Origin of the sequence: Streptomyces sp. NPDC003247 (assembly GCF_042888135.1) — a bacterium.
In the GTDB taxonomy this organism is placed as follows: domain Bacteria; phylum Actinomycetota; class Actinomycetes; order Streptomycetales; family Streptomycetaceae; genus Streptomyces.
Genome location: NZ_JBIAPF010000004.1, coordinates 545,681 through 772,594, shown reverse-complemented (window position 1 = coordinate 772,594; position 226,914 = coordinate 545,681). Strand labels below are relative to the sequence as shown.

The following is a 226,914-nucleotide window of genomic DNA, read 5'->3' as shown; positions in this document are numbered from 1 at the left end:
TGGTCATCGGGAATCAGTCAGCACCACCGCGAAAGGCCCTGCGATGACCGCCCTCAGCGCCACCACCGCCGTCACCCCCGCCCACCCCGTCCTGCGCGTGGCTCCCGCGGCCCCGGCCGAGGCCGCCTCCTACTTCCGGGCGAGCCTGGTCTTCCACGCGGACGTCTCCGACGTGGCCGCCGCGCTCGCGGCCGGCGGCGACCCCGGCTTCGTGGTCCTGGACTCCCGCTCCACCGCGTCCTGGGACCAGGGGCACGTTCCCGGCGCGGTCCACCTGCCCACCGCGCTCATCCCCGAGCAGGCGGCACAGCTCCTCGACAAGGACGTCCCGGTCGTGACGTACTGCTGGGGACCCGGCTGCAACGGCGCGACCCGTGCCGCCCTCGCGCTCGCCGAACTCGGCTACCGCGTCAAGGAGATGCTCGGCGGTTTCGAGTACTGGGTGCGCGAGGGCTTCGAGTTCGAGACCTGGCAGGGCCGGGAGCGGCGCGACGCCGATCCGCTGACCGCGCCGGTGGACGCCGGGGACTGCGGCTGCTGAGGCCGTGCGGAGGGAGAGGGTCCTACGGCTGCTGAGGCGTGCGGAGAGCGGGCCCCGCGGGAGCCGCTCCTCTCCGCACGCCGTGGGTCACAGCCGCGCCAGCTCGTCCACCAGGTCGTCCAGCCCCAGCGACCCCTGCGAGAGGGCCGCCATGTGCCAGGACTTCAGGTCGAAGGCGTCGCCGTGCCGCTCGCGGGCCTTCTCCCGGCCCAGCAGCCAGGCCCGTTCGCCGAGCTTGTAGCCGATGGCCTGGCCGGGGATGCTCAGGTAGCGGGTCAGTTCGCTCGCCACGAAGTCCTTCGGACGGCTGCTGTGCGCGCCGAAGAACTCCTCGGCGAGCTCCGGGGTCCAGCGCTCACCGGGGTGGAAGGGGGAGTCCGCCGGGATCTCCAGCTCCAGGTGCATGCCGATGTCGACGATGACCCGCACCGCGCGCATCATCTGCGCGTCCAGGTAGCCCAGCCGCTGTTCGGCGTCGGTGAGGAAGCCGAGCTCGTCCATCAGCCGCTCCGCGTACAGCGCCCAGCCCTCGGCGTTGGCGCTCACCATGCCGACCGTGGCCTGGTAGCGGGAGAGGTCCCCGGCCACGTGCACCCACTGCGCGAGCTGGAGGTGATGGCCGGGGACGCCCTCGTGGTACCACGTGGAGACGAGGTCGTAGACGGGGAAGCGGGTCAGGCCCATCGTCGGCAGCCAGGTGCGGCCCGGCCGGGAGAAGTCCTCCGACGGGGACGTGTAGTACGGGGCCGCCGCGCTGCCGGGCGGGGCGATGCGCGACTCCACCTTCCGCACCCGCTCGGCGAGTTCGAAGTGGGTGCCGTCCAGCGCGTCGATCGCCTGGTCCATCAGGCCCTGGAGCCAGTCGCGGACCTCGTCGACGCCCTCGATGTGCTTGCCGTGCTCGTCGAGGTGCGCGAGCGCCGTCCACGGCGTCTCGGCGCCCGGCAGGACCTTCTCCGCCTCCCGCCTCATCTCGGCGTGGATGCGGTGGTACTCGGACCAGCCGTACGCGTACGCCTCGTCGAGGTCGAGGTCGGTGCCGTTGAAGTAGCGGGACCAGCGCGCGTAGCGTTCTCGGCCCACGGTGTCCGGCGCGGCCGCCACGGTCGGCGCGTACACATCACGCACCCAGTCCCGCAGGGCGACGATCGCCGCGGTGGCCGCGCGGGCCGCCTCGTCCAGCTCCGTGCGCAGCGCGTCGGGCCCGTCGGCGGCGAAGGTCTCGAACCAGCCGCGGCCCGAGCCGTCCGGGTCCGCCCACTCGGTGAGCTGGCCGATGAACGTGGCGGTCGGCCGCGGCGCCGCGTACAGCTTGCGCTCCAGGCCGAGCGCCAGGGACTCGCGGTAGCCGGCCAGCGCCGCCGGCACCGCGCGCAGCCGCTCGGCGACCGCCGCCCAGTCATCGTCGGTCTGCGTCGGCGTCACGGTGAACACCTCGCGCACGTGGTGCGCCGGGGTGGACATGTTGCCGACCGAGCGCAGGCCCTCGTCGGCGTCGTGCACGGCGAGTTCGGCGGTGAGCCGCTCGCGCAGCAGCCGTCCGCAGCGGCGCTCGACGTCCCTGTCCGCGCCGGGCCGCCGTTCCGCCTCGTCGAGCCGGGCCAGCGTGTCCCGGGCGAGCCGGGCGAGGGCCTCCTGGCCCGCGGGTGAGAAGTCGGGCAGACGGCTCGAGCTCTCCTTCACGCCGAGGTAGGTACCGGTGACCGGGTCGAGGGCGATGAGCTCGTCGACGTAGGCGTCGGCGACCTCGCGGGGCAGCGGGGTGTTGGTCTGCGACATGCGCCCCATCCTCGTACGCGGGGAGGCGCGCGTCACGGCGTTTGCTCCGACGTGGCGGGCGGCGGCATGCGCCGAGGCCCCTGACGCGGGACGGCCCGGCACCCAAGGGCGCCGGGCCGTACGCGGGTCACGGGGGTCACCGGGGCCGTACGCGGGTCGCCGGGGTCACCGGGGCCGTACGCGGGTCGCCGGGGTCACCGGGGCCGTACGCGGGTCGCCGGGGTCACCGGGGCCGTACGCGGGTCACCGGGCCCGCCGGGGACATCGCGGTCAGTCGCGGGCGGCCCGCTCCCCGGACCCCTCCAGCGACAGCTCCGCACCGCTCCCGGCCGGCAGGTCCAGCCGGGCGGTGATGACGAGGGTGCCCTCCTCGATCTGGTAGTCGAGGGGCAGGCCCAGGCCGCGCATGGCGGCGACCATGCCGGTGTTGGAGGACTGCGTCACGGCGTAGACGCTCTCGCAGCCCGCCTCGGCGGCCATCGCCACCAGCCGGCCGAGCAGTTCGCCGCCGATGCCGCGCCGCTGCCACTGATCCTCGACGAGCAGCGCCACCTCCGTCTCGTCGCCGTCCCACAGGAGGTGCCCGAGGCCGACGACGCGCCCGGACGGCGTCTGCACCGCGAGGGTGCGGCCGAAGCGCGGGCTGAGCAGGTGGTTGAGGTAGCGGTCGGCGTCGCCGACCGGCCCGTGGTAGCGCATGCCGAGGGTGCGCGCCGAGCAGCGCTCGTGCATCGCCTTCGCCGCCTCCAGGTCACCGAGGTCCGCCCGGCGCACGGTGATGTCGTCGCCCTCGGGCAGCGTCAGCACGTCGTGTCCGCGCGGGACGCGCGGGCCCAGGCGGGCGTCCAGTTCCACCAGTGCCCGCGCCCGCGCGAACTCGGTAGGGGTGAACGGCAGGTACGGCCGCTCCACGGTGATCACTCCGCCTTCCGGCGCCCGCAGGCGCATCACGGTGTCCTCCAGGACCCCTTCCACGGGCACGCCGTCCGGCCGCCGCTCGGCGCCGCGCGCCGTGGCGGGCAGCGAACGGATCGTGCACCGGCCCAGCAACTGCCGCAGCGCGAGCGGGAGTTCCGCCGCGTCCAGGGCCGTACGGGTGGCGAGGCCCAGCACCCTGGTCGGGGCGTCCACCAGGTCGTGGGCGTCGGCCCGCTCGATCCAGGTGTCCGCGCCGCCCGCCCGTGCCACGGCCCGGGTGATGTCGGCGCCCGCCAGCGTGGCCGGGGCGCGCAGCAGGAACTCGTCGACGGTGTCCTCGCCCAGCGGGTGCGTCTGCAGGCTGAGGATGTCCACCCGGTGCTCGGCCAGCGCCGCGCACAGCGCGGCCAGCGACCCCGGCTCGTCCTTCACCGTCGTCCGCATCCGCCACAGGGCGCTCTCCCCGGCGGTCCGGCCGGGGAGCCCGGACGGCCCGGCCTGACCCTCGGGGGAGGGCGGCCGGGCACCGGTATCACTCGTGGGAGGCGCGTGACCGTGGCGGCGTGACCACCAGATGTGGAACCCCGCCGTGGCGATCAGCGCGGCGGCGGAGAGGACCAGCAGTCCGGGGCCGTCGGGGCCGTGCCCCACGAGGTTCGCGACGACGTCGGCCACCGCGACCGCCGTGAAGAGCGCGGCGAGCTCGACCGCGTCCCGCCGCCAGTGGTGCACCGGGCGCCCGTGTTTGTGGCGCGTCACATCAGACATGTCTCGACTCATGCAGCCACTGTGAAGGAGTGGTGTTGCGTGATCGCGAACGCTGTGTGACTGATGGGTAAAGGGAGCATATGTCCGGTTTGTTGATTCTTCTACGGCTGTGAAGCCGCAGGTCGTACGGGGGCCGCGCCGCGCACCGGGGGATGACGCCGATGCGCGGAGCGCCCTTACAGAGTACGGGAGTTACTGACCGACCCGGCCCGGCTGGAGCACCTTGGTGAACAGCACGGTGCCGTCCTGCTCGCGCAGCCGGACCGTCAGCTCCCCGCTGTCGCCGTCGATGTCGACCTCGCCGAAGAACTGGTAGCCCTCCGCCGGGGAGACGTTGGACGCGGTGGGAGCCTTGACGAAGACGCGGTCCGGGCCGAACGTGCCGTCCAGCGCGCTCGCCGGGAAGGCGCCCGCGTTGAGCGGCCCGGAGACGAACTCCCAGAACGGCGCGAAGTCCGTGAACGCGGCCCGGGACGGGTCGTAGTGCTGGGCCGAGGTGTGGTGGACGTCGGCGGTCAGCCACACCGTGCCGGTGATCCGCCGGTGCTTGACGAACCGCAGCAGTTCGGCGATCTGGAGCTCACGGCCGAGGGGCGCGCCCGGGTCGCCCTGCGCCACCGCCTCGAAGTTGGCGGCCCCGTCGGTGCCGTCCGCCACCACCAGGCCGATCGGCATGTCCGAGGCGATCACCTTCCACACGGCCCGGGAGCGGGACAACTCGCGCTGGAGCCACTCCAGCTGCTCACGGCCGAGGATGCCCTGCGCGTCGGTGGTCTGGTCGTCCGCCGAGTTCGCGTTCCGGTAGGTGCGCATGTCCAGGACGAAGACGTCCAGCAGCGGTCCGTGGTGCTGCACCCGGTAGACCCGGCCGTCGGGGCGGCGCAGGGTCGAGATCGGGAAGTACTCCGAGAACGCCTGCCGGGCGCGCGCGGCGAGCACGTCGACGTTCTTCTCGGTGTACCGGGTGTCGGCGAAGATCTCGCCCGGGAACCAGTTGTTGGTGACCTCGTGGTCGTCCCACTGGATGATCGAGGGGATCCGGGCGTTGAAGTCCCGCAGGTTCTCGTCCAGCAGGTTGTAGCGGAAGTTGCCGCGGAACTCCGCCAGGGTCTCGGCGACCTTCGCCTTCTCCTCGGTGGTGACGTTCCGCCAGGTCCGCCCGTCGGGCAGGGTGACCGTCCCGGTGAGCGGGCCGTCGGCGTAGATGTTGTCGCCGCTGCACAGGAAGAAGTCCGGGTCGAGCGCGGCCATCGCGTCGTAGATCCGGTAGCCGCCGATCTCCGGGTTGATGCCCCAGCCCTGTCCGGCCAGGTCGCCGGACCAGACGAACCGCACGCCGTCGCGCCGCGTGTCGGACGCGGTCCGGAACGTGCCGGTCACCGGCTCGCCGGTGCGGCGCGGGTCGTCCGGGTCGGCGAGCAGCACGCGGTAGTGGACCTGCTCGCCGGCCGGCAGCCCGCGCAACTGCGTCGTGCCGGTGAAGTCGGTGCCCGCGCCGAGCAGCGGGCCGTGGAAGCGGCGCGCGTCGCGGAACGACTCCGTGGCGGCCGTCTCCACGATCATCCGCGCGGGACGGTCGGACCGCACCCACACCAGTCCGGCGTGCGCGGACACGTCCCCGGTCTGCACGCCCCACTTCGCCGCGGGCCGCCCCGACAGGGCGAGGGCGGGTGCCGCACCGGCGGCGACGGGAAGGGTCAGCGCCGCGGACGCGGCCAACGAGCCCCGCAGAACACTGCGGCGCCCGGGGAGCGGACTGAAGGACATGGAGGGGCCTCCTGGGACGGTACCGGCCGGTGTGCACAGTCACACCTACTGGTACGCCGCAGCGCACACGGAAACCGCAGGTGAACAACTGGGCGTCGCGACGTCGAGGGACCGTCCGGGTGGCGGACGACGGCCGTCCGGCAGCAGGGATCGCCCGTCGTCCGCGGCGGGGAACGGCGGCCCGGTCCGTCTCAGCGGCTGCCGTCGAGGAGCACGCGGGCGACGAGGGCCGGGTCGTCGTTCATCGGGACGTGGCCGCAGCCGGGCAGGCGGACCAGGCGGGCCTTGGGGATGATCTGCTTGGCGCGGACGCCCTGGCGGCGTACGAGCAACACGTCCCGGGTGCCCCAGGCGACGGTGACGGGCGTTCCGGGGAGGTCGTCGGTGAACCTCACGGTCGTACCGGCCCGCAGGGTCCGGTCGAAGCCGGTGGCCCGCGCCAGCGCGAGCGTCTCGGCGACCACCGCCTCGGGCGAACGGCGGGCCGGGCGGGCGTAGATGGTGCTGGTGAGGGCCGTGCGGCCGGCCGCGGTGCGGGAGAGGCGCTCGACGAGGGGCAGCGGCAGCCGCTGGGCGATCCCCCGCATGGCGAGCAGCACGCCGAAGGCGTAGCGGCGCTCGGCCTCCGACCAGAACCCGGCCGGGGACAGCGCGGTGACGGACCGTACGCGCTTCTCGCGGGCCAGCTCCAGGGCCAGCAGACCGCCCAGCGAGTTGCCCGCCACGTCGGGGCGTTCGAGCCCCAGCGCCGCGCAGAAGGCCGCGAGCACCGCGGTGGTCGTGGGCAGGTCGTGGGCGAGCCCGTCGGGCAGGGCCGGGGACGCGCCGAAGCCGGGCAGGTCGACGGCGATCACGTCCCGCTCGGTGGCCAGGATGTCCACCACCGGGTCCCACGCCTGCCGGTGGTGCCCGATGCCGTGCAGCAGGAGCAGCGGCTCGCCCCGCCCCACGCGCGCGTACGAGAGGGTGACGGGCCGCGGACCGTGGGGGGAGGGGACCGTGAAGGAGGCGGTGGCGGACATGGAGGGCTCCTCGTGTCAACGGGCGGACGCCGGCCGGACGCGTGCGTAGACAGCTTGTCAGCAACTGCTACCCGTGGGTAGCCCTGCGCTGCCGCCGCCCGTGCGCGAACCGGCTGGACACCCGCGCGCCCGTCGGATGGGATGGCAGCGTGACCGCAGAGACCGCCACCGACGTCTTCGAAGAGCACCGTCCGTTCCTCCTCGGCGTCGCCTACCGCATGCTCGGGCGGGTCGCCGACGCGGAGGACGTCGTCCAGGACGCCTGGCTGCGCTGGTCCGCCGCCGACCGCGGCGACGTGCGGGAACCCCGCGCCTACCTGGTGCGTGTCACCACCCGCCTCGCCCTCGACCGCCTCGCCCGCATCAAGACCCGCAACGAGGCCTACGTCGGCCCCTGGCTGCCCGAGCCGTACGTCACCGACTTCGGCGACACCGTCGCGGACACGGCCGAACGGGCCGTGCTCGCGGACTCCGTCTCCCTCGCCGTCCTCGTCGTCCTGGAGTCCCTGTCCCCGCTGGAACGGGCGGTGTTCGTCCTGCGGGAGGCGTTCGGCTACCCGTACGCCGACATCGGCGCCGTCCTCGACCGGACCGAGTCCGCGGTGCGCCAGCTGGCCGGCCGGGCCCGCCGGCACGTCGAGGAGCGGCGGCCCCGCTACGAGGTCGACCCCGTCCAGCGCCGCGAGCTCACCGAACGGTTCCTCGCCGCGGCCGTGGAGGGGGACCTGGAGGGCCTGATGGCGCTGCTCGCGCCGGACGTCCGGCTCGTCGGCGACAGCGGCGGCAAGGCGAAGGCGCCGCTGCGCGTCCTGGAGGGCGCCGACCACGTCGGCCGGTTCCTCGTCGGCGTGGCGGACAAGGGCCTTCCTGATGTGTCCCGCCGCTATCTGGAGGTCAACGGCGGCTCCGCCGTCCTGGTGCTGTCCGGCGGCAAGCCGGACACCCTCTTCCAGATCGACGTGGCCGAGGGCGGCATCCGGACCGTCTACCTCATCCGCAACCCCGACAAGCTGCGCGCCCTGGCGGGCTGACCGACGGCGCGACCGCGTCCGGGCCTGCCCGCCTGCCCGCCTGCTTGCCTGTCCCGGCCCCGACCACGGACCCCGTTCCCCGGACGGGGGCCTCGCCACGAACGCCGGGTGAACGCCGTGCTGCGGGGGCCTGTCGGTGTCCCGTGGCGTCGAGCATTGGTCTTGACCAAGGGTGGGGGCCGTCCTATGGTCGCAGAGAAGTACAACAACCTTTAATAAACAAGGGCGCGAAAACGCCGCCGGACCACGGTGATTGCGGAGGACAGGGTGGGGACCACGCAACTGGAATCGGTAGCGGAACCGAAGTACTGGCATCTGAGGACCGTGCTCACCGAGGCACTGGACTCCGAGTTCACCGTGGGCGAGATCCTCCCCAACGAGCGTGAGCTCGCCGCCCGCTTCGGCGTCGCCCGCGCCACGCTCCGGCAGGCGCTGGAGCAACTGGAGCTGGAGGGCCGGCTCCAGCGTCGCCGCGGCGTCGGCACCACCGTCGCGCCGCCCCGCGTGGGCGTCGACGTCGGCGCGGAGCGGCAGGACTGGCCGGGCGCCGGCGACGACGCCTGGCGGCCCGTCGACTGCGCGCTCGCGGCCCCGCCGGCCGCCGTCGCCGACGCCCTGGACACCGGCCGCGACACCCCCGTGCACATCGTGCGCCGCTCGCGCGTCTCGCACGGCCAGCCCGTCGCCGCCGAACTCCTCTACGTGCCGCACGCGTCGGTGCCCGACCTCACCGGCATCGACGCCCCGTCCGGGGCGGCACGCGCGCGTGCGGTGCTGCGCGCGTTGCAGCGCCTGGCGCTGGAGGGGCAGGACCGCGCCGTGGAACTGGGCTCGGCCCGCGCCGACGACGCCAAGGAACTCGACCGGCTGCCCGGCGCCCCGGTCCTCGTCGTCACCACCCGCTTCTTCACCGGGGGCCGCACCGCGGCGCTCTCCGTCGCCACCTACCGCGCCGACACCTGCCGGCTGACGTTCGGCGCGTCGGGCGGCGTGGAGATCCACCCCGGCCCGCAGCACCAGGCGTCCTGACGACCGCGGTCCGCATCGCCCGGCCGCCGGGCTCGCCGTGCGCCCCGCACGCCGGGCTCGCCGTGCGCCCCGCACGCCGGGCTCGCCGTACGGCCCGTGCGCAGGCCGACCGCAGTCCGCATCGCCCGGCCGCCGGGCTCGCCGTACGGCCGGCCCGCCGGGCGCGCCGTACGGCCCGTGCGCAGGGTCCGTCGTACGGGTCGGCCGTACGACGGGCTCCGGCCGGTCCGCCTCGGGCACCGACGGATCACCGCGCGGGCCTCCCGAGACCGAGCCGATCACCGCGCGGGCCTCGCGAGACCCCCTGAGCCGATCACCGCGCGGGCCGCCCGAGACCCCACAGGGCCGATCACCCCGTCGGCTTCCGAGACCCCACCGGGCGGATCACCTCCACCGCCCGCCCGGAACGCCACCGGACGGCACGACCTCCGCCACTCCCGGTCACTCCGGACCGCCCCGAACTGCTCCCGACCGCCCCTGCCCGCCCGCGAGGTGCCCCGGAGCACCCCCGGAGCACCCCCGGAGCGCCGCCCGGGACCGCCCGCGAGGTGCTCCGGACCACCCCCGGGCGCCGCCCGCCTCACGGGTGTCCCGCCGGGGAGCGCCCCGTCGCCGTCCCCTCCACCGTGAAGAGCTGTTCCTCCACGTGGTCGAGGGCCAGCCGCAGCGCCCCCGTCGCCACGGCCGCCTCCCCGAGCAGCGACAGGGCCACCCTCGGCGGCCGCAGGCAGTACCGTGCCAACTCCCGCCGCAGCGGCTCCAGTACGCCGTCCAGTCCGGCCGCCCAGCCGCCGACGACGACCAGCTCGGGGTCGAGGGCCAGGACCAGCGCGGCCACGTCGTGGACGAGCCGCTGGAGGAAGCGGTCCACGGCCGCGCGGGCCCGCTGGTCGCCCCGGCGGGCCTGGGCGAACACCTCGGCGACCGCCTGCTCGTCCAACGGGTGCAGCGGCTCGTCCGTCGTCGACAGCAGCGTCTCCGGCGTCACCTCCCGGCCCAGCAGGTGCAGCGCGCCGATCTCCCCGGCCGCCCCGCCGTACCCCCGGTGCAGCCGCCCGCCGATCAGCGAGCCGGCGCCCGGGCTCAGCCCCGCCAGCACGAACACCACGTCGTCGGACTCGGTGGCGCAGCCCTTCCAGTGCTCGGCGACGGCCGCCGCGTTGGCGTCGTTCTCGACCAGCACCGGACACTTGAAGGAGCGGCTCAGCCGTTCGCCCAGCCGCAGCCCCGTCCACTGGGGCAGCGCGGTCCCCAGCCGTACCGTCCCGTCGGCCTCGACGATCCCGGGCGTGCCGACCCCGACGGCCCGCAGGGAGCTGCGCGGGACGCCCGCCCGGCGCAGCAGCTCGGCGACCGCGGTCCGCAGCCGCTCCAGCCGCTCGTCCGCCGGGGCCGACTCGTCGACGTCCTTGGCCTGGGCGCCCAGCACCCGCCCGTCCAGGTCGGCCAGGAGCGCGGCCACCCGGTGCGCGCCGATCTCCAGACCCAGCAGATGACCGGCCTCCGCACGGAACCGGAACCGCCGCGCCGGACGCCCCTGGCGTCGGGCGGCACCCTCCTCGGCCGCCTTCTCGACGACGAGACCGGCGCCGATGAGATCCTCGACGACCCCCTCGACGGTCGGCCGGGACAGACCGGTCACCCGGGTGATCTCCGTCAGCGTCGCGCAGTCGGCGGCACGCAACGCGTGCAGCACCACCGCGGAGTTGATCCTTCGCAGCAGCGAGGGATCCCCGCCGGTCAGCCGCCCCAACGTCCGTCCTCCCAGCTCGTGCGCGTGTGGGGCGGATCGTACTCGGCGCGGCGGACCCCGGCGAGTGCCGAACCCGCACACGGGCCGAGGCGCCCCGGCTCAGCCCGCCGCCACGAACCCCGACTCGTACGCCGTGATCACCGCCTGGGTGCGGTCCCGCGCCCCGAGCTTGGCCAGCACCGCGCTCACATGGGACTTGACCGTCTCCGCCCCGACGACCAGCCGCGCGGCGATCTCCGCGTTGGACAGCCCGCGCGCCATCAGCCGCAGCACCTCAGCCTCCCGCTCGGTCAGCCGGGCCCGCGCCAGCACGTCCCGGGCCGCCCGGCTGCCGTGCCCGTCGCCGTACTCGGCGGCGAGCCGTCGTACCGACGCCGGGAACAGCAGCGAGTCACCCGCCGCGACCAGTCGCACCGCGTGCACGATCTCGGCCGGCCGGGCCCGCTTCAGCAGGAACCCGTCGGCGCCCGCGCGCAGCGCCTCGTACACGTACTCGTCGTTCTCGAACGTCGTCACCACGACGATCTTCGGAGGCTCCGCCACCGTCCGCAGCACCGCACGCGTCGCCTCGATGCCGTCCATCAGCGGCATGCGGACGTCCATGGCGACCACGTCGGGCCGCAGGCTCCGCACCAGCGGGATCACCGCCGCCCCGTCGGCGGCCTCCCCCACGACCTCGATGTCGGGCTGCGCCTCCAGCACGGCGCGCAGACCCGCGCGGACCAGGGGTTCGTCGTCGACGAGCAGGACGGTCACCGGCATCCGGCCAGCGTAGATCAGGACGTGGTGTGCGCCGGCACCGCTGCGCGGGGCGGCAGGCCGGCGGCGGGGGCGGGGAACCAGTCCTCGGCCTCGTGCCGGAGGCCGCGTCGCGTGGCCTCCAGCGCCACCTCCCGGAACGGCAGCCCGAAGCGAAGAGCGAGCGCGGTGAGGTCGGCCAGGGACAGCTCGGTGCTCCGGCAGTCCTCCGCCGTCGGCCCCGCGGCGCCGGAGGGGGCGGCCAGGCAGGCCGCCAGGACATCGGCGGGTGTGGGATCGGCGAAGGACTCCGGCGGTGTCTCGACACGGCAGCCGAGGGCCGTCAGCCTCTCGGCCAGTTCCGCCGGGGGACGGCCGAGGCGGAGGGCCGCCGCACGGACGTGGGCCGCCGGTACGACCGTGGAGGTCCGGCCTTCCGCGTCCCAGTCGGTGACGTACCTCGTGACGAGGCTCAGATCGTCCGTGGTCAGCCCGTCGAGCACCGGATCCTCGCGCGGCACCGTGTAACCGAGGTCGGCCAGACGCCGGCGGACATCGGCGAGCGGGACGTTCCGGGCGAGGGCGATCTGGCGTACGTGGTCGCGGCTCATCGGTGTGTCCGCGTCGGGATAGTGCCCCAGCCCCGATGCCCTGGCGCTGAGCATGAGCAGGTCCTCGTCGGTGATCCCGGCCCACCGGGGTGCCACCTCCGGTGGGGTGAACCCGTGCAGCCGCAGCCGCTCGGCCACGGCGTCGGGGTCGAGGCCGGTGGCTCTGGACGCTCCGATGAGGTGGGGCACGGGAATGTCGCGGTTCGGGTCCAGCCAGGGGCCCTGCCCGTCCAGGTCGCGGCTCAGGATGCGGCGGTCGGTGTCGTCGAGGGGCATGGCGCCGAACCGGTGCCCCGGCACCTCGATGCGCAGCTCGCCCGCGCGCGCGGCGACGGCCGCGGGCGAGGCGAGCGTCGCCAGGGAGGCGACGGCGACCTGCGCGACGGACAGCGCGTCGGTCCCGGCCCGGCCGGATCCGTCCTCGGTCCGGTACAGGGCCTCCAGGAGGGAGACGTCCCCCTCGCCGGGCCGTACGTCACCCCGGAGCGGGGCGGCCACGGTGTATCCCAGCCGCGTCAGACGCTCGGCCGCCTCCGGCACCGTGGTGCGGGCGCGGGCCGCGGAGTACACCAACTGCGGCCAGGACAGGGGGGTCTCCGGAAGGAGTCGGGCGCCGTACGAGTCCACCTGCCGCAGATACGCCAGGTCGTCCGGTCCCAGCTCCGGGGAGACGCGCAGGTCGGCCACCCGGAAGCCCAGGGCGGTGAGGCGCTGCTCCACCTCGCGCACGGTCCGCCCGGTCGACTCCACCCACCGGAGCACGTCGTCCAGCTCCAGCTCCTCCGTGTCGTCCGCCCACGCGGGAAGGGAGTCGATGAGGGGAAGGCCGGTGTCGTGCACCGTCGACGACAAACCGGTCTCCACGGGAAAGCCCCTGCGGCGCGTGTCGTACGGGTTGTCCGTGCGCCAGGCCGTGAGGCGTTGCCTCCAGACGCCTGCCCCGTCACGGGACGTGCGGCTGAGCAGGGTGAGGTCGGTGGGCAGCGCCGTCAGAGGCTCGGTGCCGGCGACGACGTCGGTCGTCGGCCCGCCCAGACCCGCGCGCAGGTAGGACAGCAGACGCCAGCGGACGACGTACTCCGGCAGGCAGGAGACGAACAGGTGGTCGTGGAGCGGCCGAGCCCGGCCGTCCTGCGGCGGCCGTCCGGTGACGGCCCGCAGGATCAGCTCGTCCGGCGGGAACAGGCCGCTCGTGGCGACGGGCACCTCGTGCCCGAAGACGTCCCAGGTGTTCCCGGCCGCCGCGGCGTGTTCCAGGCACTCCACGGTGAGCTTCTCGTCGCTGCCCGCCAGCCTCAGCGCCCACGCGTAGGAGAACACGGGGCTGCTGATCAGCGTGGGGATGCCGTCCACGAGGAGCTGTCGTACGGCGGCCTCGTCGTACCGCTGGAGTTCCACGCGGTCCACGGAGAGCAGTTCCGGCCGCAGATCGTCCCGGAGGTCGACGACCATGCCGAAGGCGTCGTCGCCCGTCTTGACGCCGTCCGCCAGATACACGCCCTTTCCGTCGACCCAGTACAGCCTCCCACCGGGCGCCCGGGCGGCCGCCACCCGCTTGCCGCGCCCGTGCCGCCACAGCGGGCTCACATGACCCGACTGGTGCTGCTCGAGGGCCTCCCCGCGCAATCGGTCCGCCTCCCACCGCACGGGCGTCCCGCCCATCGAGGCGGTGGTGCGGTACGGGGCGATCCACAGATGCTCGCTCAGCACCTGCACGCAGGACAGCGGGCCTTCGCCCTCCTCCGGCGGGTTGAGATAGAGGGTGACCGTGGTGCCCGCGTCCCGCTCCGGATCGTCCGGCAGCGGATCGATCCGGAAGAGGGTGCCGGGACCGGCGATGGACACCCGCAGACCCTGCCCCGGACGCCCCTCCATGCTGAGCCGGCAGGTCTCGACGGTGATCTCGTCGGCGAGCATGAAATAGCTGAGCACTCCGATGCCGAAGCGGCTGTTGGGATACAGCTTGAGATCCTCGGCGTGCTGCTGCCACAACGCCATCTCCCGCACGTACTCGGGCAGATGGACGAAGCGTGCGCCGGCTTCGGCGAAGGCGTGCCGGATCTCGTTCACGCCCATGCCGATGCCGGTGTCCGTGCAGCGCAGGTAGTGCCGGCCCTGGGAGTCGACGCCCTGCTTGAAGGTGATGAGGCCCTCCCACTCCGGGAGCGGGCGTCCCATGCGGCGCAGGTACCGCGTGCGCAGCTCCCGGTGGCGGCAGGCGTCCAGGGCGTTCTGGTACAGCTCGCGGACGGCGAGCTCCGGATTCTTGTACAGGTTGCGCCCCATGAGCAGGTCGAGGACCCGCTCCTCGTCGGCGCGGAACCGGATCGCCTCCCGCAGGTGCTGCGGGGCGTCGAGCTCGGGCTCGGCGCGGGCGGGCAGGTTCTCCAGCGGCCGCAGGTCCATCGGCAGATCGGACTGCTTGCCGATGTCCCGCAGCAGTCCGTCGACCTGGTCGCAGTACATCTCGACCGCGAGCGTCCCCACGTGATGCCGGGTGGTGGCGCGCAGGGTGATGCTCTTCGCCACCCGGTCCCAGTACGACTTCTGCAGACACGTCCGCAGTTCGTGGAGGTCGACCTGATGGCGGACGCCGAGGTTCTGGACGAGGACCTGCGGCAGGGCCTGTGGGGTGACGGCCCGGGCGCGGGCGAGCTTGAGCAGGGTGGCGAGGAGGCGTTCGCGCACGTCGTGCTGGTCGGCGTCGCCCTGCGCCACCACGGACCGGACGCGGGGCGCGGCGCCCTCGACGCCGGTCTGGGCCTCCGGCTGGTCGCCCGACCCGAGCAGCGAGAAGGGCGACAGCCGGAGTTCGTTCACCAGCCGGAGCAGGACACCGGAGCCCAGGGCCCGGGGCACCCAGTCGGCCAGGTCGTCGGCGGGTGGTGGCAGCAGGGGGTCGACGACGGACTGGTGGTAGCTCTCACCGCGGTGCAGCAGCCAGCGGTGGAACAGCCACCAGCGGATCTGTGCGACCGCCGGGGCGTTGCCCGCCCGCCGCGCCTGCTCGAGCCGCCGCCGTTCCCGCGGGTAGCGCTCGATGAACGTGGTGAACTGCGGCGGATCGTCCTGGAGCACCTGTGCCTCGGTCGCCGCCAGACGGACCTCGACCGTGTGCGCCAGGAACGGGGTGAGCGCCAGCAGGGCGGCTTCCGTGGGCATCAGGTCGGTCAGCGCTCGGGGACGCTCGGAGGACGGCGCGCCGATGAGCAGTTGGGCCAGCTGGCCGCTCGTCCGCTCGACGTGCGTGGGGTCGTGCCAGGGATCGTCCGTGAGCCGCGGGGCGTGCAGGTCGTTCTCGGCCGCCAGCCGCGCGGTGATCTCCGCGCACCGCTGCTTGAGCGCGGCCACGGGCCCCGTCCAGGACGCGGGCACGAGGCTCCAGGCGCGGTGCTCGGTGACGATGTGCACCCAGGCGTGGTCCGCGTACGAGCGGGTGGGGGGATCTTCCTCGGCGCCCGGCAGGGAGGGCAGGACGACGATCTCGTCGCGTACGGGCCCACTGGTGATCTGGTGGTCGACCTGCTGCGGCCGGCCGTTCTTCCCGCACACGGTGTGCAGTTCGTCGATGCGGGTCTGGAGAGAGGCCAGCAGCTGGGTGAGCGTCATCCGGGGGCGGTGTTCGCGGACGAGGTCCGTCAGCGCCCGGGTGAACAGGCTGAAGGGGGCCGCCCCGGCTGCGTCGCCCCCGGCGCCGCCCTTCGCCCACAGGGCCTTCTCCAGCGGCGAGCAGGCGAAGATCCGGGCGACCTTCCGCCGCCGCTCGAGCTTCCAGTCCAGGTCCGGTGCGCGCCGCACGAGGCGCCCGCGCCCCTTCGCCTCCTCGCGGACGCCTTCCCGGCAGGTGTCCAGGAGGAAGACGACCGTGTCCGCCTGGCTCCGGGAGACCGCACCCGCCGCCCAGTCGACCGGGACGGACTCCTCGACGTGGTCGTCGAAGGGGTGCAGGCCCTCCGGAACGATGTAGTCGCGGCCCTCGTGCTGGATCCCGTGACCGCTGACGACGATCAGCAGGGTGTCGTTCATCCGGGCGTTCGCGAGCGCTTTGTTGATGCTGCTGCGGATGTGGGAGGCGTTGATGCCGGTTCCGTGATCGTCCACGTAACCGCGTGCCACCAGTTCGACCTCGAAGTCCCTGGCGGTCAGGGCGACGCGCAGTTGTTCGAGCTCGGCGGGGATGAAACCGAGTGAGGAGAAGTCCCCCTGCGTCGACTGGTAGTCGCTCGCTCCCACGAGCAAGGCGAGATGGCGCCCCATGGGATCACTGCTTGAAGATCAGGGTGATCGCACGCGTCCCCTGCACCTGTCCGGTGCCGATCAACTGCACACCGCCTCCGGCCGTGATCTGGAAGGAGAGGTGCGCCTCCTGGAGGGGCAGCGACCCTCCGCGGGCGGCGACGTCCGCGAACAACTGCTGGAGGGCGTCCACCGTCGCCGTGAGGTTCTTCCGCAGGGGGCCGAGGGGGACCTGCTGGAGCACGGCGTCGCCGTTGCGGCTGAGCAGTCCCTTGGACTCGTCCAGAAGCTCGTCGATGTCGTCGGCGGCCACCCAGACGGGCAGGGTGGACTCGGTCAGGGGCTGTTCTTCGGACGACATGGGCACACGGCTCCCGAATTCGAGGTCCTTCGCAGATGAGGAGATGGTAAAGCAACGTGTGCGCAAGTGAGGGGAGTTGACGTCGATCAGCGCGAACGCGGGCGTACCGCACCCGAAGCGATCGGGATCTCGGCCCGCACCCGCCACTCGCCCCCGTGCGGTCCGATCGACGCCCGTCCGCCCAGCAGCGCGGTCCGCTCACGCATGCCGCGCAGCCCGTCGCCCCGGCCCGGGCCGGGTATACGGGCGGCCAGCGGATTGCGCACCTCCAGGCTGAGGACGTCGCCGGCGACCCCGACGCGGACCCGGACGGGGACGGCGCCCGCGTGCCGCAGGACGTTCGTCAGTGACTCCTGGAGGATGCGGTAGCCCTCGCGGGAGACCGGGCCCGGGACGGTGTCCAGCGGGCCGGTCAGGTCCGCGTCGACCTCCGCACCCGAGGCCCGGGCGGAGTCGAGGAGGCGGTCGGCGTCGGTGAGCGTCGGGCGGCTGCCGACCGGGCGCTCCGACTCGCGCAGGACGCCCAGGACGCGTTCCAGGTCCTCCAGGGCGGCGCGGCCGGTCTCCTCGATGGCGTCCAGGGCGCGGGCCGTGAAGGCGGGATCGCCCGCCGCCCGCGCCGCGCCCGCCTGGACGACGGCGACGGTCAGGGCGTGGCCGATCGAGTCGTGCAACTCGCGTGCGATGCGCGTCCGCTCCAGGAGCTGTTCGGTGCGCTCCTCCAGGGCGGCGAGCCGCTCCGCGGGCGAGGGGCCGAGGAGGCGCCGGGCGAGGACGGTGATCAGCCGGCCGGAGGCGACGACGACGGCGGCCAGCGCCATCAGCGGGAGCGGCGTGATCCAGGCGTACCACCCGTGGTGGCCCGGGACCTGGACGAACGTGGCGGGGTCGGGGCTGCCTCCCCGGGCGGTGCGCGCCAGGTCGTCGGTGAGCAGGGGGAGGTGGATGGTGAGGAAGGCCACCGCACACCCCAGGAACAGCCGGATCTCCAGCCACAGGACGGTGCGCGCACGGTCGCCCCGGGTGGCGGACGGCGCGACGACGATCTCCGGGTGCCCGCCGTCGTGACGCCCGCCGACGAGCAGCAGCCTGGCCTGAAGCCCCTCGACGGTCCGCAGCGCGGGCAGCAGCCCGGCGCAGCCGAGCAGGACGAACGCCGTGAGCGCCGCCCACAGCGGATCGAAGACGTACCACCACATGGCCGGCCACACGACGGCCATGAACAGATGCAGCCACCGTGTGTACGTCACCGCCCGGACGAACGGGCGCAGCGAGCGGACCATGCCGTCATCGTCCCAGCCGCCACCGACAACGGACCTCCCCCGCACGGGGGAGACGGACTCCACCGCCGGGGGAGGCCCTGCGCCCCGCCCAACGGCCATGCTCCGGCCATGACCGGCATCGAAGTCCGGAACCTCACCAAGGAGTACGGCACCCGGCGAGCCGTCGACGACCTCACCTTCGACGTCCTCCCCGGCCGCGTCACCGGCTTCCTCGGCCCCAACGGCGCCGGGAAGTCCACCACCATGCGGCTCGTGCTCGGCCTCGACCGGCCGGCCTCCGGCTCCGCCACCCTCGGCGGCCGCCGCTACAGCACCTTCCGCGAACCCCTGCGCCACGTGGGCGCGCTCCTCGACGCGCAGGCCGCGCACGGCTCCCGTACCGGACGCGACCACCTGCTGACGCTGGCGGTGAGCAACCGCATCCCGCGCGGCCGGGTCGACGAGGTGCTGGCGGAGACGGGTCTGGCGTCGGTGGCGCGGCGCCGGGTGAGGACGTACTCCCTGGGCATGCGCCAGCGCCTCGGCATCGCGGCGGCCCTGCTCGGCGACCCCGAGGTGGTCCTGCTCGACGAACCCTCCAACGGCCTCGACCCCGAAGGCATCGTGTGGATCCGGGCGTTGCTGCGCCGGCTCGCGGGGGAGGGCCGTACGGTCCTGGTCTCCAGCCACCTCATGAACGAGACGGCGTCCTTCGCCGACCACCTCGTCGTCCTGGGCCGGGGACGCCTCCTGGCCGACACCCCGATGCGGGAGTTCATCGACGCGCGCGTGCGCCCGCGCGTACGGGTCAGCACCACGGACCCCGTCGCGCTCGGACGCGCCCTGGCCCCGCACGGCCACCACGCCGTGGAGCACGACGACGGGCACTGGACCGTCGACCACGCGCGCGTGGACGACATCGGACGCCTCACGTCCGCCGCGGGAGTGCCGGTCCTCGAACTCGCCACGGAGGAGGGAACGCTGGAGCAGGCCTACTTCGACCTGACCACGACCGAGACCGAGTTCACCGCGCGGCCGCAGGAGGCCTGACATGTCGTTCGCACCCGTCCTCCACTCGGAGTGGCTGAAGATCCGCACGCTCCGCTCGCTGCTCGGGGCGCTGCTCGCGCTCTTGGCGGTGACCACGGCGTTCTCCGCGATCGCGGGCGTCTCCGAGACGTCCGAACCGGAGTTCGACCCACTGTTCGCGGCCCTGTCCGGTGTCACACCCGGTCAGATCGCCGCGATCTCCTTCGGGGCCATGGCCGTGTCCTCGGAGTTCCACGGGGGCGCGCTGCGGCTCTCGCTCACCGCGGTGCCGTGGCGCGGACGGTGGTTCGCGGCGAAGGCGACGGCGATCGCCGTACCCGTGCTGGCCGTCGGGCTGGTCACGGCCTTCACCGCCCTCGTCGCCGCCAGGGCGGGGCTCGGTGACGCGGCGAGCGGTCTCACCGTGGGCGAGCAGGCGCGCGGTGTCGTGGGCTGCGGGATCTACCTGACCCTGATGGCGCTCCTCGCGGCCGGTCTCACGGCCGTGCTGCGCAGCGGGGTGGGCGCGCTGTCCCTGCTGATCCCGTTCCTCGTCGTGGTCTCGTTCGTGATCGGGGACGTGGCCGGAGGAGCCACCGACTTCCTGCCCGACAAGGCGGGCCAGGTGGTCCTGTACGAGACGCACGACGGCTCGCTCGGAGCGTGGTCCGGGCTCGGGGTGACGGCGCTGTGGACCGCCGCCGCGCTCCTCGCGGGCGCATGGAGCGTGCGGCGCCGGGACGCCTGACGCGGGAGGCCTGAACCGCGAAACCTGACGCGGGAGGCCCGGTCGGCGACGCCGCATCCGCGACGCCCGATCCACGACGCCTGATCCGCACGGTGTCTGACGCCACGCCACTTGTCAGTGGCGGCCTGTTTACTGGCTCGCATGGACATCGCACGCTGCCTCGCCACCGTCGACCTGCTGTGCGCCCGGGACTTCCCCGCGGAGCACGGCAGGACGGACGTGGGCACGGGCGGACCCGGTTATCTCGTCGCCGAGTTACAGACCAGCGGCGACTTCTGGGAGGACGACGGGACGGAGTGGGAGGAGACGGAGGCGCAGTACGAGGCCGACCGGGACGGGCTGACGGAGCGGCTCGCCGACCGCTGGGGCCCACCGGACCGCATCAGCCTGGCGAGCACGCTGGAGCGCTCCCTGGACGGCGAGGACATACCCGAGCCCTGGGCCTCCCTCAGCGCGCACGTGCCGGACCTCCACCTGTGGCGGTCGCCGGACACCGCGCGCTGGATAGCCCTCGGGGTCTCCCAGTGGGACAAGGAGCTGCCGTTCCAGCTGCTCGCCGTCGTCACCGAGACGGATCCGCCGTAGTGGGCGGATCCGTCCGGGCCGCGACCCGCAGCCGCGCGAACTCCTCCGCCATCGTCGCCGCCGTCCAATGGGCGTTGAGCCCGCTGGGATTGGGCAGCACCCACACCCGCGTGTCCCCGATGACCCGCTCCTGCGGGCCCACCGTGGCCTTGCGGTCGTCGAACGCCGCCCGGTAGGCCGTGACGCCCACCACGGCCAGCCAGAGCGGTTTCAGCCGGGCCACCTTCTCCGCCAGCAGCCGCCCGCCCTCGCGGTACTCCTCCGCCGTGATCTCGTCGGCGCGGGCGCTGGCCCGCGCGACCACGTTGGTGATGCCGAGCCCGTACTCCAGCAGCTCCCGCTGTTCCTCCGGCTTCAGCAGGCGCGGTGTGAAACCCGACAGGTGCAGCACCGGCCAGAAGCGGTTGCCGGGGCGGGCGAAGTGGTGGCCGGTCGCCGCCGTCATCAGCCCCGGGTTGATCCCGCAGAACAGCACACGCAGACCGCCCGCGACCACGTCCGGGACGAGACGGTCGCGGGCGGCCTCCAGGTCCGCCTGGGTGAAGCGGGTCAGAGGATCGCTCCGGGGGTGTACCCCGCGGCCTCGGGGCGCTGCTTCACGATCTCCTCGATCCGGCCGACGACGACGGCCACCTGGGCGCCGGCGGCACCCGTGAAGGACAGCTTGTCGGCCATCAGCGCGTCGAGCCCGGCGCGGTCCAGCGGGATGCGCTCGTCGGCGGCGAGCCGGTCCAGCAGCTCGTTGCGCTCGGCGCCCTGCTCACGCATCGCCAGCGCGCAGGACACGGCGTTCTCCTTGATCGCCTCGTGCGCGATCTCCCGGCCGACGCCCGCGCGCACCGCGCCCATCAGCACCTTGGTGGTGGCGAGGAACGGCAGGTAGCGGTCCAGCTCACGCGCCACGACCGCCGGGAAGGCGCCGAACTCGTCGAGCACCGTCAGGAACGTCTCCAGCAGGCCGTCCAGGGCGAAGAACGCGTCGGGGAGCGCCACCCGGCGGACCACCGAGCAGGACACGTCGCCCTCGTTCCACTGGTCGCCGGCCAGCTCGCCCGTCATCGACGCGTAGCCGCGCAGGATCACCATCAGGCCGTTGACGCGCTCGCAGGAGCGGGTGTTCATCTTGTGCGGCATCGCGGAGGAGCCGACCTGGCCCGGCTTGAAGCCCTCGGTCACCAGCTCGTGCCCGGCCATCAGCCGGACCGTCTTCGCCAGCGACGACGGCGCCGCCGCCAGCTGCACCAGCGCGGTGACGACCTCGTAGTCCAGCGAGCGCGGGTACACCTGGCCGACCGAGGTGAAGGCCTGGGCGAAGCCCAGGTGGTCGGCGATGCGCTGCTCCAGGCCGGCCAGCTTGGAGGCGTCCCCGCCGAGCAGGTCCAGCATGTCCTGCGCGGTGCCGACCGGGCCCTTGATGCCGCGCAGCGGGTAGCGGCCCAGCAGCTCCTCGACCCGCCCGTACGCCACGAGCAGTTCGTCGGCGGCGGTCGCGAACCGCTTGCCGAGGGTGGTGGCCTGCGCGGCCACGTTGTGGGAGCGGCCGGCCATGACCAGCTCGCCGTACTCGCCGGCCAGCTTGCCCAGACGGGCGAGGACGGCCACCGTACGGTCGCGCATCAGCTCCAGCGAGAGGCGGATCTGGAGCTGTTCGACGTTCTCCGTGAGGTCGCGGGAGGTCATGCCCTTGTGGACGTGCTCGTGCCCGGCGAGGTCGTTGAACTCCTCGATCCGCGCCTTCACGTCGTGGCGCGTGACCTTCTCGCGCTCGGCGATCGAGGCCAGGTCGACCTGGTCGAGGACGCGCTCGTAGTCGGCGATCGCCGCGTCGGGCACCTCGATCCCGAGGTCCTTCTGCGCCTTCAGCACGGCGAGCCAGAGCTGACGCTCCAGCCTCACCTTGTGCTCGGGCGACCAGAGCGTGGCGAGCTCGGCGGAGGCGTAGCGTCCGGCGAGGACGTTCGGGATGCGGGGCTTGGCGGGAGCGGAAGTCACGTGTACGGAGTTTACCTACCGTCCACAGTGGTCCGTCACCGTCTACGCAGTGTGAGAACGCCCAGGTCAGGGGCGGTCGGTGCGGTCGCCTCGCGAACAGTGCGTGACAGGTGTGTGCCCGGTGTGTGACAGGGGCGGCCCCGCCCCGGTGGCCTTCCACCGGGGCGGGGCCGTGTTCCGGACGCTCCGCCGGGCGCGTACGGCTCAGCAGTAGCGCCGCTCGGCCCGTGCGTACCCGGAGCTGTAGCCGTCGGCGTAGCCGCGGGTGTAGTCGTCGTTGCTGAAGCCGTACTTCTTCGCCTTCTCGCGCCGGCAGTCGTCCCTGGCGTCCGCGTACCCGTCACGGAAACCGTCCCTGAAGCCCCGTCGGTAGTCCCGTGGGCTGTCCACCACCGTGGACACGCCGGCGTGAGGTGTGTTCGGCGTGGCCGCCGACGCCTGCTGGAGGGTGACAGGGGTGAGGACCACGCCGACGGCGAGGAGGAGGGCACCGAGGGCGGTGGCCCGCTTTCCGCTGTGTGCACGCATGACTGTCCCCTTTCGGGGCGTGGGTCAATTGGTCACATTCCACTTTATTCACCCGAACGGGTGCCGCAACTCGCCATGTCCAATGGCGAATTACCGAGGTGCCGTTCTCCGTCGCACGCCTACGCCGGCGGGACCTCGTACGGCAGCAGCTCGGGGCGCTTGGGGGGCAGGCCGTCGCCGGAGGAGCGGCCGGTGAGCCGGCGGCCTATCCACGGCAGCAGGTGCCGCCGGGCGAACCGGGCGTCCGCCACGCGCCGCGTGAGCCAGCCCGGCGGCGGCGTCGCGGGCATCGGCGTGTGCCAGTCGGTGTCCTCGGGATCGTGGCCGAGGGCCTGCCAGACCGCCTCGGCGACCCGGCGGTGGCCCTCGGCCGTCAGGTGCAGCCGGTCCACGTCCCACATCCGCGGGTCGCCCAGGGAGGGGGCGCCGTACAGGTCGACGACCAGGGCGTCGTGGCGGGCGGCGAGGCCGTCGACGCAGGCGAACAGCTCCTCCATGCGCGGCCTGAACCGCTCCAGGACCGGGCCCTGCCGGCCGGGGCTGCGCATCAGCACCAGCCGTTTGCAGGACGGGGCCAGCCGCTCCACGGCCTCCGTCAGCAGGCCCGTGACCCGGCCCATGTCGCACTTCGGGCGCAGGGTGTCGTTCAGGCCGCCGACCAGGGTGATCACATCGGCGCCCATCGCGGCGGCCACGTCCACCTGCTCCTCGACGATCTGGCCGATCAGCTTGCCGCGCACCGCGAGGTTGGCGTACCGGAAGCCGGGCGCGCGGGCCGCCATCCGGCCCGCCAGGAGGTCCGCCCAGCCGCGGTAGGTGCCGTCGGGCAGCAGGTCCGACATGCCCTCGGTGAACGAGTCGCCGACCGCGACCAGGCTGGAGTACGGGGGTGTGGTGTTCGTCTGCATGGCGTCAGCGATGGTATCCCGCCGGGCATACCCAGCGGTCGGTCACCCCCGCCGCCCGCGCTCGCCCACCTCCGCCGCCCGCGCCCGCTCAGGCCCGCTGTCCGAACAGCTCGCGCAGCACGTCCTCCATGGTCACCAGCCCGGCGAGCCGCCCGTCGGCGCCGATCACGGCCGCCAGGTGCGTCCGGCTGCCCCGCATGGCCGTGAGGACGTCGTCCAGGGGCGTCGTCTCCCGTACGCGCGCGATGGGCCGCAGGTCCCGCAGCCGGAACGCCTCGTCCCGGGGCGAGGCGTCGAGCGCGTCCTTCACGTGCAGGTACCCGACGATCCGGCGGCCCTCGTCGACGACGGGGAAGCGGGAGAACCCCGACTCGCCCGCGAGCCGCTCCAGCCCCTCCGGGGTGACGCCCACGTGCGCGTAGACGACCCGTTCCAGGGGGACGACGACGTCCCGCACCGGGCGCCGGCCCAGTTCCAGGGCGTCGTGCAGCCGCTCCTGGGCGCGGTCGTCGAGGAGCCCGGCCTCACCCGCGTCCTTGACGATCTGGGCCAGCTCCGCGTCCGAGAACGTGGCCGTGACCTCGTTCTTGGCCTCGATCCGCAGCAGCTTCAGCAGCCCGTTCGCGAAGGCGTTGATCGCGAAGATCACCGGACGCAGCGCCCGGGAGAGCGCGACCAGCGGCGGGCCGAGCAGCAGTGCGCTGCGCACCGGCTCGGCGAGCGCGATGTTCTTCGGCACCATCTCGCCCAGCAGCATGTGCAGGTACGTGGCCAGGGTCAGCGCGATCACGAAGGACACCACGTGACCGGCCCCCTCGGGCACGCCGACCGCGTGGAACACCGGTTCCAGCAGGTGCTCGATCGCCGGTTCGGCGACCACACCGAGGACCAGGGTGCACAGCGTGATGCCGAGCTGGGCGGCCGCCATCAGCGCGGACACGTGCTCCAGGCCCCACAGCACGCTCCGGGCGCGCCGGTCGCCCTGTTCGGCGTACGGCTCGATCTGCGAGCGGCGTACGGAGATCAGCGCGAACTCCGCGCCGACGAAGAAGGCGTTGACGACCAGGGTCGCCAGGCCGATCAGCAACTGGACGGCGGTCACCGGCCGACCTCCTGTTCCGACGGGTCGTCGAGCGGCGCGTGCAGCAGCACCCGCGCGGCCCGGTGGCCGGACGCGTCGACCACGTCCATGCGCCAGCCGGCGGCCTCGACGCGGTCACCGACGGCCGGTATGCGGCCCAGCTCGGTGGCGACCAGGCCGGCGAGCGTCTCGTAGGGGCCCTCCGGGACGTGCAGGCCCACGCGCGCGAGCTGGTCGGTGCGGGCGGCGCCGTCGGCCGTGTACAGGGCGCGGCCGGTGTCGTCCGTGCCCGCGGGGGCGAGGTCGGGCGTCTCGTGCGGGTCGTGCTCGTCACGGACCTCGCCGACGACCTCCTCGACGATGTCCTCCAGGGTCGCCACCCCGGCCGTCCCACCGTACTCGTCGATGACCACGGCCATCGTCCGCTTCCCGGACAGCCGGTCCAGGAGACGGTCCACGGTCAGGCTCTCGGGCACCAGCAGCGGTTCGCGCATGATCTCGGCGACGGACACCCGGGTACGGCGCTCCGCGGGCATCGCCAGGACGTCCTTGATGTGGGCGGTGCCGACCACCTGGTCCAGGGTGTCCCGGTAGACGGGGAAGCGGGACAGGCCGGTCGCCCGGGTCGCGTTGGCGACGTCCTCGCAGGTCGCCCGGGCCTCCAGGGCGACGACCTGGACGCGCGGTGTCATCACGTTCTCCGCGGTCAGGTCGGCCAGGTTCAGCGTGCGCACGAACAGCTCGGCGGTGTCCGCCTCCAGCGCGCCCTGCTTGGCGGAGTGCCGGGCCAGCGCGACCAGCTCCTGTGGGCCGCGGGCGGAGGCCAGCTCCTCGGCGGGCTCCAGCCCGAACCGGCGCACCACGCGGTTCGCGGTGTTGTTCAGGTGCGTGATGAAGGGGCGGAAGGCGGCGCTGAACCAGCGCTGGGCGTTGCCCACCCGCTTGGCCACGGCCAGCGGGGAGGAGATCGCCCAGTTCTTCGGGACGAGCTCGCCGACGACCATCAGGAACACCGTCGACAGGGCTGTGCCCAGCACCAGCGCGACCGAGCTGGCCGCGGTGGCGGACAGACCGGCCGACTCCAGCGGCCCGGAGATCAGCGCGGCGATCGACGGCTCGGCGAGCATGCCGACGACCAGGTTGGTGACGGTGATGCCGAGCTGGGCGCCGGACAGCTGGAACGTGAGGTTGCGGACGGCCTTCAGGGCACCGGCCGCGCCGGTCTCGCCCCGCTCGACGGCCCGCTCCAGCTCGCTGCGCTCCACGGTCGTCAGCGAGAACTCGGCCGCTACGAAGGCGCCGCACGCCAGTGACAGCAGGATCGCCACCAGCAGCAGGAGGACTTCCGTCATCGTGTCACCTCCGTCCCATGGTCGGACAGGGCAGGGAGGATCGCGCGATGTCGCGTACTGGGAGGCTCGCCCATGGGCGGACGCTCACACCTTTCACGTTTCGAGACCGGTAGGAGGACCGTACGATCCGCACGGTCCCCCAAGTGTAAAGGATCGGCAAAGCGGCTGGTGGGTGAGGTCAGTCGGTGAGCGGCTTCACCCAGCGCCGCCAGCGCTCCTCGGGCGTGTACCCCGCAGCCCGCCAGGCATGGTGCGCGGTCTCGTTCCGCGTCAGCACCATGGCGTCGCCGCGCCGCCCGCCCAGCCGGACGAACCGCTCCTCCGCGGCGGCCAGCAGCGCCGAGCCGATCCCCTGGCGGCGGTGGTGCGGATGCACCGCCAGCCGGTACAGGTGGCAGCGCCACCCGTCGAACCCGGCGATCACCGTGCCGGCCAGCTCCCCGTCCCGCTCGGCCAGGATCAGCGCGTCCGGGTCACGGGCGACCAGCCGCTCCACGCCCTCCCGGTCGTCACTGATGCTCGTGCCCTCGGCGGCGGTCTTCCAGAAGTCCAGCACGGCGTCGAGGTCGTCGGGCGTCGCGGCCCGTATCCGCAGTTCAGACATGCCGGTGATCACACCACGGAGCGCGGGCCGAACGGCGGAATTCCAGCATCCGGACGCTCGTCACCGGCCCCGCAGTTCCGCGATCACGGGCGCGAAGGCCTCCACGTACGGCTCCAGCACCGTCAGGTACGAGAACCCGTAGCGCTCGCGCTGGGCGAGCACCTGCGCGACGATCTCCCGCAGCGTGCCGACCAGCAGGATGGGCAGCTCCAGCGCCTCTTCCGGCGTCAGGTGCGGCGCCCGCTCCAGGAGGGGACGGACGGCCGCCTCGCGGTCCTCGGTGACGACCACCATCTGGACCAGCAGGTTGAGCTCCGCCGGTTCCTCGCGCCCGCGCGCCAGCTCCCGGTACCGCGCCACGCGCTCGTCGAGAGCGCCGGCCGTGATCGGCGTCAGCCCGGTCGGGCTCCGCGCCCAGGCGCGTGCGCCGGTGAAGGCCGCGATGTCGGCGTGCTCGGCGGTGAGCTCCAGCATCCGGTCGCCGTTCGCGCCGATCAGCAGGGGCACCCTCGGCCCCGGCGACCGGTCCAGCTCCTCGACCGTGCGTCGCAGCCGGTCCACCCGTTCACCGGGCGACCCCCACGGCAGCCCCGCCGCCTCGTGCTCCGCCCGGACGTATCCGGTGCCCAGCCCCAGTTCCAGACGTCCGTCCGTCAGCGCGGCCGTCGTCGCCACCTCGCGCGCGAGCAGCGCCGGGTTCCAGAAACCGGCGTTGAGCACGAACGTGCCCAGACGCGGCCGCTCGGTCGCCGCGGCCGCCGCGACCAGGGAGGGGAACGGCGCCGGCATCCCCAGATGGTCGGGGACCAGCAGCACGTCGTAGCCGAGTTCCTCGACCCGGCGGCACTTGGCGCGCCACTCCCCGGCGGACGCGGGCTCGATCAGACTCGCTCCGAAGCGGAACGGGCGCGCCATGAACTCTCCTCCGATCGGTGCGGTGCGGTGCGGTGCGGTGTGGTGCAGTGGGGTGCCGTGTGGTGCGGACTTCCACCGTGGTGTCGTCGTACGGGGGATTCCGTCCCGCCGCGGTCACTCGTGCGCTATGGCCGCCAGCACGTTCATCCGTGAGGCGCGCAGGGCCGGCAGCAGTGCCGCCACGATGCCGACCACCGCCGAGCCGACGACGACCACGACGACCGTGCCCCACGGGACCGCCAGCTCCTTCATGCCCTCCAGGGCCAGCACCCGCTGTATGCACACGCCCCACACCAGCCCCAGCCCGAGCCCCAGGACGGCGCCGAACACGGCGATCACCACCGCCTCCAGCCGGATCATCCGGCGCACCTGCCGCCGCGCCAGCCCGATGGCCCGCAGCAGCCCGATCTCCCGGGTCCGCTCCACCACCGACAGCGCCAGGGTGTTGACCACCCCGAGCACCGCGATGACGATCGCGAGCCCGAGCAGCGCGTACACCAGGTACAGCAGCACGGCGATCTGGCCGTGGACCAGCTCCTTGTAGTCGGCCTGGTCGCGCACCTGCACCTGCGGATACGGCTCCAGCGCCCGCTCCAGCCGGGGCCGCAGCTCGTCGGCGTCGGTGCCGGGGGCGGCGTTCAGGTACAGCACCGAGTCCTGGCCCCCGGGCACGTACTCCTCGACGGCGGAGGCGCTGAGGAACAGCCCGCCGCGCATGCCGAAGCCCTCGGTGTCCTGGTCGGTGAGCGCGCCCACCCTCAGCCGGACGGTCCGGTCGCCGGGGAACCGCACCGGCAGCACGCTGCCGATCCGCACGCCGTGCTCCTCGGCGAAGTCCGCGTCCATGCCGAGCGCGCCGTCGGCCAGCGCGGCCGCCGAGTCGCCCCGCGCGTACCGCACCCGGGCGACCTCGTCGATCCGGTCGTCGTACCCGGCGGCCGTCGTCTCGAGCCGCTCGCCGTCGGGCAGCCGCACGGCGACCGGCGCGAACCGCTGCCGTACGATGACCCCGACGCCGTCCGTGGCGCGGACCCGGTCGGTCACCTCCCGCGGGAACGGTGTGAAGCCGGCGTCCTGGACGACGAAGTCGGCGCCGAGCGTCTCGTCGATCTGCCGGTCGAACGACTCCGACATCGAGGCGCTCGCCACCGACATGCCGCCCACCAGGGCGAGGCCCACCATCAGGGCGGCGGCGGTCGCGCCCGTGCGGCGCGGGTTGCGCAGCGCGTTGCGCCGGCTCATCCGGCCGACCGCGCCGAACAGGACCGGGAAGCCCGCGCCGAGCACCCGGATCACCGGACGTACCAGCAGCGGGCCCGCCACGACGGTGGCGACGAGCGTGAGGACGACCCCCAGCCCCAGCAGCGAGGCCGCCGTCGCCGTACGGGACGCGGTCACGCAGCCCACCAGGGCGGCGGCACCGAGCCCGCCGACGACCGCCCCGGCCACCGCACGCACCCGCAGCGGCCGTCCCACACCGGCGACCTCCGCGTCCGCGAGGGCCGCCATGGGCGACACGGCCGCCGCGCGCCGGGCCGGGAGGTAGGCGGCCACGAAGGTGACGCCGACGCCGACGGCGTACGCCGACACCGGGGTCGCCCAGCCGACGACCATCTCCGTGGTCTTCAGGTTCATGCCGAGCGCGCTCATCAGCCGGATCAGACCGGCCGCCAGGCCGATGCCGGCCGCGAGGCCCAGCGTCGAGCCGGCCAGGCCCAGCAGCACCGCCTCGGTGAGCACCGAGCGCCGTACCTGACGGCGGTCCGCGCCGAGGGCGCGGAGCAGACCCAGCTCACGGGTCCGCTGGGCGACCAGCATCGCGAACGTGTTGACGATCAGGAACACGCCGACCAGCACGGCGATCCCGGCGAAACCGAGCATCACGTACTTGATGACGTCGAGGAACCCGCCCAGCTCCTCCGCCGCCGACTTCGCCTGCTCGTCGGCCGTCTGCACGTCGTAGGGGCCGGAGCCGACCGCGGCGGCGACGCGGCGCTTCAGCTCGGCGTCGGTCACGCCCTCCGCCGCGTCGACGGAGATGCCGGTGGCCAGGTCGGGCGAGCCCAGGAGCCGGGTGGCGGCCACCGCGGGGTCGAGGAAGACCAGGGCGGCGCCCGGGTTGGTGGTCCGGAAGGTGGCGATGCCGACGACGCGGACCGGGAACGAACCCGGCTGGGCCATCACTGTCAGCGTGTCGCCGATCTCCACGTCCTTGCGGCCGGCGGTGTCGGCGTCGATCAGGGCCTCCGCGGCGCCGCGCGGGGCCCGGCCGGAGGTCAGCTCCACGGCGCTGCGCTCGGTGACGTACCAGTCGGAGGCGATGGTCGGCGCCCCGCCGGACTGGCCCACGGACGTGTGGGCGGCGTCGACGACCGTGACGTTCTCCACGCTGACGTCGGCGTGGGCCGAGGCCACTCCGGCGGTGCGGGCCACCCGGTCGGCCAGGGCGGCGGGCAGGGTCCGGACCGCGCCGGTGGGCACGGAGGCGGTCAGGTCCTCCTCCGGCTCGACCGTCACATCGGCCGACGTGGACGCGAAGAGGCGGTCGAAGGTGCGCGCCACCGTGTCGGAGAAGATCAGGCTGCCCGCGACGAACGCCACCGACAGCACGACGGCGAGGGCGGACAGCAGCAGGCGACCCTTGTGCGCGAGGAAGCTCCGGAGCGTGGCCCGCAGCACCGGCTCAGCCCTTCCCGGCGGGCTCGCCCGCGGCCGGGCCGGACTCGCCCGGAGCTGGGCCGGACTCGCCCGGGGCCGGGCCGGACTCGCCTGGGCCCGCGCCGGAGCCGTCCGGTGCGGTGCCGGAGCCGCTCGGGGCCGTGTAGGGCTCGCCTGCGGCCGCGCCGGAGCCGCCCAGGGCCGCGCCGGGCTCGCCCGCGGCCGCACCGGAGCCGCCCGAGACCGTGCCGGAGTTGCCCGCTGCGGTGCCGGAGTCGCCCGCGACCGCGCCGGACCCGCCCGCAGTCGTGCCCGCCCGGGCGCGGATCCCGTCGAAGCGTTTCATGCGCTCCAGCACCGTCTCCGCCGTCGGGCGCCCCATCTCGTCCACGATCCGGCCGTCGGCGAGGAAGAGCACCAGATCGGAGTGGGCGGCGGCGCCCGGGTCGTGGGTGACCATGACGACGGTCTGGCCCAGGCCGTCCACGGCTTCCCGGAGGAAGGCGAGGACCTCCAGGCCGGCGCGCGAGTCCAGGTTGCCGGTCGGCTCGTCCGCGAAGATCAGCTCCGGGCGGGAGGCGAGCGCCCGCGCGCAGGCCACGCGCTGCTGCTGACCGCCGGACAGCTGGGCGGGCCGGTGTGTGAGACGGTCCCGCAGCCCCAGCGTGTCGATCACCCGGTCCAGCCACTCCCGGTCCGGCTTCCGTCCCGCGATGTCCATCGGCAGCGTGATGTTCTCGGCCGCGTCGAGGGTCGGGATCAGGTTGAACGACTGGAACATGAACCCGATCCGGTCGCGGCGCAGCCGGGTCAGCTCCCGTTCCTTCAGTCCCGTGATCTCGGTGTCGCCGAGCCACACCTGACCGCCCGAGACGGTGTCGAGCCCGGCCAGACAGTGCATCAGCGTGGACTTCCCCGAGCCCGACGGCCCCATCACGGCGGTGAAGCGTCCCCGCACGATGTCCACGTCCACCGAGTCCAGCGCCAGCACGGCCGTCTCGCCCGAGCCGTACGCCTTGGTCAGTGCCCGGGCCCGGGCCGCCACGCCGTCGGCCGACGCCAGGCCGGGGGCGTGCCGCACAGCAGGTGTGGACAAGGCTGCCTCCTCGATCGGGGGGACGTGCCGACGTGCCGGTCCGACGAGCGTAGTGTGACCGGGCGCACACCCGGTATCCCTTTTGGTCACCGGAGCGCCCTTGCCGGTGCTAGCGTCCCGGCGCTAGCGTCGACGGTATGGCGAAGACCCAGCTGAACGTCCGCGTCGACGAGGGTACGGCCCGCGCCGCCCGCGAGCAGGCCACCGCGCGCGGCATGAGTGTCAACCGCTACATCGAAGAGCTGGTCCGGCAGGACACCGGCGAGGCGGGCCACACCTTCGTGGAGGCCGCGGCCGACTTCATGAAGCAGTACGAGACCGTCTTCGCCGAGGAATTCGGCGCCGCCCGCGAGGGCCGCGCAGCCGAGGGCCGCACAGTCGAAGGCCGCGCAGTCGAAGGCCGCACGGCCGGGAGCGGCACGCACGAAGGCGGCCGCTGAACCCTTGGACGACCTGACCATCGACCTCGCCTGGCTGCTCATGCTCGCCGAGCAGAAGACACCGGGAGACCCCCAGGTCACCGACTGGGGAGCCCTGGTCGCGGCGGTGGCGCGCCATCGCGCCGAGATCTTCGACGTCCCCGTCTACGACACCCCGCACGCCCGCGCGGCGTCGCTGCTCCAGCTCCTCCTCCACGTCCCCGCGCTGGAGCGCTCCAACGCCCTCTTCGCCTGCTCCGTCGCCTACGCCTACCTGGTGGCCAGCGGGGTGAAGGTCGTCACCTCGCCCGAGCAGGTCCGCGACCTGGCCCGCCTGGTCAAGAGCGGTGAGGCGTCGGTGCACGACATCGCCCGGGAGCTGCGCCAGTGGAGCCGGTGAGGCTCCGTCCGTACCGGAGGCCGGCGCCCTCAGACCTGAGCCGCCGCACCTGACGCACCGTAAGCACCCGCCGCGCTCGCCGCCTCTGTCGCATCCGCCACGTTCCGGCGGAACGCCTCCGCCTCCCACGTCCCCTCCAGGCGCGGCGCCAGCCAGCCCCGCGCCCGCTCGCGGAAGTCGGCGGGCGTCAGTGACCCGGCGCCGGCGGGCAGCGCCCCCAGCAGCGGGGCCCCCGCGACCTCCGGGAGGTCGGTGACGTTGCACCGCATCGCCAGATCGGGGGAGCCGGGCCAGCTGCCGATCACCACACCCAGCAGCTCCACGCCACGGCGCCGGAGTTCACGGGCCGTCAGGTCGGTGGTGTTCAGCGTGCCGAGGCCCGCCGAAGCCACCACCAGCACCGGCGCCCGCAGCATCTCCGCGGCGTCGGCCAGGGTCCCGCCGGTCTCGTCGAAGCGCACGAGCAGCCCGCCCGCGCCCTCGACGAGGACCAGGTCGTGCTCGGTGGCCAGCTTGTCCGCGGCCTCGGCGACCTGACGCGGACGCACCGGCTCCCGGCCGGCCCGCCGGGCGGCCGTCGCCGGCGCCAACGGGTCGGGGTAGCGGGCGAGCTCGGCGGTCGTGACGGCGCCCGCGAGCCGCGCGACCTCGTCGGCGTCCCCGCGCTCGTCCGGCCGTACGCCGGTCTGGGCGGCCTTCAGCACGGCCACCGACCGGCCCGCCGCCAGCGCCGACGCGGCGAGGGCCGCGGTCGTGACCGTCTTGCCGATCTCCGTACCCGTCCCCGTGATCACCAGGATCGGCATGTTCATCCCTCCCGCGCCGCGGCGCACACCGCGCGCGCGATCCGTGCCACGTCCGCGTCGTCCGTGACGTACGGCGGCATCGTGTAGACGAGGTCGCGGAACGGCCGCAGCCACACGCCCTCCCGTACGGCGGCCGCCGTGGCGGCCTTCATGTCGACGGCGTGGTCCAGCTGGACGACACCGATGGCCCCGAGGACCCGCACGTCCTTCACACCCGGCACCTCCCGGGCGGGGGCCAGCCCTTCCCGCAGGCCGGTCCCGATCCGTTCGACCTCCGTGCGCCAGTCCTGGCCGAGCAGCAGCTCGATCGAGGCGCAGGCGACGGCCGCCGCCAGCGGGTTCCCCATGAAGGTGGGGCCGTGGGCGAGCACCGGGACCTCGCCCCGCGAGATCCCGTCGGCCACCCGTGCCGTGCACAGGGTGGCCGCCATGGTCAGGTAACCACCGGTCAGCGCCTTGCCGACGCACATCACGTCCGGTGTCACCGCGGCGTGCTCCGCCGCGAACAGGGCGCCCGTGCGCCCGAACCCGGTCGCGATCTCGTCGAACACCAGCAGGACGTCGTGCGCGTCGCACGCCTCGCGCAGCACCCGCAGATACGCGGGGGAGTGGAACCGCATCCCGCCGGCCCCCTGCACCACCGGCTCGACGATCACCGCGGCCAGGTCGTCGGCGTGCCGTTCGACCGCCGAGCGCAGCCGCTCCGCGTACGCCTCGTCGTGGTCGGCGGGCGGCGCGTCCACGAACACCTGACGGGGCAGCACCCCGGCCCACAGGTCGTGCATGCCGCCCTCGGGGTCGCACACCGACATCGGCTGCCAGGTGTCGCCGTGGTAGCCGCCGCGCCAGGTCAGCAGCCGCCGCTTGCCGGGCCGGCCCAGCGAACGCCAGTACTGGAGGCACATCTTGACCGCGACCTCGACGGACACCGACCCCGAGTCGGCGAGGAAGACGTGCTCCAGCCCCTCCGGCGACATGTCGACGAGGAGCTTCGCCAGCCGTACGGCGGGCTCGTGGGTGAGCCCGCCGAACATCACGTGGCTCATCCGGCCGAGCTGCGCGCGCACGGCCTCGTTCAGCACCGGGTGGTTGTAGCCGTGGATCGCCGACCACCAGGACGCCATACCGTCGACCAGCTCGCCCGAGCCGTCGGCGAGCCGCAGCCGGACCCCGCTCGCCGACTCCACGACGAGCGGCTCGGCCCGGCCGGGCATCGGACCGTACGGATGCCACACGTGCCGCCGGTCGAGGTCCAGCAGCTCCGGCACGTTCGGGTCAGGCATTGGGCGCGAGGTCCGTCCCGGCACCCCGGCGGCGTACGGCGACCAGGTCCGTGCGCGGCTCGCCGGCCGCCGCCACCGGAGCGGAGCCGCAGACGTCGCCCGCCTCGTGCGACCCGCAGCCCGCGCCCTCGTGCGCTCCGCACCCGGCGCTGCCGTGCGACCCGCACCCGGCGTTCCCGTGCGATCCGCCGCCCCCGCAGCCCCCGCCGTCGCCGCCGGCGGCGACGCGGTGCTCCGGCAGCGTCACCTGTCCCGCGCCCTCCACCTCGAAGCCGGCATCCGCGATCATCTCCAGGTCGGCCCGGCCCGCCTGGCCCTCGCTGGTGAGGTAGTCGCCCAGGAAGAGGGAGTTGGCCAGGTGCAGCGCGAGCGGCTGCATCGTGCGCAGATGGACCTCGCGTCCGCCCGCGATGCGCACCTCGGCGTCCGGGCACACGAACCGCACCATCGCCAGGATGCGCAGGCACCGCTGCGGGGTGAGGTTCCACTCCTTGGCGAGCGGGGTGCCCTCGAACGGGATCAGGAAGTTGACCGGGACCGAGTCCGGGTCCAGCTCGCGCAGCGAGAAGACCACGTCGACCAGGTCCTCGTCGCTCTCGCCCATGCCGGCGATCAGCCCGGAGCAGGCGGACAGGCCCGCCGCGTGCGCCTTGTGCACCGTGTCCACCCGGTCGGCGTACGTGTGCGTGGTCGTGATGTCCGCGTACGTCCCCTCGGACGTGTTCAGGTTGTGGTTGTAGGCGTCGGCGCCCGCCGCGCGCAGCCGCTCCGCCTGTCCCTCGGAGAGCAGACCGAGACAGGCGCACACCTCGACCTCCTCGTTCCGCTCCTTGATGGCCTTGATGGTCTCGGAGACCCGGTCCACGTCCCGGTCCGTCGGACCGCGCCCGCTCGCCACCAGGCACACCCGCTTCGCCCCGCCGGCCAGCCCCGCGGCCGCCGCCTCGGAGGCCTCGTCGGGCTTGAGCCAGGTGTACTTGAGGATCCCGGCGGTGGAGCCGAGCCGCTGGGAGCAGTAGGAGCAGTCCTCGGGGCACAGCCCCGACTTGAGGTTGACGAGGTAGTTGAGTTTCACCCGTCGCCCGAACCAGTGCCGGCGCACCCGGCCGGCCGCGGCCACCACGTCGAGCAGGTCGTCGTCGGACGTCGCGAGGACGGCCAGCGCTTCCGCACGGGTCGGCAGCTCGCGCCGAAGCCCCTTGTCCACCAGCGTGTTCAGCAGGTCCATGAGAGCCGATCCTGTCGTACCGGACCACTCCGGGCCAAGGTAGGGATCACACAACACGCCCGCTTCGACGTGTGGGTATTGCCACACCATGGGCGGCCACACCTGCCGCTAGTGTCTGTCCGCTACCTACAAAATCACCGGAGGGCCCCATGGCGTTCGGCTGGATCGACGAGCAGGCGGAGCTGCGCCGCCGCGCCGGACTCGTACGGACCCTGTGTCCCCGGCCGGCCGACTCGCCGCTCCTCGACCTCGCGAGCAACGACTACCTGGGCCTGGCCCGTCATCCGGAGGTCACCGAGGGCGCGGCGCGGGCCGCCCGGACCTGGGGCGCCGGTGCCACCGGCTCCCGTCTCGTCACCGGCACCACCGAACTCCACGCCGAGCTGGAACGGGAACTGGCCGGCTTCTGCGGCTTCGACGCGGCCCTGGTCCTCTCCTCCGGCTACGCCGCGAACCTGGCGGCGGTCACCGCGCTGGCCCCGCACGGCACCCTGATCGTCTCGGACGCCGGGAACCACGCCTCGCTCATCGACGGCTGCCGGCTGGCCCGCGGCACCACCCAGGTCGTCGCGCACGCCGACCCGGACGCCGTGCGCAAGGCGCTCGGCACGCACCCGGGCCCGGCGCTGACGGTCTCCGACACGGTGTTCTCGGTCGACGGCGACGCGGCGCCGCTGGCCGCCCTCGCCGAGGTGTGCCGGGAGCACGGGGCCGGGCTGGTCGTCGACGACGCCCACGGGCTCGGCGTCCTCGGCGCCGGCGGGCGCGGCGCCCCGCACGCCGCGGGGCTGGCCGGTGCCGGCGACGTCGTCGTCACGGTCACGCTGTCCAAGTCGCTCGGCAGCCAGGGCGGGGCGGTGCTCGGACCCGCGCGGGTGATCGAGCACCTGGTGAACGCGGCCCGGACGTTCATCTTCGACACCGGCCTCGCCCCCGCGGCGGCGGGCGCGGCCCTGGCGGCCCTGCGGCTGCTGCGCCGCGAACCGGAACGCGCGGCACGCGCGCGTGCGGTCGCGGGCGACCTGCACGCGCGGCTGACGGCCGCGGGTCTGGAGGCGGTGCGTCCGGACGCCGCGGTCGTCTCCGTGCGTGCCCCGTCCCCGGAGCGGGCGGTGCGCTGGGCGGCGGACTGCCGGGCGGCAGGTCTGACCGTCGGCTGCTTCCGTCCTCCCTCCGTGCCCGACGGCGTCTCACGCCTGAGGCTGACCGCCCGCGCGGACCTCTCCGAGGCGCAGATCGAACGCGCTGTACGAGTGATCGGCGAGACACGACCATGAGTCGGCGTGACACGGCCGGGCGCCGGGATACGGGTGGGGGGTAGGGGTCCGGACGCGATTCCGGACGTTCCGGACGAAGGTCAGCGGAACGTGGCCGTGAAGCCCGTCCAGCTCTCGGGGGAGAAGAGCAGGGCGGGTCCGGCCGGGTCCTTGGAGTCGCGTACGGCGAGCAGGCCGGCCCACGGTCCGGTCTCCGGGCGGGCCGTCTCCACGCAGTTGTTGGCTCCCGTGCTGTAGCTGCTGCGCAGCCACCGCAGGCCCTGCGGACGGTGGCGGTCGTGCAGGTCGGTACTGGAGGGTACGTTCCGAGGCAGTGCAGTCATGGTGCCTCCTTACGTGCCGGCGGCTTTCGCGGCGATGTATTCCAGTGTGTCCTCGGGTGAAAGGGCGTGCGCCCGAAGGGCGTCGAAGGCCTCGGTGTAGGCCTGGAGGTGTTCTTTCCGTTCGAGATAGAGGCTACTCGTCAAGTGGTCGAGAACAACCACATCCAGATCAGAAGTGTTCGTAAACGAGAAGATAACGAAAGAACCTGTGACTCCGATATGAGCTCCGGCACTGAACGGCAGTACCTGGAGCGTGACTTGGGGAAGCCGGCCCGCCTCCACGAGCCGGTCCAGTTGCCGCGCCATGACCTCGGGGCCGCCCACCTCCCGACGCAGTACGGCCTCGTCCAGCACCGCGTTCAGGGTCAGCGGCGGCTGTGCGCGCAGGACGTCCTGGCGGGCCAGCCGCACCTCCACCAGGGTGTCCAACTGGTCCTCGTCGGCTCCCTCGACGGCGGCCCTCGTCACCGCCCGCGCGTACTCGGGCGTCTGGAGCAGCCCCGGGACCACGGTCGTCTCCAGGGTGCGCATCGCGCTCGCCTGCGACTCCAGGCTGATGAAGTCCCGGTAGGCGGGCGGCAGCACGCCGCGGTAGGCGTGCACCCAGTGATCCCGCCCGCCGCTGTCGGTGGACCCCGCCAACGCCAGCATCAACTCACGCAGTTGGGGGTCGGACACGCCGTAGGCGTCGAGGAGTAACCGCACATCGGCGGGTTTCGTACCGCTGGTACCGGTCTCGATCCGGCTCACCTTCGACTGGTGCCAGCCCACGAGCCGGGCCGCCTCCCCACTGGTCAGGCCGAGGCGGGCGCGCAGGGCCCGCAGTTCGGCGCCCAGTTTCCGGCGGCGCACCGCGGGACCGTGCTGCATGGAGTTCTCCTTACTCCCTACGAGCCGTCCAAATACGCTCTGCCGTGGCAGAGTTCACCGCATCGAGCGACAGATATATGCACATCTTGGTGGATCGCCACCGGTGGCGGCCCGCTGATGGCAATCTGGCGACGAAGCACCAGTCCGGGACCGTACTCGAACCATCCGCACCGTGTCGGACTCCGGTCCCGTGGGAAAGGGACGGCATCGCCATGGCAGACCATCTGGAAGCATCCCTCACTCTGCCGAGCGATCCCGCATCGGTGTCCACGGCTCGCGCGTTCGTTCTGACCACGCTGGGGGGATGGGGTCTTCCCGCGGAGGCGGAGACGGCCGACACCGTCCGCCTCATCGTCTCCGAGCTCGCCACCAACGCCGTACAGCACACCTTCGGGCAGTCGCCCACCTTCCGGGTGGACCTCCGGCTCGACCGGGACGAGCTGCTGCGCATCGGCGTCACCGACAGCCACCCGCGCTTCCCCAGGCGCCTGCCGGCCGCCGTCCAGCAGGACAACGGCCGTGGCCTGGTGATCATCCGCTGGCTGACCGCGGAGTGCGGGGGCAGACTCCGCGTCCGCCCCACCCGCGAGGGCGGCAAGACCATCTGCGTCGACCTGCCGTGGACGCTGACCGTGGAGCCGGTGGCGACGGCGGGCCAACAGGAACCTTGACCCGCTCGGATTCCTTGGCGGGGCGTGGCGGGGCGTGGAGCGGTGAGGGGCGTGGAGGGTGTGCGGGGGCGGGGGCGGGTGGCGGACGGCTGTGGGGGACTCGGGGACGTGCGGGGGCCAGGGGAGGTGCGCGGGGAGGCGGCGGGCCGCACGGGTGGGGCTGTCCGCCGGACGAGTGGTGTGCGGGGTGCGGGCGTGGATGTCCGCCGAACGGGTGATGTCGGGAGGGCGTGAGCGCGGGCCGCGCGCTCGGCCGGCAGAGGCGGGGGCGGGCGAGGCTCGGCGGCTGCCGGAGGGCTGTGAAGGCCTGTAACGGCTGTGGGTGGGCTGCGGGCGGCTGTGAACGGCCGTGTGACGGCCCTGGGCGTGGCGCAGGCGGCGCGAACGGCCGCCTGACGGCCCCCACGCCCCGGGCTCCGGAGGCGGGCTCCGGAGGCGGTGGCGGCGCGTCAGGGACGCCGCCACCGCCCCCGGAGGGTCACTTGACCCGGCCGTACCAGACGCTCTTGGTCCAGATCTTCTGCAGCCTCACCACGTCCCCGGTCTTCGGGGAGTGCCAGATCTTGCCCTTACCGGCGTAGATCCCGACGTGGTAGACGTACGACCCCGAGTGGAAGAACACGAGGTCCCCGGCCTTGCGCTTGCTCGCCGAGATGTGGGTGGTCTTGTTGTACTGCTGGGCCGCCGTACGAGGCAGTTTCTTGCCCGCCTTCTTGAACGAGTACAGCGTGAGCCCGGAGCAGTCGAACCTGTTCGGCCCGGCGGCCCCGTACCGGTAGGGCGAACCCTTCTTGGAGGCCGCGATCTGGAGTGCCTTCGTCGCCGGGGTGGCGGCCGCCGCTTCGGAGGCGACACCCGGGACCACGATCGAGCCGCCCACGGCGGCGATGGCGAAGGCCGAGGCCGTGCCGGCCCGGGCCATGAGCGACGGGACACGATTCAGCGCAGTCATGCGCAACCCTTCGTCAGCCGCCTGTGAAGGATGACCTGTCGGATTCGGGCTGGCGAAGTTGCCCGGCCGCTGCTGCGGCTTCACCCCAAGGGCTGCTCGGTCCGGTCATGGGGCGACCGCTCCGGCGACCCGTCGTGCTTGGGTCCTCCACTCCTGCCGATGCACTCCTGTCGACCGGTCATCCGGGCGGCGGCAGGACTCGGCGTCCGCCCGGACCGCCCCGCCGCTTGTGGCGGGGGCTTGTCGTCAGTCAGGGATCTTGGCGCACCGATGTCCGAAAATCCCAACGCAACCGGGGATTTGTGGGGTTACTCACCACTCACCCGTTCGGGTGGACACCCTGATGGCGGGTCAGGTGTCAAGGCGGCGACATACCCCCCGACCAGCACTGGAACCGTTCGTTCCGGCGCGGTGCCCCTCATTTCGCGCAACCGCTGTGGGCTGGAAAAAGCAGTCGAGGATGGGCCGCCCGGGGGTACGCCGTTCGGTCCGTTTCAACTCGGGTCCGCGCGTCACGCTTTCGGCGAACACGGAGCCGTCGGGACACCCGTACGTCATCGGTCGGGGAGCGGAGGCATCGTGACGCGCGCGGTGCGGCGCTCCCCGTCGAGCACGCGCAGCGCCCGCGCGAGCGTCGGCGCGTGCAGTTCGCTCTCGCCCCGCTGGTGCATCAGCGTCAGCGCGTCGCGCAGCGCGGTCGCCCTGCCCACCAGTGCCTGGGCGGCGCGCAGTCCGCGGTAGGTGTCGCCGTCGCGGGCGGGGTTGATCCGGCCGAGCAGGTCGACCACCTCCAGGTAACGGTCGATCAGCTCGGCCTCGGCCCGGGTCAGCGCGGGCAGCGGAGGCAGCTCGGGAGGCAGCATCGCGGCTCACCCCTCGCCCGGCAGGCCGCCGGAAGCCCTGCGGGCCGGGACCACGCGGTCCGCCAGGCCGTACTCCACGGCCTGGCGGGCGTCGAGGATCCGGTCGCGTTCGAGGTCGGCGCCCACCTGCTCCGGACGGCGCCCGGTGTGCCGTACGAGCATCTCCTCCAGGCGGGTGCGGGTGCGGGCCAGTTCCCGGGCCTGGACGACCAGATCGCCGGTCTGCCCCCGCACCGGCTCCGGCAGCGACGGCTGGCGGAGCACCACGCGCGCGCCCGGCAGCACGGACCGCTTGCCCGGTGTGCCCGCGGCCAGCAGGAGGGCGGCGGACGAGCCGGCCTGGCCCAGGCAGACGGTCGCCACGTCGCAGGTGACGTACCGCAGTGTGTCGTAGACGGCCGACATCGCGCTGAACGAGCCGCCCGGGGAGTTGACGTACAGCGAGATGTCCCGGTCGGGGTCCCGGTGCTCCAGGTACATGAGCTGGGCCATCACGTCGTTCGCCGCGGTGTCGTCGATCGGCGTGCCCAGGAAGACGATGCGCTCCTCCAGCAGCTTGGAGTACGGGTCCAGTGTCCGGTGCCCCGAGCCGGTGCGTTCGGTGAACTCGGGCAGGACATGGCGGGCGGACGGTCGGGTCATGGGAACCCCCTCCTTCGGCGTCTGTAAAAAATGTACAGGACGTACGTGACGTTAGAATGGGGTCATGGCCTACGAGATTCCGGTGACGCAAGCCAGGGCTGAGCTCGCCGACCTGATCAACCGGGTGGTGTACGGCGGCGAGCGCGTCGTCGTGACGCGGCACGGCAAGCCCCTCGTCGCCCTGGTCTCCGCCGCCGACCTGGAACGGCTCGACGCGCTCGACGCCCCGGCGGACGAGCAGGTGATCAGCTCCGTCTCCGCGGTCCGCGAGGCGGCGGCCTCGGCTCCCCGCGAACAGCAGCGGTTCGGGATCGCGGCCGAGCACCGGGGACCGAACCACCGATAGACGGCCGCGTCCGGGCGCGCCAAGGCGGGTGCGGCCGGACACGCGGGACCGTGCGCCCTCCGACTTGGCGGAGGACGCACGGTCGGGCGAGGGTTCCGGCGGCGGGCCGGGCCGTCAGGCCGCTGGGTCGCCGGTGGGGGCGGCCTCCTCGGTGGGCGGGTCAGCCGGCGAGTGCGGCCTCCCGGCCGGCGGCCGGTGCGGCGCTCCTCGCGCGGCCCTTCAGCGCGTCGCCGAGCAGCACCGCTCCCAGGCCCAGCGCGGCCCACCAGGTGAGGGTCAGGGCGGGGCCGGTGGCCGCCGCGCCGTCGAAGAAGGACACCGAGCGCAGCAGCGTCGTCCCCGCGCCCGGCGGCAGCCACTGGCCGATCGCGCCGACCGGCTCGGGCAGCATCTCCGGCGCCGAGGCCGCCCCGGAGAACGGGTTGCCGAGGAACATCAGGACGAACGCCGTCAGGCCGATGCCCGCGGGGCCCAGCAGGGCGGCGCACCCGGCCACGGCCGCGCTCACCGCCAGCGTCGACAGACCGAACGTCGCCGCCTCCGCCCACCAGTCCCCGGCGAGCACCCCCAGCCAGCTGTGCGCGAGCGCCGCCGCGACGAGGCCCACCAGGGCGGCCGTGCCGACCAGTGCGAGCGCGGCGCGGACCCCGCGCAGGCCGAGCAGGGTCACCACCGCGCCCGCCGCGATGCCGGCCAGCGCCAGCGGGAGCACGCTCGCGCTCAGCGCCGCCCCGCGCGGGTCGTTCGCGGAGGCGGCGACGACGTCCACCGTCCGGACGACGGTGCCGTCGGCCGCGGCCTGCCGGTCGACCGCCTGCTGCAACAGCTGGGCGACGACCGGGCTCGCGGCCGACGCGGTCAGCAGCTCGGGGCCCTGGGGAGTGACGACCACGGCGCCGTACACCGTCCGGTCCGCCACGGCGGCGCGGGCCGCGGCCTCGTCGTCGTAGCGGTGGATCTCGAAGGCGCCCTCGTGCTGTTCGAGGGCCTTCTCCACCTGGGTGATCGCGGCCTCGGGGCCGGCCACGCCGAGCGGCAGGTCGCGGGGCGCGGTGCGGGCGGCCGGCCAGGCGAAGGCCCACAGGGCGAGCGCCGCGAGCACGGGCACGAGGACGACGACCGCGATCGCGCGCCGGGCGGGAGCCCTGGTGGCGGGGGCGGGAGCGGTGTTCATGGGGATCTCCTCCGGCTCCGACTCCAAAAAGAAGGATCGTTCGTTTTAGCTCTGTCACCACCGTGCGCCGACCGGGGGCGCTTGTCAAGAAGGAACGTTCGTTTTAGTTTTGGGCCATGGCACGCGTATCCCAGGCCCACCTCGACGCCCGCCGCCGGCAGATCCTCGACGCCGCCGCGCTCTGCTTCGCGCGCAACGGCTTCCACGCCACCTCCATGCAGGACGTCCTGAAGGAGGCCGATCTCTCGGCCGGCGCCGTGTACCGGTACTTCGGCGGCAAGGACGAGCTGATCGCCGCGATCGTCTCGGAGGTGCTGGGCGAGGTCCGGGCCGCCTTCGAGGCGGCGGCCGAGCAGAGCCCGCCCCCGCCGCCCGACCGCCTCGTCCCCGCCGTCCTCGACCGGACCCTCGGCCTGCGCGAGTCCCTCACCGTGGACGGCGTCCCCGCCTTCCCGCGCCTGGTCGTCCAGGTCTGGTCGGAGATCCCGCGCAACGACACCCTCGCGGACGTCCTGCGCGAGGGCTACACCGTCGTGCGCGCGGCGTGGGCGCGGATCGTCGAGGCCCACCAGGCGGCCGGGACGATGCGCTCGGACGTACCGCCGGACCACGTGGCCCGCACGATGATCGCCACCGTCCTCGGCTTCATCGCCCAGCAGTCCCTGTTCGGGCCGACCTCGGTGGACGTCCTGCGGGACGGTCTGCGCGCGTTGATGAGCATGCCGGGCACCGACCCCGAAGCCTGATGATCACACCGCTCGGGTAACGTGCGTGAAACGCGGCCCAACTAGCCTGCCCTTCACGCCACCTGGGACTTTTCCCCCGTGGCCGCGGCAACCGGGCCCCGCAAGGTCCGGAGCGAGGATGTGAGGTGGGACGTGCAACTGACGCCGCACGAGCAAGAGAGGCTGCTGATCCACGTGGCGGCCGACGTCGCCGAGAGGCGCCGCGCCCGCGGGCTGAAGCTCAACCACCCCGAGGCCGTCGCCCTCATCACCGCGCACATCCTCGAAGGCGCACGGGACGGCCGGACGGTCGCCGAGCTCATGGCCTCCGGCCGCAAGCTGCTCACCCGCGACGACGTCATGGAGGGCATCCCCGAGATGATCCACGACGTCCAGGTCGAGGCGACCTTCCCGGACGGCACCAAGCTCGTCACCGTCCACGACCCGATCGTCTGAGAGGGGCCCCGATGATCCCCGGAGAGATCCTCTTCGCCGAGGACCCGATCGTGTACAACGAGGGCCGTGAGGTCACCCGGCTCACCGTCCTCAACGCCGCCGACCGGCCCGTCCAGGTCGGCTCCCACTACCACTTCGCCGAGGCCAACCCCGGCCTGGAGTTCGACCGCGCCGCCGCACGCGGCAAGCGGCTGAACGTCCCCGCGGGCACCGCCGTGCGCTTCGAGCCGGGGCTGCCCGTCGACGTCGCCCTCGTCCCCCTCGCCGGCGCCCGCGTGGTGCCCGGGCTGCGCGGCGAGACCGGAGGCGCCCTCGATGCCTGAGATCTCCCGTGCCGCGTACGCCGACCTGTTCGGCCCCACCACCGGTGACCGCATCCGGCTCGCCGACACCGACCTGATCGTCGAGATCGAGGAGGACCGCTCCGGTGGTCCCGGACTCGCCGGGGACGAGGCCGTGTTCGGCGGCGGCAAGGTCATCCGCGAGTCCATGGGCCAGTCCCGCGCCACCCGCGCGGACGGCGCGCCCGACACCGTCGTCACCGGCGCCGTGATCGTGGACCACTGGGGGATCGTCAAGGCCGACGTCGGCATCCGCGACGGCCGGATCACCGGCATCGGCAAGGCGGGCAACCCCGACACCATGGACGGGGTCCACCCGGACCTGGTGATCGGCCCGGAGACCGAGATCATCGCCGGCAACGGCCGCATCCTCACCGCCGGAGCCGTCGACGCGCACGTCCACTTCATCTGCCCGCAGATCGCCGACGAGGCGCTCGCGGCGGGCGTCACCACGCTCGTGGGCGGCGGCACCGGGCCCGCCGAGGGCTCCAAGGCGACGACCGTGACACCCGGCCCCTGGCACCTCGCCCGCATGCTGGAGGCGATGGAGCGGTACCCGCTGAACATCGGCTTCCTCGGCAAGGGCAACACCGTCTCCCACGAGGCGATGCTGTCGCAGATCCGGGGCGGGGCGCTGGGCCTCAAACTGCACGAGGACTGGGGCTCCACGCCGGCCGTCATCGACGCCTCGCTGACCGTCGCCGAGCAGACCGGCATCCAGGTCGCCATCCACACCGACACCCTCAACGAGGCCGGATTCGTGGGCGACACGCTCGCCGCGATCGCCGGCCGCGGCATCCACGCCTACCACACCGAGGGCGCCGGCGGCGGGCACGCGCCCGACATCATGACCGTCGTCTCCGAGCCGCACGTCCTGCCCAGCTCGACGAACCCGACGCGGCCGTACACCGTGAACACCGCCGAGGAACACCTCGACATGCTGATGGTGTGCCACCACCTCAACCCCGCGGTGCCCGAGGACCTGGCGTTCGCCGAGTCCCGCATCCGGCCCTCGACCATCGGCGCGGAGGACGTCCTCCACGACCTGGGCGCCATCTCCATCATCTCCTCCGACGCGCAGGCCATGGGCCGGGTCGGCGAGGTCGTCCTGCGGACCTGGCAGACCGCGCACGTCATGAAGCGGCGGCGGGGCGCGCTGCCCGGCGACGGCCGGGCCGACAACCGGCGGGTACGGCGGTACGTCGCCAAGTACACGATCAACCCGGCGCTCGCCCAGGGCCTCGCCCGGGAGATCGGCTCCGTCGAGACGGGCAAGCTCGCCGACCTCGTCCTGTGGGAACCGGCGTTCTTCGGCGTCAAGCCGCACCTCGTCCTCAAGGGCGGGCAGATCGCGTACGCGCAGATGGGCGACGCCAACGCCTCCATCCCCACCCCGCAGCCCATCCTGCCCCGCCCGATGTACGGGGCGATCGGCCGGGCACCGGCCGCCAACTCCGTGAACTTCGTGGCCCCGCTCGCCCTCGACGACGGGCTGCCGGAACGGCTGGGCCTGGGCAAGAGGTTCGTCGCCATCGACTCCACGCGGGGCGTGACCAAGGCGGACATGCGGGAGAACGACGCCCGGCCCCGGGTCGAGATCGACCCCGACAGCTTCGCCGTGCGCGTCGACGGGGAACTCGTCGAGGCGACACCGGCCGCGGAGCTGCCCATGGCCCAGCGCTACTTCCTCTTCTGAGGACGCCGCCATGACAAGGGCAGCGCTCCTCGTCCTGGCCGACGGCCGCTTCCCCGCCGGAGGGCACGCGCACTCCGGCGGGGCGGAGGAAGCCGTCAAGGCCGGACGGATCACCGGCGCGGCGAGCCTGGAGGACTTCTGCCGCGGACGGCTGCACACCGCGGGGCTGGTGGCGGCCGCCCTGGCCGCGGCCGCCGCGGCCGGCGGCGACCCGGCGGAACTCGACGCGGCGGCCGACGCCCGGACCCCGTCCCCCGCGCTGCGCACGGCCGCGCGGAAACTGGGACGGCAGCTGACACGAGCGGCCCGCGCGGTCTGGCCGAGCGACGAACTGGACGCCCTGGCACGGGCGTTCCCCAAGGGCGCCCACCAGCCGGTGGTGCTGGGCCTGGCGGCCCGCGCGGCCGGACTCGGGCCCGAGGACGCGGCGCACTGCGCGGCGTACGAGAGCGTGAGCGGACCGGCGACGGCGGTGGTGCGGCTGCTGAGCCTCGACCCCTTCTCGGCCACGGCGGTGCTGGCGCGGCTGGCGCCGGAGACGGACCGGGTGGTCGACCGGGCGGTCGCGGCGGGTCGGGCGGCGGTGGCCGCCGGGGCCGACGCGCTGCCGTCCGCCTCCGCGCCGCTGCTCGAGATCGGGGCGGAGGGGCATGCGGGGTGGCCGGTGCGGCTGTTCGCGTCGTGAGGGGTCTCTCCCTGAAGGGGCTCCGCCCCTTCGACCCCGTCAGGGGGCTGCCGGCCCCTGGGCCCCCGCTTCGGCCCTGAACGGGCCTCGTCCTCAAACTCCCCCAGAGGGGGGACCCCCAGACGGGCTGCATTGTCCTGGCCGGCGCCTCATCGGGCGACGGCAGACGGGCTGCATTGTCCTGACCGGCGTTCGCAAGCGAAGGAGTTTCACGTGCACCTCGATCACCCCCACCCCGTCACCCCGGCCGTCGGTGCCGACGCCCGTCGGCCCGACGGGGCGCGGCGCGCCCTCCGTATCGGGCTCGGCGGTCCCGTCGGGTCGGGGAAGACCGCCACCGTCGCCGCGCTCTGCCGTGCCCTGCGGGACGAACTCTCGCTGGCCGTCGTGACGAACGACATCTACACGCGGGAGGACGCGGAGTTCCTGCTCCGGGAGGCCGTGCTGCCGCCGGAGCGGATCACGGCCGTCGAGACGGGCGCCTGTCCCCACACCGCCATCCGGGACGACATCTCCGCCAACCTCGAGGCCGTGGAGGACCTGGAGGACGAGGTGGGGCCGCTCGACCTGATCCTCGTCGAGTCCGGGGGCGACAACCTGACCGCCACCTTCTCCAAGGGCCTGGTGGACGCCCAGATCTTCGTCATCGACGTCGCCGGCGGGGACGACATCCCGCGCAAGGGAGGGCCCGGCGTCACCACCGCCGACCTGCTCGTCGTCAACAAGACCGACCTCGCCCCGTACGTCGGGTCCGACCTCGCCCGGATGGCCGCCGACGCCAAGGCGCAGCGCGCCGAACTGCCCGTCGTGTTCCAGTCGCTGAGGGGCGCGACCGGCGTGCGGGACGTCGCCGAGTGGGTGCGGGAGCAGCGCGCCGCATGGGTGGCGTGAGATGAGCGGTGTGCACGCCACCGCCCGGATCCGCGCGCGGCGGGACGGGCGCGGCGGGACCGCCCTGCCCGTCCTGGAGAGCGCCGGGCCCCTCGCGCTGCGGCGTACCCGCGGCGGTGACGGCGGTCAGGCGCGCGTCCTGCTCGTCGGCGCGATGAGCGGCCCCCTCGGCGGCGACCGCCTCGCCGTCGAGGCGGCCGTCGACAGCGGTGCCCGGCTGCGCCTGGGCTCGGCCGCCGCCACCATCGCCCTGCCGGGCCAGGGCAAGGAGGAGGCCCGCTACGACGTACGGATCGATGTCGCCGACGACGGTGAACTGCACTGGCTGCCGGAGCCGTTGATCTCCGCTCAGGGCAGTGACCTGTATGTCACCACGCACGTCGGACTGGCGCCGCGGGCCCGGCTCGTGCTGCGTGAGGAGCAGGTGCTGGGGCGGGTGGGGGAGGAGCCGGGGCGCCTGACCAGCCGCCTCGTCGTACGCGTCGGCGGACGGCCCGTGCTCGACCAGCAGCTGGCCTGCGGTCCGGGCGCCCCCGGCGGCTGGGACGGGCCCGCCGTCCTCGGCGGACATCGCGCCCTCGGCCAACTGGTCGTCGTACGGCCCGAGTTCGGCGACCGGCCGGTGACCGCCCGGGTGCTCGGCGACACCGCCACCCTCGTGCCGCTGGCCGGGCCGGCCGCCCTGGTGACCGCCGTCGCCCCGGACGGTCTGCGGCTGCGGCGCATCCTGGACGAGGCGCTCATGTCCCTGGAGTGACGTCCGCGTGCGCGCGGCCCGCATGCTCTGCGGGGCCTGCGGTCAGCGGTCCCCGGTCAGCTGAGCGGCAGCCGGGGGAACCTGCGCGCCTTCGCCCGGCCGGCCTCCTCCTCCGCCTTGACCACGGCCGCGTACCGGTCGACGTACTCCTGCTCCGACAGCGTGAGGATCGTGTACATGATCTCGTCGGTGACCGCGCGCAGGACCGTCTTGTCGTTCTCCATGCCGGCGTAGCGGGAGAAGTCCAGCGGCTCGCCGAAGCGGATGACGACGGGACGGAAGGAGGGGATCTTCTGGCCGGGCGGCTGCGCCTCGAAGGTGCCGATCATGGCGCAGGGGACGACCGGCGCCCCGGCCTTCAGGGCCATCACCGCGACGCCCACCTTGCCCTTGTAGAGGCGGCCGTCGTGCGAGCGGGTGCCCTCCGGGTAGATGCCCAGCAGCTCGTCCTTGCTCAGGACGCCGAGGCCCTCGCGGATCGCGGCCTGGCCCGCCTCCTTGCCGGAGCGGTCGACCGGGATCTGCCCGACGCTGCGGAAGAAGGCGGCGGTCAGCCGGCCCTTGATGCCGTGACCGGTGAAGTACTCGGCCTTGGCGAGGAAGGTGATGCGCCGCTTGAGGACCGCCGGCATCAGGAAGTGGTCGGAGAACGACAGGTGGTTCCCGGCGATGATCGCCGCGCCGGACTCCGGTACGTGCTCCAGCCCCTCGATGCGGGGCCGGAACAGCAGCCGCAGCAGCGGCCCCAGCACCACGTACTTCAGGAGGTGGTAGAACAAGGCGTCGCTCCTCAGTCCGGCCGATCGGCGGGGCCGCCGTGTTCCGGCAGGTCGACCGGCACGGTGTGGGCTGCCAGTGTAGGCGGGGGCGGGTGCGGCCGGAACCCGGTGGCTGACGGCACGTCACCGCGTACCACCGGGGTACCCCTTCACAGCCGCACGACGACGAGCGCCGTGTCGTCGGTCGTGCCACCGGGCGGCAGCAGCTCCAGCAGGACGGAGTCGGCCAGGGTCTCGGGGTCCTCGGTCCGGTGCCGGGCGAGGGCCTCCGTCAGACGGGCCAGTCCGGTGTCGATGGACTCGCGCCGCCGCTCCACCAGGCCGTCGGTGTACAGCGCCAGTGTGGCGCCGGTGTCGAAGGAGGTGGTCGCCTGCGGCCGGGGCACCGGGTCGGGCCGGGCGTCGAGCGGGGGATCGGTCGCCCGGTCGAGCAGTTCCACCCGGCCCGAGGGGTGCACCAGCACGGGCGGGAGGTGGCCGGCGCTGCTGTACGTGATGGTGTGGTGGTCGAAGTCGACGAACGTGGTGACCGCCGTGGCCGCCTCCGCGCCGTCCACCACGTGCGCGTACCGGCCCAGCACGTCCAGGGCCTGGGCGGGACCCGCGGCCATCCGGGAGGCGGCGCTGAGCGCGCTGCGCAGCTGGCCCATCACCCCGGCCGCCGCCAGGCCGTGCCCCACGACGTCGCCGACGGCCACGCCGATGCGGTGGCCGCCGACGAGGTCGACCAGGTCGTACCAGTCCCCGCAGACGTTGAGCGCGCCGACCGCGGGCCGGTAGCGCACGGCCGCGCTGTGGTGGCGGACCCGTCCGGGCGCGGGCAGCATCGCCTCCTGGAGGGCGAGGGCCACCTCGCGCTCATGGGCGTGGGCCCGCCGCAGCCGGTCGTTGACCTCCTGGAGCTCGCGGGCGCGGGTGTACAGCTCGGCCTCCAGCGCGTGCGGCGGGTCCTCCGCCGGGCCTGCCGACCGGATCCCTGACGGGTTCCCCGACCGGTTCTCCGGCTGGTTCTCCGACCGGCTCCCCGGCTGGTTCTCCGACCGGTTCTCCGACTGGTTCTCCGGCTGGTTCTCCGGCTGGTTTCCGGACCGGCCGGCGCCGCGGGCCCGGAGCAGTTCGGTGACCTCCTCGACGCGGTGCACCACCAGCACCACGGAGCCGTCCGCCCCGCGCACGGGCGCGTTGACCGGGCTCCAGTAGCGCTCCTCCCACTCGCCGGGCCGGTCGGCCGGCTGGACGTCGTAGCGTTGCAGGGCCATGGCGTCGCGCTCGCCGGTGGTCAGCACCCGGCGCAGCGAGGCCTCCAGGTTCCGCACGCCGTCCGCCGAGGGGTTGTTCGGGTTGTCCGGGAAGACCTCGAAGAGATGGCGTCCGACCACCTGCTCGCGCCGGCGTCCGGCCAGGCGCAGGAACGCCTCGTTGGCGTCGGCGAAGACCAGCCCGGGGGTCAGCAGGGACACGCTGCCGGGCAGTGCCTGGAACACCGCGGCGTAGTCGACCGCCGGTTCGGTCCCGGTCCCCGGGCGGGGGTCGGCTTCTTCACCGACGCCGACGCCGACGCCGGTCCCGTCCCCGGGACCGACAGTGGTGCCGATGCCGGCACCGGTCCCGTCCGTCCCGTCCGATCCATGCCCCATCCGACCCACGCCCCGTCCGACCTCTGCCGCGTATGTCGATATTGGGACATTTTGTCATGAAGGTCGGTCGGTGGGGAGCGGCGGCCGCGTCACAGCTCCGGTCCCGTGAGCGACTGCTCGGCCCAGATGATCTTCCCGCCGGGGACGAAACGGGTGCCCCAGCGCCGGGTCACCTGCGAGACCAGCAGCAGCCCCCGCCCACCCTCGTCCGTGGTGCGCGGATGACGCAGATGGGGCGCGGTGGTGACGCCGTCGTGCACCTCGCAGACCAGGGTGCGCTCACGGATCAGCCGCAGCCGGATGGGACCGGCGGCGTGCCGGATCGCGTTGGTGACGAGTTCGCTGACCACCAGTTCCGTGGTGAAGGACAGCTCGGCGAGGTCCCACTCGGCCAGCCGGCGGCTCGCGGCCTTGCGGGCCTCGGCGACCGCGGCCGGGTCGGCGGGCAGCTCCCACTCCGCGACCTGGTCGGGGGAGAGACGGCGGGTGCGGGCCATCAGCAGCGCCACGTCGTCGTGCGGCCGGTCCGGGGCGAGGACGTCGATCACCGCCCGGCAGCGCAGGTCCAGCCCGGGCTCCTGCCGCTCCAGGGCCCGCCGCAGCCGCTCCCGGTCGGTGTGCAGCGTCCACTCCTCGCCCCCGGCCAGCAGACCGTCGGTGTGCAGGGCCAGCGTGCTGCCCGGCGCCAGCAGCAGCTCGGTCGACTCGAACGGCGGCCCGCCGGCGCCCAGGGGCGGCCCCTGCGGCAGGTCGACGAAGGTGACCGCGCCGTCGGGCAGCACGACGGCCGGCGCGGGATGCCCGGCGGCGGCCATCGCGCAGTGCCCGTCGACGGGGTCGTAGACGACGTACAGGCACCCCGACCCCACCGCTTCCGGGGCCTCCACCCACGCCTCCGGCCCGCCGACCTCCTCCCGGGCCGTGCAGGCGACCAGGTCGTCGAGGTGGGCGAGGATCTCGTCCGGCGGCAGGTCCAGGGCGGCGAGCGTCCGCACGGCGGTCCGCAGCCGCCCCATGGCCGCGGCGGCGTCGATGCCGTGTCCGGGCACCTCGCCCACCACGAGCGCCACCCGTGCGCCCGACAGCGGGATCAGGTCGTACCAGTCCCCGCCGATGCCGGTCAGCTCGTCGGCCGGCAGGTAGCAGGCGGCCACCTCGACGGCGTCCTGCTCGGGCAGCCGGTGGGGGAGCAGGCTGCGCTGGAGCACGAGCGCCGCGTCGCGCTCGCGGGTGTAGCGGCGGGCGTTGTCCACGCAGACGGCCGCCCGCGACACCAGGTCCTCGGCCAGCGCGACGTCGTCCTCGGCGAAGGGCTCCTTGCCGGGGTGGCGCAGGAACGTCGTGATGCCCAGGGTCGTGCCGCGCGCCCGGACCGGCACCACCAGCACACTGGGCGGCCCGACGGGCTCCCCGCCGACCTCGGGCAGCGCGGGCCCCCAGCCCCCGGCCTCCTCCAGCCGCTCCGCCCGCCAGGGCCGCCCGGTGACCAGACAGCCCACGGGAGGCGACCCGGCCGGATACGCGACGACGGGATGCGCCCCGGCACCGCCCCCGATCCGAGCCCCAGCCCCAGCCCCAGCCCCGGCACCGGCCCCGGCCCCGGCACCGGCGCCGACGTCGGCGCGACCGGAGCCGGAGCCGGAACCGGAGCCCGAGCAGGACGCCGTACCCGAGCCGGACGCCGTGCCGGTGCCGGTGCCGCACCCGGACCCGGAGCCGGACGCCGTACCCGTGCCGGACCCGGAGCCGGACGCCGTACCCGTGCCGGACCCGGAGCCGGACGCCGTACCCGAACCGGACCCGGTGAGATCGTCACCGGCCCCCTCCGCTCCCGACCGCTGCCCGACCCTGAGCAGCACCACGGTCTCGCCCGGTGCCTGCTCCACGGCGGGCTCGGCACCCCGCAGCACCGGCTCCAGCAGGTCCACGGCGACGGCGTCGGCGAAACCGGTCACCGCCACGTCCGCGAGCTCCTGCGCGGTCCGCGCGATGTCCAGACTGCGGCCGATGCGCCGGCCGGCCCGGTCCAGCAGGGCCAGGCGCTGCCGGGCACGGTGGTGGTCGGTGATGTCCACGACCGTGTAGTAGACGCCCATCGGACGCCCGTGCTCGTCGTCGAGGCGGGTGAACGACAAGACGTGCGCCGTCTCCCGGTGCGGCGCCGCCCGGACGCGCCCCACGTGCTCGTAGCCGACGACGGTCTCGCCGCTCTCCAGCACACGCCGCATCTGGGCCTCGATCGCCTCCGCGGGCAGGCCCGGCTGGACGTCCGCGAACCGCAGACCCAGCCGGCGCTCGGGCGGGCCGCCGCCGAACCGGCTCAGGGCCGTGTTCGACCACACGAAGCGCAGGTCGGTGTCGACGATGGCGATACCGATCGGCGAACCGGCCACCAACTGCTCCAGCACCTGACGGTTCATGCTCCAGCCGGGGGCGTCGCCCCGCTCGCACAGCAGCAGGAGCCAGCGCCCCGGCCCGCCGAGTTCGTCCGCCGAGGTGATCCGGGCCATGAGCGGCACCGTCCGGCCGTCCGCGCGGCGGGCCGCCAGCAGCCCCGCCCAGCCGCCGTCCCGGCGGCACCGCTCCAGCACGTCCGGCATCCGCTCGGCGTCCCCGTGGGCCAGCAGCCCGGCCAGGTCCTTGCCCACCGCCTCGACGGCCGCGTACCCCAGCAGCCGCTCGGCGTCCCGGGTCCAGCTCGTCACCACACCCCGTGCGTCGAGCAGCAGGGGCGCGGCGTCCGCCACGTCGAACCGCCGGCGGGCAACGTCGTCCTCGTCGTGTGAGCCCACGGTCGACCTCTCTGTCGCTGAGAGTGGTCCGCCACCACTTGCCTCCATCTTCACCCTGCGCCTCCACGATGTGCGCGACGCGGGTCCCTCCGGCGGCGGTCCCCACGGCGAAGGGGGAGGCCGCGCCGGTACGGAGCCGCCGCGCCGGTACGGAGCCGGTACGCCCCCGTTCCGCGCCCCGCCGGGCGGAGCCCTCAGCCCGTCCGGCGCAACACCCGCTCCAGCGCCCCCAGGGCCGACTCCAGCTCCTCCGCGGTGATCGTCAGCGGCGGTGCCAGCCGGATGGTGGAGCCGTGCGTGTCCTTGACCAGGACGCCCTCCGCCAGCAGCCGCTCCCCGATCTCCCGGCCGGTGCCCACCGCCGGGTCCACGTCGACCCCCGCCCACAGCCCGCGCGCGCGGAACCCCACCACGCCCTTGCCGACCAGCCCGGTCAGGCCGTCCCGCAGCACGACGCCCAGCTCGGCCGCCCGCCGCTGGAACTCACCCGTCGCCAGCAGCTCCACCACCGCCGTGCCGACCGCGGCCGCCAGCGGATTGCCCCCGAAGGTCGACCCGTGCTCACCCGGACGCAGGACGCCCAGCACCTCACGCCGCGCGACGACCGCCGACACCGGCACGATGCCGCCGCCCAGCGCCTTGCCGAGCAGCAGCACGTCGGGCACGACGCCCTCGTGCTCCACGGCCAGGGTGCGGCCCGTACGGCCCAGCCCGGACTGGATCTCGTCGGCGACGAACAGGCACCCGGCCCGGCGGGTCAGCTCACGGACGCCCGCGAGGTAGCCGTCGTCGGGGATGACGACGCCCGCCTCCCCCTGGATCGGCTCGATCAGCACCGCCGCGGTCGTCTCGTCGACCGCCGCCTCCATCGCCGCGAGGTCGTTGTACGGCACGATCCGGAAGCCGGGGGTGAACGGCCCGAAACCCCGCCGGGCCGTCTCGTCCGTCGAGAAGCTCACGATCGTCGTCGTACGGCCGTGGAAGTTGTCCGCCGCCACCACGATCGTGGCCCGGTCGGCCGGGACGCCCTTCACCTCGTACGCCCATTTGCGGGCCACCTTGACGCCGCTCTCGACCGCCTCGGCGCCGGTGTTCATCGGCAGCACCATGTCCAGGCCCGTCAGCTCCGCGAGCCGCTCGGCGAACTCGGCGAGCCGGTCGTTGTGGAAGGCGCGGGAGGTGAGGGTGAGGCGGTCCAGCTGGCGGTGCGCCGCCTCGACCAGCGCCGGATGGCGGTGGCCGAAGTTCAGCGCCGAGTAGCCGGCCAGCATGTCGAGGTACCGGCGGCCCTCGACGTCCTCCACCCAGGCGCCCTCGGCGCGCGCCACCACCACCGGCAGCGGGTGGTAGTTGTGGGCCAGGACGGGCTCCTCGGCCCGGATCAGGTCGGCGGAGGTACGCGTACGGGCGGGTGCGGTCATGAGCGGATCTCCTGGGTGCAGCACTTGATGCCGCCGCCGGCCTTCTGGAACTCCGAGAGGTCGACGGGGACGGGGACATAGCCACGATCGGCCAGACGGGCCGCGAGCGCCTCCGCACGCGGCGCGATGAAGACGTGACGGCCGTCGGAGACGGAGTTGAGCCCGAACGCCAGCGCGTCCTCGCGGGTCGCGAGCACCGCGTCCGGGTACAGCCGCGCCAGCACCTCCCGGCTGCCCGGCGAGAACGCCTCCGGGTAGTACGCGATGTTCGCGGTGTCCGAGGCGGCGTCCGCGGGATCGCCGTCCAGCACGAACAGCGCCGTGTCGAGGTGGTAGAAGTGCGGGTCCACCAGCGTCAGGCTGATCACCGGGTGGCCGAAGAACTCCTGCGCCTCGCGGTGCGCCTCCCGGGTCGTACGGAACCCGGTGCCCGCCAGCAGGTACCGCCCCGTCCACACCAGGTCGCCCTCGCCCTCGCAGACGGACTCGGGCCGGTGGACGTCGTAGCCCGCCGCCTTGAACCAGGTGTCGTAGTGCACGGACTCGGGGCGCCGCTGCGGCGCGTGGAAGAGGGAGCCGAAGACGCGGCCGTCCACGACGACCGCCGAGTTCGCGGCGAAGACCATGTCGGGCAGCCCGGGGACCGGCTCCACGGTGTCCACGGTGTGGCCGTGGGCGCGGTAGGCGCGGATCAGGGCCTGCCACTGATCACGGGCGAGGTCGACGTCGACGGGGGTGTCGGGATGCATCCAGGGGTTGATCGCGTACTGCACGGCGAAGTGTCTGGGGTCACAGACCAGGAAGCGCCGGGAGCGCGCCGCACGGCTGACGGTCACAGAGGGGTTCCTCCGCTTTTCCTCCGGCGTCGACGGTGGTGTCGACATGTGGTTGACACCACGGTAGGAAGCGACAGGACGCCCGACAAGGAACGATCACTGCGTGTTCAAGCACGATCGCTGCGTAGTCGGCCCACCGGGCGCACGACCGCTGCGTCAGCCGCCGTCGTCGGGAGCCACCTGGGTGGCGCCGGCCTCCGGACTCTCCGGCAGCAGGTGCGACAGCACCATCACACTGATCGTCTTCCGGATGAACGGCTCGACCCGGATGCGCTCCAGCACCTCCTCGAAGTGCTCCACGTCCCGCGCCCGCACGTGCAGCAGGGCGTCCGCCCCGCCGGTCACGGTCATCGCCGCGGTGATCTCCGGATGGTTGCGCACCACCTCCGCGAGCCGCCGCGGCGGCGCCGCGCCCTCGCAGTACACCTCCACGTACGCCTCCGTCCGCCAGCCCAGCGCCGACGGCCGCACCGTCGCCGTGAACCCGGTGATCACCCCGCTGTCCCGCAACCGGTCCACCCGGCGCTTGACCGCCGTCGCCGACAGCCCGACCGCCGAGCCGATCTCGGCGAAGCTCGTCCTGGCGTTCGCCATCAACGCGGTGAGGATCTTCCGGTCGAGTCCGTCGAACGGCGGCGGTGTGCTGCTCATGTCGGCACTGTATCCAGCGGATACGTCCATGCCCCGGCACGTGTCCAGCCGTGCGGATCGCCCCTACACTCCACGTTCATGCTGCGCGCCCTCGCCGTCGACGACGAACGCCCCTCGCTGGAGGAGCTGCTGTACCTGCTCGCCGCCGATCCCCGGATCGGCAGCGTGGAGGGCGCCGGTGACGCGACCGAGGCACTGCGCCGGATCAACCGCGCCCTGGAGTCCGGCCCCGACGGCCCCGAAGCCGTCGACGTCGTCTTCCTCGACATCCAGATGCCCGGCCTGGACGGCCTCGACCTGGCCCGGCTGCTCACCGGCTTCGCCCGCCCGCCGCTGGTCGTGTTCGTCACCGCCCACGAGGACTTCGCCGTCCAGGCCTTCGACCTCAAGGCCGTCGACTACGTCCTCAAGCCGGTCCGCGCGGAACGCCTCGCCGAGGCCGTACGCCGGGCCGCCGAGCTGCGCGGCACCGCACCCCGCATCCCGGTCCACGAGCCCGACCCCGACCACATACCCGTCGAGCTCGGCGGGGTGACCCGGTTCGTCGCCGTCGACGACATCACCCACGTCGAGGCGCGGGGCGACTACGCCCGGCTGCACACCGACCGCGGCAGCCACCTCGTCCGGATCCCGCTCTCCACCCTGGAGGAGCGCTGGCGGGCCCGCGGCTTCGTCCGCATCCACCGCCGGCACCTCGTCGCCCTGCGCCATGTCGCCGAGCTCCGCCTCGACGCGGGCACCGTGAGCGTCCTGGTCGGCGGCGAGGAGCTCCAGGTCAGCCGCCGGCACGCCCGGGAACTGCGGGACCTGCTGATGAGGAGGCCGTGACGTGCCCCCTCAGGACCCCGCCGAGCGCCGCGTCGTCGTCACCGGCCCGCCCCGGCGCGCCCGGCGCACCTCCGGCCACCACCGCCCGCGCACCGAGATAGAGGAGCAGACCACCCTCGGCCACACCTACGTCCGCTCCCTGATGCGCACCCAGCTGCGCGCCGCGCTCACCGCCTTCGCCGTCCTCGCCCTCCTCGTCGGCCCGCTGCCCCTGCTGTTCGCGGCGATGCCCGACGCCCGCCGCCTGGAGTGGGCGGTCCTCGGCTTCGGCCTCTACACCCCGCTCGTCCTCCTCGCCCGCTGGTACGTCCGCCGTGCCGAACGCAACGAACGCGACCTGGTCCGCCTGGTGGAGGACCGGTGAACTCGGCCTTCGCCGTCCCCGCCGTCGCCCTCGTCGTCGTGGTGACCGTCCTGGTCGGCGCCTTCGGCCTGCGGATCTCCCGCACGACCTCCGACTTCTACGTCGCCTCCCGCACCGTGGGCCCCCGCCTCAACGCCGCCGCCATCAGCGGCGAGTACCTGTCCGCCGCGTCCTTCCTGGGCATCGCCGGCCTGGTCCTCGTCCAGGGCCCGGACATGCTCTGGTACCCGGTCGGCTACACCGCCGGATACCTGGTGCTGCTGCTGTTCGTCGCCGCCCCGCTGCGCCGCTCCGGCGCCTACACCCTCCCCGACTTCGCCGAGGCCCGCCTCGCCTCCCAGGCGGTACGACGGCTCGCGGGCGCCTTCGTCGTGGGCGTCGGCTGGCTCTACCTGCTGCCGCAGCTCCAGGGCGCCGGGCTGACGCTGACCGTCCTCACCGGGGCCCCCGACACCCTCGGCGGTCTGATCGTGGCCGTCGTCGTCACCGCGACCGTCGCCGCGGGCGGCATGCGCAGCATCACCTTCGTCCAGGCCTTCCAGTACTGGCTCAAGCTGACCGCGCTCCTCGTCCCGGCCCTCTTCCTGGTCCTCGCCTGGCAGGGCGACGGCGCGCCCCGGCACGTCTTCGAGGAACCGCCCGCATTCCGCGACCAGCGCTCCGTCCGGGTCGACGACCGGCTCGACCTCAGGCTGGACCGGCCCCTGACCGTGACCGTGGACGGCACCGTCGACGGCCGCCGGCACCACGGCGCCGAACTCCGCCTCCCGGCCGGCACCCACCGCATCGACCAGGGCACCCGCCTCACCTTCCCGCGCGGCACCGCCGTCCCCACCGCCGACCGCGGCGGCAACGGCGGCCTGTCCACCTCCCTCGCCGCCGGCCGCGAGGAACGCCCCCTGTACGCCACGTACGGGCTGATCCTCGCGACCTTCCTCGGCACCATGGGCCTGCCCCACGTCGTCGTCCGCTTCTACACCAGCCCGCACGGCGTCGCCGCCCGCCGCACCACCGTCGCCGTCCTCGCCCTCATCGGCGGCTTCTACCTCCTCCCGCCCCTCTACGGCGCCCTGGGCCGCATCTACGCCCCCGAACTCGCCCTCACCGGCGACGCCGACGCCGCCGTGCTGCTCCTGCCGGACCGGGTGATCGGCGGCGTCGGCGGCGACCTGCTCGGCGCGCTGGTCGCCGGGGGCGCCTTCGCCGCGTTCCTGTCCACCGCGTCGGGGCTGACCATGGCCGTGGCGGGCGTGCTCACCCAGGACGTGCTGCCGTCGCGCGGCGTGCGCCACTTCCGGCTCGGCACCGGCCTCGCCATGGCCGTCCCGCTGGGGGCGAGCCTGCTGGTGGGCGGGCTGCCGGTGGCGGACGCGGTGGGGCTGGCCTTCGCGGTCTCCGCGTCCTCGTTCTGTCCGCTGCTCGTCCTCGGCATCTGGTGGCGGCGGCTCACCCCGCCCGGCGCGGCCTGCGGGATGCTGGTGGGCGGCGGTTCGGCGTTCGTCGCGGTCGCCGCGACCATGGCCGGACTGCCCGTGACGGGAACCGCGCACGCCCTGCTCGCCTGGCCCGCCCTGTGGTCCGTCCCGCTGGGCTTCCTCACCATGGTCCTGGTGTCCCTGGCCACCGCGGGCCGGGTCCCGCCCGGCACGGCGGCGGTCCTGGCCCGCTTCCACCTCCCCGAGGAGCTGCGGGCGGCGGAGGTGAAGGCGTGAGCGGCTTCCTGGCGGGCCTGTGCATCGCGATCCTGCCGTTCCTCGCCGCCGGGTTCTGGCTCGGCCGGCGCACCGCCCGCCCCGAGACCCTGGGCGGCCTCGGCACCCCCGTCGAGCACGCCACCTTCCAGACCCTGCACACCGCCTCGCTCGCCGCACCCCCGCTGCGGGCCGGCCTGACGGAGGAGACGGCCCGCAAGTCGGCCCGCCGGCTGCGCACCCTCCTCGGCACGGACGCCCTCTGCCTGGCCGACCGCCGGCAGGTGCTGGTCTGGGACGGCGTGGGCGCCCACCACCGCGCCGAGATCACGGCCCGGCTGGCCGGCCCGCTCGACACCGGCCGCGGCGAGGCCTTCCCGCTGGCCTGCGACACCCCCGACTGCCCCGTCCGCTGGGCCGTCGTCGCCCCGCTCACCGTCGACGACCGGGTGCACGGCGCCCTCGTCGCCTGCGCGCCCCGCGAGTCCGCCGTCCTCGTCCGGGCCGCCGGGGAGGTCGCCCGCTGGGTCAGCGTCCAGCTGGAGCTGGCCGACCTCGACCAGTCCCGCACCCGCCTCATCGAGGCCGAGCTCAAGGCGCTGCGCGCCCAGATCTCACCGCACTTCGTGTTCAACTCGCTCGCGGTGATCGCGTCGTTCGTCCGCACCGACCCCGAGCACGCCCGGGAGCTGCTGCTGGAGTTCGCCGACTTCACCCGCTACTCGTTCCGGCGGCACGGCGACTTCACCACCCTCGCCGACGAGCTGCACGCCATCGACCACTACCTGGCGCTGGTCCGCGCGCGCTTCGGCGACCGCCTCTCCGTCACCCTCCAGATCGCCCCCGAGGTCCTCCCGGTCGCCCTGCCGTTCCTGTGCCTCCAGCCCCTGGTGGAGAACGCCGTCAAGCACGGCCTGGAGGGCAAGACCGACAAGTGCCACATCCAGATCACCGCCCAGGACGCCGGCGCCGAAGCGCTCGTCGTGATCGAGGACGACGGCGCGGGCATGGACCCGGTCCTGCTGCGCCGCATCCTGGCCGGCGAGGTGAGCCCCTCCGGCGGGATCGGCCTGTCCAACGTCGACGACCGGCTCCGCCAGGTGTACGGCGACGACCACGGCCTGGTCATCGAGACCGCGCCCGGGGCCGGGATGAAGGTCACCGCCCGGTTGCCGAAGTACCGGCCGGGGGTGCACCCGGCGGCCCGGCCCGGGCCCGGCTGAACACCGTCCGCCGCTCGGGATCGTCCGCCGCCCCGGGACCGTCCGCCGCTCGGGACCGTCCGCCGCCGGGGCCGTCCACCATCCGGACGGCCCGGTCCGCCCCGCCCCGGGCCGGCCTCAGGGCGTCCGCGTCACCACCAGCGCGAGCGTGATCAGTCCGAGCACGACCCAGCCGAACCACAGCCAGCCGTTGCTGCCGAGCGCCACCGTGTAGGCGGTCACCACCACGAGCCCGCCGAGGGTGATCACCCCCATGGTCTTCGTGGAGCCGTCCGTCGTACCGGGCATCGCGACACCCTCCTCCGGCACACCCTCCGCAGGGCGCGTCCCCCTCCATGGTGCCCTGGTTCCGCCGTTCGGCGCAGGCCCGTCAGTCCTGGCGGGCGCTCAGCGAGGCCAGATAGGCGTTGTACGCCTCGAGCTCCTTGTCGCCGTCCCGGTCGGCGGCCCGGTCCTTGCGCTTGGCCTGCCGCTGCTCCGACCCGTACCACTGGAAGAGCAGGGCGATGAGGACCAGCACGGACGGGACCTCGCTGAACGCCCAGGCGATGCCGCCCGCCGCGTTCTGGTCGGAGAGGGCGTCGATGCCGAGGGAGGCCGGCGGGTTCGCGAACGACGTGACCATCGGCGTCGACGCCATCATCAGCGCGATGCCGAAGAACGCGTGGAACGGCATGCCGGCGAACAGCTCCAGCATCCGCATCAGGTAGCCCGGCCGGTTGGGCCCCGGGTCGACACCCATGATCGGCCAGAAGAACACCACACCGACCGCGAGGAAGTGCACCATCATCGCCAGGTGCCCCGCCCTGGAGCCCATCAGGAAGTCGAAGAGCGGCGTGAAGTACAGCGCGTACAGGCTCGCGATGAACAGCGGGATCGTGAAGGCGAAGTGCGTGATCACCCGCAGGTACCGGCTGTGCAGCAGCATCAGCAGCAGCTCCCGCGGCCCCTTGCGCCCCCGGCCCGCCGTCGGCAGCGCGCGCAGCGCCAGGGTGACGGGCGCGCCGAGCAGGATCAGGATCGGCGACAGCATGCTGATCACCATGTGCTGCACCATGTGCACGCTGAACATGACCATGCCGTAGTCGTTCAGCCGGGTGCACATCACCAGCGCCACGGTCAGCACGCCCACGACGTACGCCACCGTCCGCGACACCGGCCACGCGTCCCCGCGCCGCCGCAACCGGACGACCCCCCACGCGTACAGGCCGAGCCCCAGCAGGCAGGCGACGAGGAAGAAGGGGTCCGCCGACCACTGAAGACCCCGCCCCAGCGTGAACGGCGGCAGATCCATGGTCATGCCGTGCCCGCTGTGATCCATGTTCGACGGCTCCTGATTCGTGGGGGGATGTACGTTTCCGGCCGCCCCCAAGAGTAGAGAGGCCCCCGGCGACCTGTGTCACCGGGGGCCGGAGGAACTCGTCGTACGGCTACAGAACGGTCTCCGCCTCCGCGTACCGCTCGACCGGCACGGTCTTGAGCGTCTCGACCGCCTCCGCCAGCGACACCATCACGATGTCCGTGCCGCGCAGCGCCGTCATCATCCCGAACTCGCCCCGGTGCACCGCCTCCACCGCGTGCCACCCGAACCGGGTGGCCAGCACCCGGTCGTACGCGGTGGGCGTACCGCCCCGCTGCACGTGCCCGAGGATCACGGGACGGGCCTCCTTGCCGAGCCGGGACTCCAGCTCGAGGGAGAGCTGCCGTGCGATGCCGGCGAACCGCTCGTGCCCGTAGATGTCCTTGCCGCCCTCGTCGAAGGCCATGGTCCCAGGCTTCGGCTTGGCCCCCTCCGCCGCGACGACGATCGCGAACCGCTTGCCCGCCTCGAACCGCTCGCCCACGCGCGCGGCGAGCTCCTCGATGTCGAAGGGCCGTTCGGGCACGACGATGGCGTGGGCGCCGGCCGCCATGCCCGAGTGCAGCGCTATCCAGCCGGTGTGGCGGCCCATGACCTCCACGACGAGGACCCGCTGGTGGGACTCGGCGGTGGTCTTCAGCCGGTCGAGGGCCTCCGTCGCCACGCCCACGGCCGTGTCGAAGCCGAAGGTGACGTCGGTGACCGCGATGTCGTTGTCGATGGTCTTCGGCACGCCCACCACGGGCAGGCCGCTGTCCGACATCAGACGGGCCGCCTTGAGCGTGCCCTCGCCGCCGATCGGGATGATGGCGTCGAGGCCGAGCTCCGCGACGTGGCCGCGGGCCCGCTCCACGCCGTCCCGCAGGTGCGAGGGCTGCACGCGGGAGGAGCCGAGGATCGTGCCGCCGCGGGCGAGGATGCCGCCCACCGCGTCGAGGTCGAGCTTGAGGTAGTCGCACTCCAGGAGGCCCTTCCAGCCGTCCCGGAAACCGATGACCTCGTCGCCGTGGTCGGCGACGGCACGGTGCACGACGGACCGGATGACGGCGTTCAGGCCGGGGCAGTCGCCGCCGGACGTGAGGACACCAATGCGCATAGCCCGATACAACCTTCTTCGCAGGGGCCGGGTCCGGACCGCGTCGTCCGGCTCGATCCCCGCCACCCTAGCGGCAGGAGGGGGCGGGGCCGAAGAACACGTCCGCCTGCTGGACGGACCTGCTCACCTGTGCGGATACACGGTCAGACGGGCTGCTGACGGTGGACCGACCATCGGGAGAACAGCTGGTCGGACGGGCCGCCGCGGCACGCGGTCACGCCGGCTGCTGCGCCGCCGCGATGCGCTCGTTGCGCAGCGCCTCGTACCAGTGGTCGTCGATCGGCGGGAGCGCGTTCACGTCGAGCGCCAGCTTCAGCAGCAGGTCCGCGATGAGCGGGTTGCGGGCGAGCACCGGGCCGTGCATGTACGTGCCGAACACGGTGTCGTTGTAGGCGCCCTCGGTGCCGTCGCCGGTGCCGTTGCCCTTGCCGATCTGGGTCCGGGCGAAGGGACGGGCGGTGGGGCCGAGGTGGGTGACGCCCTGGTGGTTCTCGAAGCCGGTCAGCGGCGGCAGGCCCAGGCGCGGGTCGATGTCGGCGAGGACGTCGCCGACGCACCGCTCGCCCTGGCCGCGCACCGTGGTGACGTCGAGCAGGCCGAGGCCCGGCTCGCGCTGCCCGAGGTCGTTGACGAACTCGTGGCCCAGGATCTGGTAGCCGGCGCAGACCGCGAACACGATCGCGCCGTTGTTCACCGCCTGGTACAGGTGCCCGTCGCGGCGCAGCCGCTCGGCCGCGAGCCGCTGCGGCCGGTCCTCGCCGCCGCCGATGAGGTAGATGTCGCCGGAGGTGGGGATCGGCTGGTCGCTGCGGACGTCGAGACGCGCCACGTCGAGGCCGCGCTGCCGCGCGCGGCGCTCCACGACCAGGGCGTTGCCCTGGTCGCCGTAGGTGCTGAGCAGGTCCGGGTAGACCCAGACGATGCGCAGTTGGTTGTCGCTCATCACGTGAGGGTTCCTCGTCTCAGTTGCCGACGCGGCGGCGCAGGTCCTGGAAGGCGGTGTAGTTCGCGATGACCTCGATCCGGCCGGGCGGCGCCAGCTGCACCGCCTGGTCGACGCTGTCGCACACCTGGAAGTGCTGGCCCGCGACCTCCAGGCGCACCGCGAGGTCCAGCTTGCGGTCGCCGATGACGAAGATCGGGTGGCCGGTGAGGCGGGTGTAGTCGACGTCCCACAGCCAGGAGGTGTCGGTGCCGTCGGCACCGCGCGCGTTCACCGACAGGATGACCGGGGTGGGCGGCGGATCGATCAGGCTGAACGTCTCGAGCCAGCCCGCGGGGTTCTTCGCCAGCAGCAGCCGCAGGTCGCGCTCCATGAACTGGACGACGTCGTAGCGTCCGGCGACGGCCTGCACCTGGTACATGCGCTCCAGGGCCACCTGCGGCGGCACGCCGAAGACGGCGGCCACGGCGGCCGAGGAGGCGGCGTTGGCCTTGTTGGCGCGGCCCGGCAGCTGGAGGTGGATGGGCCAGGCGGAGCCGTGCGGGTCGAGGACGTGGTCGCCGGAGAGCACCCAGCTCGGGGTCGGCCGGCGGAAGCCGCACTCGCCGCAGAACCAGTCGTCCCCGGGGCGCTGCATCACACCGCCGCAGGAGGGGCAGGACCAGGCGTCGTCCTTCCACATCTGCCCCGCGGCGACCCAGACCACGTTGGGGGAGGAGGACGCGGCCCACACGACCAGCGGGTCGTCGGCGTTCGCCACGACGACGGCCTTGGAGCCGGCCAGCCCCTCGCGCCAGTTCTCCGCGAGCATCCGGGTCTCGGCGGCGCGGTCGAGCTGGTCGCGGGAGAGGTTGAGCAGCGCGATGCACTTGGGCGCGGTGTCCCGGGCCACGCCCGCGAGGTACTTCTCGTCGACCTCGATCACGCCGAACTTGGCGTCCGAGCCGCCCGCCAGCGCCGAGGTGATGCCCGCGGGCATGTTGGCGCCGAGCGCGTTGGACACGACCGGGCCCGCGGCCCGCAGCGCCTCCGCGATCAGCCGGGTGGTGGTGGTCTTGCCGTTGGTCGCCGAGACCAGGATCACGTCCAGGTTCTGTGCGAGCCGGGCGAGGAGGTCGGGGTCGAGTTTCAGCGCCACCCGGCCGCCGATCACCGAACCGCTGCCGCGCCCCGCGGCGCGTGATGCCGCCGCGACCGCCTTGCCCGCGGTCACGGCCAGCTTGGCCCGTGGCGTGAGCGGGTCCGAGTTGCCTGCCATCAGTTCTCGATCCTCCTTGCGTACGCGCCGCGCCTGAAGCCTGACGGCAACGTGGTGGGTGGTCAGCCTATCGAGATCCATTCGCACTCCCGAATCCCGGCACCGGCCGACCCCGCGCGCGGCATGCCCGTGTCAGAAAGGACCGTACCCTTGCCGCCATGCGAAACGGCTCCATCCCGGGCGCCCACGGGCGGGTCCGGCCCCTCACGCTCCTCGGCGACCCCGTCCTGCGGGAACCCTGCCGCGAGGTCACCGGCTTCGGCCCGGAGCTCGCCCGCCTGGTCGAGGACATGTTCGCCACGATGTACGCGGCCCAGGGCGTCGGCCTCGCCGCGAACCAGGCGGGGGAGTCCCTGCGGGTGTTCGTCTACGACTGCCCCGACGACGAGGACGTCCGCCACCTGGGACATGTGGTGAACCCGCGCCTGGTGGAGGCCGACGGGGTGGTGGTCCGGGGCCCGGAGGGCTGTCTGTCCCTGCCGGGCCTGGAGGCGGGGACGGAACGGTACGACCACGCGGTGGTCGAGGGGGTCACGGTGACGGGGGAGCCGGTGACGGTCCACGGCACGGGCTTCTTCGCCCGCTGCCTCCAGCATGAGTTCGATCACCTGGAGGGCCGCGTCTACGCGGACCACCTGACCGGCTGGCGCCGGCGCAGGCTGCTGCGGCAGGCGGCACGGGCCTCCTGGCACGGGGGCGGCGGACTGGCTTAGGGGCGGCGAACCGGCTCAGGGGCGGCGGACTGACACGGGGGCGGCGGACCGGCTCAGGTGCCGGCGGACCGGCTCAGGGACGGCGGACCGGCTCAGGGACGGCGGACTGGCTCAGGGACGGCGGACTGGCTCAGGTGCCGGCGCACCGGCTCAGGGCCCGTCGTCGCCTCCCCGTCCGTCCCGCGCGGCGGGGGCACCGTCAGAACCCCGGACCTCCGACCCGGTCCCCGGCGGCCGCGAGCCGTCCCCACAGCAGGTCCGCCAGGCTCCGCACCAGCTCGGCCCGGGAGCAGGGCCGCTCGCCCAGCCACCAGTCGCCGGCCGCGTGCATCATCCCGACGATGCCGTGCCCCCACACCCGGGCGAGCTGCTGGCTCCCGGGCCCGAGGTCCAGCCGGTCCCCGATGACCTGGGCCAGCTCCTCGCCCATCCGCCGCAGCAGCGGGGCCGAGTGCTTGCCGACGTCGAAGCCCTGGTCGCCGGGCGACCCCTCCGCCGGATGCATCAGGAACCGGTACACCTGGGGGCGGGCCTCGATCGCCGCGAGGTAGGTGTCCAGCGTGGCCTCGACCCGCTCCCGCCGCTCGGCCGGGGCGTCCAGCGCCGCCCGCAGGGAGTCCAGCAGCGCGTCCGTGTGCCGGGTGGCGAGGGCGGCGTACAGGCCGCCCTTGTCCCCGAAGTGCCGGTACAGGATCGGCTTGGTGATGCCGGCCTCGGCGGCGATGGCGTTCATCGAGGCCTGGGGGCCGTCCCGGAGCACCACTCTGTCCGCGGCCTCCAGCAGCTCGCGCCGTCGGCGGTCGGCGGACCGCTGCTGCTCGGTCCGCTGCGTGGTGTCCATGTGCTCTCCCCACCTGTGCTGATTCGGTGACGCCTGCGCAAACTAACACCTGACAACAGCCTGACATCGAACGGGTCTGCCGAGGTGTCATCAGCGGTTGACTTTTCCTACCGACGGGTAACAGACTTCGGTTACCGCTAGTAACAAGCACTGCCCGCCGCTGGAGGGGACATGGCCGAGTTCACCATGGAGCTCAACGACGAACAGAAGGAGGTACGGGACTGGCTGCACGGCTTCGCCGCCGACGTCATCCGGCCCGCGGCCGCCGAATGGGACGAGCGTGAGGAGACTCCCTGGCCGGTCATCCAGGAGGCCGCCAAGGTCGGCATCTACTCCCTCGACTTCTACGCCCAGCAGTACTTCGACCCGACCGGCCTCGGCATCCCGATGGCCATGGAGGAACTCTTCTGGGGCGACGCCGGCATCGCCCTGTCCATCGTCGGCACCGGCCTCGCCGCCGTGGGCGTCCTCGCCAACGGCACCGAGGAGCAGATCGGCACCTGGATCCCCCAGATGTACGGCGACGCCAGCGACGTCAAGGTCGCCGCCTTCTGCTCCTCCGAGCCCGACGCCGGCTCCGACGTCGCCTCCCTGCGCACCCGGGCCGTGTACGACGAGGCCAAGGACGAGTGGGTGATCAACGGCACCAAGACGTGGGCGACCAACGGCGGCATCGCCAACGTCCACGTGGTCGTCGCGGTCGTCGACCCGGAGCTCGGCTCCAAGGGCCACGCGTCCTTCATCGTCCCGCCCGGCACGCCCGGCCTGTCCCAGGGCCAGAAGTTCAAGAAGCACGGCATCCGCGCCTCGCACACCGCCGAGGTCGTCCTCGACCAGGTGCGCGTCCCCGGCTCCTGCCTGCTCGGCGGCAAGGAGAAGCTGGACCAGCGCCTCGCGCGGGCCCGTGAGCGGGCCAAGTCCGGTGAGCGGGTGAAGAACGCGGCGATGGCCACGTTCGAGGCCTCACGGCCGGCGGTCGGCGCGATGGCCGTCGGTACGGCCCGCGCCGCCTACGAGGTCGCCCTCGACTACGCCAGGACCCGCGAGCAGTTCGGCCGCCCGATCATCGACAACCAGGGCGTCGCCTTCCAGCTCGCCGACATGCGGACCTCCATCGACGCGGCCCGGCTGCTCGTCTGGCGCGCCTCCTGGATGGCGATCAACGGCAAGCCGTTCACCGCGGCCGAGGGCTCCATGTCCAAGCTGTTCGCGAGCGAGACGGCCAAGAAGGTGACGGCGCAGGCCGTCCAGATCCTCGGCGGCAACGGCTACACCCGGGAGTACCCGGTGGAGCGCATGCACCGCGACAGCGCGATCTACACCATCTTCGAGGGGACGAGCGAGATCCAGCGGCTCGTCATCGCCCGGACCCTGTCCGGGATGCCGATCCGCTGACGCGGCGGGGTGGCGCTGCGCGATGCGGTCCGCGGCTCGTCCGTGGCCGATCGCGCAGTTCCCCGCGCCCCTGGGCGGGTGCAGCAGGAGGCGTCTTCGAGGCGGACGGCGGAACAGCGGGCCTCAGGGGCGCGGGGCTGTGCCGACGTGCGGCTCCGCCGCGTGGGCGCGACCAGCCACAACCGGTCCGCACCCGGCAACGCATCCGCACCCCCTACGGAGTGCTCCCGCTGCTGTGCGCGATGCACGCCACATCGATGCGATCCGCCAGCTTCGCCAGCTCGATGGTCAGCGCGGCGACGGTGTCCTCGTCCAGCCCCTCCGCGCCCGCCTCGACGAGATGCAGCCACCGGCCGCCCAGCGTCCGCAGCAGCTTGCTCACGTCGGCCGCGGACACCTGGAGGGTCCCGCGGTCGTCGACGATCAGCGGCAGAGTCACTTCGCGGTTCACACCCGGGATCGTAGCCGCGCGACGGTCACGCACCGTGCCAAACCGTGGTGATGTTGCAGAACTCGCGGATTCCGTGCCCGGACAGCTCACGCCCGTAACCCGACCGCTTGACCCCGCCGAACGGGAGGGCCGGGTGGGACGCCGTCATGCCGTTGACGTACACCCCGCCCGCCTCCAGATCCCGGACGAAACGGTCGACCTCGGCCTCGTCGCGCGTCCAGACGTTGGAGCTCAGGCCGAACGGGCTGTCGTTGGCGATGAGGACCGCCTCGTCCAGGTCGGCGGCCCGGTACACCGTCGCGACCGGCCCGAACGCCTCCTCGCGGTGGATCCGCATCTCACGGGTGACGCCGGCCAGGACGGTCGGCGGGTAGTACCAGCCGGGCCCCTCCGGGCGTTCCCCGCCGCACAGCACGCCGGCGCCGCCGCGCCGCGCGTCGTCCACCAGCTCCTCCAGGTCGGCGCGCCCCCGCTCGCTCGCCAGCGGGCCGACCTCCGTGTCCTCCTCCAGCGGGTCCCCGACCTTCAGCGCCTTCATCCCTTCGGTGAAGCGCTCGGTGAAGCGGTCGTACACGTCCGTGTGGACGACGAACCGCTTGGCGGCGATGCACGACTGCCCGTTGTTCTGCACCCGCGCCGTCACCGCGACCTCGGCGGCCCGGTCGACGTCCGCGGACGGCATCACGACGAACGGGTCGCTGCCGCCCAGCTCCAGCACCGTCTTCTTGACCATCTCGCCGGCGGTGGAGGCGACCGCGCGTCCGGCCGGCTCGCTGCCGGTCAGGGTGGCGGCCTTGACCCGCTCGTCGCGCAGGATCTCGTCGACCGCGCCGGAGCCGATCAGCAGGGTCTGGAAGCAGCCCTCCGTGAAGCCCGCCCGGTGGAACAGGTCCTCCAGGTAGAGGGCGGTCTGCGGGACGTTCGAGGCGTGCTTGAGCAGACCCACGTTGCCGGCCATCAGCGCGGGCGCGGCGAAGCGGACCACCTGCCACAGCGGGAAGTTCCACGGCATCACCGCCAGGACCGGGCCCAGCGGCCGGTAGCGGACCAGGGCGCGGGAGGCGCCGGAGTCCTTCACGTCGGCCTCGGCCGGCTCCTCGTCGGCGAGCAGCGCCTCCGCGTGCCCGGCGTACCAGCGCATCGCCCGCGCGCACTTCGCGGCCTCGGCGCGCGCCTGCTTGACCGGCTTGCCCATCTCGGTGGTCATCACCCGGGCGATTTCCGGCGCGTCCTCGTCGAGGAGGCCGGCGGCCCGCTCCATCAGCCGGGCCCGCTCGGCCAACGCCGACGTGCGGTACGTGCGGAACGTGGCCTGCGCGAGCTGGAGCCGGCGTTCGAGCTCCTCTTCGCCCATGGCCTCGTACGTCTTGAGCGTCTCGCCGTTCGCCGGGTTCACCGTCGCGATGGGCATGACCGACCTCCTGGAAACCGACTGTGCTTCGACCTTCGCGCGGCGCGCCGGGCCCCGCAACGCGTGCGCTCTCAGCCCGAGTGCTCCGCCAGCCGGTCCAGAAACGCGGACTGGGCCCTCACGATCACCTCGCGCGCCCGCTCCAGCCCGAACCAGGCGACCCGGTCCAGCTCGGGGAACTCCCGCGTCCGCCCGGACCGCGGCGGCCACTCCATGACGAACGTGCCGGGTTCGACCGCCGCCGGATCGAGGTCCGCCTCGACCGCCCAGGCCGTGACGATCTTGCCGTTCGTCTGCCGGACCTCACCGAGCCCGACCGCCTCCCCGTCGGGCGGCGCGACGCCCAGTTCCTCCCGGAACTCCCGGCGGGCGGCCTCCCAGGCGGGCTCGTCGGGCTCGTACTCGCCCTTGGGCACGGTCCACGCCCCGGCCTCCCGGCGCGCCCAGAACGGGCCGCCCATGTGCCCCAGCAGCACCTCTACGCCGGCGTCGGTGCGCCGGAACAGCAGCAGGCCCGCGCTGCGCCGCGCCGTCACGGACGCACCTCGGGGTGCGCGGCGAGCAGGGTCTCGACGGTGTCGGCCTCCTCGGGCCGCTTGTCCTCGCGGTAGCGCAGCACACGGGCGAAGCGCAGGGTGACGCCGGCCGGGTAGCGGGTGGAGCGCTGGAGGCCGTCGTAGGCGATCTCCACGACGAGGGCGGGGCGTACGGTCAGCCCCCAGCCGTGCTCCTGGACGGCCAGCTCCTTCAGGTGCCCGGTCTGCCAGGTGAGCATCGCGTCCGTCATGCCCTTGAAGGTCTTGCCGAGCATGGCGAAGCCGCCGTCGGCGGTGCGGGCGCCCAGATGCAGGTTGGAGAGCTTGCCGGTGCGCCGTCCGTGGCCCCACTCGGCGGCCAGGACGACCAGGTCCAGGGTGTGCACGGGCTTGACCTTCAGCCAGGACGCGCCGCGCCGGCCGGCGCTGTAGGGCGCGTCGAGGGCCTTGACGACGACGCCCTCGTGACCGCGCCGCAGGGTCTCCTCCAGGAACTCCTCGGCCGTCGCCGTGTCCCGCGGGCCGGACACGACCGTGCGCCGCACCCGCATCGGCTCGGGCACCAGCCGGGCCAGCTCCGCGTGGCGTTCGGTGAACGGCAGGTCGAGCAGGTCCCGGCCGTCCACGGACAGCGCGTCGAAGAAGACGGGGGAGACGGGGACCTCCCGGGCGGCCGTCTCCACGTCCACGCGGGAGCCGACGCGGCCCGCGGTCTCCTGGAAGGAGCGCGGCCGGCCGGCGCCGTCGAGGGCGATGACCTCGCCGTCCAGGATGAACCGCTCCCCGCGCAGCTCCCGTGCCGCCGCGGTCAGTTCGGGCAGGCGGTCGGTGATGTCGTCGAGGGTGCGGGTGTGGACCCGCACGCTGTCGCCGTCGCGGTGGACCTGGACGCGGATGCCGTCCAGCTTCTCCTCGACCGCGCAGGCGCCGAGCTTGCCGACCGCCTCGGTCACCGAGGACGCCGAGTGGGCCAGCATCGGCAGGACCGGGCGGCCCACCGTCAGCCGGAACCGCTCCAGGGCCGCCGGACCGTCCGTGAGCAGCGCCTGCGCCACCGTCTGCAACGAGCCCGCCAGCATCACCGCCCGCCGCACCTCGGGCGGGGGCGCCCCGGTGGCCCGCGCCAGCCCCTCCACCGCGACCGCGTCCAGCGCGCCCTGCCGGACCTCGCCGGTGAGCAGCCCGAGCAGGAAGCGCTGCTCCCGCTCGGTGGCCGCGCCCATCAGCTGCCCGACCAGCCGGACCCGTTCGGCCTGCGCACCGGGTCCGGCGACCGTGCCGAGCTCACCGAGCCGGGCGTCCACCTCGCGCACGGTCAGGGTCGGTTCGCCGGCCGGGGCGACCGGGCGGCCCAGCACCTTCCAGCCGACGCCCAGCCGCCCCTGGGGAAGCCGTCCGGCCAGATAGGGGATGACGATCGGCACGTCCTCGGCCTCCGCGTCCCGGAACAGCTCGGCGAGCAGAGCGATCTTGCGGGAGCGCGCCGAGGCGGCGGCGACCTCCCGGGACACATCGGCGAGCCGGGTCAGCAGCATGCAGCCATGGTGCACCGATGGTGTCCCCGCTACACCCGCAGCGCGGGGGCGGGTACGGCGGGGACGGCACTCGCAGCGCCGGTGCGGCCGGGTTCCGGCTGCACTCGCGGCGTCCGGGTGGCGGCGTCGCCGCCGCACCTGCGGCGCCGGTGTGGCCGCGTTCCCGCTGCTCCCGCGGCGTCCGGGTGGCGGCGTCGCCGCTGCACCTGAGGTGCCGGGGCGGGTGTGGTGGAGGCTCCGCCCGCAGCGTTGGGGCGGGGACGGCACCTGCGGCGCCGGTGTGGCCGCGTTCCCGCTGCTCCCGCGGCGCCCGGGTGGCCGCGTCCCCGCCGCCCCCGCAGTGCCGGACCGGGCGCGGCAGCGGCTCCGCCCGCAGCGTCGGTGCGGCTGCGTCCCCCCTGCACCCGCAGCGCGGGCGCGGGCACGGCGGGGACGGCACTCGCAGCGTCGGGGCGCCCGCGTCGCCGCTGCCCCCGCGGCGCCGGGGCGGGTGTGGCGGCGGCTCCGCCCGCGGCGCCGGGGCGGGGACGGCACCCGCAGCGCCGGTGCGGCTGCGTCCCCCCTGCCTCGCGGCGTCCGGGCGGCCGCGTCCCCGCCGCCCCCGCAGCGTCGGGGCGGCGCGTCCCCCTGCACCCGCAGCGCGGGCGCGGGCACGGCGGGGACGGCACTCGCAGCGTCGGGGCGCCCGCGTCGTCGCTGCTTCCGCGGCGCCGGGGCGGGGACGGCACCCGCAGCGCCGGTGCGGCCGCGTCCCCCCTGCCCCGCGGCGTCGGGGCGCCCGCGTCGTCGCTGCTTCCGCGGCGCCGGGGCGGGGACGGCACCCGCAGCGCCGGTGCGGCCGCGTCCCCCTGTCCCGCGGCGTCCGGGCGGCCGCGTCCCCGCCGCCCCCGCGGCGCCGGACGGGGCGCGGCGCCGGCTCCGCCCGCTGCGCCGCCGCGGGGCGCGGCCGTGACTACACCCGCAGCGCTGCCGCGGCCCGGTCCAGGTCCGCCATCAGCAGCTCCCCGTTGATCGCGGCGCCGGCCCGGTAGCCGCGGCTCGCGGCGTTCACCACCTGTTCGGCGAAGCCGGAGGCGTTGCCCACCGCCCACAGGCCCGGCACGGTCGTCAGGCCCCGGGCGTCGACCACCGGGTAGGTGCCGAAGGGGGTCTCGGTCGTCTCGGCGCCCAGCCGTCGCAGCAGGTCGGTCCGCGGGACGGCCCGGGGCGCGACGAACAGGATCTCCCGCGCGTGGACGCCGCCGTCGGTGAGCCGGACGCCCGTGAGCCGGTCGTCGTCCACGACCAGCCCGGCCACCTCGCCCGGCACCACCCGCACGCCGGCCGCGGCCAGCCGGCGCAGGTCCTCGCCGGACAGCTCCCGCTCGGCGACCGTGTGCAGGAACAACGTCACGTCCTTCGACCACTGGGTCACCATCAGCGCCTGGTGGACGCTCAGCGGGCTCGTCGCGAGCACCCCGAACGCCTGGTCGCGCACCTCCCAGCCGTGGCAGTACGGGCAGTGCAGCACATCCCTGCCGAAGCGGGCGGCGACGCCCTCGACCGGGGGCAGTTCGTCCTTCAGGCCGGTGGCGACGACGAGGGCGCGTGCGCGCACCGTCCGTCCTCCCCCGGAGGGGGTGCCCCCGGCGAGCCGCACGGCGAAGTCCTCGCCCCGTTCGGCGTCCACCGCCCGGTCCCGGACCAGTTCCACGCCGTACCGGGCGATCTCCTCACGGCCGGCCGCCAGGAACTCGGCGGGCGGCATCCCGTCCCGGGACAGGTAGCCGTGCATGTGGGCGGCGGGCGCGTTGCGCGGCTCGCCCGCGTCCACGACCAGCGTCCGGCGCCGGGCCCGGCCCAGGACCAGGGCGGCGGACAGGCCCGCCGCGCCACCGCCGATCACGATCACTTCGTATTCCTCGGTCATGAGTGACCACCTCCACGGGCACGGTCGCCCGGTCACTGCCGTGTTGACAAACCCATTTGCCGAAACTGCAATGGACTCATGAGTGACGACGGTGTGGAAGAGGTGCTCGCGGACGTCGGCCCGCGGCTGCGGCGGATCCGCAAGGAGCGGGGCGCGACGCTGGGCGGACTGTCCGAGGCGACCGGCATCTCGGTGAGCACGCTCTCCCGGCTGGAGTCGGGCCTGCGCAAGCCCAGCCTGGAGCTGCTGCTGCCGATCGCCCGGGCCCACGAGGTGGCACTGGACGAACTCGTGGGTGCGCCGTCGGTGCGTGACCCCCGGGTGCGGGCCCGGCCGATCGTGCGGCACGGGCGCACGTACTGGCCGCTGACCCGCCAGCCCGGCGGCCTCCAGGCCTTCAAGGTGCTGGTCCCGCCGCGCACGGACGAGCCGGAGCCGCGCACCCACGAGGGGTACGAGTGGCTGTACGTGCTGTCCGGGCGGCTGCGGCTGGTCCTCGGCGATCACGACCTCGTGCTGACCGCGGGGGAGGCCGTCGAGTTCGACACCCGGGTGCCGCACTGGTTCGGGTCGACGGGGGAGGGGCCGGCGGAGTTCCTGAGCCTGTTCGGACCGCAGGGGGAGCGCATGCACGTGCGGGCGCGCCCCAAGCGGTCGTGAGGAGCGTCACGGGTTCCCCCATGGCAAGCGACCGCTTAGTATGCACCTCGACCCGGTCGGAGAGCCGGTCGGACGCAGCAGTCCCCTGGAGGCCCCGCATGCAGGCATGGCAGGTGCACGAGAACGGCGAGCCGAGCGAGGTGATGCGGCTCCGGCAGGTCGAGCGGCCCGTCCCCGGCGACGGCCAGGTCCTGCTCCGGGTGCGCGCCGCGAACGTCAACTTCCCGGACGCGCTGATGTGCCGGGGCCACTACCAGGTGCGGCCGCCGCTGCCGTTCACCCCCGGCGTGGAGATCTGCGGCGAGACCGAGGACGGCCGACGGGTCCTCGCCACCCCCGCGCTGCCGTACGGCGGATTCGCCGAGTACGCCGTCGCGGACGCCGCCGCCGTGCTGCCCGCCCCCGACGCGCTGGACGACGCCGAGGCCGCCGCGCTGCACATCGGCTACCAGACGGGCTGGTTCGCCCTGCACCGCCGGGCCGGCCTCGAAGCGGGCGAGACGCTGCTCGTCCACGCCGCCGCCGGAGGCGTCGGCAGCGCCGCCGTCCAGCTCGGCAAGGCGGCCGGCGCCACCGTGATCGGCGTCGTCGGCGGCGCCGGCAAGGCGGCCGTCGCCCGGGAGCTGGGCTGCGACGTGGTGGTCGACCGGCGGAGCGAGGACGTCGTCGCCGCCGTGAAGGAGGCCACCGGCGGGCGCGGCGCCGACGTGATCTACGACCCGGTCGGCGGCCAGGCCTACGCCCAGTCGGCCAAGACCGTCGCCTTCGAGGGCCGGATCGTCGTCGTGGGCTTCGCGAGCGGCACCATCCCGAACCCCGCGCTGAACCACGCCCTGATCAAGAACTACTCGATCCTCGGCCTGCACTGGGGCCTGTACAACACCAAGAAGCCCGAGCTGGTCCGGCACTGCCACGAGCGGCTCACCGAACTGGCCGCCAAGGGCGCGGTCAAGCCGCTGGTCAGCGAGCGGGTGCCGCTGGAGGAGGCCGCCGCCGCCGTCCAGCGGGTCGCCGACGGCACCACCACCGGCCGGGTCGCCGTCGTCCCGGGGAACGGAGCCGCCGTATGACCGACGCAGCCGAACTCGAGCGCCGCACCCGGGAGTTCCTGGCCGCGTACCCGCCGGCCGGCACCGACCGCCTCGCCTTCCTGCGGGCCCGCTTCGACGCCGGGCTGGCGTGGGTGCACTTCCCGGAGGGCCTCGGCGGACTCGGCGCCCCACGGTCCCTCCAGGCCGTGGTGGACACCGCGCTGGAGGCCGCGGGCGCCCCCGACAACGACCCCCGGCGCATCGGCATCGGCCTGGGGATGGCCGCGCCCACGATCCTCGCCTACGGCACCGAGGAGCAGAAACGGCGGTTCCTGCGGCCCCTGTGGACCGGCGAGGAGGTGTGGTGCCAGCTGTTCAGCGAGCCCGGCGCCGGATCCGACCTGGCCGCGCTCGGCACCCGTGCCGTCCGTGAGGGCGACACATGGGTGGTCGACGGGCAGAAGGTGTGGACGTCCAGCGCCCACCTCGCCCGCTGGGCCATCCTCATCGCCCGCACCGACCCGGACGTGCCCAAGCACCGGGGCATCACGTACTTCGTCTGCGACATGACCGACCCCGGCGTCGAGGTCCGGCCGCTGCGCCAGATCACCGGCGAGGCCGAGTTCAACGAGGTCTTCCTCACCGGCGTCCGCCTCCCCGACTCCCACCGCCTCGGCGAGGTCGGCGACGGCTGGCGGGTCGCGCAGACCACGCTGAACAACGAACGCGTCGCCATCGGCGGCATGCGGCTGCCCCGCGAGGGCGGCATGATCGGCCCGGTCTCCAGGACCTGGCGCGAACGCCCCGGCCTGCGCACGCACGACCTGCACCAGCGGCTGCTCACCCTGTGGGTGGAGGCCGAGGTCGCCCGCCTCACCGGCGAGCGGCTGCGCCAGCAGCTCGTCGCCGGCCAGCCCGGCCCCGAGGGCGCCGGCATGAAACTCGCCTTCGCCCGCCTCAACCAGGAGATCAGCGGCCTGGAGGTCGAACTCCTCGGCGAGGAGGGCCTGCTGTACGACGACTGGACCATGCGCCGCCCGGAACACGTCGACTTCACCGGACGTGAGGCCGGCTACCGCTACCTGCGGTCCAAGGGCAACAGCATCGAGGGCGGGACCAGCGAGGTCCTGCTGAACATCGTCGCCGAGCGCGTCCTGGGCCTGCCCGCCGAGCCGCGCACCGACAAGGACGTCGCCTGGAAGGACCTGGCCCGATGAGCGCACAGCCCGACCTGCTGTACTCGGAGGAGGAACAGGCCCTCCGCGCCGCCGTCCGGGGCCTGCTCGCCGACCACTGCGACGCTCCGGGTGTGATCGCCCGGACCGAGTCGGACGCCCCGCACGACGTGGCGCTGTGGAAGGCGCTCGCCGGGGGGATGGGCCTCGCGGGCCTGCTCGTCCCCGAGGAGCTGGACGGTCAGGGCGCCACCCACCGCGAGGCCGCCGTCGTCCTGGAGGAGCTCGGGCGCGCGGTGGCTCCCGTGCCGTACCTGACGAGCGCCGTCGTCGCCACCGAGGCGCTGCTGGAGTGCGGGGCCGACGACCTGCTCACCGAGCTGGCGTCCGCCACGGCGATCGGGGCGCTCGCGGTCGGGCTGCACACCGCCCCCGGCGCCGGCTTCCCCGCCGTACGGCTCGAAGGCGGCCGTCTGCACGGTGAGCTGACCGGCATCGCGGACGCCGCGGTCGCCGACGTGCTGCTCGTGCCCGCGGACGACGGCGGTCTCTACGCGGTCGCCGCCTCCGAGGCCACCGTCACCGCGCGGACGGCCCTGGACCTGACCCGGCCGGTGGCCACCGTGACCCTCGCCGGGGCGTCCGGCCGCCGCCTCGGTGACGCCGCACCCGCCGTCCACCGCGCTCTGCGGGCCGCCGCCGGGCTGCTCGCCTCCGAGCAACTCGGCGTCGCGGAATGGGCGTTGACGGAGACCGTGCGCTACCTGAAGGAGCGCACGCAGTTCAACCGGCCCGTCGGCGGCTTCCAGGCGCTCAAGCACCGGCTCGCCCGGCTGTGGCTGGAGACCGTCAGCCTCCGGGCCGCCGCCCGGGCCGCGGCCGACGCGCTCACCACCGGCGAGGACGCCGACGTGGCCGTCGCCGTCGCCCAGGCCTACGCGGCACCCGTCGCCGTCCGCGCCGCCGAGGAGGCCCTGCAACTGCACGGCGGCATCGGCATGACGTGGGAGCACCCCGTCCACCTCTACCTGAAGCGGGCCAAGGCCGAAGCGATCGCGTACGGCACGGCCGGCGCCCACCGGGAGGCCCTGGCCGAACTGGTCGACCTCCGCGCCCCCTGACGGCCGACGGCCGGCGCACCGGGAAGGCCCGTCCCACCCGGGGCGGGCCTTCCCGCCGTCCGCCGCCGCGCGTGCCCGGTGAACGACCGGCGGCGGTCCGGCCAACTCCTGTCGTGCACAGGCCCATTGGGGTCCCTGGCGCGTGATACTCCCTGAGGTCCCGTACGGCATCCCAGGGAGGCAGGAGCCATGCCCCTCACCACCCGTCGCAGAGCCCTCAGCACCCTCGGCGCCGCCCTCGCCGGAGCGGTCGCCCTGCCCGCCGGCCAGGCGCTGGCGGCCGGACGCACGCCGCCCGTCCGCCCGTTGTGGCGCGCCCACGCCCACAACGACTACGAGCACCCGCGCCCCCTCCTGGACGCCCTCGACCACCGCTTCGGCAGCGTCGAGGCCGACATCTTCCTCGTCGACGGCCAACTCCTGGTCGCCCACGACGCCGTCGACCTCGACCCGGCGCGCACCCTGGAGTCCCTCTACCTCGCCCCGCTCGCCGCCCGCGTACGCGCCCACCACGGCTCGGTGTACCGCGGCGCGCGCACCCCGCTGCAACTGCTGATCGACATCAAGACCGAGGGCGCGTCCACGTACCTCGAACTCGACCGCCAACTGAACCGCTACCGGCACCTGTTCACCACGTACGCCCACGACCGGGTGCGCCGCGGGCCGGTCACCGCCGTCGTCTCGGGCGACCGCGCGGCCCGCACGCCGCTGGCGGCGCAGACCGTGCGCCGCGCCTTCTACGACGGCCGCCTCACCGACCTCGGCAGCACCGAGGCCTCCTTCGCCGCGCTGATCAGCGACAACTGGACCTCGCACTTCACCTGGCAGGGCGTCGGGACCTTCCCCGACGCGGAACGGCTCAAGCTGCGCGCGATCGTCGGCGCGGCCCACGAGCGCGGGCAGCGGGTGCGGTTCTGGGCCACCCCGGACGTGCCCGGACCCGCCCGGGACGCGCTCTGGGGCGAACTGCTCGCCGCCGGCGTCGACCACCTCAACACCGACGACCTGGCCGGCCTGGAGGCGTTCCTCGACGCCCACGGGACGGACTAGGGCGCTTCCGGCGTAAGCGCCCCAGCCGTACCGGCTCGCAGAGGTGTTCGACCCGGCCGACACCACTCGTTCGGAGCACGGCCCCGTCGCACGGACGAACCCCCCGCTACGCCACACTTGCGGCCGAATGCCTCGAAAGCGGGCGTCGCGGAGGAGGTTGGCGTGGTCGTTTCCCTTTCCATGGTGCTGTTGCTGTTCGCCCTGGCTGTGATCTTCACGCGCAACGGCGGACTGAAGGTCTCCCACGCGCTGGTCTGTCTGCTGCTCGGGTTCCTCCTGGCCGGCACGAGCATGGCGCCCACCATCCACAGCGGCCTCACGGCGACCGCCGACATCGTCAGCAGCCTGCGTCCGTGAGGCCGTGCGGGATCACTGCGTGAAGACGCCGATGCCGTTCGGCACGGGACGCTCCGCGCCACCGGAGGGGTGGTTGCGCACCGTGACCCCGGAGGCTCCCGGCGCCCGGGCGACGAGCGTCGTGGAGCCGCCGCCGTCCAGGCTGAAGCCCTCGGTGGCGCCCAGGCCCTTCAGCGCCTTGGCTACCTCGGCGATGGTCAGCCCCGAGCGGTTGGCGGCCGCGCCGTCCACCGCGAACAGCAGCACGCGCCGCCCGCCGTTCGCCAGGCCCACGGCCGTCCGTACGGCCGAGGTCCGGGAGTCCAGTCCGGTCAGGGCCGTACCGCCGGAGAGCACCGGATAGCCGCCGAGGGCGAAGCGGTACGCGCGCCGCGACGCGGCCGTCAGGCCGTACCGCACCGTCACCCGCTGCCCCTTGACGAGCGTGCGCAGGCGCTGTGCGCCCGCCTCCCGCCCGACGAGCACGGTGGTGTCCGCCGCGATGGTGCCGCTGCCCGGGGTGGCGGTGGACGACACCACCACGCCGTTGCGCACGGTCACCTCGTAGGTGCTCGTGCTGCACGCGGCGGCCCGTTCGGTGTCCGTGCCGCAGGTGGCCCGGAGCCGGGAGACGCTGCCCCAGCCGGACGTGTACGCGCCGATGGAGTTCTCCGCCAGGGCGTACTGGTTGAGCCCGCCCAGCGGCAGGCGGCGCCCGACGGTGCTCACCCGTCCGTCGAGGGTCAGGCTGTCCAGCCGGGCCCTGCCGTCGGTGCCGACGCCGACGACGTTCTTCGTGGTGGTGCCCGGCGGCAGTTCGGGCCCGAACCGCTGGCCGTCCGGAACGGCGCCCTTGAGCGCCTTCCCGTCCGCGACGGCCGGGCCCACGGAGGCGCCGGTCGCGGCGACACCGGGGTGCTGGGTCTCGGTGATGTTGAAGAAGTCCCCGTTGACGCCCGCCACGGCCTTCTGCGCCGTGGCCAGTTGGGAGACCGTCGCGCGGGACGCGACCTTCCCCGGATACAGCAGGCCGAGGCGGACGTGGGTGTTCGTCAGGTCGACGCTCAGTACGTGCGCATGGGTGCTGCCGGCCGTGGCCGTCAGGTCGTACTGGCGGTAGGCCACGCCCGCCGCGACGGTGGTCCAGGTCGCCGCGCCGGCGGGCGTCGCCCCCACGAGGAGGCCGCCCGCCAGTGTGCCGAGCGCCGTCAGGACCGTCAGCGTCGTTCTGCGCGCCCCGTACCGTCTCCGACGCTGTCTCCGGAGCGGTTTCTGATGTGGTGTCACGGACCCCCCTGGGTGGTTTCGGGCCCGCAACTTTCTCACGACCCGCGGGGGTCACCGTCGGGAGCCCGGCGAACACCACGAGAACGGGTGAGGAAGGGTCACATCACGGCCGACGCCCGGTCACCCGTGCGAGGACCCGTACGAGGACCCGTACGAGGACCCGTACGAGGAACGGTCCTCGTACGGTGTGAAGTGGGCCGGCGCGTGGTCGATCGACAGGTCCGGGCGCCAGGCGGTGAGGGCCTGGGCGCTGCACACGAACAGGGACGGCGGCAGCCGGTCCAGGGCGTACCAGCGCCAGTCGCCGACGCGTTCGCCGGGCTGGTCGGCCGGTTCGCCCCGCCAGCCGGTGACGACGGCGCCCACCGTCACCCGGACGACACCGCCGGCGTCGTCGAGCAGCGTGCCCAGCAGCCGGACGTCCGAGGGGTCCGCCCGCAGCCCGGTCTCCTCCCGCAACTCCCGTACGACCGCCTCCTGGAGCGACTCCCCGGGCTCCACCGTGCCGCCGGGCAGCTCCCAGGTGCCCCGGCGGTGGCGGCCCAGCAGCAGCCCGCGCGGGCCGTGCAGGACGGCGCCGACGCCGAGGGCCGCGTGGGCGACGGGCGGCAGCGCGGAGCGCGGGCGGGACGTGACGCGCGCGGGGCGCCGGGCCCGGAAGACGCGGTGGGAGGCGGGGCGGTCCGGATCAGGCGCCGGCACCTCCACCACCTCCTCGACGCGCAGCCCGTGGTCGGCGAGGAGCCGCTCCCACACCTGCGGGGCCGGCTCCCACCGGTGGACCGGTGCCTCGCCGCCGCCCGGCAACGGCAGGGTTCCGGGCCGTGTCACGAGGTCCGTCGAGGGGACCGTCCCGCGCGCACCGGTGTGCGGCACCGAGAAGCACAGCGTCCCGCCGGGCGCCAGCGCCGTCGCCAGCGCGGGCAGCAGACGGCGCGGATCGATGTACGGCACGGCGCCGACGGAGTAGACGACGTCGTACGGGCCGGCGGCGCGCAGGTGGGCCACGGCGTCCGCGTGGACGAGGCGCAGGCCGGGGAGGTCGCCGTGCAGGGCCCGGGCCCGTTCGATCTGACCGGGCGCACGGTCGACGGCGTCCACCTCGGCGCCGTACGCGCGCACGAGCCGGGCGGCGTGCCCGGCCGTCCCGCACCCGAGGTCCAGCACCCGACGGCCCCTCAGCTCCCCCAGGAGGGCCTCGTCCGGTCCGGCGCCCGGGAACCCCCGGTCGATCCGCTCCGCCTCCGCGACGGCCGTACCGTGCCGCAGGTGACGCTCCGCGTAGGCCTGCCAGGCATCGGCGTTGACGGCCTCCTGGTCGTCCGGGCTGTCCTGGTCGTCCGGGCTGTCCGGGGCGTCCGAGGCGTCCGGGGCGTCCGGGGCGTCCGAGGCGTCCGAGGCGTCCGGGGCGTCCGGGGCGTCCGGGACGAGAGGGTGCGGCATGGGCGGCCTCCGGGGCGGGGCGGACGGGTGCACGGGCCGGGAGATCCTTACCGGCGGCCGGGCCGGGCAATCACCCGGGCGTACGGGAGGTCTTTCGGGGACGGGGGGCGGAAGGCGGGGGCGGGGGCCGCGACCGCGGCGGGCGCGTCCGCGCCCGGGACGATCACCTGTGACGGTCGGCACGGCCGCGACGGGGTGCTCGCGAGGGGCGTGCGGGACAGCTGTGGCGAGGGTGCTCGCCCTGGCGTGGGGGAGGGGCGTGGTGGGGTGCTCGCCCGGGGCGTACGGGACGGCTGTGGTGGGGTGCTCGCCCGGGGTGCAGGAGGACCTTGGCCGGGTGCTCGCCCGGGGTGCAGGAGGACCTTGGCCGGGTGCTCGCCCAGGGCATACCGGAGGACCGTTGCGGGGTGCTCGCCCAGGGCCGTACGGGAGGGCGGTCCCAGGGGCGCTCGCCCGGGCGATCACCCGTGACGCACGGGACGGGCGCGACGGGGTACTCGCCCGGGGCGAGCAGCCCGACCGGCGGAGGTGACGTGGTGGAGAAGGGACCCGACCGCATCGAGGACCCCTGGGGTCCCCGGACGCCCTACGGACCCGGCGCGCCCTGGCCCGCCCGCACCGACCTGCACCTGGCCGGCGGGCTCACCGAGGACGACGTGGAGCGCTGGGTGCCCTCCGCCTCGCTGCTCCACTCCAACGGCGACGCCATGGACATCGCCGTCCGGGACGGCCGGATCGTGGGCGTGCGGGGCAGGGCCGGCGACCGGGTCAACCACGGCCGGCTGGGACCCAAGGACCTGTACGGCTGGCAGGCCAACCACTCCCCGGACCGGCTGACCCGGCCGCTGGTGCGCGAGGGCGGACGGCTGACGGAGTGCGACTGGGACACCGCGCTGGAACGGATCGCCGCCCGCTCCCGCGCACTGCTGGACGAGCGGGGACCGGGCGCCCTCGGCTTCTACACCAGCGGGCAGCTCTTCCTGGAGGAGTACTACACGCTCGCCGTCCTCGCCCGCGCCGGCATCGGGACCAACCACCTCGACGGCAACACCCGCCTGTGCACGGCCACCGCCGCCGAGGCCCTGAAGGAGACGTTCGGCTGCGACGGACAGCCCGGCTCCTACGAGGACATCGACCACGCCGACACCATCGCCCTGTTCGGCCACAACATGGCCGAGACGCAGACGGTGCTGTGGGCGCGCGTCCTGGACCGGCTCGCCGGCCCCGAACCGCCCACGCTGCTGTGCGTGGACCCGCGCCGCACCCACGTCGCCCGCCACGCCCACGTCCACCTCGCCCCCCGTCCCGGCACGAACGTCGCCCTGCTCAATGCCCTGCTGCACGAGCTGATCCGCACCGACCGGATCGACCACGCCTACCTGGAGCGGCACACCGTCGGCTTCGACGAGCTGGCCGCCGCCGTCGAGCGGTGCACCCCGAAGTGGGCCGCCGGCGTCTGCGACGTCCCGGCCGCCGAGATCGAACGGGCGGCGGAGGTCCTCGGCACCGCCGAGCGGCTGCTGTCCACGGTCCTCCAGGGCGTCTACCAGTCCCACCAGGCCACCGCGGCCGCCGTCCAGGTCAACAACCTGCACCTGCTCCGGGGCATGCTGGGCCGCCCCGGCTGCGGACTGCTCCAGATGAACGGCCAGCCCAGCGCCGAGAACACCCGCGAGTGCGGCGCCGACGGCGACCTGCCGGGCTTCCGCAACTGGCAGAACGACGCGCACGTCGCCGAGCTGGCCCGGATCTGGAACGTCGAGCCCGAACGCATCCCGCACCACGCGCCGCCCACCCACGCGATGCAGATCTTCCGCAACGCCGAGCAGGGCTCGATCCGCTTCCTGTGGATCACCGGCACCAACCCGGCCGTCTCCCTGCCGGAGCTCTCCCGCATCCGCGCGATCCTCGCCCAGGAACGGCTGTTCACCGTCGTCCAGGACCTCTTCCTCACGGAGACCGCGCAGCTCGCGGACGTCGTCCTGCCCGCCGCCACCTGGGGCGAGAAGACGGGCACCCTCACCAACGCCGACCGCACCGTCCACCTCTCGGAGAAGGCCGTCGACCCGCCCGGCGAGGCCCGCGCCGACCTCGACATCTTCCTCGCCTACGCCGCCCGCATGGACTTCCGCGACAAGGACGGCGCCCCGCTGATCACCTGGCACGACCCGGAGTCGGCGTTCGCGGCCTGGCAGCGGTGCAGTGCCGGCCGCCCCTGCGACTACACCGGCCTGTCCTACGACCGCCTGCGCGAGGCCGGCGGCATCCAGTGGCCCTGCACCGCCGACGCCCCCGGCGGCACCGCGCGCCTGTACACCGACGGCATCGACTTCGCCCACCCCGACACCTGCGAGAGCTACGGCAAGGACCTCGTCACCGGGGCGTCCGTGGAGCCCGTCGAGTACCGGTCCCTCAACCCGGACGGCAAGGCGGTCCTCAAGGCCGCCGAGTACCTGCCCCCGCACGAGGAGACCTCGCCCGACCACCCCCTCCGGCTGATCACCGGACGGACCGTGCACCACTTCCACACCCGCACGAAGACCGGCCGCGTCCCCGAGCTCAACGCCGCGGCCCCCGACGTGTGGGCGGAGCTGTCGCCGTCGGAGGCCTCCCGGCAGGGCCTGGCCGACGGCGACCTCGTCCAGGTCACCACCCCGCGCGGCACGGTGCGCGCCCGGCTGCGGACCACCGTCATGCGTGACGGCACGGTCTTCCTGCCGTTCCACTACGGCTACTGGGACACCCCCGAGGGCCACCGCCCGCCCGACGGCGGCCCCGGCCGGGCCGCCAACGAGACGACGGTCACCGACTGGGACCCGGTCTCCAAGCAGCCCCTGTTCAAGTCGGGCGCCGCCCGCGTCACGCTCGTCGCGCGGCGCGCCGAGGGCCCCGGGAAGGACGGCCGCCGATGACGACGACCACCGGAGTCACCGCCACCCTGCGCGCCCTGCACGACGGCGAACACGCCCTGGAACGGGAGCTGCTGGCCGTGGCGGAACGGCACCGCGCGGAGCACGAGGTCCACCACGTCGCCAGGGACCTCGCCCGCTGGTCCCACGATCACACCGCCCGGCTGGCCACGACGGGCCGCCGCCACGGCCTCGACCTGCCGGGACCGCCGGACGACCCGGGCCCCGGCGCCCTCGCCGCGCTGCGCGAGCGGACCGCCGGGGCGCTCGGCCGGCGCCCCGCGACGGGCCTGCTCCTCCTGCACGACCTGCGCGACCTCCACCTGGCCGCCGCCCGCAACTCGCTGCACTGGGAGATGCTCGCCCAGGCCGCCCAGGCCCTGCGCGACGAGGAGCTGCTGGACCTCGTCGGCTCCTGCCACCCGCGGACGCTGCGGCAGATGCGCTGGACCAACACGGTGATCAAGGAACAGGCGCCGCAGATCCTCACCGCCGGCTAGGTCGTTCCTGACGGCTCTCGGAGCGTCCCCTGCCGGGACGAGACGGACGGGGTCCGTCAGTGCACGGGATGCTTGCTCAGGATGGACACCCGGTTGAAGGCGTTGATGGTGACCGCCACCCAGATCACCGCCGAGATCTGGTCCTCGGTGAGGGCCTCCCGGGCCTCGGCGTACGCGGACTCCTGCGCGGCGGCGTCGGAGGGGTGGGTGGTCGCCTCCGCCAGGGCCAGGGCCGCCCGCTCCAGCGGGGTGAACAGGTCGGTGTCCCGCCACGCCGCGAGCACCCCCAGCCGGCGCGTGGTCTCACCCCCGCGCAGGGCGGCCCTGGTGTGCAGGTCGAGGCAGTACGCGCAGCCGTTGAGCTGCGAGACGCGCAGGTTGACCAGCTCCACGACGGTGCGCTCCAGGCCCGCGTCGGCCGCCGTCGCGCGGACGGCCTCGGACGTCTGGACCAGCGCGTGATAGGCCTTGGGGCTCTGCTTGTCTATGAAGATCCGTCGAGTCATAGTTGAATATGTAACATTCCTGGGAGGGTCGGGATGGAACCGACGAGAGGTGGGCCGCAGTGAGCAAGGTCGAGGTACTCACCCCGCGGGACGTGCCGCTGGGCGGCCCACGGGCCATGACCGTACGGCGGACGCTGCCGCAGCGTACCCGTTCGCTGATCGGCGCCTGGTGCTTCGCCGACCACTACGGCCCCGACGACGTCGCCGACACCGGCGGCATGGACGTCGCGCCGCACCCGCACACCGGACTCCAGACCGTGAGCTGGCTGTTCAGCGGTGAGATCGAACACCGCGACAGTCTCGGCAGCCACGCCTTCGTCCGCCCCGGCGAGCTCAACCTCATGACCGGCGGCCACGGCATCAGCCACACCGAGGTCTCCACCCCGGACACCACCGTCCTGCACGGCGTCCAGCTCTGGGTGGCCCTCCCCGACGCGCACCGCGCCACCGGACGCGACTTCCAGCACCACGTCCCCGAGCCGGTACGGCTGGACGGCGCCGAGATCCGCGTCTTCCTCGGCGCCCTCGCCGGGACGACCTCCCCCGTACGGACCTTCACACCCCTCCTCGGCGCGGAACTCCTCCTGGGTCCGGGCGCCACGGTCACCCTGCCCGTCGACCCCGCCTTCGAGCACGGCCTCCTGGTCGACACCGGGGCGGTCCGCTTCGCCGACACGTCGCTGCGGCCCGCGGAACTCGGCTACCTGGAGCCCGGCGCCGCCCGTCTCACCCTGACGAACGAGTCCGACGACACGGCCCGGGCCGTCCTGCTGGGCGGCCCTCCGTTCGAGGAGGAGATCGTCATGTGGTGGAACTTCATCGGACGCACCCACCAGGACATCGTCCGCGCACGGGAGGACTGGATGGCGGAGCTCGGCGGCCCCCGGTTCGGCGAGGTACAGGGCTACGACGGCGCTCCGCTGCCCGCCCCCGAGCTGCCGAACGCCCCGTTGAAACCGCGGGGGAACAGGCACTGACCTGCGCGGATGCCGGGTTCTGGCGATAGGGGGGCGCAGTCCTACCGGCCACTGCCTCCCACCGCCCCGGCGGCTCGCGGAGACGGCGGCCGGCCCTGCCGAGTGCCTGAGTCGGAACAGCGGGCGCTTCCAAAGTGTGGCTGCCTGCGGGCGACTCCGGTCAGCCTCTTGCTGACCTTTTGCTGACTTCACTGACGCGTCATCGGTTGATGGCTCAGGTGTCCCGCCGGCGCGACCTGCCCCGGCGGTAAGGCTTCACACCGGCTCCGCCACCGCCGTCGGTACGGCAGGTGTTGCCCGGAACTGACTTCCGTCGCCGACCTGACCAGCTCGTTCGCGGAAATGCTCACCACGCTCGACGGGCTGCGCCTCCCCGAGTGGATCACCGAGGCGGCGTCCACAGCGTCTGCCGCTCATCCGGATGCGGGAACAGCACCGCGAACTTCACCGCGAGTCGGGTACGGATCTCGTCCGGGATGCGCATACCACGTCGACGAGCCCTGGGGCGGGAAGCAACACCTTGATGATCTGCAAGCCCTTAGGTGAGCGTATACCTGCCGGTCAGAAGGCCGTAGTGGGGAATGCCATGCGGGCTCTGTGCGGCCATGGGAAATCAAACGATGGGCCCGAAGGGTGCTCACCGGAAGGTTCACGCCAATTGGGCGGACCACCCGACGTGAACGAATGTCGGGACGAAGTCCGCATCGACGGGCCCGTTGCCTCATGTCGGCGGGGTGGAAATCATGTCGCGTGACCCCGAGTTGAGAGCGCTTCCAATGCAGGGCGAACAATACTGTCGAATCTGATTTGAAACATGGCCGGACTCAATGCCTTGCGGGTCTCCGGGCATTCGGATATGCGAGCCGGAAGCGACCTTGACGCACTCTGGAGGCTGCCGTTTGACTGCCCGGGACGGCCTGCTCGGCGATGTCCGTGACCGGAGGCGGAACGCCTGCCGTCCGCCGAACAAAAGGGCCGAACAGGAGGCATGACGTGAAGGCCGAACCGCACGACCGTCGCACCCTCGTGAGGGGCCGCACCGCGACGTCGTTGCTGTTCCTGCTGTTCGGCACCGCGCTGGGCACGTGGACCAGCCGCATCCCCGCGGTCAAGGGCCATATCGGCCTCAGCGACGGCCTGCTGAGCCTGGCGCTGCTGGCGTTCGCGGTGGGCGCGATCGTCGGCATGCTGCTGCTGGGCCGGCTCGTGGACCGCTTCGGCAGCACCCTGGTGATGGTGCCGACCGCCCTGCTGGAGGGCGTCCTGCTCGTCCCGCCCGCCTACGTGGGCTCCCTCGCCGGGCTGGCCGCCGCCCTGTTCCTGTTCGGCCTGACCCACGGCACCCTGAACATCGCCATGAACGCCAACGCCGTGCACGTACAGCAGGCCTACGGGCGGCCGATCATGTCGTCCTTCCACGCCGTGTACAGCATCGGCGGCTTCCTCGGCGCCGCGGCCGGTGGCTTCCTCGCCCGTCAGGGCGTGGGCCCCGGCGCCACCTTCATCACCGTGGGCCTGGCCGTACTGGTGCTCGCCGGCTGGGCCGCGCTGTGGGCGCTGCCCGAGACTCGGCCGCAACGGCCCGCCCCGAACGTCGCCGGCCACGCGACGGAGCGCGCCGAGGGCTCCGTCGTCTCCCTCGACCTGATCCTCCTCGGCGTGCTCGCCATGTGCGCGCTGGTCGGAGAGGGCACAGCGGCCGACTGGAGCGCGGTGTACATGCACGAGAGCCTCGGCAGCTCGGCCGGCACCGCGGCCACCGCCTTCGCCGCGTTCTCCGTGGCGATGACGGCGGGCCGCCTGCTCGGCGACCGGCTGGTGGCCCGGTTCGGCCCCGTCCGGCTGGTACGCGCGAGCGGTGTGCTGGCGTCCGTGGGCATGCTCGCGGCCCTGCTGACCGGGCACCCGATCGCCGGGATCGCCGGCTTCGCCTGCCTGGGCGCGGGCATGGCCTGCATCGCCCCCCAGGTGTACTCGGCGGCCGGCCGGCGCGACCCGGCACGGGCCGGGGCGGCGCTCTCCCTGGTCATCAGCCTCGGCTACACCGGCTTCCTGGTCGGGCCCATCGTGGTCGGCTCGGTGAGCACGGTGACCGGCCTGCCCACAGCCCTGGGGGTGCCCGCGCTGCTGGTGCTGTGCGTGGCCCTCGGCGCCTCCGTGCTGCGCCCGCGCGAGGCGGGTGTGCCGGACGGCGCCTCCCCGTCCCTCGATTCCCCGCGCTCCGATGACCGCCCCGGAGCCCCTTCCACCTCCCGCCCCGGAACGGGCGACTGAACGGCCGTCTCCCTCCGGCGTCCCCAGGAGCGCCGTGCCCGTCCGCCCGCGCCCCGCGCACCCGACCGAACAGGGATGACCTTTGCGCATCATCGAATGCCACGTGGAGTTCAGCGGATTCGACGAGTCGCTGCTCGACGAGGGCCGGCGCTGCAAATGCTGCACCGAGGTGGGGGCAGGGTGCGGTGCCGGTCGAGGCCCTCGGTGGGGATCCGGCGCACGGAGGCGGCGTCCAGGACACCGCCGAGGACGCGGCCCAGACGCAGCGTGGTGCCGCCGAGGTCGGCGACGACGGTGACGCGCGGGCCACCCGCGCCGGCGAGCGCTGTGGTCATGGGATGACACCTCCGAGGGCCGGTGCGGGCTCGCAGGGCTGGACGGTGCCGTCCTCCAGCACGATGGCGGCGCGGAGTTCGGTGCCGGCGGGTATGCGGGCGCCGGGCAGCAGGACGCAGTCGCTGACGTGGGCGTCGGCTTCGATCCGTACGCCGGGATGGACCACGCTGTGCTCGACAAGGCCTTCGTTGGCCAGATCGGCGGCGACGACGCTGTGGTGCACGCCGTCGGTGTGGGTGACGCGGCGGCGGGGGACGCCGGGGGCGAGGGTGCGCGGCAGGTCGGCCAGGGTCAGGGTGGGCGGGTCGGTGAGCAGGCCCCGGTGTGCGCGGTGATAGCGCTCGACGGTGCCGATGTCCTCCCAGTATCCGGTGACCTCGTGGCCTCGGACGCGTTCGCCGCCGGCCAGCATGGCGGGGATGACGTCGCGGCTGATGTCGTGGTGCCAGTCCGTGCCGTCGAGGTGTTCGAGGTAGTGGTGCAGAACGGTGGCGTCGAAGACGCAGAACGCGGCGAAGACCGGGTCGCTGGTGGGTGTTCGGGTTTTTCCACGAAGTCCGTCAGGTTGCCGTCCGTGTCGAAGTCGACCATGCCGAACAGATGCACCCAGCGTCGTTCGATGCGCTGGTAGGAGACGGTCAGGGCGGCTCCGTCGGCGCGGTGCCGGCGGATCCGTGCAGTGTCCGCAGCGCGGCGTCCAGTTCGTCGCGGGTGACGTCGTTGACGAAGCGGACGTGTCCGATGCCGTCGGGCAGGCCCAGCAGCTGCTGGCCGTCGCGGTGGCGCACGGTGTCGCCGAGGCCGCGGGAGATCAGCTCGGTCGTGCACACCGGGTGCCAGGTGGGCAGTCCGAGGCCGGCCATGACGTCGAGGACACGGTGCAGTTCGGTGCCGTCGAGCAGTCCGCGCCGGTGGGCGAGAACAGAGCTGAGCGCCATGTCGATGCAGACGGCTTCGCCGTGCAGCAGGTCCGGCAGGGCCTTCATCTCGATCGCGGGTGAGAAGGAGTGGCCGAAGTCGGCCAGGCGCCGCAGGTCGTGCTCCCAGAGGTTGGGCTCCAGTTCCTGGAGCATGTCGTGGATGGCCAGCCGCATCACTTCGGTGGCGACTTCGCCGCCGTCCGGCCCGGCGTCGGCCCGCATCCGGTGCCGGGCCAGGCGTGGACCGTGGGCTGCCAGGTGTTCGAACAGCTCGGGGTCCTTCACCATGGCCATCTTGAGGATCTCGGCGAGGCCGTTGCGCACGTGGCGGATGCTGAGCGTGCCGAGGAACTCCCGGTCGATCAGGGTGACGGCGGAGGGGTGGTAGGTGCCCAGCCGGTTCTTGTGCTCGCGGAAGTTGACCCCGGTCTTGGCCCCGATGGCGGCGTCGACCATGCAGACGAGGGTGGTGGGGACCCGGATGTAGGGGGTGGAGCGGCGGTAGAGGCTGGCGGCGAGGCCGGCCAGGTCGGTCAGGACCCCGCCGCCGATGGCGATGACGGGTTCGCGGCGGCGGGAGACACCGAAGGCGTCCATGGCGGAGACGATCTCGAAGACGGTCTCCATGCTCTTGACGGACTCGTGGGCGTCGATGACGCACAGCCCGTACTCGATGCCCTGCATCTCGAAGTACTCGCGGATGCGCCTTCCGTACAGGGTGTGCACGGTGGCGTCGACGACGAGCAGTCGGCGGCCGGGCCGGATCGTCTCGGGGAGGCCCGCCGTGGCCAGGGTGGGGTTGTCCGGATCGAGGAGGCCGGGGCTCAGGCGTACCTCGTAGGTGACTTCCTTGCTCGTGCTCACCCGCCACTTGTGTGTGGCGGGGGCCGTGGAGCCGGGCAGCACCGTCTGTACTGCGGATTCGGGCTGGGCTGTCATGTCGTCACGCCTCTCGTTTCCCCAGGGCACCGCGGTGCCGGGCTGGCGAACGGCGGTCGTGGGGTCCTGCGGATATGCCGGCTGACCGGTGAGGGTGCTATGCGCGGGGTGGGGCCGCGGTGGGCGGCGCGGTCCTGCGGTCTCCCAGGGAACGCCACCACTCCGTGAGGACAGGCTGCGCCGCCCCGACGGTTCGGACGGTTTGTACGGGGCGGTGGACAAGCCCGACTTCGTTCTGGTCGTGCCTCGTGAACGGGACGGGTTTCACCTGGTGGAGCAGTACCGCTATCCGGTGGGCGGCCGGTTCTGGGAGTTCCCCCAGGGGGCGCTCGCCGAGGGCCTGACCCGCGGTGAGCCCTGCCGGGAGGCCGCCGAGGCCGACATGGTGCAGTGCTGGGTGGATGCCGCGGCCTTGGACGACATGGTGGCGGACGGTCGGTTCGTGGACGCGGCGTCGCCGGCGGCCCTCGCGCTCCTGTGGCGCCGGCCGCGTGGCGGGCGTCGCAGTGGGCCTTGGTGAGTCGGCCGGGAACGTAGGGCCGGCCGCCTCATGGCAACGGTACCCGGGCACTCATCGCCCGCCGCCGCCTCGCCGCTGCGCGCCTGCGCGCAGCTCGTCCGCGAGCTGCCGAGGGGACCAATCGTCCTGCACCGCCCGCCACACCGTCTCCGCCGGGGCGGGCGGTGCCAGGCCGCCGACCGGGGCGTCCAGATCGAGGTCGGTGGGGAACGAGTAGCCCTCGGCGCAGCTGTCGACGACATTGCGCAGCCACTGTTCGCCGGCCCCCTCCGTCTTGCGCCGCCGCAGCACCGGGAAGATCGCGTTGACCATGGACTCGCGGTCCACGCTCTCCATCGCCCGGCCGAAGGGGGAGGAGACCTGCAAGAGATTGCCCATGCGCCGCACGGTGGTGGTGCGGTTGTGTCCAGCCGCGTGGAAGAGCGCGGGATTGAAGAAGACCAGGTCCCCCTTGTCCAGCGGCAACTGGACGTGGTGCTCCTCGAAGTAGGTGCCGAACTCCGGCCGCCGCCAGGCCAGATAGCCCGCCTCGTACTTGTGGGAGTGCGGCAGGTACAGCGTCGGCCCGCTCTCCACCGGCATGTCGCAGTGGGCGACGGCGCCCTGCAGGGTCAGCGCCGGGGCCATCACATGGGTGTGGCGGGGGAAGGCGGCGGCGCGTTCGTCGGACAGGAAGCCGAAGTGGTAGTCGCGGTGGACACGCTGTGCGGCGGCGCCGGGATTGACCACGTTGACCTGGGAGGTGACCTGGTACCCGGGGCCGAGCCAGGCCGAGCAGACCAGCGCGACGATGTCGTTGGCGTAGTAGTCGGCGAAGACCTCGGGTGCCCGGCGGGCCAGTTTCTCCACCGCGTTCCACACCCGGTCGTTGGCGCCGGGCTTGGCGTAGTGGTCCCCGCGTGCGGCGCCGGTGGCCCGTTCCTCCTCGATCAGCGCCGTGAAGACGTCGGTGGCCCGGTCGATGACCGACAGGTCGGCGAAGGCGCGCTTGAACACGGCCACGCCCGGCCCCGTCGACAGCACGAGGTTCACCTCCGCCTGGAGGTCCCGGCGGCCCTGCGCCGTGGTGGCGAGGACCTCCAGCCGCCGGGCGTCGTAGAGGGGGATGTCGCGCTCGACGGCATCGGCCGTGGGGCACAGCGCGGGGTCGGTGGTCTGCTCGACGCAGGCGCGGAACTCCTCGAGCCGGCAGTCGGCCGTACCGAGCCAGACCGGCGACCTCGTATCCACGAGAGTCATGGGGATCCTCATTCGTGAGTGGGTGTTCCAGTACCGTCCTGGCGGGCGGTTGCACTGGCTGACGGGCCCGCATGGGCTGTGCGGGCCGGGTGGTCACGGCGTGCGCGTGACCCGCGTCCCGGGAACCTCGCGGGTCGAGGGCGGACGGGGCACAGGTGTGGCGAAGCCCCGGTCGCAGTAGGACAGCGGAGGCCGGTCGCCGACATGTGTGCCTTCCACCAGGCCCACGATGATGCTGTGATCGCCGCCGTCCAGCACGCTGTGCTTGCTGCAGACCAGGCGCGCGGTCGCCTCCGGAAGGCCCGGCAGACCGTTCTCGCTCGGGATGAAGCCGCTCGTCGCCACCTTGCGCCGGTCGTGTGCGGCGAAGTGCATGGCCACCGACGAGTGCTCCGCGGCCAACACGTTGACCAGGAACGTCTCGGTCAGGGTGAAGGCGGAGTGCGCGTGTGCGTTCCTGGCCAGACAGATGAGGACCAGTGGTGGGTCGAGGGAGAGGGAGCAGAACGAACTGGCGGTGAAGCCCCAGGAACGGCCATCGGGTGTGATGGTCGTGACGACCGTGACGGGAGCGGGCACCCGGCTCATGGCGCGGGTGAAGGACTCGGGGGAGACAGCCATGTGAAGATCGCCTTCGTCGAGGAGGCGGGACGCCGGAGTCTCCGGCGAAGCGGTGCGCCCTGTACCGCTCTCGGAGCGAGACTGGCGCAGGGCCGTACACGCCGCATACATGCCGCGTACATCAAGGGCCGTGTGGTGGTTTCGGTGAACAGTGAAACAACACGGTTTCGAATGGTGGATCATGGGCACACAGTGAGACGCCTTGTGTGCAGCGAGGGGAAATTGGGAAAATGGCTCCCCTACGCGTGCGGTCGCAGGGCGATCAGCAAGCCATGTTCTGCCGCCTGAGCACCACGTCGTCGTCCGCAGCTGCTCATAGGAGAACTCCCGTATGAAATTCGGGGTTTTAGGCCCGCTCGAAGCAGAGTCCGCGAACGCCCACTTACCCGTGCGGGGGAGGCGCAGAGGCGCCCTTCTCGCCGCGTTGCTCGTCAATCCGAACCGGACCGTGTCGGTCGGCGGACTGACAGGGGCCATCTGGCCCGACGAACCACCGAGTTCCGCCCTGGCCAACATCCGCACCTACGTCTACGAGCTACGCCGCCAGTTGCAGCGGGCCGACGGCAGAGAAGGCAGACTGAGCAGCCACCCCGAGGGTTACCGGCTGACCGTGGACACCGACGAACTCGACCTGCTGCGCTTCCGGTCCCTCGCCGACGCCGGCGACCGCGCGGCACAGTGCGGCGACCACCGCACCGCCGAGGAGTGCTTCGCGGGCGCTCTGCGGATGTGGCGGGGGCGCCCGGTGGAAGGGCTGGAACTGGGGCGGTCGCTCGCGGCGAAGCTGACCGTGCTGGAGGAGGAGCGCTGGGCGGTCGCCTCGGCCCGGATCGACTCCCAGCTGGCCCTGGGCCGCAACGCGCAGGCGGTCTCCGAGCTGTGGGACATGACCACGGAGCGTCCGCTGTGCGAGCGGTCCTGGGCACAGCTGATGGTCGCGCTCTGCGGAGTCGGCCGCACCGCCGAAGCCCTGGCCGCCTACCGGCAGGCCCGCCAGATCCTGGTGGAGGAGATCGCGGTCGAACCGGGCGTCGAGCTCCAGCGGTTGCAGTCCGCCATCCTCCGCGGCGAGGCACCCGGCGCCACACCGTCGCCCGCCCCGGTCGGCGCGCCGGAGGGACCGGTGGTGATACGGGCCGCCGCGGGGGTGCCCTGCGATCTGCCGCCGCGCCCGCCGATGCTGGTCGGGCGCGATGACGTGCTGGGCCAACTGGACGCCGTGGCCGAGCTGTTCGGCACCGAGCACGGTCGGCCCGACGCCGCCGTCGTGGCCCTCTCCGGTCCGCCGGGGATAGGCAAGACGGCCACGGCCCTCGCCGCCGCCTACCGCCTGCGCCACCGCTTTCCCCAGGCCCAGCTCTTCGCCACCCTCGACGGCACGAGCGACAGGCCCCGGTCCTCCGGTGACGTGATCGTCGAACTGCTCGGTGCCTTGGGGCTGCCGCCGTCGGCCATCCCCTCGGGCCAGTACGAACAAGAGGCGCTCTACCGGTCGATGATCGCCGACCGGCGCACCCTCCTCGTCCTCGACGACGTCGCCGACACCGCCCAGATCCGCCCCTTGCTGCCCGGGGTCGGCCGCTGCCTGGTGCTGGTCACCAGCCGCCCGTCGCTGGTCGACCTCGACGCCGACCTGCGCCTGACCCTGCCGCCCCTGACCCGGGCCGCATCCGCCCAGCTCCTGGTCACCCTGGTCGGTGAGGCACGGGCGGCCGCCGAGCCCCGGGAGACCGCCCGGGTCGCCGAGGCGTGCGAAGGGCTGCCCCTCGCCCTGCGTATCGCCGGGGCACGCCTGGCGGCCCGGCCGACGTCCTCCCTGTCGGCGATGGCTCGCTCGCTGGCCGACGAGCACACCCGGCTGAACGAGCTGGTGGTGGGCGACCTGTCGGTGCGGGCGCGGCTCGCGCAGAGTTTCCGCGCGCTGGCCCCGATGACACGGGAGGTCTTCCGCCGGCTGGGCAGCGCCGGCGCGGAGACCGTCACGGCGGGCTCCCTCCAGAACGAGCTGGGGCTGCCGGAGACGGTGGCCGAGAGCGTCCTGGACGAGCTGACGCAGTATCACTTCCTGATACCGGTCGCCGAACGGCCCGCGGAACATCGCATTCCCGACCTCTACCGCGCGTTCGCCAAGGCCTCCCGGGTGCCTGTGGCCGCACCCGTCCCCGACGGCCGTCGCCCGAGTCCGTAAGTGATCGAGGAACCTGACCCATGAACTCTTCCGGTACCGGACCGGCGAACGACACCCTGGTCGCCTCGGTCCCCAGGGACGTCTCACGGGCACGGCTGTCGGTCTGCCTGGTGTTCGTGATCATGGGAACGACCATGGGGAGCTGGTCGTCCCGCATCCCCGAGGTACGGCGCTCGGTGGGACTGGACGACGCCGCCTGGGGGCTGGCCAACACCGCCTCGACCGCCGGGGACGTGGTCTCCCTCGGGGTGGTGGCCGTCCTGATCGGGCGGGTGAGCGTACGCCGCCTGAGTGTGGTCGGCGCCGCCCTGGTGCTGGTCAACGCCCCGCTGATGGCCTCGGCCACCACGACGGTCGCCCTCATGGCGGGGCTGGCCACCTGGGGGTTCGCCGCGAACCTCCTGTCCACCCCGATGAACGCGCAGGCGGTCGAGGTCGAGCGCCGTTACGGGCGGCCCCTGCTGTCGACCTTCCACGCCTGCTTCTCCTTCGGCGTGCTGGGCGGCGGGGTGCTGGGCACGGCCGCCGCGTCGGCGGACGTGACGCCCGGTGCCCAGCTCGCCGTCAGCAGCGGGGTGCTCGGCGCGCTGCTGCTGGTGTGCGGCCGCTGGTTGCCCGACGAGGCGGAACTGCCTCGCCGCGAGGGCCGGCTGAGGGATCGGATGCGGCACCGGTTCACCCCCCAGCTGCTTCTGCTGGGCTCGATCGGCTTTCTGATGTCCTTCGTCGAGGGCAGCACCAATCAGTGGAGTGCCCTGTACGCCGCCGACTTCCTGCATGCGGGAGGGGCCCTGGCCGCGGCGACGTACACCGGCTTCGCCGTGGCCACCGCCTTGGCGCGGATGGTGGGCGACCGCGCGGTCGACCGGCTGGGCCACCGCAGGTTCCTCCAGCTGTCGTCGCTGACGGCCGCGCTGGGCGCGGTGATCGTCGTCGCCTGGGCGCAGCCGGTGGCGGCGCTGGCCGGCTTCGTCGTCCTGGGCCTGGGCGTGGCGTGCGTGCTGCCCAGCGTCTTCGGGCTGGCCGGCAAGCAGCCGGGGCTGACGGCCGGCGAGGGCGTCTCCGTCGTCGTCATGGGGCAGTGGCCGGGCTTCCTGCTGGCCGCCCCGGCGATCGGCGCACTCGCCGACCTGACGGACCTGCGGATCGCCCTGGGCACGCTGGTGCTGTCGACGCTGTGCGTGGCGCTGCTGTCGAGGCGGGCCGCGGCCGGTGAGGACGGCGCGCGGGCGGAGGGGGACGACTGACGTCCCCGCCGGGCCCACGCCCCGCCCCAGGGCGCTTCTGACGGATCTCCGCGGCGTCGCGACGCCCGGCACGCCCCCTCACCGCACGCCGAGGGCACGCACCGAACGCCGCTCCTTCTCCCACGGAGATCCGTCAGAAGCGCCCTGGGCGCCGATACCCGGGACCCACGGCCGAGATCCCTGCCGGATCACGGATCACGGCAGGGACCTCGGCGGCGGTCAGCGCTCCGGCACGGCCTCCACCGCGTCCATGGGCGGGCGGACCGGCCGCCAGGGGCGGCCCGCCGGCCTGTCGGGGACCGCGAGGCCCCGGCGGAGGGCGGCCTCCCACGCCTGGTCCGCGCGGCGCACCTCCGCGCGCAGCTGCGCCACGCGCGACCGGAGCCGCTCGTCACTCCACCCGCCCGCCTCCACCACGTCGAGATAACCCGGCCGGTCACTCGCGTAGAACTGGAGGGTCGCCTGGTTGCCGGGCTCGGACACGATCCGTCGGACGTTCTCGGGCACGACCACGCCGTTGCTGAGCCGCTCGGGCGGCCGGTGGACGAAGTGCAGCCGCTCCGGCCCGACGGCCGGGTTGCAGCGCAGCGCCGGAAGTTCGGTACGGCCGAGGAGGACGTCGGGGTGGAAGTGCGTGCAGAACATGGTCACCCGGCCCGAGCAGAGCAGGGAGTACCGCAGCGACATCAGTTCCCACAGCCGCATCGGGAAGTCCGAGTCGAGCCCGAGTGCCTTCCACCGTGCGGCGGACAGCCTGTTGAGTACGTCCATCTCGACGCCGCCCGGGGTGGTCCAGAAGGTGGTCATCGGGTGCTCGGGGTGCTCGCGGTTGTGGCGTTCGACCCAGGCCAGGGCCACGTAGTGGCACTCCAGCGACTGGTCCACAGGATCCTGGTAGCCCCAGAAGACCGCGCCGTCGTGCGGTGAACCGACGTCGACGCTCCCGGCCTTGCGCCACAGGTGGGCGCCCGGGGACAGGCCCTCGGCCGCGGCCGCCCGGCGGACCTGCCTCTCCACCTCGGGCGAGCCCCCGGGTGCCACGCTGAAGCGGTCCCTGCCCAGTTCGCGGGCGCGGGCGAGCAGTGCGTCGTCCGGCGCGTACGGGATGAGAGCGGTCATCGCACGATCCTTTCGGCGGCCGGCACGGTTGCCTCCGCGTTCCCCTCGGCCATCCGGGTCAGCAGTCGGCGGTCGGTCTTGCCGCTGGCGTTCACCGGGAAGCCGGCGACCCGGGAGAAGCGGCGGGGGACCATGTACCGGGGCAACTGGCCGGCGACCCACTGGACCAGGTCCGGTACCCGGGCGGACTCCTCGGCCGTCTCGGCGACGTAGAAGGCCTGTAGCCCGGCCGGGCCGGCGGTGGTCGGCAGCACCACCGCCTCGCGCACCAGCGGATGCCGCCTGAGCACCGCCTCGACCTCGCTGGGCTCGACACGGTGGCCCGCGATCTTCACCTGGTCGTCCAGCCGCCCCACATGCACCAGTTCGCCGTTCTCGCGGCGCACCCGGTCCCCGGTGCGGTAGTAGCACCGCGGATCGGCCTGATCGCCCGCGGCGGCGCTGCCCTGTTCCGGGTGGCGGACGAAGGCGTGCCGGCCGTGCTCGGGGCGGGCGTAGCCGTCGAAGCGCTGCGGCCCCCGCACGCACAGCTCGCCCTCGGCCGCCTCCGTTCCGTCACCGTCCAGGACGACCGCCTCCAGGAGGGGGTGCGGGCGGCCGATCGGGACGGTGCCGTTGGAGGTGTCCGGCCAGGCGTGGCGGTCGGAGGGCAGCCGGTAGCCGGTGCAGGTGATGGTCAGTTCCGTCGGTCCGTAGAGGTTGTCGACGGCACTGTTCGGTGCCGCCGCCGACCAGGCGGCCGCCTGGTCCAGGGTGAGCTGTTCGCCGGCGAAGACGCTGTGCCGCAGGCCGGGCATGCCGCCCGCGGGCAGCGCCCGCAGCCTGCGGGCCAGCGATATCACCGACGGGACGGAGAACCAGTGCGTCAGGCGGCGCGAGGTGACGAACTCCACGGGCCGCAGTACCTCGTCCGTCTCGGGTACCACCAGCGTCGCTCCCGTCGTCCAGGCGACGAACAGGTCGAAGACCGAGGGGTCAAAGGTCAGTTCGAAGGTCTGTGAGAGCCGGGCGCCCGGTCCCACCTCGTGGTGCTCGGCGCGGTCGGCGAGGTAGGCGCGGAGGTTGCGGTGGCGGATGGGCACGCCCTTGGGCTCGCCGGTGGAGCCGGAGGTGAAGAGCGTGTAGGCGATGTCGTGCGGTGTCGCGGGGCAGGGCTCCGTCCAGGAGTCGGCGGGCAGGGTGGACGGCCAGTCGCCGCGGTCCGTGGCCACCAGCGGGAGAAGCTCGGCTTCGCAGGCGGCGGCCACCTGCGGTGCCCGCGGCGCGCCGGTCTCGTCGCACACCACTGTCCGCACCCCGGCGGCCCGTGCCACGGCCGTGTTCCGCGCCGGGGGGAAGGCGGGATTGAGCGGTACGACGGTCGCGCCCAGCCGGAGCGCCGCGAGGTAGCCCGCGTATCCGGCCAGACCGCGCGTGGCGAGCAGCCCGACGCAGGCCGGCGGCCGGCCGTCGCCGCGGCGCACCAGTGCGGCGGCCAGCCGGCCGGCCAGGGCGTCCAGTTCCTCGTAGCTCACGGCCCGGTTCGCGGCCTCCACGGCCGTCTCACCCGGGTGGCGCAGGACGGTGTCGTGGAACCACGTGTACAAGGTGCCGTTCTCGGTGAGGGTCCGGGTCACGAGGGGTCTCCCTTCGGGTTGGCCGGTGGATGCGCGGTGACCGGCCCGGTCCGCGTCAGGCCCGGGCGGCCGTGAAGGCGTCCCGCAGCGCGCTCCGCGGTGCGCGGGTCAGGGCCGCCACGATCTCCTGGTACTCCGCAGCCAGGTCCCCGACCGCGGCGGGGTCGTGGAGGTCCCGGTTGTAGATCAGCACCCCACCGCGGCGGGCGTCGTCGACGACGACGATCGGGACGCCGCGCCGCGCCCACACCGGCAGCCGGTCTCCCGCCTCGGCCAGGTCGGCCACCGGGGGCCCGTCGAGGGCTTCCTCGCCGCCCGGCGACACCTGCCGGACGCGCAGTCCGGGCGCCTGGACATCGGGCGCGGCGGGCGCGGCCGACTGGAACCAGTAGTCGAACACCTCGATGAACGACCAGGGCCGCATCCGGTCGAAGTCCGGGCACACCGCACGGGCCAGACGGTTGAAGGACGGCACATGGGCGACGGCCTCGGTCATCGTCGCGTGCAGCGACCGCACCACGTCCAGGAAGGAGTCGGCGGGGCCGACGCGCAGCGCCGGATAGACGTTGTTGGTGAACTGGCCGATGACCCGTCGGGTCGGCGGGGTCGTACGGCCCAGCGTCGTGGTCCCCGCGACCAGCCGGTCCCGGCCCAGCCGGCGGCACAGCAGCACGTGATAGGCGGCCAGCAGCACCAGGAACGACGTGCTGCGAGCCCGCCACGCCACGTCCCGTACCGCGGCGGCGACCTCGTCGCCGAAGGCGAACGGATGGGCCACCTCGGCCGTCAGGTCCCGGCCGCGGGGCGTGGCCAGGGGCGGAAACACCGGCTCGGTGGGCAGGGGCAGCAGCTGCCGCCGCCAGTACGCGTCGCGAGCGGGGTCCTCGGCCAGGAGCGCGCGCTGCCAGGCGATGACGTCCCCGAACGTCACGTCGAGGTCCCCCGGCGGGGAGCCGTGGCCGAGCCGTGCCCCGTAGGCCTGCATCAGGTCCTCCACGAACACCTGGCAGGACCAGCCGTCGGAGATGATGTGGAAGAACGAGGACATCAGCAGGTGGTCACCGGGCCCGACGCGTACCAGGCGCACCCGCCACAACGGCCCCGCCAGCAGGTCGAAGGCGGGGAAGCGCTCGCCGTGCACCAGCGCGTCGATCCGCCGCTGCCGCTCGGCGGCCGGCAGCGCGGACAGGTCCAGGTAGGTGAAGGGGACGTCCGGCTCCGCCCGGGTGCGCAGCAGCGGCTCGTCCCCCAGGCGGTCGAAGACCATGCGCAGCGCGTGGTGGCGCCGCTTGACGTCGCGCAGCGCCTGCTCGAAGGCCGGCAGGACCACGGTGCCCTCGATACGGCGGAAGTCCACGACCGGCAGCCGCGCCGCCCCGGGATCGTCCGGGGCCAGCGCCCGCATGAACTCCCACAGCGTCTCCTGGGCCGGGGCCAGGGGCAGGCGGTCGCCGGAGGCGTCCGGCGGCGTGCGGCGCGTTTCTCCCGTCATCGGGTCAGCTCCTGTCGTCGGTGCGGCGGTAGGCGCTGTCGTCCGGCATCTCGAATCCGGCGAACAGCAGGTCCGGGCGGCGGTGTTCGACCGCGCCGACCACGGCCCCCAGGTCGAAGAAGCACTCCAGCAGCGCGCAGGCCACCGAGTCGGCCAGGGCGCCCGCGGACCGTTCGCCGTGCAGCAGGGGTATGGTCCGGGCGCCCAGCAGGACACCCGCGACCGCCGGTACGGCCAGCGCCCGGCGCCCTCGGGTGCCGCGCGGACCGCCGAGCGAGGCGAGGCCGGTCAGGGCGAGGACGCTGACGGGGTTCAGCCGGAACCGTCGTCGCTGCCGGTGCACGAGGCACAGCCACTGCTCCGAGCGCCCGTAGTTCATCAGCCGTCGGCACACCGCCCGTACGGAGTCGGTGCTGGTGGCGTCGTGCGTGACGACGGCCTCCGGGTCGCAGGCGGTGATGTGGCCGCGCCCGGTCAGCCGGAGCCCGAAGTCGATGTCCTCGCCGCCCAGTGGGTGGGGGGAGTCCTCCGGGAAACCGCCGACCGCCTCGAACGCGTTCCGCCTGACCGCCAGGTTGGAGGTGCCCGCGCAGGTCATCCGCTCGTGGTGCAGCGGGTCCTCGTGATGGCCGTTGAGCAGCCAGGACCGGTTCATGATCCGTGAGATGGCGGTCTGCCCCTCCTGAGCCAGCAGTGCCGGTCCGGCGACAGCGGCCACCTCGGACGGGGCTCCGCGCAGTGCCTGGACGTGCCGGCTCAGCAGTTCGGGAGCGGCACGGCAGTCGGAGTCGACGAAGCAGAGCAGGTCGTGCCGGGCCAGACGGGCGCCGAGATTGCGCTTGGCGCCGACATGGGCCGGACCGCCGACGTAGCGCGCGCCGTGCCGGCGGCAGCTCTCCTGGTGCTCCGCTGCCTCGGGCGAGTCGCTGTCGTCCACGACGACGACCTCGGCCGGTTCGGGGCACCGCGCGGCGGACTTCTCCAGGCTCTCCAGGAGCCTGCGGGTCAGTTCCACCCGGCCCTTGACCGGTACCACGACGGTGATGCCGGGCCGGACGCGGTCGGAAACCGCCTGGACCGGCATATCAGTTCACCTTCATCTCGACGCCGTGCCGAAGGCGGTCGGCGTGGCGTCCTGAGTCGGCCATGACCTTGGCGACCGCTTCGGCGATGTCGTCCATGTCCGTTCCGGGACCGAGGAAGGCGCTGTGGTGCAGCACCACGGCGTGCCGGGCCAGGTACTCCGCACCCGGATAGCTGCGGTCCCGGTGGAGGGCGACGAAGCGCTCCGCCAGCGGGGCGATGGTCGGCTTCGTCCACGGCCGCAGCAGGGCACTGCGCGACAGGGGTGTGCGCGGTGTGTAGACATGGGTGCGCAGCTCCGCGCCGAGCGCGCGTGCCGCCCAGGTGTTGTCCCGGCCCTCGGGCAGCGGGTCGAGGACGATCGGCACCTCGTACAGGGACAGCCGGTCCTGCTCCGGCCGGCGGCGGAGCAGGCGCACGCCGGGGATCCCGGACAGCAGCTCGGCCAGGCGCGTGTAGTTGGCGGTACGCACGGCGTTCTGCCGCTCCAGGGCGTCGAGCTGGGCGCACAGCAGCGCGGCGGAGAACTCGCTCATGCAGAAGTTGGAGCCCATCGTGGAGGGGTCCTCCACCAGTTCCAGCGCCCCGGGCCGCCGGTCGGTGCCGTAGCGGCGGGAGTCGGCGCGCAGTTCCTGGAGCACGGGCGCCAGGTCGTCGTCGTCGGTCACCACGGCCCCGCCCTCCCCGGAGGTGAGGACCTTGCCGTGCTGCATGCTGAAGCACCCCAGGCGTCCCAGGGTGCCCGCCGAGCGTCCCTGCCACCGCGCGCCGTGCGCCTGGGCCGCGTCCTCGATGACGCTCATGCCGCGGGCCGCGGCGACCCGCGACAGGGCCGGGACATCGGCCATCGAGCAGGCCCAGTGGACGGCGATCACCGCCTGGGCGCCCACGTTCAGGTCGAGCGTGTCCGGGGTGATGCAGCCGGTCCACGGGTCGACGTCGACCAGCACGGGGACGAGCCCGGCTCGCAGTACGGCAGTGGCGCTCGCCGTCCAGGTCAGTGCCGGCACGAGCACCAGAGCACCGCTGCGCAGTCCGAGGGACTCCAGGGCGATCACCAGGGCGCTGGAGCCGTGGTCGGTGGGGACGCAGTGCCGCGCCCCGGTGTACTGGGCGAACCGTGCCGCGAACCGGCGTTCTGCCAACTCGCCCCGACCGGGGCTGCTGATGGCCCACCGGCCGCTGGCCAGCACGGAGAGCAGTGCCGCGTCCGCGCCGTCCGCCGGCTGGGGCCACACCGGCCAGCCGGCGTCCGGTCGGCGCACCGGCAGCCCGCCGTCGATGGCGAGGCGGGGAGTTCGAAGCTGCACCGGGGCCATGGGCCCCTCCTTCCGTCGGACGTGCTCACAAGACGTGCGCGGTCGCTGGGCCGGGGCCGGCCGTCACCGCGCAGGCCCAACCGGTACGGTCGCTGGCTGCGATACACGCCGGGTACGCACTCCATACATCTGCGCCCGGCCGGTGACCGACGGCCGCCGAACGGGTTTGTCCGCACACGGCGCAGGCCAGGCGAGGAGGCATGGAGACGACACAACGGGTGCTGGTCACCAACGACGACGGGATCTTCGCCATCGGTCTGCGACGGCTGGCGCGTGCGATGGCGGACTGCGGCCACGACGTGGTCGTCGCCGCTCCGGCCACCGAGATGAGCGGCAGCAGCGCCGGTCTGGGCGCGGTGCTCCACGAGGGCCGGGTCGCCGTCGAGCGGTGCGAACTGGAGGGCCTCGCCGGCATCCCCGCCCACGGCGTGGCCGCCACCCCGGCGTGTGTGGTCGTCCTGGCCGCCGCGGGTGCCTTCGGCCCGCCCCCGGACATCGTGCTCTCCGGTGTCAACTTAGGCACCAACGCGGGCCACGCGATCCTGCACTCGGGCACCGTCGGGGCCGCGGTGACGGCCGCGGACAACGGGCTGCGGGCCATCGCGGTGTCGCTGGACGCCCTGTCCGCGGTGGAGGCCACGGCCGGCCGCGACACCCAGGAGACGGACGCGGCCTGGGAGGAGAGCCGGCACTGGGAGACGGCGACCGGCTTCGTGCGGCGGCTGATGACCGTACTGCCCGCACTGCCGGCACGGACCGTCCTCAACCTCAATGTCCCCGACAAGCCGGCCGAGGAGGTACGGGAGCTGACACGTGCCTCGCTGGCGCCGTTCGGCACGACCCAGATGGTCGCCACCGACGAGGAGGGGGGATTCGTACGGCTGACCGCCGAGGAGAACGGGGCTCAGCCGGCGCCCGGGACCGACCTGGCCCTGCTGGGGGCGGGGCACGCCACGGTCACCCCGGTCCGGCCGGTCGGCGAGATGGCGGGAATCGAGCTGCCGCTGTGAGCCGGGAGGGCCTGCGGGAGGCCGGCCCGGGCAGGCTCCGGCCCGGGCGGGTCGTCGTGCACCGCAATGTCCGCCGAGGCAGCATCGGCTGGATCCGCCCCGCGCGTGTCGTCGCCCACGACGAACGGGGCCTGCTGCTGTGGATCGCTCCGGGCACGACGGTCGCCTACGAGGTGGCCGCCGACGGGCGCGGGATGCGCTCCATGCCGTTCGAGGAATGGTCCACCTGCTCGCACCGTCTGGCGGAGGGCACCTGGACCGGGGGAGGGACGCTGATGCTCCTGCCGGAGGGCGCCGCTCACTCGGTGTGGTGGCAGTACGGCGAGGACGGCCGCTTCATCGAGTGGTACGTCAACCTGGAGGAGCCGGCGGTGTGTTGGAAGCAGGACGGTCTCGCCGGTCTGGACATCGTGGACCAGGATCTCGACCTGGTGGTTCGCCCGGACCGCACCTGGGAGTGGAAGGACGAGGAGGAGCTGGTCGAGCGGCTGGCGCACCCCGGGCACTACTGGGTGACCGACGAGGCGGCGGTCCGTGCCGAGGGGGAGCGTGTGCTCTCGCTGGTGCAGGAGGGGCGCTTCCCCTTCGACGGGAGCTGGTGCGACTTCCGGCCCGACCCCGCCTGGCCGGTACCGACCGGGCTGCCGCCGGGCTGCCGACGGCCGCCCGTATGACGGTGGCGGGCCCGGCGGACGTGTCGCGTCCGCCGGGCCCGTGCGTCCACCGTGCCCTCAGGCAGCGGTCAGTGTCTGGTCGCTCAGCTGCTCCTCCACCACCCGGACCGCCGCGTCGGTGAACGCGTCGAGCGCCGGGTTCGCCGCGACGCCGCGCCTCCTCGCCAGCTGGGTGTAGGTCTCGAACGGTGGGGTCCAATCGATCCGGCACAGCTCGCCGGCGGCGAGTTCCTCCGCGACGGCGATCCGTGGCATCAGCGCCATGCCGACGCCGTTGGCGACGCCCCGTTTGGCGGCGTCGACCGAGTTGAGGGTGAACACGCGCGGCTGCCCGGCGCCGAGGGCGTCCAGGACGTGCTGGAAGCGCAGGTGGTAGCCGGCGCTGCTGTCCGAGCAGACGAGGGTGGCACCGAGCAGGTCCGTGTGGCTCACGCCCTTGCGGCCGGACAGTGGGTGACCGGGGCCGGCGACGAGGACCAGCGGTTCGGGGCACAGGACCTTCGTCTCCAGGTCCGCGTGGCCCTCCTGGACGCAGTCCACGAAGAAGGCGCAGTCGAGCCGCCCGCCGCGGACAGAGGAGATCGCGTCCCCTTCCGCCGGTGACCGCATGGAGATCTCCACCGACGGATAGCGCAGGTACACGTACTCGATCAGGGGCAGGAGCCGGTGGTTGGTCAGGCTCTCGATGGTGCCGGCCTCCACCCGTCCGCGCAGCCGGCCCGGTGAGCTGAGTGCCAGGTGGGCGTGGGCGTTGAGGGAGACGATCTGGCGGGCGTAGGGGACCAGTTCGCCGCCGGCCGGAGTCGGAGCGGCACCTTGGGGGAGCCGCTCCAGCAGGGTGACTCCCAGGGCCTGCTCCAGGGCCTTGATGCGATTGGTGACGGTTGGCTGGGACAGGCGCAGTCTCGCCGCTGCCCGGGTGAAGCTGCCTGCGTCGACGACGGTGATGAACGCCTCCAGCTGCGGAGTCTCCATGAGTTCGCCCTTCCGCCGCCACGGTGGCAACGCGCGGCACCGAACACGGGGCGCCCGGATCGGCGCCCTCTCCCGGCCACCAGCCTCACCCGGGCGGATACATCCCCCGTACGCCGGCCATACACGGGCCCGGGGGGGCGCCTCCTAGGCCAGAGCCCGCCTGCGGGACAAGGAGCGCAGGTGCTCGCTCAGCCCGCGGACCGTCAGCGGCCGGAGTTCCAGCGTGTCGGGGCCCAGCTCCGCGTTCAGCGCTTCCTCGACGCCGAGCAGCAGTGAGACGGCCTTGAGGGAGTCCAGGCCGTACTCCACCAGGCCCACGTCCGCGTCGACGTCCTCGGTCCCGAGCCCGTTGCCGAGCACCTGGGCCAGTACGGTCCTCACCGTGCGCTCGACGTCGTCCACCGCCGTTCGCCTCCTTCCAGCCGGTTGGTCCCCGCCGTGACCGTGGCCAGGGCCGACACCACCGCTTCCTGGTCGACAGCCACCAGCGGATACCCGTGCGAGCCGGTCAGGGCGGAGCCGAGGGACTCCAGCAGCACCATCGCCGCCTCGTCCGGGCCGCAGGGCACGTATCCCCGCTTGTTGTCGGTGCTCAGTTTCGCGCGCAGTTCCGCGGGGTCGACGAAGGCGAGCCGCCGGCCGGGGTCCGGCAGTCCGAGCCAGTCGACGATCCGGTAATGGCGTTCGAGGTCCTCGTGGGAGAGCACGCCCAGGTTCCGGCTCACCTCGGCCGCGACCAGCATGCCCCAGGCCACGGCCTCGCCGTGCTTCATCGCACCGTTCGACATGAACTCCAGCGCGTGTCCCGTGGTGTGGCCGTACTCGAAGACCAGGGCCTCCTTGCGTTCGCGCGGGTCCCTGCCGAGGAACGGGATCTTCGAGTCCAGCCCGATGCCGAACAGCTGCTGCAACGCGGTGGTCCGGTCCTTCGGCAGCACCTGTAACGCGTCGTGCAGGGTTTCTTCCATGTGGGGCGTGATCGCGAGGACGTTCTTGGCCATCTCGGCGAGACCGGTGAGCAGTTCCGAGTGCGGGACCGTCGCCAGCCAGCGCAGGTCACAGGCGATCAGCGAGGGGGTGTAGTAGGTGCCGCAGAGGTTCTTGCCGCCGCGCAGGTTGACCGCCTGCTTGACGGAGACCACCGAGTCGAAGGCGGCCACCGGCGTGGTGGGCAGGTGCACCAGGCGGGTGCCGCGGAACAGAAGCGCCGCGGTGAGACCGGCGACGTTCCCGACCAGCCCCCCGCCCATGCCGACCACGAGGGAACTGCGGTTGACCCGGCGTGCGACGGCGTGCTCGGCGATGTCCTGCACGAGGGCCATCGTCTTGTTCGGCTCCGTCGCCTCGATCTCGTACGTTTCCGTCCTCAAATGGCTCGACAACCGCCTGATGACGGGCAGGGCGTGAGGTGTGACCCTGCGGTCCACCACGAAGAGCACGGACTCCGCCGCCCCCGCCGTCCGGGCCAGCGCGTCGGCCAGGTCCTGGGCGCAGTCGGTGCCGTACAGGTAGGGAATGTCGTGACCGTCCAGTGGTACGCGTCGTTCGAGCAAGATCTACACCTCTTCGGGTTCGGCCGGCCCGCGGTCGGTGCCGGGCGGTCGGCTCGTTCGTCGGGTGGCGGGCAACTCGCCGACCACCTCGGTCGTCGACGGGCGGGTGACGCGGCGGCACGGGCCGCGCGGACCAGGGCGTTTCTGATGGATCTCCGCGGCGTCGCGACGCCCGGCACGTACTCTCGCCGCACGGTGCGGAGGGCACGCACCGAACGCCGCTCCTTCTTCCACGGAGATCCATCAGAAGCGCCCTAACCGGACACCGTCTGCCTGCTGTCTCCGCGGGAGCGGCCGTGAAGGTAGAGCTGCCCGCCCTCCCCGAGGCAGGCCAGGTCGCCGGTGCGCAGCACGGTCTGACCGGAGCGGCGGTTCACCGGGTCCGGGACGAGGGCCTCGCTGGTCGCCCCGGGATCGCCCCAGTAGGCCGTGCACAGCATCGGGCTGCGCAGGTACAGCTCCCCGACCACACCGCAGTCGTCGATGGGCTGTTCGTTCTCGTCCACGACCATCATCTCGACCCCGGGGCGCACGGTTCCCACCGGCAGCCTCCGCACGTCCTCGGGCAGCAGCCGGGGGACGTCAATCAGGCCGCAGACCGGTGACTCGGCGTGGCCGTAGCAGTGGATGACGCGGGCCCGGGTGACCATCGTCCGCAGTCGGTGCAGCTCGGGCAGGGGGAACTCCTGGTCACGCAGCAGTACGGTGCGCAGCCGGTCGAGACGGGCCGGCCGCCGTACCTGGCACAGCACCCGCTGCCAGACCGACGCCGGCCCGCTGGCGACGGTGGCACCGCTGGTCTCCAGGTGGCGCAGGAGGCTGCCGGGCCAGTGCAGGAGGGCGGGCGGTACCGGCACGATCGCCGCGCCGCCGCCCAGCGCCAGGCAGATGTCAGTGAAGCAGTCGGCGGACCCGAACCGCGCGGTGGTGAAGACCCGGTCGCCGCCGGCCACGAGGTCGCACGCCGTCAGGCTGTCCTGGAGCGCGGCGAGACTGCGGTGGCTCATCACCACCCCCGCGGCGCGGCCCAGAGCTCCGGAGGTGAAGACGACGGAGGCCGGGTCGGTCTCCAGGCTGCTGCGCCGGCCGGTCCATCCCGGCGGCCGGCGGGGCGGCCGCTCGACGATGACGCCGGCGGGGCCGAACCGTCCCGTGCCGGCCGGCGGCGCGATGGTCCGCAGCGCCACACCACCGGCCCGCAGGTACAGGTCGGGCTGCACGGCGTCGACCATCCCCGCGAACCGGTGCGGGGCGGTGCCCGGGGTCACCGGGACGCAGAGCAGCCCCAGTTCGGAGCAGGCCAGGAACAGGGCGACGGCCGGTGCCGAGGTCTCCGACTCCACCATCACCCGGTCACCGGGGCCGAGTTCGGCCGCGGTGAGCGCCGCCGCGGTGTCGTCGACCCGCTGCTGCAACTGCCCGTAGGTGACCAGGCGTACGGCCCCCTCCCCGGCGTACTCGACGACGGCCGGGGCGTCGGGCGAGGTGCGCCCGGTGGCAGCCAGGCAGTCGTACATGCGCGCCGCCTTCGCAGGGATCCGGACCGTGCCGGACGGCTTCGCGTTCACCGGGAGCCCCGCGCGGCGAGGGGTGCCGTCGTGGCCATGGGCTGCTGTGGCCGGTCCAGGTCCGACACGGCCTGGATGACGTCGTCGAAGGCCCGGACCACCAGCTCCGGCCTGGGCCGGCCCCGGGCCGCCGACAGGGCGGCGAAGCGCAGGGTCTGCGGGAGCTTCGACCAGTGCTCGACGGCCGGATCCGCGGCGGGCTCGGGCAGCAGACCCTGGTCGGCCAGTACGGTGATGCGGTGGCACTGGTGCCGGGCCGCGGCCCACAGGTCGTCGGCGTGGTCCACCAGGGTCGGCAGGTCCGCCGCCACCCGGCCGGCCAGGAAGTCCAGCACCGCCCGCGGCTCTTGCAACCAGTGACCGGGCAGGGGTTGGGGCGCGGTGTGCGGTTGCCGCACGAGCCAGCGGTACTCGTCGGCGGGCGGTACCGGCACCGGTTCACCCAGCGCGAGGCCGTCCCTGACGGCTGCGGGACCGCGGTCGCCGACCGGTGTCAGCACGGCCCGCAGTTCGCCGTCGGTCAACTCGCCCGCGTAGGGGCGGTGTTCGCCCTCGGGAAGCAGTGCCGCGAAATGGTCCGTCACGGCCCAGCGGCCGTCCGGCCGCGTCTTCAGCAGAATCCAGTGCGGCACGCCCGCCGCGCCGCATTGCGAAGACCAGGGCATGTGGCGGGTGTTTCCGCTCGCCAGCACTCCGCCGGCGGCGGATGCCTCCCGCCGTAACCCCTCGCGGGCCATGGCCCAGTCGGCGGCGCTCCGGTAACCGAGTTCCCAGCCGGCCCCGGTGCGGTCGATCCGGCGGTGGTGGCTGAACGCGAGGCCGCCGCCGGGCACATCGGTGCGCACGGCCAGTCGGACGGCATGCGCGAGGCGGTGCGCGGCGCCGGGTTCGTCCCTGTCGAGATAGGCGACGAGATTGGTGGTGTAGCAGCTGAGTTCGGATATTCGGCCGCCTTCGGGCAGGGGCATTCCGGACTCCTTCCGGTTGCGATCGAGGCGCCGGGAGCGGCACGGATCCCGGTGCCTTTCCATCGTATTTCCGCGCCGAATGCCTGAGTCAAGGGAAGGTGCACCGGACCCCATAGCGATGCTTTATAGGGGAATAGAGCGGGCCGTGCGCATCGGAATTGATGAATGTTAGCTTCGGTGCCGGAAGCTCGGATCGCCGAGAACTCCGCAGGAAATGACCGACCGGGAGGGCGGTGGCTCCATGCCTCAGGACACGAAGACCGGCTCACCGGCCGATGTCGTCGGCGTCCTCGACACCTCGGCCATGGACTGCGTGCAGGCGAACATGGCCCTCGTGGCCGACCATCTGCTCGGCCCGGGCAGCCACGCCGGACTCGGCGCCCCCGTGCGGTTCATGCCCCGCGACCGCCCCGGGGACCTGCCCACCGTCGAGCCGACCGTCACCGAACACGCCCGGGTCCTGCGCGACCTCGTGGGCGTGGACATCGCCGAGCCGACGGACGGCCTGCGCGCCGCGACGGCCCTGGAAGCGCTGCACCGCGGCTCACGCCTGCTGTTCGTGGTCGCTGACGCGTACAGCCTGCCCTGGTGCCCCTACTTCGTCCGGCAGCACATGTCGCACACGTTCGTGCTGACCCCCCATGAACGGCTCCAGGACAGGGTGCGCGTGTGGGACGCCTATGACAACGAGACGCCCTTCGGCCGCGCACGCCCCGGAGGATGGACGATGACCCCGAACGAGGTCTCGCGCATCCTCGACGGCGCCCGGCCCGTGCGGGCCGGCACCGTCACGGTCCTGCCCGGCCACGTCACTCCCGACCCGGGGGATGTGCTTCGGCGCAACGCGGAGGCGCTGACCGGGACCGGGACGAGGGCCGTCGAGGAGTACGTCTCCGCCTACCGTGACCACCCCGACCGCCGTCGGGCTGCGGAGGCCCTGCTGCTGGAGACCTGGCTGCTGGCCCGGTCCAGGCGTCTGCACCACACCTGGCTGACCACCCTCCCGGCCGGTACGGCCGGGGCGGCCGGCGTACGGGCCCAGGCCGAACAGGCCGACGCCTGGCAGGAGTTCGCCGGCCGCTGCTACCTCGCGGCACGCCGGGTGCGCCGGGGCCGCCCCGAACCCGCGCGACTGCACGAGCGGTTCGCGCAGCTCCTGACCCGCGACGCGGAACTGGCCCGGCGACTGGCGGCTTGACGCGGCCCGCGGACCGAAGCCGCGCACTTCGCACCAGAGCCGATCACGAAGGACTTCCATGACATCGGAGAACGTGTTCCGCACGGTGACCCGGTACGCGGCCGGCGTGTTGGGAGAGACACCGGAACAGATCGCCGCACAGCCACGGCTGGATCAGTACCCGGCCTTCAGTTCCTTTGTGATGGCCGACCTCGTCGAGCAACTGGAGGAACGGTACGGCATCGTCTGCGACCCCGAGGAGCTGACCCCGGCCAACCTGCGCGACGCCCACCGGCTCAGCGCCCTCGTCGAAGGCGCGCTCGTCACCAGCGGAAGGCGGTGACGTGAGACGTGGCACCTCACCTGCTGCACGACCTCCTCGACGACCGCATTCGGCGCCCCACGGCGCCTGCGGTCACCCGCGGCGACCGGACCCTGCGCTACGGCGAACTGCGCGACACCAGTCTCCGGCTGGCGGGTGTCCTCGACTCCTGCGGACTGCGGCGCGGGGACCGTCTGTTCGTGACCGACTGCGCCCACCCGTACCTGCCGGCCCTGCTGTTCGCCGCCTCACGCCTGGGCGTGGTGTTCACCGTCGTGCACGAGGAGGTCACCGGACCGGTCCTGCGCCACATCCTCGCCGACTGCGCACCGCGCCTGGTGGTCACCGGTGTCGAGGGGACCGGCCGGGCCGCCCGCGAGGCGCGCATCCGGCACCTCACCCTCGATGAGCTGGACGACCTTCCCGCCGGACCGGGCCCGGCGACCTCGCGACTCCCGCTGGCGGTCGACCCGGTGTGCCTCGTCTACACCTCCGGCACCACCGCGCTGCCCAAGGCCGTGGTCTCCACGCACGCCCAGGTGGTCTTCGCCGCCACCGCCATCGGCCGACGGCTCGGCTACACCGCGGACGACGTCGTGCACTGCTTCCTTCCCCTCTCCTTCGACTACGGCCTCTACCAGGTGTTCCTGTGTGCCGCGGCAGGCGCCCACCTTCATCTGGCAACCCGCGCCGAGGCCGGTCCCGCTCTGCTGAGCACCCTCGTACGCACCGGCACCACCGTGCTGCCGGCCGTGCCGCCGGTCGCCGCGGCGCTGCTCACCCTGTTGCGCCGCAGGCCCGGCCCCAGGCCGCCGTTGCGCCTGCTGACCAACACCGGTGCGGCCATGCCGGACGCGACGCTGGCCGGGCTGCGCGCACAACTGCCGGACATGCGCGTGCAGTTGATGTACGGACTCACCGAGTGCAAACGCGTGTCGATCATGGAGCCGGACGAGGACCTGACCAGGACCGGGACCGTCGGCCGCCCCCTGGACGGAACCGAGGTGTTCACCGTCGACGCCGACGGCAACCGGCAACCCCCGGGCTCCGTCGGCGAGATCACGGTGCGCGGCCCGCACGTCATGGCCGGCTACTGGCGGCGCCCCGAGCTGACCGCGGAGCGCTTCGTCCGCCGGGACGGCCTCTTCCCCGAACTGCGCACCGGCGACTACGGCTCCGTCGACGAGGACGGATACCTGCGCTTCACCGGACGGCGCGACGACATCTACAAGCAGGACGGCTTCCGGGTCAGCGCCGTCGAGGTCGAAGCGGCGGCCCGGCGCGTGCCCGGTGTCACGGCCGCCGCGGTGCTGGTACCCGACACCGACCACCCCGAAGCCGTTCTCGTCGTCTCCGGCGACGCCGCCCCGGACACGGTCCTGCCGCAGCTCAGGCAGTGGATCGAGAACTACAAGGTCCCGCCGCGGTGCGTGTCGGTCGACCGGCTCCCGGCCAGCGCCAACGGCAAGACCGACAAGAAGACGCTGACCCGCTGGATCACGGAGGAGAGCCGTGTCTGACACCGCCGCCGGCCCGGGGCCGACCCACGCCTACCACGGGCCGACCCCCGCCTACGTCTACGACCTGGCCACCGTACGGGCCGCACACGACCGGCTGCGTTCCTGCCTGCCCGCACCCAGCGAGCTCTACTACTCCGTCAAGGCCAATCCGCACCCCGAGGTGGTCGCCACCCTGCTGGGGCGGGGCTGCCGCGCCGAGGTCAGCTCCGCCGGTGAACTGCGCACGGCCCTGGCCGCCGGCGTTCGCCCTCAGGACGTTCTGTACACGGGCCCGGGCAAGAGCGACGAGGAGGTGGGCGCCGCACTCGCGGCGCACGTACGGCTGTTCTCGCTGGACTCCGCGCACGCCGTCCGGCAACTGGCCGCACAGGCGGCCCGGCACGGCACCACGGCCGGATACCTGCTGCGCGTCAACCCGGACCGGGCCGCCACCGCCACCGGTCTCACCATGACAGGCCTGCCCTCCCCGTTCGGTGCCGACCTGGACTCCATCCGGCACGAGCCGTCGGAGTTCACGCGCCATCCGCGGGCCGTCTGCCGGGGACTCCACCTGTACCTGGCGACGAACCTCGCCGACGAACAGGCGCTGACCGAGCAGTTCCTCATCGCGGTGGAGACCGCCGTGCGGGTCCGGGAGATCCTGGGCATCCGGCTGGAGACGCTCGATCTGGGAGGCGGCTTCGCCGCTCCCTACGCGCGCGAGGGGGAGTTGCCCGACTACCCCTCGCTCGCCGGACGACTGGCCGCCGCACTCGACGGGGCCTTCCCCGGGTGGCGGGAGGGCCGCCCCGGCGTCGCCTTCGAGGCGGGCCGCTATCTCACCGCCACGTGCGGCCGCCTCTACGGCCGGGTGCTCGACGTGAAGCACTCCCACGGCCGCCGTGTCATGGTCCTGGACACCGGCATCCACCACCTCGGCGGCATGGCCGGCCTCAAACGGGTGCCGCCCATCCGCCCGCAGGTGGTGACCGACCCGGACACCGCGCCTGCCGTCGCGGCGGACGAGGCGACCATGGTCTGCGGTCCGCTGTGCACACCCCTGGACACCTGGGCCGGCGGGGCCCACGTGGCGGCCGGCGAACCCGGCGACCTCGTCCATGTCCCCAACGTGGGGGCGTACGGCCTGTCCGCCAGTCTCGCCCTGTTCCTCGGCCACCCCTTGCCCCTGGAAGTCGTCACCGACGGTCGGCGGCACCTGGGCACCACCCGTCTCACCCTGCACCGCACCGCGATCACGGTGCCGGAGACGACCACATCCCTGAAGGGAACCGACGATGGAGACCACGTTCACCGAATTGCTCCGGCCGCACCTGCGTTTCCTGCCCGATGACGAACCGGTGACCGAGGAGACGCCCCTGCCGACGATGGGCCTGACGTCCATGCAGGCCATCGAGTTGATGTTCGACATCGAGGACGCGTACGGCATCACCCTGGACGACGAGTACCTCAACGACGCCACCTTCGCGACCGCCCGGAGCCTGTGGCAGGCGGTCGAAGCCACCCGCGGCCGGTCGGAGGCGGCATGACCTCGGCCACCGCCCCCACCCGCAGGTCGGACCACCCGGGAGCGGAGGCCGGCCTGAAGGCCCTCACCGAGACCGTCCGGCGGCACGCGGCCGACTGCGACGAACACGCGACGTTCCCCCGCGAGGCCCTGGCAGGCATGCGCAGCTCCGGCCTGCTCGGTCTGCTCGTGCCCACCAGCCACGGCGGAATGGGCGGCAGCCTGTCCGACATGCTCGACATCAGTGCCCTCCTGGCCCGGGACTGTCTGTCCACGGCCATGATCTTCACCATGCACTGCCAGCAGGTCGCCGCCGTACGCGACCACGCCGCCCCGGCGCTGCGCGACCGCCTCCTGCCCCGGATCGCCGCGGGGGAGGTGTACCTGGCCTCGGTGACGACCGGCGCCACGACCGGCGGCCACCTCCTCACCTCGGACCCCGCGCTGCACAGGGCCGGTGACCACCTCGTCCTGGACCGGGCCGCCCCGGTGGTGACCGGCGGGCGGTACGCCAACGCCTTCCTCATCACCACCCAGGCACCCGACGCGAAGTCACCACACGAGGTCTCCCTCGTCTACGCCGAACGCGGCCGACTGGAGGCGGAGGTCACCGGCGAGTGGAACTCCCTCGGCATGCGCGCCACGGACAGCGTGCCGATGCGGCTGCGCGGCTCGGTGCCGACGGACCACGTCATCGGCGGGCACGGCAACTTCCGCCACGTCACCGTCACCACCTTCGCGCCCCTCGCCCACCTCGGCTGGGCCGCGTGCTGGCTGGGCACCGCGACCGGCGCCCTGTCCCGCACGGTCGGCTGGTTGCGCAGCCCGGCGGAGCGCAAGCGCCGGGACCTGAGCGGTGAACTGCTCCTCACGCGGCTGTCGAAGGCCAGGCAGCGGCTGGAGACCGTGCACGCCCTCCTGCGGCACGCGACGCAGGTGTACACCGACGGCGTGCGCGAGGTGAGCACCCCCTCCGTGCAGTCGCTGCTGAACACGGTCAAGATCACGGCGTCCGAGCAGTGCCTGGCCGCCGTCGACGACCTGGTCGAACTCGCCGGACTGGCCCAGGGATACCTGCGGGGCACACCGCTCGCCCTGGAGCGGGCCCTGCGCGACCTGCGCTCCGCCTCCCTGAACTACAGCAACGACCGGCTGCACACGGCCAACGGCGCGCTGACTCTCCAGGACCGGACGGTGCGCTTTGCCTAGCACGCACCGCATTCGTCCGCCCGTCCCACCGGTCGACGCGGAGCCCGAGCCCGGGACCGCCGCGCAGGTGTGGCGGAACCTCGGGCGCGACGGGACGATCGCGAGCCTCTTCCACGGACCGGACGTCGACGAGCGCTACGGCCTGGCTCCCCTCCGGCTCGCCGCGCTCCTCACCGACCTGGACGCACGGTACGACCTGGGCACCACCCTCGGTGTCTGCGTACAACTCGCCGCGGCGCTGCCCCTGCTGCGCGACCTACCGGGGCAGCAGGCCCTCGCCGTACGGCGCAGAGCCGAGCGCGGCGAGACGACGGTCGCCCTGGCGGCCACGGACGACGGCGTGCCGGGGTCCGACCTGACCGCGATGACCACACGCATCGACCACGACCCCGACACCGGGCAATGGACGCTCCACGGCGGCAAACGGTGGATCACCAACGCCACGACCGCCGAGTACGCGCTGGTCCTCGCCCGCCACCGCCCCGGCACGCACTTCACCGACTTCTCCCTGCTCCTGCTGCCCCTGGACACTCCCGGCGTACGGGTCGAGGCCGAACCCACCGACTGCTTCACCGGCTCCGGCGTGGGCTCGCTGCGTTTCGAGTCCGTCCGCCTGAGCCCGGACGGCTTGCCGGGACGGCCCGGCAGGGGGCTTGCCGCCTTCACCCGCCGTATCGGCACCGACCGGCTCGCCAGCGGCCTGTGGGCGAACGCCCTGTCGCGCAGGGTGCTGGCCCAGACGCGCACCCGGCTGGGCGACCGGAGCTATCTGGGGCGGACGCAGGTCCAGGACCCCGCCGTGCGTCAGGAGTTCGCCGCCGCGGTGATCAGACAGCAGGCACTACAGGCGCTGTGCGCCCGCGCCTGCGCGCCCGGCACGGCGGGCACCCCTCCCGTGGCCGCGCTGACCGCAACGCTGAAGGCGGCCGGCGCGGCCACCGTCGACCACGTGGTGCGAACCTGCGCCCGCCTGCGGGGAGCCGACGCCTTCCGCACGAAGGGTCTGCACCGCCTGGCCGCCGAGGCGGCGATGTTCGGCGTCGCCGGCGGAACCACCAGGGTGTTGCGGGACACCGTGGCCGACCACGCCGACGCCCTGCTGGACGACGTCCCGTGGTGACCCTGACCGAACCGGCGTCCGGCCGACGGCTCGCCTGGGCAGAGATCGACGAACTGTGCGCGCCGGCCGGCTGGGGCCGACACGGACCTTCCCCGCACCCGGCCCACGGGCACGAGCGCGAGCATCGTGCCGGTCGTCTGCTCGTACGGCGCCTGCTGCACGAGGCCGGGCTTCCCGCCGACGCCGCTGTCGCCACCCGCCCCGAAGGCCGCCCCTACTTGCCGGCCCACCCCGGGCTGTGGCTCAGCGTCAGCCACAGCGGCACCATGGTCGCCGCCGCGCTCGCCGACCACCCCGTCGGCATGGACCTCCAGGAGCCGCTGCCGCCCAGTTCCGCCCTGATCAGACGGTGCTGCGCCCCCGACGACGCCGCGCGCCTGCGCGCACTGCCCGAGCGGGAGCGCGCCATCCAGTTCGCCTACGTCTGGACCGCCCAGGAAGCCTGCGTCAAGGCTACCGGCCGCGGTTTCGCGGACGCGCCCTGGAACATCCCCGTACCGCTCGGCGCCCGGGCCGGTCGCTGGCGGAGCTGGGCCTGGCACCATCTCACCCACCCCGCCTGCCCCTACCCCCTGTGCCTGGCCGGGCCCGCTTCGGAGGCCCCCTCGGACTCCTCCGACGAGCGGACATACAGGCAGAACGGGTGACCCACCGGGTCCAGCATGACCCGTACGTCGTCCTGCGGCTGCACGTCGGCCGGCTGCGCGCCCATGTCCCGGGCGTGCGCGACGGCGCTGTCCAGGTCCTCCACCCCGATGTCCAGATGCAGCATCATCTGCTGCGCGCCGGGCTCGGCCGGCCAGGTGGGGCGCACGAAGCGGGGCTCGGTCTGGAACGACAAGCCCGTTCCCCCCTCCGGCGGCGCGATCATCACCCAGTCGGGTTCCGATTCGCGCACCGCCCAGCCGAACAGACGACGGTAGAACGCCGCCAACTCGTGCGGATCGGGGCAGTCGAGGACGGCCGCGGACAGGGTGTAGCGGGGGCGCTTCTCCATTCCCCCAGGCTAAGGGCTTGCAGATCATCAACACGCTGTCTCGATCATGCTGTTGGGGTCGCCGCTCAGGGTTCGAACCCGAGCCTGGAGGGCTGTGGGGGTGGAGGGCGGGGTGGCCGCCGACGGGATGACGATGCTGTGCGCAGTGAGCAGTGTCCCGATCTTCAGCAGGGGCGGGCGGCCGCGCTTGACGTCGCCGTCGACGGCCGAAGCGGGTCACTCGCTCAGGGAGGTGTCGCGGCGGCTGGGGATCGCTGCGGACACGGTCCGCACCTGGCGGCGGCGGTTCCTCGAGCGGGGCATGGACGGCCTGTCCGACGAGCCGAGGCCCGGTGTCCCGCGGAAGATCACCGACGCGGACGCCGAGCGGGTCATCGTCAAGACGCCGGAGGAGAAACCGAAGAACGCCACCCACAGGGTTCGGCCGCTCGTGCGGCCGGCCGTTGTCGGCTGCACAGCCGGTCGCGTGGTGCCGAGTCGCGCGACGGGCTCGCGCCGAAGAGCGTGCGGTGCTCGTACAGGCGGGCCGGGAACGGTCGGCCAGTGCATCTGGATCGGCGGATCGTCCTCCTCGGATCACGCCACTCCGTCCTCCCACCACCAGAACTGCGACCCGTACGCGTACTGGATTCGGCTGTCGACGTGCTGCCAGGAGACGGAGTAGGTCTCCAGCCCGGAGAAGCCGCAGGTCTCGGCGATGCGGTAGACGGACAGCGTGGACAGCCCGGAGACCACCACGTCGGCGGCGACGCCATAGGTGTGCATGCTGTTGGAGGCACCGCCCACCGAAGCGTTGTACGAGGTACTGCGGAAGCCGGAGTTGACGGTGACGGCCCGGTCGCCGCCCTTCTTGCGCAGCGCCTCCAGCTTGTACATCAGACGCCGGACGTTCTCCTTGACCTGGGTGGCGGAGACGTTGCCGCCGCCGAAGCCGGCGCCGTCGTGTGAGGAGAACTCGCTGAAGTCGAAGTGGGCGGTCGAACCGTCCCCGCTTTCCAGGGCGTTGAGCTGCACCTGGGTCGCCGGGCCGGCGATGCCGTCCGCCGTGAGCCCGTAGGCGCTCTGGAAGCGCTTGACCGCCGCCAGTGTGCCCGGCCCGAAGTCGCCGTCGACGGCGACGTACGTCTGCTGGGCGCTGTCGGCGGCCCAGCCGGCCACCCGGATCTGCAGTTCGGTGACCGCGGCGCCGGTCGAGCCCTGGGAGAGGGTGCCGGGCCAGCTGTAGGCGGACGCCGGGACGGCGGTGGTGAGGCCCAGCAGGCCGGCGGTTCCGGCGGCGGCGGAGATACCGAGGGCGCCGCGCAGGAGGTCCCGGCGGCCTGGGTGGGGACGGGGTGAGGTGGTCATGGCGGACTGACTCCTTCGGTGAGGTTCAGGAGGTGACGAGGGCACGCCAGGTGAGCGGGCCCACGATGCCGTCGGCGGTGAGACCGCGGGCGGACTGGAAGGCCACCACCGCGGTGTAGGTGTTGGTGCCGAAGGCGCCGTCCACCGTCAACGAGGCTCCGGCAGCGTTGAGTTCGCTCTGCACGGCGGAGACCGCTGCGCCACTGTCGCCCTTTCGCACGGTGACGGCGAGCTGGGCCCAGGTGAGCGGCCCGACGATCCCGTCCGCCTCCAGCCCGTTGGCGGACTGGAACGAGAGCACCGCGTCGTGGGTGGCGGTGCCGAAGTCGCCGTCCACGGCAAGGGCGGCCCCGTGGGCGTTCAGCAGGTACTGGACCGTCTTCACGGTCTGCCCGGTGGCGCCCTTCGCCACGGTCGGCCAGGCGGGGGTGGTGGATGTGCCGCCGCCCAGGGCGAGCGCCTCGAGCTGGGCCGCGGTGCCGTTGAAGACGTCCTGGTCGCCGGGGAAGGTGCCGGAGTCGGCGTACTGCCAGATCGTCTGGGCGCTCCAGCCGGCCGGGAGGGCGCCCACGCTGCTCGCGTACCGGGCGATCCACAGCGGGTTGGTGGCGGCGAAGGCGGAGCTGTTGCCGGTGCAGGCGGTCCACCAGCTGGTGGTGGTGTAGATCATCGGATAGCGGCCGGTGAGGGCGTACATTTCGGTGCTGAAGGCCTTGATCCAGGAGACCATGGCGGCCGTGCTCAGCCCGTAGCAGGTGGCGCCGTAGGGGTTGTACTCGATGTCGAGGGCAGGCGGCAGGGTGGTGCCGTCGGCGGTCCAGCCCCCGCCGTGGCGGAAGAACCAGTCGGCCTGGGCGGCGCCGCCGGAGACGTCCGGAAGCGCGAAGTGGTAGGCCCCGCGGATCAGTCCGGCCGTGTGGGCGCCGTTGTACTGCTGGCTGTAGTAGGGGTTGGTGTAGCTGACCCCTTCGGTCGCCTTGACGTAGGCGAAGGAGGCGCCGTCGGCGGCGACTGACGCCCAGACGACGTCACCCTGGTGGGAACTCACGTCCAGACCCAGCGGGTTGGCTGCCGCCGTCGCCGCAGCCTCGACGCTGTCCGCGGTGGCGGCCTCGGCCGCAGCGGAGACGGACCCGGCCAGGGACACCCCGGCCCGGGCGCCACCGTGCGGGGGAGCGCCCGGGGAGTCTTTGCTACCGGCGGCGAGGGCGGAACCGGGTGCGCCGAACAGCAGGAGCAGCAGCACACCGAGCGGCATGGCCAGGAACGCTCCGGTGCGACGGCGGGTGGAGGTGGTCAGGGGGGCAACCTGTCTTCTGCGCCAGGGCATGGGAGTGCTCCGGATCTGCGGGGAGGACGACGGTTACGACGTGAGCATGACAGGCATCCTAGAAGTGAACCGCCTTACGGGGAAGGGCGATCGACCCCGAAATCTACGCGCAGAGATTCCTCCTCCCCGACACCCCGGGGTATCGGGTCGGGCATGCTGACGGTGCGCGGACAGTGCGCGGCGCCCGCGAGGCCACCCGCGCCCGGCCGGGGCTCACCGGCCGGGGCTCACCGGCCGGGGCGGGATGAGGCGCCGGGCGAGTGCGTGCCCGGGGTAGGCGCATAGCCATTCAGGCCGGTCGTCGTGGAGATGCGCAGTGGGTGCGGCCGTTGTCAGTCGGCGATGTTCACTCCGTATCGACGGCCCGAGCCGGCTGGAACCGTGCCGAGCCACTCGCCGAGCGTCAGCGTCGGCTGGCCATGGGCACGGAGACGCGGTCGCTGGGACATGGCGGGACTCGGGCTCGTCGACCGTGCGGCCGGAGGCCGGGGGGCACGGTTTCGTGTGTGGCTGGCCGAACTGGTGCCCGCGCAGGGCTCGTTGAGGCGAGTCCGCCGAGCGGGTGGAGGTCGGAAGAAGGCGACAGAACGCGACCCGGGATCGCGGTGCAAGGGGAAGCCGAAGCCCTCGAACCGGTAGATGGGCAGGAGCGCCGAACAGATGATCATGTAGCTGGTGGTGCCGTCACCGTCCAGGGCGACCAGGAGGGAGAGCGCGGCGGTGCCGACGACGATCCGCAGGGGGTCGCCCTGGGAGGCGCGGATGATCCAGGCCGATATCGGATCGAAGAGCTTCACCTCCGTCATCAGGCCGAAGTAGGGGACCGCGAACAGGAGCAGGGCCGCGGTCGCGGCTACGTACCGTGAAGCGGTTTCGTGGGAGCGACGGGTGCTCCGGTGGTGCGTACGCCCTGTGCGGTCGATGCGACGGGGCGCCGGAGCGGAGGCGGCGCGTGCGCGAGGACGGACCCGAGGGGCGCTCGGGAGTCTCGACGGGGCGTGCCCGATGAACCGAAAACCGGTGTACCGGTTGGCCGGTAGGTAACTGGAGACCCGGCTGATCGTCAAGAGCCGAGGCGGCGGCCGTCACCTCCGGCGGTCACCGTCCGTAGAGCGCCGCCGGGTTGTCCACGAGGATGCGTCGCAGGTCGGACGAAGGAGACGTGTGTTGTCGGTGCCGTACGGGCTGGGCTGGACCAGCACGGTGCGGCTGATCCCCAGGTGCCGGTGGAGTGCCCGCAGGTCGGCGGGGAGCGCGTCGGGCGGCAGGTAGCCGCGGTCGGCCGCGTACGGGTAGCGGTCGGCGGGATCGAACAGGTGTACGTGGGTGTCGCAGGCGCCGTCCGGGAGTGCGGGACCGGGGCTGTGCCGGACGCCGAGAACCTGGACGGTGCGGGGGTGTGCCGGTGCGGGCATGCTGACTCCTCGCGCGAGCTGGGGAAGGGGTGGCGGACGTGCCGCGCTCGGACGGTACTCCCGGTCCCCTTTTGGTACAACGCTCTTCCAAAAAACCAAACGATGTGGTTAACGTATCCCCAGCGGTGACGTGCCGGGGGCGCGGCGCGATCACCGTCCGCTCCGGCGATCACTCGCCCTGGACGGTCCGGGACGGCCGCCCCGTATCTCCGTCAGCGACGTCGCCCCATCCCCTCTGAGCCGCCTTGAGGACGCCCTATGTCCGACCTCCCCAGCTCCGCCTCCGCCGAGCACGCGTCCTCGCGCGCACCTGCCGCGGACGAGCGGAACTCCGCCGATGCCGCGGCGGACCACCGGCCCCCACGCCTGTGGGACCGGTGCATGGACTTCGACATCGGCATCGTGCCGCTGCCGGTGTTCGTGGTGCTCGCGGCGCTGGTCGCCGGCCTCGCCGCCACGCACCACATCACCGGCGAACTCGCCGTGGTCATCGGGATCATGGCGGTCTTCGCCTTCGCCCTGGCCGAGATCGGCAAGCGGCTGCCCGTCCTGCGGACCATCGGCGGAGCCGCGGTCTTCGTGAGTCACACTCGCCCACGGCGTCACCCCGCGCCTCCAGCAGGGCTCGCGGTTCGTCTACGACTTCTGCCTGGCCGCCATGGCCTTCCCGATGCTGTTCACCTTCAGCGCCACCCAGACCCCCTGGCAGACCCTGATCGAGGGCTTCTCCCCGGCTCCCCTGCTCACCTGCGTCCTGACCGTGTGCGCGATGGTCGCCACGGGATTCCTCGTCGCCCGCCGCGTCGGACTGCACCCCGCCGAGACCGCCCTCGTCACCGCGACGCACAGCGGCATGGGCGGCGCGGGCGACATCGCCATCCTCACCGCGGCCGATCGGATGCGGCTCATGCCGTTCGCCCAGATCGCCACCCGCATCGGCGGCGGCCTCACCGTCGCCCTGGCCCTCGTGGCCGCCCACACCGTCGGCCTGTGACCCCCCTTATGAAGGCACCACGTGAACATCCTCGTCCTGCCCGGCGACGGCATCGGCCCCGAGATCACCGCGGCCACCCTGGACGTGCTCGGCGCCGCCGACAAGCAGCTCGGGCTGAACCTGACGTACGAGACCCACGACATCGGTTTCGCGTCGCTCGCCGCATCCGGTTCGACCCTGCCGGACGCCGTACTGGAACGCGTCCCGCAGGCCGACGGCGTGCTCCTCGGCCCGGTCTCGCACCTCGACTACCCGCCCCGCGCCGAGGGCGGCGTCAACCCCTCGGCCGAACTGCGCACCCGCTTCACGCTGTACTCCAACATCCGCCCCTGCCGCTCCCATCCGGACCTGAGCATCCTGCGCGACCCGATGGACCTGGTCATCGTCCGGGAGAACACCGAGGGCTTCTCCTCGGACCGCAACATGGTCGCGGGCGCGGGGGAGTTCATGCCCGACGAGGACTCCGCGTTCTCGATCCGCAAGGTCACCGCGAAGGCCGGCGAACGGGTCGCCCGGACCGCGTTCGAGCTGGCCCGCGCCCGCCGCAAGAAGGTCACGGCCGTCCACAAGGCCAACGTGGTCAAGCTGTCCGACGGACTGTTCCTGCGCGCAGTGCGCAAGGTGGCCGCCGACTTCCCCGACGTCGAACTCGAAGAGCTGATCGTGGACGCCACCGCCGCGCTGCTCATCCGCAGCCCGCGCCGGTTCGACGTCATCGTCACCACCGACATGTTCGGCGACATCCTCTCCGACGAGGCCTCCGAACTCTCCGGCAGCCTGGGCCTCGGCGGCTCCGTCAACGCCTCCGACACCCTGTGCGTCGCCCAGGCCCAGCACGGCTCCGCCCCCGACATCGCCGGCCAGGGCGTCGCCAACCCCACCTCCCTGATCCTGTCCGCCGCGATGCTCCTGGACTGGCGCGGCCGGCGCGACGGCGACGACCTGCTCCAGCGGGCCGCCGCCCTGATCACCGGCGCCGTGGACACGGTGCTGGACAACCCCGCCACCCGTACCCGCGACATCGGCGGCACCCTCGGCACCGCCGACTTCGCCGCCGAGATCCGCCGCACCATCGAGCACACGGGAGAAACCGCCTGATGATCGTCTCCAACGACCCGGCCACCGGCACCGAACTCGCCCGCTACACCCCGCAGCCACCGCAGGAGGTCGACGCCGTCCTCGACGCGGCGGCCGCCGCCCAGGCCGACTGGCGCCGACGCGACCTCACCGAGCGCACCCCGCTGCTGCGGGAGATGGCCCGCGTCCTGCGCGAAGGCCGCGACCACTACGCGGCGCTGATCACCGCCGAGATGGGCAAGCCGATCACCGAGGCGCGCGCGGAGATCGAGAAGTGCGCCATGACCTGCGACTACTACGCCGAGCACGCCCCGGCCCAGCTCGCGGACCGGCCCGTCGCCTCGAACGCCACCGAGAGCGCCGTCGTCTACGACCCGCTGGGCGTGGTCCTCGCCGTGATGCCGTGGAACTACCCCTTCTGGCAGTTCTTCCGCTTCGCCGCCCCCGCTCTCGCCGCCGGCAACGGCACCCTGCTCAAGCACGCCAACAACGTGCCGCAGTGCGCCCTCGCCGTCGAGGAGGTCGTCCGCAAGGCCGGCGCCCCCGAGGGCCTGTGCCGCACCCTCCTCATCGAGGTCGACCAGGTCGCCGGACTCATCGCCGACCCGCGCGTCGCGGCCGTCACCCTCACCGGGTCCACCGAGGTCGGCGCGATCGTCGCCGCCCAGGCCGCGGCCGTACTGAAGAAGCAGGTCCTCGAACTGGGCGGCTCCGACCCGTTCATCGTGCTCGCCGACGCCGATGTCGCGGCCGCGGCCGCCACCGCCGTCAAGGCCCGCTACGTCAACGTCGGCCAGTCCTGCGTCAACGCCAAGCGGTTCATCGTCGAGGAGACGGTGGCCGACGCGTTCGTGGCGGCGTTCACCGAGGCCGCGGCGGCACTGAGGGTCGGCGACCCGACCGACCCGGACACCGCGATCGGCCCGATGGCCCGCGGCAACCTCCGGGACACCCTGCACGACCAGGTCCGCCGCACCCTCGACGCCGGAGCCGTCCTCGCCCTCGGCGGCGAGGTCCCCGACGGCCCGGGCTGCTACTACCCGCCGACCGTCCTCGACCACGTGACGCCCGGCATGGCCGCCTTCGACGAGGAGACCTTCGGCCCCGTCGCCGCCATCACCCGCGTCGCCGACGCCGACGAGGCGGTCGCCCTGGCCAACCGGACCGAGTACGGCCTCGGCGCCGCCCTGTGGACGACCGACCTGGACCGCGCCCGTCGGCTCACCCGTGTCCTCGACGCCGGCGCCGTCTTCGTCAACGGCATGGTCGCCTCCGACCCGCGCCTGCCCTTCGGCGGCATCAAGAAGTCAGGCTACGGCCGTGAACTCGGCGCCGAGGGCATCCGCGAGTTCGTCAACACCAAGACCGTCTGGATCGGCCCCGCCGCCTGACCACCCCCCACCGGCCCACCTGGAGAGACACCGTGCACGACCACCCCACCGACGAGCCCTGCTTCGCCTCCTTCCCGCCCGCCGTGCTGCGCCCGGCCGAGCTGACCGCCTTCAGCCGCGGCGGCGGCGCCCGCACCATCCCCCTGGTGACCAAGGCGGCCGGCGCCGAGGTCTTCCTCACCGGTCAGACCCTCTTCGACGGCGGCGCGGGCATCGCCCTGCACACCCACAACTGCCCGGAGTCCGTCACCATCCTCGAAGGCGACGCCATCGTGGAGATCGACGGCACCGAGCACCATGTGACCCGCTTCGACACCACGTACGTCCCCGCCGGCATGCCCCACCGGTTCCGCAACGCCTCCGCCACCGAGCCGATGCGCATCCTGTGGATCTACGCCACCGTCGACGCCACGCGCACCATCGTCGAGACGGGCGTCACCGCACGGGTCGACGCCGAGCACGCCAAGGCCGCCGCCGACCATCGCGGCTGACACCAGGAAGAAGCACCACGTGATCACCGAGATCGCCCAGATCGACGTCCACCCGGGCCAGGAGCAGGAGTTCGAGGAGGCCGTCGCCAAGGCCCTGCCGTACTTCCTCGCCGCCGACGGCTGCGACGGGGTCGAGCTGCACCGCAGCGTCGAACACCCGTCGCGCTACCGGCTGATGGTCCGCTGGGAGACCGTCGAGCACCACACCGTCACCTTCCGCGGCTCCGAGAACTTCGCCCGGTGGCGGGCCCTGGCCGGACCGCACTTCGCCGCTCCGCCGCAGGTCGAGCACGTACACTCCGTCCTTGCACCATGACGTCGGGGGCCGGGACCGACCGGGTCCCGGCCGGCCCAGGCCGGTTCCGGCCGGTTCCGTCCCACGCGGAGGCACCAGAGGATGACAGCGCCCACGGGCCGAGGCCCCACCCCGCTCACCCGCCGGACGGCCGCCCGCATCGTGGAGCACATAGCGACGAACGGGCTGCCCGTCGGCACCCGCCTGGTCGAACGTGCCCTGGCCGAACAGCTGAAGGTGTCCCGCTCGCCGGTCCGCCAGGCCCTGCGGCTGCTGGCGGACGAAGGCGTGGTGGTCGCCGCCGAGCGGGGTGGCTACACCGTCGCCCTCACCGGCCCGGACCTGACCGAAGCGTCGCTGTTCCCGACGACGGAGGACGCCACCGAGGACGTCTACCTGCGCATCGCGGCCGACCGCCTCGACGGCCGGCTCCCCGACCGGGTCACCGAGAACGCCCTCGCCCGCCGCTACGACCTCATGCCCGGACAGCTCGCCCACGTCCTGCGCCGCGTCGCGGTGGAGGGCTGGATCGAACGACTCCCCGGATACGGCTGGGAGTTCCAGCCCATGCTCACCTCGATGGACGCCTACCGGGACAGCTACCGCTTCCGGCTCACCATCGAACCCGCCGCCATCCTCGAACCGGGCTTCGTCCTCGACCGCGAGGCCCTCGAAACCGTCCGCGCCCAGCAACAGGGCCTGGCCGACGGTGAGGTCCACACCATCGGCAACGCCCAGCTGTACGACCTCAACAGCCGTTTCCACGAAGTCGTCATGGCGTGCAGCCGCAACTCCTTCTTCATCGACTCCCTGCGCCGCGTCGACCGTCTGCGCCGGCTCATCGAGTACCGGCGCTCCCTCCAGCGCGACCGCGCCGCTCTGCGCTGCGCCGAGCACGTGCGCCTCGCCGATCTCCTGCTGGCCGGAGAGCGTGCCGAGGCAGCGGCCTTCCTGCGCCGACACCTGTCGTCCGTGGGCCGGGAGAAGACGGGCAGCGGGACGGACGGGGCCGACTGACGGAGCGTCCGGCGGGGTGGGACGGCACGGGGTGCCGGTCCCTGCGGGACGCGGCGATCACCGCGAGCGCCCGGACTGTTGAGAACCGCACGGCCCACCGGCGCGATCGCGTGGCAGTGGACTACGAGATGCTCTCAGCGCGCGGCACCGTCCGCAGCCGCTGGACCCGCAGCGCCGACGGCCCACGCTCACCCTGCGCGTGACCGTCCCGGCCACCGCGACGGCCGAGATCCACGTCCCCACCGGCAAGCCCGCCTCCGTACGCCTCGGGGGCAAGCCCGCCCGGACGTCCCGGGAGGCGTCGTACCTCGGCCACGGGGACGGCTACGCCCGGTTCTCGGTCCCGGCGGGCGAGTACGACCTACACGTCGGAACTCTGACGAACTGCCGCCGGACCGCGGCCGGGAGGGGGTCCCGGGACCTCTCCAGGCCCGCCGCTCCGATGGCTCGAAATGTTCCTTGTCCAAGGCATTGCCGACGTACAGCGAACCGCTTACGGTGAGGGCCGTCACCGCGTAGATCGGTCTACGGGGTGCAGCGAGCGGCGGGGCGAGCCGTGTTCCCCGCCTCCCGGGAGGCGTCGATGAAGATGCGTCAGACAGCGCGGAGCCAAAGCCTCCGGTGCGGTGCCGGCGGAGGGGTGTGCCCGCACACCCGGCCGCAGCCCGGTCCGTACCCGGGCCGGTCCGTGCACCGGACGCCTGCCCGGACCGCCCTGCCGCGCCGACGAGCCGTGGCCGAGCCGCTGCTCTGACCCGTCCCCCACCCCGCTTCCCCGCCTTTTTCTCCGCTCTCCCTCCCGCGGACCCGCCCCGGCCCGCCAGGACGTCCTCTCCTCATCCCTGTGCGGTGGACGACCGCATGATTTTGAAACGTTACAAGGAGGCATCGTGTCCGAAAGGCAGACACCGCGAACGGCGAGCCGCCGCCGGCGAAGAGGCGCCGCGATCGTCGCGTCCGCCGTGCTGATCACGGTCATGCCGGCCACCGCCGGCACCGCGACGGCGGGCAACGCCGCGGCCACGGACTGCTCCAAGGCGCCGTGGACGGACACCCGGAAGTCCGCCGACCAGCGGGCCAAGGCGCTGCTCGCCGCCAGCACCCGGCACCAGATCTACCGCTGGCTCGTCGAGCAGCCCGCCAACAGCCCCACCCAGACCGACTTCCAGGGCGTGACCTACCCGGTGCAGGTCTCCTGCACCCCGACCGTCACCTACACCGACGGCCCCGAGGGCGTGCGGTCCGTCGAGGGCGTCACCGCCTTCCCGGCACAGATATCCCTGGCGTCGGGCTTCAACGAGGACACCGCCTACGCCAAGGGCAAGGCGATGGGCAGCGAGTCCTTCGACAAGGGCAAGAACGTCATCCTCGGCCCGGGCGTCGGCGGCGGCCGCACCGCGCTCGCCGGCCGGACGCCGGAGTACTTCGGTGAGGACCCGGTCGTCAACGGCGTCCTCGCCGGCGCCCAGGCCCGCGGCATCGAGAGCAACGAGGACAAGCCGGTCCTGGCCGACCTCAAGCACTACGTGGCCAACGAGCAGGAGACCGACCGGCAGACCAGCTCCTCCAACATGGACGAGCGGACGTACAAGGAGATCTACGAACTCCCTTACGGCATCGCCCTGTCGGAGGGCGACCCCGAGAGCGTCATGTGCTCGTACAACCAGATCAACGGCGTCTACGCCTGCGAGAACGAGCTGCTCGACGAGAGCCTCAAGGACGAACTCGGCTTCGAGGGCTACGTCATGAGCGACTACGGCGCCGTCCACTCCACCGCCGCCTCCCTCAAGGCCGGCCTCGACCAGGAGCTGAACCGGCCGATCCACTACACGCCGGAGAAGCTCGACGCCGCCCTCGCCGCCGGCGAGATCACCCAGGCAGACATCGAGCGGGCCGCGCTGCGCGTCGTCCGCTCCTACATCGACGGCGGCCTCTTCGACCACGTGCCGGCCGACGAGCCCGTCGCGGACGTGTCGACGCCCGCCCACAAGGCGCTGGCCCGGCAGATCGCCGAGGAGGGCTCGGTGCTGCTGAAGAACAGCGGCGACACCCTCCCGCTCGACAAGCGCAGCGGCAAGACCCTCGCCGTCATCGGCTCGGTCGCCGCCAACGACCCCGGCTCCGGCATGACGGCCAGGCAACTGTGCAGCCTGCCGCTGAACTTCGGCGGCACCACCAGCGGCCGCAACACCATGGCCTGCGAGGACATGGTCGCCCCGCTCGACTCCCTCACCGAGCGCGCCGCCGAGCTCGGCATCGAGGTCGTCCACGACGACGGCAGCGACGCGGAGCGCGCCGCCGAGGTCGCCGCCGACGCGGACGTCGCCGTGGTCTTCGGCTACAAGCAGGTCGGCGAGTTCTCCGACCCGAAGGACCTCGGCCTGGACGCCGGCGGCGACGCGCTGATCAGCGCCGTGGCCGACGAGAACCACTCGACCGTGGTGGTGCTGGAGACCGGCACCGCGACCACCATGCCGTGGCTGTCGAAGGTCGACTCCGTGCTGGAGACCTGGTACCCGGGCGAGCAGGCCGGTCCCGCCATCGCCTCCCTGCTCTTCGGTGACGTCAACCCCTCCGGCAAGCTCCCCATGACCTTCCCCGAGTCCGAGGAGCAGCAGCCCGCCGACACCGAGGAGCAGTACCCGGGCGTCGTCCCCGAGGGCGAGACCATCCGCCAGGTCGAGTACAGCGAGGGCCTCGAGGTCGGCTACCGCTGGTACCAGGCGCAGGACGAGGAGCCCCTCTTCGACTACGGGTACGGCCTGTCCTACACGGACTTCGACGTCTCCGGGGCGAAGGTCTCCACCAACGGCAAGAACGGCCTGACCGTCCAGTTCAAGGTGACCAACACCGGCAAGCGCGCCGGCACCGAGGTCCCGCAGGTCTACCTGGAGCTGCCGCGCAGCGCGGACGAGCCGTCGGCGCGGCTCATCGCCTGGGACCGGGTCTCCCTGAAGGCCGGCCAGAGCCGATCCGTCACGATCGAGCTGACGCAGGAGCAGGTCGACACCCGGCACCTGACCCAGTACTACGACGACGACCGTGACGCCTGGCGCACCCCGTCGGGGACCTTCACCGCGCACGTCGGCACGTCCTCGGACACCACGCTGTCCACGAAGTTCACCCTCGGCAAGCGCTGACCGTCCCGGCCCACACCGCCCGTCCGCGGACGAGCGGTGTGGGCCGCAGCAACCGACCGACGGCAACGAGGAACTGGGTCCGCTCACGGTGGAGACCAGGGACGGCGGGGCCCTGCCGGACCGGCAGAACATCGCCGGCCTGGGGGACAGGTCGGGGAAGTCGACGTACCGCACCACCGTCGACCTGGACAAGTCCGTCGTGCGGAACGGCGGAGCCACCCTCGACCTGGGCACGGTCAACGGCACGTACACCGTCGAGCTCAACGGACGGGCCCTGCCGAAGGCTGACCTCGTCGACGCCCCGGCCGTCGCCCTGACCGGCTGGGTGAAGGCCGGCCGGAACGTCATCGAGTGCACGTGGCGACGTTGCTCGGCAACGCCGCGTACGACGCGAAGCAGTCGTACGGGCTCGTCGGTCCCGTCGTCGTCCGGCCGTACGCGGAGAAGACCGTCGCCGAGGGGCGGCGCTGAGCGTACGGACACCACTGTGAGACGCTGACCGCCACCGGCCGGGCCCCCGGCCGGCAGCACAGCGCCTCACCGAGCCCCGGGCGCCCCGGATCCCCCGGGGGCGCCCGGGGCGCCTTGCGGACCGCGCGGCCGGTGGGGAAGGCTGCGCTGACGGTGATCGCACGGGAGGGACCACGTGTCGCAGGCCAGCAGTCGGCGCCGGTCGGTCACGATCCAGGACGTGGCACGGGCGGCCGGGGTGTCGCGGGCGGCGGTGTCCAAGGTCATCCGGGACGCCTCGGGGGTCAGCCCCGCGATGCGCGCCCGGGTCAACGCGGCCATCGAGGAGCTGAACTACCGGCCCAGTGTGGCCGCGCGGTCCCTGCGCGGGTCGAGCTACACCCTCGGCCTGGAGGTCCCGCACCTCGGCAACCGGTTCCTCACCCAGATCGTCGACGGTGCCCTCCAGGCGCTGGAGGGCACCCGGTACCAGCTCGTCATCGCCCCCGCCGACGGCCGCGAGGGGTACGGCGCGATCGAGGCGCTCGCCGACCGCCAGGTCGACGGCATCGTCGTCGTCTCGCCCCGGGTGGACGCCGACTGGCTGGAGCGGCTGGCGACCGGGGTGCCGGTGGTGATGCTCGGGCGGCACGACCGTTCCGCGCGGTACGACACCGTTGTCGGCGACGACGTCGCCGGCACCCGGCAGGTCATGGAGTACCTCCTGGGGCTCGGGCACCGGCGGGTCGTGCACCTCACCGAGGAAGCGGCGGTGACCGCGCCCGGCACCGGCAGCCCGCACGCGCTGCGGCTGCGCGCCTTCGAGGAGGCCGTGCGGGCCGCGGGCAGCCCCGAGCTGGCACGGGTGGTGCGCACCGGCCAGACCGAGGAGAGCGCCCGCGCCACGATGAACGACCTGCTCTCCCGACACCCTTGGCCCACGGCGGTGTTCGCCGGCCACGACCAGCTCGCCCTGGGCGCGCTCGCCGCCCTGGTGGAGCACGACGCCGGCCGGGAGATCTCCCTCGTCGGCTACGACAACACCGACCTCGCCGCGCATCCGGCGATCTCGCTGACCTCCGTCGACCAGCGGGGCCCCGAGATGGGCCGGCGGGCGGTGGCGATGCTCCTCGAACGCATCGAGGGCCGCGACGAACCGCAGCACCACGTCGTCACACCGTCACTGGTCGTCCGGGACAGCAGCGGCCCGCGACCGGTGGACAACCCTGAGTTCAGGACGAGTTGCGCTCGACCAGCCGCGGCGGGAACACCAGCCGCCGGTGCGTGTGACCTTCCCGGTCCTCGTCGATGAGCAGCTCGGCCGCGGCCTTCCCCAGGTCGTACCCGCCGACGTGCACCGAGGTGAGCGGCACACCCGCGGTCGCCGCCGAGTGGATGTCGTCGTACCCGACGATCGCCAGGTCGTCGGGGACCCGCAGCCCCGCCCGGAACGCCGTCTGCATGACACCCAGCGCCAGCAGGTCGTTGGCGCAGAACGCGGCGGTGACGCGCTCGCTCGCGGTCAGCAGTTGCTCCCCGGCCCGCCGCCCCTGGTCGACGGTGAACGCGGTGGTCTCGACGACCTGGAGCACGTCGGAGGGCCGCCCGGCGCGCTCCAGGGCCTGCCGGCTGCCCGCGAGCCGGTCCTGGGACTGGCGCATGTTCATCGGTCCGGTGACGAACGCGATCCGCTGATGCCCGCGGGCCAGCAGGTGCGTGATGGCCGCGTCCGCCCCGGCCACGTCGTCGACCGCGACGGAACACACGTCGGGATAGGTGTCGGCGTTGTCGAGCAGGACGACCCGCAGCCCCCGCTCCCGGACGCTCTCCAGCCAGCCGCGGTTGAGGTCGGCGGGCGTGATGAGGACCCCGGTGGCGTGCTGCTGGGCGAGCTGCTTGAGGTACCGCTCCTCCTTGTCGGCGAGCACGTCGCTGTTGCACAGCATCACGGTCCGGCCCTCGGCGTGCAGCAGGTCCTCGGCGCCGCGGGCCACGTCGGTCAGGAACGGGTTGCGGACGTCGAAGACGACCAGGCCGACGACGCTGCCGCCGCGGCTGCCCGAGAGCTGCCGGGCGGCCAGGTTGGGGACGTAGCCGAGGACGTCGATGGCGTCCTCGACCCGTTCCCGCGTGGCCCGCGCCACCTTGTCCGGCCGGTTGAGGACGTTGGAGACGGTTGCGATCGAGACTCCGGCGCGCAGCGCGACGTCTTTGATCCCGACGGTGTTCATCCCCATGAGCCCTTCAGACGGCCGCCTGGCGGGCGGTCGGTTGTAACGCTTCAACCCTGGACCGACATCGTATCCGCCGGGTCCGGCTGCTTCCCCCGAGCCGGCCAGGGCACCTCGAAGCGGTGGGTGCCGCTGCCGACAGTAGTGGCCAGACCGGGCAGGTCGATGTCGGCGGTGGTGTTCGGCGGGACCGTGGCCGTCACCGTGAGCGTGCCGCCGTCCAGCCGCCACCCCGCCTCGGCCGTCCCGTAGGGCGTGAGGTGGCGGGCGTCGGCGCGGGTGAGGCGACCGCCGGGACGCGGGGCGATCCGCAGCCGCCGGTAACCGGGGGCGGCGGGCGCGAGGCCGGCGACGACACGGTGCAGGAAGTCGGCGACCGCGCCGAGCGCGTAGTGGTTGAACGACGTCATCTCACCCGGGTTGACGGTCCCGTCCGGCAGCATGCTGTCCCAGCGCTCCCACACCGTCGTCGCGCCCTGCGTGACCGGGTACAGCCACGAGGGGCACTCCCGCTGGAGGAGCAGCCGGTAGGCGGTGTCGTCGTGGCCGGTGTCGCTCAGCGCGTCGCACACCTCCGGCGTCCCCGCGAAGCCGGTGGCGATGCGGTGGCCGTCCTCGCCGACCAGCTCCGCGAGCCGCTCGCCGGCCGTGGCGCGGGCCGCGGCGTCCGGCAGCAGGTCGAAGCGGAGCGCCAGCGCGTACGCCGTCTGCGTGTCGGACGTCATGCGCCCCTCGGCGGTGACGAACGCCCGCAGGAACGCGGCGCGGGCCTCGTCGGAGAGGGTCCGGTAGCGCGACTCGTCGGCGTCCTCGCCGAGTTCGGCGGCGATCAGCGCGAGGACGCGCGCGGAGCGCGCCAGGTAGGCCTGCGCCACCAGGTAGGGGTCGGTCCGCGCCTGCCAGGGGTCCTCCGGCGGCGAGGCCGGGTCGAGCCAGTCACCGAGCTGCTTGCCGTGCCGCCACACCCCGTCCTCGCCGCGCTGGGAGGCGACCAGGTCGACCCACGCCCGGGCACTGGCGTACTGGGCGCGCAGCACACCCCGGTCCCCGAAACGCTGGTACAGCGTCCACGGCACCAGCACGGCCGCGTCCCCCCACAGCGCCGCCGCCCACGCCGGCGTCCACTCCGGTACGGGGATGGCGGGCACGATGAAGGGGACCGTGCCGTCGGCGTACTGGTCGTGCGCGAGGTCCGCCAGCCACGAGGTGAGGAAGCCCGCGCAGTCGTACAGGAAGGACGCCGTCGGGCCGAAGACCTGGATGTCACCGGTCCAGCCGAGCCGCTCGTCGCGCTGCGGACAGTCGGTGGGCACGTCGACGAAGTTGCCGCGCATGCTCCAGCGGACGTTCTCGTGCAGGCGGTCGAGCAGCGCGTCGGACGAGGAGAACCAGCCGGTGCGGCGCATGTCGGTGTGGAGCACCTGGGCCGTGACGTCGAGGGGCGCCCGGTCCTCGGGCCAGCCGGTGACTTCCACGTACCGGAAGCCGTGGATCGTGAAGCGGGGCTCCCACTCCTCGACCGAGCCGCCGCCCTTGAGGACGTAGGTGTCGGCGGACGTGGCGTGGCGCAGCGGCCGGGTGTACAGCTCGCCGTCCTGGAGCACCTCGGCGTGGCGCAGGGTGATGGTCGTGCCGGCACTGCCCGTGACGCGGATCCGGACCCGGCCGGCGATGTTCTGCCCGAAGTCCAGGACGCGGCGCCCGCTGGGTGAGGTGAGCACGGCCTCCGGCGCACGGCTCTCCACCCGGCGCACCGGCTGCCCGGGCGGCGCGCACAGTGTTCCGGCGTCGAACTCGACGCGCTGCACGCCCTGCCAGCCCGAGGCGTCGAAGCCGGGACGGGACCAGCCGGGCAACTCGGCGCGGGCGTCGTACCGTTCGCCCTCGTACAGTCCGGCGAACGTGATGGGCCCGTACGCGGCGCGCCAGCGTTCGTCGGTGTCGACCACGACCCGGCTGCCGTCGGCGCACTCCACCTCCAGCTGCGCGAGCAGCCCGGTGTGCCGGCCGTAGTGGCAGGTCTTGCCGCCGTGGATGCCGAACCGGCCGCTGAACCAGCCCTCGCCGAGCCACGCCCCGATGGCGTTGGAGCCCTCCGTCAGCAGGGCGGTCACGTCGTGCGTCGCGTAGCGCAACCGGTGGTGGTAGCTGCTCCAGCCCGGGGCGAGGACCTCGTCGCCGACACGCAGACCGTTGATCTCCGCCTCGTACAGACCGTGGGCGGTGATGTAGAGGCGGGCGCGCACGACCGGGGCGGGCAGCTCGAAGGAGGTGCGCAGCAGCGCGGGCCGGGTCAGTTCGGGCACGGCCGGCGTGATCATGGTGGCGGTGACATCACCGGGGGAGAGCAGGCCGGCCTCGACGGCGAGCGCCGGGCTCCAGCCGGAGCGGGTGCCGTCGGCGCCCCAGACCCGGACGCGGACCGTGCGGCGCTCCCGGGAGGCCAGCGCGGGGACCTCTTCGGGCCATGCCACGAGGACGGACTCGCCGCTCTCGACGCGGCCGCTGCTGCACGCCGGTCCGTCCTCCGGGGAGATCTCCACTTCGTATGCGGTCTGGAGCCATCCGTCCGGCGCGGACTCCGTCACCCAGGAGAGTCTGGGGCGGGCCTCACCGATGCCGAGACTGCCGCCGTGGTGCTCGGCGGTCGGCGCGGCCACCACCACGGACGTATCGGCAGGTGGATTCTCGGGCATGGAGCGGCTCCTGTTCTGTCGACCGGGTGGCTGGGCCGGTCACGGGGTGCGTCTGAAGCGCGTGAAACGCTTCAATCGCCGAACCGGGCACACGGTAAGGATGCTTGCGCGGCCACGTCAAGCAGTGCGGCGCTCCTGAATACGCAGGTCATGTGCGGAGCGATGCGTCAAGGGGGCCGACGCCACGGTGTCCGGTGTCCGGAACGGACGCCGAGAAAATAGTGAACCCACTCTTGACACGACTCCGGGCTGAACCTAGTTTCTGGCCATAATTTGAAGCGTTTCAGCTTCGTTAACGCATCATCGTGGCGGCACAACGGCGCGCCGCGTGACTCGATGGAGAGCCAGATGGCCACTGTGGCGACCAGCCCTTTCCGCAAGCACCGGGACGGGCCTCCCGGGAAGGAGCCGGGCCCGGGCGGCGGGAGTTCCCGTACCACGCGCAACCGGGCCCCCTGGTGGTTCGTCCTGCCGGCCCTGGTCTTCTTCGCCTTCGTGGTCCTCGTCCCCAGCGTGCAGGGCGGCTGGTTCGCCTTCACCGACTGGGACGGCATCAGCCCCGTCAAGCACTTCGTGGGGCTGGACCAGTTCCGGGCCCTGTGGGAGGACACGGCGGCCCGGGACGCGGTGGGCACCACCCTGCTGGCCGCGATCGCCATCACGGTCGTGCAGAACGCCGTCGGCCTGCTCCTCGCCCTCGGCGTCAACGCCCGCATCAAGTCCCGCACCATCCTGCGCGTCTTCTTCTTCGCGCCGGCCGTGATCACCCCGGTGGTCACCGCGTACCTCTGGAAGTACCTGTACGCACCGGAGGGCGCGATCAACGCCCTGCTGAAGGCCGTCGGGCTCGACGCGCTGACGCAGGACTGGCTCGGTGACCCGGACATCGCGCTGTGGTCGGTGGTCGCCGTGGTCATCTGGCAGTTCGCCGGCTACTCCATGGTCATCTTCCTCGCGGGCCTCCAGTCCATCCCCCAGGAGATCCACGAGGCGGCGGCGATGGACGGCGCCGGCCCGGTGCGGCGGTTCTGGTCCGTCATCCGGCCGATGCTCGCCCCGGCCATCACCATCAACCTGATGCTGTCGATCATCGGTGGCCTGAAACTGTTCGACCAGGTCTGGGTGATGACCCAGGGCGGTCCCGGCGGCGCCACGGACACCCTGTCCACCGTCATCTACAAGCAGGCGTTCCAGTTCAACAAGTACGGCTACAGCATCGCCATGGGCCTGGTGCTGACCCTCTTCGTGATCGTCGTCAGCGGCCTGCAGTACTTCTACCTCAGCCGCCAGGAGAAGAAGACCTCATGAACCGCTACACATGGCGTACCGGCATCCTCGAAGCGGTCATGATCGTGGTCGCCCTCCTCTTCGCCTTCCCCCTCTACGTCCTGCTCTCCATGGCCCTGCGCGAGGAGGGCGACGACGCCTCGCCGATCTCCCTGCCGTCCAGCCCCACGCTCGGCAACTTCGGCGACGCGTGGCGGCAGGCGGGTCTCGGCGCGGCCATCACCAACAGCATCCTGGTCACCGTCGGCAGCGTCGCGCTGATCGTCGCCCTGGCCGCGGCGGCGGCCTATCCGCTGGCCCGGTCCACCCGGTACTGGTCCCGCGGTGTCTTCGGCCTGTTCATGCTGGGGCTGCTGCTGCCGTTCCAGCTCGCGCTGATCCCGCTGTACCAGACCATGCGCGATCTGAACCTGCTGGGGAACCCGCTGGCGCTGGTCATCTTCTACACCGGCCTCCAGCTGCCCTTCTCGATCTTCATGTACACCGGGTTCCTGCGGTCCCTGGACCCCGGTTACGAGGAAGCGGCGCTCATGGACGGCTGCGGTCCCGTGCGCGCCTTCGTCAGGGTCGTCTTCCCGCTGATGCGGCCCATCACCGGCACCGTGGTCATCCTCAACGTCATCTTCGTCTGGAACGACTTCCTCACCCCGCTGCTGTACCTCAGCGGATCGGGCCGGCAGACCATCCCCGTCGCCCTGTTCGGCTTCGTGGGCCAGTACGTCTCGCAGTGGCCCATGGTCTTCGCCGGGCTCATCATCGGCATCCTGCCGGTGCTGATCGCCTACTTCCTGATGCAGAAGCGCATCATCCAGGGCTTCGCCGGCGGCCTGAAGGGCTGACCACCCCTCCGGCACTCCACCCTTCCCCCCGCTCGTCGTCCGAGCCGCCCGTACGGCGTCACATGCCCGGCGTCGGCCGTGCACCACCCCTCCTTCCCGTCCCTTGGAGCCGTCATGAGAGCAACCCGTCCCCTCGCCGCCGCCTTCTCCGTCCTGTGCCTCGCGGCCGCCACCGCCGCGTGCAGCTCCGACGCCGCCACCGGTGGCAGCGGTGACGGCGACACCCTGCGCATCGCCGCCAACTCCACCGACCGCACCCCGATGGACGCCGTCGTCAAGGCGTTCGAGAAGGCCAACCCGGACATCGAGGTCGACGTCACCTACGCCGACACCGACCAGCTCCAGTCGACGCTGCGCACCCAGCTCTCCTCGGGCACCGCGCCGGACGTCTTCACCGTCTGGCCCGGCAACGGCAACCCGGCCGCGGTCCAGGTGCTCCAGAAGGGCGGCTACCTCGCCGACCTGAGCGACTACGGCTTCGTGTCGGACATCGCCGAGGGCGACAAGAGCGTCACGCAGGTCGACGGCAAGACGTACATCGTGCCCGTCACCTTCAACGGCATCGGCGCCATCTACAACAAGGAGACGCTGGCGGAGATAGGCGGCACCGAGCCGAAGACCTGGGACGACGTCCTGGACCTGTGCAAGAAGGCGCAGGACCACGACAAGGTGCTGCTGGCCCTCGGCAACCAGACCACGTGGGTCACGCAGCTCGTCGACTACGCGCTCGCCGCGACCACCGTGTACACGAAGGACGCCGACTTCGACGAGCAGCTCAGCGCGGGCGAGGCCACCTTCGCCGGCTCCGCCTGGAAGGACACCCTCCAGCAGTACCTCGACCTGAACGAGGCGGGCTGCTTCACCAAGAACCCGAACGGCACCAGCTACGAGACGTCCCTGTCCGACGTCGGCTCCGGCAAGGCCGTCGGCGTCGTCCAGGTCACCACCAGCATCCCGCAGGTGCAGAAGGAGGCCGGCGACGCCGAGCTGGGCATGTTCGCCCTGCCGGCGTCGAACGACGCGGACGCCACCCGCATCCCCGGGGCCGTCTCCGCCGCCTACGGCCTGAACGCCGCGAGCAAGAACGGGGCCGCGGGCAAGAAGTTCATCGAGTACCTGGCCTCGCGGGACGGCCAGAAGATCTACGCCGAGGAGGGCGGCACCCTGCCGGCCCTGCCCAACGACTCCTTCGAGGCGGACCCGGCCCTGGACGTCCTGATCGACCTCCAGCAGGACGGCAGGACCATCCCGTTCATGGACCAGCGCTGGCCGAACCCGGAGGTGCAGCAGGCGCACTTCACCGCCGTGCAGAAGCTGTTCTCCGGTGACGCCACCGTCGACGAGGCGCTGAAGAGCATGGACGACGCGGTCGAGACCGAGTGACCGACCCCCTCCGGGGCCCGACGGTCTTTCCCGTCCGTCTCCCCTGACGGGTGCCTTCCGACTCGGAGTGGGTAGGCAGCGCGTGACGGGCCGGGGGGGCTCGGGCCGGCCGGGGAGGAGCACAGGTAGGGCGTCAGTCGTCGTGGTGCACGGGATCTTCAACACCGATCTGCTACGCCGGAACCCCCCGGGGATGCGCAGTCGGACCAGGCGCCCGCCGGCTTCGACGACCTGGACGAGCGGCAGGCCGAGGGGGCGGCGGAATGGCTCACCGCCGCCGGCGCGGTGGTCCGCGAGGACGCGATGAACCTCGGCCTGGCTCCGGCGGCATGGCTGCTCGGCAGGCTGGTCGACGAGCGTGGTGGACGGTTGGCCCAGTGGCTGCGCGACCGGACCGTCGAGCGGCTCCAGCGCGTCATCGTCGCGAACCTGACCGAGGCGGAGGCCTACGGCGCCTGGCCGGAGCGGCGGAACCTGGTGCGCGAGCGGGTGGCGGCAGCGATCCGCCGCACGGAGCCCAGGGTCGTGATCGCGCACTCGCTCCGCTCGTACCTCACCTACGAGACCCTGCGAGGGATCGACGGTGATGGTGGCGTCCGGGGCGTCGCTGGTCCGGTTCCGTATGCATACTCCCGCCGTCTGAAGCACGTGAAGAAGAGTGCCGACGAGCCGGGGTACGACGGGGTGCAGACCCCCAACGCCCCGGCGTCGGACAGGAGGCGGCGGCGGAGACCCGGCAACGGTCCGGGGCGGCGCTCGCGTTCGCTCCGCCGGGGACTGGTCACGGGGCCTCGAAATTGGTCACGGCCAGCGCCTTGTCCACCCGAGCGGCGGCCAAGTCGTCGTGGCGGATCACAAAACGCGTGTAGTACTCCTCGTAGACCCGGGCTTCACTGGCGAGCGATATCCATTCGCTCGCCAGCCGGTGCTTTTCCTTCTCCAGGTGGGAATACCATGTGGCGATCGGGATGGCTGGGATCTTTCCTGCCCTCTCGCGTTCCGTGAGGGTCTGCTCCGCAATGCTGTTGATCACCTCATCATCGGCATACCCGCCGATGACCACGCCGGCGCCAGACGGCCAGAGGTCGTGGGCCAGAGCCCGAAGTTCGTCCAGGTGCGGCAGGTCACGCTCCATGTACCGGGCCAACTGCTGCTGGAAGGGCGACATGTCCACCCAATCGAGATCCTCCCAGAACTCGTGCCAGTCCTCGTCGCCCTCCTGGAGCCAAAGGGGCAGTTCGGCTCTGAGCTCGGCGCTGACGTCGAGCCGCTCGCGGACACACTGGGAGCTGGGGGCTTCCACGACCGCGGTTTCGGCGCCGTCCGGTACGTACACGACTCGCGCGTACCTCCCGGAACTGTCCTCATGGTCCATCTCCTGGTTCACGAAGAAGAGCAGCGTCCCGTCCGCCGGCAGGTCGAAGCCGTCGACTCTCGGCAGCGCCCCACAATCGACGGAAAGAAGCAACGGCAACGGAATGTCCCCGGCGGACGGCCACTGCATGCCCACCGGCAGCCGGGGCAACCCACCGAACTGCCCGACCGGAGAACCACCGCCCACGGACAATCCGATCGACAAACGAAGGTGCTGGCTGAATCCGCTGATCTCGTCGCCCGGGATACCCAGCTCAAGCGCTGCCCGATGAAACTCTCCCTGATGATCCATGCCCGAGAAGATAAACCCTTTCCAACCCGGCTGTGCTGTCGGGGTGTTGGTGGGCATGGGCTGTACGTGGTGGAGCGAGCGGTCGGTCACCTTGGACCATCCAGCGGATCCGCCTCCAGGAAGCCGCGCGGCTCCAAGGCGAGGGTGCGCATGTCGTCTCCGGGAGCGTGATCAGTCCTGACTTCGAAGTGCCACTCGTCACTCGGGCACGTTCACCCACGAAAATCTTCCGCCGGCTCCGCCGAAAACACGTCGAGTCCATCACCGCCCCGCATCGTCACCGGGAGTGAGGTCGGAAAAGGGTGCGCGAAATTCCTGGCCGGCACCTGAGAAGCCCGCGACCTGGTGGCGTAGGGTAATTGTCAAGTTTCGGACGGTAGTTGCCCATGTCAGGGTCATTGTCAGCGAGGACAGTCCCCGCCGCCTCATGGCCACACCTCGTACCCGACGTACCCGCCGCAGCCGTACCAGCAGTACCCCGCGTACCCGCCGCAGGTGAGCTTCCCGCCGCCGCACAAGGACAAGACAAGCGCCGGCCGGCAAAGGCCGACGGGTGCTGAAGGGGCCGAACGGCCCATGTGCTCCCGGACTCCGGCGGATGACACTGGAAGCCGAGAAGCAGAGGGGCAAGCCATGAGCAGCACGATCGAGCGGCTCCCCAGCCGGCCCGCAACACCCGCACCACCCGTAGTGCCCACACTGCCCACACCGCCCGACCTGTCCGACTGGGCGGAGGCGGGGTTCCCCGTGATGGACACGGTTCCGGAGACGCACGGCGTCCACGTCGAGGAACGCCTGACGGACGGGACGTACGTGCTGCGGGCGGAGCTGCCGGGGATGGATTCCGCCGAGGACATAGAGGTCACCGTCACGGAACGGTTCCTGACCGTGCGTGCCGAGCGGGGCGCCAGGACGGCCGCGGGGAAAAGCGGCACCGCGATCCGCTACGGCCACTGCACCCCGCTGCCGGCCGGGGCGAAGGGCGGGGAGGCGACGGCGGAGTACCACCGCGGTGTCCTGACCGTCGTCATGCCGGTGGCGGCGACATGAGGCCTGGACGCCCATCGGTGCCGCTCGCTCGGCCGGCGGTGTCGGGACGGGCCCGATGACCTGACCGTCCGCCGGATCGTCAGGGACCGCTGACTCAGCCGTGGACGCACTGCTCGATCACCGAGGCGACCTGCTGCGTCGCCGGCGAGTTGCGCTCCGTCCGGCGGGCCAGGACGAGGTCGACGGATTCCGTCTCGGTGAGCGGCAGGTACGTCACGCCGTCGAGCCGCAGGCTCCGCACCGACTGCGGCACGAGGGCCACGCCGTGTCCGGCGGCCACGAGGACGACGAGGGTGGCGGTCTCGCCGACTTCGACGAGGGACGAGGGCCGGAAACCGGCCCGGTCGCAGGCGGACAGGACACGGTCGTACATGGCGGACCGGGTCTGCGACGGATGGATGACGAAGGGCTCGTCGGCCAGCGCCCGCAGCGGGATCCGCTCGCGGGCGGCCAGCGGATGATGCGTCGGCACCACGGCGACCAGGGGCTCGGTGCGCAGCGGTGTGATGCTCACCCCTTCGGTGCCGGTGAGGCCGGAGCGGAACACCGCCAGGTCGTATGTCCCGGCGAGCAGGCCGTCCACGAGCCGCGGGGTGAGCAGCTCGCCGTGCAGGTCCATGGTGATGCGGGGCAGCTGGGCCCGCACGGTGCGGGCGACGTGGGGGAGCACGTCGTAGGTGGCGGTGCCGATGAAGCCGACGGAGACCCGGCCCGAGTGGCCGGTCGCCAGCTCCGTCATGTGGACGCGTGCGCGCTCGGCTTCCGCGACCAGCGTGCGGGCGTACCCGGTCAGGTGCCGGCCGGCCTCGGTGAGTTCGACGTGCCGGGTGGACCGGTGGAACAGGGCGGTGCCCAGTTCGTGCTCCAGCTGTTTGATCTGCTGGGACAGGGCGGGCTGCGCCACGTGCAGGCGGGCCGCCGCACGCCCGAAGTGGCACTCTTCCGCGAGAGCGAGGAAGTAACGGACCTGGCGGAGTTCCATCCCCCGATTTTATAACCTGCCCTTATCAATGGTGTCGGATTAGGTCTTGGACATGATGAAGGGGGCGACCCTACCGTGACGGCGTGACCGACAGTTACGTGTATGCAGCGGCAAGAACGCCCTTCGGACGGTTCTCCGGCGCCCTCGCCGGCGTACGCCCCGACGACCTCGCGGCACGCGCCGTCGACGGGGTCCTGGCCAAGGCGCCGGCGCTCGACCCGGGCGAGATCGACGACGTCGTGTGGGGCAACGCCAACGGCGCGGGCGAGGACAACCGCAACGTAGGCAGGATGGCGGTTCTGCTGGCCGGCCTGCCCACCTCCGTTCCCGCCACGACCGTCAACCGGCTGTGCGGCTCCTCCCTGGACGCGGCGATCATCGCCTCGCGCGCCATCGAGAGCGGTGACGCCGACATCGTGCTGACCGGCGGTGTGGAGTCGATGACCCGGGCTCCCTGGGTGCTGCCCAAGCCCGACCGCGCCTTCCCCGCCGGCCATGTGACCGCCGTGTCCACCACGCTGGGATGGCGGCTGGTCAACGAGCGCATGCCGAAGGAGTGGACGGTCTCCCTGGGGGAGGCCAACGAGCAGCTGGCCGACCGGTTCGCCATCCCCCGCCGGCGGCAGGACGAGTTCGCCGTACGGTCCCACAACCTCGCCGACGCCGCCTGGACCGCCGGCTTCTACGACGGTCTCGTGGTGCCGGTCGCGGTGGACGACAAGGGCGCGACCCTCACCCGGGACGAGGGAGTCCGGCCCGGCTCCACCCCCGACAAGCTCGCCGCGCTCAAGCCGGTGTTCCGCACCGACGGGGTGATCACCGCGGGCAACGCCTCACCGCTCAGCGACGGCGCGTCGGCCGTGCTGCTCGGCTCGCGGGCCGCCGCGGCGCGCATCGGCGTCGATCCGCTGGCCCGTATCGCGGGGCGCGGAGTGTTCGCGCTGGACCCGCAGATGTTCGGGTTCGCGCCGGTGGAGGCGGCGAACCGGGCCCTGAAGCGCGCGGGCGTCACCTGGTCCGACGTCGGTGCGGTCGAGCTCAACGAGGCGTTCGCCGTGCAGGCACTGGCCTGCGCGGACGCCTGGAACATCGACCCCGGGATCGTCAACACCAAGGGCGGTGCCATCGCGCTCGGCCACCCGCTGGGCGCCTCCGGCGGCAGGCTCCTCGGCACACTGGCCCACCGGCTCGAGGAGTCCGGCGAGCGGTGGGGCGTCGCGGCCATCTGCATCGGAGTGGGCCAGGCGCTCGCCGTGGTCCTGGAGAACGTCACGGGGGCGAGCCGATGACCACGCAGCTGTGCGCCCACGCCGACGAGGCGGTGGCCGGGATCGAGGACGGCTCGACGGTGCTCGTCGGCGGCTTCGGAATGGCCGGCATGCCGGTCGACCTGATCGACGCGCTCATCCGCCAGGGCGCCAAGGACCTGACCGTGGTGTCCAACAACGCCGGCAACGGCGACACCGGGCTCGCCGCGCTGCTCGCCGAGGGACGGGTCCGCAAAGTGATCTGCTCCTTCCCCCGCCAGGCCGACTCCTACGTCTTCGACGGCCTGTACCGGGCCGGCCGGATCGAGCTGGAGGTCGTGCCCCAGGGCAACCTCGCCGAACGGATCCGGGCGGCCGGGGCCGGCATCGGCGCCTTCTACTGCCCCACCGGAGTCGGCACCCTGCTGGCCGAGGGCAAGGAGACCCGGGTCATCGACGGCCGCACCTACGTCCTGGAGTACCCGATCAGGGGCGACGTGGCGCTGATCGGCGCCCACCGGGCCGACCGTATGGGCAACCTCGTCTACCGCAAGACCGCCCGCAACTTCGGGCCGGTCATGGCCACCGCCGCGGCCACCGTGATCGCCCAGGTCCGCGAGATCGTCGAGACCGGCACGATCGATCCCGAGACCGTGGTGACGCCGAGCATCTACGTCGACCGCGTCGTGCAGGAGGCAACCGCATGAACCCCGACCGGCCCTCCGCGGGCACCGCGCGCCCCCCGCTGGACAAGCACGGCATCGCCGCCCTCATAGCCCGTGACATCCCGCCCGGCGCCTTCGTCAACCTCGGCATCGGCCAGCCCACACTCGTCGCCGACCACCTGCCGGCCGACTCCGGAGTGGTGCTCCACACCGAGAACGGCATGCTCAACATGGGCCCCGCGGCCCAGGGCGACGAGATCGACCCCGATCTCACCAACGCCGGCAAGATCCCCGTGACCGAACCGCCCGGGGCGGCGTACTTCCACCACGCCGACTCCTTCGCCATGATGCGCGGCGGCCACCTGGACATCTGCGTCCTGGGAGCCTTCCAGGTCTCCGCGGCCGGCGACCTCGCCAACTGGCACACCGGCGCACCCGACGCCATCCCCGCCGTCGGCGGAGCCATGGACCTGGCGATCGGCGCCAAGAAGGTCTTCGTCATGATGACGCTGTTCACCAAGACCGGCGTGCCCAAGCTGGTGCCCCGGTGCACCTACCCGCTGACCGGACCGGGCTGCGTCGACCGCGTCTACACCGATCTCGCGGTCTTCGACATCACCCCGCGGGGCGTCACGGTGCGGGAGACCTTCGGCACCACCGTCGACGACCTGGCCGGCCGCCTGGACCTGCCCCTGCTGCCCGCCACGACCGATGCCGGCACATCGCCGGCCGGCAGGGCGCCGGCAGGCCGCTGACCCGAGCACGAGGCGGCGACTGCCGACGTGCTCCGCTCTCAGGCGGACTCCCGGCGCAGGAGCCGCAGTTGCCCGGTGAGCCGGTCCGTGGCCCAGCGGTACATCGGTGCGTACTCGACGGGGTCGTACGCGCGCACCGCCTCCTCGGTGACGAGGATGAGCCCGAGGTACACGTTGTACAGGGTCAGCCGTACGCGTTCCCGGTCGGTGAGCGGCCGCTCGAGGAACCCGTCGAGCACGCCGGGTACCGCGTCGGGTTCGCGGAACATCAGGAGGGACACCAGCTCCGCGAGGGGGTCGGCGTACAGGGCCCGCTCCCCGTCGATGATCCCTTCGACGGTCAGGTCGTCGTCGACGAAGACGTTGCCGTCCCAGAGGTCGAAGTGGACGAGCGCCGGGCGGGTGACGTCGTCCAGCAACGGTGCGTGGCGGCGGACCAGCGCGGCGATGTCGTCCGCGGCCATGGGCAGCGGCCGGTCGTGTTCGACCGCGTCGGCCAGGATGTCCTCGACGAGGGTGAGGAACGAGGTGCGCCAGCTGGTGGAGCGGGTGTGGCCGTCGCGGCGCGGGTAGCCGAACAGTTCGCCGGTGACGGTGGTGATCCTGGCGCCGATCCGGCCGAGGTCGCGGCGGATCCGGTACAGCTGCTCCGGAGTGAGCCGCGGGGCCAGGGCATGGAGGCTGGTGCCGTTCAGCCGGTCGAGCAGGAGGTAGCCGGCGTCGAGGTCGGCGTAGCGGAGGGCGGGCAGCGGTACGCCCGCCTCCGCGGCCCGCCGGAAGAACTCGTGCTCGGTGCGCATGAGGTCGACCTCGCAGCGCAACAGCTTCAGATCCGGGTCCGGCGCGGCTTTGAGGACGAGTCGGGTGCCGTCGGCGAGATCGACGCCGTGGACGGCGTTGAAGAACCCGTCGGTGAACTCGTGCAGTGACGTGATCCGCGCGGTGGGACCGAGGGCTGCGGTGATCACCCGCTGGATCTCGGACCTGTCCAGGTCCCGCTTGGTCGCACTGTCCACCCGTAGATCATGGCGAGCGTTTTCCGTCTGGACAAGGGATGGTGCACCGGGGTCGACGGAGCACTGCTGGACGCACGTCGCGGCCTCCGCGATGACCGAGGTCACGATCTTGCGGACCTCGCCGGTCTCCGGTGCGTCGCCCTGTCGGCCGACGAACAGCAGATGACCCGTTCCGATCAGGGTGAAGGCGAGCGTGTCGATGTCGGCGTCGGGCGCGATCCGGCCTTTCTCCCGCTCCGGGGTGAGGTACGACGCGATCATGGCGGCGGCCTCCGCCAGGACCGGAACGCCGGAGGATCCGGCCTCGTGAAGCCGCGTGCGCAGCTCGTCCCGTGCGGCGATGAGGCTGACGATCGCCACGGCGACCGATCCGAACAGGTCCCGTCAGCGCCGTGGTGAGGTTGTCGGCGACGGTCTCCGTCCCGGCTCGGGTCCGCAGGCTCCGGGCCTGGCTTCCGGTTGCCGTGGAGCCAGGGGCCCCGACCTCCGGCGGGATCCGCGAGGCGGGCGGCTTCGGTGAGCCGGAGCAGTGGCGCTTCGACTGGGAGTGGACCTACAGCCGCGAGGCCTGGCTGGACCAGATGCCCACGCTGGGCGCCTTCACCCGGCTCCCGGCGGACACGATGGCGGAGGTGCTGGAGGGCACCGGGGCCGCCGTCGACGCCGTCGGCGGCAGCTTCCCGATGAACTACGCGACGCTGGCGGTCACCGCGGAGCGCACCGGCGCCTGAACCCGCCCGCCCGGGTACGTCCGACCCCTGAACCCGCCCGGGTACGTCCGACGCCGGAAGGACGTCGGTGGCGGGAGGCCGCCGTCGGCCGCCTGCCGGGCGTTCGACGAGCATGGCGCCAGTCGCCTTCGCTCCCCTCCCGCGGGCCGCGGTCCCCGCTCACTCGGCGACACCCTGCGTCGATCGCAGCAGCAGAGCCCTGCGGGCGGAGCCGACGTGATGGCGCATCGCGGCGACGGCCGCGTCAGGGTTGCGGGTGAGCACCGCCAGGAAGATGGCCTGGTGTTCCTCGAGCGACCCGGTGCGCGGATGGGGCGCGGTGAGGTCGCGGTACTGCCTCATGACGAGGGGATAGAGCAGCGTGTCGTAGGCACGGGCCAGAGTCTGCTGGTGGGCGGCGCGCTTGATCTGCTGGTGGAAGGTCCGGTTGCCTTGGGAGTATCCCGCCTGGTCGCCGCTCGCCTGGCAGTCCGCCATGAACTGCAGCGTACGGCGCAGCGCCTCGACCTCCTCCTCGGTCGCGCGTTCGGCGGCCTTGCCGGCCAGGGCGGATTCGAGCGTCTCCCGCGCCTCCAGGATGTCCAGAGCCTCTTCGACCGTGAAGTTCCGCGTACGGACACCCCGGTTGACCTCGCTGGTGACGTACCCCTCCTGCGTCAACTGCACGAGTACGGCCCGCATGGTGCTGCGGGAGACACCGAACCTCTGGGTCAGGTCCGCTTCGGTGAGGCGGGTGCCCGGTGCGAAGGTTCCCGATTGCAGGAGTGAGCGCAGACCTTCATAGGCCTGACTGTGCCGCGTCGACGGGCTCTTGTCGGAGACGCCCGTGTCGTCGTGGTGCTTCGGGTTCACGTGATCACCTGTGGCTCGGAAGGGATGTCTGCCGCCTGTCGAGCAGTATGGCTGGCCACCGCAGGGGCGTCCTCTCCCAGCCGTCGCGTCACACGAGCCGGGGCGGGTGGTAGGAGTCCCGTGTGCGGAAAGCGATGCAGTCGGGGTAGGGCACGGCGACGGAAGCACCCGTGTCCGTGAGGTGCCCGGACGCCCGGTCGACCGCGAAGAGGTTCACGCTCCCGCTCGCCTCGTTCGCGACGAACAGCCACCGTCCGCCGGGGTGCAGGGCGAAACTCCATGGCGTGACGCCGGCGCAGGGGACGCGCTGGACCTCGGTGAGCAGACCGGTCGCAGGGTCCGTGGCGAAGACGACCAGGGCGTTCTCGCCGCGGTTGGACGTGTACACATGCCGGCCGTCGCGGCTGACGGCCAGCTCGGCGGCGCTCGTCGCTCCCGTGTGGTCGGGGGCATTGGTCGGAAGGACCTGCCGAGCTGTCAACGTGCCCCCTGCCGCGTCCCACCCCAGCACCTGGATGTCCGCGGTGAGTTCGTTCAGCAGGTAGAGCGTCCGGCCGTTCGGATGGAAGGCCAGCCGTCGCGGGCCCGAGCCCGCCGCGGTCGCGTAGGAACCCGGCCCGTCGGGTGCGCCGGCCGACATGCGGTGCGTGGCCCGGTCGTAGTCGCAGACGAACACCCGGTCAGCGCCGAAGTCCGCGACCAACGCGTACCGGCCGCTCGGGTCGACGACCACATGGTGGGGGTGCGGGCCCGACTGGCGTGGGGAAGGGCCGGACCCGACGTCCTGGACGACCGAGGCCACACCCCGCAGGCGGCCGTCCGGGTCCACCGGGACGGTCACCGCGGAGCCGGCCGCGAAGTCGGCGACCAGCAAGGTGTCCGCTTCCCCGGTCAATCCGATGTACGACAGGCCGCCGCTGCCCGTCGGGACGGTCTCCGTCGCGACATCGTCGAGTTGCCGCAGCGCTCCGGAGGCGTCGTCGATCCGGAAGACGCGTACGTGCCCGCCCTGTTCACCGCCGGCGACGTAGAGGACCGGGTGTGTGGGGTGTACGGCGACCCAGTTCGAGCTGACCTGGGCCACGGACCCCAGGGGGGTCAGGGTCCCGTGCTCGGGGTCGAACCTCACCGCGTGCACCTGGCCCTGCCCCCAGGTACCGATGTAGAGCAGGTCTTCGCCTCGACCGGACGCGGCCGAGGCCGGGGTGCCGGAGAGCAGGGGCGTGGCCGCTCCGAGCGACACCGTCATGGCCGCCAGCACGGATCTCCGGGAGGGGCGTGCGGACGGGCTGCCGACCGGTGCGGTACGCGGGTGGGGCTGGGGCTGGGGGAGATCGTTCATCTAAGGACGCCCTTCTCATGAGCAGGGTGTCGGCGTTCCAGCCCTGTGGCCGTGCCGACGACGGCCCGCCGGGCGCCGAGGCACCCGGAGGCGTACGCGTCGAGGGCGGTGAACACGCCGTTGAGGGTGCGCGTCATGGCCACGCGCACCAAGGAGACCGTGAGTTGTCCGACAAGATGTGCCGGGAACATAGCCCGCGAGGCTCGTCTCGGCAAGGAGTAGGGCAGAAAAGCTCGGAAAACCAGGGTTGGGCCCGATGGTCCCCGTGAGTGCATTGTCCGGCAATCTGCTGGGCGGGCGTCCTGTACGTCGACACTGCCGCCCGTCTCCGGCGCCGCGGCCCGGACGCCGTGGCCACCTCGTCCGGCGGGATCGACGCGTCGCGGGGCACCTCGGCCGGCTGAGGCCGAGGATGCGGCTTCGGGCCACCCGCAGCACGGGCTGCTCGGCGAGGCGCGAACCCATGTTGTCCAACAATTGCGAGGTAGGGGGAGGTGTCGCCCGCCGGGACAGGATGTTTTTCCGCAGCATTCTTGTCCGTCGGAGTCGGTGGTGTTACGTTCCCATTACCGCTTGTCGGACAATCTCGGAGTCGCGCGGTGTCGCCGAGGCTGTCTCACCGCAAGGTTCCAGCCGACCCCGGCTGTTCTTCGCAGGGCATCAGTCACCCCGCCGTCAGCAGTTCACGCACCGTCACACACCCACGCCACCACCGGCACGAGCGCACGGCCCCCACTTCGTCTCTTTCGCGGTGCGGGGGCCGAGGAGACAGCTATGTCGACCAGTCAGCGCACCTTTCACTCGGAGGCACTCCGTCTCGACGACGTCACCCTGCGGTTCCCCGGCACCCATCAGCCGGCGATCGAAGGCGTGTCGTTCAAGGTCGATCGCGGCAAGGTCGTCGCCGTGATCGGGCCCAGCGGGTGCGGGAAGAGCACCATCCTCAACCTGGCCGCCGGACTGCTCACCCCCACCCAGGGCGAGGTCCACTACGCCGGCGAGCGCGTCACCGGCGTCAACTCCGATGCCGCGTACGTCACGCAGCATTCGCACCTGCTGCCCTGGCTGAGCGTCAAGGCCAACATCGGCCTGGCGCTGAAGTTCCGCAAGGTCCCCAAGGACGAACGCGAGGAACGCGTCGCGCACTGGGTCGACCTCGTCGGGCTTGCCGGCTTCGAGAACCACTTCCCCCGCGAGCTGTCCGGCGGCATGCAGAAGCGCTGCGCGATCGCGCGTGCGCTGATCTACAACCCGTCCATCGTGCTGATGGACGAGCCGTTCGGGCCGCTCGACGCCATCACCCGGCTCGAACTCCAGCAGGAACTGCTCAACATCTGGCGGGAACAGAACGGGACCCTCATCTTCGTCACGCACGATCTCAACGAGGCCATCTACCTGGCCGACGAGGTCGTCGTGATGTCGAAGGGCCCCGGCACGGTCCGCCGTATCATCCCCGTCCCCTTCGAACGCCCACGTCAGATCGGCTCGCTCGTCGAATCGCCCGAGTTCTCCGAGCTGTACAACGACCTCTGGGGTCTCTTCGCCGCCGAGCGGAAGTCCGCCGCGTAACGCGGCCGAGCCGCGCTCCGCCGCGCAGCGCAGCCGCCTGCCACGGAGGCGCCCGTCCTTCGCGCGGGCCCACCGGTCCGACACCCGCGGTCATCCGCCCGCACCCCGAAGCCGCCATGCCGTCATGCCGTCATGCCTGCCTCCAGGTCTCCCGTGACGTCATGCCCCCGCCGAGTAAGGTTCACGATTTTGATATCGATCAAGGAAGAGATCGCCGTACCGAGTCCTCCCGCACGCGTCTGGGAGGTCATCTCGGACCCCTCAGCCGTCGTTTCCTGCATCGGCGGCGCAGAGCTCGGAGCGTCGCACGACGACGGGTCCTTCGACGGAACCCTGGCTGTCCGATTCGGCGGTCTCCGGGTCAGGTTCGCCGCCCGGGTCGCCCTGGACCTGGACGAATCCACACGTGAGGGCCGTCTGACCGCCCGGGGCGCGGACGGGCAGGGCGCCACCCGCTTCGGCGCCGGCGCCACCTTCCGGGTCGCCGAGGGGCAGACCCCCGGCAGCTCACGGGTCTACTGCGACGGTGAGATCAAACTCAACGGCAAGCTCGCCAAGTTGATCGAGTCGGGCGCGGGGATGGTGGTCTCCCGGATGACGAAGGAGTTCACCGACGAACTGGTCGCACTGTGCGCGGCGCCCTCCGAGCCCCTCACGGCAGCCACCACCGAGCCGCTCCCGTCGGCGTCCACCGAGCCGCTCCCGTCGGCGTCCACCGAGGCGCTCCCCTCAGCATCCACCGAGCCGCACGCATCGGCGCCCGCCGGTGCGCGTACGGCCGCGTCCCGCCCGACCGGCCTGCTCGCCCGCCTGCGCGCCTGGTGGGCAGGGCGGCGCGCCAGGCGCCAAGGAGGGGCGCCACAGACGGCGGCCCGCTCGGTGAACACGTCCGATGACGCTCTCGGCCAAGGAGGTCGGCGATGACAACGACCAGGTTCAACAAGGTGATCGGTGCCCTGGACGCGGGACAGCACGTCTTCGCGACCTTCTCGGCGGCCGACCCGGCGTCCGCGACGGAGCTGAGCACCTCGGACTACGACGCGGTGGTGTTCGAGATGGAGCACAAGCCCTGGGACATCAACGCCCTCAAGGACAGCTTCCAGTACCTGCTGAGCCGACGTCAGATCTTCGAGGCGGACAGTCTCGCGCCGGCCGTCACCCCGCTGGTGCGCATCCCCGCCAACGGCGCGGAGAAGGCCCAGTGGCACGCCAAGCAGGCCTTGGACCTGGGCGCGTTCGGCATCATCTGGCCGCACATCGCCACGGTGGAGGAGGCCCGCAACGCCGTCGCCGCCTGCCGCTACCCCCGACTGCCCGACGCTCCCCTCTACGAGCCCGCCGGTCTGCGCGGGGACGGCCCGCACGCGGCGACGCGCTACTGGGGCATCTCCAACATCGAGTACTACTCCCGGGCCGACGTGTGGCCGCTCGCCCCGGACGGGGAGATCCTCGTCGGCCTCATGATCGAGGACCAGCTCGGCATCGAGAACCTGCCGGACATCCTCGACCAGGTGCCGGGGATCGGGCTGATCCTCGTCGGCGAGGGCGACATGAGCCAGGAACTGGGCGTCCCCCGCCAGTACGAGCACCCGCGGGTCCTGGAGTGCAAGCGCCGGATCCTCGACATCTGCGGTGAGCGCGGGGTCGCCGTGGGCCACCCCCATGTCACGGCCGGCAACGTCAAGCAGGTGCTCGACGACGGATACCGGTTCCTGATGTCGGCGCCGGTGCGCACCTACCCCGGCCTGGACAGGGCCCGCGAACTGACCGGCCGCGACTGACGACGGCGCACAGCCGACCCGGGCGCACCCCACGCCACCACCGCTACGCAAGTCTCGGAGCACTTCATGATCATCGACTGCCATGGTCACTTCACTACGGCGCCCCCCGCGCTGGGCACGTGGCGACAGAGGCAGATCCAGGCGTTCGAGGAGTCGGGCGCCCGCGTCTCGCCCGACGAACTGCACATCACCGACGACGAGATCCGCGCCGCCATCGAGAACGGGCAGCTGAAGCTGCAGATCGAGCGGGGCACCGACCTGACGGTCTTCTCGCCGGGCGCGGGCAAGATGGCCCACCACTACGGTGACGAGCGCACCAGCCTCGACTGGTCGCGCGTCAGCAACGACCTGATCTCCCGGGTGTGCGGGCTCTTCCCCGAGCGGTTCGTGGGCGTGTGCCAGCTCCCGCAGTCGCCGGGCGACGCCCTCGCCGCCTCCGTACGCAACTCCGTGGCCGAACTTGAGCGCTGCGTCGAGGAGTTGGGCTTCGTCGGCTGTCTGCTGAACCCGGACCCGTCGGACGGGTACTACCAGGCGCCGCCGCTGACCGACCGGGTGTACTACCCCCTGTACGAGAAGATGGTCGAGCTCGACGTCCCCGCGATGGTCCATGTCGCGATGTCGCGGAACCCCGCGTTGCAGGGGACCTGCGCCCACTACCTCGCCGGTGACACCGCGGCGTTCATGCAGCTGTGCGAGTCGGACCTGTTCAAGGACTTCCCGACGCTGAGGCTGATCCTGCCGCACGGCGGCGGCGCCGTCCCGTACCACTGGGGCCGCTACCGCGGCATGATGCAGGACCGCGGCCGGCCGCCGCTGGAGGAGTCGATCCTGCGCAACGTGTACTTCGACACCTGCGTGTACCACAAGCGCGGCATGGAACTGCTGCTGGACGTCATTCCGGCCCGCAACGTGCTGTTCGCCTCGGAGATGATCGGCGCCGTCCGCAGCGTGGACCCGGAGACCGGGCGTCGGTTCGACGACACCAAATACACCCTCGACTCCATCGACAGCCTGAGCGACACCGACCGGCAGGCGGTCTACGGAGGCAACGCGCTGCGGGTCTTCGCGCGGCTCGACGGTGTCCTGAAGGCGCGGACGACGGCCGCGGCGAACGTGAAGGAGTCCACGAAGTGAAGGTCTACGAAGCACTCGCCGAGGCGTTCGTCAAGGAAGGCACCACCGATGTCTTCGGCATGATGGGCGACGCCAACATGCACTGGATGGCCGCGCTCGCCGACCGCGGTGTGCGGCTGTACGAGGTGCGGCACGAGGGCTCCGGCCTCGGCATGGCGGACGGCTGGGCCCGCGGCGCGGGACAGCCCGGTGTGGTCACCACGACCAGTGGTCCCGGCGTCTCCCAGCTGGCCACCTCGATGATCGTGGCGAGCCGGGCGGGTACCCCCCTGGTCGCCTTCTGCGGGGAGACGCCGCTGGGCGACGAGGGCGCCACCCAGTACCTCGACCAGCGGCGCTTCGCCGCCGCGATCGAGTGCGAGTTCATCCACGTGACCCGTCCCGAGAACGCCCAGGAGGCCGTGCGCCAGGCGTTCTACCTGGCCCGCACCGAGTCCAAGCCGGTCATGATCAGCGCGCCCTTCGACGTGCAGGTGGCCGAGCTGGACGACCACGACGAGGACTACGTGCCGTCCACGGCCCTGATCCGGACGCCGCGGCTGCTGCCGGACCCGGCCGGCATCGAGGCCGCCTGCGCCCTCGTCCAGAACGCCAAGCGCGTGGTCGTCATCGCGGGGCGGGGCGCGCGCAAGGCGGACGCGGGCGAGCAGATCCTCGCCCTCCAGGAGCAGACCGGCGCGTTGCTGGCCACCACCCTCCAGGCGAAGAACTGGCTGTGCGACCGCACCGACTTCCACGTCGGCCTGTCGGGTCTGTTCGGCGACAAGGTGTCGATGGAGCTGCTCCAGGAGGCCGACTGCGTCATCGCGGTGGGCGCCAGCCTGAACCACTACACCATCGAGAGCGGCTACCTCTATCCCGAGGCCAAGTACATCCAGATCGACACCGCCCCGCACCTGGTGATGGGGAACGGCAGGACCGCGGACTGCTACCTCCAGGCCGACGCGGTCACCGCCCTCACCGAGTTGACCCGGGCCCTGCGGGAGCGGAACGTCCGGCTGGAGGGCTTCCACACCGACGCCGTCCGACAGCACCTGACCGCCCGGCTCCAGCCGCCGGCCGAGTACGTCCGCGAGCCCGGACGCCTCGACCCGCGCGAGGCGATCTGGATCCTCGACCACGAACTGCCCGGCGAGATGGGACTGGTGCTGGGCAGCGGGCACCAGACCGACTTCGGCACCATGCTCTTCCAGCGCTCCCGTGACGTGCTCTCCAACTACGGCATGTTCGGCGCCATCGGCCAGGCCCCGCTGATCGCCCTCGGCCAGCTGATCGCGCAGGGCAACAGGCCCGGCTTCGTGGTGGAGGGCGACGCCAGCTTCATCATGCACCTGTCCGAGTTCGAGACGGCGTGCCGGTACGACGTCCCGCTGCTGGTCGTCGTGATGAACGACCAGGGCCTGGGCGCCGAGTACCACAAGGCGAAGGCGAAGGGCCTGGACCCGGAACTGGCGACCATCTCCACCCCCGAACTGGGCACGGTCGCCCAGGCGCTCGGCGGCGGCGGGGCCACGGTCCGCACCGCCCAGGAACTGCGCGACGCGCTGGCGGAGTACGTACGCGCCCCCCGGCCGACCGTCATCGACGTCCGCATCACCCGCGAGGTGCTGAGCACCCCGTACCGGCGCATCCAGTACGGCGAGGACGTGTGAGCGGCATGAGCGACCGGCACCCGGCCGCACCGCTGACCGTCCTGCTGGGCGACTACCCGCACACCCGGCCGCTGAAGGACGGGACCGTTCCCGTGGACGGAGTGGACTGCCGCCACCTGGAGTCCTCCCCCCTGCCCCCCGCCTTCGCCCGCATGGTCCGTGACCTGGCCTACGACATCTGCGAGATGCCGATGGCCACCTACCTCCAGGCCCGCGACGCCGGCATCCCGCTGACGCTGCTGCCGGTGGTGCTGGTGGGAAGCACCCACCACCGGTCCCTGACCCGGCTCCCGGAGGATCCGGCGATCGGCCCCGGGGACCTCGTCGGCCGGCGCGTGGGGGTCCGCGCGTACGGCCAGACCACCGGTCTGTGGGTGCGCGGCTGGCTGCGCGAGGAGTACGGCGTCGAGTCCTCCGACATCACCTGGGTGACCACCGAGGACGTCCATGTCGCCCAGTACGCCAACCCCCCGTACGTGGAGCGGTCGGCGGCCGGGCGGGTCGGGGACCTGCTGCGCTCCCACGACGTCTGCGCGGCGGTGCTCGGTCCGAAGGCGATCGGCGGACAGGGCGCGGGACTGGTCCCGCTCGTGCCGGACGCGCAGGACGCCGGGGAGGCGTGGATCGAGCGGCACGGGACGATCCCGGCCAACCACCTGGTGGTGGTGCGCGACGACGTCCTGCGCGACCGCCCCCATGCCGTGCACGCCGTCTACCAGGCCCTGAAGCGGGCGATCGCGGACACCGCGCACCTGCGGGACGACTCGCCGGCCGGACGCGCGGTCGCCGCCGGATGGAGCGCGTCGCTGACCGCCTGCCTGGAGACCGCCGCACGGTACGCCCTGGAACAGGACCTCATCGGCAAGCCGGTGGACGTCGCGGCGATCGAGCGGGAGACGGCCTTCCTCGACACCTGAGGAGGCGATCGGCGGAGGTGCGCCGCCCGGCGGCGCACCCGTGAAGGAACATCGAGAGAGGAGCAGCGGTGGGAGAGCCGGTAGGGCTGCGCAAGCGGGGCAACCCGCCCACGCGCAAGCCGGAGACATGGACACCCGACCTGCTCGACAAGGTCGCCTGGCGGGTGAAGGCGGCGAACGAGCCCTTCCGGGGAGTGGCCACGCCGGACGGCGTCCGGCCGGGACTGTTCCCGCTGCGCGGCACCGGCGCGGACGTCCGCCCGGTGTACCGGGCGGCGGAGGACTACCTGGCGGGCCTGACGGAGAAGCAGCTCGCCGAGGGCCGGTTCCCGATGGACGACGTGAGCTGGCGCCACTGGAACAACGGCGCCCGGTACTTCCTGCGGCACGGCATGCTGCTGGAGGAGTTCGACGACGCGCAGCGCGAGCGGGCCCTGACCGTCATCCGCGAGAGCCTCAGCGCGGACGGGTACCGCCAGATGGTCGACCTGATGCGCCTCAACCTCACCATCGGTGAACTGAGCGGCAACACGGACGGCCTCAACGAGTGGCTGTACTGGTTCTCCCTCTACGGCGAGCCGGAGAACGGCGGCCCGTGGGGCTGGCAGCTCGACGGGCACCACGTCAACATCAACTGCGTGTTCGTCGGGGACCAGATGGTCCTCACCCCCTCCTTCCTCGGTGCCGAGCCGGTGATCGCCGGATCGGGGAAGTACGCCGGGACCGTGGCCTTCCGCGGCGAGGAGGCACTGGGACACGAGCTGTTCACCCAGCTCGACGGCCGGCAGCGGGAACAGGCCGTCATCGCGGACACGATGCCGGCGGAACTGTTCGTCGGGGCCTTCCGCGACAACTTCGAGCTCGACCACCAGGGGCTGCGGCTGAGCGAGATGGCACCCGGCCAGAGGGACACGGCACTGCGCCTCCTCGGGCTCTACGTGAACCGGGCCGGCGACCACCACGCCCGGGTGCGCATGGAGGAGGTGCGAGCCCACGAGGGCGACACCCGCTTCGCCTGGGTCGGTGACCCCGACGGCACCTTCTACTACCGCTTCCACAGCCCGGTGATCCTCGTCGAGTTCGAGCACATGCCCGGCGTGCTCTTCGACAACGACTACCACTCGCGCCGGCACATCCACACCGTCGTCCGCACCCCCAACGGCAACGACTTCGGCGTCGACCTGCTGCGTCAGCACCACGAACGCCACCACGGGACGCGCCCGGCGCACCCCGGCCGGCAGGCCTGAGACGCCGGTACCTACGCAAGAGGAGAGAGACATGAAGTTGGTGCTCGGCCGTGACGATCTCGCGTCGGCCGCCCTGGCGGCGGCCCGCGAAGCGGGCGCGGACCCGGAGCGGGTCGACATCAAGCCGGTGCACAAGGCCTCCCGCGGTTTCGTGAACGCGTCGGACGTGGATCTGTGCGAACTGGCCATCGTGACCGTCCTCCAGGCCGTCGCCCACGGCAAGCCGGTGCTGCTGCTGCCCGTCACCACCCTCGGACGCCACCAGCACCAGACCCTGGTGACCCTCGGCGGGCTGTCGGTCGCCGACGTGGAGGGACACAGCGTCGGAGTCCGCGCCTGGAGCCAGACCACCGGCGTGTGGGTGCGCGGGTTCCTCACCGAGCAGTACGGCATCGACCTGCGCAAGGCGCACTGGACGACCTACGAGGGCCACCACGTGGAGGGCGCCGAGGACCCGTCCTGGGTGCGGCGGGCGCCGGAGGGCACCAAGCTGCCGGCGGACTTCCTGGCCGGCAACGTGGACTTCGGGATCATGGGCAACGAACTGCCCGCCGACGACCGTATCCGCACCGCCGTCGACGACGCGCGGGCGGTCGCCGAACAGTGGTCGAAGGACCAGGGGTTCGTCCCGGTCAACCACGTCGTCGGGGTGTCCGAGGCGGCCGCCGCGGAGCACGGTCCCGCGATCCTCGCCGCGTACGACGCGATGCGGTCGCTGCTCACCGCCCAGGAGGAGGGCGGCCCGGTCGCCCTGCACCCCGTCGGCTTCGCAGGACTGCGCGGCGCGTTCACCAAGGCCGCCGCCTACGCGCTGGAGCAGGACGTGATCCCGCGGGCGGTGGACTACGACGAACTCGTCGAGCGGACCTGCACGGCACTCGGCGTGCCGCCGTCCCGGCTCGGCGGCTGACGACCGCGGCACGGACGGCCGGCCCCCCACGACACACACGTAAGAGGACAAGGCATGGACAAGCTCACAGTGGTTCTCGGCGACTACCCGCACGCGCGGCCGCTGCTGGACGGCGACGTCGCGATCGACGGGTACCCGGTGGAGCCGGTGGAGGTCACACCGGTCATCGGCGCCTACCGGAGGATGATCCGGGACCTGGAGTTCGACGTCTGCGAACTGGCACCGGTCTCCTATCTGATGGCACGTCAGGCAGGCGTGGCGCTGACGGCGGTCCCGGTGTTCCTCAACCGGCGCTTCCACCACGGCGACGTGCAGTGCGCCGCCGGCTCCGGCATCCGGGTGCCGCGCGACCTGGAGGGACGCCGGGTCGGCGTGCGCGCCTACTCGGTCAGCACCGGCGTATGGGTGCGCGGCGTGCTGCGCGACGAGTACGGCGTCGACATCGACAAGATCACCTGGGTGGTCGACGACGACGACCACGTCGAGGGCCGTATCCCCGCCAACGTCGAACGGGTCACCGACGGGCGCTCGTTGGGCGAGCTGCTGCGCGCCGGGGAGATCGACGCCGCACTGACCGGCAACGCCGGGACCGGACGGGCCGGCGCACCCCGGGCCGGCTGGACGGCGTCGGCCGAACCGCAGGCCGGTGGCGACGACGGCCCGTACCCGCTCTTCCCCGAGGCCGGCACGCTCGCCGTGGACCACTACCTGCGCACCGGCGTCTACCCGCTGCACTCGCTGATCGCGCTCCGCTCCGAGCTCGTGGAACGCGACCCCGCTCTGGCGACCGCGCTGTACGCGGCGTTCGCGGAGAGCAAGCGCCGCCACCTCTCCGCCCAGCCCGCATGGTCCGCGGTGCCCCGACTGGCCCGCCAGGGGCAGCAGATCGGCGGCGACCCCGTCCCCTACGGCATCGCGGCCAACGAGCCCAGCCTCACGGCGATGGTGCGCTTCGCCAAGGACCAGGGGCTGCTCGACCCGGAGTTCCCCGCCGACCTGCCCTCGCTGTTCGCCCCCGGCGACTACCCGGACGCCTGAGCCGACCCGGACAGCACCCACCGAAGACAAGGGAGCACCCCGACGTGGACATCGTCGACGCACACTGCCACATCATCTCCGAGGACCCGACCCGCTACCCCAAGGCCCCGATCGGGGGGAAGCAGTCGGAGTGGGCCGCGACCCGGCCCGTCACCGCCGACGGCATGGTCAGCCGTATGGACGACGCCGGCATAGCCCAGGCCGTCCTGGTTCAGGCCACCACCCACTACGGCTACGACAACGCGTACGTGCTCGACAGCAGCCGGCACCGGCCGGAGCGGTTCGTCGCCGTCGGCACCGTCGACCCGCTGCGCCCGGACGCCGCCGCCTCGCTCAAGGCCGCGGTCGGCGAGGGCGGCCTGGCCGGGGTACGGCTGTTCACCAGCGGCAGCACCGTACCCACCCAGGGCGAATGGTTCGTCGCGCCGGAGACGTTCCCCTTCTGGGAGCAGGCCGGGGAACTGGACCTGCCGGTCTGCCTCCAGATGCGCCTCGGCCCGGCCACCCGGCAACTGGTGGAGCTGCTGGAGCGGTTCCCGGGCGTCAAGGTGCTCCTGGACCACATCGGCTACCCCGACATCGCCGCCTCGCCCGCCCGCGCCGGTGCCGAGGTCGCGGAGCTCGGCGCGCACCCGGGCCTGCACCTCAAGCTCACCCACCGCAACCTGGAGCGGCTGCGGGACGCCGGGAACCAGGCGGGTGACTTCCTCGGGCCGGTCGTCGAGGCGTTCGGCGCGGGGCGGATCGCCTGGGGGTCGAACCTGCCGGCGGCCGAGCAGTCCCTGCCCGAACTCCGCGCCCTCGCCGAGGACGTCCTCGCCGGGCTGCCGGAACAGGACCGTCAGGAGATCTTCGCGGGTACGGCCCGGCGACTGTATCCCGGGCTCGTCCGCGCCTGACCCTCCGACCGCGGCCGTCCTGCCGTCGTCGAGGCCCGGCCACGCGCCGGATCCCTCCCGTCGGCAGCCGTCCTCTCCGACCAGACCTACAGGGTGATCACGGTGGATTCCAACGGTTTCGACGACCACGCGGGCCGGACGCTGCTGACCCGGCAGAGCCAGGCCTACGACGGGCTGCGCTCGCTGCTGCTCTCGGGCAGCGTCGAACCGGGCACCCGGCTCACCGAGGCCGATCTGACCCGGATGTTCGGCGTCTCGCGCAGCACCATGCGGGCGGTCCTGGTCCGGCTGACCCAGGAGGGCTACGTCACCAGTGAGGTCAACCGGGGGGTGCGCACCCGCAGCTTCTCGGTCGAGGAGGCCGCGGACATCCTGGAGGCGCGCGAGACGCTGGAGTCCGCTCTGGCGGGCAAGGCCGCCGAGCGGGCCACCGAGGACGAGATCCGCGAGCTGCGCGACACGCTGGAGCTGATGGAGGACTGCACGTCCCGGGGGGACGCGACGGGTTACTCCCGGGGCAACCGGCGCTTCCACCAGCAGGTGAAGGAGGCCGCGCACCAGCAGACCCTGGCACGGGCCTACGACACCCTGCTGTACCCCCTGGTGATGCGCCAGTACCGCAACCTGTCCGCCCCGCACCCGCGCACCGGATCGCTGGAGGAGCACCAGGCCATCCTCCTGGCCATCGTCACCCGCAACCCCCCGGCCGCCGTCGCCGCCATGCTCCACCACGTCGCCTCCGCCCGCCGGGCGCTGCTGCTGCGGGCGCACCAGGAGCGCACCGCCTCGGCAGCGGACGGCTGAGGAAGCCCTCCGGCGCTCCGCGCTCCCGCGACGGACTGCCGCGCCTCCGGCCACCCCGGACACCCTCCGGGCCCACCAGCCGGGCCGACCGACGAGTCGTCCCGCACCCACCAGGAAGAGAGACCATGCACCAGCCGGTGAAGACCGAAGCGGGACTGGTCGGTGGCATACCGGGGCGGGACCGGTCGATCACCGTCTTCCGCGGCATCCCCTACGCGGCCCCACCGGTCGGCGACCTCCGCTGGCGGCCGCCCCAGCCCCCGGTGCCCTGGTCCGGGGTGCACGAGGCCGTCAGGTTCGGCCCCATGTGCCCGCAGGTGCCGGGGTCCGGGCCGGACGGCGACGGCCTGCCGATGAGCGAGGACTGCCTGCGCCTCAACGTCTGGACCGGGGCGACCCCCTCGGACGGACCGCCGCGCCCGGTGCTCGTGTGGATCCACGGCGGCGGCTTCCGGGTCGGCACGGGGGCCGACACCCGGTACGACGGTGAGACCCTGGCCCGCAAGGGCGTCGTGGTGGTCACCTTCAACTACCGTCTGGGCGCCTTCGGCTTCCTGGCGACACCCGAGCTCAGCGAGGAGTCCGGACACCGTGCCTCCGGCAACTACGGACTGCTCGACCAGATCGCGGTGCTGAAGTGGGTCCGGCGCAACATCGCGCACTTCGGCGGCGACCCCGGCCGGGTCACGATCGCCGGGCAGTCCGCCGGCGCCGGATCGGTGAACTTCCTGAGCATGTCGCCGCTGGCCAAGGGGCTCTTCCACCGGGCCGTCGCGCAGAGCCACGCCCGCCACTCACGCGACCCCGACCTGCGGTATCTGGGCACCTCCTACCGGACCCTGGCCGACGCCGAGGCCGCCGGCGCCCGCTACGCGGCGGGGCGTGGGGCGCGGACCCTCGACCATCTGAGGTCGCTGCCCTGGCAGCGGCTGGTGGAGGGGGACGCCTCCGCGGTCGACAGCGCCGTCGACACGGGCGGCCCGGCCAGACCGCCGCTGTTCCGTCCGGTCGTCGACGGCTGGGTGCTTCCGAGCGGCTACGAGGAGACGTACGACGGGGGATCGCAGAACGACGTCTGGTACCTGGCCGGGAACAACCTCGACGAGGGCGGGGCGGTGCCCGCCAGTGCCTTTGCGGAGTACCGGTCGCTCGGGAGGAGGTCATGGCGGCCGGGCGCGCCGCCGGTGCACCTGACGTGGAAGGACTACGTCGACGCCTCCCGGCTCAAGTTCGGGGCGATGGCCGACGAGTTCCTCCGGCTCTACCCCGCGACCACGGACGACGAAGCGGCGCACGCCCATTGCGCCGCGGTGCGCGACAACGCCAGGATCTCCACCTGGCTGTGGGCGAAGGACTGGACCGCACACGCGGCCCGACCGGTGTACACGTACTTCTGGACCTACGCCGCCCCGGCGGGACAGGGCGCCCGCCGCGCCTCGCACGGCTCCGAGATCGACTTCGTGTGGGGCAACCTCCAGCCCCGCCACGCCGAGTGGACCCACGAGGACCGCGACATCGCGGAGACGATGAGCGGCTACTGGGCCAACTTCGCGGCCACCGGCGACCCCAACGGACCGGGCCTGCCGCACTGGCCCGCGTGGTCGGCCGACACCCCGGCCGTCATGGAGGTCGGTGCCGGCTTCGGCCCGATCCCCCTGGCGGACCCGCCCCGGTTCGCCTTCTGGAAACGCTTCTTCCGTGCTCAGCACGCTTGGTGACAGGAGACCGCTCATGACGCACGACGACCTGACCGCCCCCGCGGCCCGCAGAGGGACCCGGCCGCGGCCCGGTGGGAGCCACCGGCCGCTCGCCCTCGCCTCGGCCGCGCTGCTCGCCCCGGCGCTGCTCACCGCCTGCGGCGGCGGCTCCGGCACCACCACGACCTCGGACGGACTCGTCCAGGTCACGGTCGGTGGCGGAGGCAGCATCTTCGACACCCCGCTCCAGGTGGCCGAAGCCAACGGCTACTTCCGCAAGCAGGGCCTGGAGGTGAAGTTCGTGACGCTGACCGCGGCCACCGGCCCCTCGGCGCTCCAGTCGGGGTCGGTGCAGTTCTTCGACAGCAGCCCCACCGGGTTCGTGTCCGCCCTCGCCAAGGGGCTCCCGCAGATCGCGGTCTCCGCCGACGGTCTGGGCAACCCGCTCGGACTCGTGGTCAGCAAGAAGTTCGCCGAGGCCCACAAGCTGACCGCGGAGTCTCCTGCCGAGCAGGTGGCCAAGGCGCTGGCGGGCTCCACCGGCGGCGCCAGCTCGGCCAACACCAAGGCCGAGGCCGGCATCTTCCTCGACAAGTACGGCGTCGATCCCGACAAGAAGGTGACGTGGGTGTCGCTGCCGAGTCCGGCCGCGGACAAGGCCGCCATCAACAGCGGCCAGATCGACTGGTTCGTCACCTCGGAGCCGATCCCGTTGCAGATCCAGAACGACGGGGACGGTGTCGTGGTCGCCGACCCGTTCAAGGTTCCGGAGTGGGCCGCCGAACAGGCCGGCTACGGACAGGTCGTGGTCACGCAGAAGAGCTACGCCACCGCCCACCCCGACGTCGTCGAGAAGTTCGTCACGGCGGTCCAGCAGGCGACGGCCTACATGGACACGCACCTCAAGGACAGCAACGACCAGACGGTGCTGAAGGCGGCGCAGAAGTCGCTCAAGGGCGTGCCGGACAGCGTCGTGCAAGCCAGCCTCCAGCAGGTCGACTGGCCCGCGAGCGGCGCGATGGACGCCGCCGGCTGGAAGAAGACCATGGCGTTCCTCGACAGCCTCGGAACGCTTCCCGCGAATGCCAAGGTCACCAGTGACAACTGGACGAACAAGTACCTGCCGTGAGACGGCCGGGCCCGCCACACCCGTGAACTGGAAGGAGCAGACAATGGCGACTGCTACCAGCAGTGCAGAAAGCAAGACCGAGGTGAAGGCGCCCCGGACGGCAAGCGCCGGGAACAACGAGTGGCGGGGCACCGCACTGGTGGTGGTCCTGCGCCTCGCGGTGATCGCCCTGACGCTCGTCCTCTGGCAGGTGATGAGCGGACCCGTCCTGCCGGAGTACGCCGTCAGCAAGCCGACCGACGTGTCGCACGCCCTGTGGACGCTGCTCGGCTCGTCGGCCGGATGGACGGACATCAGGACGACGGCCTTCGAGATCGTGGCCGGTTTCGGCATCGGTGTGGCCATCGGCACCGTGATGGGCCTGGTACTGGGCTCGGTGCCGCTCGCCGGCCGCGTGTTCGAGCCGCTGATCGCGGCCGTCAACGGCATCCCCAAGATCGCTCTCGCGCCGCTCTTCCTGCTGTTCTTCGGCATCGGCCCCATGTCGAAGATCACGATCGCGGCCGCGGGCGTGGCCTTCGTGGTCTTCTACAACGTCTACCTGGGCCTGCGGCTGAGGGAACGCGAACTCGTGGAGATCGTCCAGGTGATGGGCGGACGCCGGCACCATGTGCTCAGCTACGTGACGCTTCCCACGCTGGCCGCACCGTTCTTCGCGGCGCTCAAGACGGGCGGGCCGCTGGCGATCCTCGGTGTCATCGGCGGTGAGTTCATCGCCTCCACCGAGGGCATCGGCCACGAGCTCTTCACCGCGGCCACGAACCTCGACGCTCCGACCGAGTTCGCGGGCCTGATCATCCTGGTGGCGATGACGCTCATCCTCAACGGCATCCTCACCGGCCTGGACACGCTGGCCCTGAGGCGTCTCGGCCTGGGGGAGCGGCGGCCGAGGGGCAAGCGCAGCTGAACCGGGTGACGGTGTCCCGCGGCCGTGCCGGACCCGGGGGTCCAGCGGATTCCCGGTCCCGCGGTCGCCGGACGCGCCGTCGAAACCCGCACCCCGTCCACCTCACCTCCTGGGCCGGACCATCCCGGCCGGCCCCCGCCCGGTTCGAGACGAAGCCTCATGACGCACTCGCGGCCGACCGCCGCCCCTCCCTCCGCGCTCGCGGCAGCCGGCGGAACGACGCGTCCCCACCCGACGCACCGCCTCCCGCACCTCACACCGCCACAGCCGGTGCCAGAACCGCTGACCGGCCCCGCTCCCGCGGTGGGGCGGGTGCGCCGATGACCGCCCGCCGTCGCGGGCCGTTCCTCCCGGGACGGCCCGCGCCCCCGCGCGAAGGCACCGCCCGCCTCAGCGGCTTCGCGTCGCTCCGGATCAGGAACTACCGGCTGTACGCGCTCGGACAGACCACGTCCGTGGTCGGCAACTGGATGCAGAACATCGCCGTCGGCTGGCTGACCCTGCAACTGACGCACAGCGGGACGATGCTCGGCATCGTCACCGGTGCCCGGTACCTGCCCGTCCTGCTGCTCGGCGTCTGGGGCGGACTGGTGGTGGACCGTCATGACACCCGTACGCTGCTCACGGCCACTCAGGTCTGCTGCGCCGTCCAGGCCGCGGTGCTCACCGTCCTGAGCTGGGCCCACCTGATGACCCTGCCGCCGCTCATCCTGCTCATGCTGACGGCCGGCCTCACCAACGTCTTCGACAACCCCGCCCGGCAGAGCCTGATCAGCGAACTCGTCGACCGCGCGCACCTGGCCAACGCGATCGCCATCAACTCCACCTTCATCAACACCGCCAAACTCGTCGGACCGGGCCTCGCCGGCATGGTCATCGCCGCACTCGGGGTGACCCCCTGTTTCGCCCTGGACACCGTCTCGTTCCTGGCCGTCATCGTCAGCCTGCTCATGCTGCGGAGGGCGGACATGTATCCGGCGGAGCGCGAGGTACGCGCCAAAGGCCAGATCCGCGCCGCCTTCGCCTACGTCCGGCACACACCCGAGCTGCTGTATCCCATGGCCATGGTGTACGTGACCGGCATCCTCACCTGGGAGTTCCCCGTCAGCCTGCCGCTGCTGACCACATCGGCCTTCCACGTCGGCCCCACCGGCTACGGTGCCGCGATGGCCGTGATGAGCGCCGGCGCGGTCCTGGGAGGCTTCGCCGCGGTACGCCGCCGCCGGCTCAGCGCCCGCTCCCTGGCGCTGTCGGCGGTCATCTGGGGAGCACTGATCTGCGCCGCGGCCCTGGCACCGACACTGGCGGTGGCGCTGGTCGCGCTGGTGTTCGTCGGCGCGGCCTCCATCACGTTCAACTCCTCGGCCAAGACGCTGATGCAACTGGGGGCCGCACCGCAGATGCGGGGGCGGGTGCTGTCGCTCTGGTCGATCGGCTGGCTGGGCGGCACGGTCGTCGGCGCACCGGCCGTAGGAGCCGTCGGCGCGTCGTGGGGAGCGCGCGGCGCACTCCTCGTCGGCGGCCTCGCCGCCACCGGCATCGGCCTCGTCGTCCTGACGCTGACGGCGTTCGGCCGATCCGCCCACGGCCGTTGAGCCGGGCGCTCAGCCCTCGTCGCCGGGAGCCGGCTGCGACCCCGTGTCGGCGCCGGCCGCCGCGATCGCCTCGATCCGGTCGGCCGTGGCGGCCGCCCAGTCGCGGATCGCCGCCATCTGGCGTACGCCGAGGTCGAGGGCGTACCAGCCGTTGCGCCGTTCCTCGTGCGGCTCGGGCAGCGTTCCGCGGATGTCCTCCAGCTCGCGCACCTGTCCGGCGTACAAAGCGGATTCCCGGCGCAGCAACCGTACGGCGGTGGGGGAATCGAGCAGCGGGAGGAGGAACATGCGCAGGTTCGACTCGCTCCTGATCCGTTGCCGGGGTTCGGTGCCGGTCAGCCAGTCCTCCAGGCCGGCTCGTCCGGCCTCGGTGAGCTCGTAGATCTTGCGCCCACGGGGTCCGTCGTCGGTGACCGTCGCCAGCCGGTCGTCGACCAGCTTGGACAGCTCCGGGTAGATCTGGCTCTGCCGGGCGGACCAGACGTGGCTGAGTGAACCGTCGAACCGCTTGGCGAGGTCGTAGCCGCTGGACGGCCCACCGGCCGCCAGCATTCCGAGCAAGGCAACTCTCAGCGACATGACCGCAGACTACCTCACCCTTGACGTGTCAGAACTGACCTGTCAGCCTCGACGGGTCAAGGTCACGTCGTGTCTCCCGGGGAGCCAGAGTTGTCCGCCGTCACCGATCCGAGCCCGGTCACCGCAGCCACCCGGCGGAGGCCCACGCTGTTGCTGATCGCCGTACTCGGCGGGATGCTCCTGGCCCTGCTCGACCAGACGATCGTCAGCACGGCACTGCCCCGCATCGCCGCCGACCTGCCCGGCACCGCGCCGTACGGCTGGGTGGTCACCGCGTACCTGCTGGGCATCACGGTGACCGGGCCCTTGTACGGCCGGCTGTCCGACCGGTACGGCCGCAAGCGGCTGCTGCTCATCGGGATCGGGATCTTCCTGCTCGGATCCGCACTGTGCGGCTGCGCCCGGACCATGGCACAGCTCATCGCCTGCCGAGGGGTGCAGGGCCTCGGCGCGGGTGCGCTCATGCCGCTGTCCCTCGCACTCGCCACCGAACTGTTCCCTCCCGGCCGACGGGGAAGGGTCCAGGGCGCACTCGGTGGGGTGATGGCGTTGAGCTACGTCGCGGGGCCCTTCGCCGGAGGGATGCTCACCGACCATGCGACCTGGCGCTGGATCTTCCTGGTGAACCTGCCGATCGGCGCCGCCGTCGTCGTCCTGATCGCGGCCCTGCTGCCCGGCCGGCCACCACCCGGGCAGCCCGTCCGCCCCGACTACCTCGGCATCCTCACCTTCACCACCGCCGTCTCGGCACTGCTGATCGGCTTGACGGAGAAGGGCGGCGCCGGTCGAACCCCCTGGACGGACCACCGGGTATGGGTTCCCCTGGCCCTCGCCGCCGTCATGACCGTGGTCTGCCTGCGCGTCGAATCCCGGGCCGCCGAGCCCCTGATCCCGCTGCACCTGTTCCGCAACCGCACCTACACCGTGATCAGCATCGCCTCGGCGGGCAGCGCCTTCGCGCTGTACAGCAGCGTCGTCTACCTGCCGCGCTACTTCCAGACCGCGCGTGACGCCGACGCCACCGCGTCAGGGCTGCGGATCTACCCGTTGTTCCTGGGGATCGTGGCCGGCAGCATGCTGGCCGGAGCGGTCATCGGCCGCACCGGGCGGTACCGGCTCGTCTTCCTCGGCGCGGGACTGCTCCTCGGTGCCGGGGCGTACCTGTTCACCCAGGTCACCACCGACACCGGCACCGGGGCGCTGGCGACCTGGATGCTCCTGCTGGGACTCGGACTGGGCCCGGCACTCTCCGGGCTCACCCTCGCCATCCAGGACGCGGTCCCGCCCGCCCATCTGGGCACCGCAACCGGCAACCTCGGATTCTTCCGGCAGGTCGGCGGCGCCCTCACCCTCGCCCTCGCCGACACCGTCTACGCCGGTGTCGCTCACCACGACCTCGCCCGGCACGGCGTTCGAGCGACGTCGGCGCTGGCCACCGCCGCCGTCGTACCCCGTCTCGCGGCGGTGGGCGCGGCAGCCCTCGTGCTGACCGCGGTCTTCATCCCGGCGCACAGGCCGCCGGCCCGTGGGCGAACGCCGGCTCCGTCCGGGTGAGCGGTCCGCGCCCGACCGCTCGTGCGCCCCGGCGGCGAACCGTCAGTCCAGCCGTGCCGCGGTGACCGCGGGTCCTGTTCCGGTCCTCCTTCCGGTGCCCTCGCCGCGACGGTGGACGGTGATCATCCGGAGGACGGCGAGCAGGGCGGTGATGGTGAGGACGACGAGCAGGTGGGACGTGTGCGTCCCGGCGCTGTCCGCGGCGCGGGCGACGGGGTTGGGCAGTCCGAGGCGGTCGAGCAGCCAGCCGAGGGCCAGGCCGGCGGTCAGCAGCGCGCAGGCGCCGCGGAGGGCGGCGTGGCTCCGCGACCGGGTGAGGCGGAGCAGGCTCGGAAGGGCGAGGAGGACGAGGAGGAGTTGCATGCATTCGATGCCGAGATTGAACCCCGTGAGGCTGAGGACCAATTGCGTGGTGGAAAGGTTCATCTCGGCGAGGGTGAGCGAGAAGGCCAGGCCGTGCCCGAGGCCGAAGACGCCGGCGATGACGGCCTCGTGCCCCGGGAAGAGCGGACGGACGGCGTGGACGGCGCCGACGAGAATGCTGAAGGCGATGAACGCCTCCACCGGCTGGGCCGGGATGTCGAGGCGGCAGACAGCGCTCACGGCCAGCGCGAGGGAATGCCCGCAGGTGAAGGCGAGGGTGGTGCGGGCGATACGGATGACGGCGGTCCGGGTGTCCACGAGCCCGCGCCAGCGGTTCCGGGCCGCCAGCAGGGGTGCGGGGAGCAGGAGGATGAGCAGGAACAGCAGGTGATCGGTGCCTTCGAGAATGTGCTGGGCGCCGAGCCGGAACATGGCGTAGGTTCCGCTCCAGGCACTGCCGCCGTCCAGGTCGACGGTGAGGGGGGCGACGGTCATGGACCGGGTGTCGGTGCGTATGGTGCCGACCTGGGCCGCCGTGTCCTCACCCTCCTCGGTCACTCGGCCGCCGGCCCAGTCCTGACGGACGGAGACCAGGACCGTGTGGGTGACGACCTGGTGGACGACGGCGTCGTAGTCCAGGACGAACCGCCGCGGGTCCGCGCCGGAGGGCGGGGTGAGCGTGGCCCCGACCGTCAGCTCGCGGTAGGGACCGGTGGAGGTCTGCTCCGTCCGGCCCAGTGCCATCGCCCCGAAGGTGACGGACCACGGCCTGCCCCGGCTGGTGGTGGGGTGGAGATGGGAGGCCAGATAGCGGCGGATCGCGGCGGTCCGCGCCGACAGCTGCTTCGCCGTCGTGGTGTCGTCCAGGGCGATACCGCTCGCCCGGGAGAAGTCGCCGACCGGGAGGTTCAGTTCGGCGGTGACCGACGCCTCGTGCACGTCGAGCAGGAGCACCGAGTGGGGCATGGGATGCGCGGCGGCCGGCGGCGCCGCGAAGAGCAGCGCCGCCAGTACCGTCACCGCGATCCCGACCGCCCGTCGCAGCGCTGAGGACAGCGAGATCGGCGGACGGTCCATCAGAAACTGAACTCCCCGCCGTAGTCACGGGTGTGGTCGCGGTACACGGTGTGGTAATGCACCTGGTTGCGGTAGATCACACCGTTCTGGCAGACGAACTCGATCCACACGCCCGGCCCGTCGATGCGCACGTAGTCGCCCTGGCTGCTCAGACCGGCGTTGCCGGAGTACGCGATGTAGGTCTGGTCGAGTTCCGACGCGTAGGTGGCCAGCAGCTCGGACGAGGTCGAGTCGTCGACGACCTTGACCCACGGGGTGATGGCCGCGAGGACCAGCTGCTTCTGGGCGCTGGAGAGCCCGCTGACCGGGAGGCCCACCTTGGTCGTCGGGAACTGTCCGTCCTTGCCCGGGCCGAGCAGCACGTCACCGAAGGACTGCGAGAGTTTGGCCTGGGTGAGCTGGCTGCTGCTCAGGCTGTTCAGCATGGTGAGCATGCCGTTGCGCTGTCCGCTCAGCGGTGCGTACGTGGTGCCGTTCGAGGTCCAGCTGCTCGGCTCCACCCCGACGAAGTACGGGCTGGCACCGGTGACCTCGCCGCCCTCGTAGGTGAGGTTCACCGCGAGGTGATGTCCGCCGAAGTGCAGCTGCCAGGTGCCGGTCTCGCTCGGCGTGCCGAGGAAGGCCAGGTAGTAGTTGCCGCTGCCGTAGCCGCCGGCGCTCTGGCCGAGGACGTCGTCGGCCGCCAGGACCTGCGAGATCTGGTCGTACCCGGTACCACTGGCGGTGCCCGCGGCCGCCTGGAGCACCGCCTTGGCGGCGGTCAGCTGCGCGGTGCTGAGCGAGCCGAGCTGGATGCCGACCCGGCAGGAGGAACCGCAGGGGAGGTTCGACCAGGCGGTGGCGTTCGCCTCCGTGAAGTCCAGGAGGACCTGCCCCTGCTGACTGGTGGACAGGGTGTCCAGGAACGCGTCGGCCGCGTCGACCACGTCCGAGACGGCCGCGGACGACACGGCCGTGGCCGCCGACGCGCTGGAGGAGGAGCCGCTCTGGCCGGTCGCCGCGTTCGCGTGGACGTAGCCCCCTCCGAGGAGGAGGGCCGCTCCCGCGGCCAAGGCGACGCCCGCCCGTGTCCAATTGCTCGGTAATATGCGGTTGTTGCTGTCTTCTGGCATCTACCCGGTCCCTTCGGGAGGAGGGCTCGCAGAACCCCCGGACACCGCATCCGCAGCGTGATTGTCATGCTCCGGACAATCAGGGCGGCGTGGGAGTCCTGCTGCCGTTGCGTGGACGGGCTGAAGTCGACCGGTTGGTGCTGTGGATGACATTGATGCGCGATCTGATTCTCCTGTGAATCCCTGATTCACCTGTGAGTCCCAGGGCGTCGACGCGGCAAGGGGCGCACGGGACCCGGGCGGCGGGGCGGACGGCGCCGAGCGCGTCGTGCGGCCGGGTCGTGGCCGTCATCCTGGAGCGCGCAGGGCACTGACGCCGGCACCCTGCCCGAGCAGCCCGGCGGAACCTGCTGCACCGGTCCCGGCACCGGCTCGCAGCCGGGCTGTTCGCCGGCGGTGGGGCCCGTCCCCTGACGCCCGGCAGCGGCCTACAGGGACTGGCGGAACACCCAGTCCCGTATCCCGGGGATGCCGTAGGCGTAACGCCACGTTCCCATGTGTTCGGAACCGGCGTTGCCACCGCTCCCGGCGACGGTGCCCTTCAGGAACGTGGTGTACTGCACCGGCGCCTTCTGGGCCTCGATCGCCCGGACGGCCGCGGCGAACTCGGCCGGGGTGGACCGGGCGTCCCAGCCGGCCGCCGTGGCCACCTCGGTGCCTTCCGCCTCGATGACCTGCATGATGGCGTTCTCGCCGGGGAACGCCTTGGTGTCCCCCTCGGAGACGTGGACCCACATCTTCTTCGTGGCGAGCGGAACGGCCTGCTCGGCCGGCCACTGGCCGGCGACGACGTACAGGGCCGCGAACACGTCGGTGTGGCGGATGCCGAAGCCCAGCGACATCATGGCCCCCATCGACTGACCGGTGGTGTAGCGGCGCTTCGGGTCGATGCTGTACGTCGAGGTCAGGTGTTCGACCAAGTGGACGGTGGCGTCGAACAGGGCGGTGGGCCGGTAGTCGTCCTCGACGACCACCGAGGGGTACTGCGGCGCCAGCACGAAGCACTCCCGCTTCGCCTGGTCCTCCTCGCTCGCCCAGCACACGGCGCCCAGACCCTGGACGAGCGGGCCGAGCACGGGCGCCCCGACGACGCTCGCATCATGCATGAACAGCACCAGCGGGTACCGCTTGCGCGGGTCGTAGTCGCGCGGGACGAAGAGGTTGTAGTCGAGGCTCTCGCCGGTCTCCGGGTCCTCGAAGGTGAGCTGGCGGAAGTCGTCCACGATCGGGTTGACGACCCGGTCGGTGCTCAGGACGGTGCCGTCGGCCTCGTAGCGGTGCCCGTCGGTGGTGGAGACGGTTCCGGTCTGGGTCAGGGTCGCCGACGGGGTGCGGATGGTCGGGCCGCTCTGCGCGGGGGCGCTCGCGGAAGCCGAGTCCGAAGCCGAGGCCGAAGCCGAAGCCGAAGCCGAGGCCGAAGCCGAAGCCGAAGCCGAAGCCGAGGCCGAAGCCGAAGCCGAAGCCGAGTCCGAGGCCGAGGCTGAGACAGAAGCCGAGGCGGAAGCGGTGGCGCCGGGCGAGGCGGAGGGCGCCCCGCCGCCCCCTCCGGTCGCCCACAGCGCCGCGTCGGCGTCGTCGGGGGACAGTTCGACGATGACGAAGCGGCCGTCCCGGCCGTGGTCGGCACGCTCCGCGGCACGGTTGGCGTACACGCCGGTGACCGTCCGGCCGTCGACCGCGAACGTGGACGTCGTCAGGTGACGGTCGGCGATGTCGCGGTCGTACTCGACCGCCACCGCCACGAACTTCTGGCCGTCCCCGTAGACCTGTGTGATCGCGGTGACACCGCGGACACGTCCGGGCCGCGGGTCGGCCCCGCCGTTCTCCTCGGCGGCCGCCGAGGCCTGGAAGGCGGCTCCGCCGGCGACCGCGAGTCCCGTCGCCACGGATCCCGCTATGAATGCACGCCTGCTCCTCAAGACCTGACTCCTCGTATGTCGGTGTTTCGTGATCGGCGGCGGAAGCAGTGAAAAGGCTGTGAAAATCAGCGCCGCCGAGTTTCCTGTGTATTTTGTTTTTCCTTTACCTCTTCGCCCGGAAGGAGGTCCGGCCCGCTTTAGGTCGCTCCCCATTCCCGCCGCGGTCAGAAGGGTCTGCGTGGGATCGTCGCGCGTCAACATGCGGCGGATGAAATCTCAGATTGCAGCCCGCGAATTGCTGCTGGATGGAAACGCTGTGATGCTTCCTCGGTGTTACGGCGCCCTGTCGGCCGTAAAGGAATAAATGGCCGGTGGAACGAAACTCCGCGCGAGCCGATCCGCTTTTCGATGGAGGATTTGAAATGTCCGAGCGACACGGGAACGAGTCCGGCGAGTCCGCGGAATCCGGCTCCTCGGGGGAGGTGAGCCGGCGGGTGTTCGTCGCGGCGACGGCCCTCGCCGCGGCGGCCGGCACGGTGGTGGGCGGGGCGTCCGCGGCCGGGGCCGCCCCCCGGTCGACGACCGGCCTGCGGGTGGGCGCGGGCAAGGCCGCCTTCACCCCGACCGCCTCGATCCTGCCGCTGGACCACTTCACCTCCGTCCACGACGACCTGTACGTCCGTGTGCTGCTGGTGGAGTCCGGCTCGCGCAGTTTCGCTCTGGCCGTGCTGGACCTGACGTCGATCAGCGCCGAGGCCGTCGCGCTCCTGCGCACGGCCGTCACCGCGGCCACCGGCATCCCGGCGGCGGACATCATGGTCACGGTGACCCACTGCTTCTCCGCCCCGCACGTCGCGGCCGCCAGTTCCTCGGCCGGCGCCGCCGCCTATGTGCGGAGCATCGCCGACGCGGCCGGGGCCGCGGTGGCCGACGCCGTCGAGAACCTCCAGGACGCGCAGGTCGGCTACGGCACCGGTGCCGCCGACGTCAACGTCAACCGCAACGTCGCCACCAAGGACGGCTACTGGCTGGGCGTGAACGAACAGGGCGTCTCCGACGACGGTGTGTACGTGGTCCGCTTCAACGACCTCGACGGTGACCCGATCGCCGTCCTGACCAACTACAACGTCCAGTCCTGTGTCATGCAGGACTCCACCATGGCCGACGGCAGCCTGCCGATCACCGCCGACCTCGCCGGCGCCGCCGTCGCCCACGTGGAGGACCAGTACCCCGGCGCCATCGGGTTCTGGCTTGTGGGCGCCTGTGGCGACCAGTTCCCGGCGTACCGTTCGAAGCGCTACACGATCGACAAGGACAAGGGGTGGACCTACGGCGTCGACCTGCGGGACGCCGGTTTCGCCCTGCTGACCGCGCAGGGCGAACGCCTCGGCAACGAGATCGTGCGGGTGGCGCAGGCCATCACCCGTTACGAGAGCGGCAAGAACGTCTCCGTGCGGCTGCTCACCGACACCGTCACCACCACCCAGATGACGACCGATCACCCCACCGGACCGGTCACGACCGCCACCTACACGCCCACCACCGACGTCGACGTCCCGATCTGGGTCTTCCAGGTAGGCAAGGGAGTCTTCGCCGGGGTGCAGCCGGAGTTGTCGACCAGCACCGCGAACGCCATCCGCGAGGCGTCGTCCTTCCCCAGCACGTTCGTCATGTCGATGTTCGAGGGCGGAGCCAAGAACATGCCCGACCGCTGGAACTTCGACCATCACACCTACGAGGCCCGCGACGGCTTCTACGTCGAGGGCACCGCCGAGAAGGTCGCCGCCCGCATCGAACGCCTGATCAAGTCCCTGGGCTGACCCGCGCTCGCCTCGACGCGGGGGCCGCTGCCGACGGGCGTGCCGCCTGGTCGGCGGTGGCGCCCGCGTCGAGGAGGCGGTCCGGTCAGCGGGCCGCTGCCGCCCCGCCGGACCCCGCGGCCGCCCGGTGGTCCGGGGCGGGTTCCAGCCGCACCACGACCGCCTTGGAGGTCGGGGTGTTGCTGATGTCGGCGACGCTGTCGAGGGGGACCAGGACGTTCGTCTCCGGGTAGTAGGCGGCGGCGGAACCCTCCGGCGTCGGGTAGGCGATCACCCGGAAGGCGGGGGCCCGGCGTTCCCCGCCGTCCTCCCAGACGCTCACCAGGTCGACCAGGTCCCGGTCGGCCAGCCCCAGCCGGGCGATGTCGGCGGCGTTGACCAGGACCACGCGCCGGCCGCCGGTGATGCCGCGGTAGCGGTCGTCCATGGCGTAGGGGACGGTGTTCCACTGGTCGTGGGAGCGCAGTGTCTGCAGGATGAGGTGCCCCTCGGGCGCCCGCAGCGCGGTGAAGTCGTTGCGGGTGAAGACGGCCTTGCCGCTGGGCGTGCGGAACTCCCTGCGGTTGACCGGGTTGGGCAGGCGGAAACCGCCGGGGCGGCGGACGCGTGTGTTGTAGTCCTCGAAGCCGGGCACGACGCGGGCGATCCGGTCGCGGACGGTGTCGTAGTCGGCCTCGAACTCCTCCCACGGGATGCCGGGCTCGTCCCCGAGGGTCAGCCGGGCGAGGCGGCTGATGATGGACACCTCGCTCAGCAGGTGCGGTGAGGCCGGGGCGAGCCGCCCACGGGTGGCGTGCACCTCGCTCATCGAGTCCTCGACCGTCATGAACTGCTCCCCGCCCGCCTGGACGTCGCGGTCGCTGCGGCCCAGGGTCGGGAGGATGAGCGCCGTCCGGCCGCACACGGCGTGGGAGCGGTTGAGCTTGGTGGAGATGTGCGCGGTCAGCCGGCAGCCGCGCATCGCCCGTTCGGTGACCTCGCTGTCGGGGGTGGCGCGGACGAAGTTGCCCGCGACGCCGAGGAAGACCTTGGCGCGGCCGTCGCGCATGGCGCGGATCGCGTCCACCGCGTCCAGGCCGTGGGCCGCCGGGGGAGTGAAGGAGAACTCCTCGCCGAGGGCGTCGAGGAAGGACCGGGGCATGCGTTCCCAGATGCCCATGGTGCGGTCGCCCTGGACGTTGCTGTGTCCGCGGACCGGGCAGACACCGGCGCCGGGCCGGCCGATGTTGCCGCGCAGCAGCAGGAAGTCGACGACCTCGCGGATCGTGGGCACGCCGTGCTTGTGCTGGGTGAGGCCCATCGCCCAGCACACGATGACGCTGTCGGCGGCGAGGACGCGCCGGTGCACCTGCTCGATCTCCTCGCGGGTCAGCCCGGTGGCCTCGATCACCTCGGCCCAGCCGATGGTGCGGGCGTGGGCGGCGAAGTCCTCGAAGCCGGTGGTGTGGGCGTCGATGAACTCCCGGTCCAGCACGGTCCCCGGGGCGGCGTCCTCCGCCTCCAGCAGCAGCCGGTTCAGGGCCTGGAACAGGGCGAGGTCGCCGCCCGGCCGGATCTGAAGGAACTGGTCGGCGACGGCCGTCCCCCGGCCCACGATGCCGCGGGGCTTCTGCGGATGCTTGAACCGCAGCAGCCCGGCCTCCGGCAGCGGGTTGACGGCGACGACCTGTCCGCCCCGCCGCTTGGTCTCCTCCAGCGCGGACAGCATGCGCGGGTGGTTGGTGCCGGGGTTCTGCCCGACCACGAACACCAGGTCGGCGTCGTAGAGGTCGTCCAGGCCGACGCTTCCCTTGCCGATGCCCAGGGTCTCGTTCAGGGCCGACCCGCTCGACTCGTGGCAGAGGTTGGAGCAGTCCGGCAGGTTGTTGGTGCCGAAGGCGCGGGCGAGGAGCTGGAGCAGGAAGGCCGGTTCGTTGGCGAGCCGTCCGGAGGTGTAGAAGAGGGCCTCGTCGGGATGGTCCAGGGCGCGCAGTTCGTCCGCCAGCAGGCCGAGCGCCTCGTCCCAGCCGATCGGCTCGTAGTGGTCGCTGCCGGGCCGCTTGACCATGGGCTCGGTCAGCCGGCCCTGCTGGTTCAGCCAGTAGTCCGACCTGTGGGCCAGTTCGGAGACCGGGTGCTCGCGGAAGAAGCCGGCGGTCACCCGGCGCGAGGTGGCCTCGTCGCTGATGTGCTTGGCGCCGTTCTCGCAGTACTCGTTGCGGTGGCGCTTGCCCGGAGCCGGCTCCGGCCAGGCACAGCCGGGGCAGTCGAAGCCCTTCGCCTGGTTGATGGAGAGCAGGGTCAGCGCCGTACGCCGTACCGAGGTCTGCCCCAGGGCGTACCCCAGGGCGTGCCCCACGGCGGGGACACCCGTGGCCCAGGTCTTCGGAGCCGACACCGACAGATCGTCCTCGTTCGGCTCTTCGATCGCCTTCATCGTCCCCTCGCCACCTCTTCGCCCCGTGACCGGGCCCTTCGGGACGGCACGGGTCACGAAGGGACGCTGTACGTCCGTCCCCTGACGCACCACCCTCCGGCCTTCCCGGCCCGCGGTCAAAGACCCGTCGCCGATCATCTGATAAGCGCGGCTTATCCACCGGAGGGCGGCCGTCCCAGGAGAGGCGGGGCGGGCCGGTGGGCGGGCCGGGCCCGGCGAGCGGGGGCGCACCGTGGAGCGGACACAATGGGGCGTGCTGCTTCGCCAACTGGAATACCTCGTCGCCCTCTCCCGCACACGCCACTTCGCCAGGGCCGCCGAGGAGTGCTACGTCTCGCAGCCGGCGCTGTCGGGCGCGATCCGCAAGCTGGAGGAGGAACTGCGGGTGCCGCTGGTGCGCCGCAGCCGCAAGTACGAGGGGCTCACCCCGGAGGGCGAGCGGATCGTGCTGTGGGCCCGGCGCATCCTCGCCGACCGGGAGGCGATGGAGGAGGAGGTCCGCGCCCTGCGCAGCGGCATGACCGGCCAACTGCGCCTCGGCTCGGTGCCCACGGCGTCGACCGCCCTCTCCCTGCTGACCCAGGCGTTCTGCGCCGGGAATCCGCTGGCCCGGGTGGAGGTCCACGCCGATCTCCAGACCGTCGACATCGCGGCGCGTCTGAAGGCCTACGAGCTGGACGCGGCCGTCACGTACCGGCCCGACGGGAGCGGTGCGGACGCGTTCACGTTCCGTCCCCTGTACGACGAGCGCTTCGTGCTGCTCACCCGGGCCGGAGCCGGTCCGGAACGGCGGGCGCACGCGACCTGGGAGGAGGCGGGCCGGCAGTCGTTGTGCCTGCTGCATCCCCGGATGTTCGGCCGCCGCATCCTGGACGCCGTCTTCGCCGAGGCGGGGGCCGTCATCCGGCCCCGGGTCGAGACCGACTCCGTCGCCTCACTGTTCGCGCACGTCAGGACGGGGCACTTCGCCAGCGTGGTGCCGCACGCCTGGCTGCATGTGTTCGGCGTTCCGGCGGGCATGCGTGCGCTGCCCCTGGTGGAACCGGTGCGCACCGAGCAGATGGGCCTGCTGGTCCTGCGGCGTGAACCCGCCTCGGTCGCGGCACGGGCCCTCATGGCGGCCGCCGACGGCATCGACATGGCAGCCGCTCTCGAACGGATTCCCGGGACCACGCCGGCGGGAGACGTCGAGGGGCCGGCACCGCACTGAACGTCGGTGCGCGCGGGCGGACGGCGACTACGGCGGCCACCGACCGCGCGCGGCGGCCAGGTGTGGCCGGTCGGGCATGGCGGCCAGGTGTGCCGCGGCCGGGCACGGCGGCCACGTGTGCCGCGCGGCCGGCCACGGGACGGGGGGCCCGTGCGCGAGCCGCGGCCTCGGCGCGCGGCGGTCAGACCGACCGCCGGACGACCACGCGCGCGGGCGGCGGGCGCAGGCCGCCGGTGTCCAGGCCCAGGGCGAGGCGGGCGCTGAGCCGTCCGTGGGCTTCCGCGTCGACGTTGACGGTGGTCAGCGAGGGGGTGACGTACGCACCGTAGCCGTTGTCGTCGAAGCCGATGACGGCCACCTCGTCCGGCACCCGGCGGTCCAGGTCGCGCAGGGCCATGAGCACGCGCAGGGCGACGTCGTCGTTGAAGCCGGCGATCGCCGTCACCTCGGGTGCGCCGGTGAGGAACGCCGCGACGGCTTCGGCGCAGGCGGCCCGGTCCAGGGGAGCGACGAACGAGCCCGGGGTGGCGACCCCCAGATTCCTCGCGGCCTGCCCGGTGAACTTCGAGCGGGCCGCGGCGAGCGGCGATGCGGTGTCGGGCAGGGCCACGGCGATGTGGGTGTGGCCGTGCTCCACCAGGTGCCGCAGTTGCAGCGCGGAGTGGGCGGCGAGGCCGTCGCGCCAGCCGCCGCCGAGGTCGTCGAGTTCGCGGCCGGTGAGGTAGGTCTCGCCGAAGCGGATGACGGCGCGGGGAGCGATGGCGTCGAGGACCTGCCGGGTGGACTGCGGCGTGTGGTGTCCGTGCCGGACGAGCAGGACGTGCTCATGGGCGGCCAGTTCCGCGTCGAGCCCCTGGACGTAGCTGCGGGAGTACGCGCCCTCCAGGCCCGCGTCGATGTTCAGGACGACGACGCGGGAGGTGCCCTCGCGCAGCGCCCGGGCGACCCCGTGCGGTACGTAGCCGAGGTCGCGGGCGGCCTGCTTGACCCGGTCCCGGGTGGCGGCGGAGATCGTCTGGCGGGGGTCGTCGTTGAGGACGAAGCTGACGGTGGCGCGGGAGACCCCGCTGGCCGCCGCCACGTCGTTCAGCGTGACTCTTCCGGAAGTGCCCATCACCCCTGCTTCGACGCGGTCCGTGCACCGTACGCCCCCTGGGACGGCGCACCGCCATTCTAGGGATCCGGGCGGAGGCGGAACTTGCGGCCCCGGAGAGCGTCGCCCATGTCGGATTCGGGCCGTGCGGGCCTTTCGGCTCGCCTCGTCCGCCGAGCGCACCGCATGGTTCCCAGGTCGTTCGAACGGCGGCGGTCCGAGTACGGACACGAAGGAGCCCGGAGTGAGTGCAGCAGCGGAGGAGACCGCGACGAGCCACGCGGCTCCGTGCGGGCCACGACGAGCCACGCGGCTCCGTGCGCGCCTGCGCCGCGGCAGGTGCGCACCGAGAATGTCAGGTGCGCATCCGAGAATGACAAGGGAGTGCCCCGGAAGGACAAGGGCGTACCCGAGAAGACAGGTGCGGATCCGAGAAGGGGCGATGAAGGCAGCACCCGTGTACCAGCCCGACGCACTCGATCTGTGCCTGCTCCAGGCGCTGCAACTGGACGGCCGGGCGCCCTTCAGCCGGATCGCCGAGGTCCTCGGCGTCTCCGACCAGACCGTCGCCCGCCGCTACCGGCGGCTGCGGAGCGAGGTACGGCTCAGGGTGCTCGGCATGGCCGACCACAGCAGGCTGGGGCGCACCGACTGGATCGTGCGTCTGCGCTGTACCCCCGACGCCGCCACGCCCCTGGCCGACGCCCTCGCACGCCGGCCCGACACCTCCTACATCGGGTTGATGTCCGGCGGCACCGAGGTGATGTGCGCGATGAAGCCGCGCAGCCGAGAGGACCGGGACGAGCTGCTCCTGGAGCGGCTCCCGCGCACCCGCAGGGTCACGTCGGTCGACGCCTACTGCGTCCTGCACCACTTCTACGGCGGTCCGCTCGGCTGGCTGAACAAGATCGACGCGTTGGAACCCGCGCAGGAGGCCGCGCTGCGCCCGGCCCCGCCCGAGACGGTGGCGCAGCCGGTCGTCCTGGACACCCTCGACGAGGCCCTGCTGGAACTGTTGCGTCACGACGGGCGGACGACGGCCCTCGACCTCGCGACGGCGACCGGCCGGACGGAGTCGGTGATCAAGCGGCGCCTGCACCGGCTGCGCGGGACGGGCGTGCTCTATTTCGACGTCGAGCACGACCACGAGCCGTTCGGCCACGGCACCGAGGCGGTGCTGTGGCTGAGGGTCGAACCGACGCGGCTGCGTTCCGTCGGGCAGGCCCTCGCCGGCCACCGCCAGGTGCGTTTCGCCGCGATGGTCAGCGGCCGGGCCAACGTGGTGGTCTCGGTGCTGTGCCGTACGACGGAGGAGCTGTTCGCCTACCTGGCCGACCAGGTCGGCTCCCTGGCGGGCGTCCGGGCCGCCGAAGCCGTTCCCACCCTCCGCGAGGTCAAGGCCCTCACCTACGATCCCCGCCGCTGACCCGGACCGGCCACGGCCTCGGCCGTGAGGAAGACGTGACGCGCATGTCGCCAGGGGGAGACACTCTCTGCTAGCTTGCGCTAGATCGTTCTAGTGGACGCTTCGCCGATCTTCTCGACGCTGAGCCGCGAACGGCCCGACCCGCATACTAAATCGATTTAGCCCCTCGGACGAAGGAGCCGCATGACCACCCCCAGCCTCCAGGACGGCATCGACAAGGCCGGCTCGCCCATCGACCTGCTGTGGCAGCCGGGCGCGGAACCGTGGACGCCCGAGGTCGTCGACCGGGAGTACGCCGGCTGGCGGAAGGAACAGGCGTCGTGGCACGAGGGCGTCGCGCTGCTGAACCTGTCGCACCACATGTTCGACCTGTGGATCGAGGGCCCGGACGCCACCCGGGTCCTGGCCGACCACGGCGCCAACAACTTCGAGAAGTTCGCGGTCGGGCAGGCCAAGCAGTACGTGCCGGTGACCCGCCACGGCCACATCGTCACCGACGGCATCCTCTCCCGGGAGGCCGAGAACGCCTATCTGCTCAGCGGCGTTCCGGCGTCCCAGCACTGGGTGCGGTACCACGCGGAGAAGGGCGGTTACGACGTCGCCTTCGCCACCGACCCGTCCTCCGCCTTCCGCCCCGGCGGCGGGGACCCGAAGCTCTTCCGCTACCAGATCCAGGGCCCGCTGGCGCTCGCACTGATCGAGGAGGTCTTCGGCGGCCCGGTACCGGAGACCAAGTTCTTCCACTCCACGCCGGTCACGCTCGACGGCCGCGCCTTCAAGGCACTGCGCCACGGCATGGCCGGTCAGGCCGGTTACGAGTTCATCGGCCCCTGGGAGCACGCCTCCTTCGTGCACGAGGCGTTCCTGACGGCGGGGGAGCCGTTCGGCCTGGTCCAGGTCGGCGCCCTGGCGTACGCGACGCCGAGCGTGGAGAGCGGCTGGATCCCCTCGCCGGTCCCCGGCATCTACACCGACCCCGAGCTGACGGAGTACCGCAGGTGGCTCCCGCTGTTCGGCATCGAGGGCAAGCGCCCGCTGAACGGCAGCTTCTTCTCGCCGGACATCGAGGACTACTACGTCTCCCCGTACGAGCTGGGCTACGGGAAGATGATCCACTTCGGTCACGACTTCCACGGCCGGGACGCCCTGCTCGAGGCCAGGAAGGACGACAGCCTGCGCAAGAAGGTGACCCTGGTCCTCGACCCCGACGACGTGCGCCGGGTGCTCGGCGGGGGAGCGGACCCCGGCTACGTGCTCAGCTACGCCCGCCACCGCGTGGAGACGTCCGCGGGACCGGTCGGCGTCACCATGCAGACCGCGTCGATCGACCCGGTCGGCAGCGTCCTGTCCCAGACCCTGATCGACCCCGCGCACGCCGCCCCCGGCACCGAGGTCACCGTGGTCTGGGGCGAGCACCCCGGCACCGGTACCGACCCCGACGCCGACCTCGGGTTCCCGCGCGTCCGCGCCACCGTGCAGCCCAGCCCGTTCGACCGGCACGCCCGCACCGAGTACCGCCGCGACGCCTGACGCGCACCGGCACCACGCGGTACGGCCGGTCCCGCGCCGCAGGCGGCCTGCCGGAACCCCGGCCCGCCCACCGGCCCACCCACCGGCCCGCCCACCGGGCCGGCCGCACCGCGCCCCGCCTCGACAAGGAGCACGATGAACCCCCTCAGCACGTCCTCCGCGGCGGTCAGCACCTCGCTGCTGGAGGACTTCTCCCTGGAGATGACCGGCAAGGACGTGCCCAAGCTGGAGGAGGCCGCCGGCCTCATCCCGCAGGGCACCCGCATCAACGTCACGTTCCTCGGCAACGAGGACCTGCGGATGCGGCTCGAGGCCGCGCGAGCGGTGAAGCGCCTCGGTTTCGTGCCGGTACCGCACATCTCCGCCCGCCGCCTCGGCTCCCGCGCCGACTTCGAACAGTTCCTCACCGGGCTCCGGACCGACGGGACCGGCGACGACGTCTTCGCCGTCGGCGGCGACCCCACCCGTCCCGAAGGGCCCTACGAGGACTCCCTCGCCCTGATCGAGTCGGGCCTGCTGCGGGAGTACGGTGTCCGGCACGTCGGCATCAGCGGCTATCCGGAAGGCCACCCGGCCATCGGCACGGACGCGTTGTGGTCCGCGCTGCGGGACAAGAACGCGGCACTGGCCGCCCAGCGGCTGGACGGGAGCGTCATCACGCAGTTCGGCTTCGACGTCGACCCCGTCCTCGCCTGGATCGAGAGGGTACGCGGCGAAGGCATCACGCTCCCGGTGCGCATCGGTGTCCCGGGACCGGCGGGAGTGCGGCGGCTGATGTCCTACGCCACCCGGTTCGGTGTCGGCACCAGCGCCTCCATCGCCAAGAAGTACGGCCTGTCGATCACCAACCTCATGGGCACCGCCGGACCGGACCGGTTCCTGCGCGCCCTGGCCGAGGGGTACGACCGGGTCCGGCACGGCGAAGTGAAGATCCACTTCTATACGTTCGGCGGTCTGAAGGCCACCTCCGAATGGATCGCGCAGTTCAGGAAGGAAGCTCTCGCATGACGGTCACCCAGGCCACACCGGCCGGCACGGCCAAGAAGCACCGGGGGACGGACCACCAGGCCGCGCTGCTCGTCCAGGGCGCCGACGCCACCGGCATCGTCGCGGCCGTGACCGCCGTCCTCAGCCGGCACGGTGCCAACATCGTCTCCCTCGACCAGTACTCGGACAATCCGCAGGGGGGCGCCTTCTTCCAGCGCACCGTCTTCGGTCTGGACGGCCTCCGGGCCGCCCTGCCGGCTCTCCGGGCCGACCTGGAGGAGGAGTTGGTGAGGAAGTACGGTCTCGCCTGCACACTGCGCGACCTGTCGGTGCCGAAGCGGATGGCGATCTTCGCCTCCAGGTCCGACCACTGCCTGCTCGACCTGCTCTGGCGCCACCGCCAGGGCCAGCTCCCGGTCGGCATCCCGATGGTGATCTCCAACCACCCGGACGTCGCCGAGGAGGTGCGCGGCTTCGGCATCCCGTTCTTCCACGTCCCGTCCATGGGCCCGGACAAGTCGGCCGCCGAGGCCGAGCACCTGCGGCTGCTGAAGGACAACGTCGACTTCGTCGTCCTCGCCCGCTACATGCAGATCCTCTCCGCCGACTTCATCGAGAAGGTCGGCGTGCCGATCATCAACATCCACCACTCCTTCCTGCCCGCCTTCATCGGCGCCGGCCCGTACGCCAAGGCCAAGGAGCGCGGCGTGAAGCTGGTCGGGGCCACCGCGCACTACGTCACCGAGGACCTCGACGAGGGCCCGATCATCGAGCAGGACGTCGTCCGCGTCACCCACGCCGACACCGCCGCCGACCTCACCCGGCGCGGCGCCGACGTCGAACGCGCCGTCCTCTCCCGCGCGGTGCTGTGGCACGCGGAGGACAGGGTCATCCGCAACGGCAACCACACCATCGTCTTCGCCTGAAGCGCCGATCCTCTACGGAACCGGCGGGAACCGTCCGGAAAGCCGTCCGGAAAACCGTCCGGAACATCGTCCGGGAATCTCCCCGGAACGGGGACAGGCGGTGCTGTCGCGCGCCGGATCACGGGCCATCGGGGCGGCGCGGGCGCGGCGGACCGGCGCGGACCTCACGCTCGGCTCGCTCCGGTGCTCACCGCCGCCCGGGTCCGCGGCGCCGTACGACCGCGCTCGCACACGACCGCGGTCCCCGCACACGGCCCCCGCACACGGTCCCCCCACGCGGTTCTGTCCACCGGGCGATTCGTTCACCAGCAGAAAGCGGTGCGCCACCATGACAACCACGATCGACGGTGTCCGGATCGCCCGGAGGATCCGGGCCCGGGTCGCCGAAGGGGTCGCCCGGGCCGCGGGCACCGGACACGTGCCCGGCCTGGCGACCGTCCTGGTCGGCGACGACCCGGCCAGCGCCGTCTACGTCGCCGCGAAACGCCGCGCCGTCCGCGAGGCGGGCATGCGCGACGTCCACCGCCACCTCTCCCGGCGGGCCGGCCACGAGGAGGTCGCCGCGGTCGTCGACGAACTGGCGGCCGACCCGGACGTCTCCGGCATCCTCCTCCAACTGCCCCTGCCCGAAGGGCTCGACGCGGCCGCGCTGATCGACCGGATCCCCGCGGCCAAGGACGTCGACGGACTGACCACGGCCAGCGCCGGGCGGCTGGCCCGCGGCGCGCGCGGACTGCGCCCCTGCACTCCCAGCGGCGTCGTCGAACTCCTCGACGCCGAGGGCATCGAACTGCGCGGCGCGCGCGTCGCCGTGGTCGGCTGGGGCGAACTCGTCGGCCGCCCCCTGACGCACCTGCTGCTGCGGCGCGGTGCGACGGTGTCGGTCGCCCACGAGTTCACCACCGACCTCCCCGCCGTCACCCGGCCCGCCGACATCGTCGTGTCCGCCACCGGGGTACGGGGTCTCATCGGCCCCGAGCACATCACGCCCGGCGCGACCGTCATCGATGTCGGCATCCACCGCACCGCCGACGGCCTGGCCGGCGACGTCCGCGCCGCCGAACTCGACGGCATCGCCGGCCGCATCACGCCCGTACCCGGCGGCGTGGGCCCGATGACCATCGCCATGCTGCTGGTCAACACGCTCCAGGCCGCGGAGTGGGCCGCCCATGACGCGTCGGGTACAGGGGGCCGGGGCACGGGGAATGCGGCACCGGGAACCCTTGTTGCAGAGCCTGTATGACATGCTCGAGTCAATCGACTCGGGTGGTGGCGGAAGGAGCGCTGACCTCCCCCCTGCGGAGAGCGGTGACCTCCCCTGCGGAGAGCGCCGACCCGCTACACGAAAAACGCCGCCCCCCGCCTTCGTCGCGCCACGTGGTGGACGAGGACGTCGACCCGTTCAACCTGCCCCGGGTGATGTGGGCGCTGTCCACCAAGTTGAACCCGGCCGGGGACCTGATCACGATCCTCAACCTCCCCGTCCTCGAACGGGCCCCCAGGCCCAGACCCCGGGCATCGTCGACAAGCTCAGCTCTTCGTCCGGAACGCGCCCGAGGTGCCGTCCGTCCCACCGCTGCTCGGCCGCGACTGACGATGCCGTGATGGACGATGGCGCGGCGGACGATGCCGTGGCGGGCGCCCGTGATGCGAAGGGATCGCACGTCCATGGCGTCACCCCGGCCGGCCGTCTCCGGGCGACCCGACACCCTCGGCGGCCGACCCCGGCGCCCCTCGGGGCAGGGGCTCCCGGGAGCGACCGGGACTATGACGGCGCGCAGGCCGGGCACAGTCCGCGGTACGTCACCTCGACGTCGGAGAGCGTGAAGCCGAAGCGCTCCGAGTCGGGCAGGTCGGCCATCGGGTCGCCGCCCGGCCGGACGTCGCGGATCACGCCGCACCCGGCGCAGACCAGGTGGTGGTGCGGGTGGTGGGTGTTCGGGTCGTACCGCGTGGCGCGCCCGCCGGTGGCGACCTCGGTCACCTCGCCGAGGGAGACCAGCTCCCCGAGCGTGTTGTAGACCGTCGCCCGGGAGATCTCCGGCAGCCTGGCGGCGGCCCGCGCGTGGACCTCGTCGGCCGTGAGGTGGACGTGCTCGCCGTCCAGGACCTCGGCCACCACGCGCCGCTGCGCGGTCATCCGCCATCCGCCTGCGCGCAGCCGTTCCACAAGGTCGCTCATGGACTTGATCCTAACAACAAGAGTAACCAGTTCCTGAATGAGTACGGCTCTGGAGCTCTGCTAGGGTTAGATCTAGTCCAATGTAGGATCGAAGCTGGCTCTGGCCGGGGACCTCGCACGGGTGAGGGAGCCTCCGGCCACGGGACAGGACGGCGAGAACGACGCAGGAGGCGCACGTGACCCAGGGACCTCTCACGACGGAGGCCGGTGCTCCGGTCGCCGACAACCAGAACAGCGAGACCGCGGGCGCCGGCGGCCCGGTCCTCGTCCAGGACCAGCTCCTGCTGGAGAAGCTGGCCCACTTCAACCGTGAGCGCATCCCGGAGCGTGTCGTGCACGCCCGTGGCGCCGGCGCCTACGGCACCTTCACGGTGACCGACGACGTGACGCCGTACACCCGTGCCGCGTTCCTCTCCGAGGTCGGCAAGGAGACCGATGTCTTCCTGCGCTTCTCGACCGTGGCCGGCAACCTGGGCGCGGCGGACGCCGTCCGCGACCCGCGGGGCTTCGCGGTGAAGTTCTACACCGAGGAGGGCAACTACGACCTCGTCGGCAACAACACCCCGGTGTTCTTCATCCGGGACGCCATCAAGTTCCCCGACTTCATCCACACCCAGAAGCGCGACCCGTACACGGGCTCGCAGGAGGCGGACAACGTCTGGGACTTCTGGGGTCTGTCGCCCGAGTCCACCCACCAGGTGACCTGGCTCTTCGGCGACCGCGGCATCCCCGCCTCGTACCGCCACATGGACGGCTTCGGCTCGCACACCTACCAGTGGAACAACGAGGCCGGCGAGGTCTTCTGGGTCAAGTACCACTTCAAGACCGACCAGGGCATCAGGAACCTCACGGCGGACGAGGCCGGCCGGCTCGCCGGTGCGGACCCCGACTCCCACCAGCGCGACCTGCGCGAGTCCATCGAGCGGGGCGAGTTCCCCTCGTGGACCGTGGGCGTGCAGATCATGCCGGCCGCCGACGCGGCGCACTACCGCTTCAATCCGTTCGACCTGACCAAGGTGTGGCCGCACGCCGACTACCCGGTCGTCCGGATCGGCCGGCTGGAGCTCAACCGCAACCCGCGGAACATCTTCGCCGAGGTCGAGCAGTCGATCTTCAGCCCCGCGCACTTCGTGCCGGGCATCGGCCCGTCCCCGGACAAGATGCTCCAGGGCCGCCTCTTCGCGTACGGCGACGCCCACCGCTACCGCGTCGGCATCAACGCCGACCACCTGCCGGTGAACCGTCCGCACGCCACCGAGGCGCGCACCCACTCCCGCGACGGCTTCCTGTACGACGGCCGCCACGGCGGCGCGAAGAACTACGAGCCGAACAGCTTCGGCGGCCCGTTCCAGACGGACCGTCCGCTGTGGGGCGCCACCCCGGTCACCGGGGCGACGGGCCACCACGTGACCCCGGTCCACGCCGAGGACGACGACTTCGTGCAGGCGGGCAACCTCTACCGCCTGATGACCGAGGACGAGAAGGAGCGCCTGATCGGCAACCTGGCGGGCTTCATCGCCAAGGTCTCCCGCGACGACATCGCCGAGCGGGCGATCGACAACTTCCGCCGGGCCGACGCAGACTACGGCAAGCGACTGGAGGCCGCGGTCCGCGCCCTGCGTGCCTGACACACCGGACACACCGGCACGCGGCCGCTCGACGCGGGCGGCGGGCCCGTACCCCTCGGGGGTCCGGGCCCGCCGGCGTGTCGGTGCGGGCCCGTACCGGTCCCGCGGTGTCGCGCGCGGACGGGGTGGGCACCGGGGGCCACCCCGTCCGCGCGACGGGCGGCCGGGAGCGGCCGTCCCGCACCCGGGGCGTCAGCCCGGCCCAGTACGGCGAGGACCGAGAAGAGCATGGACGAGGTGGTCGTCACCGACTGACGCCCCGGGTGCGCCGCGTACGGCTCCGCGGCTCGCCGCGGCCGCCGCACCTCGCGTCTGCCGCACCTCGCGTCTGCCGGCCGCCGCGGACGGGCGGCCCCTGGTGGAGCCCCGCCCGCCCGCGGCGGCACCGGTCACAGGGACAGGCCGGCCCCGTGCGGGAAGACGGGGTCCGCCGTGTCGTCGGGGACGTCGGGCCGGGAGGCGGCGACCGCCTCCATGGAGCGGGGGAGCTCGAAGGGCAGCCGGCCCTCGGGCCTGGCCCGGCCGAAGACCACGTCGAGGAGCGCGTCGTCGCTCGCGCCGTAGTCGGCGATCAGGGCGGCGGCCCGCTCCGCGATCTCCGGGATCACGGCCGCGCGCTCCAGGTTGATGCAGACGACGGTCGGGACGGTGTCGAGCAGGTCGAGGATCTGCTTCAGCTCCTCGTCGGGGAAGGCGAGGGAACCGGAGTGGAAGAACGACTCGAACCTGTTGGCGCGCGGCTCGTAGGGGGTGCGCAGCCGCAGCACGGCCAGGTCCGCGTCGGCGGGGTCGGCGACCACCTGCCCGTACGCGCCCGCCGTCCCCTCCTGGACGTTCCTCACGTACAGCTTCGGCCGTCCGGTCACCGGCAGGGCCTTGCGGCCGTTCGTCAGCAGGGTGAGCGAGCGGCGCTGGGCCCGTGCGCCGGCGTCCTTGAAGTCGGCGCGGCCGACGGTCTCGGCGGCCCGGTCCACGTCGACGTAGGGGTCGTCGAACAGGCCGAGGACGAACTTCTCGCGCAGGACGCGCCGCACGGACGCGTCGAGGCGGTACCCGGGCAGGCGGCCCGACTCGACGAGCTCCACGACGAGTTCGGGGCGGGACTCGCCGCCGAACTGGTCGCAGCCCGCCTCCAGGACCCGGGCCACCTTCTCGGCCTCCGAGAGCGACTCCAGGCCCCAGGCCCGCGCCGGGTGCGGCTCGCCGAAGATCTCCGCGTCGGTGATCAGGCCCCAGTCGGTGCAGACGATGCCGTCGAAGCCGAGCCGGTCCCGGAGCAGCCCCTGGACGACGTCCTTGTTGAAGCCGAAGCCGACCTCCTCCCAGTCGGTGCCGATGGGCTGGCCGTAGTACGGCATCATCTGCGCGCAGCCGGCGTCGATCGCCGCCTTGAACGGCTCCAGGTGCAGGTCGCGCATGCCGCCCGGGTAGACCTGCTCCTTGCCGTGCGGGAAGTGCGGGTCCTCGCCGTCCTTCTGGGGGCCGCCGCCGGGGAAGTGCTTGACCATGGCCGAGACGGAGTGCCGGCCCAGCTTCTCGCCCTGGAGGCCGCGGACGTAGGCGCGCACGAGGCGGGAGGTGAGGGCGGCGTCCGAGCCGAACGTGCCGTTCTGCCGTGACCAGCGGGGCTCGGTCGCCAGGTCGATCTGGGGGTGCAGGGCGACGCGGAAGCCGACGGCGAGGTACTCGCGGCGCACGGTGTCCGCGAAGTCGTGCACGAGCTGCGGGTCGCGCAGGGCGGCCAGGCCCAGCGGCTCGGGCCAGGCCGAGAACGCGCCGGCGTTGAAGGAGGCGCCGACGTTGTCGGTGAAGGCGTGGCGGGGGTCGGTGGAGAGGGTGACCGGGATGCCGAGGCGGGTGTCGGCGGCCATCGCCTGGAGCGTGTTCTGCCAGCGGGCGATGGCGGCCGGCTCATGGCTGCCCAGCAGGTTGAAGTGGGTCAGGTACTGGCCGTGCAGCATGTGGGTGGTGTCCATGGCCACCATGCCCGGGTCGCCCTTCTCGACCGTGGAGCCGTCGGGCTTCATGGCCAGCATGGCGTGGAAGAGCTGGCCCGCCTTCTCGGCGACCGTCATACGGGCGAGGAGGTCCTCGACCCGCTGCTCCACCGGGAGTTCGGCGTTCTGGTACGGGTGGCCCTCGTTGCGGACCTGGGACGCGGATGTCATGACCGGCTGCCTTACTTGACGCTGCGGATGAACTGGACGGCGAGCGCGCCGAGCACGGACGCGATGCCGCCGAAGAGGAAGAGCGCACCGTAGTTCTGGCCGCCGCCGCCGAGCGCGAGGAACGCGGGGGCGACGATGGGGACGAGGGACTGCGGGAGCGCGTTGCCGATGTTGAGCACGCCCATGTCCTTCGCGGACTCCTCCGGGTTCGGCAGGACGGCCGCCGCGAGGGCGACGTCGACCGAGAGGTACAGGCCCTCGCCGAAGCCGAAGACGACCATGGCCGCGAGGAACAACGGGAACGAGTAGGCCGTCGCGATCAGGAGCAGGCCGACGGCCAGCAGGAGCGAGGAGCCGAGCACGTACGGCTTGCGGCGGCCCGACCGGTCGGAGAGGACACCGCCGAGGAGCGAGCCGGCGACGACCGCCGCGACCATGACGACCGTGCTCACGAGGATCTTGCCGGAGACCTCGGACGCGCCGTAGCCGAGCCGGTCCATCAGGAAGTACACCTGGTAGCTGGTCACGCAGGAGATGCCGACGAAGACCAGGAAGCGGCCGGCGAAGTTCCAGGCGAAGTCGGGGTGGCGCCGGGGGTCGACCCAGAACGACCGGAGGAACTCGCGCACGCCGTACGGGGCGAAGGCGCCCGCGGCGGCCGGGCGGTCCTTCATGACCACGGCCAGGTAGACCACGCCGGCCAGACCGATCACGGCCGGCACGACGAAGGCCAGGGCGAGGCTGTCGCTGAACACGTTCGCCAGGACGGTGCCCGCCACCATCGCCACCGACGTCATCATGCCGACGATGCCGGAGACCTTGCCGCGCTGCTGCTCGGGCACCAGGTCGGGGACGCAGGCGACGACCGCCGACAGGGCCGCGTTGCCGCCGAGCTGGGCGAGCGCCCAGCCGAGCATGAGCACCGGCACGCTGCCGCCGAGCGCGACCACGAGCAGGCCCAGGAAGCCGGCCGCCATGCCGCCGACCAGCCAGGGCCGGCGACGGCCGAAGCGGCCGCGGGTGCGGTCGGACAGGGAGCCGAAGACCGGGTTGCCGATCATCGCCAGGATCGCGCCGAGGGAGAGGACCTGCCCGAGGGCGGTTCCCCGGTCGGCCTCCGGGACGATCTGCGCGACGCGCAGCGCGAGCGTGACCATCACCGGGGTCAGCAGCGAGACCATCACGCCGAACTGGGCGAAGGCGAGGCCGAAAACCAGCGTTCCGGGGGCTGGGGGCGGTGGTGTGGGCGAGGCCTGAGCGGGGGACTCGGCGCTCTGCGCGGCGTCGGGGACGACGGCCATGGCGGCTCTCCAATGGCAGGGGGGACGGCTTCCTCGCCGTCCCGGCGCCCTCACCGTAAGCAAAAAACCGAGTGGGTAGTAGGTTTTTGTTCGTGGCTTGAATCACATCCCCCTGGGCGTTGTGTGTGCACGGATTAGGGTGACCGGCATGGACCGCAAGCAGGACACCAAGCCCCGTCGAACCGTCGCCCGCGGTGGCTACGCCGTGGGTGACGAGCGCCGCGCCCGGATCCTGGACGTCGCCGTCGGGCACTTCGCCCAGTGGGGGTTCCACGCCTCCTCGCTCGCCCGCATCGCCAAGGACGTCGGCATCACCCAGGGCGGTCTCCTGCACCACTTCCGCAGCAAGGAGGACCTGCTCGTCTCGGTCCTGCGGCACAGCGACGAGCAGGACGTCGCGCGGTTCTTCTCGCCCGGACCGCGCACCGCCGTCGAGGCCTTCGAGGCGCTGATCGACCTCGCCCGCTACAACGCGGCGCGGCCCGGACGCACCAAGATGTTCAACGTCCTCGCCGCCGAGGCCGGTGAGACGGGCCACCCCGCCCACGACTACTTCGTCCGCCGCTACCGCCTGGTCGTCGATCAGGTCGCCGACACGCTGCGTGCCGCGGTCGCCCGGGGCGAACTCGCGGCGGACACCGACTGCGAGGGCACGGCCTCGGAGATCGCCGCCGTGATGGACGGGCTCCAGCTCCAGTGGGCGCTCGCGCTGGGCACGTACGACATGCCGGGCCGGCTGCGCACCTACCTCGACCGCCTGCTGCGCGCCCTCACCGTCGACGGCTCCGGACTGCCCGCCCGCGCCTGAACCGCCGTCCGCCGGTACGCGCCGGCCCACGAGACGTGCCAGGATACCGTTCTGACAGTCAGTCACCGCGGTGTCCCACCGGTGGCCGGGTGCGAGTCCAGGACGGAGCAAGGCATCATGACCTCCCCCAGCAGCGGCGGCGGCCGCCCGCAGTCGATCGAGATCGACACGAGCAAGCCCCACCCCGCCCGGATGTACGACTACTTCCTCGGCGGCAAGGACAACTACGAGGTGGACCGGGAGGCCGCCGAGGAGTTCATGAAGTCCGCGCCCGAGGTACGCGTCGGCGTCCGCGCGAACCGGCAGTTCATGCACCGCGCCGTCCGGCACGTCGTCGCGGAGGGCGGCATCCGGCAGATCCTCGACGTGGGCACCGGCCTGCCCACCGAGCCCAACGTCCACCAGATAGCGCACGCCATCGCGCCCGACACCCGCATCGCCTACGTCGACAACGACCCGATCGTGAGCGCCCACTCGATGGCCCTCATGGCGGGGACCGACACCTCCGTCGTCCTGGCCGACGTACGCGACCCCCGCGGCATCCTGGACCACCCCGACGTACGCAAGATCATCGACTTCGACCGGCCGGTGGCCCTGATGCTGGTGGCCCTCCTGCACTTCGTGCCCGACGCGGACGACCCGGACGGCATCGTCGCCACCCTGCGCGACGCCCTGCCCACCGGCTCCTACCTCGTCCTGTCGCACGCGACGGGCGACGTCCACGCGGACCGGCGGGAGGACGCCGCGGCGGTCTACAACAGCGCCAGCGCCACCATGAACCTCCGGACGCACTCCCGGATCCTGGACTTCTTCGGCGACTTCACCCTGGTCGAGCCCGGCCTCGTCCCGGTCCCGGACTGGCGTCCCGACGACCCCGACCGGCGCCAGGCCCCGCCGATCGGCATCTACGGCGGAGTGGCCCGCAAGAACGGCTGACCCGCGCCCGGCCGCGTCCCCGGCCGCGCGACGGCACCGGGGACGACGGCACCGGGGACGACGGCCCGGCCGACCGCTCACGACGGACGGCGGTCCCGCACCGCCGGGGCCGCCCCCTTCCCCGGCGTCGGGGAACGGGCTACGGTGCGCCGCGTGCGAGGATCCACGGCACGCCGTGCGGGTCCGGCGAGGCGGGGGGCGCGGCATGAGGGCGATCGTCGTGGGGGCGGGCATCGGGGGACTGGCCGCCGCGGTGAGCCTGCGCCGCGCCGGGTGCGAGGTCACCCTCGTCGAACGGGCGCCGCGGTTCACCGAGGCCGGCGCCGGGATCCAGCTCGCGCCCAACGCGACGCGCGCGCTGCGCCGGCTGGGCCTGCTCGACGCGGTCGCGGCACGGGCCGACCGTCCCTCCCACCTGAGCTTCCGCACCTGGTCCGACGGAGCGGAGATCTGCCGCGCCACACTGGGGCGCGCGGCCGAGGAGGCGTTCGGGGCGCCCTATCTCCAGGTCCACCGGGCCGATCTGCACCGGGCGCTGGCCGCCGCGGTGCCGTCCCGGTCGGTGCGCCTGGACAGCGCGGTCGTCCGCGTCGGACAGGACGACGAGCACGCCCACGTGACGACGGCGAGCGGTGAGCGCCTCGACGCGGACCTGGTCGTGGCCGCGGACGGACTGCGCTCGACGGCTCGCCGGTGGCTCTTCGGCGCGGACGAGGCGGTCTACTCGGGAACCGCCGCGTACCGGGCGCTCCTCCCGGCCGCCGCGGTGGCCGACCTGGACCTGCCGGAATACGCCCTCTGGCTCGGACCGGGCCGGCACGTCGTCCACTACCGGGTGCGCCGCGGCGAACTCCTCAACGTCGTGGCCGTGTTCCGGGCGGAGGCGGCGCGGGAGTCGTGGACCGACCGTGCGGAACCGGGGGAGCAGGTCCGCGAGTTCGACGGATGGGACCCCCGGGTGCTGCGCGTCCTCGAACGCGCGGGGCGGATGCTCCGCCACGGCCTCCACACCCGCGCCCCGCTCGCGCGGTGGAACTCCGGGCGGGTGACCCTGCTCGGGGACAGCGCCCACGCGATGGTGCCCTTCCAGGCCCAGGGCGCGGCGCAGGCGCTGCTGGACGCGGCCGTGCTCGGCGACGCCCTCGCGGGGGCGACGGCGGCCGACGTGCCCGCCGCGCTCGACCGGTACGTGCGCCGGCGGCTCGCGACCGCCACCAGCGTGCAGGCCGGGTCCGCGCGGGCGGGCGAGGACTACCACCTGCCGGACGGGCCCGAGGCCCGCGCCCGCGACGCCCGCATGGCGGCCCACGCGGCGGAGAACGAGTTCGGCCCCCACGCGGTGGCCTGGGCGGCGGACGCCCCGGAGGAGCCGCCGGTCCGGTGAGGGGAGGCCGGCCCGGTGAGGGGCGGCCCGTCGGGAGGGGGCCGGGGGCTGCGGTCCGGGGTCGGGCCGGGGGGCGGCGGTCCGGGCACGGTGGTTCGGGCACGGTGGTCCCGGCCTGGTGGTCGGTCCCGGCCCGGTGGTCCGGGCCCAGGGGCCGGGTTCAGTAGTTCCGCCACTCGTTCTGCACGTACTCCAGCACCGCCGGATCCATCAGCGTGCTCGGCCGTACGTCGACCCGGCGGCGGTCGACGGGGAACACCGTGGCCGCCTCCAGCACCGCGTCGTCGAGGTAGCGCAGCGGTGGCGCGTCGGACGCCAGCCGCAGCGGCGGGGGCGTGCCGTCGCCGGGGGTGGCCAGGACGAAGCCCCAGTTGCCGAAGCTCGGCACGTCGATCTGGAACTCCGTCGTCGCGTACCCCGCCGTCTCGATCGTCGCCGCGATCGACCAGAACGTCTTCGGGGCGAAGAACGGCGACCCGCTCTGCACCATCACCTTGCTCTGCGGGGTCAGCACCTGGCCGAGCAGGCTGTAGAACTCCACCGAGTACAGCTTGGCCAGCGCCGCCGTGTCCGGGTCCGGGAAGTCGACGATCACGGCGTCGTACCGTTGCCGGGCGTCGCGCAGCCAGTTGAACGCGTCGGCGTTGACGACCTCGACCCTCGGGTCGTCCAGCGCCCCGTCGTTCAGCTCGCGCAGCGGTGCGAAGCCGCGTGCCAGCCGGGTCATCGCCGGGTCCAGCTCGACGAGCGTCACGTGCCGCACGTCGTCGTACCGCAGCACCTCGCGCAGCGCGAGCCCGTCGCCCCCGCCCATGATCAGCACGTTGTCCCGGCCGCCCGACAGCGCGGGGTGCACCAGCGACTCGTGGTAGCGGTACTCGTCGACGGAGCTGAACTGGAGGTCGCCGTTGAGGAAGAGCCGCATGTCCGGCTCGCCGGTGAAGGCGGTGGAGCGGGTGACGACGATCTCCTGGTACGCGGTGGTCTCGGCGTGGATGATCGGATCCCGGTACATCTGCTGCCGTGCGGTCACCTCCAGGTCGTCGGCCAGCGCGTACGCCGTGCCGAGCACGGCCAGCACCGCCGCGACGCCGCAGAGCAGGCCGACGCGGACGATCCGCCGGGTCTGCCGGCGGAAGATGAACACCACCACGACGACGCCGGCCACCGCGTTGACCGCGCCGACCACCAGCGCGCCCTTCAACTGGCCGAACGTCGGCAGCAGCACCAGCGGGAAGCACAGGCCGCCGACGAGCGCCCCGATGTAGTCGACGGCGAACATGTCGGCGACGGCGCTGCCCGCCTCCTGCCGCCGGATGCGTTGCAGCAGCGTCATGAGCAGCGGGATCTCTGCCCCGATCAGCAGCCCGACCGCGAGGGCGACGACGACCATCGCCGGGGTGTAGAGCCGCAGCCAGGCGAACGCCGCGTACAGCACCAGGACGGAGAGCCCGCCGACCAGCGCCAGCGCCCCCTCCACCAGCGCGAACGCCCCCACCGGGCGGCGGCGCAGGGGTTTCGCGGCGAGCGAGCCCACGCCCATCGCGAAGACCATCACCGAGATGACGACGGAGGTCTGGAGGACGGAGTTGCCGATGAGGTAGCTGCCCAGCGCGGTGAGCGCCAGTTCGTACACCAGGCCGCAGGCGGCGCAGAGGAAGACGCTGAACAGGAGGAGGAAGCGGGCCCCCCGGGAGTGCCGGGCGGCCGGGGGGCGGACGGGTGCCGCGGTGTCGCGGTCGTGCAGGGCGGTGGTCACGGGTGCGCTTACGAGAGTGCGGCGCCGACCATGAAGGCGGTCCCCAGGTACATGCCGCCCTGAACCCAGGCGGCGGGGTGCGGACGGCCGTCGTTGTCGTCGAGGACGACCGCGCCCATCCGGCCGGGGGTGAACAGCCCGATCACGATGCCGACCAGCGTCATCACCAGCACTCCGGCCAGTCCGTAGAGAAGCGTGCTGACCAGGCCGTAGCCCACGCCCAGCTCGGACTCGCTGGCCCCGATGGCCTCCATGACGACGTAGCCCACGGCGACGGACTGGCTGCCCAGCAGTACGGCCGCGCCGCGGTTGCGGTCCGTCCAGACCACGTGGAAGAGCTTCCCGGGCGTGACGAGGTCGAGGGCGAGGAAGCCGACGGCCATCACGACGAGGCCCACGACTCCGTAGAGCAGGGCCTGGCCGGTCGACTCGAAGATCTCGGTCACTGCGTTGCCTTTCTCCAGGTCTTCACGTCTTCAGGTCTTCAGGTCCGCGGTACGTCGTCGGGGGCGGGGTGTCACTTGCCCTCACCGGGGCCGCCGCCGCGGAAGCTCGTGCTGTCCGGGTCGGGCCAGCCGGTGAGGTACTGGCTGTGCCGGTGGTAGCCGTTGCGGTAGTCCTCGATCTCGATCCGGCTGCCGTTCCGCTGCGGCGAGAGGGTGACCATGTCGTCGCCGTAGCGCAGGAACACCATGCTGTCGCCGTACGCCCGGCCGAGCGCCTCTCGATGGCCGTGGATCGCGTCGGCGACCTGCGTCGGGGTGCTGTCGGCGTCGAGCCAGCCCGTTCCGCTCGCGGTGTACGTCTTCGTGATCCACTCGCGCGGGACCCCGTCGTCCGCGCCGTCGGAGGAGCAGGCGGTGAGCAGTACCGCGGCCAGCAGGGCCGCCACCGCTGCGCGGACGGGTCGGGAGCTCTTCATCGGGCCTCCAGCCGGGTGTACGTCGTACGTTCTGGCCGTTGTGCGGACGCGGGTGCCGGGTGGCGCGGGACGGCCCGCCGTCGGGGCGGTCCGGGGCGGTCCGGGGCGGGTCCCGGCGGGCGCGGGCGTCATCGGCTCCGGTGGACCGGCGGGGACCGCGCGGGGGCGTGGGCGTCGTGGATCCGGCGTGCGGTGCCGGTGGAGCGCCTGCCGTGGGGCGCCCAGGGAACAGGCGTACACACGGACCCCCCGGTCGGATTGTGTTACAAGCGGGCTGAGTATGGCACATGAGGCGCAGGTGGTTTAAGGGACCAGTACATGAATGATCGACTTCTGATCGCCGCACCCTGGCCCTCGACCCGTACCCCACCCCGGCCCTCGACCGCGCGCAGCGGTGCGAGACCGGGAAGGCGGGGCACTCGGACGGGTGAAGGCGGTGACCCGGCGTCAGATGCGGACGGGCGGCCGCGAGGACCGGAGCGAGGGGGAGGACGCGGTGGACGTCGACGCGTTCACGGACCGGCTGGACCCGCAGATGTGCGTGGTCACGGCCGCGGCGGACGGGCAGCGGGCGGGGTGCCTGGTCGGGTTCTCCTCGCAGTGCTCCATGCGGCCCGTGCGGTACGTGGTGTGGCTGTCCAAGGCCAACCACACCTACGGGGTGGCCCGTGCCGCGGACTTCCTCGCCGTGCACCTGCTGACCCGTCAGCAGCAGGAACTGGCGGCCCTGTTCGGCGGGGAGACCGGCGACCGGGTCGACAAGTTCACGCGGGTCCGCTGGAGGCCGGGGCACGGCGGGGCGGTCGTGCTGGAGGACGCCGCGGCCCATTTCGTGGGCGCGGTCGTGCGGTGCGTGGACGGAGGCGACCACGTCGGCTTCGTCCTCGAACCCGTGCGGTGGGGCGCACGGGCCGGTGACGGCCCCCCGCTACGGCTCGGTGACGCCCTCGACATCAGGCCGGGTCACCCGGTGGACTGACCCGGCGCACCCGGCGCACCCGGCGCACCCGGCGCACCCGGCGCACCCGGCGCACGCTACGACGGCACCCGGCGGCGGTCCGGACGGGCGCGGACCCAGCCGAGCAGCACCACCGAGCACACCGCCGCGAACGCGCACCACGTCGACACGAACTCCAGGCGCCACAGCGCCCCGCAGAGCACCGCGCCCACCGCCACCAGCACCCCCAGCCCCAGCAGCCGTCGGTCGCCGGACAGCAGCAGGGAGCCCACGGTGGCCAGGAGGTAGCCGGCGACGAGGACGGGCGGATGGGGGAGGCCGAGCGCGTAGCCGACCGTACGGCCGCGGATCTCGGCCGTCACCGGGCCGGTGGCCACACCGTGGGCGAGCACCGCGGCGGTGGCGACTCCCGCCGCGAGCAGGGCGGTCAGCCGGCGCCGGGCGTGCGCGGGGGCGGCGCGGAGCACGCCCGCGGGCACCCACGCCGCTAGGCCCTGTCGTCACATTCCCGTCTGCCCCGCGACGCCATGCACGCACTCTCGCCGCACCGGGCCCTGACCCCAGTACGTCCAGTACGAGGGTCAAGTCCCGGCACGGCGAGAGCACGCACCTGACGCCGCAGGGCCGCCCTTCGGGCGACGACGGGAATGTGACGACAGGGCCTAGCACCGGCAGCGCGATGACGGCCCAGACGATGGTGGCGGGCCCCCGGCCCCCGCCCGCACGCCAGACCACCGCCTCGACGACCTGGTGCGCCCCGAGCAGCAGCGGCAGCGCGGCCAGCGGCAGGTCCCGGCGGTCACGCACCCGCGCCACACAGGCCACCCCGACGGCGGCCACCCCGGCGCCCGCCACGAGATCGGCCGTCGCACTCCAGCACATCACGCCACGCTACGTCCCGCGCCGCGACCGCACCGGCTGACACGAGGACCGCCCGGGACCTGCGGTCAGAAGTCCGTGCCCAGCGTCTGCGTCGCGTAGGCGCACTCCGTGTAGAGGTAGCCGGAGGAGAGCTTGGCGGTGTCCGAGGCGGGTGAGGAGAGACTGTCGCCCTGCGGCTTGTGCACGAAGTACGTGGTGCCGGGCGGCAGGCTGATGGTGCGCTCCGGGTAGTTCTTGCCGCTGCTGCACGGCTCGAAGCCGGGGGAGAGGGTGCTGCTGAGGGAGTAGGTCGTGCAGCTGCCGCAGGCCTTGAGGGTGAAGCTGCCGGTGACCGGGCCCGTGTAGAGCACGGTGATGTCGTCGGGGCTGTCGTTCTGCACGGTGACCGAGATGCTGCCGCCGCTGCGGGTCGTGGGCAGGCGCTTCCCGGCGGCCGGCACCGTCTGGGCGATCTCCGCCGCGATCGCGATCTTCTGGGCGAGGGCGCGGTTCTTGCTGTTCTTGTTCTCCTCGACGAACTCGTTCATGGTCGTCTGCGCCGCTTCGAAGTCGCCGTCCTTGTACTGGTCCACGCCGCACAGGTAGGTGCCGGAGTCGGCGTTGGCGGTGGCCCGTCCGGCGTCCTGGGCGAGAGTGTCGTCGACGCCCGCCTCCTCGCCGGGCAGACCGTCGATGTCGGAGCTCAGGCTCCGCAGCCGTTCGACCGCCGTGCACGGTTCGCCGCCGCGCAGCTCCTTCGACGACGCGGTGACGGCGGCGCCCACCGCCGGTTCGACCTTCGCGGCCTGCTCGGAGTCGGGGAAGGTGGTCAGCAGCTCACCGAAGTGCGTCGCCCAGCCGGTCTCGCCGGCCGTGAGGGCCTGGGAGGCGCAGGTGTAGAGCGAGGTGGCGAGGCGGTCGTCGGGCCACTCCTCCAGCTCCCCCAGGTCCGTGCGGGGCATGTCGTCGGGGACCTTGCGCAGGAAGGTCAGCGGTTCGATCGCCGCGCAGTGGTCGCCCGTCGCGTAGGAGGCGCCGACCGTCGAGTAGAAGGTCTTCATCCGGTTCGGCACCCGGCCGGCGGCGCGGGAGTCCGGATGGTCGGCGCTCAGGTCCTCGTACATCTCCAGCGCCTCGCGGTAGCCGTCCTCGCCGATGCTGAACGCCTGTCTGCCGGATCGTGCGACCAGCCGGTCGGCCTCCTCCAGCCGGTCGAGCAGCATCTGCTGCACCGCCTCGTCGCGCGCGTCGTCGTAGAGCACGACGCCCCCGGCCGGTACGGCGAGCAGGACGAGTCCCAGCACGAGCGCCAGCGGCGCCGGTCCCGCCGTACGGGTGCGCAGGCCCACCCGCGCGCCGTGCGCCGCCACCAGGGCGAGGAACACGGCGTACAGGACGAGGGCGAAGCCCGGCACGCCGTCCGGGTCGGCCGGCAGCGCCACGAGGAGCAGGGCGGCGGTCGCGATCCAGCACAGCAGCATCAGGACCCAGCGGCGCGTCCAGGCGTACCCCAGTCCCAGGCCGCTGAGGTTGAGCACCGCCACCGCGACGGCCCGCGCGCCGTCCGCCGGGGGCGGCGGCGGGGCCGGCGGCATCGGCGGGACGACGAAACCGTGGTCGTATCTGCCGTACCCGTCACCGGACATGTCTGGCCCCCCGTCAACCGCGCCCGCACTTCTGTGATTTGCCAGTCTACGGGCGGGCACTGACAGCCGAACAGGGCCCGGTCCGGCCGTGGTCGGGGGCTCCTTCCGGCGGCGATTCCTGTCGCCGCGCCGTGCATCAGGGCCGTGAAGGACTGGTAAATGAAAATGATTATCGCTAGCGTGTCGGTTGCGCAGGGCCAGGCCCCCTCCCCTCCGAGGGCGCGGGGCCGCCCGCGTCTCAACTCATGCACTGCGAAGGGGAGTCGTGGCTCATCTGCTGATGGTCGAGAGCTGGGTCGGGTCGATGAGCAGGCTGCTGCCACGGGCCGTCCGGGAAGGCGGGCACGAGTTCACCTTCCTCACCCGCGACCTGCACCACTACCTGCGCGCGGCCCCCGAGGGAGCGGCGCACCCGCTGCTCGGCGCCCGCAACGTGGTCACGGCCGACACCAACGACCCCGACACGCTGCTCACCCAGGCCGAACGGCTGCACGCGGCCTTCGGCTTCGACGGCGTGCTCACCTCCTGCGACTACTACCTGCCCGCGGTCGCGCGCATCGCCGGACACCTCGGCCTGCCGGGCCCGGGACCCGAAGCGGTCCACAACGCCTGCCGCAAGGACGCCACCCGCCGGGTCCTCGCCGACGCCGGACTGCCCGGCCCGCGCTTCGCCCTGCACGAGGAGTGGGCGCAACTCGCCCGCGCCGCACGGGAGATCGGCTATCCGCTCGTGGTCAAACCCGTCGACCTGTGCGCCGGGATGTACGTGCGCCGCGTGGACGACGAGGAGCAACTCGCCGACGCGGTCCGCGCCCTGGCCGACTTCCCCGTCAACGCCCGCGGCCAGCGCCGCGAACCCGCCGTGCTGCTCGAGGAACTGCTCGACGGCCCCGAGGTGAGCGTCGAGACCGTGTCGCACGCCGGCGCGGTCCACGTGGTCGGCGTGACCGACAAGAGCGTCGGCGGAGCGCCCGCCTTCGTCGAGACCGGCCACATGTTCCCCGCCGCCCTCACCCCGGCCGACACCGAGGCCGCCGTGGACACCGCCCTCGACGCGCTGAAGGCACTCGGCCTCACCGACGGCGTCGTGGCGCACACCGAGGTCAAACTGACCTCCGCCGGCCCGCGCGTCGTCGAGGTCAACCCCCGCCCCGCCGGGAACCGCATCACCGAACTCGTCCGCCACGTCACCGGCATCGACCTCGCCGCCGCCTTCGTCGACGTCGCCCTGGGCCGCGCACCCGACCTCAGGCGCACGGACACCGGGCTGCGCAGCGCCGCCATCGGCTTCCTCGTCCCCGACCGCGCCGGCACCCTCGACCGGCTCGACGGCACCCACCTCGCCGGGGAGAAGGACGTGCTGGAGGCCGAGCTCGCCGAACCCGGCCGCGCCGTGCGGGCCGCGGGCAGCAACAACGAGTACCTCGGCCACGTCATGGCCGGCGACCCCGACGGCCCCGGCGCCCGCGCCCGCGTCGAGCACCTGCTGTCCACACTGCGCACGGAGCTGGTGATCCGATGACCGCCGTCCGCACCCCCGCCCACCCGTCGCACGACGATCCCGCGCATCCGTCGCACGACGGCCCGGCCCGTCCGTCGCACGACGGCCCGGCCCGTCCGTCGTACGACGATCCCGCGCATCCGTCGCACGACGGCCCGGCCCGTCCGTCGCACGGCGATCCCGCGCATCCGTCGCACGGCGATCCCGCGCGCCCGTCGCCCGACGATCCCGCGCGCCCGTCGCACGACGACCGCACGTACCTGTCGTACGACGACCTCGTCGACCGCGTCCGGTCGGGGGTCCTCGGCCCCGACCCGGCCGCCCTGCGGATCGCCGTCGCCTTCACCACCCGCCAGGCCGTACGGCACGACGGGCGCGGCACCGGCTACCGCAACGAGGTCCTCAGCCTGCGCCTGGCCGAGGCCGTCGGCTCCTGCGCGGTCGAGCCCGGCGACCTGCCCGACAGCGTCCTCGACGACTGCGTCGGCACCGACGTGCGCCGCCTCCTCGGCCACCCCCTGCCGGCGGTGCGGGTGGCCGCGCTCGACGCCTACCTCATGCACGTCACCCCGCACGGCCCCGGCAGCGGCGCCCGCACCCTCGCGCTGCCCGCCGGGACCTCGCTGGAGAAGTCCCGGGCCCGCGCCGAGGCCGTCGTCGCCCTGCTCGACCTGCCGGCCGGGGCCACCGTGCTCGTCGTCGGCGTCGTCAACTCCCTCCTGGACGCCCTGCGCGCCCGCGGCCTGCGCTACGTCCCCTGCGACCTCAAGGGCGGGGTCACCGAGTGGGACGAGCCGGTCGTCACCGACGCGCTCACCGCGGCCGCCCGCTGCGACGCGCTGCTCGTCTCCGGCATGACCCTCGGCAACGGCACCTTCGAACCCCTGCGCCGGCACGCCCTCGCGCACGGCAAGCAACTGGTGATGTTCGCCCAGACCGGCAGCGCCGTCCTGCCCCGCTTCCTCGGACACGGGGTGAGCGCGGTGTGCGCGGAACCGTACCCCTTCTTCTGGCTCGACGGCGGCCCCGGAAGCGTCCACCGGTACCGGAGCACCGGAGGCGGGCGATGACCGTCACCGCCGTACGCCCCACCGCGCGCCCGGAGCTGCTGTCGCTGCTCGGCCGGACCCCCCTCGTCCGGGTCACCGCCGACCTGCCCGCCCCCCACCCCGGCTTCTGGGCCAAACTGGAAGGGCTCGCCGCCGGCGGCATGAAGGCACGGGCCGCCGTGTCGATGCTGCTCGGCGCCCGCGAACGCGGTGAACTGCGGCCCGGCGCACCGGTGGTGGAGTCCACCTCCGGCACGCTCGGCCTCGGCCTCGCCTTCGCCGGGCAGGCGCTCGGCCATCCGGTCGTGCTGGTCGGCGACCGCGAACTCGAACCGTCCATGCGGCAGTTGCTGCGCTCCCACGGGGTGCGGCTGGAGATCGTCGACCGTCCCGCGCTCCAGGGCGGCTGGCAGGCCGCCCGCCTCGCCCGGCTCCGGGACCTGCTCGCCGTCCTGCCCGGCGCCTACTGGCCCGACCAGTACAACAACCCCGACAACACCGCCGGTTACGCCTCCCTGGCCGCCGAACTCACCGACCGGCTCGACCACCTGGACATCCTGGTGTGCAGCGTCGGCACCGGAGGCCACAGCGCCGGCCTCATCGGCCCCCTGCGCCGCCACTGGCCCGCCCTGCGCCTCATCGGCGTCGACGCCACCGGCTCCACCATCTTCGGGCAGCCCGCCCGCCCCCGCCTGATGCGCGGCCTCGGCTCCAGCATCCACCCCCGCAACGTCGCCCACGACGCCTTCGACGAGGTCCACTGGGTCGGCCCCGCCGAAGCCGTGGACACCTGCCGCACCCTGGCCCGCACCAGCTTCGTCACGGGCGGCTGGAGCACCGGGGCGGCCGCCCGCGTCGCCGCCTGGGCCGCCCGTGTCCACCCCGGGGCCGTCGTCGCCACCGTCTTCCCCGACGGACCGCACCGCTACCTCGGCACCGTCTACGACGACGACTTCACCACCGGCCACGGCCTCGACCCGGCCGCCGCGGCCACCCGGCCCGTCGAGATCCCCCACCCCCACGCGGCGGAGGCGACCGGCTGGGCGCGCTGCACGAGGGTGACCGACCCGCTCACCGGCCTCCCGGCCTGGCAGGGCGCCCCGTGAAGGCCCGACTGCGTACCGTACGGCTCGCCCTCGCCGAGCCGCTGCGCATCTCCCGCTCCACCATGACGGCCCGCGACGCCGTCTGGCTGACCGTCGAGCACGACGGACTGAGCGGCCACGGCGAGGCCGTCACCAGCGTGTACTACGGCCTCGACACCGACACCCTGGTACAGCTCCTCACCGCCGTCGACCTCGGCCGCTACGCCGGCCCGGAGAGCGCCCTGGACGCCCTGCGGCACGGGGAGGCGACCGCCCCCGGCACCCCGCCCGCCGTGACCGCCGCCGTCGAGTCCGCGCTCCTCGACCTGGCCGGCCGGCACGCGGACACCCCCGTCCACCGGCTCCTGGGCACCCCCGCGCCCCCCGCGGCCGCCACCGCCCGCACCCTCGGCATCACCCCGCCCGCGCACGCGGCGGCCGAGGCCCGCCGCCTCGCCGCCCGCGGCTTCCGGACCCTCAAGGCCAAGGCGGGTTCCCCCGACCCCCAGGACGACGTGCGGCGCGTCCGGGCCGTGCGGGACGCGGCGCCCGGCGCCCGGCTGCTCCTCGACCCCAACGGCGCCTGGACCGCACGGCAGGCCGACATCCTGCTGCCCCGGTTCGCCGAACTCGGCGTGGAGGCCGTCGAACAGCCCCTCGCGCCCGGCGACCCCGAGGCCCTCGCGGCCCTCGCCGCACGCTCCCCGCTCCCCGTGATAGCCGACGAGGACGCCGTCGGCCTCGACGACGTCCGCCGCCTGGCCGGACGCGTCCACGGCGTCAACGTCAAGCTCGCCAAGTGCGGCGGGGTCCACGCCGCGCTGCGCATCGCGGAGGCGATCGAGGGCAGCGGCACCGAGCTGATGCTGGGCTGCCTCACCGCCAGCACCCTCGGCCTGGCCCCCGCCGTCCACCTCGCCGACCGCGCCCGCTGGGCCGACCTCGACGGCCATCTGCTGCTCGCCCACGACCCGTGGACCGGCATCGGGGGCGCCGACGGCGTCGTCCGGGCGAGCGGCCGCCCCGGACTCGGCATCGAGGAGGTGGGGGCCCGTGAAGACGTGGCATGAGCTGCGCCGCTTCCCGCTCGCGGTCCGGCTGCTGCTGGTCAACCAGTTCGGCGTCAACACCGGCTTCTACCTCCTCGTCCCCTACCTCGCCACCCACCTCGGCGAGAACCTGGGCCTGTCCGCCGCCGTCGTCGGCCTCGTCCTCGGCGTGCGCAACCTCAGCCAGCAGGGCCTGTTCCTCATCGGTGGCTCGGCCGCCGACCGGCTCGGCGCCCGCGGCGTGATCATCGCCGGGTGCGCCCTGCGCACCCTCGGCTTCGCGCTGTTCGCCCTCGGCGACGGGCTGCCGGTGCTGCTCGCCGCGTCCGTCCTCAGCGGCCTCGCCGGGGCCCTGTTCAACCCGGCCGTACGGGCGTACCTCACGCAGGAGGCGGGGGAGCGGAAGGCGGAGGCGTTCGCCCTGTTCAACGTGTTCGCCACCGCCGGCGCGCTGATCGGCCCGCTCCTCGGCGGGGCCCTGCTGCTGGCCGACTTCCGCACCTGCGCGCTCACCGCCGCCGGGATCTTCGCGGTGCTCACCGTCGCGCAGGCCCTCGTCCTGCCCGCGCGGAAGGCGGAGCCCAGCACCCACAGCGTCCTCACGGACTGGCGCGAGGTCGTCGGCAACCGGACCTTCCTGGCCTTCGCCGTCGCCATGGTCGGCCTGTTCACCCTGGAGAGCCAGCTCTACCTGCTGCTGCCCGACGGCGTCCGGCGGGCGACCGGCTGGGACGGCGCGGCCGGCCTCGTCTTCCTTGTCGGAACGCTCGCCAACCTGGCCCTCCAACTGCGCATCACCCGCTCCCTCAAGGCGCGCGGCAGCCGGGCCCGCTGGATCGCCGCGGGCCTCGCCCTGACGGGCCTGGCGTTCCTGCCCCCGGCGGCGGTGGCGGACGCGCCGCCCGGCGGGTGGCTCGACGCCGTCCCCGTCCTGGTCGGCGCCCTCCTGCTGTACGTCGGTCTGATGGTCGCCACCCCCTTCGTCATGGAGCTGATCCCCGATTTCGGCCGTCCCGGCCTGACCGGCACCTACTTCGGGATCTTCTACGTCGTCTCGGGCGTCGCCGCCGCCGTCGGCAACACGGCCGTCGGCTGGGCCATGGACACCGGCGAGCGGGGCGGCTCCGGGTGGCTCCCCTGGGTGTGCTGCGCGCTGTTCGGACTGGCCTCGGCGGCCGGTGTGGCCTGGCTCCACCGGCGCGGCACACTGCCCGGCAGCCCGGTGCCGGCGCCCGCCGCACCGGCCGAGCAGAGGAGCACCGCGTGACGGCCGGGCAGTCTCCTGCCGGCGGGGAGGATCGCGTGACGGCCGGGCAGTCTCCTGCCGGCGGCGAGCATCGCGTGACGGCCGGGCAGTCTCCTGCTGGCGGGGAGCACCGCGTGACGACTGGGCAGTCTCCTGCCGGCGGGGAGCACCGCGCGCCGACCGGGAACCCTCCCGCCGGCAACCTCCTCACCGACCACCCCGCCCTGTACGAGGCCCGCTTCCCCGACCCCGGCCGGCTCGCCGGACGCTGGGCCGAGGACTGCCTGCGCCGGCACGGCGCCGGGCCGCGCGTCCTGGACATGGGCTGCGGTACCGGCCGCGACGCCGCCCACCTGCACACCGCCGGCCGCACGGTCACCGGTGCCGACCTCTCCGACGCGATGCTGGAGCACGCCCGCACCCACCACCCCGGCCCCGCCTACGTCCATGCCGACCTGCACGCGTTCGACCTCGGCCGGGCCGCGTTCGACGCCGTGGTCTGCCTGGACAGCTCCCTGCTGTACTGCCACACCAACGCCCAGCTCGACGGCTTCCTCACCTCCTGCCGCCACGCCCTCGCCCCCGGCGGGCTGCTCGTCGCCGAGATGCGCAACGGCGCCTACCTCCTGGGCCGTACGGACCTCCTCGGCACCCCGACGGTCCACACCTTCCACTGGCAGGGCGTCCGGCACCGCTCCACCACGAACCTGTCCCTGGACCGCACCGCCCAACTCCTGCGCCGGATCCGCGTCTGGACGACCGACGACGGCTCCCCGCCCGTCGCCCAGCACTCCGCGTGGCGGCTGCTCTTCCCGCAGGAACTGCGGCACTTCCTCACCACGCACGGCTTCGACGTCCTCGACCTCCACGACGGCCCCGGCCCGCGCACCGAACCGGCGTGGCGGGAGGGCGACCCGCCCGGCGCGACGGCCGACGGCGACCGGCTGCACGTCGTGGCCCGCCTGCGCGGCACCACCCGCTGACCCACCCCGCACCCACCCCACTCATCCCACTCACCCCACCCACTCCAAGGGGCACGCATGGACGACGCACGCTTCCCCGGCCCGCACCGCCGAGCCTTCCTCGCCACCACCGGCGCCGCCGCCCTCGCCCTCACCGGCTGCGGGAGCGGCACGGGCGACGACCGGAAGACCGGCGACGGCAGACCCAAGAAGGGCGGACGGCTGCGCGCCGCCTTCGCCGGCGGCGGCGCGAGCGAGACCCTCGACCCGCACCTGGCCAACCTCTTCGCCGACGCCGCCCGCGCCAAGGCCCAGTACGACAAACTCGCCGACTACGGCCCCGACCTGTCCGCCCGGCCCCGCCTCGCCACGGGCTGGGAGCCCAACACCACCCTGGACCGCTGGCAGGTCACCCTGCGCGAGGCCACCTTCCACGACGGCAGCCCCGTCACCGCGAACGACGTCCTCCACAGCTACCGCCGTATCGCCGACCCCGACCAGGCGTTCCGCGCCAAGGCGTCCCTGGAGCCCATCGACCTCGACGCCAGCCGCGCCACCGGCGAGCGGAGCATCGAGTTCGTCCTCAAGCGGCCGACCGCCGAGTTCCCCAACGTCCTGGCGGCGTTCGGCGCCTACATCGTCCCCGAGGGCGCCGACGACTTCGACCGGAAGCCGATCGGCTCCGGCCCGTTCCGCTTCGTCTCCTTCGCCCCCGGCCGCTCCGCCGTCTTCCGCCGCCACGACGCCTACTGGGACGGCGCCCCTTACCTCGACGAGATCGAGTTCGTCGTCGCCAACGAGGAGTCCGCGCGCGTCAACGCCCTCCTCGGCGGCCAGGTCGACTACGCCCACGAACTCGCCCCCACCACCGCCCGCGCCCACGAGAAACAGGGCCGGATCGAGATCGTGCGGCTGCGCAACAGCGCCATGCAGGCCTTCTGCATGAAGACCGACCGGCCCCCCTTCGACGACGCGCGGGTCCGGCAGGCGTTCTTCCTCATCGCCGACCGGCAGGAACTCGTCGACAGCTCCCTCTCCGGCGCGGGCGTCGTCGGCAACGACCTCTTCGGCAAGGGCTACGAGTACTACGCCGACGGCCTCCCCCAGCGCGAGCAGGACCTCGACCGCGCCCGAGCCCTGCTGAAGCAGGCCGGCGCCGAGAAGCTGAAGGTCACCCTCGACACCTCGGCCGTCGCCGCCGGGTTCACCGAGGCCGCCACCGTCTTCCGCGACCAGGCCGCGAAGGCGGGCGTCACCGTCGAGGTGAGGACGGGCAGCAAGGACTCCTACTGGGCCGACATCCTCGACAACGGCACCCTGTGCTGCTACCGCTCCGGCGCCATGCCCATCGAGGCCCACCTCTCCCAGCGGCTGCTCACCGACTCCACCACCAACGCCACCCAGTGGCGGCACAAGGACTTCGACGCCCTCTACCAGCAGGCCCAGTCCACCCGCGACACCACCGAGCGGGCCGCCGTCTACGAGCGGATGCAGCGCCGCCTGTACACCGAGGGCGGATTCCTGGTCTGGGGCTTCGCCGACTGGATCATCGGAACGGCGACGAACGTGAAGGGCGTCGAGACCACGGCGCCCGCCAACACCCTCGACTGGGCCCGCTTCGACCGGGTGTGGCTCGCGTGAGCGTGAGCGGCCCGCGCTCCTTCGCCGCCCGGCGGCTCCTCCTCGGCGCCGTCCAGACCGTCGCCGTGGTGCTCCTGGTCTTCGCGCTCACCGAGGCGCTGCCGGGCGACGCCGCCGTCGCCCTCGCCGGCGACCAGCCCGACCCCGCGCGCGTCGCGGCGATCCGTGAGGCGATGCACCTGGACCGCCCGGCCCACGAGCGGCTCGCCGACTGGGCGGCCGGCCTGGCCCACGGCGACCTCGGCACCTCCCTGACGTCCGGCCGCCCGGTGAGCGGGTACCTCGCCGACGGCTTCGGCCCGACCCTGCTGCTGGCCGTGCTCACCCTCGCCCTGCTGATCCCGGCCGGCCTCGGGCTGGGCGTCCTCGCCGCCCGCCACGAGGGCCGGCTCGTGGACCGCCTGATCAGCTCCGTGACGCTCGCCGTGTACGCCGTCCCCGAGTTCGCCCTCGGCGTGCTGCTGGTGACGGTCCTCGCCCTGAAGCTGGCCTGGCTGCCGCCGACCGCCGTCGGCTACGGCACCGACCTGCTCGGCCACCCCGCCGCGCTCGTCCTGCCCGTCCTCGTCCTGCTGGCCCGGCCGGTCTGCTCACTGAGCCGTCTGGTCCGCGCCGGCATGGTCGACGCCCTGGCCTCGCCGTACGCGGCGCACGCCCACCGCTACGGCGTCCCCGGCGCCCGCGTCCGCTACGCCCACGCCCTGCCCAACGCCCTCGCCCCGGCCGTCCAGCAGCTCGCCCGCACCGTGGACTGGCTGCTGTGCGGTGTCATCGTCGTGGAGGCCCTCTTCGTGATCCCGGGACTGGGCACCGTCCTGCTCGACGCCGTCGCCGAACGCGACGTGCCCGTCGTGCAGGGCCTCGCGGTGGTGTTCGGCGTGCTGACCGTCGTCCTGAACCTCGGGGCGGACCTGGTCGCGCACCGGCTGACGCCCCGAGCGGCGGTGGCCGCGTGATCCGGCGCCGCTTCCTGCCGGGCCTCGCCCTCGTCTGCGTGCCCCTCGGTCTGGCGCTCCTCGGGCCGCTGCTCGTCGGCGACCCCGGGCCGCGCGCCGCGTCCTTCGTCCTCGCCGACGGGCACCGGCTCGGCACCGACTTCGTGGGCCGTGACGTCCTGCACCAGGTGCTGCTCGGCGGACGCACCGTCGTCGTCACCGCGCTCGCCGCGACCGCCCTCGCCTACCTGGCCGCCGTTCCGGTCGGCCTCGCCGGCGCCCTCACCCGCGCACCCCGGCTGGAGGAACTGCTGATGCGGCCGCTGGACGTGCTGCTCGCCGTACCGTCGCTGCTGCTGATCCTCCTCGTGGCGTCCGCGTTCGAACCCGGAGCGGCCGGGCTCGCGCTGCTCGTCGCGCTGGTCAACGTGCCCGACGCGGCCCGCATCGTACGGGCGGCGGCCGGTGAGGCGGCCGCGCGCCCGGCGGTCGAGGCGCTGCGCATGCAGGGCGAGAGCGTCTGGCGGATCGGCGTCGGCTACGTCGCCCGCGCCGGCCTGCGCACCCTCGCCGCCGACGCCGGCATCCGGCTGACCGGTGTGCTGTACCTGGTGTCCACGGCGGCGTTCCTCGGGGTCGGCGTCGCACCGGACGCCGCCGACTGGGCGGTCATGGTCGACCGCAACCGCACCGGCCTGTGGGTGCAGCCCTGGGCCGTGGTGGTGCCCGCCCTGCTGATCGTCGCGCTGACGACCGGCACCAACCTGCTCTTCGACGCCGCGTCGGAGAGGACACCGAAGAAGGGGGGAGCCCGCCCGTGAGCCTCCGCACCGACCACCCGCTCGCCGAACTCCGCGACCTGCGGGTGGAGGTCGACGGCCGCGCGCTCGTCGACGGCGTGCGCCTGCGGGTGCTGCCCGGCAGGGTGACCGCCCTGGTCGGCGCCTCCGGCAGCGGCAAGACCACCACGGGCCTGGCGCTGCTGGGGGAGTTCCCGCCCGGCGCGCACGTCACCGGGGAGGTACGCCTGACCCGCGACGGCCCGGTCGGCCACGTGCCCCAGCACCCCGCGGCCGTCCTCAACCCCGCCCGCCGCGCCGGCGCGCTCCTCGACGACCTGGCCCGCCTCCGGGTACGCCACCTGCCGCGCGGGCAGCGCCGCCCGGCGGCCCGCGCGCTCGTCCTGCGCGCCCTCGCCGACGCCCAGCTCCCCGACGGGGAGGCGCTGGTGCGGCGGTACCCGCACCAGCTCTCCGGCGGTCAGCAGCAGCGCCTCGTCCTGGCCCAGGCTCTCCTGTTGGGGGCGCGCGTCATCGTCGCCGACGAACCCACCACCGGCCAGGACGCCCTGACCAAGAGCCGCGTCGTCGACCAGCTGGCGGCTCTCGCCGCCCGCGGCATCGCGGTCGTCCTGCTCAGCCACGACCTCGACGTGGTCCGCGCCCTCGCCGACGACGTCCTCGTCCTGCGGGCGGGCCGGGTCGTGGAGTCGGGCCCGTCCGAGCGGCTGTGGCTCGCCCCCCGCCACGCCTGGACCCGGGAGCTCCTCGACGCCCGGCGCCCGCCCGCCGGCGCCCGGCCCGCCCCGGACACCGGCCGGCCGCCCGCCCTGCGGGTGCGCGACCTCACCGCACGCCACCACGGCGCCGTGGCACTGCGCGCCCCGGAACTCACCCTCCACCCCGGCACCTCGCTGGCCGTCGTCGGCCGCTCGGGCAGCGGCAAGACCACCCTGGCCCGCTGCCTGGCCGGGCTCCACCGCGACCACGACGGCGAGATCCTCCTCGACGGCACCCCGCTGCCGCGCAGCCTGCGCCACCGCACCCGCGCCCAGCTCGCCGCCGTGCAGTACGTGTTCCAGGACGTGCGCGCCGCCTTCGACGAACACCGGCCCGTCCTGGACCAGGTCGCCCGCACCGCGGTACGCCTGCGCGGCACGGACCCGGCGGCCGCCCGGGAGGAGGCCCTGACCACCCTGACCCGTCTCGGCCTTCCGCCCGACCTGCCCCACCGCTGGCCGGCCCGGCTCTCCGGCGGCGAACTCCAGCGCGCGGCCCTCGCCCGGGCCCTGCTCGCCCGGCCCCGCGTCCTGATCTGCGACGAGATCACCTCCGGGCTCGACACCGTCACCCGGCGCGGCATCCTCGACGTCCTCGCCGGTCTGCTGCGCGAGCGCGAGGACCTGTCCCTCGTCCTCGTCACCCACGACCTGGACACCGCCCGCCTGGCCGACCACGTCGCCGTCCTGGACGCGGGCGAGCTGGTCGAACAGGGCCCCGCCCACCGCGTCCTGACCCACCCGCGCCACCCGTTCACCGTCTCCCTGACCCGCACGACGGCCCACCAGGAGACGGGCACACGGCCCTGACCAGCGGGACGTTCCCCGGGAGGGCCGGCGTACCGGGGGAGGGGCGGCGGACCGCGGGCGGGTGTGCGGGCGATCGCGGGCTTCTGACCTCCGGCCCGGGTCCCCGGCCTCCGGTCCCCCGGCTTCTGGTCCCCCGTTTCCCGCCCCGAGCCCTGGCCCTCCGGTTTCCGGCCCTGGCCCTCCGGTTTCCGGCCCTGGCCCTCCGGTTTCCGGCCCTGGCCCTCCGGTTTCCGGCCCTGGCCCTCCGGTTTCCGGCCCCGGCCCTCCGGCTTCCGGCCCCGGCCCCCCGGTTTCCGGCCCCGGCCCACCGGCTTCCGGCCCCGGACCACGGGCCCCGGACCACGGGCCCCGGACCCCCGACCCGGCGCCCCAGTGCCCAGAGGTCCGGGGCCGGGGTCCAGGGCCGGCCCGGGTCCCTGCACGGCGCGCCGCCCGGCGCCCGGCCGCACGAGCCGGTGTCGGGCGGTGCCCGCTCAGTGCTGGGCGGTGCCGGTGGTGGTCCCGTGGTCGTGCCCGCGCCACGCCTCGGCCCGTAGGTCCGCGTCGCACAGGACGTCCACCGCCGTGCAGGCCAGGGCCTCCGTGGCGGCCAGGAGGACGTGCCGGGCCCGGTCGGAGGCCGCGGCGGCGGCGAACTCGGGGGTGTGGTCGGAGCCGTCCTCGCCCATGATCGCGACGAAGGGGTGGATGGCCGGCACCCGCCCGCTGACGTTCCCGATGTCCGACGAGCCGAGGTACACCCCCGGCACGGGCGGCGTCACGGTGATGCCGGCCCGGCGCAGGTGCGCGGCGAACCGCCCCGACAGCGCCCCGCTGTCGCGGAAGTGCTCGTAGCGCACGGTGGCACGCTCGACGGCGCACGTGGTGCCGGTGGCGAGCGCCACGCCCTCGGCGGCGGACCGCACCCGCCCGGCGAGGTCGTCCAGGGCCTCCGTCGTGGCGGCGCGCAGCCCGAACAGCCCCTCGGCGTACTCGGGCACGATGTTGGTGGCCGTACCGCCGTGCGTGACGATGCCCTGGACGTGCGAGGCCTCGGGCAGCCGCCGGCCGAGCGCGGCCAGCACGTTGAACAGCTCGACCAGGGCCGCGAGCGCGTCGACGCCCTCCGTGGGGTTGCCCGTCGGGTGGGCGGCGCGGCCGTGGAAGCCGACCCGGTACTGCTCCTGGGCGGTCAGCGGCGCCCGGACCCAGTCGTACACCCCGGGGTGGAACATGAGCGCGGCGTCGACGTCGTCGAAGACGCCCGCCTCCACCTCCACCACCTTGCCCCCGCCGCCCTCCTCGGCCGGGCTGCCCACCGCCAGCACCGACCCGGCGTCCGGCCCCAGCACGGCGCGGGCGGCGATCGCCGCGCCCAGGCCGGCGGCGGCGATCAGGTTGTGCCCGCACGCGTGCCCGAGGCCGGGCAGGGCGTCGTACTCCAGCAGCAGTGCCACCGCGGGCCGCCCCCGGCCGTGGCGCGCGGTGAACGCGGTCGGCAGCCCCGCCACGTCCTGCCGCACCTCGAACCCGGCCCGGCGCAGCTCACCCGTCAGCAGCGCGCAGGCCCGCCGCTCGGCGAAGGCGTACTCCGGGTCGGCGTGCAGTGCCGACGCGACGCCCCAGAGGGCGTCCGCCCGCTCCGTCACCTCCTGGTGGACGCGGCGGTGGAGGGCGTCGGGATCGCGGTGCACACGGCCTCCCGGGCGTCGGCGGGGTGTCCTTCCGACCCACCGGGTTCCACCGGGCGGCGTGTCGACACCCCGGCGGACGGGCCCGCCTCAGCCGTCGGCCGGCAGGGGGGACGCGACGGCCGCCGCCAGGGCGGCCAGCTCCTCCGGGCTGCGCGGGCCGGCCTCGCCCTCGGCCAACGCGCCCTGCGCCCGCAGCAGTCGGGCCGCGGCGACGCCCCAGGGCAGCCGCAGCCCCGCCGCGCCGAGCAGGTCGGCGCGGGCCAGGGTCGGGGCGGCGGGTCCGGTGTGGACGCCGGAGGGGGTGAGGAGGGCCGCGTCGTCGGCCCAGCGCAGGGCCAGGTCGACGTCGTGGGTGGCCATCACGACCGTGGTGCCGGCGGCGCGCAGGGCGTCGAGCGTGGCCAGGAGGCGCTCCTGGCCGTCCGGGTCGAGTCCGGCGGTCGGCTCGTCGAGGACGAGCACACGCGGCCGCATCGCGACGGCGCCCGCGATCGCGGTCCGCTTGCGCTGCCCGTAGGAGAGCAGATGGGTGGGCCGGTCGGCGAGGGCGGTGATGTCCAGGGCGGCGAGCGCCTCCGCCACCCGGGCCCGTACCTCGGCGTCGGGCAGACCGAGGTTCAGCGGCCCGAACGACACGTCCTGCGCGACGGACGCGGCGAACAGCTGGTCGTCCGGGTCCTGCACCACCAGTTGGACGGTCGTCCGCAGCCCGGTCAGCCCCTTGCGGTCGTACACCACCGGCCGCCCGTCGACCGTCACCGTCCCGGCGCGCGGCCGCAGTCCGCCGCTGAGCAGCCGCATCAGGGTCGTCTTGCCGCTGCCGTTGCGGCCGAGCAGGGCGAGCGCGCGGCCCTCGCGGACCGCGAAGTCGAGGCCGTCGAGCACGGCCGGGCCGTCCTCGTACGCAAAGGAGACGCCCCGCAGGGCCACCGGCTCGCTCATGACAGGGGCCCTTCCAGGACGAGGGTGAGGGCGGCCACCGCTGCGAGGAGCGCGCAGCTCGCGGCCGTGAAGCGGACGGAGACGCGGGCCTCGGGCACCAGGACGCGCAGGGTGCCGTCGTAGCCGCGTCCGGCGAGCCCGGTCTGGAGCCGCGCCGCCCGGTCGAAGGCCCGCACGAAGGCGGTGGCGCCGAGCCCCGCCAGGGAGCGCCACTCGGCGGCCCGCGAGGTGTGCCCGAGCCGGGCCGCCTGGGCCTCCCGGATCCGCCGCACGGAGTCCAGCAGCAGGAAACTCATGCGGTACGTGACCAGGGCGACGTCCACGACCGGCGCGGGCACGCCGGCCCGCACCAGCCGCGGCAGCAGGTCGGACACCGGGGTGGTGAACGCGAACAGCAGCACGCCGAGGGAGGCTGCCGAGGTGCGCAGCATCAGCTCCCCGGCCCGCGCGGGCCCGCCGTCGGCCAGGCCCACGAAGGCGCCGGGCCCGCCCACCCGCACCAGCAGGGGCAGGGCACCGGTGACGCAGAAGCCCAGCGGCACCCGGTAGGCGCGCCACAGCCGGCGGGCCGGCACCCCCGCCGGGCCCAGCAGCAGGGCGAGCGCCGTCACCAGCACCAGGGCCGCGCCCGGCCAGGGCGGCAGGGAGATCGCGAGCAGGGTCAGCCCGAGTCCGAGTACGGCCTTGTCCACGGGGTGGCGGCGGCGCCAGCGGCTGCTGTGCGCCGCCGCGTCGATCGGCAGCACGAGGGTCAGGCCCGTCCGCGCGCGGACTCTCCGGCGCCACCGGGGGCGCCGTCCGCGGGCGCGGTCGCCTCCGCACGCCCCGAGCCGTCCGCGCCGTCGTCCGGGACCGTCCGGTGCGCGGCCCCCGGGGCGTCCGCCAGGGCCCTCGCCCGCTGTTCGCCCTGCCGCCGGCCCCGGCGCAGGCCGAAGTAGTAGGCGAGGACGCCCGCGCCCAGGGCGGCCTGGACGGCGAACAGCGCCGACTCGATCTCACCGGACGGCGGCTCGTACAGCGGGGAGAACCACGGTTCGTAGTCCGGTTCGATCTCGGTGATCGCCGTCTCCGCCTCGGCGTCGGAGCCCGCGAACGGCTCCTTCTTGCCGTCGCCCAGGCCCAGGGCCAGCGGCAGCACCGCGAGGGCGACCACCACGAGCAGCAGCAGGGCGTTGATCCTCGTGTTGCGGCTCACCGGGCCACCGCCTCCGTCCCGGTCGGCTGCGCCGTCCGCCGCCCGGTGACGAGCACGCCGAGCCGGGTCAGTTCGCCCTTGCTGGACTGCACCAGAAGGCGCATCACGAGGACGGTGAGCAGGCCCTCGCTCACCGCGAGCGGGATCTGCGTGACGGCGAAGACGGAGCCGAACGTGCCGAGCGCGCCCAGGAACCCGCTGCCCGGGTCGGGGAACGCCAGCGCCAGCTGCACGCTGGTGACGCAGTACGTCGACAGGTCGGCGACGAACGCGCCGGAGAACACCGTGACCATCAGCGGCACGCCGAACCGCCGCAGCAGCCGGTACGTGCCGTAACCGGCCCAGGGCCCGGCGATCGCCATCGAGAAGGCGTTGGCGCCGAGCGTGGTCAGCCCGCCGTGCGCGAGCAGCAGCGCCTGGAAGAGCAGGGTGATGGTGCCCAGCACCGTCATGACCGGCGGCCGGAAGAGGATCGCGCCCAGGCCGGTCCCGGTGGGATGCGAGCAACTGCCGGTCACCGAGGGCAGCTTGAGAGCGGACAGGACGAACGTGAAGGCGCCGGAGGCGCCGAGGAGGAGCGTGCTCTCCGGGTGCTCGCGCACCTCACGGCTCAGGGCGCGGACTCCGTGGACGACGAACGGCGCCGACGCGACGCCCCAGGCGACCGCGTGCGCCGGAGGAAGGAAACCCTCGGCTATGTGCATGGCTCAGCAGACCCTCTCCAGCACCTCGTGGATGGTTGACGCGCCTTGGCCGGTCTCCTGGCTGACGGGTACCACCGCCCGTGCTCCGCCTTCCCGGGTCCGAGGACCCAGTGGCTGCCCGCGAGGGCCGGAGCCGGACTTCCCGATCACAGTGGCGAGGGCCGCACCGGCATCACACCGGATTTCCCGTTCACCAAGGCGTGGTGACAGTAGTGCGCGGAACGGGGCGGTGACAAGCGGCAACGGGGGCGCGCGAACGGCGGGCGGCGGCTCACGCCCCGGCGCACAGCCGCCCAGGACACGCCGCCCGAACAGCCGCGCGCCTCCCGGCCCGAGTCCGCCGCGCACGGCGTCCGCCGCCAGCCGACGCGCCCCACGGGCCCACCGCCCCCCGCCGCTCCCCCGGATCAGCGCCCCCGCCAGTCCAGGCAGACCACCAGGGCGTCGTCCTCCGGGGTGCGTTCGCCGCGGTGGCGGGTCAGTTCGCGCAGGACGGCGTGCGGTACCTCGGCCGCGGGCAGCAGGCGGGTGGCCTGGATCGCCCGGGCGAGGGGGGCGTCGCCGTACGTCTCTCCGCCGGGGGAGGCGACCGCGTGCACGCCGTCGCTGACGAAGACGAGGCGGTCACCGGGCTCGGCGTGCACCTCCTGCTCCACGTAGTCGGTCTCCTCGAACATGCCGAGCGGCAACTGGGCGTCGAGGGGGATCCGTTCCACCCGGCCGTCGCGCAGCCTCAGCATCCGCGGGGAGCCGGCGTCCACCACCCGGGCGCGTCCCGTCGTGAGGTCGAGGTCGAGCATGAGGACGGACAGGTAGCTGCGGCCCCGGTAGTGGGCGTGCACGGCCTGGTCGGCGAGCGCCGCCTGGTCGGCCAGGGACAGCCCGGCCCGCCGGGCGTTGCGCAGCGCGGTGATGGCCAGGCCGGTCAGCAGGGACGCCTCCGTGCCCTCGCCCATGCCGTTGGTGACGTACAGCATCAGGCGGTCGGCCGTCACCGACCAGTCGTAGTTGTCGCCGAAGACCGCGTAGGCGGGCTCCAGTTGCGCGCCCAGATCGAACTCGGGGCGGCTGCACGACCGGCCCGGGAGCAGGTGCCACTGCATCTCGGCCGCCAGGGTGAGCCGGTCCTTGCGTCTCGCCTGGACATAGAGGTCGGTGTCCCGGTCGGCCACGACCAGCTCGTGCCCGAGCGCCCGGGCGATCTCCGCGAGTTCGGCCGGCACGTCGCCGGCCGGCTCCGGCAGGGTCACGGTCAGCACGCCGAGCCGGTCGCCGCGCACGGAGACCGGCAGGTGCACCCGCACCCGCCCGTCCCCGACGGATTCCACGAACGGCTCCTGCGCGCCGAACGCCCGGCCGGCCGGGCCGTCGTGCACCGACACCGGCTCCGCCGTGTGCGGCAGCTCGGACACCGGTTGCAGCACGGTCAGGCCGTAGTCGGCGAGGTACAGCTCGACGGAGTCCGCCGCGTACTGGCGGAGCAGTACGCCGCGGACCGCGTCGAGCACCTCGTGGGGTGCGGCCGCCCGCAGCGCGCGCTCGGCGGTCACCAGTGCGTTCACGGTGGTCACTACATCAACCTTTCGTCGAATCCTCTGCGGCCCCGTGCGCGCACGGGGCCCTCGGTGCGGCCGTCGCGCCCGCCGTGCCCTCGTACCCCCTCCGGGCGTACGGCGGGATTCGTCGACGGGGTCCGCCGACGCGGTCCCTAGTACGCTGGCGGTCGACCCAGTGCCTGCGAGAGTGTGGACCGTGACTGCCTTCCGCCATCGCCCGGAGCCCGAAGAGGTCGCACGGGTCACCGCGACGGCCGCGGAGCTGCTGGAGGTCCTGTGGGGCAGGGCCTCGACCGCCCCCGCCTCCGCGTCCCAGCTGCGCGTGCTGCTGATCCTCGAACACCACGAGGGCATCAATCTGCGCACCCTCGCCGACTCGCTCGCCTCCACCCCGCCGTCGACCAGCCGGCTCTGCGACCGGTTGCAGGCCTCCGGGTTCGTCGAACGCGCGGTGAGCCCGGCCGACCGGCGCGAGGTGCGGCTGCGTCTCAGCGGCCGGGGGCGGGCCTTCCTCGCGGATCTGCGCGTGCGCCGGGAGCAGCAGTTGCGGGCGGTGCTGGCGGTGATGCCCGCCGCCCGGCGGGTCGCGCTGCTGGAGGGGCTGGAGGCCTTCTGCGACGCGGCGGCGACACTGATACACGACGACGCCGGGAACACCGGCAGCCGGATCGCCTGACCATTCCCGCTCCCTCCCGCTCCGTGGCCGTCTCCATGGCTGTCTTCGTTGCCGTCTCCGGAATGCGGATACCCCGAACCCGCCCCGACCTGCGCCGCCGAGGACGGGAACTCGTCGGAGGCGCTCTCGGCGGACGCGGGGGATCCACGGTTCCGCGGCCCGGCCGACGCATGCGACGGGCCGTGCGGGTTACTCCGGTCCCATGGCACGGACTTCGAAATCCCGACCGGCACCGGGCCCGGACGAGCAGGTGGAGCGACGGGCACCCGACGAGCCCACCCAGTTGCCGGGACGTTCCTGGCTCGCGGTGCTGAAGGGCACGGTACGCGAGTTCCAGGACGACGAGCTCACCGACCGCGCGGCCGCCCTGACGTACTACGGAGTGCTGTCGCTGTTCCCGGCGCTGCTCGTGCTGGTGTCCCTGCTGGGCGTCGCCGGCCGATCCGCCACGGACCAGGTCATGGAGAACGTGCGGAAACTGGCCCCGGGCTCGGCACGCGACATCATCAGCGACGCGGTGCAGCAGCTCCAGGGCCGCGGCGGCGTCGGCTCGATCATGGCGGTCGTCGGCATCGTCCTGGCGGTGTGGTCGGCCTCCGGCTACGTCGCCGCGTTCATCCGCAGCGCCAACGCCGTGTACGACATGCCGGAGGGCCGCCCCGTGTGGAAGGTGCTGCCGGTGCGGGTCGGCGTCACGGTGGTGCTGCTCGTCCTGGCGGTGATCAGCGCCCTGATCGTGGTGTTCACCGGCGGCCTGGCCCGCCGGGCCGGCGAGGCGCTCGGCATCGGGGACACCGCGCTGACGGTGTGGTCGATCGCGAAGTGGCCGGTGCTCGTCGTCCTCGTCACGATGATGATCGCGCTCCTGTACTGGGCCGCGCCGAACGTGAAGGGGCGCGGCTTCCGCTGGATCACCCCGGGCAGCGTGCTGGCGCTGCTGATCTGGATGATCGCCTCCGCCGGCTTCGCGTTCTACGCGGCGAACTTCGCCTCGTACAACAAGACCTACGGCACGCTCGCCGGTGTGATCGTCTTCCTGGTGTGGCTGTGGATCACCAACATCGCGATCCTGCTCGGTCTGGAGTTCGACGCGGAGATGGCCCGCCAGCGTGCCGTGGCGGGCGGGCTGCCGGAGGACGAGGAGCCGTACGTACCGCCGCGCGACACCCGGGCGTGGAGCGAGGAGGACCAGCGCCGCCTGGAGTGAGCGGGTGGCCGGCGCGGACCCGGCCCCCCCGCGGGCTCGTCCCGGCCCCCGCGGGCTCGTCTCGCCCCCTGCGTACTCGTCCCGGCCCCCTGCGTACTCGTCCCGGCCCCCTGCGGGCTCGTGCCGGCCCGCGGGGGGCCGCTCGCTATCCGGTGGCGAGGGTCCGGCGCGGCGGACGTCCGTACGCGGCGCGGTACAGGGTGGCGAAGCGGCCCGGATGGTAGAAGCCCCAGCGGGCCGCGACGGCGGTGACCGTGGTGCCGTCCGCCGGGTCCGCCGCCAGCAGCTCGGCGTGGGCGTGGGCCAGGCGCACCCGGCGCAGATGGGCCAGGGGAGTGGTGTCCAGATGGCGGCGGAAGGCGTACTGAAGGGCCCGTACGGTGACATGGGCGGCCGCGGCGATGTCGGCGACGGTGAGGGGCTCGTCGGCGTGGTCCTCCATGTGGGCGAGCGCGCGGCGCAGGGTGGCGGGGTGCGCGTCGGTGCGGTCGGCCGGGGTGGGGTCGGTGAGCGCCGTGTTGGGGAAGGCGGCCAGGACCCCCGCCGCCAGGTGCTGCGCGGCCGTCGAGGTGATCAGCGGCTGGCCGGCGAGGTCGGGGTCGGACAGGACGTGGTCGCGCAGGTAGCCGATGGAGCGGCTGAGGTGCCGGGCCGCGGCCGGGGAGTGCGGCCGGTGGCCGGTCAGCCGCACCGGTCCGGCCCGGTGTCCGGGCGCGCCGGCGGCGACCTGCGCGAGCAGGCCGGGATCCAGCATCGTGATGTTGTAGCGGGCGTTGCAGACACGGCCCGAGTACGGCAGCTCCGGCGGCGCGAACGACACCACGTCACCCGGGCCGAAGGCGTCTTCCGCGCCGCCGCCGACGACGTGGTCCCGGATGGTCCCGTCGTGGACGAGGCACAGGCAGATCCGCCCCAGGGGCGTGACCGAGTAGCTCATCTCGAAGTCCAGGTCGAGCTCGTCCACGGTCACCGACGGGGCGGCGGCCCGGGTGATCCGCGCCCGCCCGGCCCCCGGGGCGTTGCTGCCGATGTGCATGCGCGCGTAGGCCCGGCTGAGGAAGTCCTCGGTCAGGCCCAGGTCGTCGCTGTCGAAGAAGAGTGTGCTCATCTCGGCCCCGTCCGGTGTCCGTGGTGCCCCGCGCCGCGCGGGGCGTGCGGCCCGGCGGCCGAGCCGCCCGCGGCGGGGGCACGGGGCGCCGGCCGTCCGCCCTCCTCGACTGCCCGGCATCGGGGACCGCATTCGTTTTCCGTACCGGCCCGGTGATGCCGTTCGTTCCAGGTGCGGCGCGGCGGTGCCGGCGGGGGCAGGATGGGACGGAATGGCACGGTGATCGCCCTGATCGCCCGCACGGTTCCACGGACGCGGAGGAGAGACGGCCCGCCATGACCACGGAGGAGGAGCTCAACGAGCGGATCGGTGTCCTCGAGGAGGAGATCGGCCGGCTGAGGCACGCCGTGGTCTCCCACGCCGTCGTCGACCAGGCGATCGGCGTGGTCGTCGCCGTCGGCCGCCTCCGCCCCGAGCAGGGCTGGGAGGTGCTCAAGGAGATCTCCCAGCACACCAACACCAAGCTGCGGGAGGTCGCGGAGTACGTGGTCCAGGGGGCCCACTGCCGCTGGCTGCCCGACGAGATCCACCGGGCGCTCGTGGACGCCCTGAAGCGCGCGGAAGAGGGATGAGCCCGCCGCGGTCCGTGCCGCGGTTCCCGCGCCGCTCCGCATGCGCTCCGCATGCGCTCCGCATGCGCTCCGCACGCGCTCCGCACCCGCTCGGCTCCCCGTGACCCCTGATCCCCCGTGCCCCCTGATCCTCGTCCCCCTGGGTGACTGCCGGTGATCTCCCTGACGTACAGTCCCGTCGCGTGAGGCACGAACGGAACCTACGGGCGGACGACGCGCGCCCGGAGCCGGTGCGGTTCGCGGTCCTGGGGCCCGTGCGGGTGTGGCGGGGGAGCACCGAGCTGGAGCCCGGAGGTCCGCAGGAACGTTCCTTCTTGGCGTTGCTGCTGGTCAGGGCGGGACAACCGGTCGCCGTCGACGAGATCGTCGACGTGCTGTGGGGGGCCGACCCGCCGCGCAGCGCGGTCAACGTGGTCCGGCGGCACGTCGGCACGCTGCGCCGGCTGCTGGAACCTTCGCTCGCCCCCCGCGCCGAGGGCCGGTGGCTGCTGCGGGACGCGGGCGGGTACCGCCTGGTGACGGACGGTGACTCGCTCGACCTGCTGGCCTTCCGCGCGCTGCGGGAGGCCGGACGGCACAGCGTGCGGGAGTCGCCCGCGCGGGCACTGGACCTGCTCACCGAGGCGCTCGCGCTGTGGCACGGCCCGGTCGCCGCCGGGATCCCCGCGCACGCCCGCGCCCACCCGGCGTTCGGCGCGGCCGAGCGGGAGCGGCTCGCGGCCCTGCGCGAGGCGGCCGGCGCCGCCCTGCGCGCGGGCACGCCGGACGCGGTCCTGCCCGGGCTGCGCCTCGCCGCCGCCGACCATCCGCTGGACGAACCCTTGCAGGCCGGCCTGATCCTCACCCTCGCGGCCGCCGGCCGCCGCCCCGAGGCGCTGGACGCCTACGACGCCGTACGGCGGCGGCTGGCCGACGACCTGGGGATCGACCCGGGGCCGGAGCTGCGGGAGGCACGGGAGACGGTGCTGCGGGAGGAGTGGGGGACGGTGCCGCGGGAGGAGGACCGGGAGACGGTGTCGCGGGAGGAGTGGGAGACGGTGCTCCGGGAGCCGTGGGAGACCGTGCCATGGGAGGACCGGGGGACGGTGCCGCCGTCCGCCCCGGCCGCCGGGGCGGCCGCCCCCGTCGCGCCGTCCGCCTCCTTCCCCGCCCCGGCACAGCTTCCGCACGACATCCCGGCCTTCACCGGGCGCGACGCCGAACTGGACGAACTGCTCACCCTGCCGGGCCTGGACGGGCGCGGCCCGGACACCGTCGTGATCAGCGCCATCGGCGGCATGGCGGGCGTCGGCAAGACCACCCTCGCCGTCCACTGCGCCCACCGGGTCGCCCACCGCTTCCCCGACGGACAGCTCTACGTGAATCTGCGCGGCTTCGACCCGTCCGGCGCGGCCGTGGAGCCGGGGGAGGCCGTCCGCGGGTTCCTGGACGCCCTCGGCGTGCCGCCGGAACGCGTGCCCCACGGCCTGGACGCGCAGGCCGCGCTCTACCGCAGCACGCTGGCCGGACGGCGGGTCCTCGTCGTCCTGGACAACGCCCGCGACAGCGACCACGTCCGACCGCTGCTGCCCGGCTCGCCCGGCTGCCTCGCCCTCGTCACCAGCCGCGACGGACTGTCCTCCCTGGTGTCCGCCGCAGGCGCCCACGCCCTCACGCTGCGGCCGTTCGGCCCCCACCAGGCACGGGCCCTCCTCGTCCGCCGCCTCGGCGCGGGCCGGGTCGAGGCCGAGCCGCGCGCCGCCGACGAGATCGGCGCCCTGTGCGCCGGGCTGCCCCTCGCCCTCGCCTGTGTCGCCGCCCGCGCCGCCGCCCACCCCCACTTCCCGCTCGCCGCCATCGCCGCCGAACTGCGCGAGGCCCACGGCAGCCTCGACGCCTTCGCCCGCTCCGACGCCTCCGCCGACGTGAGCACGGTGTTCTCCTGGTCCTCACGGGAGGTGTCGGAGCAGGCCGCCCGCCTGTTCCGGCTGCTCGCCCTGCACCCCGGCCCCGACTTCACCCTCCCGGCGGCCGCCGCGCTGGTCGGCCTGACGGTGCGCCGGACCCGGCCCCTGCTGGCCGAGCTGACCGCCCTGCACCTCGTCACCGAGCACAGCCCCGGCCGCCACGCCTTCCACGACCTGCTGCGCGCCCACGCCGCCGAACTCCTCGACGAGCGGCACACCGAGGACGAACGGCACGCGGCCCTCCACCGGCTCCACCACCACTACCTGCACACCGCCCACGCCGCGGACCGGCTGCTCGCCCCCCACTCCGACCCGCCGCCCCCGCCGCCCGCCCCGGACGGCGTCCACCCCGAGCCGCTCGCCGACGTCGACCGGGCCCTGGCCTGGCTCACCGCGGAGCACACGGTGCTCCTCGCCGTCGTCGAGACGGCCGCCGCCCGCGGAGACGAACGGCTCGCCTGCCACCTGGCCTGGTCGCTGGAGCCGTTCTTCGACCGGCGCGGCCACTGGCACGACGGACTCGCCGTCCAGCGCACCGCCCTCGACGCCGCCCGGCGCCTCGACGACCCCGGCCTCCTGGCCCGCGGACTGCGCGCGCTGGGCCGTATCGAGGGCCGCCTCGGACTGCACGAGGACTCCGTCCCGCGCCTGGAGCGCGCCCTGGAGCTCTTCACCGCGCTGGGCGACGACACCGGCCGCGCCCAGACCCACCGCAGCCTCGGCTGGGAGAGCGAGCAGCGCGGCGACCTCCCCGGCGCCCTGCGCCACAACCAGCTCGCCCTCGGCCTGTTCCGCGCCCTCGGCGACCGGGCCGCGCAGGCCGCCGTCCTGAACTCCGTCGGCTGGTACCACGCCCTGCTCGGCGAGCACGAGCGGGCCCTCACCCACTGCTCGGAAGCCCTGACCATGCTCCAGGAGCTCGGCGACCGCTACGGGCAGGCCGTCACCTGGGACAGCATCGCCTACGCCCACCACCACCTCGGCCGCCACCCGCACGCCCTGCTCGGCTACCGCAACGCCCTCGCCCTCCTGCGCGACCTCGGCGTGCCCTACACCGAGGCCGACATCCTCGGCCGCCTCGGCGACACCCACCAGGCCATGGGCGACCGGGACGGCGCCCACGCCGCCTGGAAGGAGGCCCTCGCCCTGCTCAAGTCCCTCGCCCACCCCGACGCCGAACGGATCGAGACCCGCCTGACCGAAGCACCCGGCCACGCCGGCGCCTGCTGAACGGCGGATCCGCGCGCGGGACCCCGCCGCCCCGGCCGCGTCCGGCACGCCACCCCGGCGTCCGCCGCCCCGGCGTCCGCCGCCCGGCGTCCGCGGCCGGTGCCCGCGACCAGTCGCCCGGCGGTGGGGGCCCACCGCGCTCCGGGATCTGGGCCACCCCGACGCCGAACGGGTCGAGGCTCGCCCGACCGGAGCGCCCGGCCACGCCGGCGCCTGCTGAACGCCGACGGGTCCGCGCACTCACCCGCCGCCCCGGCCGCGTCCGGCACGCCACCCCCGGCGTCCCTTGCCGCTGCCCGCCACCAGTCGCCCGGCGGTGGGGGCCCACCGCGCTCCGGGATCTGGGCCACCCCGACGCCGAACGAATCGAGGCCCGTCCGACCGGAGCGCCCGGCCGCGCCCTCGCCTCCTGCCCGCCGGTCCGCGCGCGGGAACCCGCCGCCCCGGCCGCGTCCGGCTAGCCACACCCGGCATCCGGCATGGCACCCCCGCCGCCCGCTG

The 226,914-nt window shown here is 73.1% G+C and carries 201 protein-coding genes, 4 pseudogenes and 2 riboswitches; of the genes and pseudogenes, 108 read left to right on the top strand and 97 right to left on the bottom strand.

Annotated elements, in window-relative coordinates:
* Nucleotides 1-43: 43 nt before the first annotated feature.
* The gene (locus ACFYWQ_RS17070; RefSeq protein ID WP_389517184.1) at nt 44-541 is read left to right on the top strand and encodes a rhodanese-like domain-containing protein; all 498 of its coding nucleotides are present in this window, start codon (nt 44-46) and stop codon (nt 539-541) included.
* A gap of 87 nt (nt 542-628) precedes the next feature.
* Here ACFYWQ_RS17070 and ACFYWQ_RS17065 read toward each other — a convergent pair whose 3' ends face one another.
* From ACFYWQ_RS17065 to ACFYWQ_RS17050, 4 genes are all read right to left on the bottom strand, one after another.
* Nucleotides 629-2,320 carry a DUF885 domain-containing protein gene (locus ACFYWQ_RS17065; protein WP_389517182.1) on the bottom strand — a complete coding sequence of 564 codons (1,692 nt, stop codon included), beginning with the start codon at nt 2,318-2,320 and terminating at the stop codon, nt 629-631.
* A 270-nt stretch (nt 2,321-2,590) separates the two neighbouring features.
* Nucleotides 2,591-4,006: a GNAT family N-acetyltransferase gene (locus tag ACFYWQ_RS17060; protein WP_389517180.1), complete on the bottom strand. Its 1,416-nt coding sequence runs from the start codon at nt 4,004-4,006 to the stop codon at nt 2,591-2,593.
* Between the two features lie 192 nt (nt 4,007-4,198).
* Nucleotides 4,199-5,773, bottom strand: coding sequence for an alkaline phosphatase D family protein (locus tag ACFYWQ_RS17055; protein ID WP_389517178.1), 1,575 nt, complete (start codon nt 5,771-5,773; stop codon nt 4,199-4,201).
* Nucleotides 5,774-5,964: 191 nt separating this feature from the next.
* Complete coding sequence (locus tag ACFYWQ_RS17050; RefSeq protein WP_389517176.1) at nt 5,965-6,795, bottom strand: alpha/beta fold hydrolase; 831 nt, start codon at nt 6,793-6,795, stop codon at nt 5,965-5,967.
* 149 nt (nt 6,796-6,944) lie between these two features.
* Between ACFYWQ_RS17050 and ACFYWQ_RS17045 the strand changes: the two genes are divergently transcribed.
* Nucleotides 6,945-7,826, top strand: coding sequence for an RNA polymerase sigma-70 factor (locus ACFYWQ_RS17045; RefSeq protein ID WP_389517174.1), 882 nt, complete (start codon nt 6,945-6,947; stop codon nt 7,824-7,826).
* Nucleotides 7,827-8,093: 267 nt separating this feature from the next.
* Entirely contained in the window at nt 8,094-8,855 is a 762-nt protein-coding gene (locus ACFYWQ_RS17040; RefSeq protein WP_389517172.1) for a GntR family transcriptional regulator, read from the top strand.
* A 580-nt stretch (nt 8,856-9,435) separates the two neighbouring features.
* Here ACFYWQ_RS17040 and ACFYWQ_RS17035 read toward each other — a convergent pair.
* From ACFYWQ_RS17035 to ACFYWQ_RS17015, 5 genes are all read right to left on the bottom strand, one after another.
* Nucleotides 9,436-10,608, bottom strand: coding sequence for an ROK family transcriptional regulator (locus ACFYWQ_RS17035; RefSeq protein WP_389517170.1), 1,173 nt, complete (start codon nt 10,606-10,608; stop codon nt 9,436-9,438).
* A gap of 99 nt (nt 10,609-10,707) precedes the next feature.
* On the bottom strand, nt 10,708-11,370 hold the full coding sequence (locus ACFYWQ_RS17030) for a response regulator (protein ID WP_389517168.1): 663 nt from the start codon (nt 11,368-11,370) through the stop codon (nt 10,708-10,710).
* A gap of 14 nt (nt 11,371-11,384) precedes the next feature.
* The gene (locus ACFYWQ_RS17025; RefSeq protein WP_389517167.1) at nt 11,385-16,214 is read right to left on the bottom strand and encodes a caspase family protein; all 4,830 of its coding nucleotides are present in this window, start codon (nt 16,212-16,214) and stop codon (nt 11,385-11,387) included.
* A 4-nt stretch (nt 16,215-16,218) separates the two neighbouring features.
* On the bottom strand, nt 16,219-16,554 hold the full coding sequence (locus ACFYWQ_RS17020; RefSeq protein ID WP_389517165.1) for a hypothetical protein: 336 nt from the start codon (nt 16,552-16,554) through the stop codon (nt 16,219-16,221).
* An 86-nt stretch (nt 16,555-16,640) separates the two neighbouring features.
* Nucleotides 16,641-17,837 carry a sensor histidine kinase gene (locus ACFYWQ_RS17015; protein WP_389517163.1) on the bottom strand — a complete coding sequence of 399 codons (1,197 nt, stop codon included), beginning with the start codon at nt 17,835-17,837 and terminating at the stop codon, nt 16,641-16,643.
* A 108-nt stretch (nt 17,838-17,945) separates the two neighbouring features.
* Here ACFYWQ_RS17015 and ACFYWQ_RS17010 point away from each other — a divergent pair, with 108 nt between their 5' ends.
* The 3 genes from ACFYWQ_RS17010 (at nt 17,946) to ACFYWQ_RS17000 (ending at nt 20,178) form a co-directional block, all read left to right on the top strand.
* Complete coding sequence (locus tag ACFYWQ_RS17010) at nt 17,946-18,866, top strand: ATP-binding cassette domain-containing protein (RefSeq protein WP_389517161.1); 921 nt, start codon at nt 17,946-17,948, stop codon at nt 18,864-18,866.
* A 1-nt stretch (nt 18,867) separates the two neighbouring features.
* Complete coding sequence (locus ACFYWQ_RS17005; RefSeq protein WP_389517159.1) at nt 18,868-19,593, top strand: ABC transporter permease; 726 nt, start codon at nt 18,868-18,870, stop codon at nt 19,591-19,593.
* A 141-nt stretch (nt 19,594-19,734) separates the two neighbouring features.
* On the top strand, nt 19,735-20,178 hold the full coding sequence (locus ACFYWQ_RS17000; protein ID WP_389517157.1) for a hypothetical protein: 444 nt from the start codon (nt 19,735-19,737) through the stop codon (nt 20,176-20,178).
* On the opposite strand, the gene mug is transcribed toward ACFYWQ_RS17000, so the two are convergent.
* From mug to ACFYWQ_RS16950, 10 genes and pseudogenes are all read right to left on the bottom strand, one after another.
* Entirely contained in the window at nt 20,156-20,731 is a 576-nt protein-coding gene (gene mug / locus ACFYWQ_RS16995; protein ID WP_389517450.1) for a G/U mismatch-specific DNA glycosylase, read from the bottom strand. The genes ACFYWQ_RS17000 and mug overlap by 23 nt on opposite strands.
* Nucleotides 20,728-22,170: an adenylosuccinate lyase gene (gene purB / locus ACFYWQ_RS16990; RefSeq protein ID WP_389517155.1), complete on the bottom strand. Its 1,443-nt coding sequence runs from the start codon at nt 22,168-22,170 to the stop codon at nt 20,728-20,730. The genes mug and purB overlap by 4 nt, the downstream gene beginning before the upstream one ends.
* Before the next feature lie 204 nt (nt 22,171-22,374).
* Nucleotides 22,375-22,698 (bottom strand): hypothetical protein, encoded by a 324-nt coding sequence (locus ACFYWQ_RS16985; protein WP_389517153.1) that lies wholly within the window; start codon nt 22,696-22,698, stop codon nt 22,375-22,377.
* A gap of 119 nt (nt 22,699-22,817) precedes the next feature.
* Complete coding sequence (locus ACFYWQ_RS16980) at nt 22,818-23,606, bottom strand: SGNH/GDSL hydrolase family protein (RefSeq protein WP_389517151.1); 789 nt, start codon at nt 23,604-23,606, stop codon at nt 22,818-22,820.
* An 88-nt stretch (nt 23,607-23,694) separates the two neighbouring features.
* The gene (locus ACFYWQ_RS16975; RefSeq protein WP_389517149.1) at nt 23,695-24,708 is read right to left on the bottom strand and encodes a hemolysin family protein; all 1,014 of its coding nucleotides are present in this window, start codon (nt 24,706-24,708) and stop codon (nt 23,695-23,697) included.
* Nucleotides 24,705-26,039: a hemolysin family protein gene (locus tag ACFYWQ_RS16970; RefSeq protein WP_389517147.1), complete on the bottom strand. Its 1,335-nt coding sequence runs from the start codon at nt 26,037-26,039 to the stop codon at nt 24,705-24,707. Before ACFYWQ_RS16970 ends, ACFYWQ_RS16975 begins: the two co-directional genes overlap by 4 nt.
* Before the next feature lie 178 nt (nt 26,040-26,217).
* Nucleotides 26,218-26,643 (bottom strand): GNAT family N-acetyltransferase, encoded by a 426-nt coding sequence (locus ACFYWQ_RS16965; protein ID WP_389517145.1) that lies wholly within the window; start codon nt 26,641-26,643, stop codon nt 26,218-26,220.
* A gap of 60 nt (nt 26,644-26,703) precedes the next feature.
* Nucleotides 26,704-27,558, bottom strand: a complete 855-nt coding sequence (locus ACFYWQ_RS16960) for an LLM class F420-dependent oxidoreductase (RefSeq protein WP_389517143.1) — start codon at nt 27,556-27,558, stop codon at nt 26,704-26,706.
* Nucleotides 27,559-27,672: 114 nt separating this feature from the next.
* Nucleotides 27,673-30,237 carry an ABC transporter permease gene (locus tag ACFYWQ_RS16955; RefSeq protein ID WP_389517141.1) on the bottom strand — a complete coding sequence of 855 codons (2,565 nt, stop codon included), beginning with the start codon at nt 30,235-30,237 and terminating at the stop codon, nt 27,673-27,675.
* Between the two features lie 274 nt (nt 30,238-30,511).
* Nucleotides 30,512-31,312, bottom strand: a pseudogene (locus tag ACFYWQ_RS16950) (ABC transporter ATP-binding protein); the annotation flags it as partial.
* 137 nt (nt 31,313-31,449) lie between these two features.
* Here ACFYWQ_RS16950 and ACFYWQ_RS16945 point away from each other — a divergent pair.
* Both ACFYWQ_RS16945 and ACFYWQ_RS16940 read left to right on the top strand, forming a co-directional pair.
* Nucleotides 31,450-31,752 carry a toxin-antitoxin system HicB family antitoxin gene (locus ACFYWQ_RS16945; protein ID WP_389517139.1) on the top strand — a complete coding sequence of 101 codons (303 nt, stop codon included), beginning with the start codon at nt 31,450-31,452 and terminating at the stop codon, nt 31,750-31,752.
* A gap of 4 nt (nt 31,753-31,756) precedes the next feature.
* On the top strand, nt 31,757-32,131 hold the full coding sequence (locus ACFYWQ_RS16940) for a fic family toxin-antitoxin system, toxin component (RefSeq protein ID WP_389517137.1): 375 nt from the start codon (nt 31,757-31,759) through the stop codon (nt 32,129-32,131).
* Between the two features lie 29 nt (nt 32,132-32,160).
* Here ACFYWQ_RS16940 and bioD read toward each other — a convergent pair whose 3' ends face one another.
* Genes bioD through bioB form a run of 3 tightly spaced genes read right to left on the bottom strand, consistent with a single transcriptional unit; the run spans nt 32,161 to nt 35,448 of the window.
* Nucleotides 32,161-32,937: a dethiobiotin synthase gene (gene bioD, locus ACFYWQ_RS16935; protein WP_389517448.1), complete on the bottom strand. Its 777-nt coding sequence runs from the start codon at nt 32,935-32,937 to the stop codon at nt 32,161-32,163.
* Between the two features lie 2 nt (nt 32,938-32,939).
* Complete coding sequence (locus tag ACFYWQ_RS16930; protein ID WP_389517136.1) at nt 32,940-34,220, bottom strand: adenosylmethionine--8-amino-7-oxononanoate transaminase; 1,281 nt, start codon at nt 34,218-34,220, stop codon at nt 32,940-32,942.
* The gene (gene bioB, locus ACFYWQ_RS16925) at nt 34,213-35,448 is read right to left on the bottom strand and encodes a biotin synthase BioB (protein WP_389517134.1); all 1,236 of its coding nucleotides are present in this window, start codon (nt 35,446-35,448) and stop codon (nt 34,213-34,215) included. Before bioB ends, ACFYWQ_RS16930 begins: the two co-directional genes overlap by 8 nt.
* 149 nt (nt 35,449-35,597) lie before the next feature.
* On the opposite strand from bioB, the gene ACFYWQ_RS16920 reads away from it, so the two are divergent.
* Nucleotides 35,598-36,725, top strand: a complete 1,128-nt coding sequence (locus ACFYWQ_RS16920) for an 8-amino-7-oxononanoate synthase (protein WP_389517132.1) — start codon at nt 35,598-35,600, stop codon at nt 36,723-36,725.
* Between the two features lie 80 nt (nt 36,726-36,805).
* Here the strand turns inward: ACFYWQ_RS16920 and ACFYWQ_RS16915 are convergent, their stop codons facing one another.
* A complete protein-coding gene (locus tag ACFYWQ_RS16915) occupies nt 36,806-37,048 on the bottom strand; it encodes a DUF397 domain-containing protein (RefSeq protein WP_389517130.1) in 243 nt (80 codons plus the stop codon).
* Nucleotides 37,049-37,057: 9 nt separating this feature from the next.
* Nucleotides 37,058-37,918, bottom strand: coding sequence for a helix-turn-helix domain-containing protein (locus ACFYWQ_RS16910; protein WP_389517128.1), 861 nt, complete (start codon nt 37,916-37,918; stop codon nt 37,058-37,060).
* Nucleotides 37,919-38,130: 212 nt separating this feature from the next.
* Between ACFYWQ_RS16910 and ACFYWQ_RS16905 the strand changes: the two genes are divergently transcribed.
* Nucleotides 38,131-38,589: an ATP-binding protein gene (locus ACFYWQ_RS16905; protein ID WP_389517126.1), complete on the top strand. Its 459-nt coding sequence runs from the start codon at nt 38,131-38,133 to the stop codon at nt 38,587-38,589.
* A gap of 478 nt (nt 38,590-39,067) precedes the next feature.
* Here ACFYWQ_RS16905 and ACFYWQ_RS16900 read toward each other — a convergent pair whose 3' ends face one another.
* The 3 genes from ACFYWQ_RS16900 to ACFYWQ_RS16890 all read right to left on the bottom strand — a co-directional run bounded on the left by ACFYWQ_RS16900 (nt 39,068) and on the right by ACFYWQ_RS16890 (nt 41,046).
* Nucleotides 39,068-39,541: a C40 family peptidase gene (locus tag ACFYWQ_RS16900; RefSeq protein WP_389517124.1), complete on the bottom strand. Its 474-nt coding sequence runs from the start codon at nt 39,539-39,541 to the stop codon at nt 39,068-39,070.
* A gap of 3 nt (nt 39,542-39,544) precedes the next feature.
* A riboswitch (cyclic di-AMP (ydaO/yuaA leader) is annotated at nt 39,545-39,756 on the bottom strand.
* A 339-nt stretch (nt 39,757-40,095) separates the two neighbouring features.
* On the bottom strand, nt 40,096-40,404 hold the full coding sequence (locus tag ACFYWQ_RS16895) for a hypothetical protein (protein WP_389517122.1): 309 nt from the start codon (nt 40,402-40,404) through the stop codon (nt 40,096-40,098).
* Between the two features lie 6 nt (nt 40,405-40,410).
* The gene (locus ACFYWQ_RS16890) at nt 40,411-41,046 is read right to left on the bottom strand and encodes an ATP-dependent Clp protease proteolytic subunit (RefSeq protein ID WP_389517121.1); all 636 of its coding nucleotides are present in this window, start codon (nt 41,044-41,046) and stop codon (nt 40,411-40,413) included.
* A gap of 64 nt (nt 41,047-41,110) precedes the next feature.
* On the opposite strand from ACFYWQ_RS16890, the gene ACFYWQ_RS16885 reads away from it, so the two are divergent.
* Nucleotides 41,111-41,392 (top strand): type II toxin-antitoxin system Phd/YefM family antitoxin, encoded by a 282-nt coding sequence (locus tag ACFYWQ_RS16885; RefSeq protein ID WP_389517119.1) that lies wholly within the window; start codon nt 41,111-41,113, stop codon nt 41,390-41,392.
* Between the two features lie 160 nt (nt 41,393-41,552).
* Here the strand turns inward: ACFYWQ_RS16885 and ACFYWQ_RS16880 are convergent, their stop codons facing one another.
* Complete coding sequence (locus ACFYWQ_RS16880) at nt 41,553-42,566, bottom strand: ABC transporter permease (RefSeq protein ID WP_389517116.1); 1,014 nt, start codon at nt 42,564-42,566, stop codon at nt 41,553-41,555.
* Nucleotides 42,567-42,682: 116 nt separating this feature from the next.
* On the opposite strand from ACFYWQ_RS16880, the gene ACFYWQ_RS16875 reads away from it, so the two are divergent.
* The 7 genes from ACFYWQ_RS16875 (at nt 42,683) to ACFYWQ_RS16845 (ending at nt 48,117) form a co-directional block, all read left to right on the top strand.
* The gene (locus tag ACFYWQ_RS16875) at nt 42,683-43,312 is read left to right on the top strand and encodes a TetR/AcrR family transcriptional regulator (RefSeq protein ID WP_389517114.1); all 630 of its coding nucleotides are present in this window, start codon (nt 42,683-42,685) and stop codon (nt 43,310-43,312) included.
* A 132-nt stretch (nt 43,313-43,444) separates the two neighbouring features.
* Entirely contained in the window at nt 43,445-43,747 is a 303-nt protein-coding gene (locus tag ACFYWQ_RS16870; RefSeq protein ID WP_389517112.1) for an urease subunit gamma, read from the top strand.
* An 11-nt stretch (nt 43,748-43,758) separates the two neighbouring features.
* Nucleotides 43,759-44,070, top strand: a complete 312-nt coding sequence (locus ACFYWQ_RS16865; protein ID WP_389517110.1) for an urease subunit beta — start codon at nt 43,759-43,761, stop codon at nt 44,068-44,070.
* Nucleotides 44,063-45,784, top strand: coding sequence for an urease subunit alpha (locus tag ACFYWQ_RS16860; RefSeq protein WP_389517108.1), 1,722 nt, complete (start codon nt 44,063-44,065; stop codon nt 45,782-45,784). Before ACFYWQ_RS16865 ends, ACFYWQ_RS16860 begins: the two co-directional genes overlap by 8 nt.
* A 10-nt stretch (nt 45,785-45,794) precedes the next feature.
* Entirely contained in the window at nt 45,795-46,469 is a 675-nt protein-coding gene (locus tag ACFYWQ_RS16855; protein WP_389517106.1) for an urease accessory protein UreF, read from the top strand.
* A 213-nt stretch (nt 46,470-46,682) separates the two neighbouring features.
* Nucleotides 46,683-47,360 carry an urease accessory protein UreG gene (gene ureG / locus ACFYWQ_RS16850; RefSeq protein WP_389517104.1) on the top strand — a complete coding sequence of 226 codons (678 nt, stop codon included), beginning with the start codon at nt 46,683-46,685 and terminating at the stop codon, nt 47,358-47,360.
* A 1-nt stretch (nt 47,361) separates the two neighbouring features.
* Nucleotides 47,362-48,117 (top strand): urease accessory protein UreD, encoded by a 756-nt coding sequence (locus ACFYWQ_RS16845; RefSeq protein WP_389517102.1) that lies wholly within the window; start codon nt 47,362-47,364, stop codon nt 48,115-48,117.
* Nucleotides 48,118-48,173: 56 nt separating this feature from the next.
* On the opposite strand, the gene ACFYWQ_RS16840 is transcribed toward ACFYWQ_RS16845, so the two are convergent.
* The 6 genes from ACFYWQ_RS16840 to ACFYWQ_RS16815 all read right to left on the bottom strand — a co-directional run bounded on the left by ACFYWQ_RS16840 (nt 48,174) and on the right by ACFYWQ_RS16815 (nt 56,233).
* Nucleotides 48,174-48,896 (bottom strand): lysophospholipid acyltransferase family protein, encoded by a 723-nt coding sequence (locus ACFYWQ_RS16840; protein WP_389517100.1) that lies wholly within the window; start codon nt 48,894-48,896, stop codon nt 48,174-48,176.
* A 149-nt stretch (nt 48,897-49,045) separates the two neighbouring features.
* Nucleotides 49,046-50,533, bottom strand: a complete 1,488-nt coding sequence (locus tag ACFYWQ_RS16835; RefSeq protein WP_389517098.1) for a PP2C family protein-serine/threonine phosphatase — start codon at nt 50,531-50,533, stop codon at nt 49,046-49,048.
* A gap of 89 nt (nt 50,534-50,622) precedes the next feature.
* Nucleotides 50,623-53,325, bottom strand: a complete 2,703-nt coding sequence (locus ACFYWQ_RS16830) for a SpoIIE family protein phosphatase (RefSeq protein ID WP_389517097.1) — start codon at nt 53,323-53,325, stop codon at nt 50,623-50,625.
* Between the two features lie 194 nt (nt 53,326-53,519).
* Entirely contained in the window at nt 53,520-54,746 is a 1,227-nt protein-coding gene (rocD, locus tag ACFYWQ_RS16825) for an ornithine--oxo-acid transaminase (protein ID WP_389517095.1), read from the bottom strand.
* A complete protein-coding gene (gene ddaH, locus ACFYWQ_RS16820) occupies nt 54,743-55,630 on the bottom strand; it encodes a dimethylargininase (RefSeq protein WP_389517093.1) in 888 nt (295 codons plus the stop codon). Before ddaH ends, rocD begins: the two co-directional genes overlap by 4 nt.
* Nucleotides 55,631-55,738: 108 nt before the next feature.
* Nucleotides 55,739-56,233 (bottom strand): Lrp/AsnC family transcriptional regulator, encoded by a 495-nt coding sequence (locus ACFYWQ_RS16815; RefSeq protein ID WP_385074656.1) that lies wholly within the window; start codon nt 56,231-56,233, stop codon nt 55,739-55,741.
* A gap of 78 nt (nt 56,234-56,311) precedes the next feature.
* Here ACFYWQ_RS16815 and ACFYWQ_RS16810 point away from each other — a divergent pair, with 78 nt between their 5' ends.
* Genes ACFYWQ_RS16810 through ACFYWQ_RS16795 form a run of 4 tightly spaced genes read left to right on the top strand, consistent with a single transcriptional unit; the run spans nt 56,312 to nt 60,339 of the window.
* Nucleotides 56,312-57,061 carry a LytR/AlgR family response regulator transcription factor gene (locus tag ACFYWQ_RS16810; RefSeq protein ID WP_385074659.1) on the top strand — a complete coding sequence of 250 codons (750 nt, stop codon included), beginning with the start codon at nt 56,312-56,314 and terminating at the stop codon, nt 57,059-57,061.
* 1 nt (nt 57,062) lies between these two features.
* On the top strand, nt 57,063-57,425 hold the full coding sequence (locus ACFYWQ_RS16805; protein WP_389517090.1) for a hypothetical protein: 363 nt from the start codon (nt 57,063-57,065) through the stop codon (nt 57,423-57,425).
* On the top strand, nt 57,422-59,137 hold the full coding sequence (locus ACFYWQ_RS16800) for a cation acetate symporter (RefSeq protein ID WP_389517088.1): 1,716 nt from the start codon (nt 57,422-57,424) through the stop codon (nt 59,135-59,137). Before ACFYWQ_RS16805 ends, ACFYWQ_RS16800 begins: the two co-directional genes overlap by 4 nt.
* Nucleotides 59,134-60,339, top strand: coding sequence for a sensor histidine kinase (locus ACFYWQ_RS16795; protein ID WP_389517086.1), 1,206 nt, complete (start codon nt 59,134-59,136; stop codon nt 60,337-60,339). The genes ACFYWQ_RS16800 and ACFYWQ_RS16795 overlap by 4 nt, the downstream gene beginning before the upstream one ends.
* Nucleotides 60,340-60,456: 117 nt before the next feature.
* Here the strand turns inward: ACFYWQ_RS16795 and ACFYWQ_RS16790 are convergent, their stop codons facing one another.
* The 5 genes from ACFYWQ_RS16790 to ACFYWQ_RS16770 all read right to left on the bottom strand — a co-directional run bounded on the left by ACFYWQ_RS16790 (nt 60,457) and on the right by ACFYWQ_RS16770 (nt 64,996).
* Complete coding sequence (locus ACFYWQ_RS16790) at nt 60,457-60,627, bottom strand: hypothetical protein (protein WP_385074669.1); 171 nt, start codon at nt 60,625-60,627, stop codon at nt 60,457-60,459.
* Between the two features lie 82 nt (nt 60,628-60,709).
* Entirely contained in the window at nt 60,710-61,660 is a 951-nt protein-coding gene (locus ACFYWQ_RS16785; RefSeq protein WP_389517084.1) for a cytochrome c oxidase assembly protein, read from the bottom strand.
* A 109-nt stretch (nt 61,661-61,769) separates the two neighbouring features.
* Nucleotides 61,770-62,795, bottom strand: a complete 1,026-nt coding sequence (locus tag ACFYWQ_RS16780; protein ID WP_389517082.1) for a 6-phosphofructokinase — start codon at nt 62,793-62,795, stop codon at nt 61,770-61,772.
* A 214-nt stretch (nt 62,796-63,009) separates the two neighbouring features.
* Nucleotides 63,010-63,738, bottom strand: coding sequence for a type 1 glutamine amidotransferase (locus ACFYWQ_RS16775; protein ID WP_389517080.1), 729 nt, complete (start codon nt 63,736-63,738; stop codon nt 63,010-63,012).
* Nucleotides 63,739-63,757: 19 nt separating this feature from the next.
* Nucleotides 63,758-64,996: a MurT ligase domain-containing protein gene (locus tag ACFYWQ_RS16770; protein ID WP_389517078.1), complete on the bottom strand. Its 1,239-nt coding sequence runs from the start codon at nt 64,994-64,996 to the stop codon at nt 63,758-63,760.
* A 158-nt stretch (nt 64,997-65,154) separates the two neighbouring features.
* Between ACFYWQ_RS16770 and def the strand changes: the two genes are divergently transcribed.
* Complete coding sequence (def, locus tag ACFYWQ_RS16765) at nt 65,155-65,709, top strand: peptide deformylase (RefSeq protein ID WP_389517076.1); 555 nt, start codon at nt 65,155-65,157, stop codon at nt 65,707-65,709.
* A 199-nt stretch (nt 65,710-65,908) separates the two neighbouring features.
* On the opposite strand, the gene ACFYWQ_RS16760 is transcribed toward def, so the two are convergent.
* On the bottom strand, nt 65,909-66,550 hold the full coding sequence (locus ACFYWQ_RS16760) for a TetR family transcriptional regulator (protein ID WP_389517074.1): 642 nt from the start codon (nt 66,548-66,550) through the stop codon (nt 65,909-65,911).
* Nucleotides 66,551-66,721: 171 nt separating this feature from the next.
* Here ACFYWQ_RS16760 and ACFYWQ_RS16755 point away from each other — a divergent pair, with 171 nt between their 5' ends.
* On the top strand, nt 66,722-67,945 hold the full coding sequence (locus ACFYWQ_RS16755) for an acyl-CoA dehydrogenase family protein (protein ID WP_389517072.1): 1,224 nt from the start codon (nt 66,722-66,724) through the stop codon (nt 67,943-67,945).
* Nucleotides 67,946-68,159: 214 nt separating this feature from the next.
* Here the strand turns inward: ACFYWQ_RS16755 and ACFYWQ_RS16750 are convergent, their stop codons facing one another.
* The 5 genes from ACFYWQ_RS16750 to ACFYWQ_RS16730 all read right to left on the bottom strand — a co-directional run bounded on the left by ACFYWQ_RS16750 (nt 68,160) and on the right by ACFYWQ_RS16730 (nt 73,787).
* Nucleotides 68,160-68,396: a DUF6213 family protein gene (locus ACFYWQ_RS16750; RefSeq protein WP_358794725.1), complete on the bottom strand. Its 237-nt coding sequence runs from the start codon at nt 68,394-68,396 to the stop codon at nt 68,160-68,162.
* Nucleotides 68,397-68,421: 25 nt separating this feature from the next.
* A complete protein-coding gene (locus tag ACFYWQ_RS16745; protein WP_389517070.1) occupies nt 68,422-69,807 on the bottom strand; it encodes an NADP-dependent succinic semialdehyde dehydrogenase in 1,386 nt (461 codons plus the stop codon).
* Between the two features lie 71 nt (nt 69,808-69,878).
* Nucleotides 69,879-70,343 carry an NUDIX domain-containing protein gene (locus ACFYWQ_RS16740; RefSeq protein ID WP_389517068.1) on the bottom strand — a complete coding sequence of 155 codons (465 nt, stop codon included), beginning with the start codon at nt 70,341-70,343 and terminating at the stop codon, nt 69,879-69,881.
* A complete protein-coding gene (locus ACFYWQ_RS16735) occupies nt 70,340-71,878 on the bottom strand; it encodes an ATP-dependent DNA ligase (RefSeq protein ID WP_389517066.1) in 1,539 nt (512 codons plus the stop codon). The genes ACFYWQ_RS16740 and ACFYWQ_RS16735 overlap by 4 nt, the downstream gene beginning before the upstream one ends.
* 952 nt (nt 71,879-72,830) lie before the next feature.
* On the bottom strand, nt 72,831-73,787 hold the full coding sequence (locus ACFYWQ_RS16730; RefSeq protein WP_389517064.1) for an NAD(P)/FAD-dependent oxidoreductase: 957 nt from the start codon (nt 73,785-73,787) through the stop codon (nt 72,831-72,833).
* 78 nt (nt 73,788-73,865) lie between these two features.
* Here ACFYWQ_RS16730 and ACFYWQ_RS16725 point away from each other — a divergent pair, with 78 nt between their 5' ends.
* The 6 genes from ACFYWQ_RS16725 (at nt 73,866) to ACFYWQ_RS16700 (ending at nt 79,181) form a co-directional block, all read left to right on the top strand.
* Nucleotides 73,866-74,447, top strand: a complete 582-nt coding sequence (locus tag ACFYWQ_RS16725; RefSeq protein WP_389517062.1) for a helix-turn-helix domain-containing protein — start codon at nt 73,866-73,868, stop codon at nt 74,445-74,447.
* A 98-nt stretch (nt 74,448-74,545) separates the two neighbouring features.
* On the top strand, nt 74,546-75,517 hold the full coding sequence (locus ACFYWQ_RS16720) for an NADPH:quinone oxidoreductase family protein (protein ID WP_389517060.1): 972 nt from the start codon (nt 74,546-74,548) through the stop codon (nt 75,515-75,517).
* Nucleotides 75,514-76,695 (top strand): acyl-CoA dehydrogenase family protein, encoded by a 1,182-nt coding sequence (locus ACFYWQ_RS16715; protein ID WP_389517058.1) that lies wholly within the window; start codon nt 75,514-75,516, stop codon nt 76,693-76,695. Before ACFYWQ_RS16720 ends, ACFYWQ_RS16715 begins: the two co-directional genes overlap by 4 nt.
* The gene (locus ACFYWQ_RS16710; protein ID WP_389517056.1) at nt 76,692-77,774 is read left to right on the top strand and encodes an acyl-CoA dehydrogenase family protein; all 1,083 of its coding nucleotides are present in this window, start codon (nt 76,692-76,694) and stop codon (nt 77,772-77,774) included. Before ACFYWQ_RS16715 ends, ACFYWQ_RS16710 begins: the two co-directional genes overlap by 4 nt.
* Nucleotides 77,775-77,963: 189 nt before the next feature.
* Complete coding sequence (locus ACFYWQ_RS16705; protein ID WP_389517054.1) at nt 77,964-78,824, top strand: phosphatidylinositol-specific phospholipase C/glycerophosphodiester phosphodiesterase family protein; 861 nt, start codon at nt 77,964-77,966, stop codon at nt 78,822-78,824.
* 162 nt (nt 78,825-78,986) lie between these two features.
* Nucleotides 78,987-79,181 (top strand): hypothetical protein, encoded by a 195-nt coding sequence (locus ACFYWQ_RS16700; RefSeq protein WP_389517469.1) that lies wholly within the window; start codon nt 78,987-78,989, stop codon nt 79,179-79,181.
* A 12-nt stretch (nt 79,182-79,193) separates the two neighbouring features.
* On the opposite strand, the gene ACFYWQ_RS16695 is transcribed toward ACFYWQ_RS16700, so the two are convergent.
* On the bottom strand, nt 79,194-80,381 hold the full coding sequence (locus ACFYWQ_RS16695; RefSeq protein ID WP_389517446.1) for a phosphodiester glycosidase family protein: 1,188 nt from the start codon (nt 80,379-80,381) through the stop codon (nt 79,194-79,196).
* 186 nt (nt 80,382-80,567) lie between these two features.
* The gene (locus tag ACFYWQ_RS16690) at nt 80,568-81,890 is read right to left on the bottom strand and encodes an NUDIX domain-containing protein (RefSeq protein ID WP_389517052.1); all 1,323 of its coding nucleotides are present in this window, start codon (nt 81,888-81,890) and stop codon (nt 80,568-80,570) included.
* A 536-nt stretch (nt 81,891-82,426) separates the two neighbouring features.
* Between ACFYWQ_RS16690 and ACFYWQ_RS16685 the strand changes: the two genes are divergently transcribed.
* Nucleotides 82,427-84,802, top strand: a complete 2,376-nt coding sequence (locus ACFYWQ_RS16685) for a molybdopterin oxidoreductase family protein (RefSeq protein WP_389517050.1) — start codon at nt 82,427-82,429, stop codon at nt 84,800-84,802.
* Nucleotides 84,799-85,299 carry a hypothetical protein gene (locus ACFYWQ_RS16680; protein WP_389517048.1) on the top strand — a complete coding sequence of 167 codons (501 nt, stop codon included), beginning with the start codon at nt 84,799-84,801 and terminating at the stop codon, nt 85,297-85,299. The genes ACFYWQ_RS16685 and ACFYWQ_RS16680 overlap by 4 nt, the downstream gene beginning before the upstream one ends.
* A gap of 56 nt (nt 85,300-85,355) precedes the next feature.
* Here the strand turns inward: ACFYWQ_RS16680 and ACFYWQ_RS16675 are convergent, their stop codons facing one another.
* Complete coding sequence (locus tag ACFYWQ_RS16675; RefSeq protein WP_389517046.1) at nt 85,356-85,805, bottom strand: carboxymuconolactone decarboxylase family protein; 450 nt, start codon at nt 85,803-85,805, stop codon at nt 85,356-85,358.
* 116 nt (nt 85,806-85,921) lie between these two features.
* On the opposite strand from ACFYWQ_RS16675, the gene ACFYWQ_RS16670 reads away from it, so the two are divergent.
* Together ACFYWQ_RS16670 and ACFYWQ_RS16665 are read left to right on the top strand one after the other, a co-directional pair.
* Nucleotides 85,922-86,782, top strand: coding sequence for a pirin family protein (locus ACFYWQ_RS16670; protein WP_389517444.1), 861 nt, complete (start codon nt 85,922-85,924; stop codon nt 86,780-86,782).
* 993 nt (nt 86,783-87,775) lie between these two features.
* Nucleotides 87,776-89,056, top strand: coding sequence for an MFS transporter (locus tag ACFYWQ_RS16665; protein WP_389517044.1), 1,281 nt, complete (start codon nt 87,776-87,778; stop codon nt 89,054-89,056).
* Between the two features lie 110 nt (nt 89,057-89,166).
* On the opposite strand, the gene ACFYWQ_RS16660 is transcribed toward ACFYWQ_RS16665, so the two are convergent.
* The 3 genes from ACFYWQ_RS16660 to ACFYWQ_RS16650 form a co-directional block, all read right to left on the bottom strand.
* On the bottom strand, nt 89,167-89,391 hold the full coding sequence (locus ACFYWQ_RS16660; protein WP_389517042.1) for a hypothetical protein: 225 nt from the start codon (nt 89,389-89,391) through the stop codon (nt 89,167-89,169).
* Nucleotides 89,388-89,876, bottom strand: coding sequence for a hypothetical protein (locus ACFYWQ_RS16655; RefSeq protein ID WP_389517442.1), 489 nt, complete (start codon nt 89,874-89,876; stop codon nt 89,388-89,390). The genes ACFYWQ_RS16660 and ACFYWQ_RS16655 overlap by 4 nt, the downstream gene beginning before the upstream one ends.
* Nucleotides 89,877-90,030: 154 nt before the next feature.
* A complete protein-coding gene (locus ACFYWQ_RS16650) occupies nt 90,031-91,251 on the bottom strand; it encodes a sedoheptulose 7-phosphate cyclase (RefSeq protein ID WP_389517039.1) in 1,221 nt (406 codons plus the stop codon).
* 214 nt (nt 91,252-91,465) lie between these two features.
* On the opposite strand from ACFYWQ_RS16650, the gene ACFYWQ_RS16645 reads away from it, so the two are divergent.
* Complete coding sequence (locus ACFYWQ_RS16645) at nt 91,466-91,771, top strand: hypothetical protein (protein WP_389517036.1); 306 nt, start codon at nt 91,466-91,468, stop codon at nt 91,769-91,771.
* A gap of 51 nt (nt 91,772-91,822) precedes the next feature.
* Here the strand turns inward: ACFYWQ_RS16645 and ACFYWQ_RS16640 are convergent, their stop codons facing one another.
* Nucleotides 91,823-93,010: a phytanoyl-CoA dioxygenase family protein gene (locus ACFYWQ_RS16640; protein WP_389517034.1), complete on the bottom strand. Its 1,188-nt coding sequence runs from the start codon at nt 93,008-93,010 to the stop codon at nt 91,823-91,825.
* A gap of 93 nt (nt 93,011-93,103) precedes the next feature.
* Nucleotides 93,104-93,631 (bottom strand): flavin reductase family protein, encoded by a 528-nt coding sequence (locus ACFYWQ_RS16635; RefSeq protein WP_389517032.1) that lies wholly within the window; start codon nt 93,629-93,631, stop codon nt 93,104-93,106.
* Between the two features lie 448 nt (nt 93,632-94,079).
* Between ACFYWQ_RS16635 and ACFYWQ_RS16630 the strand changes: the two genes are divergently transcribed.
* Together ACFYWQ_RS16630 and ACFYWQ_RS16625 are read left to right on the top strand one after the other, a co-directional pair.
* Complete coding sequence (locus ACFYWQ_RS16630) at nt 94,080-95,819, top strand: BTAD domain-containing putative transcriptional regulator (protein ID WP_389517029.1); 1,740 nt, start codon at nt 94,080-94,082, stop codon at nt 95,817-95,819.
* 20 nt (nt 95,820-95,839) lie between these two features.
* On the top strand, nt 95,840-97,066 hold the full coding sequence (locus ACFYWQ_RS16625; RefSeq protein ID WP_389517027.1) for an MFS transporter: 1,227 nt from the start codon (nt 95,840-95,842) through the stop codon (nt 97,064-97,066).
* A gap of 219 nt (nt 97,067-97,285) precedes the next feature.
* On the opposite strand, the gene ACFYWQ_RS16620 is transcribed toward ACFYWQ_RS16625, so the two are convergent.
* From ACFYWQ_RS16620 to ACFYWQ_RS16600, 5 genes are read right to left on the bottom strand one after another with little or no spacing between them, the layout of a single operon-like run.
* Nucleotides 97,286-98,185, bottom strand: a complete 900-nt coding sequence (locus tag ACFYWQ_RS16620) for a hypothetical protein (RefSeq protein ID WP_389517025.1) — start codon at nt 98,183-98,185, stop codon at nt 97,286-97,288.
* The gene (locus tag ACFYWQ_RS16615) at nt 98,182-99,801 is read right to left on the bottom strand and encodes an amino acid adenylation domain-containing protein (RefSeq protein WP_389517023.1); all 1,620 of its coding nucleotides are present in this window, start codon (nt 99,799-99,801) and stop codon (nt 98,182-98,184) included. The genes ACFYWQ_RS16620 and ACFYWQ_RS16615 overlap by 4 nt, the downstream gene beginning before the upstream one ends.
* A 55-nt stretch (nt 99,802-99,856) precedes the next feature.
* The gene (locus tag ACFYWQ_RS16610) at nt 99,857-101,293 is read right to left on the bottom strand and encodes a condensation domain-containing protein (RefSeq protein WP_389517021.1); all 1,437 of its coding nucleotides are present in this window, start codon (nt 101,291-101,293) and stop codon (nt 99,857-99,859) included.
* A 4-nt stretch (nt 101,294-101,297) separates the two neighbouring features.
* The gene (locus tag ACFYWQ_RS16605) at nt 101,298-102,377 is read right to left on the bottom strand and encodes a glycosyltransferase family 2 protein (RefSeq protein WP_389517019.1); all 1,080 of its coding nucleotides are present in this window, start codon (nt 102,375-102,377) and stop codon (nt 101,298-101,300) included.
* A 1-nt stretch (nt 102,378) separates the two neighbouring features.
* Nucleotides 102,379-103,695 carry a DegT/DnrJ/EryC1/StrS family aminotransferase gene (locus ACFYWQ_RS16600; RefSeq protein WP_389517017.1) on the bottom strand — a complete coding sequence of 439 codons (1,317 nt, stop codon included), beginning with the start codon at nt 103,693-103,695 and terminating at the stop codon, nt 102,379-102,381.
* A 200-nt stretch (nt 103,696-103,895) separates the two neighbouring features.
* Here ACFYWQ_RS16600 and surE point away from each other — a divergent pair, with 200 nt between their 5' ends.
* Complete coding sequence (surE, locus tag ACFYWQ_RS16595) at nt 103,896-104,705, top strand: 5'/3'-nucleotidase SurE (protein WP_389517015.1); 810 nt, start codon at nt 103,896-103,898, stop codon at nt 104,703-104,705.
* A complete protein-coding gene (locus ACFYWQ_RS16590; protein WP_389517013.1) occupies nt 104,702-105,379 on the top strand; it encodes a DUF402 domain-containing protein in 678 nt (225 codons plus the stop codon). Before surE ends, ACFYWQ_RS16590 begins: the two co-directional genes overlap by 4 nt.
* 57 nt (nt 105,380-105,436) lie before the next feature.
* On the opposite strand, the gene ACFYWQ_RS16585 is transcribed toward ACFYWQ_RS16590, so the two are convergent.
* The 5 genes from ACFYWQ_RS16585 to ACFYWQ_RS16565 all read right to left on the bottom strand — a co-directional run bounded on the left by ACFYWQ_RS16585 (nt 105,437) and on the right by ACFYWQ_RS16565 (nt 110,443).
* Nucleotides 105,437-106,354 carry a LysR family transcriptional regulator gene (locus ACFYWQ_RS16585; protein WP_389517011.1) on the bottom strand — a complete coding sequence of 306 codons (918 nt, stop codon included), beginning with the start codon at nt 106,352-106,354 and terminating at the stop codon, nt 105,437-105,439.
* Between the two features lie 144 nt (nt 106,355-106,498).
* The gene (locus tag ACFYWQ_RS16580; RefSeq protein WP_389517009.1) at nt 106,499-106,756 is read right to left on the bottom strand and encodes an acyl carrier protein; all 258 of its coding nucleotides are present in this window, start codon (nt 106,754-106,756) and stop codon (nt 106,499-106,501) included.
* A complete protein-coding gene (locus ACFYWQ_RS16575) occupies nt 106,732-107,907 on the bottom strand; it encodes an iron-containing alcohol dehydrogenase (protein WP_389517007.1) in 1,176 nt (391 codons plus the stop codon). The genes ACFYWQ_RS16580 and ACFYWQ_RS16575 overlap by 25 nt, the downstream gene beginning before the upstream one ends.
* Before the next feature lie 254 nt (nt 107,908-108,161).
* The gene (locus ACFYWQ_RS16570; protein WP_389517005.1) at nt 108,162-109,424 is read right to left on the bottom strand and encodes an AMP-binding protein; all 1,263 of its coding nucleotides are present in this window, start codon (nt 109,422-109,424) and stop codon (nt 108,162-108,164) included.
* Nucleotides 109,425-109,471: 47 nt separating this feature from the next.
* Nucleotides 109,472-110,443, bottom strand: a complete 972-nt coding sequence (locus ACFYWQ_RS16565) for a hypothetical protein (protein ID WP_389517003.1) — start codon at nt 110,441-110,443, stop codon at nt 109,472-109,474.
* A 241-nt stretch (nt 110,444-110,684) separates the two neighbouring features.
* Between ACFYWQ_RS16565 and ACFYWQ_RS16560 the strand changes: the two genes are divergently transcribed.
* Genes ACFYWQ_RS16560 through ACFYWQ_RS16525 form a run of 8 tightly spaced genes read left to right on the top strand, consistent with a single transcriptional unit; the run spans nt 110,685 to nt 117,942 of the window.
* Nucleotides 110,685-111,641 (top strand): hypothetical protein, encoded by a 957-nt coding sequence (locus ACFYWQ_RS16560; RefSeq protein WP_389517001.1) that lies wholly within the window; start codon nt 110,685-110,687, stop codon nt 111,639-111,641.
* A gap of 58 nt (nt 111,642-111,699) precedes the next feature.
* Nucleotides 111,700-111,963 (top strand): acyl carrier protein, encoded by a 264-nt coding sequence (locus ACFYWQ_RS16555; RefSeq protein WP_389516999.1) that lies wholly within the window; start codon nt 111,700-111,702, stop codon nt 111,961-111,963.
* 8 nt (nt 111,964-111,971) lie between these two features.
* Complete coding sequence (locus tag ACFYWQ_RS16550) at nt 111,972-113,462, top strand: class I adenylate-forming enzyme family protein (RefSeq protein WP_389516997.1); 1,491 nt, start codon at nt 111,972-111,974, stop codon at nt 113,460-113,462.
* Complete coding sequence (locus tag ACFYWQ_RS16545; protein ID WP_389516996.1) at nt 113,455-114,792, top strand: type III PLP-dependent enzyme; 1,338 nt, start codon at nt 113,455-113,457, stop codon at nt 114,790-114,792. Before ACFYWQ_RS16550 ends, ACFYWQ_RS16545 begins: the two co-directional genes overlap by 8 nt.
* Before the next feature lie 7 nt (nt 114,793-114,799).
* Nucleotides 114,800-114,988, top strand: a complete 189-nt coding sequence (locus ACFYWQ_RS16540) for a phosphopantetheine-binding protein (protein ID WP_389516994.1) — start codon at nt 114,800-114,802, stop codon at nt 114,986-114,988.
* The gene (locus ACFYWQ_RS16535) at nt 114,985-116,175 is read left to right on the top strand and encodes an acyl-CoA dehydrogenase family protein (RefSeq protein ID WP_389516992.1); all 1,191 of its coding nucleotides are present in this window, start codon (nt 114,985-114,987) and stop codon (nt 116,173-116,175) included. The genes ACFYWQ_RS16540 and ACFYWQ_RS16535 overlap by 4 nt, the downstream gene beginning before the upstream one ends.
* Complete coding sequence (locus ACFYWQ_RS16530) at nt 116,168-117,295, top strand: acyl-CoA dehydrogenase family protein (RefSeq protein ID WP_389516990.1); 1,128 nt, start codon at nt 116,168-116,170, stop codon at nt 117,293-117,295. Before ACFYWQ_RS16535 ends, ACFYWQ_RS16530 begins: the two co-directional genes overlap by 8 nt.
* Nucleotides 117,289-117,942 carry a 4'-phosphopantetheinyl transferase family protein gene (locus ACFYWQ_RS16525; protein WP_389516988.1) on the top strand — a complete coding sequence of 218 codons (654 nt, stop codon included), beginning with the start codon at nt 117,289-117,291 and terminating at the stop codon, nt 117,940-117,942. Before ACFYWQ_RS16530 ends, ACFYWQ_RS16525 begins: the two co-directional genes overlap by 7 nt.
* Here ACFYWQ_RS16525 and ACFYWQ_RS16520 read toward each other — a convergent pair.
* Nucleotides 117,861-118,292: a VOC family protein gene (locus ACFYWQ_RS16520; protein WP_389516986.1), complete on the bottom strand. Its 432-nt coding sequence runs from the start codon at nt 118,290-118,292 to the stop codon at nt 117,861-117,863. The genes ACFYWQ_RS16525 and ACFYWQ_RS16520 overlap by 82 nt on opposite strands.
* 46 nt (nt 118,293-118,338) lie before the next feature.
* On the opposite strand from ACFYWQ_RS16520, the gene ACFYWQ_RS16515 reads away from it, so the two are divergent.
* Nucleotides 118,339-118,956: a helix-turn-helix domain-containing protein gene (locus ACFYWQ_RS16515; protein ID WP_389516984.1), complete on the top strand. Its 618-nt coding sequence runs from the start codon at nt 118,339-118,341 to the stop codon at nt 118,954-118,956.
* Here ACFYWQ_RS16515 and ACFYWQ_RS16510 read toward each other — a convergent pair.
* The 4 genes from ACFYWQ_RS16510 to ACFYWQ_RS16495 all read right to left on the bottom strand — a co-directional run bounded on the left by ACFYWQ_RS16510 (nt 118,869) and on the right by ACFYWQ_RS16495 (nt 122,384).
* Nucleotides 118,869-119,639 (bottom strand): D-Ala-D-Ala carboxypeptidase family metallohydrolase, encoded by a 771-nt coding sequence (locus ACFYWQ_RS16510; protein ID WP_389516982.1) that lies wholly within the window; start codon nt 119,637-119,639, stop codon nt 118,869-118,871. The genes ACFYWQ_RS16515 and ACFYWQ_RS16510 overlap by 88 nt on opposite strands.
* 25 nt (nt 119,640-119,664) lie before the next feature.
* On the bottom strand, nt 119,665-120,969 hold the full coding sequence (locus ACFYWQ_RS16505) for a GH25 family lysozyme (protein ID WP_389516980.1): 1,305 nt from the start codon (nt 120,967-120,969) through the stop codon (nt 119,665-119,667).
* Nucleotides 120,970-121,301: 332 nt separating this feature from the next.
* A complete protein-coding gene (locus tag ACFYWQ_RS16500) occupies nt 121,302-122,036 on the bottom strand; it encodes an SLC13 family permease (protein ID WP_389516978.1) in 735 nt (244 codons plus the stop codon).
* 18 nt (nt 122,037-122,054) lie between these two features.
* Nucleotides 122,055-122,384 carry an amidohydrolase family protein gene (locus tag ACFYWQ_RS16495; RefSeq protein WP_389516976.1) on the bottom strand — a complete coding sequence of 110 codons (330 nt, stop codon included), beginning with the start codon at nt 122,382-122,384 and terminating at the stop codon, nt 122,055-122,057.
* Nucleotides 122,385-122,642: 258 nt separating this feature from the next.
* On the opposite strand from ACFYWQ_RS16495, the pseudogene ACFYWQ_RS16490 reads away from it, so the two are divergent.
* The 9 genes and pseudogenes from ACFYWQ_RS16490 to ACFYWQ_RS16450 form a co-directional block, all read left to right on the top strand.
* Nucleotides 122,643-122,906: pseudogene (locus tag ACFYWQ_RS16490) on the top strand (hypothetical protein); the annotation flags it as partial.
* A 136-nt stretch (nt 122,907-123,042) separates the two neighbouring features.
* Nucleotides 123,043-123,378, top strand: coding sequence for a 2-hydroxycarboxylate transporter family protein (locus tag ACFYWQ_RS16485; RefSeq protein WP_389516974.1), 336 nt, complete (start codon nt 123,043-123,045; stop codon nt 123,376-123,378).
* Nucleotides 123,379-123,399: 21 nt separating this feature from the next.
* Nucleotides 123,400-124,476 (top strand): isocitrate/isopropylmalate dehydrogenase family protein, encoded by a 1,077-nt coding sequence (locus ACFYWQ_RS16480; RefSeq protein WP_389516972.1) that lies wholly within the window; start codon nt 123,400-123,402, stop codon nt 124,474-124,476.
* A complete protein-coding gene (locus tag ACFYWQ_RS16475) occupies nt 124,476-125,846 on the top strand; it encodes an NAD-dependent succinate-semialdehyde dehydrogenase (protein WP_389517440.1) in 1,371 nt (456 codons plus the stop codon). The genes ACFYWQ_RS16480 and ACFYWQ_RS16475 overlap by 1 nt, the downstream gene beginning before the upstream one ends.
* A gap of 32 nt (nt 125,847-125,878) precedes the next feature.
* Entirely contained in the window at nt 125,879-126,337 is a 459-nt protein-coding gene (locus ACFYWQ_RS16470) for a cupin domain-containing protein (RefSeq protein ID WP_389516970.1), read from the top strand.
* A 19-nt stretch (nt 126,338-126,356) separates the two neighbouring features.
* A complete protein-coding gene (locus ACFYWQ_RS16465) occupies nt 126,357-126,653 on the top strand; it encodes an antibiotic biosynthesis monooxygenase family protein (RefSeq protein WP_389516968.1) in 297 nt (98 codons plus the stop codon).
* An 81-nt stretch (nt 126,654-126,734) separates the two neighbouring features.
* On the top strand, nt 126,735-127,649 hold the full coding sequence (locus ACFYWQ_RS16460) for a GntR family transcriptional regulator (protein WP_389516966.1): 915 nt from the start codon (nt 126,735-126,737) through the stop codon (nt 127,647-127,649).
* A gap of 890 nt (nt 127,650-128,539) precedes the next feature.
* Nucleotides 128,540-130,789, top strand: coding sequence for a beta-glucosidase (locus tag ACFYWQ_RS16455; protein WP_389516964.1), 2,250 nt, complete (start codon nt 128,540-128,542; stop codon nt 130,787-130,789).
* A 646-nt stretch (nt 130,790-131,435) separates the two neighbouring features.
* The gene (locus ACFYWQ_RS16450) at nt 131,436-132,551 is read left to right on the top strand and encodes a LacI family DNA-binding transcriptional regulator (protein WP_389516962.1); all 1,116 of its coding nucleotides are present in this window, start codon (nt 131,436-131,438) and stop codon (nt 132,549-132,551) included.
* Here ACFYWQ_RS16450 and ACFYWQ_RS16445 read toward each other — a convergent pair.
* Nucleotides 132,472-133,470 (bottom strand): LacI family DNA-binding transcriptional regulator, encoded by a 999-nt coding sequence (locus tag ACFYWQ_RS16445; RefSeq protein WP_389516960.1) that lies wholly within the window; start codon nt 133,468-133,470, stop codon nt 132,472-132,474. The genes ACFYWQ_RS16450 and ACFYWQ_RS16445 overlap by 80 nt on opposite strands.
* Before the next feature lie 50 nt (nt 133,471-133,520).
* Nucleotides 133,521-136,166 carry a family 78 glycoside hydrolase catalytic domain gene (locus ACFYWQ_RS16440; protein ID WP_389516958.1) on the bottom strand — a complete coding sequence of 882 codons (2,646 nt, stop codon included), beginning with the start codon at nt 136,164-136,166 and terminating at the stop codon, nt 133,521-133,523.
* Between the two features lie 348 nt (nt 136,167-136,514).
* On the opposite strand from ACFYWQ_RS16440, the gene ACFYWQ_RS16435 reads away from it, so the two are divergent.
* The 3 genes from ACFYWQ_RS16435 (at nt 136,515) to ACFYWQ_RS16425 (ending at nt 139,675) form a co-directional block, all read left to right on the top strand.
* Entirely contained in the window at nt 136,515-137,474 is a 960-nt protein-coding gene (locus ACFYWQ_RS16435; RefSeq protein WP_389516956.1) for a carbohydrate ABC transporter permease, read from the top strand.
* A complete protein-coding gene (locus ACFYWQ_RS16430) occupies nt 137,471-138,292 on the top strand; it encodes a carbohydrate ABC transporter permease (RefSeq protein WP_389516954.1) in 822 nt (273 codons plus the stop codon). The genes ACFYWQ_RS16435 and ACFYWQ_RS16430 overlap by 4 nt, the downstream gene beginning before the upstream one ends.
* Before the next feature lie 114 nt (nt 138,293-138,406).
* Nucleotides 138,407-139,675 (top strand): extracellular solute-binding protein, encoded by a 1,269-nt coding sequence (locus tag ACFYWQ_RS16425; protein WP_389516951.1) that lies wholly within the window; start codon nt 138,407-138,409, stop codon nt 139,673-139,675.
* A gap of 781 nt (nt 139,676-140,456) precedes the next feature.
* Here the strand turns inward: ACFYWQ_RS16425 and ACFYWQ_RS16420 are convergent.
* Nucleotides 140,457-141,398, bottom strand: a complete 942-nt coding sequence (locus ACFYWQ_RS16420) for a DUF1963 domain-containing protein (protein WP_389516948.1) — start codon at nt 141,396-141,398, stop codon at nt 140,457-140,459.
* 576 nt (nt 141,399-141,974) lie between these two features.
* Between ACFYWQ_RS16420 and ACFYWQ_RS16415 the strand changes: the two genes are divergently transcribed.
* Entirely contained in the window at nt 141,975-142,391 is a 417-nt protein-coding gene (locus ACFYWQ_RS16415) for an Hsp20/alpha crystallin family protein (protein WP_389516946.1), read from the top strand.
* 94 nt (nt 142,392-142,485) lie between these two features.
* Here ACFYWQ_RS16415 and ACFYWQ_RS16410 read toward each other — a convergent pair whose 3' ends face one another.
* On the bottom strand, nt 142,486-143,373 hold the full coding sequence (locus tag ACFYWQ_RS16410) for a LysR substrate-binding domain-containing protein (RefSeq protein WP_389516945.1): 888 nt from the start codon (nt 143,371-143,373) through the stop codon (nt 142,486-142,488).
* An 83-nt stretch (nt 143,374-143,456) separates the two neighbouring features.
* Here ACFYWQ_RS16410 and ACFYWQ_RS16405 point away from each other — a divergent pair, with 83 nt between their 5' ends.
* Genes ACFYWQ_RS16405 through ACFYWQ_RS16395 form a run of 3 tightly spaced genes read left to right on the top strand, consistent with a single transcriptional unit; the run spans nt 143,457 to nt 146,040 of the window.
* Complete coding sequence (locus ACFYWQ_RS16405; protein ID WP_389516943.1) at nt 143,457-144,662, top strand: thiolase family protein; 1,206 nt, start codon at nt 143,457-143,459, stop codon at nt 144,660-144,662.
* A complete protein-coding gene (locus ACFYWQ_RS16400) occupies nt 144,659-145,327 on the top strand; it encodes a 3-oxoacid CoA-transferase subunit A (protein WP_389516941.1) in 669 nt (222 codons plus the stop codon). The genes ACFYWQ_RS16405 and ACFYWQ_RS16400 overlap by 4 nt, the downstream gene beginning before the upstream one ends.
* Nucleotides 145,324-146,040, top strand: a complete 717-nt coding sequence (locus ACFYWQ_RS16395) for a 3-oxoacid CoA-transferase subunit B (protein WP_389516940.1) — start codon at nt 145,324-145,326, stop codon at nt 146,038-146,040. The genes ACFYWQ_RS16400 and ACFYWQ_RS16395 overlap by 4 nt, the downstream gene beginning before the upstream one ends.
* A gap of 38 nt (nt 146,041-146,078) precedes the next feature.
* On the opposite strand, the gene ACFYWQ_RS16390 is transcribed toward ACFYWQ_RS16395, so the two are convergent.
* On the bottom strand, nt 146,079-147,416 hold the full coding sequence (locus ACFYWQ_RS16390) for a phosphotransferase family protein (protein ID WP_389516938.1): 1,338 nt from the start codon (nt 147,414-147,416) through the stop codon (nt 146,079-146,081).
* A 104-nt stretch (nt 147,417-147,520) separates the two neighbouring features.
* Between ACFYWQ_RS16390 and ACFYWQ_RS16385 the strand changes: the two genes are divergently transcribed.
* Nucleotides 147,521-147,787, top strand: a complete 267-nt coding sequence (locus ACFYWQ_RS16385) for a hypothetical protein (RefSeq protein ID WP_389516936.1) — start codon at nt 147,521-147,523, stop codon at nt 147,785-147,787.
* A gap of 159 nt (nt 147,788-147,946) precedes the next feature.
* Here ACFYWQ_RS16385 and ACFYWQ_RS16380 read toward each other — a convergent pair whose 3' ends face one another.
* Entirely contained in the window at nt 147,947-148,639 is a 693-nt protein-coding gene (locus ACFYWQ_RS16380) for a GntR family transcriptional regulator (protein ID WP_389516934.1), read from the bottom strand.
* Nucleotides 148,640-148,727: 88 nt separating this feature from the next.
* Nucleotides 148,728-149,981 carry a lactonase family protein gene (locus ACFYWQ_RS16375; protein WP_389516932.1) on the bottom strand — a complete coding sequence of 418 codons (1,254 nt, stop codon included), beginning with the start codon at nt 149,979-149,981 and terminating at the stop codon, nt 148,728-148,730.
* 774 nt (nt 149,982-150,755) lie between these two features.
* On the opposite strand from ACFYWQ_RS16375, the gene ACFYWQ_RS16370 reads away from it, so the two are divergent.
* The 15 genes from ACFYWQ_RS16370 to ACFYWQ_RS16300 all read left to right on the top strand — a co-directional run bounded on the left by ACFYWQ_RS16370 (nt 150,756) and on the right by ACFYWQ_RS16300 (nt 167,263).
* A complete protein-coding gene (locus tag ACFYWQ_RS16370; RefSeq protein WP_389516930.1) occupies nt 150,756-151,550 on the top strand; it encodes an ABC transporter ATP-binding protein in 795 nt (264 codons plus the stop codon).
* A gap of 189 nt (nt 151,551-151,739) precedes the next feature.
* On the top strand, nt 151,740-152,474 hold the full coding sequence (locus tag ACFYWQ_RS16365; protein ID WP_389516928.1) for an SRPBCC domain-containing protein: 735 nt from the start codon (nt 151,740-151,742) through the stop codon (nt 152,472-152,474).
* Nucleotides 152,471-153,331: an HpcH/HpaI aldolase/citrate lyase family protein gene (locus ACFYWQ_RS16360; protein WP_389516926.1), complete on the top strand. Its 861-nt coding sequence runs from the start codon at nt 152,471-152,473 to the stop codon at nt 153,329-153,331. The genes ACFYWQ_RS16365 and ACFYWQ_RS16360 overlap by 4 nt, the downstream gene beginning before the upstream one ends.
* A 66-nt stretch (nt 153,332-153,397) precedes the next feature.
* On the top strand, nt 153,398-154,468 hold the full coding sequence (locus ACFYWQ_RS16355) for an amidohydrolase family protein (protein WP_389516924.1): 1,071 nt from the start codon (nt 153,398-153,400) through the stop codon (nt 154,466-154,468).
* Complete coding sequence (locus tag ACFYWQ_RS16350) at nt 154,465-156,120, top strand: thiamine pyrophosphate-binding protein (protein WP_389516922.1); 1,656 nt, start codon at nt 154,465-154,467, stop codon at nt 156,118-156,120. Before ACFYWQ_RS16355 ends, ACFYWQ_RS16350 begins: the two co-directional genes overlap by 4 nt.
* A gap of 5 nt (nt 156,121-156,125) precedes the next feature.
* Nucleotides 156,126-157,037: a hypothetical protein gene (locus tag ACFYWQ_RS16345; protein ID WP_389516920.1), complete on the top strand. Its 912-nt coding sequence runs from the start codon at nt 156,126-156,128 to the stop codon at nt 157,035-157,037.
* Between the two features lie 68 nt (nt 157,038-157,105).
* Nucleotides 157,106-158,284 (top strand): DUF3500 domain-containing protein, encoded by a 1,179-nt coding sequence (locus tag ACFYWQ_RS16340; protein WP_389516918.1) that lies wholly within the window; start codon nt 157,106-157,108, stop codon nt 158,282-158,284.
* A gap of 31 nt (nt 158,285-158,315) precedes the next feature.
* Complete coding sequence (locus tag ACFYWQ_RS16335) at nt 158,316-159,194, top strand: hypothetical protein (RefSeq protein WP_389516916.1); 879 nt, start codon at nt 158,316-158,318, stop codon at nt 159,192-159,194.
* 54 nt (nt 159,195-159,248) lie between these two features.
* The gene (locus ACFYWQ_RS16330) at nt 159,249-160,232 is read left to right on the top strand and encodes a 4,5-dihydroxyphthalate decarboxylase (RefSeq protein WP_389516914.1); all 984 of its coding nucleotides are present in this window, start codon (nt 159,249-159,251) and stop codon (nt 160,230-160,232) included.
* A gap of 44 nt (nt 160,233-160,276) precedes the next feature.
* On the top strand, nt 160,277-161,131 hold the full coding sequence (locus ACFYWQ_RS16325; RefSeq protein WP_389516912.1) for an amidohydrolase family protein: 855 nt from the start codon (nt 160,277-160,279) through the stop codon (nt 161,129-161,131).
* A gap of 102 nt (nt 161,132-161,233) precedes the next feature.
* Nucleotides 161,234-161,935, top strand: coding sequence for a GntR family transcriptional regulator (locus ACFYWQ_RS16320; RefSeq protein ID WP_389516909.1), 702 nt, complete (start codon nt 161,234-161,236; stop codon nt 161,933-161,935).
* 125 nt (nt 161,936-162,060) lie between these two features.
* Nucleotides 162,061-163,653 (top strand): carboxylesterase/lipase family protein, encoded by a 1,593-nt coding sequence (locus tag ACFYWQ_RS16315; RefSeq protein WP_389516907.1) that lies wholly within the window; start codon nt 162,061-162,063, stop codon nt 163,651-163,653.
* 13 nt (nt 163,654-163,666) lie between these two features.
* The gene (locus ACFYWQ_RS16310; RefSeq protein WP_389516905.1) at nt 163,667-164,761 is read left to right on the top strand and encodes an ABC transporter substrate-binding protein; all 1,095 of its coding nucleotides are present in this window, start codon (nt 163,667-163,669) and stop codon (nt 164,759-164,761) included.
* A 43-nt stretch (nt 164,762-164,804) separates the two neighbouring features.
* A complete protein-coding gene (locus ACFYWQ_RS16305) occupies nt 164,805-165,668 on the top strand; it encodes an ABC transporter permease (RefSeq protein WP_389516903.1) in 864 nt (287 codons plus the stop codon).
* A gap of 320 nt (nt 165,669-165,988) precedes the next feature.
* Entirely contained in the window at nt 165,989-167,263 is a 1,275-nt protein-coding gene (locus ACFYWQ_RS16300) for an MFS transporter (protein ID WP_389516901.1), read from the top strand.
* A gap of 9 nt (nt 167,264-167,272) precedes the next feature.
* Here the strand turns inward: ACFYWQ_RS16300 and ACFYWQ_RS16295 are convergent, their stop codons facing one another.
* Complete coding sequence (locus ACFYWQ_RS16295; protein WP_389516899.1) at nt 167,273-167,842, bottom strand: PadR family transcriptional regulator; 570 nt, start codon at nt 167,840-167,842, stop codon at nt 167,273-167,275.
* 90 nt (nt 167,843-167,932) lie between these two features.
* Here ACFYWQ_RS16295 and ACFYWQ_RS16290 point away from each other — a divergent pair, with 90 nt between their 5' ends.
* Nucleotides 167,933-169,396, top strand: coding sequence for an MDR family MFS transporter (locus tag ACFYWQ_RS16290; protein WP_389516897.1), 1,464 nt, complete (start codon nt 167,933-167,935; stop codon nt 169,394-169,396).
* Between the two features lie 42 nt (nt 169,397-169,438).
* On the opposite strand, the gene ACFYWQ_RS16285 is transcribed toward ACFYWQ_RS16290, so the two are convergent.
* The 3 genes from ACFYWQ_RS16285 to ACFYWQ_RS16275 all read right to left on the bottom strand — a co-directional run bounded on the left by ACFYWQ_RS16285 (nt 169,439) and on the right by ACFYWQ_RS16275 (nt 173,834).
* Nucleotides 169,439-170,836, bottom strand: coding sequence for a HupE/UreJ family protein (locus ACFYWQ_RS16285; RefSeq protein ID WP_389516895.1), 1,398 nt, complete (start codon nt 170,834-170,836; stop codon nt 169,439-169,441).
* Complete coding sequence (locus ACFYWQ_RS16280; protein WP_389516893.1) at nt 170,836-171,948, bottom strand: DUF3500 domain-containing protein; 1,113 nt, start codon at nt 171,946-171,948, stop codon at nt 170,836-170,838. Before ACFYWQ_RS16280 ends, ACFYWQ_RS16285 begins: the two co-directional genes overlap by 1 nt.
* A gap of 428 nt (nt 171,949-172,376) precedes the next feature.
* A complete protein-coding gene (locus tag ACFYWQ_RS16275; RefSeq protein WP_389516891.1) occupies nt 172,377-173,834 on the bottom strand; it encodes a hypothetical protein in 1,458 nt (485 codons plus the stop codon).
* Between the two features lie 395 nt (nt 173,835-174,229).
* Here ACFYWQ_RS16275 and ACFYWQ_RS16270 point away from each other — a divergent pair, with 395 nt between their 5' ends.
* Complete coding sequence (locus ACFYWQ_RS16270; protein ID WP_389516890.1) at nt 174,230-175,627, top strand: hypothetical protein; 1,398 nt, start codon at nt 174,230-174,232, stop codon at nt 175,625-175,627.
* An 85-nt stretch (nt 175,628-175,712) separates the two neighbouring features.
* Here ACFYWQ_RS16270 and ACFYWQ_RS16265 read toward each other — a convergent pair whose 3' ends face one another.
* The gene (locus tag ACFYWQ_RS16265) at nt 175,713-178,043 is read right to left on the bottom strand and encodes an FdhF/YdeP family oxidoreductase (protein ID WP_389516888.1); all 2,331 of its coding nucleotides are present in this window, start codon (nt 178,041-178,043) and stop codon (nt 175,713-175,715) included.
* A gap of 253 nt (nt 178,044-178,296) precedes the next feature.
* Here ACFYWQ_RS16265 and ACFYWQ_RS16260 point away from each other — a divergent pair, with 253 nt between their 5' ends.
* Nucleotides 178,297-179,253: a LysR family transcriptional regulator gene (locus ACFYWQ_RS16260; RefSeq protein WP_389516886.1), complete on the top strand. Its 957-nt coding sequence runs from the start codon at nt 178,297-178,299 to the stop codon at nt 179,251-179,253.
* A gap of 181 nt (nt 179,254-179,434) precedes the next feature.
* On the opposite strand, the gene ACFYWQ_RS16255 is transcribed toward ACFYWQ_RS16260, so the two are convergent.
* Nucleotides 179,435-180,367, bottom strand: a complete 933-nt coding sequence (locus tag ACFYWQ_RS16255; protein WP_389516884.1) for a LacI family DNA-binding transcriptional regulator — start codon at nt 180,365-180,367, stop codon at nt 179,435-179,437.
* Between the two features lie 421 nt (nt 180,368-180,788).
* Between ACFYWQ_RS16255 and ACFYWQ_RS16250 the strand changes: the two genes are divergently transcribed.
* From ACFYWQ_RS16250 to ACFYWQ_RS16225, 6 genes are all read left to right on the top strand, one after another.
* Nucleotides 180,789-181,772, top strand: coding sequence for an Lrp/AsnC family transcriptional regulator (locus tag ACFYWQ_RS16250; protein ID WP_389516882.1), 984 nt, complete (start codon nt 180,789-180,791; stop codon nt 181,770-181,772).
* Nucleotides 181,773-181,955: 183 nt separating this feature from the next.
* Nucleotides 181,956-183,302 (top strand): aminomethyl transferase family protein, encoded by a 1,347-nt coding sequence (locus tag ACFYWQ_RS16245; RefSeq protein WP_389516881.1) that lies wholly within the window; start codon nt 181,956-181,958, stop codon nt 183,300-183,302.
* Nucleotides 183,303-183,437: 135 nt separating this feature from the next.
* On the top strand, nt 183,438-184,310 hold the full coding sequence (locus ACFYWQ_RS16240; protein ID WP_389516879.1) for a methylenetetrahydrofolate reductase: 873 nt from the start codon (nt 183,438-183,440) through the stop codon (nt 184,308-184,310).
* Nucleotides 184,307-185,215 (top strand): formyltetrahydrofolate deformylase, encoded by a 909-nt coding sequence (gene purU / locus ACFYWQ_RS16235; RefSeq protein ID WP_389516877.1) that lies wholly within the window; start codon nt 184,307-184,309, stop codon nt 185,213-185,215. Before ACFYWQ_RS16240 ends, purU begins: the two co-directional genes overlap by 4 nt.
* A 328-nt stretch (nt 185,216-185,543) precedes the next feature.
* Nucleotides 185,544-186,458 carry a bifunctional 5,10-methylenetetrahydrofolate dehydrogenase/5,10-methenyltetrahydrofolate cyclohydrolase gene (locus ACFYWQ_RS16230; protein ID WP_389516876.1) on the top strand — a complete coding sequence of 305 codons (915 nt, stop codon included), beginning with the start codon at nt 185,544-185,546 and terminating at the stop codon, nt 186,456-186,458.
* Nucleotides 186,455-186,820, top strand: a complete 366-nt coding sequence (locus tag ACFYWQ_RS16225) for a hypothetical protein (RefSeq protein ID WP_389516875.1) — start codon at nt 186,455-186,457, stop codon at nt 186,818-186,820. The genes ACFYWQ_RS16230 and ACFYWQ_RS16225 overlap by 4 nt, the downstream gene beginning before the upstream one ends.
* A gap of 160 nt (nt 186,821-186,980) precedes the next feature.
* Here the strand turns inward: ACFYWQ_RS16225 and ACFYWQ_RS16220 are convergent, their stop codons facing one another.
* Entirely contained in the window at nt 186,981-187,397 is a 417-nt protein-coding gene (locus ACFYWQ_RS16220; protein ID WP_389516872.1) for a Fur family transcriptional regulator, read from the bottom strand.
* A 176-nt stretch (nt 187,398-187,573) separates the two neighbouring features.
* Here ACFYWQ_RS16220 and ACFYWQ_RS16215 point away from each other — a divergent pair, with 176 nt between their 5' ends.
* Complete coding sequence (locus tag ACFYWQ_RS16215; protein WP_389516869.1) at nt 187,574-189,025, top strand: catalase; 1,452 nt, start codon at nt 187,574-187,576, stop codon at nt 189,023-189,025.
* Between the two features lie 389 nt (nt 189,026-189,414).
* Here ACFYWQ_RS16215 and ACFYWQ_RS16210 read toward each other — a convergent pair whose 3' ends face one another.
* On the bottom strand, nt 189,415-191,193 hold the full coding sequence (locus ACFYWQ_RS16210; protein ID WP_389516867.1) for a glycoside hydrolase family 3 protein: 1,779 nt from the start codon (nt 191,191-191,193) through the stop codon (nt 189,415-189,417).
* An 11-nt stretch (nt 191,194-191,204) separates the two neighbouring features.
* Nucleotides 191,205-192,494 (bottom strand): MFS transporter, encoded by a 1,290-nt coding sequence (locus ACFYWQ_RS16205; protein ID WP_389516865.1) that lies wholly within the window; start codon nt 192,492-192,494, stop codon nt 191,205-191,207.
* A gap of 148 nt (nt 192,495-192,642) precedes the next feature.
* Here ACFYWQ_RS16205 and ACFYWQ_RS16200 point away from each other — a divergent pair, with 148 nt between their 5' ends.
* From ACFYWQ_RS16200 to ACFYWQ_RS16190, 3 genes are all read left to right on the top strand, one after another.
* Nucleotides 192,643-193,302 (top strand): TetR/AcrR family transcriptional regulator, encoded by a 660-nt coding sequence (locus tag ACFYWQ_RS16200; protein WP_389516863.1) that lies wholly within the window; start codon nt 192,643-192,645, stop codon nt 193,300-193,302.
* A gap of 117 nt (nt 193,303-193,419) precedes the next feature.
* Nucleotides 193,420-194,238: an SAM-dependent methyltransferase gene (locus ACFYWQ_RS16195; RefSeq protein ID WP_389516861.1), complete on the top strand. Its 819-nt coding sequence runs from the start codon at nt 193,420-193,422 to the stop codon at nt 194,236-194,238.
* A 175-nt stretch (nt 194,239-194,413) separates the two neighbouring features.
* Nucleotides 194,414-195,622: an FAD-dependent monooxygenase gene (locus ACFYWQ_RS16190; RefSeq protein ID WP_389516859.1), complete on the top strand. Its 1,209-nt coding sequence runs from the start codon at nt 194,414-194,416 to the stop codon at nt 195,620-195,622.
* A 160-nt stretch (nt 195,623-195,782) separates the two neighbouring features.
* On the opposite strand, the gene ACFYWQ_RS16185 is transcribed toward ACFYWQ_RS16190, so the two are convergent.
* The 3 genes from ACFYWQ_RS16185 to ACFYWQ_RS16175 form a co-directional block, all read right to left on the bottom strand.
* Nucleotides 195,783-197,381, bottom strand: a complete 1,599-nt coding sequence (locus ACFYWQ_RS16185; protein WP_389516857.1) for a polyamine aminopropyltransferase — start codon at nt 197,379-197,381, stop codon at nt 195,783-195,785.
* 8 nt (nt 197,382-197,389) lie between these two features.
* Entirely contained in the window at nt 197,390-197,827 is a 438-nt protein-coding gene (locus tag ACFYWQ_RS16180; RefSeq protein WP_389516855.1) for a DUF350 domain-containing protein, read from the bottom strand.
* A 71-nt stretch (nt 197,828-197,898) separates the two neighbouring features.
* A complete protein-coding gene (locus ACFYWQ_RS16175) occupies nt 197,899-198,303 on the bottom strand; it encodes a DUF4247 domain-containing protein (protein ID WP_389516853.1) in 405 nt (134 codons plus the stop codon).
* A 451-nt stretch (nt 198,304-198,754) separates the two neighbouring features.
* On the opposite strand from ACFYWQ_RS16175, the gene ACFYWQ_RS16170 reads away from it, so the two are divergent.
* Nucleotides 198,755-199,282 carry a flavin reductase family protein gene (locus tag ACFYWQ_RS16170; protein ID WP_389517438.1) on the top strand — a complete coding sequence of 176 codons (528 nt, stop codon included), beginning with the start codon at nt 198,755-198,757 and terminating at the stop codon, nt 199,280-199,282.
* Between the two features lie 56 nt (nt 199,283-199,338).
* Here ACFYWQ_RS16170 and ACFYWQ_RS16165 read toward each other — a convergent pair.
* The 3 genes and pseudogenes from ACFYWQ_RS16165 to ACFYWQ_RS16155 form a co-directional block, all read right to left on the bottom strand.
* Nucleotides 199,339-199,752, bottom strand: a pseudogene (locus ACFYWQ_RS16165) (DUF6629 family protein); the annotation flags it as partial.
* Nucleotides 199,753-199,927: 175 nt separating this feature from the next.
* Nucleotides 199,928-200,143 (bottom strand): annotated as a pseudogene (locus tag ACFYWQ_RS16160) (DUF6629 family protein); the annotation flags it as partial.
* Between the two features lie 65 nt (nt 200,144-200,208).
* Nucleotides 200,209-201,768 carry a hypothetical protein gene (locus ACFYWQ_RS16155; RefSeq protein WP_389516851.1) on the bottom strand — a complete coding sequence of 520 codons (1,560 nt, stop codon included), beginning with the start codon at nt 201,766-201,768 and terminating at the stop codon, nt 200,209-200,211.
* A 265-nt stretch (nt 201,769-202,033) separates the two neighbouring features.
* Between ACFYWQ_RS16155 and ACFYWQ_RS16150 the strand changes: the two genes are divergently transcribed.
* The 10 genes from ACFYWQ_RS16150 to ACFYWQ_RS16105 all read left to right on the top strand — a co-directional run bounded on the left by ACFYWQ_RS16150 (nt 202,034) and on the right by ACFYWQ_RS16105 (nt 213,604).
* A complete protein-coding gene (locus ACFYWQ_RS16150) occupies nt 202,034-203,290 on the top strand; it encodes an ATP-grasp domain-containing protein (protein ID WP_389516849.1) in 1,257 nt (418 codons plus the stop codon).
* Entirely contained in the window at nt 203,287-204,339 is a 1,053-nt protein-coding gene (locus tag ACFYWQ_RS16145; RefSeq protein WP_389516847.1) for a Rossmann-like domain-containing protein, read from the top strand. The genes ACFYWQ_RS16150 and ACFYWQ_RS16145 overlap by 4 nt, the downstream gene beginning before the upstream one ends.
* On the top strand, nt 204,336-205,424 hold the full coding sequence (locus tag ACFYWQ_RS16140) for a PLP-dependent cysteine synthase family protein (protein WP_389516845.1): 1,089 nt from the start codon (nt 204,336-204,338) through the stop codon (nt 205,422-205,424). Before ACFYWQ_RS16145 ends, ACFYWQ_RS16140 begins: the two co-directional genes overlap by 4 nt.
* Nucleotides 205,421-206,473, top strand: coding sequence for a dipeptide epimerase (locus ACFYWQ_RS16135; protein WP_389516843.1), 1,053 nt, complete (start codon nt 205,421-205,423; stop codon nt 206,471-206,473). The genes ACFYWQ_RS16140 and ACFYWQ_RS16135 overlap by 4 nt, the downstream gene beginning before the upstream one ends.
* The gene (locus ACFYWQ_RS16130; protein ID WP_389516841.1) at nt 206,457-207,719 is read left to right on the top strand and encodes an MFS transporter; all 1,263 of its coding nucleotides are present in this window, start codon (nt 206,457-206,459) and stop codon (nt 207,717-207,719) included. Before ACFYWQ_RS16135 ends, ACFYWQ_RS16130 begins: the two co-directional genes overlap by 17 nt.
* A gap of 203 nt (nt 207,720-207,922) precedes the next feature.
* Nucleotides 207,923-208,681, top strand: coding sequence for a class I SAM-dependent DNA methyltransferase (locus tag ACFYWQ_RS16125; protein ID WP_389517436.1), 759 nt, complete (start codon nt 207,923-207,925; stop codon nt 208,679-208,681).
* 57 nt (nt 208,682-208,738) lie between these two features.
* Nucleotides 208,739-210,301 carry an ABC transporter substrate-binding protein gene (locus tag ACFYWQ_RS16120; protein WP_389516840.1) on the top strand — a complete coding sequence of 521 codons (1,563 nt, stop codon included), beginning with the start codon at nt 208,739-208,741 and terminating at the stop codon, nt 210,299-210,301.
* Nucleotides 210,302-210,303: 2 nt separating this feature from the next.
* Nucleotides 210,304-211,257, top strand: a complete 954-nt coding sequence (locus tag ACFYWQ_RS16115; RefSeq protein WP_389517434.1) for an ABC transporter permease — start codon at nt 210,304-210,306, stop codon at nt 211,255-211,257.
* Entirely contained in the window at nt 211,254-212,057 is an 804-nt protein-coding gene (locus ACFYWQ_RS16110) for an ABC transporter permease subunit (protein WP_389516838.1), read from the top strand. Before ACFYWQ_RS16115 ends, ACFYWQ_RS16110 begins: the two co-directional genes overlap by 4 nt.
* Nucleotides 212,054-213,604, top strand: coding sequence for an ABC transporter ATP-binding protein (locus tag ACFYWQ_RS16105; protein WP_389516836.1), 1,551 nt, complete (start codon nt 212,054-212,056; stop codon nt 213,602-213,604). The genes ACFYWQ_RS16110 and ACFYWQ_RS16105 overlap by 4 nt, the downstream gene beginning before the upstream one ends.
* A gap of 473 nt (nt 213,605-214,077) precedes the next feature.
* Here ACFYWQ_RS16105 and ACFYWQ_RS16100 read toward each other — a convergent pair whose 3' ends face one another.
* From ACFYWQ_RS16100 to ACFYWQ_RS16075, 6 genes are all read right to left on the bottom strand, one after another.
* On the bottom strand, nt 214,078-215,277 hold the full coding sequence (locus tag ACFYWQ_RS16100) for an amidohydrolase (protein WP_389516834.1): 1,200 nt from the start codon (nt 215,275-215,277) through the stop codon (nt 214,078-214,080).
* Nucleotides 215,278-215,364: 87 nt separating this feature from the next.
* Complete coding sequence (locus tag ACFYWQ_RS16095) at nt 215,365-216,219, bottom strand: energy-coupling factor ABC transporter ATP-binding protein (RefSeq protein WP_389516832.1); 855 nt, start codon at nt 216,217-216,219, stop codon at nt 215,365-215,367.
* On the bottom strand, nt 216,216-216,965 hold the full coding sequence (cbiQ, locus tag ACFYWQ_RS16090; protein ID WP_389516830.1) for a cobalt ECF transporter T component CbiQ: 750 nt from the start codon (nt 216,963-216,965) through the stop codon (nt 216,216-216,218). The genes ACFYWQ_RS16095 and cbiQ overlap by 4 nt, the downstream gene beginning before the upstream one ends.
* A 5-nt stretch (nt 216,966-216,970) precedes the next feature.
* On the bottom strand, nt 216,971-217,414 hold the full coding sequence (locus ACFYWQ_RS16085; protein ID WP_389516828.1) for an energy-coupling factor ABC transporter substrate-binding protein: 444 nt from the start codon (nt 217,412-217,414) through the stop codon (nt 216,971-216,973).
* The gene (locus ACFYWQ_RS16080; RefSeq protein ID WP_389516826.1) at nt 217,411-218,118 is read right to left on the bottom strand and encodes an energy-coupling factor ABC transporter permease; all 708 of its coding nucleotides are present in this window, start codon (nt 218,116-218,118) and stop codon (nt 217,411-217,413) included. The genes ACFYWQ_RS16085 and ACFYWQ_RS16080 overlap by 4 nt, the downstream gene beginning before the upstream one ends.
* A gap of 29 nt (nt 218,119-218,147) precedes the next feature.
* Nucleotides 218,148-218,331, bottom strand: a riboswitch (cobalamin riboswitch).
* A gap of 194 nt (nt 218,332-218,525) precedes the next feature.
* Nucleotides 218,526-219,668, bottom strand: coding sequence for a PP2C family protein-serine/threonine phosphatase (locus ACFYWQ_RS16075; protein WP_389517432.1), 1,143 nt, complete (start codon nt 219,666-219,668; stop codon nt 218,526-218,528).
* A 193-nt stretch (nt 219,669-219,861) separates the two neighbouring features.
* Here ACFYWQ_RS16075 and ACFYWQ_RS16070 point away from each other — a divergent pair, with 193 nt between their 5' ends.
* Nucleotides 219,862-220,350 carry a MarR family transcriptional regulator gene (locus tag ACFYWQ_RS16070; RefSeq protein ID WP_389516824.1) on the top strand — a complete coding sequence of 163 codons (489 nt, stop codon included), beginning with the start codon at nt 219,862-219,864 and terminating at the stop codon, nt 220,348-220,350.
* 202 nt (nt 220,351-220,552) lie between these two features.
* The gene (locus ACFYWQ_RS16065; protein WP_389516822.1) at nt 220,553-221,557 is read left to right on the top strand and encodes a YihY/virulence factor BrkB family protein; all 1,005 of its coding nucleotides are present in this window, start codon (nt 220,553-220,555) and stop codon (nt 221,555-221,557) included.
* A gap of 145 nt (nt 221,558-221,702) precedes the next feature.
* Here the strand turns inward: ACFYWQ_RS16065 and ACFYWQ_RS16060 are convergent, their stop codons facing one another.
* Complete coding sequence (locus ACFYWQ_RS16060; protein ID WP_389516820.1) at nt 221,703-222,665, bottom strand: helix-turn-helix domain-containing protein; 963 nt, start codon at nt 222,663-222,665, stop codon at nt 221,703-221,705.
* A 275-nt stretch (nt 222,666-222,940) separates the two neighbouring features.
* Between ACFYWQ_RS16060 and ACFYWQ_RS16055 the strand changes: the two genes are divergently transcribed.
* Complete coding sequence (locus ACFYWQ_RS16055) at nt 222,941-223,237, top strand: ANTAR domain-containing protein (RefSeq protein ID WP_389516818.1); 297 nt, start codon at nt 222,941-222,943, stop codon at nt 223,235-223,237.
* A gap of 182 nt (nt 223,238-223,419) precedes the next feature.
* Nucleotides 223,420-226,413 (top strand): BTAD domain-containing putative transcriptional regulator, encoded by a 2,994-nt coding sequence (locus ACFYWQ_RS16050; protein WP_389516816.1) that lies wholly within the window; start codon nt 223,420-223,422, stop codon nt 226,411-226,413.
* The last annotated feature ends 501 nt before the right edge of the window (nt 226,414-226,914 follow it).

Excerpts from the sequence above, each read along its gene's own strand:
- ACFYWQ_RS16910 (WP_389517128.1), bottom strand. The coding sequence starts at position 37,918 with ATGCAGCACGGTCCCGCGGTGCGCCGCCGGAAACTGGGCGCCGAACTG.
- ACFYWQ_RS16250 (WP_389516882.1), top strand. The coding sequence starts at position 180,789 with ATGAAGGCAGCACCCGTGTACCAGCCCGACGCACTCGATCTGTGCCTG.
- ACFYWQ_RS16860 (WP_389517108.1), top strand. The coding sequence starts at position 44,063 with ATGCCTGAGATCTCCCGTGCCGCGTACGCCGACCTGTTCGGCCCCACC.
- ACFYWQ_RS17065 (WP_389517182.1), bottom strand. The coding sequence starts at position 2,320 with ATGTCGCAGACCAACACCCCGCTGCCCCGCGAGGTCGCCGACGCCTAC.
- ACFYWQ_RS16855 (WP_389517106.1), top strand. The coding sequence starts at position 45,795 with ATGACAAGGGCAGCGCTCCTCGTCCTGGCCGACGGCCGCTTCCCCGCC.
- ACFYWQ_RS17000 (WP_389517157.1), top strand. The coding sequence starts at position 19,735 with ATGGACATCGCACGCTGCCTCGCCACCGTCGACCTGCTGTGCGCCCGG.
- ACFYWQ_RS16195 (WP_389516861.1), top strand. The coding sequence starts at position 193,420 with ATGACCTCCCCCAGCAGCGGCGGCGGCCGCCCGCAGTCGATCGAGATC.
- ACFYWQ_RS16370 (WP_389516930.1), top strand. The coding sequence starts at position 150,756 with ATGTCGACCAGTCAGCGCACCTTTCACTCGGAGGCACTCCGTCTCGAC.
- ACFYWQ_RS16705 (WP_389517054.1), top strand. The coding sequence starts at position 77,964 with ATGCCCCTCACCACCCGTCGCAGAGCCCTCAGCACCCTCGGCGCCGCC.
- ACFYWQ_RS16970 (WP_389517147.1), bottom strand. The coding sequence starts at position 26,039 with ATGACGGAAGTCCTCCTGCTGCTGGTGGCGATCCTGCTGTCACTGGCG.
- ACFYWQ_RS16900 (WP_389517124.1), bottom strand. The coding sequence starts at position 39,541 with ATGACTGCGCTGAATCGTGTCCCGTCGCTCATGGCCCGGGCCGGCACG.
- ACFYWQ_RS16400 (WP_389516941.1), top strand. The coding sequence starts at position 144,659 with ATGACCACGCAGCTGTGCGCCCACGCCGACGAGGCGGTGGCCGGGATC.
- ACFYWQ_RS16060 (WP_389516820.1), bottom strand. The coding sequence starts at position 222,665 with ATGAGCACACTCTTCTTCGACAGCGACGACCTGGGCCTGACCGAGGAC.
- ACFYWQ_RS16945 (WP_389517139.1), top strand. The coding sequence starts at position 31,450 with ATGGCGAAGACCCAGCTGAACGTCCGCGTCGACGAGGGTACGGCCCGC.
- ACFYWQ_RS16520 (WP_389516986.1), bottom strand. The coding sequence starts at position 118,292 with ATGGAGAAGCGCCCCCGCTACACCCTGTCCGCGGCCGTCCTCGACTGC.
- ACFYWQ_RS16535 (WP_389516992.1), top strand. The coding sequence starts at position 114,985 with ATGACCTCGGCCACCGCCCCCACCCGCAGGTCGGACCACCCGGGAGCG.
- ACFYWQ_RS16555 (WP_389516999.1), top strand. The coding sequence starts at position 111,700 with ATGACATCGGAGAACGTGTTCCGCACGGTGACCCGGTACGCGGCCGGC.
- ACFYWQ_RS16240 (WP_389516879.1), top strand. The coding sequence starts at position 183,438 with ATGAACCCCCTCAGCACGTCCTCCGCGGCGGTCAGCACCTCGCTGCTG.
- ACFYWQ_RS16495 (WP_389516976.1), bottom strand. The coding sequence starts at position 122,384 with ATGCCCGCACCGGCACACCCCCGCACCGTCCAGGTTCTCGGCGTCCGG.
- def (WP_389517076.1), top strand. The coding sequence starts at position 65,155 with ATGCGAAACGGCTCCATCCCGGGCGCCCACGGGCGGGTCCGGCCCCTC.
- ACFYWQ_RS16485 (WP_389516974.1), top strand. The coding sequence starts at position 123,043 with ATGGCCTTCCCGATGCTGTTCACCTTCAGCGCCACCCAGACCCCCTGG.
- ACFYWQ_RS16310 (WP_389516905.1), top strand. The coding sequence starts at position 163,667 with ATGACGCACGACGACCTGACCGCCCCCGCGGCCCGCAGAGGGACCCGG.
- ACFYWQ_RS17070 (WP_389517184.1), top strand. The coding sequence starts at position 44 with ATGACCGCCCTCAGCGCCACCACCGCCGTCACCCCCGCCCACCCCGTC.
- ACFYWQ_RS16305 (WP_389516903.1), top strand. The coding sequence starts at position 164,805 with ATGGCGACTGCTACCAGCAGTGCAGAAAGCAAGACCGAGGTGAAGGCG.
- ACFYWQ_RS16625 (WP_389517027.1), top strand. The coding sequence starts at position 95,840 with ATGAACTCTTCCGGTACCGGACCGGCGAACGACACCCTGGTCGCCTCG.
- ACFYWQ_RS16565 (WP_389517003.1), bottom strand. The coding sequence starts at position 110,443 with ATGCCCCTGCCCGAAGGCGGCCGAATATCCGAACTCAGCTGCTACACC.
- ACFYWQ_RS16730 (WP_389517064.1), bottom strand. The coding sequence starts at position 73,787 with ATGACCGAGGAATACGAAGTGATCGTGATCGGCGGTGGCGCGGCGGGC.
- ACFYWQ_RS16715 (WP_389517058.1), top strand. The coding sequence starts at position 75,514 with ATGACCGACGCAGCCGAACTCGAGCGCCGCACCCGGGAGTTCCTGGCC.
- ACFYWQ_RS16885 (WP_389517119.1), top strand. The coding sequence starts at position 41,111 with ATGGCCTACGAGATTCCGGTGACGCAAGCCAGGGCTGAGCTCGCCGAC.
- ACFYWQ_RS16375 (WP_389516932.1), bottom strand. The coding sequence starts at position 149,981 with ATGAACGATCTCCCCCAGCCCCAGCCCCACCCGCGTACCGCACCGGTC.
- ACFYWQ_RS16600 (WP_389517017.1), bottom strand. The coding sequence starts at position 103,695 with ATGGCCCCGGTGCAGCTTCGAACTCCCCGCCTCGCCATCGACGGCGGG.
- ACFYWQ_RS16675 (WP_389517046.1), bottom strand. The coding sequence starts at position 85,805 with ATGACTCGACGGATCTTCATAGACAAGCAGAGCCCCAAGGCCTATCAC.
- ACFYWQ_RS17025 (WP_389517167.1), bottom strand. The coding sequence starts at position 16,214 with ATGGGGCGCCATCTCGCCTTGCTCGTGGGAGCGAGCGACTACCAGTCG.
- ACFYWQ_RS16680 (WP_389517048.1), top strand. The coding sequence starts at position 84,799 with ATGACGACGACCACCGGAGTCACCGCCACCCTGCGCGCCCTGCACGAC.
- ACFYWQ_RS16875 (WP_389517114.1), top strand. The coding sequence starts at position 42,683 with ATGGCACGCGTATCCCAGGCCCACCTCGACGCCCGCCGCCGGCAGATC.
- ACFYWQ_RS16920 (WP_389517132.1), top strand. The coding sequence starts at position 35,598 with ATGGCGTTCGGCTGGATCGACGAGCAGGCGGAGCTGCGCCGCCGCGCC.
- ACFYWQ_RS16905 (WP_389517126.1), top strand. The coding sequence starts at position 38,131 with ATGGCAGACCATCTGGAAGCATCCCTCACTCTGCCGAGCGATCCCGCA.
- ACFYWQ_RS17020 (WP_389517165.1), bottom strand. The coding sequence starts at position 16,554 with ATGTCGTCCGAAGAACAGCCCCTGACCGAGTCCACCCTGCCCGTCTGG.
- ACFYWQ_RS16140 (WP_389516845.1), top strand. The coding sequence starts at position 204,336 with ATGACCGTCACCGCCGTACGCCCCACCGCGCGCCCGGAGCTGCTGTCG.
- ACFYWQ_RS16245 (WP_389516881.1), top strand. The coding sequence starts at position 181,956 with ATGACCACCCCCAGCCTCCAGGACGGCATCGACAAGGCCGGCTCGCCC.
- surE (WP_389517015.1), top strand. The coding sequence starts at position 103,896 with ATGGAGACGACACAACGGGTGCTGGTCACCAACGACGACGGGATCTTC.
- ACFYWQ_RS16745 (WP_389517070.1), bottom strand. The coding sequence starts at position 69,807 with ATGCCCATCGCGACGGTGAACCCGGCGAACGGCGAGACGCTCAAGACG.
- ACFYWQ_RS16175 (WP_389516853.1), bottom strand. The coding sequence starts at position 198,303 with ATGAAGAGCTCCCGACCCGTCCGCGCAGCGGTGGCGGCCCTGCTGGCC.
- ACFYWQ_RS16230 (WP_389516876.1), top strand. The coding sequence starts at position 185,544 with ATGACAACCACGATCGACGGTGTCCGGATCGCCCGGAGGATCCGGGCC.
- ACFYWQ_RS16475 (WP_389517440.1), top strand. The coding sequence starts at position 124,476 with ATGATCGTCTCCAACGACCCGGCCACCGGCACCGAACTCGCCCGCTAC.
- ACFYWQ_RS16335 (WP_389516916.1), top strand. The coding sequence starts at position 158,316 with ATGAAGTTGGTGCTCGGCCGTGACGATCTCGCGTCGGCCGCCCTGGCG.
- ACFYWQ_RS16890 (WP_389517121.1), bottom strand. The coding sequence starts at position 41,046 with ATGACCCGACCGTCCGCCCGCCATGTCCTGCCCGAGTTCACCGAACGC.
- ACFYWQ_RS17055 (WP_389517178.1), bottom strand. The coding sequence starts at position 5,773 with ATGTCCTTCAGTCCGCTCCCCGGGCGCCGCAGTGTTCTGCGGGGCTCG.
- ACFYWQ_RS16965 (WP_389517145.1), bottom strand. The coding sequence starts at position 26,643 with ATGTCTGAACTGCGGATACGGGCCGCGACGCCCGACGACCTCGACGCC.
- ACFYWQ_RS16200 (WP_389516863.1), top strand. The coding sequence starts at position 192,643 with ATGGACCGCAAGCAGGACACCAAGCCCCGTCGAACCGTCGCCCGCGGT.
- ACFYWQ_RS16080 (WP_389516826.1), bottom strand. The coding sequence starts at position 218,118 with ATGCACATAGCCGAGGGTTTCCTTCCTCCGGCGCACGCGGTCGCCTGG.
- ACFYWQ_RS16915 (WP_389517130.1), bottom strand. The coding sequence starts at position 37,048 with ATGACTGCACTGCCTCGGAACGTACCCTCCAGTACCGACCTGCACGAC.
- ACFYWQ_RS16980 (WP_389517151.1), bottom strand. The coding sequence starts at position 23,606 with ATGCAGACGAACACCACACCCCCGTACTCCAGCCTGGTCGCGGTCGGC.
- ACFYWQ_RS16210 (WP_389516867.1), bottom strand. The coding sequence starts at position 191,193 with ATGACATCCGCGTCCCAGGTCCGCAACGAGGGCCACCCGTACCAGAAC.
- ACFYWQ_RS16255 (WP_389516884.1), bottom strand. The coding sequence starts at position 180,367 with ATGGGCACTTCCGGAAGAGTCACGCTGAACGACGTGGCGGCGGCCAGC.
- ACFYWQ_RS16610 (WP_389517021.1), bottom strand. The coding sequence starts at position 101,293 with ATGACGGGAGAAACGCGCCGCACGCCGCCGGACGCCTCCGGCGACCGC.
- ACFYWQ_RS16815 (WP_385074656.1), bottom strand. The coding sequence starts at position 56,233 with ATGAGCAGCACACCGCCGCCGTTCGACGGACTCGACCGGAAGATCCTC.
- rocD (WP_389517095.1), bottom strand. The coding sequence starts at position 54,746 with ATGACCGCACCCGCCCGTACGCGTACCTCCGCCGACCTGATCCGGGCC.
- ACFYWQ_RS16790 (WP_385074669.1), bottom strand. The coding sequence starts at position 60,627 with ATGCCCGGTACGACGGACGGCTCCACGAAGACCATGGGGGTGATCACC.
- ACFYWQ_RS16265 (WP_389516888.1), bottom strand. The coding sequence starts at position 178,043 with ATGAAGGCGATCGAAGAGCCGAACGAGGACGATCTGTCGGTGTCGGCT.
- ACFYWQ_RS16650 (WP_389517039.1), bottom strand. The coding sequence starts at position 91,251 with ATGACAGCCCAGCCCGAATCCGCAGTACAGACGGTGCTGCCCGGCTCC.
- ACFYWQ_RS16735 (WP_389517066.1), bottom strand. The coding sequence starts at position 71,878 with ATGCTGCTGACCCGGCTCGCCGATGTGTCCCGGGAGGTCGCCGCCGCC.
- ACFYWQ_RS16690 (WP_389517052.1), bottom strand. The coding sequence starts at position 81,890 with ATGCCGCACCCTCTCGTCCCGGACGCCCCGGACGCCCCGGACGCCTCG.
- ACFYWQ_RS16585 (WP_389517011.1), bottom strand. The coding sequence starts at position 106,354 with ATGGAGACTCCGCAGCTGGAGGCGTTCATCACCGTCGTCGACGCAGGC.
- ACFYWQ_RS16425 (WP_389516951.1), top strand. The coding sequence starts at position 138,407 with ATGAGAGCAACCCGTCCCCTCGCCGCCGCCTTCTCCGTCCTGTGCCTC.
- ACFYWQ_RS16440 (WP_389516958.1), bottom strand. The coding sequence starts at position 136,166 with ATGCCCGAGAATCCACCTGCCGATACGTCCGTGGTGGTGGCCGCGCCG.
- ACFYWQ_RS17060 (WP_389517180.1), bottom strand. The coding sequence starts at position 4,006 with ATGTCTGATGTGACGCGCCACAAACACGGGCGCCCGGTGCACCACTGG.
- ACFYWQ_RS16635 (WP_389517032.1), bottom strand. The coding sequence starts at position 93,631 with ATGGCTGTCTCCCCCGAGTCCTTCACCCGCGCCATGAGCCGGGTGCCC.
- ACFYWQ_RS16065 (WP_389516822.1), top strand. The coding sequence starts at position 220,553 with ATGGCACGGACTTCGAAATCCCGACCGGCACCGGGCCCGGACGAGCAG.
- ACFYWQ_RS16270 (WP_389516890.1), top strand. The coding sequence starts at position 174,230 with ATGTCCGAGCGACACGGGAACGAGTCCGGCGAGTCCGCGGAATCCGGC.
- ACFYWQ_RS16420 (WP_389516948.1), bottom strand. The coding sequence starts at position 141,398 with ATGCCCACCAACACCCCGACAGCACAGCCGGGTTGGAAAGGGTTTATC.
- ACFYWQ_RS16220 (WP_389516872.1), bottom strand. The coding sequence starts at position 187,397 with ATGAGCGACCTTGTGGAACGGCTGCGCGCAGGCGGATGGCGGATGACC.
- ACFYWQ_RS16810 (WP_385074659.1), top strand. The coding sequence starts at position 56,312 with ATGCTGCGCGCCCTCGCCGTCGACGACGAACGCCCCTCGCTGGAGGAG.
- ACFYWQ_RS16120 (WP_389516840.1), top strand. The coding sequence starts at position 208,739 with ATGGACGACGCACGCTTCCCCGGCCCGCACCGCCGAGCCTTCCTCGCC.
- ACFYWQ_RS16620 (WP_389517025.1), bottom strand. The coding sequence starts at position 98,185 with ATGACCGCTCTCATCCCGTACGCGCCGGACGACGCACTGCTCGCCCGC.
- ACFYWQ_RS16880 (WP_389517116.1), bottom strand. The coding sequence starts at position 42,566 with ATGAACACCGCTCCCGCCCCCGCCACCAGGGCTCCCGCCCGGCGCGCG.
- ACFYWQ_RS16460 (WP_389516966.1), top strand. The coding sequence starts at position 126,735 with ATGACAGCGCCCACGGGCCGAGGCCCCACCCCGCTCACCCGCCGGACG.
- ACFYWQ_RS16960 (WP_389517143.1), bottom strand. The coding sequence starts at position 27,558 with ATGGCGCGCCCGTTCCGCTTCGGAGCGAGTCTGATCGAGCCCGCGTCC.
- ACFYWQ_RS16285 (WP_389516895.1), bottom strand. The coding sequence starts at position 170,836 with ATGGACCGTCCGCCGATCTCGCTGTCCTCAGCGCTGCGACGGGCGGTC.
- ACFYWQ_RS16355 (WP_389516924.1), top strand. The coding sequence starts at position 153,398 with ATGATCATCGACTGCCATGGTCACTTCACTACGGCGCCCCCCGCGCTG.
- ACFYWQ_RS16095 (WP_389516832.1), bottom strand. The coding sequence starts at position 216,219 with ATGAGCGAGCCGGTGGCCCTGCGGGGCGTCTCCTTTGCGTACGAGGAC.
- ACFYWQ_RS16670 (WP_389517444.1), top strand. The coding sequence starts at position 85,922 with ATGACCGTACGGCGGACGCTGCCGCAGCGTACCCGTTCGCTGATCGGC.
- ACFYWQ_RS16710 (WP_389517056.1), top strand. The coding sequence starts at position 76,692 with ATGAGCGCACAGCCCGACCTGCTGTACTCGGAGGAGGAACAGGCCCTC.
- ACFYWQ_RS17005 (WP_389517159.1), top strand. The coding sequence starts at position 18,868 with ATGTCGTTCGCACCCGTCCTCCACTCGGAGTGGCTGAAGATCCGCACG.
- ACFYWQ_RS16415 (WP_389516946.1), top strand. The coding sequence starts at position 141,975 with ATGAGCAGCACGATCGAGCGGCTCCCCAGCCGGCCCGCAACACCCGCA.
- ACFYWQ_RS16410 (WP_389516945.1), bottom strand. The coding sequence starts at position 143,373 with ATGGAACTCCGCCAGGTCCGTTACTTCCTCGCTCTCGCGGAAGAGTGC.
- ddaH (WP_389517093.1), bottom strand. The coding sequence starts at position 55,630 with ATGTCGACACCACCGTCGACGCCGGAGGAAAAGCGGAGGAACCCCTCT.
- ACFYWQ_RS16640 (WP_389517034.1), bottom strand. The coding sequence starts at position 93,010 with ATGACTCTCGTGGATACGAGGTCGCCGGTCTGGCTCGGTACGGCCGAC.
- ACFYWQ_RS16300 (WP_389516901.1), top strand. The coding sequence starts at position 165,989 with ATGACCGCCCGCCGTCGCGGGCCGTTCCTCCCGGGACGGCCCGCGCCC.
- ACFYWQ_RS16295 (WP_389516899.1), bottom strand. The coding sequence starts at position 167,842 with ATGTCGCTGAGAGTTGCCTTGCTCGGAATGCTGGCGGCCGGTGGGCCG.
- ACFYWQ_RS16760 (WP_389517074.1), bottom strand. The coding sequence starts at position 66,550 with ATGGACACCACGCAGCGGACCGAGCAGCAGCGGTCCGCCGACCGCCGA.
- ACFYWQ_RS16345 (WP_389516920.1), top strand. The coding sequence starts at position 156,126 with ATGAGCGACCGGCACCCGGCCGCACCGCTGACCGTCCTGCTGGGCGAC.
- ACFYWQ_RS16395 (WP_389516940.1), top strand. The coding sequence starts at position 145,324 with ATGAACCCCGACCGGCCCTCCGCGGGCACCGCGCGCCCCCCGCTGGAC.
- ACFYWQ_RS16570 (WP_389517005.1), bottom strand. The coding sequence starts at position 109,424 with ATGTACGACTGCCTGGCTGCCACCGGGCGCACCTCGCCCGACGCCCCG.
- ACFYWQ_RS16435 (WP_389516956.1), top strand. The coding sequence starts at position 136,515 with ATGGCCACTGTGGCGACCAGCCCTTTCCGCAAGCACCGGGACGGGCCT.
- ACFYWQ_RS16780 (WP_389517082.1), bottom strand. The coding sequence starts at position 62,795 with ATGCGCATTGGTGTCCTCACGTCCGGCGGCGACTGCCCCGGCCTGAAC.
- ACFYWQ_RS16360 (WP_389516926.1), top strand. The coding sequence starts at position 152,471 with ATGACAACGACCAGGTTCAACAAGGTGATCGGTGCCCTGGACGCGGGA.
- ACFYWQ_RS16280 (WP_389516893.1), bottom strand. The coding sequence starts at position 171,948 with ATGCCAGAAGACAGCAACAACCGCATATTACCGAGCAATTGGACACGG.
- ACFYWQ_RS16330 (WP_389516914.1), top strand. The coding sequence starts at position 159,249 with ATGGACAAGCTCACAGTGGTTCTCGGCGACTACCCGCACGCGCGGCCG.
- ACFYWQ_RS17010 (WP_389517161.1), top strand. The coding sequence starts at position 17,946 with ATGACCGGCATCGAAGTCCGGAACCTCACCAAGGAGTACGGCACCCGG.
- ACFYWQ_RS16985 (WP_389517153.1), bottom strand. The coding sequence starts at position 22,698 with ATGCGTGCACACAGCGGAAAGCGGGCCACCGCCCTCGGTGCCCTCCTC.
- purU (WP_389516877.1), top strand. The coding sequence starts at position 184,307 with ATGACGGTCACCCAGGCCACACCGGCCGGCACGGCCAAGAAGCACCGG.
- ACFYWQ_RS16515 (WP_389516984.1), top strand. The coding sequence starts at position 118,339 with ATGCTGTTGGGGTCGCCGCTCAGGGTTCGAACCCGAGCCTGGAGGGCT.
- ACFYWQ_RS16560 (WP_389517001.1), top strand. The coding sequence starts at position 110,685 with ATGCCTCAGGACACGAAGACCGGCTCACCGGCCGATGTCGTCGGCGTC.
- ACFYWQ_RS16785 (WP_389517084.1), bottom strand. The coding sequence starts at position 61,660 with ATGGATCACAGCGGGCACGGCATGACCATGGATCTGCCGCCGTTCACG.
- ACFYWQ_RS16725 (WP_389517062.1), top strand. The coding sequence starts at position 73,866 with ATGAGTGACGACGGTGTGGAAGAGGTGCTCGCGGACGTCGGCCCGCGG.
- ACFYWQ_RS16055 (WP_389516818.1), top strand. The coding sequence starts at position 222,941 with ATGACCACGGAGGAGGAGCTCAACGAGCGGATCGGTGTCCTCGAGGAG.
- ACFYWQ_RS16145 (WP_389516847.1), top strand. The coding sequence starts at position 203,287 with ATGACCGCCGTCCGCACCCCCGCCCACCCGTCGCACGACGATCCCGCG.
- ACFYWQ_RS16660 (WP_389517042.1), bottom strand. The coding sequence starts at position 89,391 with ATGACCACAGCGCTCGCCGGCGCGGGTGGCCCGCGCGTCACCGTCGTC.
- ACFYWQ_RS16510 (WP_389516982.1), bottom strand. The coding sequence starts at position 119,639 with ATGACCACCTCACCCCGTCCCCACCCAGGCCGCCGGGACCTCCTGCGC.
- ACFYWQ_RS16770 (WP_389517078.1), bottom strand. The coding sequence starts at position 64,996 with ATGGCAGGCAACTCGGACCCGCTCACGCCACGGGCCAAGCTGGCCGTG.
- ACFYWQ_RS16155 (WP_389516851.1), bottom strand. The coding sequence starts at position 201,768 with ATGTCCGGTGACGGGTACGGCAGATACGACCACGGTTTCGTCGTCCCG.
- bioB (WP_389517134.1), bottom strand. The coding sequence starts at position 35,448 with ATGGACCTGCTGAACACGCTGGTGGACAAGGGGCTTCGGCGCGAGCTG.
- ACFYWQ_RS17050 (WP_389517176.1), bottom strand. The coding sequence starts at position 6,795 with ATGTCCGCCACCGCCTCCTTCACGGTCCCCTCCCCCCACGGTCCGCGG.
- ACFYWQ_RS16430 (WP_389516954.1), top strand. The coding sequence starts at position 137,471 with ATGAACCGCTACACATGGCGTACCGGCATCCTCGAAGCGGTCATGATC.
- ACFYWQ_RS16845 (WP_389517102.1), top strand. The coding sequence starts at position 47,362 with ATGAGCGGTGTGCACGCCACCGCCCGGATCCGCGCGCGGCGGGACGGG.
- ACFYWQ_RS16835 (WP_389517098.1), bottom strand. The coding sequence starts at position 50,533 with ATGGGGCATGGATCGGACGGGACGGACGGGACCGGTGCCGGCATCGGC.
- ACFYWQ_RS16720 (WP_389517060.1), top strand. The coding sequence starts at position 74,546 with ATGCAGGCATGGCAGGTGCACGAGAACGGCGAGCCGAGCGAGGTGATG.
- ACFYWQ_RS16865 (WP_389517110.1), top strand. The coding sequence starts at position 43,759 with ATGATCCCCGGAGAGATCCTCTTCGCCGAGGACCCGATCGTGTACAAC.
- ACFYWQ_RS16315 (WP_389516907.1), top strand. The coding sequence starts at position 162,061 with ATGCACCAGCCGGTGAAGACCGAAGCGGGACTGGTCGGTGGCATACCG.
- ACFYWQ_RS16505 (WP_389516980.1), bottom strand. The coding sequence starts at position 120,969 with ATGCCCTGGCGCAGAAGACAGGTTGCCCCCCTGACCACCTCCACCCGC.
- ACFYWQ_RS16170 (WP_389517438.1), top strand. The coding sequence starts at position 198,755 with ATGCGGACGGGCGGCCGCGAGGACCGGAGCGAGGGGGAGGACGCGGTG.
- ACFYWQ_RS16445 (WP_389516960.1), bottom strand. The coding sequence starts at position 133,470 with ATGAACACCGTCGGGATCAAAGACGTCGCGCTGCGCGCCGGAGTCTCG.
- ACFYWQ_RS16205 (WP_389516865.1), bottom strand. The coding sequence starts at position 192,494 with ATGGCCGTCGTCCCCGACGCCGCGCAGAGCGCCGAGTCCCCCGCTCAG.
- ACFYWQ_RS16605 (WP_389517019.1), bottom strand. The coding sequence starts at position 102,377 with ATGCCGGTCCAGGCGGTTTCCGACCGCGTCCGGCCCGGCATCACCGTC.
- ACFYWQ_RS16895 (WP_389517122.1), bottom strand. The coding sequence starts at position 40,404 with ATGCTGCCTCCCGAGCTGCCTCCGCTGCCCGCGCTGACCCGGGCCGAG.
- ACFYWQ_RS17015 (WP_389517163.1), bottom strand. The coding sequence starts at position 17,837 with ATGGTCCGCTCGCTGCGCCCGTTCGTCCGGGCGGTGACGTACACACGG.
- ACFYWQ_RS17030 (WP_389517168.1), bottom strand. The coding sequence starts at position 11,370 with ATGCCGGTGACCGTCCTGCTCGTCGACGACGAACCCCTGGTCCGCGCG.
- ACFYWQ_RS16930 (WP_389517136.1), bottom strand. The coding sequence starts at position 34,220 with ATGCCTGACCCGAACGTGCCGGAGCTGCTGGACCTCGACCGGCGGCAC.
- ACFYWQ_RS16755 (WP_389517072.1), top strand. The coding sequence starts at position 66,722 with ATGGCCGAGTTCACCATGGAGCTCAACGACGAACAGAAGGAGGTACGG.
- ACFYWQ_RS16775 (WP_389517080.1), bottom strand. The coding sequence starts at position 63,738 with ATGAGCGACAACCAACTGCGCATCGTCTGGGTCTACCCGGACCTGCTC.
- ACFYWQ_RS16225 (WP_389516875.1), top strand. The coding sequence starts at position 186,455 with ATGACATGCTCGAGTCAATCGACTCGGGTGGTGGCGGAAGGAGCGCTG.
- bioD (WP_389517448.1), bottom strand. The coding sequence starts at position 32,937 with ATGCCGATCCTGGTGATCACGGGGACGGGTACGGAGATCGGCAAGACG.